Source organism: Natrinema pallidum (assembly GCF_005890195.1).
Classification (GTDB): domain Archaea; phylum Halobacteriota; class Halobacteria; order Halobacteriales; family Natrialbaceae; genus Natrinema; species Natrinema pallidum.
Map to the genome: position 1 here is coordinate 1,347,471 of NZ_CP040637.1, position 223,401 is coordinate 1,570,871.

The 223,401-nt window shown below is 65.1% G+C and carries 226 protein-coding genes, 2 tRNA genes and 5 pseudogenes (2 of these 233 running past the window's edge); 108 read left to right on the forward strand and 125 right to left on the reverse strand.

Features of this window, described 5'->3' with window-relative positions; genetic code table 11:
- Positions 1–190: the 3' portion of a cell division protein FtsZ gene (ftsZ, locus tag FGF80_RS06615; protein ID WP_006185705.1), read on the forward strand. Its footprint begins 998 nt before the window's first position; the window shows 190 of its 1,188 coding nt (coding positions 999–1,188); its start codon lies off the left edge, out of view; it ends in the stop codon at positions 188–190.
- Between the two features lie 330 nt (positions 191–520).
- On the opposite strand, the gene ncsA is transcribed toward ftsZ, so the two are convergent.
- Positions 521–1,480: a tRNA 2-thiolation protein NcsA gene (ncsA, locus tag FGF80_RS06620; RefSeq protein WP_138652920.1), complete on the reverse strand. Its 960-nt coding sequence runs from the start codon at positions 1,478–1,480 to the stop codon at positions 521–523.
- A gap of 141 nt (positions 1,481–1,621) precedes the next feature.
- A complete protein-coding gene (locus FGF80_RS06625; protein ID WP_138652922.1) occupies positions 1,622–2,341 on the reverse strand; it encodes an alpha/beta fold hydrolase in 720 nt (239 codons plus the stop codon).
- Between the two features lie 179 nt (positions 2,342–2,520).
- Here FGF80_RS06625 and FGF80_RS06630 point away from each other — a divergent pair, with 179 nt between their 5' ends.
- Complete coding sequence (locus FGF80_RS06630; protein ID WP_006185708.1) at positions 2,521–3,219, forward strand: DUF7095 family protein; 699 nt, start codon at positions 2,521–2,523, stop codon at positions 3,217–3,219.
- A gap of 54 nt (positions 3,220–3,273) precedes the next feature.
- Here FGF80_RS06630 and FGF80_RS06635 read toward each other — a convergent pair whose 3' ends face one another.
- From FGF80_RS06635 to FGF80_RS06645, 3 genes are all read right to left on the reverse strand, one after another.
- On the reverse strand, positions 3,274–4,062 hold the full coding sequence (locus FGF80_RS06635; protein WP_006185709.1) for an ABC transporter permease subunit: 789 nt from the start codon (positions 4,060–4,062) through the stop codon (positions 3,274–3,276).
- On the reverse strand, positions 4,055–5,023 hold the full coding sequence (locus FGF80_RS06640) for an ABC transporter ATP-binding protein (RefSeq protein WP_006185710.1): 969 nt from the start codon (positions 5,021–5,023) through the stop codon (positions 4,055–4,057). Before FGF80_RS06640 ends, FGF80_RS06635 begins: the two co-directional genes overlap by 8 nt.
- Positions 5,024–5,130: 107 nt before the next feature.
- The gene (locus FGF80_RS06645) at positions 5,131–5,781 is read right to left on the reverse strand and encodes a helix-turn-helix domain-containing protein (protein ID WP_006185711.1); all 651 of its coding nucleotides are present in this window, start codon (positions 5,779–5,781) and stop codon (positions 5,131–5,133) included.
- 448 nt (positions 5,782–6,229) lie between these two features.
- On the opposite strand from FGF80_RS06645, the gene FGF80_RS06650 reads away from it, so the two are divergent.
- The 4 genes from FGF80_RS06650 to FGF80_RS06665 are packed head-to-tail and all read left to right on the forward strand — an operon-like array spanning position 6,230 to position 8,698.
- Positions 6,230–6,841 (forward strand): DUF6230 family protein, encoded by a 612-nt coding sequence (locus FGF80_RS06650; RefSeq protein WP_006185712.1) that lies wholly within the window; start codon positions 6,230–6,232, stop codon positions 6,839–6,841.
- A 6-nt stretch (positions 6,842–6,847) separates the two neighbouring features.
- The gene (locus tag FGF80_RS06655) at positions 6,848–7,414 is read left to right on the forward strand and encodes a DUF6114 domain-containing protein (protein WP_138652924.1); all 567 of its coding nucleotides are present in this window, start codon (positions 6,848–6,850) and stop codon (positions 7,412–7,414) included.
- Between the two features lie 37 nt (positions 7,415–7,451).
- The gene (locus FGF80_RS06660; protein ID WP_138652926.1) at positions 7,452–8,255 is read left to right on the forward strand and encodes a hypothetical protein; all 804 of its coding nucleotides are present in this window, start codon (positions 7,452–7,454) and stop codon (positions 8,253–8,255) included.
- Positions 8,252–8,698 carry a hypothetical protein gene (locus FGF80_RS06665; RefSeq protein WP_138652928.1) on the forward strand — a complete coding sequence of 149 codons (447 nt, stop codon included), beginning with the start codon at positions 8,252–8,254 and terminating at the stop codon, positions 8,696–8,698. The genes FGF80_RS06660 and FGF80_RS06665 overlap by 4 nt, the downstream gene beginning before the upstream one ends.
- A 47-nt stretch (positions 8,699–8,745) precedes the next feature.
- On the opposite strand, the gene FGF80_RS06670 is transcribed toward FGF80_RS06665, so the two are convergent.
- Together FGF80_RS06670 and FGF80_RS06675 are read right to left on the reverse strand one after the other, a co-directional pair.
- The gene (locus FGF80_RS06670) at positions 8,746–9,543 is read right to left on the reverse strand and encodes a class I SAM-dependent methyltransferase (protein WP_006185716.1); all 798 of its coding nucleotides are present in this window, start codon (positions 9,541–9,543) and stop codon (positions 8,746–8,748) included.
- 121 nt (positions 9,544–9,664) lie between these two features.
- The gene (locus FGF80_RS06675; protein WP_138655488.1) at positions 9,665–10,549 is read right to left on the reverse strand and encodes a deoxyribonuclease IV; all 885 of its coding nucleotides are present in this window, start codon (positions 10,547–10,549) and stop codon (positions 9,665–9,667) included.
- Between the two features lie 100 nt (positions 10,550–10,649).
- On the opposite strand from FGF80_RS06675, the gene FGF80_RS06680 reads away from it, so the two are divergent.
- The gene (locus tag FGF80_RS06680) at positions 10,650–11,321 is read left to right on the forward strand and encodes an HAD family hydrolase (protein ID WP_049908079.1); all 672 of its coding nucleotides are present in this window, start codon (positions 10,650–10,652) and stop codon (positions 11,319–11,321) included.
- 2 nt (positions 11,322–11,323) lie between these two features.
- Here FGF80_RS06680 and FGF80_RS06685 read toward each other — a convergent pair whose 3' ends face one another.
- A complete protein-coding gene (locus FGF80_RS06685; RefSeq protein WP_138652930.1) occupies positions 11,324–12,160 on the reverse strand; it encodes a lipoate--protein ligase family protein in 837 nt (278 codons plus the stop codon).
- Positions 12,161–12,379: 219 nt separating this feature from the next.
- On the opposite strand from FGF80_RS06685, the gene FGF80_RS06690 reads away from it, so the two are divergent.
- Entirely contained in the window at positions 12,380–12,976 is a 597-nt protein-coding gene (locus FGF80_RS06690) for an IS6 family transposase (protein WP_138652932.1), read from the forward strand.
- Positions 12,977–13,702: 726 nt separating this feature from the next.
- Here the strand turns inward: FGF80_RS06690 and FGF80_RS06695 are convergent.
- Positions 13,703–14,245: a hypothetical protein gene (locus FGF80_RS06695; protein ID WP_138652933.1), complete on the reverse strand. Its 543-nt coding sequence runs from the start codon at positions 14,243–14,245 to the stop codon at positions 13,703–13,705.
- Positions 14,246–14,540: 295 nt separating this feature from the next.
- On the opposite strand from FGF80_RS06695, the gene FGF80_RS06700 reads away from it, so the two are divergent.
- The 4 genes from FGF80_RS06700 to FGF80_RS06715 all read left to right on the forward strand — a co-directional run bounded on the left by FGF80_RS06700 (position 14,541) and on the right by FGF80_RS06715 (position 18,119).
- The gene (locus tag FGF80_RS06700) at positions 14,541–15,482 is read left to right on the forward strand and encodes an ABC transporter ATP-binding protein (RefSeq protein ID WP_138652935.1); all 942 of its coding nucleotides are present in this window, start codon (positions 14,541–14,543) and stop codon (positions 15,480–15,482) included.
- A complete protein-coding gene (locus FGF80_RS06705; RefSeq protein ID WP_006185725.1) occupies positions 15,479–16,318 on the forward strand; it encodes an ABC transporter permease in 840 nt (279 codons plus the stop codon). The genes FGF80_RS06700 and FGF80_RS06705 overlap by 4 nt, the downstream gene beginning before the upstream one ends.
- Positions 16,319–16,501: 183 nt before the next feature.
- Positions 16,502–16,981, forward strand: a complete 480-nt coding sequence (locus FGF80_RS06710) for a GNAT family N-acetyltransferase (protein ID WP_238705355.1) — start codon at positions 16,502–16,504, stop codon at positions 16,979–16,981.
- A 229-nt stretch (positions 16,982–17,210) separates the two neighbouring features.
- The gene (locus FGF80_RS06715; RefSeq protein WP_006185727.1) at positions 17,211–18,119 is read left to right on the forward strand and encodes a serine/threonine-protein kinase RIO2; all 909 of its coding nucleotides are present in this window, start codon (positions 17,211–17,213) and stop codon (positions 18,117–18,119) included.
- A gap of 431 nt (positions 18,120–18,550) precedes the next feature.
- Here FGF80_RS06715 and FGF80_RS06720 read toward each other — a convergent pair whose 3' ends face one another.
- The 3 genes from FGF80_RS06720 to FGF80_RS06730 all read right to left on the reverse strand — a co-directional run bounded on the left by FGF80_RS06720 (position 18,551) and on the right by FGF80_RS06730 (position 21,872).
- Positions 18,551–19,663: a FecCD family ABC transporter permease gene (locus FGF80_RS06720; protein WP_138652937.1), complete on the reverse strand. Its 1,113-nt coding sequence runs from the start codon at positions 19,661–19,663 to the stop codon at positions 18,551–18,553.
- A 6-nt stretch (positions 19,664–19,669) separates the two neighbouring features.
- Complete coding sequence (locus FGF80_RS06725) at positions 19,670–20,812, reverse strand: ABC transporter substrate-binding protein (protein WP_006185730.1); 1,143 nt, start codon at positions 20,810–20,812, stop codon at positions 19,670–19,672.
- A 178-nt stretch (positions 20,813–20,990) separates the two neighbouring features.
- Positions 20,991–21,872, reverse strand: coding sequence for a helix-turn-helix transcriptional regulator (locus FGF80_RS06730; RefSeq protein WP_006185731.1), 882 nt, complete (start codon positions 21,870–21,872; stop codon positions 20,991–20,993).
- A gap of 118 nt (positions 21,873–21,990) precedes the next feature.
- Here FGF80_RS06730 and FGF80_RS06735 point away from each other — a divergent pair, with 118 nt between their 5' ends.
- The 3 genes from FGF80_RS06735 to FGF80_RS06745 all read left to right on the forward strand — a co-directional run bounded on the left by FGF80_RS06735 (position 21,991) and on the right by FGF80_RS06745 (position 24,000).
- Positions 21,991–22,521: a hypothetical protein gene (locus FGF80_RS06735; protein WP_138652939.1), complete on the forward strand. Its 531-nt coding sequence runs from the start codon at positions 21,991–21,993 to the stop codon at positions 22,519–22,521.
- 227 nt (positions 22,522–22,748) lie between these two features.
- A complete protein-coding gene (locus tag FGF80_RS06740) occupies positions 22,749–23,339 on the forward strand; it encodes a 50S ribosomal protein L15e (protein WP_006185733.1) in 591 nt (196 codons plus the stop codon).
- Between the two features lie 226 nt (positions 23,340–23,565).
- Complete coding sequence (locus FGF80_RS06745; protein ID WP_138652941.1) at positions 23,566–24,000, forward strand: universal stress protein; 435 nt, start codon at positions 23,566–23,568, stop codon at positions 23,998–24,000.
- An 81-nt stretch (positions 24,001–24,081) separates the two neighbouring features.
- Here the strand turns inward: FGF80_RS06745 and glmS are convergent, their stop codons facing one another.
- A complete protein-coding gene (gene glmS / locus FGF80_RS06750; RefSeq protein WP_138652943.1) occupies positions 24,082–24,528 on the reverse strand; it encodes a methylaspartate mutase subunit S in 447 nt (148 codons plus the stop codon).
- Positions 24,529–24,605: 77 nt separating this feature from the next.
- A pseudogene (locus tag FGF80_RS06755) lies at positions 24,606–24,845 on the reverse strand (IS6 family transposase); the annotation flags it as partial.
- Positions 24,846–25,196: 351 nt separating this feature from the next.
- Between FGF80_RS06755 and FGF80_RS06760 the strand changes: the two are divergent.
- Entirely contained in the window at positions 25,197–25,988 is a 792-nt protein-coding gene (locus FGF80_RS06760; protein WP_138652945.1) for a hypothetical protein, read from the forward strand.
- Between the two features lie 382 nt (positions 25,989–26,370).
- Here the strand turns inward: FGF80_RS06760 and FGF80_RS06765 are convergent, their stop codons facing one another.
- The 3 genes and pseudogenes from FGF80_RS06765 to thrS form a co-directional block, all read right to left on the reverse strand.
- Complete coding sequence (locus tag FGF80_RS06765) at positions 26,371–27,081, reverse strand: phosphoribosyltransferase family protein (protein ID WP_138655490.1); 711 nt, start codon at positions 27,079–27,081, stop codon at positions 26,371–26,373.
- Between the two features lie 405 nt (positions 27,082–27,486).
- Positions 27,487–27,623, reverse strand: a pseudogene (locus FGF80_RS19980) (phosphoribosyltransferase family protein); the annotation flags it as partial.
- Positions 27,624–27,855: 232 nt separating this feature from the next.
- The gene (gene thrS, locus FGF80_RS06770; RefSeq protein WP_138652947.1) at positions 27,856–29,808 is read right to left on the reverse strand and encodes a threonine--tRNA ligase; all 1,953 of its coding nucleotides are present in this window, start codon (positions 29,806–29,808) and stop codon (positions 27,856–27,858) included.
- A 364-nt stretch (positions 29,809–30,172) separates the two neighbouring features.
- On the opposite strand from thrS, the gene FGF80_RS19095 reads away from it, so the two are divergent.
- A complete protein-coding gene (locus tag FGF80_RS19095; protein ID WP_006185742.1) occupies positions 30,173–30,346 on the forward strand; it encodes a hypothetical protein in 174 nt (57 codons plus the stop codon).
- A 34-nt stretch (positions 30,347–30,380) separates the two neighbouring features.
- Here FGF80_RS19095 and pyrE read toward each other — a convergent pair whose 3' ends face one another.
- Positions 30,381–30,905: an orotate phosphoribosyltransferase gene (gene pyrE, locus FGF80_RS06775; protein ID WP_138652949.1), complete on the reverse strand. Its 525-nt coding sequence runs from the start codon at positions 30,903–30,905 to the stop codon at positions 30,381–30,383.
- A gap of 162 nt (positions 30,906–31,067) precedes the next feature.
- Between pyrE and FGF80_RS06780 the strand changes: the two genes are divergently transcribed.
- Complete coding sequence (locus FGF80_RS06780) at positions 31,068–32,027, forward strand: alpha/beta hydrolase (protein ID WP_175416999.1); 960 nt, start codon at positions 31,068–31,070, stop codon at positions 32,025–32,027.
- Positions 32,028–32,098: 71 nt separating this feature from the next.
- On the opposite strand, the gene FGF80_RS06785 is transcribed toward FGF80_RS06780, so the two are convergent.
- Positions 32,099–32,644, reverse strand: a complete 546-nt coding sequence (locus FGF80_RS06785; protein WP_138652951.1) for a CDP-2,3-bis-(O-geranylgeranyl)-sn-glycerol synthase — start codon at positions 32,642–32,644, stop codon at positions 32,099–32,101.
- Positions 32,645–32,819: 175 nt separating this feature from the next.
- Between FGF80_RS06785 and gdhB the strand changes: the two genes are divergently transcribed.
- The 11 genes from gdhB to argS all read left to right on the forward strand — a co-directional run bounded on the left by gdhB (position 32,820) and on the right by argS (position 43,211).
- Positions 32,820–34,127 (forward strand): glutamate dehydrogenase GdhB, encoded by a 1,308-nt coding sequence (gene gdhB / locus FGF80_RS06790; RefSeq protein WP_138652953.1) that lies wholly within the window; start codon positions 32,820–32,822, stop codon positions 34,125–34,127.
- A 106-nt stretch (positions 34,128–34,233) separates the two neighbouring features.
- Positions 34,234–34,899: a DUF502 domain-containing protein gene (locus FGF80_RS06795; protein ID WP_138652955.1), complete on the forward strand. Its 666-nt coding sequence runs from the start codon at positions 34,234–34,236 to the stop codon at positions 34,897–34,899.
- 469 nt (positions 34,900–35,368) lie between these two features.
- Positions 35,369–35,596, forward strand: coding sequence for a hypothetical protein (locus FGF80_RS06805; RefSeq protein ID WP_238705356.1), 228 nt, complete (start codon positions 35,369–35,371; stop codon positions 35,594–35,596).
- Between the two features lie 127 nt (positions 35,597–35,723).
- Positions 35,724–36,326, forward strand: a complete 603-nt coding sequence (locus FGF80_RS06810) for a helix-turn-helix domain-containing protein (RefSeq protein ID WP_138652959.1) — start codon at positions 35,724–35,726, stop codon at positions 36,324–36,326.
- A 32-nt stretch (positions 36,327–36,358) separates the two neighbouring features.
- Positions 36,359–36,796 (forward strand): DUF4870 domain-containing protein, encoded by a 438-nt coding sequence (locus FGF80_RS06815; protein WP_138652961.1) that lies wholly within the window; start codon positions 36,359–36,361, stop codon positions 36,794–36,796.
- Positions 36,797–36,860: 64 nt separating this feature from the next.
- Entirely contained in the window at positions 36,861–37,697 is an 837-nt protein-coding gene (locus FGF80_RS06820; protein WP_138652963.1) for a proline dehydrogenase family protein, read from the forward strand.
- 224 nt (positions 37,698–37,921) lie between these two features.
- Entirely contained in the window at positions 37,922–38,881 is a 960-nt protein-coding gene (locus tag FGF80_RS06825) for a succinylglutamate desuccinylase/aspartoacylase family protein (RefSeq protein WP_006185750.1), read from the forward strand.
- Position 38,882: 1 nt separating this feature from the next.
- Positions 38,883–40,040 carry a pyridoxal-phosphate dependent enzyme gene (locus FGF80_RS06830; RefSeq protein ID WP_006185751.1) on the forward strand — a complete coding sequence of 386 codons (1,158 nt, stop codon included), beginning with the start codon at positions 38,883–38,885 and terminating at the stop codon, positions 40,038–40,040.
- A 25-nt stretch (positions 40,041–40,065) separates the two neighbouring features.
- A complete protein-coding gene (locus tag FGF80_RS06835) occupies positions 40,066–40,602 on the forward strand; it encodes an NUDIX domain-containing protein (RefSeq protein WP_049908088.1) in 537 nt (178 codons plus the stop codon).
- 81 nt (positions 40,603–40,683) lie between these two features.
- Positions 40,684–41,358, forward strand: a complete 675-nt coding sequence (gene udk, locus FGF80_RS06840; protein WP_006185753.1) for a uridine kinase — start codon at positions 40,684–40,686, stop codon at positions 41,356–41,358.
- Positions 41,359–41,432: 74 nt separating this feature from the next.
- Positions 41,433–43,211 (forward strand): arginine--tRNA ligase, encoded by a 1,779-nt coding sequence (gene argS, locus FGF80_RS06845; protein ID WP_138652965.1) that lies wholly within the window; start codon positions 41,433–41,435, stop codon positions 43,209–43,211.
- A 64-nt stretch (positions 43,212–43,275) separates the two neighbouring features.
- On the opposite strand, the gene FGF80_RS06850 is transcribed toward argS, so the two are convergent.
- Both FGF80_RS06850 and minD read right to left on the reverse strand, forming a co-directional pair.
- Positions 43,276–43,809: a hypothetical protein gene (locus FGF80_RS06850; RefSeq protein WP_006185755.1), complete on the reverse strand. Its 534-nt coding sequence runs from the start codon at positions 43,807–43,809 to the stop codon at positions 43,276–43,278.
- Between the two features lie 299 nt (positions 43,810–44,108).
- Positions 44,109–44,969: a cell division ATPase MinD gene (gene minD, locus FGF80_RS06855; RefSeq protein WP_138652967.1), complete on the reverse strand. Its 861-nt coding sequence runs from the start codon at positions 44,967–44,969 to the stop codon at positions 44,109–44,111.
- 180 nt (positions 44,970–45,149) lie between these two features.
- Here minD and prf1 point away from each other — a divergent pair, with 180 nt between their 5' ends.
- Positions 45,150–46,409 (forward strand): peptide chain release factor aRF-1, encoded by a 1,260-nt coding sequence (gene prf1 / locus FGF80_RS06860; protein WP_138652969.1) that lies wholly within the window; start codon positions 45,150–45,152, stop codon positions 46,407–46,409.
- A gap of 89 nt (positions 46,410–46,498) precedes the next feature.
- On the opposite strand, the gene FGF80_RS06865 is transcribed toward prf1, so the two are convergent.
- Positions 46,499–47,590, reverse strand: a complete 1,092-nt coding sequence (locus FGF80_RS06865; protein ID WP_138652971.1) for a DUF2891 domain-containing protein — start codon at positions 47,588–47,590, stop codon at positions 46,499–46,501.
- 102 nt (positions 47,591–47,692) lie between these two features.
- On the opposite strand from FGF80_RS06865, the gene FGF80_RS06870 reads away from it, so the two are divergent.
- The 6 genes from FGF80_RS06870 to FGF80_RS06895 all read left to right on the forward strand — a co-directional run bounded on the left by FGF80_RS06870 (position 47,693) and on the right by FGF80_RS06895 (position 55,985).
- On the forward strand, positions 47,693–48,622 hold the full coding sequence (locus FGF80_RS06870) for an NAD-dependent epimerase/dehydratase family protein (protein WP_006185759.1): 930 nt from the start codon (positions 47,693–47,695) through the stop codon (positions 48,620–48,622).
- Positions 48,623–48,755: 133 nt separating this feature from the next.
- Positions 48,756–49,922, forward strand: a complete 1,167-nt coding sequence (locus FGF80_RS06875) for a lysylphosphatidylglycerol synthase transmembrane domain-containing protein (protein WP_006185760.1) — start codon at positions 48,756–48,758, stop codon at positions 49,920–49,922.
- A gap of 14 nt (positions 49,923–49,936) precedes the next feature.
- Positions 49,937–51,118, forward strand: coding sequence for an alpha-1,4-glucan-protein synthase (locus tag FGF80_RS06880; protein ID WP_006185761.1), 1,182 nt, complete (start codon positions 49,937–49,939; stop codon positions 51,116–51,118).
- Between the two features lie 39 nt (positions 51,119–51,157).
- The gene (locus FGF80_RS06885; protein WP_138652973.1) at positions 51,158–52,318 is read left to right on the forward strand and encodes an extracellular solute-binding protein; all 1,161 of its coding nucleotides are present in this window, start codon (positions 51,158–51,160) and stop codon (positions 52,316–52,318) included.
- Positions 52,315–53,928, forward strand: coding sequence for an ABC transporter permease (locus FGF80_RS06890; RefSeq protein WP_006185763.1), 1,614 nt, complete (start codon positions 52,315–52,317; stop codon positions 53,926–53,928). Before FGF80_RS06885 ends, FGF80_RS06890 begins: the two co-directional genes overlap by 4 nt.
- Complete coding sequence (locus tag FGF80_RS06895) at positions 53,925–55,985, forward strand: DUF7846 domain-containing protein (protein ID WP_138652975.1); 2,061 nt, start codon at positions 53,925–53,927, stop codon at positions 55,983–55,985. The genes FGF80_RS06890 and FGF80_RS06895 overlap by 4 nt, the downstream gene beginning before the upstream one ends.
- A gap of 84 nt (positions 55,986–56,069) precedes the next feature.
- On the opposite strand, the gene FGF80_RS06900 is transcribed toward FGF80_RS06895, so the two are convergent.
- The 12 genes from FGF80_RS06900 to FGF80_RS06950 all read right to left on the reverse strand — a co-directional run bounded on the left by FGF80_RS06900 (position 56,070) and on the right by FGF80_RS06950 (position 66,294).
- Positions 56,070–56,816, reverse strand: a complete 747-nt coding sequence (locus FGF80_RS06900; RefSeq protein ID WP_138652977.1) for a dolichyl-phosphate hexose transferase — start codon at positions 56,814–56,816, stop codon at positions 56,070–56,072.
- A gap of 65 nt (positions 56,817–56,881) precedes the next feature.
- Entirely contained in the window at positions 56,882–57,868 is a 987-nt protein-coding gene (corA, locus tag FGF80_RS06905; RefSeq protein ID WP_175417000.1) for a magnesium/cobalt transporter CorA, read from the reverse strand.
- Positions 57,865–58,035, reverse strand: coding sequence for a hypothetical protein (locus FGF80_RS19100; RefSeq protein WP_175417001.1), 171 nt, complete (start codon positions 58,033–58,035; stop codon positions 57,865–57,867). Before FGF80_RS19100 ends, corA begins: the two co-directional genes overlap by 4 nt.
- An 83-nt stretch (positions 58,036–58,118) precedes the next feature.
- Positions 58,119–59,753 carry a GMC family oxidoreductase gene (locus FGF80_RS06910; RefSeq protein ID WP_138652979.1) on the reverse strand — a complete coding sequence of 545 codons (1,635 nt, stop codon included), beginning with the start codon at positions 59,751–59,753 and terminating at the stop codon, positions 58,119–58,121.
- Positions 59,750–60,268: a gluconate 2-dehydrogenase subunit 3 family protein gene (locus tag FGF80_RS06915; protein ID WP_138652981.1), complete on the reverse strand. Its 519-nt coding sequence runs from the start codon at positions 60,266–60,268 to the stop codon at positions 59,750–59,752. The genes FGF80_RS06910 and FGF80_RS06915 overlap by 4 nt, the downstream gene beginning before the upstream one ends.
- Before the next feature lie 49 nt (positions 60,269–60,317).
- Positions 60,318–61,070, reverse strand: a complete 753-nt coding sequence (locus FGF80_RS06920) for an SOS response-associated peptidase (protein WP_138652983.1) — start codon at positions 61,068–61,070, stop codon at positions 60,318–60,320.
- 557 nt (positions 61,071–61,627) lie between these two features.
- A tRNA-Ser gene (locus tag FGF80_RS06925) sits at positions 61,628–61,708 on the reverse strand.
- A gap of 27 nt (positions 61,709–61,735) precedes the next feature.
- A complete protein-coding gene (locus tag FGF80_RS06930; protein WP_138652985.1) occupies positions 61,736–61,999 on the reverse strand; it encodes a hypothetical protein in 264 nt (87 codons plus the stop codon).
- 7 nt (positions 62,000–62,006) lie between these two features.
- Entirely contained in the window at positions 62,007–62,393 is a 387-nt protein-coding gene (locus tag FGF80_RS06935) for a Rid family detoxifying hydrolase (protein ID WP_006185774.1), read from the reverse strand.
- 90 nt (positions 62,394–62,483) lie between these two features.
- Complete coding sequence (gene ilvA / locus FGF80_RS06940; protein WP_006185775.1) at positions 62,484–63,695, reverse strand: threonine ammonia-lyase; 1,212 nt, start codon at positions 63,693–63,695, stop codon at positions 62,484–62,486.
- Positions 63,696–64,114: 419 nt separating this feature from the next.
- The gene (citZ, locus tag FGF80_RS06945) at positions 64,115–65,263 is read right to left on the reverse strand and encodes a citrate synthase (RefSeq protein WP_006185776.1); all 1,149 of its coding nucleotides are present in this window, start codon (positions 65,261–65,263) and stop codon (positions 64,115–64,117) included.
- A 374-nt stretch (positions 65,264–65,637) separates the two neighbouring features.
- On the reverse strand, positions 65,638–66,294 hold the full coding sequence (locus FGF80_RS06950) for a helix-turn-helix domain-containing protein (RefSeq protein WP_138652987.1): 657 nt from the start codon (positions 66,292–66,294) through the stop codon (positions 65,638–65,640).
- 208 nt (positions 66,295–66,502) lie between these two features.
- Between FGF80_RS06950 and FGF80_RS06955 the strand changes: the two genes are divergently transcribed.
- Positions 66,503–66,697, forward strand: a complete 195-nt coding sequence (locus FGF80_RS06955; protein ID WP_006185778.1) for a cold-shock protein — start codon at positions 66,503–66,505, stop codon at positions 66,695–66,697.
- A gap of 168 nt (positions 66,698–66,865) precedes the next feature.
- On the opposite strand, the gene FGF80_RS06960 is transcribed toward FGF80_RS06955, so the two are convergent.
- Entirely contained in the window at positions 66,866–67,228 is a 363-nt protein-coding gene (locus FGF80_RS06960) for a cell division protein SepF (RefSeq protein WP_138652989.1), read from the reverse strand.
- A 188-nt stretch (positions 67,229–67,416) separates the two neighbouring features.
- Here FGF80_RS06960 and FGF80_RS06965 point away from each other — a divergent pair, with 188 nt between their 5' ends.
- Positions 67,417–68,181 carry a DUF1028 domain-containing protein gene (locus FGF80_RS06965; RefSeq protein WP_138652991.1) on the forward strand — a complete coding sequence of 255 codons (765 nt, stop codon included), beginning with the start codon at positions 67,417–67,419 and terminating at the stop codon, positions 68,179–68,181.
- A gap of 9 nt (positions 68,182–68,190) precedes the next feature.
- Here FGF80_RS06965 and FGF80_RS06970 read toward each other — a convergent pair whose 3' ends face one another.
- Positions 68,191–68,640 (reverse strand): CBS domain-containing protein, encoded by a 450-nt coding sequence (locus FGF80_RS06970; protein WP_138652993.1) that lies wholly within the window; start codon positions 68,638–68,640, stop codon positions 68,191–68,193.
- 176 nt (positions 68,641–68,816) lie between these two features.
- On the reverse strand, positions 68,817–69,296 hold the full coding sequence (locus FGF80_RS06975; RefSeq protein WP_006185782.1) for an RNA-binding protein: 480 nt from the start codon (positions 69,294–69,296) through the stop codon (positions 68,817–68,819).
- A 137-nt stretch (positions 69,297–69,433) separates the two neighbouring features.
- On the opposite strand from FGF80_RS06975, the gene FGF80_RS06980 reads away from it, so the two are divergent.
- Complete coding sequence (locus FGF80_RS06980; protein WP_138652995.1) at positions 69,434–69,730, forward strand: DUF7562 family protein; 297 nt, start codon at positions 69,434–69,436, stop codon at positions 69,728–69,730.
- A gap of 3 nt (positions 69,731–69,733) precedes the next feature.
- On the opposite strand, the gene FGF80_RS06985 is transcribed toward FGF80_RS06980, so the two are convergent.
- The gene (locus FGF80_RS06985; RefSeq protein ID WP_138652997.1) at positions 69,734–70,525 is read right to left on the reverse strand and encodes an ABC transporter permease; all 792 of its coding nucleotides are present in this window, start codon (positions 70,523–70,525) and stop codon (positions 69,734–69,736) included.
- Positions 70,522–71,430, reverse strand: coding sequence for an ABC transporter ATP-binding protein (locus FGF80_RS06990; RefSeq protein WP_006185785.1), 909 nt, complete (start codon positions 71,428–71,430; stop codon positions 70,522–70,524). Before FGF80_RS06990 ends, FGF80_RS06985 begins: the two co-directional genes overlap by 4 nt.
- Before the next feature lie 141 nt (positions 71,431–71,571).
- On the opposite strand from FGF80_RS06990, the gene FGF80_RS06995 reads away from it, so the two are divergent.
- Positions 71,572–72,870, forward strand: a complete 1,299-nt coding sequence (locus FGF80_RS06995) for an RNB domain-containing ribonuclease (RefSeq protein WP_006185786.1) — start codon at positions 71,572–71,574, stop codon at positions 72,868–72,870.
- A gap of 72 nt (positions 72,871–72,942) precedes the next feature.
- On the opposite strand, the gene FGF80_RS07000 is transcribed toward FGF80_RS06995, so the two are convergent.
- Both FGF80_RS07000 and kdgK1 read right to left on the reverse strand, forming a co-directional pair.
- Positions 72,943–73,485, reverse strand: coding sequence for a GNAT family N-acetyltransferase (locus FGF80_RS07000; RefSeq protein ID WP_006185787.1), 543 nt, complete (start codon positions 73,483–73,485; stop codon positions 72,943–72,945).
- 196 nt (positions 73,486–73,681) lie between these two features.
- Positions 73,682–74,641 carry a bifunctional 2-dehydro-3-deoxygluconokinase/2-dehydro-3-deoxygalactonokinase gene (kdgK1, locus tag FGF80_RS07005; protein WP_006185788.1) on the reverse strand — a complete coding sequence of 320 codons (960 nt, stop codon included), beginning with the start codon at positions 74,639–74,641 and terminating at the stop codon, positions 73,682–73,684.
- 216 nt (positions 74,642–74,857) lie between these two features.
- Here kdgK1 and FGF80_RS07010 point away from each other — a divergent pair, with 216 nt between their 5' ends.
- Positions 74,858–75,085: a hypothetical protein gene (locus FGF80_RS07010; RefSeq protein WP_138652999.1), complete on the forward strand. Its 228-nt coding sequence runs from the start codon at positions 74,858–74,860 to the stop codon at positions 75,083–75,085.
- Between the two features lie 16 nt (positions 75,086–75,101).
- On the opposite strand, the gene rtcA is transcribed toward FGF80_RS07010, so the two are convergent.
- Positions 75,102–76,175: an RNA 3'-terminal phosphate cyclase gene (gene rtcA, locus FGF80_RS07015; RefSeq protein ID WP_138653001.1), complete on the reverse strand. Its 1,074-nt coding sequence runs from the start codon at positions 76,173–76,175 to the stop codon at positions 75,102–75,104.
- A gap of 267 nt (positions 76,176–76,442) precedes the next feature.
- Between rtcA and FGF80_RS07020 the strand changes: the two genes are divergently transcribed.
- Complete coding sequence (locus FGF80_RS07020; protein WP_006185791.1) at positions 76,443–76,796, forward strand: hypothetical protein; 354 nt, start codon at positions 76,443–76,445, stop codon at positions 76,794–76,796.
- A 280-nt stretch (positions 76,797–77,076) separates the two neighbouring features.
- Here the strand turns inward: FGF80_RS07020 and FGF80_RS07025 are convergent, their stop codons facing one another.
- From FGF80_RS07025 to FGF80_RS07035, 3 genes are all read right to left on the reverse strand, one after another.
- A complete protein-coding gene (locus tag FGF80_RS07025) occupies positions 77,077–78,090 on the reverse strand; it encodes a hypothetical protein (protein ID WP_138653003.1) in 1,014 nt (337 codons plus the stop codon).
- A gap of 262 nt (positions 78,091–78,352) precedes the next feature.
- A complete protein-coding gene (gene mutL / locus FGF80_RS07030; RefSeq protein ID WP_138653005.1) occupies positions 78,353–80,569 on the reverse strand; it encodes a DNA mismatch repair endonuclease MutL in 2,217 nt (738 codons plus the stop codon).
- Positions 80,570–80,677: 108 nt separating this feature from the next.
- Positions 80,678–81,478 carry an SDR family NAD(P)-dependent oxidoreductase gene (locus tag FGF80_RS07035; RefSeq protein ID WP_138653007.1) on the reverse strand — a complete coding sequence of 267 codons (801 nt, stop codon included), beginning with the start codon at positions 81,476–81,478 and terminating at the stop codon, positions 80,678–80,680.
- A gap of 38 nt (positions 81,479–81,516) precedes the next feature.
- Between FGF80_RS07035 and FGF80_RS19105 the strand changes: the two genes are divergently transcribed.
- Entirely contained in the window at positions 81,517–81,657 is a 141-nt protein-coding gene (locus tag FGF80_RS19105) for a hypothetical protein (protein ID WP_161605711.1), read from the forward strand.
- A gap of 65 nt (positions 81,658–81,722) precedes the next feature.
- Positions 81,723–81,917 carry a hypothetical protein gene (locus FGF80_RS07040; RefSeq protein WP_138653009.1) on the forward strand — a complete coding sequence of 65 codons (195 nt, stop codon included), beginning with the start codon at positions 81,723–81,725 and terminating at the stop codon, positions 81,915–81,917.
- A gap of 428 nt (positions 81,918–82,345) precedes the next feature.
- Here the strand turns inward: FGF80_RS07040 and mutS are convergent, their stop codons facing one another.
- The 5 genes from mutS to FGF80_RS07065 all read right to left on the reverse strand — a co-directional run bounded on the left by mutS (position 82,346) and on the right by FGF80_RS07065 (position 87,719).
- Positions 82,346–85,039 (reverse strand): DNA mismatch repair protein MutS, encoded by a 2,694-nt coding sequence (gene mutS / locus FGF80_RS07045; RefSeq protein ID WP_138653011.1) that lies wholly within the window; start codon positions 85,037–85,039, stop codon positions 82,346–82,348.
- A gap of 81 nt (positions 85,040–85,120) precedes the next feature.
- Positions 85,121–85,444 (reverse strand): tRNA-binding protein, encoded by a 324-nt coding sequence (locus FGF80_RS07050; protein ID WP_138653013.1) that lies wholly within the window; start codon positions 85,442–85,444, stop codon positions 85,121–85,123.
- A gap of 48 nt (positions 85,445–85,492) precedes the next feature.
- The gene (locus tag FGF80_RS07055; protein ID WP_006185800.1) at positions 85,493–85,738 is read right to left on the reverse strand and encodes a DUF7861 family protein; all 246 of its coding nucleotides are present in this window, start codon (positions 85,736–85,738) and stop codon (positions 85,493–85,495) included.
- 83 nt (positions 85,739–85,821) lie between these two features.
- Positions 85,822–86,640, reverse strand: coding sequence for a hypothetical protein (locus tag FGF80_RS07060; RefSeq protein WP_006185801.1), 819 nt, complete (start codon positions 86,638–86,640; stop codon positions 85,822–85,824).
- Entirely contained in the window at positions 86,637–87,719 is a 1,083-nt protein-coding gene (locus tag FGF80_RS07065; RefSeq protein ID WP_238705357.1) for an ABC transporter ATP-binding protein, read from the reverse strand. The genes FGF80_RS07060 and FGF80_RS07065 overlap by 4 nt, the downstream gene beginning before the upstream one ends.
- Positions 87,720–87,895: 176 nt before the next feature.
- Between FGF80_RS07065 and FGF80_RS07070 the strand changes: the two genes are divergently transcribed.
- Positions 87,896–88,666: a universal stress protein gene (locus tag FGF80_RS07070; protein WP_138653017.1), complete on the forward strand. Its 771-nt coding sequence runs from the start codon at positions 87,896–87,898 to the stop codon at positions 88,664–88,666.
- A gap of 53 nt (positions 88,667–88,719) precedes the next feature.
- Here the strand turns inward: FGF80_RS07070 and FGF80_RS07075 are convergent, their stop codons facing one another.
- The 4 genes from FGF80_RS07075 to thiD all read right to left on the reverse strand — a co-directional run bounded on the left by FGF80_RS07075 (position 88,720) and on the right by thiD (position 93,336).
- Positions 88,720–89,469: a universal stress protein gene (locus FGF80_RS07075; protein WP_138653019.1), complete on the reverse strand. Its 750-nt coding sequence runs from the start codon at positions 89,467–89,469 to the stop codon at positions 88,720–88,722.
- The gene (locus FGF80_RS07080) at positions 89,466–90,887 is read right to left on the reverse strand and encodes an APC family permease (protein WP_138653021.1); all 1,422 of its coding nucleotides are present in this window, start codon (positions 90,885–90,887) and stop codon (positions 89,466–89,468) included. Before FGF80_RS07080 ends, FGF80_RS07075 begins: the two co-directional genes overlap by 4 nt.
- Positions 90,888–90,982: 95 nt before the next feature.
- Positions 90,983–91,978 carry an LLM class flavin-dependent oxidoreductase gene (locus tag FGF80_RS07085; RefSeq protein WP_138653023.1) on the reverse strand — a complete coding sequence of 332 codons (996 nt, stop codon included), beginning with the start codon at positions 91,976–91,978 and terminating at the stop codon, positions 90,983–90,985.
- The gene (gene thiD / locus FGF80_RS07090) at positions 91,975–93,336 is read right to left on the reverse strand and encodes a bifunctional hydroxymethylpyrimidine kinase/phosphomethylpyrimidine kinase (RefSeq protein WP_138653025.1); all 1,362 of its coding nucleotides are present in this window, start codon (positions 93,334–93,336) and stop codon (positions 91,975–91,977) included. The genes FGF80_RS07085 and thiD overlap by 4 nt, the downstream gene beginning before the upstream one ends.
- A 473-nt stretch (positions 93,337–93,809) precedes the next feature.
- Here thiD and FGF80_RS07095 point away from each other — a divergent pair, with 473 nt between their 5' ends.
- The 3 genes from FGF80_RS07095 (at position 93,810) to FGF80_RS07105 (ending at position 95,723) form a co-directional block, all read left to right on the forward strand.
- Positions 93,810–94,082: an AbrB/MazE/SpoVT family DNA-binding domain-containing protein gene (locus FGF80_RS07095; RefSeq protein ID WP_006185809.1), complete on the forward strand. Its 273-nt coding sequence runs from the start codon at positions 93,810–93,812 to the stop codon at positions 94,080–94,082.
- A gap of 2 nt (positions 94,083–94,084) precedes the next feature.
- Complete coding sequence (locus FGF80_RS07100; protein WP_006185810.1) at positions 94,085–94,438, forward strand: type II toxin-antitoxin system PemK/MazF family toxin; 354 nt, start codon at positions 94,085–94,087, stop codon at positions 94,436–94,438.
- Positions 94,439–94,520: 82 nt separating this feature from the next.
- Positions 94,521–95,723 (forward strand): outer membrane protein assembly factor BamB family protein, encoded by a 1,203-nt coding sequence (locus FGF80_RS07105; protein WP_138653027.1) that lies wholly within the window; start codon positions 94,521–94,523, stop codon positions 95,721–95,723.
- Here FGF80_RS07105 and FGF80_RS07110 read toward each other — a convergent pair whose 3' ends face one another.
- Complete coding sequence (locus FGF80_RS07110; protein ID WP_138653029.1) at positions 95,724–96,758, reverse strand: AIR synthase family protein; 1,035 nt, start codon at positions 96,756–96,758, stop codon at positions 95,724–95,726.
- A 248-nt stretch (positions 96,759–97,006) separates the two neighbouring features.
- On the opposite strand from FGF80_RS07110, the gene FGF80_RS07115 reads away from it, so the two are divergent.
- The 6 genes from FGF80_RS07115 (at position 97,007) to FGF80_RS07135 (ending at position 102,334) form a co-directional block, all read left to right on the forward strand.
- Positions 97,007–97,597, forward strand: coding sequence for a heme NO-binding domain-containing protein (locus tag FGF80_RS07115; protein WP_138653031.1), 591 nt, complete (start codon positions 97,007–97,009; stop codon positions 97,595–97,597).
- On the forward strand, positions 97,590–99,215 hold the full coding sequence (locus tag FGF80_RS07120) for a methyl-accepting chemotaxis protein (protein ID WP_138653033.1): 1,626 nt from the start codon (positions 97,590–97,592) through the stop codon (positions 99,213–99,215). Before FGF80_RS07115 ends, FGF80_RS07120 begins: the two co-directional genes overlap by 8 nt.
- A gap of 146 nt (positions 99,216–99,361) precedes the next feature.
- Positions 99,362–100,501: a putative sulfate/molybdate transporter gene (locus tag FGF80_RS07125; protein WP_138653035.1), complete on the forward strand. Its 1,140-nt coding sequence runs from the start codon at positions 99,362–99,364 to the stop codon at positions 100,499–100,501.
- Positions 100,501–100,632: a hypothetical protein gene (locus FGF80_RS19760; RefSeq protein ID WP_269150346.1), complete on the forward strand. Its 132-nt coding sequence runs from the start codon at positions 100,501–100,503 to the stop codon at positions 100,630–100,632. Before FGF80_RS07125 ends, FGF80_RS19760 begins: the two co-directional genes overlap by 1 nt.
- On the forward strand, positions 100,625–101,104 hold the full coding sequence (locus FGF80_RS07130; protein WP_138653037.1) for a DUF7384 family protein: 480 nt from the start codon (positions 100,625–100,627) through the stop codon (positions 101,102–101,104). The genes FGF80_RS19760 and FGF80_RS07130 overlap by 8 nt, the downstream gene beginning before the upstream one ends.
- A gap of 99 nt (positions 101,105–101,203) precedes the next feature.
- Positions 101,204–102,334 carry a guanosine monophosphate reductase gene (locus FGF80_RS07135; RefSeq protein WP_138653039.1) on the forward strand — a complete coding sequence of 377 codons (1,131 nt, stop codon included), beginning with the start codon at positions 101,204–101,206 and terminating at the stop codon, positions 102,332–102,334.
- A 22-nt stretch (positions 102,335–102,356) separates the two neighbouring features.
- Here FGF80_RS07135 and FGF80_RS07140 read toward each other — a convergent pair whose 3' ends face one another.
- A complete protein-coding gene (locus FGF80_RS07140; RefSeq protein ID WP_138653041.1) occupies positions 102,357–102,908 on the reverse strand; it encodes an XTP/dITP diphosphatase in 552 nt (183 codons plus the stop codon).
- A gap of 105 nt (positions 102,909–103,013) precedes the next feature.
- On the opposite strand from FGF80_RS07140, the gene FGF80_RS07145 reads away from it, so the two are divergent.
- A complete protein-coding gene (locus tag FGF80_RS07145; protein WP_006185821.1) occupies positions 103,014–103,202 on the forward strand; it encodes a cupin domain-containing protein in 189 nt (62 codons plus the stop codon).
- A 25-nt stretch (positions 103,203–103,227) separates the two neighbouring features.
- Here FGF80_RS07145 and FGF80_RS07150 read toward each other — a convergent pair whose 3' ends face one another.
- Entirely contained in the window at positions 103,228–103,878 is a 651-nt protein-coding gene (locus FGF80_RS07150; protein ID WP_006185822.1) for a helix-turn-helix domain-containing protein, read from the reverse strand.
- Between the two features lie 83 nt (positions 103,879–103,961).
- Here FGF80_RS07150 and FGF80_RS07155 point away from each other — a divergent pair, with 83 nt between their 5' ends.
- On the forward strand, positions 103,962–105,632 hold the full coding sequence (locus FGF80_RS07155) for an NADH-quinone oxidoreductase subunit D (RefSeq protein WP_138653043.1): 1,671 nt from the start codon (positions 103,962–103,964) through the stop codon (positions 105,630–105,632).
- Positions 105,633–105,693: 61 nt separating this feature from the next.
- On the opposite strand, the gene FGF80_RS07160 is transcribed toward FGF80_RS07155, so the two are convergent.
- The 15 genes and pseudogenes from FGF80_RS07160 to FGF80_RS19540 all read right to left on the reverse strand — a co-directional run bounded on the left by FGF80_RS07160 (position 105,694) and on the right by FGF80_RS19540 (position 117,407).
- Positions 105,694–105,978, reverse strand: a complete 285-nt coding sequence (locus FGF80_RS07160; protein WP_006185824.1) for a DUF5808 domain-containing protein — start codon at positions 105,976–105,978, stop codon at positions 105,694–105,696.
- Positions 105,979–106,065: 87 nt separating this feature from the next.
- Positions 106,066–107,700 (reverse strand): bifunctional N(6)-L-threonylcarbamoyladenine synthase/serine/threonine protein kinase, encoded by a 1,635-nt coding sequence (locus FGF80_RS07165; protein WP_138653045.1) that lies wholly within the window; start codon positions 107,698–107,700, stop codon positions 106,066–106,068.
- Positions 107,701–107,771: 71 nt separating this feature from the next.
- Positions 107,772–107,906, reverse strand: coding sequence for a 30S ribosomal protein S27ae (locus FGF80_RS07170; RefSeq protein ID WP_006185826.1), 135 nt, complete (start codon positions 107,904–107,906; stop codon positions 107,772–107,774).
- Between the two features lies 1 nt (position 107,907).
- Positions 107,908–108,216: a 30S ribosomal protein S24e gene (locus tag FGF80_RS07175; RefSeq protein ID WP_006185827.1), complete on the reverse strand. Its 309-nt coding sequence runs from the start codon at positions 108,214–108,216 to the stop codon at positions 107,908–107,910.
- A 127-nt stretch (positions 108,217–108,343) separates the two neighbouring features.
- Entirely contained in the window at positions 108,344–109,387 is a 1,044-nt protein-coding gene (locus FGF80_RS07180; RefSeq protein ID WP_138653047.1) for a WD40/YVTN/BNR-like repeat-containing protein, read from the reverse strand.
- A gap of 164 nt (positions 109,388–109,551) precedes the next feature.
- Positions 109,552–110,271 (reverse strand): helix-turn-helix domain-containing protein, encoded by a 720-nt coding sequence (locus FGF80_RS07185; protein ID WP_138653049.1) that lies wholly within the window; start codon positions 110,269–110,271, stop codon positions 109,552–109,554.
- 206 nt (positions 110,272–110,477) lie between these two features.
- Positions 110,478–111,590 (reverse strand): lipid II:glycine glycyltransferase FemX, encoded by a 1,113-nt coding sequence (locus tag FGF80_RS07190; RefSeq protein WP_138653051.1) that lies wholly within the window; start codon positions 111,588–111,590, stop codon positions 110,478–110,480.
- A 231-nt stretch (positions 111,591–111,821) separates the two neighbouring features.
- On the reverse strand, positions 111,822–112,136 hold the full coding sequence (locus FGF80_RS07195) for a HalOD1 output domain-containing protein (protein WP_138653053.1): 315 nt from the start codon (positions 112,134–112,136) through the stop codon (positions 111,822–111,824).
- A 167-nt stretch (positions 112,137–112,303) separates the two neighbouring features.
- Positions 112,304–112,501, reverse strand: a complete 198-nt coding sequence (locus FGF80_RS07200) for a hypothetical protein (protein ID WP_138653055.1) — start codon at positions 112,499–112,501, stop codon at positions 112,304–112,306.
- A 923-nt stretch (positions 112,502–113,424) separates the two neighbouring features.
- Entirely contained in the window at positions 113,425–113,739 is a 315-nt protein-coding gene (locus tag FGF80_RS07205; protein WP_138653057.1) for a hypothetical protein, read from the reverse strand.
- Between the two features lie 139 nt (positions 113,740–113,878).
- Positions 113,879–114,271, reverse strand: a complete 393-nt coding sequence (locus tag FGF80_RS07210) for a hypothetical protein (protein WP_138653059.1) — start codon at positions 114,269–114,271, stop codon at positions 113,879–113,881.
- Positions 114,272–114,660: 389 nt separating this feature from the next.
- The gene (locus FGF80_RS07215; protein ID WP_138653061.1) at positions 114,661–115,674 is read right to left on the reverse strand and encodes a tyrosine-type recombinase/integrase; all 1,014 of its coding nucleotides are present in this window, start codon (positions 115,672–115,674) and stop codon (positions 114,661–114,663) included.
- Complete coding sequence (locus FGF80_RS07220) at positions 115,671–115,916, reverse strand: DUF7389 domain-containing protein (RefSeq protein ID WP_138653063.1); 246 nt, start codon at positions 115,914–115,916, stop codon at positions 115,671–115,673. Before FGF80_RS07220 ends, FGF80_RS07215 begins: the two co-directional genes overlap by 4 nt.
- A gap of 820 nt (positions 115,917–116,736) precedes the next feature.
- A pseudogene (locus FGF80_RS07230) lies at positions 116,737–117,210 on the reverse strand (helix-turn-helix transcriptional regulator); the annotation flags it as partial.
- Positions 117,207–117,407: a hypothetical protein gene (locus FGF80_RS19540; protein WP_238705358.1), complete on the reverse strand. Its 201-nt coding sequence runs from the start codon at positions 117,405–117,407 to the stop codon at positions 117,207–117,209. The gene FGF80_RS19540 and the pseudogene FGF80_RS07230, both read right to left, overlap by 4 nt.
- 369 nt (positions 117,408–117,776) lie before the next feature.
- Here FGF80_RS19540 and FGF80_RS19545 point away from each other — a divergent pair, with 369 nt between their 5' ends.
- Positions 117,777–118,085, forward strand: coding sequence for a helix-turn-helix domain-containing protein (locus tag FGF80_RS19545; RefSeq protein ID WP_138655498.1), 309 nt, complete (start codon positions 117,777–117,779; stop codon positions 118,083–118,085).
- Positions 118,086–118,101: 16 nt separating this feature from the next.
- Here FGF80_RS19545 and FGF80_RS07245 read toward each other — a convergent pair whose 3' ends face one another.
- A complete protein-coding gene (locus FGF80_RS07245) occupies positions 118,102–119,289 on the reverse strand; it encodes a hypothetical protein (protein WP_138653067.1) in 1,188 nt (395 codons plus the stop codon).
- Between the two features lie 189 nt (positions 119,290–119,478).
- Between FGF80_RS07245 and FGF80_RS07250 the strand changes: the two genes are divergently transcribed.
- Positions 119,479–120,690 carry a DNA cytosine methyltransferase gene (locus FGF80_RS07250; RefSeq protein ID WP_138653069.1) on the forward strand — a complete coding sequence of 404 codons (1,212 nt, stop codon included), beginning with the start codon at positions 119,479–119,481 and terminating at the stop codon, positions 120,688–120,690.
- Between the two features lie 18 nt (positions 120,691–120,708).
- On the opposite strand, the gene FGF80_RS07255 is transcribed toward FGF80_RS07250, so the two are convergent.
- Positions 120,709–121,362, reverse strand: coding sequence for a tyrosine-type recombinase/integrase (locus FGF80_RS07255; protein ID WP_138653071.1), 654 nt, complete (start codon positions 121,360–121,362; stop codon positions 120,709–120,711).
- A 163-nt stretch (positions 121,363–121,525) separates the two neighbouring features.
- Here FGF80_RS07255 and FGF80_RS07260 point away from each other — a divergent pair, with 163 nt between their 5' ends.
- Positions 121,526–121,987: a PadR family transcriptional regulator gene (locus FGF80_RS07260; protein ID WP_138653073.1), complete on the forward strand. Its 462-nt coding sequence runs from the start codon at positions 121,526–121,528 to the stop codon at positions 121,985–121,987.
- Here FGF80_RS07260 and FGF80_RS07265 read toward each other — a convergent pair.
- Positions 121,984–122,751: a hypothetical protein gene (locus tag FGF80_RS07265; RefSeq protein ID WP_138653075.1), complete on the reverse strand. Its 768-nt coding sequence runs from the start codon at positions 122,749–122,751 to the stop codon at positions 121,984–121,986. The genes FGF80_RS07260 and FGF80_RS07265 overlap by 4 nt on opposite strands.
- 376 nt (positions 122,752–123,127) lie before the next feature.
- Here FGF80_RS07265 and FGF80_RS07275 point away from each other — a divergent pair, with 376 nt between their 5' ends.
- Genes FGF80_RS07275 through FGF80_RS07305 form a run of 7 tightly spaced genes read left to right on the forward strand, consistent with a single transcriptional unit; the run spans position 123,128 to position 127,177 of the window.
- On the forward strand, positions 123,128–123,451 hold the full coding sequence (locus FGF80_RS07275) for a hypothetical protein (protein ID WP_138653079.1): 324 nt from the start codon (positions 123,128–123,130) through the stop codon (positions 123,449–123,451).
- Positions 123,451–124,440, forward strand: coding sequence for a hypothetical protein (locus tag FGF80_RS19550; protein WP_238705359.1), 990 nt, complete (start codon positions 123,451–123,453; stop codon positions 124,438–124,440). The genes FGF80_RS07275 and FGF80_RS19550 overlap by 1 nt, the downstream gene beginning before the upstream one ends.
- The gene (locus tag FGF80_RS07285) at positions 124,437–125,096 is read left to right on the forward strand and encodes a hypothetical protein (RefSeq protein ID WP_138653081.1); all 660 of its coding nucleotides are present in this window, start codon (positions 124,437–124,439) and stop codon (positions 125,094–125,096) included. The genes FGF80_RS19550 and FGF80_RS07285 overlap by 4 nt, the downstream gene beginning before the upstream one ends.
- Positions 125,080–125,619 (forward strand): hypothetical protein, encoded by a 540-nt coding sequence (locus FGF80_RS07290; RefSeq protein ID WP_138653083.1) that lies wholly within the window; start codon positions 125,080–125,082, stop codon positions 125,617–125,619. The genes FGF80_RS07285 and FGF80_RS07290 overlap by 17 nt, the downstream gene beginning before the upstream one ends.
- Positions 125,616–126,203: a hypothetical protein gene (locus FGF80_RS07295; RefSeq protein WP_138653085.1), complete on the forward strand. Its 588-nt coding sequence runs from the start codon at positions 125,616–125,618 to the stop codon at positions 126,201–126,203. Before FGF80_RS07290 ends, FGF80_RS07295 begins: the two co-directional genes overlap by 4 nt.
- Positions 126,200–126,988, forward strand: a complete 789-nt coding sequence (locus tag FGF80_RS07300) for an ATP-binding protein (protein WP_138653087.1) — start codon at positions 126,200–126,202, stop codon at positions 126,986–126,988. Before FGF80_RS07295 ends, FGF80_RS07300 begins: the two co-directional genes overlap by 4 nt.
- A gap of 6 nt (positions 126,989–126,994) precedes the next feature.
- The gene (locus tag FGF80_RS07305) at positions 126,995–127,177 is read left to right on the forward strand and encodes a hypothetical protein (protein ID WP_138653089.1); all 183 of its coding nucleotides are present in this window, start codon (positions 126,995–126,997) and stop codon (positions 127,175–127,177) included.
- Between the two features lie 19 nt (positions 127,178–127,196).
- Here the strand turns inward: FGF80_RS07305 and FGF80_RS07310 are convergent, their stop codons facing one another.
- On the reverse strand, positions 127,197–128,354 hold the full coding sequence (locus FGF80_RS07310) for a Fic family protein (RefSeq protein WP_138653091.1): 1,158 nt from the start codon (positions 128,352–128,354) through the stop codon (positions 127,197–127,199).
- A 225-nt stretch (positions 128,355–128,579) separates the two neighbouring features.
- Here FGF80_RS07310 and FGF80_RS07315 point away from each other — a divergent pair, with 225 nt between their 5' ends.
- The gene (locus FGF80_RS07315) at positions 128,580–128,855 is read left to right on the forward strand and encodes a hypothetical protein (protein ID WP_138653093.1); all 276 of its coding nucleotides are present in this window, start codon (positions 128,580–128,582) and stop codon (positions 128,853–128,855) included.
- A 441-nt stretch (positions 128,856–129,296) separates the two neighbouring features.
- On the opposite strand, the pseudogene FGF80_RS19840 reads toward FGF80_RS07315, so the two are convergent.
- The 10 genes and pseudogenes from FGF80_RS19840 to FGF80_RS07370 form a co-directional block, all read right to left on the reverse strand.
- Positions 129,297–129,689: pseudogene (locus FGF80_RS19840) on the reverse strand (SWIM zinc finger family protein); the annotation flags it as partial.
- 176 nt (positions 129,690–129,865) lie between these two features.
- Positions 129,866–129,937: transfer RNA gene (locus FGF80_RS07330), tRNA-Ala, on the reverse strand.
- A gap of 180 nt (positions 129,938–130,117) precedes the next feature.
- Positions 130,118–130,810 carry a rhomboid family intramembrane serine protease gene (locus FGF80_RS07335; protein WP_138653095.1) on the reverse strand — a complete coding sequence of 231 codons (693 nt, stop codon included), beginning with the start codon at positions 130,808–130,810 and terminating at the stop codon, positions 130,118–130,120.
- Between the two features lie 224 nt (positions 130,811–131,034).
- The gene (rpsJ, locus tag FGF80_RS07340) at positions 131,035–131,343 is read right to left on the reverse strand and encodes a 30S ribosomal protein S10 (protein WP_004215311.1); all 309 of its coding nucleotides are present in this window, start codon (positions 131,341–131,343) and stop codon (positions 131,035–131,037) included.
- Positions 131,344–132,606 carry a translation elongation factor EF-1 subunit alpha gene (gene tuf / locus FGF80_RS07345; protein WP_130171397.1) on the reverse strand — a complete coding sequence of 421 codons (1,263 nt, stop codon included), beginning with the start codon at positions 132,604–132,606 and terminating at the stop codon, positions 131,344–131,346.
- 368 nt (positions 132,607–132,974) lie between these two features.
- Positions 132,975–133,922: a homoserine dehydrogenase gene (locus FGF80_RS07350; protein WP_138653097.1), complete on the reverse strand. Its 948-nt coding sequence runs from the start codon at positions 133,920–133,922 to the stop codon at positions 132,975–132,977.
- The gene (locus FGF80_RS07355) at positions 133,922–134,491 is read right to left on the reverse strand and encodes a hypothetical protein (protein WP_006185838.1); all 570 of its coding nucleotides are present in this window, start codon (positions 134,489–134,491) and stop codon (positions 133,922–133,924) included. The genes FGF80_RS07350 and FGF80_RS07355 overlap by 1 nt, the downstream gene beginning before the upstream one ends.
- A 153-nt stretch (positions 134,492–134,644) precedes the next feature.
- Positions 134,645–135,010, reverse strand: a complete 366-nt coding sequence (locus FGF80_RS07360) for a NifU family protein (RefSeq protein WP_138653099.1) — start codon at positions 135,008–135,010, stop codon at positions 134,645–134,647.
- Positions 135,011–135,070: 60 nt separating this feature from the next.
- Positions 135,071–136,552 carry an LVIVD repeat-containing protein gene (locus FGF80_RS07365; RefSeq protein WP_138653101.1) on the reverse strand — a complete coding sequence of 494 codons (1,482 nt, stop codon included), beginning with the start codon at positions 136,550–136,552 and terminating at the stop codon, positions 135,071–135,073.
- A 77-nt stretch (positions 136,553–136,629) separates the two neighbouring features.
- A complete protein-coding gene (locus FGF80_RS07370; RefSeq protein WP_006185841.1) occupies positions 136,630–137,607 on the reverse strand; it encodes an ROK family protein in 978 nt (325 codons plus the stop codon).
- Positions 137,608–137,754: 147 nt separating this feature from the next.
- Between FGF80_RS07370 and FGF80_RS07375 the strand changes: the two genes are divergently transcribed.
- Positions 137,755–138,189 carry a hypothetical protein gene (locus FGF80_RS07375; RefSeq protein ID WP_006185842.1) on the forward strand — a complete coding sequence of 145 codons (435 nt, stop codon included), beginning with the start codon at positions 137,755–137,757 and terminating at the stop codon, positions 138,187–138,189.
- 50 nt (positions 138,190–138,239) lie between these two features.
- Here FGF80_RS07375 and FGF80_RS07380 read toward each other — a convergent pair whose 3' ends face one another.
- Positions 138,240–138,704 (reverse strand): universal stress protein, encoded by a 465-nt coding sequence (locus tag FGF80_RS07380; RefSeq protein ID WP_138653103.1) that lies wholly within the window; start codon positions 138,702–138,704, stop codon positions 138,240–138,242.
- A 122-nt stretch (positions 138,705–138,826) separates the two neighbouring features.
- Positions 138,827–139,285, reverse strand: a complete 459-nt coding sequence (locus FGF80_RS07385) for a universal stress protein (protein ID WP_006185844.1) — start codon at positions 139,283–139,285, stop codon at positions 138,827–138,829.
- Between the two features lie 114 nt (positions 139,286–139,399).
- Here FGF80_RS07385 and FGF80_RS07390 point away from each other — a divergent pair, with 114 nt between their 5' ends.
- The 6 genes from FGF80_RS07390 to FGF80_RS07415 all read left to right on the forward strand — a co-directional run bounded on the left by FGF80_RS07390 (position 139,400) and on the right by FGF80_RS07415 (position 143,582).
- A complete protein-coding gene (locus FGF80_RS07390) occupies positions 139,400–140,140 on the forward strand; it encodes an SDR family NAD(P)-dependent oxidoreductase (protein WP_006185845.1) in 741 nt (246 codons plus the stop codon).
- Between the two features lie 54 nt (positions 140,141–140,194).
- Entirely contained in the window at positions 140,195–140,887 is a 693-nt protein-coding gene (locus FGF80_RS07395) for a YqjF family protein (protein WP_138653105.1), read from the forward strand.
- 257 nt (positions 140,888–141,144) lie between these two features.
- A complete protein-coding gene (locus tag FGF80_RS07400) occupies positions 141,145–141,942 on the forward strand; it encodes a YqcI/YcgG family protein (RefSeq protein WP_138653107.1) in 798 nt (265 codons plus the stop codon).
- The gene (locus tag FGF80_RS07405; RefSeq protein WP_138653109.1) at positions 141,939–142,538 is read left to right on the forward strand and encodes a cysteine hydrolase family protein; all 600 of its coding nucleotides are present in this window, start codon (positions 141,939–141,941) and stop codon (positions 142,536–142,538) included. Before FGF80_RS07400 ends, FGF80_RS07405 begins: the two co-directional genes overlap by 4 nt.
- Positions 142,539–142,634: 96 nt before the next feature.
- Entirely contained in the window at positions 142,635–143,102 is a 468-nt protein-coding gene (locus tag FGF80_RS07410) for a phosphopantetheine adenylyltransferase (protein WP_006185849.1), read from the forward strand.
- Positions 143,103–143,171: 69 nt separating this feature from the next.
- Positions 143,172–143,582 carry a hypothetical protein gene (locus FGF80_RS07415; protein WP_138653111.1) on the forward strand — a complete coding sequence of 137 codons (411 nt, stop codon included), beginning with the start codon at positions 143,172–143,174 and terminating at the stop codon, positions 143,580–143,582.
- Between the two features lie 34 nt (positions 143,583–143,616).
- Here FGF80_RS07415 and FGF80_RS07420 read toward each other — a convergent pair whose 3' ends face one another.
- Positions 143,617–144,060, reverse strand: a complete 444-nt coding sequence (locus tag FGF80_RS07420; RefSeq protein ID WP_006185851.1) for a universal stress protein — start codon at positions 144,058–144,060, stop codon at positions 143,617–143,619.
- A gap of 76 nt (positions 144,061–144,136) precedes the next feature.
- Positions 144,137–144,934, reverse strand: a complete 798-nt coding sequence (locus FGF80_RS07425; protein WP_138653113.1) for a ZIP family metal transporter — start codon at positions 144,932–144,934, stop codon at positions 144,137–144,139.
- Positions 144,935–145,098: 164 nt separating this feature from the next.
- Between FGF80_RS07425 and FGF80_RS07430 the strand changes: the two genes are divergently transcribed.
- On the forward strand, positions 145,099–146,739 hold the full coding sequence (locus tag FGF80_RS07430; RefSeq protein WP_138653115.1) for a potassium channel family protein: 1,641 nt from the start codon (positions 145,099–145,101) through the stop codon (positions 146,737–146,739).
- A 29-nt stretch (positions 146,740–146,768) separates the two neighbouring features.
- On the opposite strand, the gene FGF80_RS07435 is transcribed toward FGF80_RS07430, so the two are convergent.
- The 4 genes from FGF80_RS07435 to FGF80_RS19110 all read right to left on the reverse strand — a co-directional run bounded on the left by FGF80_RS07435 (position 146,769) and on the right by FGF80_RS19110 (position 150,040).
- Positions 146,769–148,019, reverse strand: coding sequence for a digeranylgeranylglycerophospholipid reductase (locus tag FGF80_RS07435; RefSeq protein ID WP_006185854.1), 1,251 nt, complete (start codon positions 148,017–148,019; stop codon positions 146,769–146,771).
- A gap of 207 nt (positions 148,020–148,226) precedes the next feature.
- Entirely contained in the window at positions 148,227–149,153 is a 927-nt protein-coding gene (locus tag FGF80_RS07440; protein WP_238705361.1) for a hypothetical protein, read from the reverse strand.
- A gap of 56 nt (positions 149,154–149,209) precedes the next feature.
- Positions 149,210–149,626, reverse strand: coding sequence for a universal stress protein (locus FGF80_RS07445; protein WP_049908099.1), 417 nt, complete (start codon positions 149,624–149,626; stop codon positions 149,210–149,212).
- Positions 149,627–149,890: 264 nt separating this feature from the next.
- Complete coding sequence (locus FGF80_RS19110) at positions 149,891–150,040, reverse strand: DUF7557 family protein (RefSeq protein ID WP_006185857.1); 150 nt, start codon at positions 150,038–150,040, stop codon at positions 149,891–149,893.
- Between the two features lie 192 nt (positions 150,041–150,232).
- Here FGF80_RS19110 and FGF80_RS07450 point away from each other — a divergent pair, with 192 nt between their 5' ends.
- The gene (locus FGF80_RS07450; protein WP_138653117.1) at positions 150,233–150,472 is read left to right on the forward strand and encodes a hypothetical protein; all 240 of its coding nucleotides are present in this window, start codon (positions 150,233–150,235) and stop codon (positions 150,470–150,472) included.
- Between the two features lie 19 nt (positions 150,473–150,491).
- Here the strand turns inward: FGF80_RS07450 and FGF80_RS07455 are convergent, their stop codons facing one another.
- The 4 genes from FGF80_RS07455 to FGF80_RS07470 all read right to left on the reverse strand — a co-directional run bounded on the left by FGF80_RS07455 (position 150,492) and on the right by FGF80_RS07470 (position 154,394).
- Positions 150,492–151,283: a hypothetical protein gene (locus FGF80_RS07455; protein ID WP_006185859.1), complete on the reverse strand. Its 792-nt coding sequence runs from the start codon at positions 151,281–151,283 to the stop codon at positions 150,492–150,494.
- Between the two features lie 110 nt (positions 151,284–151,393).
- The gene (gene nirK, locus FGF80_RS07460; RefSeq protein ID WP_138653119.1) at positions 151,394–152,482 is read right to left on the reverse strand and encodes a copper-containing nitrite reductase; all 1,089 of its coding nucleotides are present in this window, start codon (positions 152,480–152,482) and stop codon (positions 151,394–151,396) included.
- Between the two features lie 362 nt (positions 152,483–152,844).
- On the reverse strand, positions 152,845–153,774 hold the full coding sequence (locus FGF80_RS07465) for a ferritin family protein (RefSeq protein WP_138653121.1): 930 nt from the start codon (positions 153,772–153,774) through the stop codon (positions 152,845–152,847).
- Between the two features lie 116 nt (positions 153,775–153,890).
- Positions 153,891–154,394, reverse strand: a complete 504-nt coding sequence (locus FGF80_RS07470; protein ID WP_138653123.1) for a hypothetical protein — start codon at positions 154,392–154,394, stop codon at positions 153,891–153,893.
- A gap of 205 nt (positions 154,395–154,599) precedes the next feature.
- Between FGF80_RS07470 and FGF80_RS07475 the strand changes: the two genes are divergently transcribed.
- From FGF80_RS07475 to FGF80_RS07485, 3 genes are all read left to right on the forward strand, one after another.
- Positions 154,600–155,241, forward strand: a complete 642-nt coding sequence (locus FGF80_RS07475; RefSeq protein WP_138653125.1) for a hypothetical protein — start codon at positions 154,600–154,602, stop codon at positions 155,239–155,241.
- 129 nt (positions 155,242–155,370) lie between these two features.
- Positions 155,371–158,334, forward strand: coding sequence for an excinuclease ABC subunit UvrA (gene uvrA, locus FGF80_RS07480; protein ID WP_138653127.1), 2,964 nt, complete (start codon positions 155,371–155,373; stop codon positions 158,332–158,334).
- An 86-nt stretch (positions 158,335–158,420) separates the two neighbouring features.
- Positions 158,421–158,726 carry a hypothetical protein gene (locus FGF80_RS07485; RefSeq protein WP_138653129.1) on the forward strand — a complete coding sequence of 102 codons (306 nt, stop codon included), beginning with the start codon at positions 158,421–158,423 and terminating at the stop codon, positions 158,724–158,726.
- Positions 158,727–158,747: 21 nt separating this feature from the next.
- Here FGF80_RS07485 and FGF80_RS07490 read toward each other — a convergent pair whose 3' ends face one another.
- Positions 158,748–159,047, reverse strand: a complete 300-nt coding sequence (locus tag FGF80_RS07490) for a hypothetical protein (RefSeq protein WP_006185864.1) — start codon at positions 159,045–159,047, stop codon at positions 158,748–158,750.
- A gap of 627 nt (positions 159,048–159,674) precedes the next feature.
- Between FGF80_RS07490 and FGF80_RS07495 the strand changes: the two are divergent.
- Positions 159,675–159,782 (forward strand): annotated as a pseudogene (locus FGF80_RS07495) (proline dehydrogenase family protein); the annotation flags it as partial.
- Position 159,783: 1 nt separating this feature from the next.
- Here the strand turns inward: FGF80_RS07495 and FGF80_RS07500 are convergent.
- Positions 159,784–160,518 (reverse strand): helix-turn-helix domain-containing protein, encoded by a 735-nt coding sequence (locus FGF80_RS07500; RefSeq protein ID WP_006185865.1) that lies wholly within the window; start codon positions 160,516–160,518, stop codon positions 159,784–159,786.
- 103 nt (positions 160,519–160,621) lie between these two features.
- Here FGF80_RS07500 and FGF80_RS07505 point away from each other — a divergent pair, with 103 nt between their 5' ends.
- The 4 genes from FGF80_RS07505 (at position 160,622) to FGF80_RS07515 (ending at position 163,536) form a co-directional block, all read left to right on the forward strand.
- A complete protein-coding gene (locus FGF80_RS07505; protein ID WP_138653131.1) occupies positions 160,622–162,163 on the forward strand; it encodes an aldehyde dehydrogenase family protein in 1,542 nt (513 codons plus the stop codon).
- Positions 162,164–162,280: 117 nt separating this feature from the next.
- Positions 162,281–162,697, forward strand: coding sequence for a hypothetical protein (locus FGF80_RS07510; protein WP_138653133.1), 417 nt, complete (start codon positions 162,281–162,283; stop codon positions 162,695–162,697).
- Between the two features lie 233 nt (positions 162,698–162,930).
- Positions 162,931–163,080: a hypothetical protein gene (locus FGF80_RS19115; protein WP_175416951.1), complete on the forward strand. Its 150-nt coding sequence runs from the start codon at positions 162,931–162,933 to the stop codon at positions 163,078–163,080.
- Positions 163,081–163,170: 90 nt separating this feature from the next.
- Positions 163,171–163,536, forward strand: coding sequence for a hypothetical protein (locus FGF80_RS07515; RefSeq protein ID WP_138653135.1), 366 nt, complete (start codon positions 163,171–163,173; stop codon positions 163,534–163,536).
- 335 nt (positions 163,537–163,871) lie between these two features.
- On the opposite strand, the gene FGF80_RS07520 is transcribed toward FGF80_RS07515, so the two are convergent.
- Entirely contained in the window at positions 163,872–164,276 is a 405-nt protein-coding gene (locus tag FGF80_RS07520) for a CBS domain-containing protein (RefSeq protein WP_138653137.1), read from the reverse strand.
- Positions 164,277–164,528: 252 nt separating this feature from the next.
- On the opposite strand from FGF80_RS07520, the gene FGF80_RS07525 reads away from it, so the two are divergent.
- Positions 164,529–164,738, forward strand: coding sequence for a hypothetical protein (locus FGF80_RS07525; RefSeq protein WP_175416952.1), 210 nt, complete (start codon positions 164,529–164,531; stop codon positions 164,736–164,738).
- Between the two features lie 317 nt (positions 164,739–165,055).
- Here the strand turns inward: FGF80_RS07525 and FGF80_RS07530 are convergent, their stop codons facing one another.
- Positions 165,056–166,228 carry an MFS transporter gene (locus FGF80_RS07530; protein WP_138653141.1) on the reverse strand — a complete coding sequence of 391 codons (1,173 nt, stop codon included), beginning with the start codon at positions 166,226–166,228 and terminating at the stop codon, positions 165,056–165,058.
- Positions 166,229–166,384: 156 nt separating this feature from the next.
- Between FGF80_RS07530 and FGF80_RS19120 the strand changes: the two genes are divergently transcribed.
- The 4 genes from FGF80_RS19120 to FGF80_RS07545 all read left to right on the forward strand — a co-directional run bounded on the left by FGF80_RS19120 (position 166,385) and on the right by FGF80_RS07545 (position 173,975).
- Positions 166,385–166,528, forward strand: coding sequence for a hypothetical protein (locus FGF80_RS19120; protein WP_175417002.1), 144 nt, complete (start codon positions 166,385–166,387; stop codon positions 166,526–166,528).
- A 503-nt stretch (positions 166,529–167,031) separates the two neighbouring features.
- Positions 167,032–169,275 carry a PD-(D/E)XK nuclease family protein gene (locus FGF80_RS07535; RefSeq protein ID WP_138653143.1) on the forward strand — a complete coding sequence of 748 codons (2,244 nt, stop codon included), beginning with the start codon at positions 167,032–167,034 and terminating at the stop codon, positions 169,273–169,275.
- Positions 169,268–170,299 carry a hypothetical protein gene (locus FGF80_RS07540; protein ID WP_138653145.1) on the forward strand — a complete coding sequence of 344 codons (1,032 nt, stop codon included), beginning with the start codon at positions 169,268–169,270 and terminating at the stop codon, positions 170,297–170,299. The genes FGF80_RS07535 and FGF80_RS07540 overlap by 8 nt, the downstream gene beginning before the upstream one ends.
- Positions 170,292–173,975, forward strand: a complete 3,684-nt coding sequence (locus FGF80_RS07545) for a UvrD-helicase domain-containing protein (protein WP_138653147.1) — start codon at positions 170,292–170,294, stop codon at positions 173,973–173,975. The genes FGF80_RS07540 and FGF80_RS07545 overlap by 8 nt, the downstream gene beginning before the upstream one ends.
- A 154-nt stretch (positions 173,976–174,129) precedes the next feature.
- Here the strand turns inward: FGF80_RS07545 and folP are convergent, their stop codons facing one another.
- A complete protein-coding gene (gene folP / locus FGF80_RS07550; protein WP_138653149.1) occupies positions 174,130–176,712 on the reverse strand; it encodes a dihydropteroate synthase in 2,583 nt (860 codons plus the stop codon).
- A gap of 201 nt (positions 176,713–176,913) precedes the next feature.
- On the opposite strand from folP, the gene FGF80_RS07555 reads away from it, so the two are divergent.
- Both FGF80_RS07555 and FGF80_RS07560 read left to right on the forward strand, forming a co-directional pair.
- Positions 176,914–177,285 (forward strand): cupin domain-containing protein, encoded by a 372-nt coding sequence (locus FGF80_RS07555; protein ID WP_138653151.1) that lies wholly within the window; start codon positions 176,914–176,916, stop codon positions 177,283–177,285.
- A 147-nt stretch (positions 177,286–177,432) separates the two neighbouring features.
- Positions 177,433–178,389, forward strand: a complete 957-nt coding sequence (locus FGF80_RS07560) for a hypothetical protein (RefSeq protein ID WP_138653153.1) — start codon at positions 177,433–177,435, stop codon at positions 178,387–178,389.
- A gap of 103 nt (positions 178,390–178,492) precedes the next feature.
- On the opposite strand, the gene FGF80_RS07565 is transcribed toward FGF80_RS07560, so the two are convergent.
- Together FGF80_RS07565 and FGF80_RS07570 are read right to left on the reverse strand one after the other, a co-directional pair.
- Complete coding sequence (locus FGF80_RS07565; protein WP_006185878.1) at positions 178,493–178,735, reverse strand: hypothetical protein; 243 nt, start codon at positions 178,733–178,735, stop codon at positions 178,493–178,495.
- Positions 178,736–178,932: 197 nt separating this feature from the next.
- A complete protein-coding gene (locus FGF80_RS07570) occupies positions 178,933–179,715 on the reverse strand; it encodes an ABC transporter ATP-binding protein (protein ID WP_006185879.1) in 783 nt (260 codons plus the stop codon).
- Between the two features lie 232 nt (positions 179,716–179,947).
- Between FGF80_RS07570 and FGF80_RS07575 the strand changes: the two genes are divergently transcribed.
- On the forward strand, positions 179,948–181,615 hold the full coding sequence (locus FGF80_RS07575; RefSeq protein ID WP_138653155.1) for a hypothetical protein: 1,668 nt from the start codon (positions 179,948–179,950) through the stop codon (positions 181,613–181,615).
- Positions 181,616–181,810: 195 nt separating this feature from the next.
- Here FGF80_RS07575 and FGF80_RS19125 read toward each other — a convergent pair whose 3' ends face one another.
- Positions 181,811–181,978, reverse strand: coding sequence for a hypothetical protein (locus FGF80_RS19125; protein WP_175416953.1), 168 nt, complete (start codon positions 181,976–181,978; stop codon positions 181,811–181,813).
- Between the two features lie 178 nt (positions 181,979–182,156).
- The gene (carB, locus tag FGF80_RS07580; RefSeq protein WP_138653157.1) at positions 182,157–185,333 is read right to left on the reverse strand and encodes a carbamoyl-phosphate synthase large subunit; all 3,177 of its coding nucleotides are present in this window, start codon (positions 185,331–185,333) and stop codon (positions 182,157–182,159) included.
- A 265-nt stretch (positions 185,334–185,598) separates the two neighbouring features.
- Here carB and FGF80_RS07585 point away from each other — a divergent pair, with 265 nt between their 5' ends.
- The gene (locus FGF80_RS07585) at positions 185,599–187,980 is read left to right on the forward strand and encodes a PAS domain S-box protein (protein ID WP_138653159.1); all 2,382 of its coding nucleotides are present in this window, start codon (positions 185,599–185,601) and stop codon (positions 187,978–187,980) included.
- Positions 187,981–188,023: 43 nt separating this feature from the next.
- Here FGF80_RS07585 and FGF80_RS07590 read toward each other — a convergent pair whose 3' ends face one another.
- The 4 genes from FGF80_RS07590 to FGF80_RS07605 form a co-directional block, all read right to left on the reverse strand.
- On the reverse strand, positions 188,024–188,560 hold the full coding sequence (locus FGF80_RS07590) for a DUF5815 family protein (protein WP_138653161.1): 537 nt from the start codon (positions 188,558–188,560) through the stop codon (positions 188,024–188,026).
- A gap of 366 nt (positions 188,561–188,926) precedes the next feature.
- Entirely contained in the window at positions 188,927–189,337 is a 411-nt protein-coding gene (locus tag FGF80_RS07595) for a DUF7124 domain-containing protein (RefSeq protein ID WP_006185885.1), read from the reverse strand.
- A gap of 85 nt (positions 189,338–189,422) precedes the next feature.
- Positions 189,423–189,671: a hypothetical protein gene (locus tag FGF80_RS07600; RefSeq protein ID WP_006185886.1), complete on the reverse strand. Its 249-nt coding sequence runs from the start codon at positions 189,669–189,671 to the stop codon at positions 189,423–189,425.
- A gap of 184 nt (positions 189,672–189,855) precedes the next feature.
- Positions 189,856–191,094 carry an NAD(P)/FAD-dependent oxidoreductase gene (locus FGF80_RS07605; protein ID WP_138653163.1) on the reverse strand — a complete coding sequence of 413 codons (1,239 nt, stop codon included), beginning with the start codon at positions 191,092–191,094 and terminating at the stop codon, positions 189,856–189,858.
- A 304-nt stretch (positions 191,095–191,398) separates the two neighbouring features.
- Between FGF80_RS07605 and FGF80_RS07610 the strand changes: the two genes are divergently transcribed.
- The 3 genes from FGF80_RS07610 (at position 191,399) to FGF80_RS07620 (ending at position 194,759) form a co-directional block, all read left to right on the forward strand.
- On the forward strand, positions 191,399–191,977 hold the full coding sequence (locus FGF80_RS07610; RefSeq protein WP_138653165.1) for a DUF6149 family protein: 579 nt from the start codon (positions 191,399–191,401) through the stop codon (positions 191,975–191,977).
- Between the two features lie 161 nt (positions 191,978–192,138).
- Complete coding sequence (locus FGF80_RS07615) at positions 192,139–193,416, forward strand: polysaccharide deacetylase family protein (RefSeq protein WP_138653167.1); 1,278 nt, start codon at positions 192,139–192,141, stop codon at positions 193,414–193,416.
- A 71-nt stretch (positions 193,417–193,487) separates the two neighbouring features.
- A complete protein-coding gene (locus tag FGF80_RS07620; RefSeq protein WP_138653169.1) occupies positions 193,488–194,759 on the forward strand; it encodes an MFS transporter in 1,272 nt (423 codons plus the stop codon).
- Positions 194,760–194,925: 166 nt separating this feature from the next.
- Here the strand turns inward: FGF80_RS07620 and FGF80_RS07625 are convergent, their stop codons facing one another.
- Together FGF80_RS07625 and FGF80_RS07630 are read right to left on the reverse strand one after the other, a co-directional pair.
- The gene (locus FGF80_RS07625; protein WP_175417003.1) at positions 194,926–196,212 is read right to left on the reverse strand and encodes an ABC transporter substrate-binding protein; all 1,287 of its coding nucleotides are present in this window, start codon (positions 196,210–196,212) and stop codon (positions 194,926–194,928) included.
- Between the two features lie 461 nt (positions 196,213–196,673).
- Complete coding sequence (locus FGF80_RS07630; protein WP_006185892.1) at positions 196,674–198,011, reverse strand: ABC transporter substrate-binding protein; 1,338 nt, start codon at positions 198,009–198,011, stop codon at positions 196,674–196,676.
- Between the two features lie 276 nt (positions 198,012–198,287).
- Here FGF80_RS07630 and FGF80_RS07635 point away from each other — a divergent pair, with 276 nt between their 5' ends.
- The 3 genes from FGF80_RS07635 (at position 198,288) to FGF80_RS07645 (ending at position 202,880) form a co-directional block, all read left to right on the forward strand.
- Positions 198,288–201,521, forward strand: a complete 3,234-nt coding sequence (locus FGF80_RS07635) for a methyl-accepting chemotaxis protein (RefSeq protein WP_138653173.1) — start codon at positions 198,288–198,290, stop codon at positions 201,519–201,521.
- A gap of 116 nt (positions 201,522–201,637) precedes the next feature.
- A complete protein-coding gene (locus FGF80_RS07640; RefSeq protein WP_138653175.1) occupies positions 201,638–202,525 on the forward strand; it encodes a homoserine kinase in 888 nt (295 codons plus the stop codon).
- A 4-nt stretch (positions 202,526–202,529) separates the two neighbouring features.
- Positions 202,530–202,880: a hypothetical protein gene (locus FGF80_RS07645; RefSeq protein WP_138653177.1), complete on the forward strand. Its 351-nt coding sequence runs from the start codon at positions 202,530–202,532 to the stop codon at positions 202,878–202,880.
- 130 nt (positions 202,881–203,010) lie between these two features.
- Here FGF80_RS07645 and pdxS read toward each other — a convergent pair whose 3' ends face one another.
- The 3 genes from pdxS to FGF80_RS19765 form a co-directional block, all read right to left on the reverse strand.
- Positions 203,011–203,919 carry a pyridoxal 5'-phosphate synthase lyase subunit PdxS gene (gene pdxS / locus FGF80_RS07650; protein WP_138653179.1) on the reverse strand — a complete coding sequence of 303 codons (909 nt, stop codon included), beginning with the start codon at positions 203,917–203,919 and terminating at the stop codon, positions 203,011–203,013.
- Positions 203,920–204,024: 105 nt separating this feature from the next.
- Positions 204,025–204,774 (reverse strand): acetoacetate decarboxylase family protein, encoded by a 750-nt coding sequence (locus tag FGF80_RS07655; RefSeq protein WP_006185897.1) that lies wholly within the window; start codon positions 204,772–204,774, stop codon positions 204,025–204,027.
- A gap of 73 nt (positions 204,775–204,847) precedes the next feature.
- The gene (locus tag FGF80_RS19765; RefSeq protein ID WP_269150347.1) at positions 204,848–204,982 is read right to left on the reverse strand and encodes a hypothetical protein; all 135 of its coding nucleotides are present in this window, start codon (positions 204,980–204,982) and stop codon (positions 204,848–204,850) included.
- Positions 204,983–205,040: 58 nt separating this feature from the next.
- Between FGF80_RS19765 and FGF80_RS07660 the strand changes: the two genes are divergently transcribed.
- Positions 205,041–206,282: an RNA-guided endonuclease TnpB family protein gene (locus tag FGF80_RS07660; RefSeq protein ID WP_138653181.1), complete on the forward strand. Its 1,242-nt coding sequence runs from the start codon at positions 205,041–205,043 to the stop codon at positions 206,280–206,282.
- A 161-nt stretch (positions 206,283–206,443) separates the two neighbouring features.
- Entirely contained in the window at positions 206,444–207,136 is a 693-nt protein-coding gene (locus FGF80_RS07665) for a DUF1405 domain-containing protein (RefSeq protein WP_138653183.1), read from the forward strand.
- A gap of 104 nt (positions 207,137–207,240) precedes the next feature.
- Here FGF80_RS07665 and FGF80_RS07670 read toward each other — a convergent pair whose 3' ends face one another.
- The 6 genes from FGF80_RS07670 to FGF80_RS07695 form a co-directional block, all read right to left on the reverse strand.
- On the reverse strand, positions 207,241–209,901 hold the full coding sequence (locus tag FGF80_RS07670) for a valine--tRNA ligase (protein ID WP_138655501.1): 2,661 nt from the start codon (positions 209,899–209,901) through the stop codon (positions 207,241–207,243).
- Between the two features lie 355 nt (positions 209,902–210,256).
- On the reverse strand, positions 210,257–211,162 hold the full coding sequence (locus FGF80_RS07675) for an HFX_2341 family transcriptional regulator (protein WP_006185900.1): 906 nt from the start codon (positions 211,160–211,162) through the stop codon (positions 210,257–210,259).
- 165 nt (positions 211,163–211,327) lie between these two features.
- Positions 211,328–211,555 (reverse strand): DUF7860 family protein, encoded by a 228-nt coding sequence (locus FGF80_RS07680; RefSeq protein WP_006185901.1) that lies wholly within the window; start codon positions 211,553–211,555, stop codon positions 211,328–211,330.
- A 48-nt stretch (positions 211,556–211,603) separates the two neighbouring features.
- Positions 211,604–212,239, reverse strand: a complete 636-nt coding sequence (locus FGF80_RS07685) for a hypothetical protein (RefSeq protein ID WP_138653185.1) — start codon at positions 212,237–212,239, stop codon at positions 211,604–211,606.
- A 51-nt stretch (positions 212,240–212,290) separates the two neighbouring features.
- Complete coding sequence (locus FGF80_RS07690) at positions 212,291–213,778, reverse strand: sodium:solute symporter family protein (protein ID WP_138653187.1); 1,488 nt, start codon at positions 213,776–213,778, stop codon at positions 212,291–212,293.
- Positions 213,775–214,062, reverse strand: a complete 288-nt coding sequence (locus FGF80_RS07695) for a DUF3311 domain-containing protein (RefSeq protein WP_138653189.1) — start codon at positions 214,060–214,062, stop codon at positions 213,775–213,777. Before FGF80_RS07695 ends, FGF80_RS07690 begins: the two co-directional genes overlap by 4 nt.
- A 176-nt stretch (positions 214,063–214,238) precedes the next feature.
- Here FGF80_RS07695 and FGF80_RS07700 point away from each other — a divergent pair, with 176 nt between their 5' ends.
- From FGF80_RS07700 to FGF80_RS07710, 3 genes are all read left to right on the forward strand, one after another.
- Positions 214,239–215,183 (forward strand): ArsR/SmtB family transcription factor, encoded by a 945-nt coding sequence (locus FGF80_RS07700; protein WP_006185905.1) that lies wholly within the window; start codon positions 214,239–214,241, stop codon positions 215,181–215,183.
- A 240-nt stretch (positions 215,184–215,423) separates the two neighbouring features.
- Positions 215,424–216,851 (forward strand): DNA primase DnaG, encoded by a 1,428-nt coding sequence (gene dnaG, locus FGF80_RS07705; RefSeq protein WP_138653191.1) that lies wholly within the window; start codon positions 215,424–215,426, stop codon positions 216,849–216,851.
- Between the two features lie 66 nt (positions 216,852–216,917).
- Entirely contained in the window at positions 216,918–217,127 is a 210-nt protein-coding gene (locus FGF80_RS07710) for a hypothetical protein (protein ID WP_006185907.1), read from the forward strand.
- Positions 217,128–217,281: 154 nt separating this feature from the next.
- Here FGF80_RS07710 and FGF80_RS07715 read toward each other — a convergent pair whose 3' ends face one another.
- Positions 217,282–218,607 carry a DUF92 domain-containing protein gene (locus FGF80_RS07715; protein ID WP_006185908.1) on the reverse strand — a complete coding sequence of 442 codons (1,326 nt, stop codon included), beginning with the start codon at positions 218,605–218,607 and terminating at the stop codon, positions 217,282–217,284.
- Positions 218,608–218,768: 161 nt separating this feature from the next.
- Here FGF80_RS07715 and FGF80_RS07720 point away from each other — a divergent pair, with 161 nt between their 5' ends.
- Entirely contained in the window at positions 218,769–219,374 is a 606-nt protein-coding gene (locus tag FGF80_RS07720) for an undecaprenyl diphosphate synthase family protein (protein ID WP_006185909.1), read from the forward strand.
- On the opposite strand, the gene FGF80_RS07725 is transcribed toward FGF80_RS07720, so the two are convergent.
- Positions 219,371–219,766, reverse strand: coding sequence for a DUF7344 domain-containing protein (locus tag FGF80_RS07725; protein ID WP_138653193.1), 396 nt, complete (start codon positions 219,764–219,766; stop codon positions 219,371–219,373). The two genes, FGF80_RS07720 and FGF80_RS07725, sit on opposite strands and share 4 nt — an antisense overlap.
- Positions 219,767–219,975: 209 nt before the next feature.
- Entirely contained in the window at positions 219,976–220,908 is a 933-nt protein-coding gene (gene uppS, locus FGF80_RS07730; RefSeq protein WP_006185911.1) for a polyprenyl diphosphate synthase, read from the reverse strand.
- A 176-nt stretch (positions 220,909–221,084) separates the two neighbouring features.
- Here uppS and FGF80_RS07735 point away from each other — a divergent pair, with 176 nt between their 5' ends.
- From FGF80_RS07735 to FGF80_RS07745, 3 genes are all read left to right on the forward strand, one after another.
- A complete protein-coding gene (locus FGF80_RS07735) occupies positions 221,085–221,501 on the forward strand; it encodes a DUF5778 family protein (protein WP_006185912.1) in 417 nt (138 codons plus the stop codon).
- Positions 221,502–221,683: 182 nt separating this feature from the next.
- Positions 221,684–222,766 carry a siroheme decarboxylase subunit beta gene (gene ahbB / locus FGF80_RS07740; protein ID WP_138653195.1) on the forward strand — a complete coding sequence of 361 codons (1,083 nt, stop codon included), beginning with the start codon at positions 221,684–221,686 and terminating at the stop codon, positions 222,764–222,766.
- A gap of 29 nt (positions 222,767–222,795) precedes the next feature.
- A protein-coding gene (locus FGF80_RS07745; protein ID WP_006185914.1) for a precorrin-2 dehydrogenase/sirohydrochlorin ferrochelatase family protein crosses the window boundary here: on the forward strand, positions 222,796–223,401 show its 5' portion. It continues 51 nt past the right edge of the window; the window shows 606 of its 657 coding nt (coding positions 1–606); it begins with the start codon at positions 222,796–222,798; its stop codon lies beyond the right edge, outside the window.

Sequence of the window (223,401 nt, forward strand, 5' to 3'; positions counted from 1 at the left end):
GAGCGCACAGGTGCTTGGTCCGACGACCCAGAAGCAGGCCGACAAGTCCCGCCAGAGTATCGAGGGCGTGACCGAGGCCGACTTCGACGCGAGCAAGAACGTCGAGACCGGCAGCCCCGAGTTCGGCGCACAGAGCGACGGCGGCCGCGACGAGGTCGAGCGACAGAACGGCGTCGACGTGATCCGGTAATCACGATCGACCGGACGGTCCCGGCACGACCACACGACCGACACACCACCGTCGTGCCGGTCACCTCTCGAGTTCACGATCGCGTTTTGTCGACGCCCGACTCGGCAGTGGTGACGCTTGGCTCGGACCCCGAGCCGGGCCACCGATACCGAGAAGGTGTCGTATCCGGTTTTCAGCGTATCGTTCGCCGAACCGGCCGTTTACGACCGTATACGGCTAAGGGAACGCATACGTCGAGGCACTCGCTCGGCCGCGACTGACGGATTACCGGGGCCGGACTCGAGAGCATCGACGAATGGAGGCGAGAACAGGACGAGAACGGGAGTGGCGTCAGACCAGGGCCTCGAGCAGCGAGCACTTCCGGCACACGTCTCGCGTGGTCGTCGACCCGCACTCGACGCAGTTCTGTAGGTCGGCCCCGTCGTCGCCGGCGTACTTCTCGGCGGCGATCGTCGCGAGTTCCTCGTACCCGGAGAGGATCGAATGGCGAGTGCCGGGATGGTTCTCCTCCAGGTCGTAGAGGAGTTGCTGGATCTCGCCGCGGTACGCCTCGCTGGCGTGGGGACATTCGGTGATGTGAGCGGGCAGATCGTTGAGGTGAGCGTAGAGGGCGACCTCCTTTTCCGGGACGTCCCGCAGCGGTTTCGCCCGCGGGACGAACTCGTCTTGCTCCTCGCGCTCGGAGAGGGGGCCGAGGCTGGCATCGAAGTGTTTCGCCATCTGTTCGACGTCACCTTCGAGCACGTTCATCAGCGCGGTCTGGGCCTCGTCGTCGAGATTGTGCCCGGTGAGAAGGAGATCGGCCTCGAGTTCCTCGGCGTATTTCGAGAGAAGGTCCCGCCGGAAGACTCCGCAGTAGGCACAGGCGGCCATGTTCTCGGGGTCGTCCTCGACGACATCGTCCATCCGGACGCCGAACTCCTCCTCGTAGCTGACGAGTTCGTGGCGGATCTCGAGGGCCTCGCAGAGTTCCACACAAGCCTCGACGGACTTGTCGCGGTAGCCTTCGATCCCCTCGTGAATCGTCAGCCCGACGAGTTCGATGCGGGGGTCCTCTGCGAACGTGTCGTGGAGGATCCGCGTGAGGACGACGCTGTCCTTGCCACCCGAGAGGCCGATCACCCAGGTTTGGGGGGTTTCGGGCGTCGCGTCGTGGGGAACGAGATCGTCCCGGCGGACTCGACGGCGCACCCGCTTTTCGACCGATTCGCGGAAGTGATCCGCACAGAGGTGTGCCCCGGAGTAGGCGGCGTGCATGACCGCCTCCTCGTCACAGCGGTTACAGTCCATTAGCGGTTCGTTGTCGGTCGCCGCCAATCACGGTTTCGTCTGGCGGAGACGACCGACGGCGTCCGACAGGGTCTGCGGTGCGGTTGGCCGCAGTCAACGCGCCGAGCGAGGCTGGTGTCGGACGGACCCGGGCGAGCGGGTTCAAGCGGGAGCCGATTCCCGCTCCTCGACGGCCGCGGAGCCGTTCTCGAGGGCGGCAAGCAGGCGATCGACGTAGTGGTCGCGAGCGGCCGAGGAGAACAGTTCGTGGCCGCCGTTGTAGAGGACGACGTGTTCGGCGGGCACCCGCTCGCCGATCGGCCGGAGGCTGACGACGGGATCGCGCAGCGAACAGAAGACGACCGCGTCGTGGTCGATTGTCAGGAGTTCGTCCTGTGCGCGACGGGTCTCACGGACGAACGCCGGCGAGACCCACGACGGCGTCGTCTCGATCTGGTGGTCCGTCGTCCGCTCGCCCAGCGCATCCTCGTCGAGGTCACCGATCGGGAGACACGGGAACGTCGTCGGGAGGGGCGACACCGCATCCAACAGCGACTCCGGGAAGTTCTCGCCGTATCCCCACCACGGGCTCAGGTAGACGTGGTTGTCCGCGCCGTCCAAAGCCTGCGCGACGAGCGCCCCCGCGCTGTGGCCCAGCAGCTGGTACGTCCCGAGATCGCGGACGTACTCGGCGACGGGCTCGAGCCAGTCGGCTTTGAAATCGTCGATATTCGTGGGGAGTTCGAACGCGTGTACGCGGTAGCCGGCATCGGTCAACTGTCCGATGAGCCAGCTGACGTTTTCGTGAGTCCAGCGGTTGCCCCAGCCCATGACGAAGACGAGATCCTCGTCGCCGTCCGCGTTGAAGATCCGGTGTCGCATAGGATTCCGTTCATCGGGAACCGATAAAAAACCTGATCTCTTACTGCGGCGCTCGAGACGGTCGCGGCGTCGTGGCAGTGCGACCGCGACTGCCGCGGGCACGACGCCGCGGAACCGCTGACGCATGTCGCGATCGGCACTGGGAAACGTCTTTGCGCGTCGACGCCCAAGGGAGCCCAATGACCGGATTGGCCCGCAGTGACGCGGTCGATCGCCTCGCGCGGATCGTCGAAACCGTCGCGACCGAGCGGATGCCGGTCCCGGTCCGCGAGGTGTGGGCCGTCGGCGATGTCGCGCTCGGTCTCGATCCCGTCGAGCGCCTGGACGTCTACGTGACCAAGGACGTCCTGCTGCGCGACGACAGCGAACCGACCGACGCGAGCGCCGACGGGGACGAGTCGGACGAACGGGACCCGAATGCCCGGTTCCGCGAGTCCCACGGCATCGAGGGCGTCGGAAAGTCCGTACGGGCGGACTGGGCGACCGAGTTTCCCGACTATCTCCGGGCCAATGCGAACGGCCACGCCGCGCCCGAACGGTGTCTCGCCGCACACCTCCTCACGGACGACGAACCGGTCCATCTCGAGGTCTGTAACTCGTCGTTCGAGGACAACGTTACACAGCGGCTGCGGGGTGCACAACTGCGCGAGGACTACACCCAGTTGCTCGATCCGCGCGGAGTCTGTCTCTGGGCCGAGGGGACCAGAAGCGACGAGGCGTTTCGGAAGCTCCGAGCGGGCGACTTGGCGCTGCCGACGCTGTCGGCGGCCCTCGAGATGCTCGGGCTGGACGACGACGAGGCCGAGACGGCGGCCCGCGAACTCCACGCCTGGCGCGACCGACAAGACGGCGTAACGGTTCGTGGAGACGTCGTCTAAGATTGCCGTCGGAGTCGACGGCTGATCCATACCCGTGCCGCTGTCGTGGACTCCTCAGTGGATATCGGTCCGGCCGAACCACAGTTGGCTCGCGACGAGGAAAGCGAGCGTCATCGCGACGAGAATCCCCGCCCCGGCGAGATCGTAGCGTCCCTCGAGCAACACCGCGTTCGGGTCGTAGTAGCGCATCGGCGCGATCGCACCGATCGTCTCGGCGTCGGTGCCGGTGAGCAGCGACTCGGACAGGAAGAGTACGAACGTGACCCCGAGCGCAACCCGCTGAGCGATCGCCGCGCGATCGAAGACGACCGACGCGAGCAAGCCGATCCCGGCGCAGGCGAACAAATAGGGGATCGACAGCACGTGGACCGCGAGCACGTCCGCGACGGCGAGGGGGTGGTCGATCAGTCGCGCACCGACGACGACGACGACCGGCGGCAGGAGGTTCGCACCGAGGATCGGCACCGCAATCGCGGCGAACCGCTCGGCGACCAGCCGCCGCCGGGAGAGCGGCATCGAAAGCAGGACGTCCATCCGACCGCGATCGACATCGTCGGCGATCGTGCCTGCCGTACTGTAGGCCAGATACAGGCCGAGCATGATGACCCATCCGAAGGTGTACAGCTCGAACGAGAGGAACCCACCCAGACTCGTCATCGTTTGGACGCCCATCACCTGTAGAATCGGGTCGGGATAGGCGGCAAGCAACTGGTCGAGGTCGACTTCGGCCTCGAACGACGGGTAGACCCAGATGACCATCGCGGCGAGCGCGGACAGCCCGACCGAGAGAGCGATGCTTCCGCGAACGCGGCGTCGGCCGTCGTACCATGTCAGTTCAAACATCGCCGCTCCCACCCCGGTCGGTACCGGCCGCCGCCTGCTCGGTCGCGGCCGGTGAATCGGTGGCATCACCGCCGTAAAACCGCATGAACACGTCCTCGAGCGGCGCTTCCTCGATCGAGAGGTCGACCAGTCGGTACTCCCGGATGGCCGCGAGCAGGGCGTTGATGTCGCCGGTGAACGTAAAGACGTATTCGGCCCCGTCGCTCGGGCCGGCCCCGCCGTTGGACTCGAGCCCGTGAACGCCGTCGACCTCGAGCGAGCGAATCGGAATCGGCTCGTCGGCGTGGAGTCGGACGAACTTGCCGCTCCTGTCCAACAGCGATTCGACGGGTTCGACCGTGACCAACCGTCCGTCACGAATGATCCCGACGCGGTCACACAGTTTGCGGACCTCGCTCAGGATGTGCGAGGAGAAAAACACCGTCACCTCTGCGTTCCGTTCGGCTCGGACGAACTCGTTGAACCGCTGTTGGAGCAAGGGGTCGAGCCCGCCGGTCGGTTCGTCCAAGATCACCAGGTCGGGATCGTGCATGAACGTCGTCACCAGTCCCAGTTTCTGTACGTTTCCCCGCGAATACTCCCTGATCTCGCGGTCGAGCGGTGGGTCGAACAGCGCGAGCAACTCCGCGCTGCGCTCGTCGCCCTTGAGCGACGCGTGCAGGTCGAGGATCTCGCGACCGGTCGCCGTCTCGTCGAACGCCGGATCGTCAGGGAGGTAGCCGAGTCGGCGTTTGGCCTCGAGTAGTTGCGCCTCGTCGGTCACGTCCCGGCCGAGCAGCCGGATCGTTCCGGCGGTCGGGGAGAGCAGTCCGAGTACCGTCCGGATCGTCGTCGTCTTCCCCGCGCCGTTCGGGCCGAGGTAGCCGAAGACCTCGCCGCGCTCGACGGCGAACGTGACGCCGTCGTTGGCGCGCACCTCGCCATAATCCTTGGTGAGCCCCTCGAGTTCGATCGCTGCCATACCGACCCCGTCGACGGCCGGCCGTATGTAACCGGGCGTCGATCCACCGTCCTCTGCTCGAACCGGACGGACGCAGTCGACTCTCAGTTCGCGCCGACTCGGACCCGTTACGGGACGATCTGAGTAAGGATCGTCGACTCGATCTTTCGCAGGTGGCCGCCGACCGTCCCCCCGGTACAGCCCAGTTCTTCGCCGATGTCGTCGTGGGTCACCGCTCGCGGAACGTCGTAGTACCCCATATCGACGGCGGTCCGGAGGATCTCCTGTTGGCGGGCGGTGAGCTGGGAGAACAGCCGGCCCGTGCTCGGTTCGTATCGCCCCGTCTTGAGAAGTTTGAGCCTGATCCCGTCGGGAACGTCCGGAACGGCCGCCTGAAAGCTCTTCACGTCACCGATCATCGTGACCCGCAGGCCGCCACGGCGCGTGAACTCGAGAGGGGTATCGTAGATAAATTCGAACTCCCTCAGCATGCTCAACAGCCCGACGAGGCGCTCGTGAGCCTCGAGATGGACGTAGGCGTGGTGCTCGCCATCGGCGCTCGAGAGTTGGAACTGGTTGACCATCGGCGACTCCGACAGAATCGACTCGAGCACGGTTCGCTTCCCCGAGAACCGGTAGAGTACGACGATCGTCTCGTCGGCGAGGAGGTTGACGTTATGGAGGAGTTCACGCGTCACATCGGGATGGTCCGCGATCCGCCGATCGAGCGGGTGCAGTCCCTCGTCGTCGGGGATAATAACGCATTTCGCGTATCTCATTGTCCGACAGTCACGACATCGTACGCGTATTTTTCAGTATCGTTCACCATATATTTGTCCGACAGGAACGTACGATCTCGGTACAGCAGACCATGCTCCTGTCGGTTCCTGTCCGCTTCGTTCGCATGCTCCGACACGAACCGTTCTTCGCAATAGGCGTTCCCCCGCGTTTCCACGACTCTTTATACCAGTTGGGATGGCGATCCGTTCACTACCCCCTCGAGCGACTGTCGTGGCTTCCCGATCGAACCTCATCTATTCCCCCCGTAATATTTCCCCACGGTCGGTTATAAATGCCCCCGTATACAAGGAGGAAAAATGATCCGAGGTCGTGTTGGGTGTGCACTTGTGACGTTCGAAATGACTCCGCAATATCGAAGCGGACACGGCGTGAAATCGGCGAATAGGACGAAAGCGGCCGAACCGATCGTCCGGGGGTGGGTTTAGTATGTACCGCCGAAAGCGACTCGCGGTCGGGACCTGCGCCTCGTTTCTGGTCGTCGCCATGGTCGGTCTCGTCGTCCTCTCGTCGGGGACGGCCTACGCGACGGCGATGGCCACCGCTGAGGGCGGCGGCTTTACCGTCACGGCCGACGAGATCAGGTCGGACGAGTTCCTCCTCTATCCCAGCGTCGGGGAGAACACCGAGGGGACGACGCCGGTCGCCGTCGTCGAACAGCGCGGCGTCGAGATCGACGGCATGGTACTGAGCGGGGAGAAGTCCATTCCCCTGATCGACGGTTCGATGGAGATCTCGTTCGCCGCCGACGAGACGGTCAAGGCCGACGAGCAGTACATCAAAATGACCAACTTGCAAGCCGAGGAGGCGACGTTCAACGGACAGGTCGTCAACGCTCAAGCGAGCGACAATCCGGAAAAGCAGTTCCAGCAGACCGCCGGCGAGAACGCCGATCCCGAGGACGGCTACCTCACGGACATCTCCGCCGACAGTCCCGGAATGGTGCAAAAAGACGTCGAAATGGATGCGGTGTACCTCGCCTCCAACGAGATCACACTCCCCGGTCTCGACGTCGACGTGGAGTACCACCCCGACGGGTGATCGTCCATGTCGTCCGAAAGCGGCCAGAACGAGTCCGAGACGCTTCCCGCACGGGTTCGCCGGTGGATCGGTTCCCGATGGAGTCGGTTCAACGCCTGGCGGAGGGGACGGCCGTTCTTCGGTGGCCTCCTGCTGTGCCTGGCCGGCCTCCTCATCACGTGGGTGCCGATGCGAATCCTGCCGGATATCGCCTTCATCGGCGGAGAGATGACCGGCTTTCTCGCGATCGGTGCTCTCTTCGGCGTGTTCGTCTTTCTGTCGGGACTCTACGCGCTGTCGAGGCCCGCTCGAGCCCATGGAGCCGGCGTCGTCGGGATCATCCTGTCGATCTTCTCGCTGTTCGGCTCGCTCGGCGGGTTGCTGGTCGGCATGCTGCTCGGCATCGTCGGAGGGAACCTCTGTATCGCCTGGAAGCCAAGGGACGACGCCGTCGACGAGGCCGTCTCCGAGCCGAGCGTGATCGACAAAGCGGCGGCCCGGATCAACGCGGGGTTCGCTCGCCTCGTCGGCACGGTCATCCTGGGCTGTCGCGCGGGCCTCGAACGCATCAAGCGGCGGGGGGCCGACGAGTGAGGTCAGGAAGAACGCGACCGACGGACTGCCCCAACGTATGATCCGGACCGGTACGCTCGCCGTCGTGTTGGCGGTTGCTCTCGGTGGGGCCGTGGTCGGACCGATCCACGTTGCCGGTCAGACCGACGAGCGAGCCCTCACGGTCGACCTCGACGGGATCGATGGGGCGACCGTCTGCGTTCAGCAACCCACGCCGGATACCAACCGCGTCGTCGTCCGAAGTGGGGGCGAGAACGTCACGATCTACCTCGACGAAACCGGACGCGTCGAACTCGAGGAGACACGGTCCGCAGCGGGAACCATCGTGTTACGGACCGATCGGCGAAACGAGACGCTCAACGACCTCGCGGCGGCCGAGGAGTGTTTCACAGCTCAACGAACTGATGTCGTTGTCGATGTCCGCTCGGTCGAGTTGCGCAACCTCGCCGTCACCGGGTACGGCGTCGAGGTCGGCCCGCAACGCGATATCCCCACACCCGTCCCGTTCGATCCACCGTACGAAAGCGACGGCCAGGGCGGTAACGAGACTGACAACCAAGGTAACGAAACCGACAACCAAGGTAATGAAACCGATCACCGACCCGGGGAGAACGATCGGCAGGGCAACGAAAGCGATGGCGACCATCCGGATAGCGAACACGACAGTTCCCCAGGTGACTCGGTCGGCGACTCCCCGTCGAACGACTCCGAGAGCGAGCACTCGAATCCCGACAGTGACCGGGCGGAACCCACGACCCCGTCGAATACCGACGACACCGGCGAGACCGGCGACACCGAGACGCCGGCGCGCGAGCGAGCGACTCGCGACGTGACCAATGACGAACGGGCACTCGAGCCATGAGTGACCACGAGGAGACACGGCAACCCGTCGCGACGGTCGACACGGGGCTCGTCCTCCGAGCCGCCGCCGTCGGGGCGTTTATTTCACTCTCCTCGGTTCTGGTGCCGCTTTTTGCGCGGATCGGCGGCGGCGTCGTCGCCGGGGGTATCGCCGCGTACGCCGCCGGCCGGATGGCGACCGGCCTCGCGTACGCGGTGACCGCGAGCGCGCTCGCGGGCGGCCTCGCGGGCTTCTTCATGACGTTTGTCGGTTCCCTCTTCGGACTGTACACCGAACCGCCGCTGTTCGTGTTCGCCTCGATCGGGCCGCTCAGTCCGGGGCTCTCCGGACTCGGTCTCCCGAGCGTCGTGTTGCTGGCCATCGTCTTCTCGCTGCTGACCGCCGTCGATGGACTCATCGGCGGTCTGATCGGCAGCGGACTCCGGTTGCTTCGCCCGTGGTGACGGGTCGACGCGTTCCGACCGGCGAAACGCGGTCGCGCTCGTCCGAACTAAGGACGGCGGCCGACGGTGACGAAGAACGGCACCGCTTCGGTGCGGCGATACTCCCCGGCTTCCATCTGCTCGATGACCGTCCGTCCCATCTCCCGCCACGATCCGCGGAGGTCGTCGTACTCCGCCTCAGTTAGCGGCCCCGAAAGCATCGTCTCCCGATCGTCGGCCAAGCCCGCACCGGTCGCCTTCCGACGGGCCGCGACCAGCGCCGGCTCGCCGTAGGGCGGTTCGATCGTCCGGACATGGTCGTACCGACGGGTCTCGCTTACCTCGAGACCCGCCGCCTCGAACGCCTCGCGAGCGTCGGCCCCGAGCGCGACGTCCGTCGGGACGCCGTCGAGATAGGCCCGCCGCGCGCGGCGCTCGAGGCGGCCTTCCGCGTCGACGCTCGAGTCGATCTCGACCGCGGCGTTGTCGGGTTCGACGGCCGCCACGAGGTCCGTGGAGACGCGCGCGAACTCGGAAACGGCGGCCGCGGGCTCGGGCAGGTTGATCAGTAACGCCTGACAGACGACGAGATCGAAGGCGTCGTCCGGGAAAGGGAGTTGAAAGGCGTCGCCGGCGACGACCGGGACATGCTCGCCCGCGGCCGCGAGCAGGTCGGGATCGGCATCGCAGCCGATCACCTCGCCCGACGACTCCGCGGCGAGGACGCGGCTCAACTCGCCGGTCCCGCAACCCACGTCCAGAATCCGGTCGTGGGCGTCGAGGGCCAGCGGCTCGAGCGCCGCGCGGGAGTCGGCCCACATTCCCTCGCGGGTCCGACTGAGGTAGGATTCGGAAAACTCGCGCACGGTCGGCCGTACGACCGAATCGAGTAAAAACGGGTCGGTTTCGCGCCTCGAGACGGCGCGAGTCAGTGCCCGCGTTCCTGTGTGGGCGTCGCAAACGGCAGCGTCGCCGTACCGCCCCTCGTTACGGTTGCACCGGCTCCGCCTGCCGGAGGTCGGTGACCGTCTCGATGTTCCACGCGAAGCCCCGGCCATCCTCGGTCGGCGTCTCGAGCGCGAACGGTAGGTCCCGCAGGTCGGGGTGGTTGACGATCGCTTTCATGCCGTCCTCGCCGATGTATCCCTCACCGATGTGGGCGTGTTCGTCCTTGTGGGTCCCGACATCGTGTTTCGAGTCGTTGAGATGGATGTATTTCAGGTGCTCCAGCCCGACCTCGTCGTCGAAGCGGCCGACCGTCTCGTCGACCGCCTCGGGCGTCGTGAGATCGTTGCCCGCGACGAGCGTGTGAGCGGTGTCGATACAGATGCCGATCTCGGTCTCGGTACGGTCGATGATCCCGCCGAGATGTGCGAACTCGCCGCCGAGCTTCGTCCCGCTGCCCGCGTCGGACTCGATGAGGAGCTGCACGTCGTCGGGCACCTCGAGTTCGTCGATCAGGCTCGCGGCGTTGTCCAGTCCGCCTTCCACGCCCGCGCCCGTGTGTGCGCCCAGGTGGACGTTCACGTATGGTATACCGAGTTTGGCGGCGGCGTCGAGTTCGGCCTGCATGCTTTCCTTGGACTTCCGACGGAGGTCGTCTTTCGGCGTACAGAGATTGACGAGATAGGCCGAGTGGATGACCCACGGCCCCTCGAGTTTCGCGTCGCTCTCCTCGCGAAAGCCCGCCGCGGCCTCGTCGCTGATCTCGGGCTGGGCCCAGACCTGCGGCGAGGTAGTGAATATTTGCCCGCAGTTGCCGCCGAAAGCGAGTTGGCGATGAACCGCGTTACGGAGGTCGTCGTACGGCGGTGTTTCCTCGTCGGACGAGACGCGCGACCCGGAGATCGAAACGTGTGCACCGACCTTCATCGTCATAGATTTTCGTCAGTACCGGGCCGTGATAGATATACCGGAGCGGATCGGCCGCCGACCGGAATAATCAACTGACTGTCCGGAGTACGTGAACCACGTGACGGAATACGAGGCCGTTCTCTTCGACAATGACGGCATCCTCGTCGCTCCGCCCGCAGCCGAGACACAACGCGAAGCGACGCGGGCCGCGTTCCGAGAGGTGGGAGTTGCCGATATCGACGAGCAGTACCTGAACGCGATCGTCGCCGGCGTGACCGTCGACGAGCTCGAGGCACTCTGCAACGCCTGCGGGCTCGATCCGGAGCCGTTCTGGGAAGCGCGCGAACGTCTCGACGAACGCTCGCAACTCGAGGCGTTCGAATCGGGAGCGCGAGGCTGCTACGACGACGTCGCCTGCATTACCGATCTCTCCCAACCCTGTGGCGTCGTCAGCAACAACCACCACAGCACGGTCGCGTTCGTGCTGGAGTTCTTCGGACTTCGCCCGCTGTTTGCCACGTACTACGGCCGCGAGAAGACCGTCGAAAGCCTCCGCCTGAAGAAACCGAACCCGCACTATCTCGAGCGGGCCCTGGCCGATCTCGACGCCGAATCGGCGCTCTACGTCGGCGATAGCGAAAGCGACGTGATCGCGGCCGACCGAGCAGGGATCGATTCGGCGTTCGTTCGGCGAGCACACTGTCGCGACGCGTCCCTTTCGGTGACCCCGACCTACGAGGGAGCAACCCTCCGCGAGATCGTTCGAATCGTCGACGGTCGCTCGGACTGACCTCAGTGGTCGCCGGCCTCGAGCACCTCCCGATTCCGAACCCAGGCGTCGGACCCGTACTTACGGTCGGCAAGGTCGCGAGCGGCCTCGAGTTCATCGTCCCGCCACGTCGCGTCGTCCGCACCACACCAGTCCCGGAGCGCTCCCGCGATCGTCTCGACCGCCTCCTCGCGGTCGATCCCCGCCTCCCCGCGGATACTGGTCACTCGATCGGTGAACGTCGATTCGTCTATATCCGCGTCGAAGACGCCGACGTGTGTCCGCGGCTCGAGGGCGTAACTGATCGATCCGTGCTGGATAACGACATCGCGCTGGCGATACTGCGCGTTGCCGCTGATCTTCTCGGCGTCAGCGCCCGCGTCCGCCGGCGCGACGATGTCATGGGCCGGATTGATATCCCGCAGATAGCATGACGGCCGGTAGATGGCGTCCTGCTCGGCCGACGCGAAGGCGGCGTCAACGCCCATCCGGTCGAACGCCTCGAGAATCGGCTCGCAGAACAGTTCGTAACAGTCCATCAGGTCCCCCGGGACCTCGTCGGCGGGCGCGACGATCGTATACGAAATATCGGCGTGGCGGTCGTGATAGATTCCGCCACCGCCGGTCTGTCGGCGCGTGACGTCGATCCCCTCCCGTTCGCAGAACTCCCAGTTGACCGTGTCGGCGTCCTGGCGATACCCCAGCGAGAGCGTGCTCGGCTCCCAAGCGTACGTGCGGACGGTTCGAACGCCGTCCTCGAGCGCCGCTCGAGCGGCGATCTCCTCGAGCGCCATCTGCATCGCTCCATCGCGGGCATCGTCTCGAATCAGCCGCCAATGTTGATCGGTAATGACGGTCATGATTGAGTACACACCGATGAGGGGGAAAATGGTTCTGTTATACATCTGAGGATGGGATACCAAAGACACCACGACATTGTGGTAAAAAACAATCTGACCGCATTGATTCTTCTACTGTATTCTACTCTCAACAATAAGTCTGATGGAGGCGGACGGCGACGCCTGCTAGGACGTTCGCCGTTCGCTCGGGCCGTGTCTAGTTAAGGTTGTAGCGACTGGATTAATTTGACTGTTGTGGAGCGAGAACGGACACCGCATCGGCTGATGGAGGTCGGTATTCGACTCCATCTTGCAGGATTATTGCTTTCGAATACCGTTCGAGAACTCGAGAAGTTCGGTGTCGAGCGATCGCGCAAGGCTGTGCACGATTGGGTACAGAAAGCCAATCTACAGCCAGCAACTGACGTGACTCCGAATCACGTTGCGATTGACGAAACCGTGATTCGGATTGACGAGCACCAATATTGGCTGTACGCTGCAGTCGATCCTGAAACGAACAAGATCCTCCATATACGGCTGTTCTTGACGACTACGATCGCGTTGACTGAACGGTTTCTGCAAGAACTCACGGAGAAATACGATGTCGAAGACGCTGTGTTTCTCGTCGATGGCGCACAGCATCTCCAGACAGCGCTCCGTCGACACGGACTCCGATTTCGATACGAAAAACACGGAAATCGGAATGCTGTCGAACGTGTCTTTAGAGAGATAAAGCGACGAACTTTCTGTTTCTCAAACTGCTTTAGCAATGCCGAAGCAGAAACTGCCGACGACTGGCTCAGATCGTTCAACTTCGCATGGAATCAGCTTATCTGAACACTACCTATTCACACCACTATAGGAGTAATAACAGCCGAAACGTCGCTTTCTTCCAAGAACACTTAATTAAGATCGTAACGAGCAAATGGGACTGTCAGCGTGCTGTTGAGACCGACAGATTACCGGTTTCTGTAATATTGATATGAAGCGTGTCTGTGGTATCGTCTGAGACGATCCATTTGCCGGAACTTGTTAGCGTGGTTCTAGACTGATTTCCAGAGACAGATGTCACCTTATAAGTATAGTTCCCGGAGTCAACGATCGCGATTTTCGTCACACCTTCAGATCCACCGACTGTGAACTCGTTCTGGTACGCCGATTCATCATTCGAAGAGTGTGATACTACGACATTAATTTTGTACGAGTTTTCAGGGTCATGTACTTGAATGTCGAGTCGGCTACTATCAGGCTCGTTTAATATGATTCCAGAACACCCTGCACAGGCAATTAGAAGACCAGCAAAAGCAAGGACCAAGAATTGATGACAACGTACTGATAGAAGCACTTTTATTCAGACCTCCTATGTACAGTAGGGTTCCAAACCTAAAAAAAGCCACGGATACTTTGATTTCGACTACGTCGGCGCGTCCTTGTCGTAGACGCTCCCAGTGCCATCCGTATTACCTTTGATGGCGACTTTTGCGGTGACGTGATTAACCTCAATCCCAGGTTCGAGGACGAAATCACCGTAAGCAGTCTTGACGAAGTACGTATCGTACTTGTCTAGATCGAAACTCTTGCCTTCGAAGTTTGCGAAGAGTCCTCCCGTAGTGTGGTCAGTCGTTGACGAAATATCTTTGTACTCGCCTGCACTCTCGTCGTATGCCCAGGAAACAGTGTGGCTGAAAGTATATTCCGTTCCAATCGCACTTTTGCCGACTGCTTTCCCCGTGATTTCGTCTGCCTGTTGGAATGAGAAGGGGTAATCGTTTCCGTCTCAACCGTAGGCTCACGGAACACTTGATGCTCGACTGTGATATCTGTCATCAAATCAGCGAGGGTTTTCTGCTGTGCATCCGAGAGCGAGTCCCAGACAGGCATTGGCTCGTCAAGATCGTAGAGTTTCTGTCCGAACCGGATTGCAGCCTGACGATCGTCTGCATTGAACGAAGTATTGAGGGAATCTTCACTTGCACCGACTGAACCGACACCAGAAAGACCGATGGTAGTTGCAAGGGTAGTGCCACTGAGTTTGAGCATGCCGCGGCGAGAATTCGCCGCGTTGAGGTACTCATTATTTTCGTTTTCGTTGGAGTTCCCATTCATAGTGTTTGAAACACCATCTAATCAAACGGGGGATTGTTTCTTTGCATTAACCACTAAAAATTAATTAATTTACGAGAAGTAATTCAAAACACGATCAATCACTCATACCAAAGGCAGGTGCTGTTTTACAGATGCTATCCAGAAAGTGAGAGGGTGCCTACGTAGTAACCCACTCACTGATGATTTATTTTATATTTGATTCGCGCGAAATGCAACCTGTCTAAAATAACCTACATAATGGTGGTTAGATGGTTATCAACCGGGAATTTTTTACTACTAACATTCTATACGTGATATGGAAGTCGTTGAGACACAAAACCTTCGAAAAGAGTTTTCGGGTGGAATCGTCGCGGTTGATGATCTCAGCTTCAGTATTAATGAAGGGGAAATATTCGGACTTCTTGGCCCGAATGGTGCTGGGAAATCCACAGTAATTAATATTCTCCTTGGGTTTGTCACTCCTTCGGCTGGCCATGCCACCGTTCTTGATCAAGACGTTCAACGAGACTTCGCATCAACCCGAAACCGGATCGGTATTCTTCCGGAAGGATATAGCCTCTATGACCGATTGACTGCCCGTGAACACATCGAGTGGGTCATCCGGACAAAGAATGGAGAGACAACTCCCCACAGTATCCTTGAACGAGTTGGTATTAATGACGTAGCGGATCGTCGTGTCGGTGGTTTCTCGAAGGGTATGCGTCAACGGCTCGCGTTTGGAATGGCACTCGTTGGCGACCCTGATCTTCTCGTATTGGACGAACCATCGTCCGGCCTTGATCCAGCAGGAATTCAAGAGATGCGAAACACGATTCGCAAAGCGGCCGCAAACGGGACGACGGTCGTCTTTTCGAGTCATGTGCTTCCCGAGGTTGAAGCGGTCTGTGACCGCGTGGGAATTATGTCTGACGGTCAATTAGTTGCCCTTGACAGTATTGATACACTTCGAGACCAGGTTCGGGACACAGCACGTATCGTCCTTACCCTCGAGGAGGTCCCGGATAATATTGGCCTCCGACATGTTGACGGTGTTCGAAAAGTTACAGTTGATGGAACGGAGATCCGCGTCGATTGTCATAATGCTACTGTGAAGGCTGATGTGGTTCGGCATATTGATCAGCGTGCGACAATCTCAGACATTATTTCCGAGAAATCATCGCTAGAAGTATTGTTCAACAAATACACGGATAATCTGACGGCCGATGATGGGCATCCGACTGCGGAGGTGGCTCAATGAACACCGTCGAAGTTGCTCGAAAGGACTTCCTTGATGTTCGTCGGTCGAAGGTCATCTGGCTCGTCCTGTTCATCTATTCTGGATTTGCTGGGCTGGTGATGTATAGTAACACGGATCAGTGGGAATATTATGATACGGTTCGCAAAGGAGTGATTCAAACACTGGGATCAGTTGTATTTGTTGGCGGATTGCTCGTTCCATTGGTTGCGCTTGTTGCAGCGTATCTTTCTATTGCGGGTGAGATGGAGATGGGGAGTGCCAAGTTCTTACTTGGGTTGCCGAACACACGGTTGGATGTCATCCTTGGGAAGTTCCTCAGCCGAGGTCTCGTGATTGTGTCTGGTATCGTTGGTGCGTTCGTCGTCGTCGCTGGATTTCTACTGGTTTTCTATCCTGTTTTCCCAATTACTCCGTACCTCGTGATGTTCGGTCTGCTGTCCCTCTATGCTGTCGCCTACGTGGCAGTTGCTATTGGAGTTTCCGCATCAGTCTCCACGAAAGCACGTGCAGCAGCGGTTGGATTTGGACTGTATTTCGTCATGAACATTCTATCGCTCCTTAGGTCGCCTGGTTCCATTGTTCGGGCACTTCATGCTGATCTGCTTGGCTTCGCAGAAGCGCCTGTTCTCTATCAGTTCATATCACATTTAGTACCGAGCCAGGCCCTCATGCGGGGCTTAAGTGTGTTCAATATCGAAGGATCATCAACTACACCACCTCCTGCTGACGCCCCGTTCTATGTTCAAGCGGAATTTATGCCCGTCATTCTCTGTGGATGGATCATCGTTCCACTCGTTGTTGGATACTACCGCTTCCGCGATGCCGACATAAGCTGAGATGTTGACTAACGATAATTATCACTGTCTCGGCGAGAGTGACCGCTCGTCGGGTAGCGTACATTAAAACTTCACGCTTAACTAAACACGGATAATAATTCAATACAAATATTATTTTTATTGGTTATAATAGATCTCGTTATGGATATTAGAAGGGTAGACTCTCGAGTGGAGGTCAGGGGCGTGATTAGAGCCCACGGATTGTCATGGCGTGAAGCGTACGCGGGACTGCTCCCGGAGCACGTATTACAGGCACAGACAGTCGACCCGACCGATGAGGAAGTCGATCGGTGGGTCGAACGACTCTGGGACAATCGTGACGGGGTCGTGATTGCAGTGGATACGGACGACGTCGTCCGAGGGTTCGCGGATTTCCGATGGGGGGCATCGGTGACGAAACCGTTCGTGGAGACAAACGACGCCGAGTTGAAAGCGATTTACGTCGACCCGGACTACTGGGGACGAGGAACGGGGACCGCGCTCCTCGAGCAGGGACTCGAGACGCTCCCGGATCAGATCACACGGCTTCGGCTCGAGGTTCTGTCCGACAACGAGGTCGGCAAGCGCTTTTACGAGGCTCGTGGGTTCGAGAAAACGGATACTAGTAGCTACGAACTCGGTGGCGATTCGTATCCGACCCGTATTTACACGCTGGAGCTCTGAGTTCGTCGACCGCGAGTCGGACCGTCACGTGCCGCAAACGAAAGTAGGTCGTCTACTGCCACACCACGGCACAATGTATATATCGGCATGGGATTTATCCCTTTCAGTCGTACAGTCGGGGAATGACGACTTCGGCATCACAGGCCACGGACGGCACGTGTTTTCCGCGTTCGACGTCCTGATGACCGTTCGTCACGCCGTTTTTACGTACCCGCCGGCTACTACCCCTATGGTGCGAAACGTCGCCGGATTGCTCCCGGACCTCGACGAGGAAGACTTCTATCTCCTCTCGGGGGTCGAACAGGGGATGCGATTCTCCGAGTGGGTCCAACGCGAGAAGCTCCCGAAATTCGCCAACTTGACCGAGGAGGAGGTCGACTACCGACTCGAGCGCTGTCTCAAACGCGGGTTAGTCGAGAAGAAGACGATCCAGTACGAGGGCTACACCCTCCAGTTCGAGGGGTACGACGTTCTCGCCTTGCGAGCGCTCGTCGAGCAGGATACGATCTCCGAGTTCGGTTCGCCGCTGGGCGTCGGGAAGGAAAGCGACGTCTACGAGGTCAAATCCTACAAACCACTCGCGCTGAAGTATCACCGCGAGGGGTATACGAACTTCCGGGAGGTCCACAAGGAACGCGATTACACTTCGGACAACGACCACGTCTCCTGGATGTACACCGCACGGAAGGCCGCCGAACGCGAGCACGACATCCTCAAGGAACTCTATCCTGACGTCGCGGTCCCCCAGCCGATCGGCCAGAACCGCCACGCCATCGTCATGGAGAAGATGGACGGCGTCGAACTCTCCCGGACCCGCCTCGAGGACGAGCAGGTGCTCGGCGTCCTCGAATTGTTAGTTTCCGAGATCGCACACGCGTACGCGGACGGGTACGTCCACGCGGACATGAGCGAGTACAACGTCTTCGTCAACGAGGCGGGAGTGACGATCTTTGACTGGCCCCAAGCCGTGCCGACGGATCACGAGAACGCCAGCGAGTTCCTGCGCCGTGATCTGACAAACATCGTGGGCTACTTCCGGCGGAAGTACCCCCAGCACGTCCCCGACGCCCTCGCGAGCGACGCTCTCGCCCGGGCCATCGAGAACGAGGCGTTCGAGTCGCTCGAGCGCTACGTGTGAGGGCAGGCCCGCTCGAGTCGGTAGGGGCTCGATTTGGTGGTGTTTTGAGCCGGTTCTCTACGGCGAGCGGTTCGCCTGGTACGGTAGCTGTCCCGATCTCGGCCGACTGATCGGTCGATCATATAAAATAAATCAATTATTGCTATATCAAAACAGGACTCGGTGCTACCAACGCAGTGCTCTCCCCTGGGCTTCACTCTATCGGGGCGTTGCCGCGGTGAGTGAACTGCAGTCCCGTGATAGAGAAGGGCCGATCAGCAGTGGTTCATCGATTCGGTATCGAGAGTCACCGCCTGGATAGGGCAGAGTGACTGAGCACCGGGACCAGTGGAACGGACCTGATGCGATACTCGTGACGGACCGGTTCCGGCACGGACGGGACCGCGAGAGGAGCGAGGGGGCGGCGACGAGAGCAGCGATCGCTCGAGACCCTAGATCTCGCCGATGTGCTCCCGTTTGCGCATCAGATAGAGGAAGTACGGGCCGCCGAGGAGACCGGTGATGATCCCGACCGGTAACTGGACGGGATTCAACGCGAGGCGCGCGCCCACGTCCGCACCGACGAGCAGGGCCGGGCCGACGAACAGGCAGCCGACGAGGAGTCGTTTGGTGTCCCCGCCAACGATGTTTCGGACCATGTGTGGGACGATCAGGCCGACGAAGCTAACGAGGCCGGCGACGGCGATCGCGGCGGCCGTCGCCAGGATCGCGATGCCGGCGACGAGAAAGCGGACTCGTTCGACCGACATGCCGAGCGATTTGGCGGTCTGCTCCCCGAGCAGGAGGATATCGAGCTGGCGGGTGACCGCGAGGGCCAACACGAGCGCGAGTATCGTAAACGGAAGCGCGATCCGTACCTGCTCCCAGTCGGTTCCAAGCAGCGATCCCGAGAGCCACGTCTGAGCCGCCATCGCGATCCCGAGATCGTCGATAAAGAAGAACAGGGCGCGCTGGACGGAGCCGAACACGGAGCCGACGATCACGCCGGCGAGGACGAGCCGGACCGGACTGGTGCCGTTTTTCCACGCGATGACGTACACGATGAGAAAGGCACCGGCTCCGCCCATGGCCGCCAGCACCGGGAGCCACGGCAGAAGTCCCGAGAAGGCCGTCAACGTCAGCAGGACGACGAGGCCGGCTCCGTCGCTGATCCCCAGGATATAGGGGCTTGCGAGTTCGTTTCGGGTCACGATCTGGAAGATCGCACCCGAAATCGCGAGGTTCGCACCGACGAGAATCCCCACGAGGATCCGCGGGAGGCGGATATTCCAGACGATGAGTTGGCGGGTCGTGAGCCAGTCGGGGATCTCACCACCGAGGAGGAACGCTCGCCAGACGCCGAGGTGGAAGACGACCTGTGGATCGAACACGGTTCGCCACGCCTCGCCTAATGTCAGCGGGTACGCGCCGAAGCTCACTTGCAGGAGCGTGGCGGCGAGGAGGACGCCGAGACTTCCGAGGATCACCGAGACCAGTCCGGGATCGATCCACGCGGCGCTCGAGCGGTCGGATTCGGTGTCGTGAGTCGCCGATGAGCCTGCCATCAGCCGTCAGAACTCCCCGTTAATGATGGCCGCGAGGGACTCGCGGTCGAAGAGCCGTTCGTCCTCGGGCACGTCGGCGACCGCACCTGGCCACGCACCGAACCGGTCGGGGAAGACTTGCTTCGCGAGGGCCTCGGTCGAATAGAGGTCGACGATCGGGCCCATGTACTGCCCACCGGTTCGGACCAGGTTTCCGTTCTGAACGGCGGTCAACTGCTGTCCGTTCGAATCGTTCTCGAACGGTTCGACGGCCGTCGAGACGAACTCCTCGTGTGTCAGGGACGTGAGTCCACCGACAGCACCGATGTAGTCGGGGTCGACATCGAGGAGTTCCTCGTAGCCGATGGGGCCGTCGGGAATCCGTCCCTGGAAGGCGTCCCGAAGGCCGAGTTCGCGGTACGTTCTGGTGTTGTTCGCCATCGCATCGATTTCGGCGATGCGGAACTGCCCGGACTCGGGGTTGACGCCGCGCCAGATCGCGGCGACCGACGGGCGCTCGTCTTCGGGTGGCAGTTCCGATCGAATCCCCTCGATGAAGTCATCGTAGAACGACTGCCACGCGTCGAACTGAGCCTGCCGCTGGAAGATCCGTGCGGCCTGCTCGAACGCACCGTAGAGATCGTAGGGCGGCTCCTCGCCGTCGGTCAGGGAATCGGACTGGAACCGGATCGTCGTCCCGAGGAACGGGCCGGTTGCCGATTCGATCTCCGCGATGTCGTCGTCGCTCCAGTCGGCGTAGAACTTCAGCGCCCGCGGGTCGATGAGGTTGACGTCGGCATCGGCGGCGTAGAAGTTCTCTTTGTCGTAGCCCTCTTCGGCACCGCCCGCGAGCAGCGTGACCGCGTCCGTATCAAGGGAGACGTCGGGCAGCAACTCGTAGTACTTCAACGGAGCCCGGTCGAAACTCGCGACGGCGGCGGGCTCGATACCGAACGCCATCCCGATATCGAGCCAGACGCTCGGAATCGCGGTGTACGATTCCGGCACCGAATCGAACGTATGTCGAAAGTTCGGTTCGACGGTCACGGTATACGACTCGGTATCCGTCCCCGAATCGTCGTTATCAGCGGTTGGATCGCCTGTACACCCTGCGACGGTCGCCGCAACGAGACTCGCACCGCTGGCGAGTACCGTTCGTCTCCGTGGCATGCTTTTAGGTACGCCTAAGAACACATTAGTGATTTCGTGCGTTCCTCGTTACACGCCGTGTTACGCGTAACGCGGGTTGTAACGGACGCGGTCGTTGTGTGGTAGAACGTAACCGGTCGTCTCCCTACGCCGCAGCCGACAAAAAGCGACCGAACGAACGGCCCAGCCGGCCGCGCTGCTACGTGCGCGGACCCACGGGTTCGGTTTCGGACTGTCGTCGCTCGAGCGGGATCGCCTCCGCCCGTTTCTCTGTGGCCAGTTCCCGCGCCCAGTCGACGACTGCGGGACGCGTACTCCTGACGACGTGAAAGCCGCCGGTCGCCCCGTTGCTGACCGAGAGGAAGACCGTCTCGTCGTCGATGAGATCGACGTTACACGGGAACCGTTGATCGGCGCTGTAGTAGACGGGTCGCTCCGTCGCGGCCTCGATCATCTGCCACCGGTCGACGAGGTCCGGGTTCTCGAGGCTGACGTCGGTCGCGCCGCGGTCGAAAACGACCGTGGCGTCGGGCGCATCCCCGGTATGGAGGGATTCGGCGTGGGCGTACATCGGAAGCGTGGTGAACGAACTGACGATGGCGCGGACGGTCGTCGCACGGCCGACCGCGTTCGCCACGACCCGCATCCCAGCGAGCGGGTCAGCGCCGTCGGTCGCGACGACATCACTGTCGGCGAGGCATCTGAGTTCGAAATCGAACCAGTCCGTCGGAAGCGCGTCGATCACGTCCGGATACCGTTGCCCAACGGTGATCGTCTCGAGGAGACGACTGAAATCGTCGTACACCGCCGCCCCTGTGTCCGTGATCGCGTAGCGCCCGTCGTCGTGGTGTCGGTCGATCCAGCCCCGGTCGGCCAGATCGCCGAGCGTCCGGCTGAGCGTCACTCGCGTGACGTCGGTTCCCGTAAGGAGTTCTTCGCGCGTGTGTGGTCCGTCCGCGAGGAGTCCGAGGACGCGGACCCTGTGTTCCGACCGCGCGAGAAACGCCGCTCCCTCGATGGCCTCGGTCGTCGACCGACCGCTCTCCTGTGTCGTCGGTGCCGACAGGTGGTGCTCACTCATCGTCGCCCCTGCCACCATATCATTTAGGCCAGCCTAAAGATTGTCGTTCTGCCCCGGAGACTGTCGCGGCGGCCGACGGATGGTGGAATTAATCCGCCTTGCGTTCGTACCCCGTTATATGAGTGGTAACAACACGCACAGACTCGACGGCGTCGGTGTCTGGGGCGGCGGCGTTACCGGCGGACTCATCGCCGGAATCGCGATGGGGCTTGTCCTCCACCTCGGCGGTAACCAGATCGAACTCCTCGGCGGCCTCGCGACCGATCCCGGCACGGCGGTCGGCGTCGGGTGGACGATCCACCTCATGTTGAGCATCGCGTTCGGGCTCCTGTTCGCCGCCATCTCCTCGAGAGAGGCGGTTCAGCAACAGGTAGACGACTTCAGCGATTACGTCATCATGGGACTCGCCTTCGGGTCGGTCCTCGGACTCTTCGCCGGCGGCGTCCTGTTCCCGCTTGCGATGGAGCGAGCCGACGTGGCGGCGCTTCCGGTTCCGTTCCTCCCGATCTCGGGAACCACCGGAGAACTGGTCAGCGCGCTCGTGTTCGGCCTCGGTCACCTCGTCTACGGACTGGTGTTGGGTGCCGTCTTCGCGACGGTCAACGGGATCACGCCACGCGGCGTGCGCGATTTCGCCGCGATACGATGACCCGGTGGTCGCCAGCGCGGACGATCGAACAGTCGCGTGACTCGCTGGCACGGGCGTTCTCGGAGTTCGAAGCCCTTATACTCGAGAGTTGGGAAGTGTGAGTAGACTCGCTGGTTCGCGGGCATCAGCGGGCACCTGTCCGACGGTCGGTCACAGGTCGGGATGTGATCCGCGGGGCACGCGCTCCGGTCGGGATTGAACCACGAAACGCCCGCGGGTGAATACAGATGGCAGAAAGCTTCTATTCCCACATCAAGGACGCATGGAAGGACCCCGACGACGGCAAGCTCGGGGAGCTGCAGTGGCAGCGCAAACAGGAGTGGCGCGACCAGGGTGCGATCGAACGGATCGATCGCCCGACGCGTCTCGACAAGGCACGCGAACTCGGCTACAAGGCCAAACAGGGCATCGTCGTCGTGCGGGTTTCGGTCCGCAAAGGGACCGCCCGGAAGGAACGTTTCAAAGCCGGTCGGCGCTCGAAGCGCCAGGGTGTCAACCGCATCGGGCGGCGCAAGAACATCCAGCGCATCGGCGAAGAACGCGTCTCCCGGAAGTACCCCAACATGCGGGTGCTCAACAGCTACTGGGTCGGTGAAGACGGGTCCCAGAAGTGGTTCGAAGCGATCCTCGTCGATCCGAACCACCCCGCGATCGAGAACGACGACGATCTCAGTTGGATCTGCGACGACGACCACACGAACCGCGCGTTCCGCGGCCTCACCAACGCCGGCAAGGCCAACCGTGGCCTCAACAACCGCGGCAAGGGCGCTGAGAAGGTCCGACCGTCCAATTCGGGCGGCCAGAGCGGCGCGAAGTAGCGCGTCGTCACCGCAGCCGATTCACGCCGATTTTTTCGCGATGCCGCTCGAGAGCGGACGCACTGCCGGTCGCTCGAGTCCGATACGACGACGACCATCGCTGCGAGTCCGCCGAGAGACCGGTTGCTGGTCGTCCATGAGGGATCGAACGCGCGTGCGATGGGGAACTCCCCGATCCGTGGGACTCGGAGGTGGACTTATTTCGGGGGCCGACGTATCGGGAGACATGGCAAACCACGTTCTCGTCGCGGTCGACGACTCGACGCAGTCGACGGAGGCACTCGAGTTCGCCTGTACGGAGTATCCGGACGCGACGATGACCGCGCTCTACGTCCTCGATCCGGGCGATTTCTACGCGGTCAGCGGCGTCGAGGGGACCGCCGTGGCAAACTACGATGAGATAGAAGGCCGCCACCAGGATCGGGCTGCGGACGTTCTGGATGGGGCGCGCGAGCAGGCGGCCGAGCACGGTATCGACCTCGAGACGGAGTACGTCATCGGCGGCGTCTCGCGATCGATCGTCGACTACGCTGCCGAACACGAGGTCGATCACATCGTCGTCGGCAGTCACGGCCGGACGGGCGCGAGTCGGATTCTCCTCGGGAGCGTCGCGGAGACGGTTGCTCGGCGGTCGCCGGTGCCGGTGACGATCGTTCGCTAGCGGGGCCGTGGCACGGCGGCTGCGGACCCGAACGCGACGGCCACGGACCGACGGCGTGTAAAACGAAACCGGTCGACCGGCTCAGGCCGAAACGACTTGGCTTTCCCGCTCGCTCTCGGTCGTGCGCATGTCGAGATCGGTCATCAGCGCATCGATGGCCTCCTCGGGATCGGTCTCGGAGTCGAAGACCCGATCGAATCCCATTTCGCGGAAGAACGCGCGCGTTTCCTCGAAGTCGTCCTGTCCGACGGCGAGGTTGCCGCCGATGTAGGTCGTCACGTCGAGGTCGGCCTCGGCGATCCGCCGGTGGAAACCCTCACAGTCCTGCTTGGCGTGGCCGTAGAGCGAGGAGACGAGTACAGCCTCGGCGTCGTTGGCGGATGCGGTTTCGACGAACTCCTCCTGGGAACTCTGGACCCCCAGGTTGACCACGTCGAATCCGGCTGCCTCCAGCGCCTGTTCCAGGATGGTAATCCCGACGACGTGAGCGTCGGACCCGATCACGCCGAGGATGACTGTCTGCGTCATGTGCGTACCACCACACACTGCGGGGACCACAATAAACCTAATGATTAATAATTTATGGGCGTTCGCACGGGTCGTGTTTAGTTTGTAGCAGTCTGCCAGACGGCGAAGGCTTGGAGCCACGATTCTGCGGTTGATGGGTTAGCGTGACTAAAACAGTTTGAGAACGACGAGGTACGGCGTTTTATCTCTCTAAAGATACGCTCGACAGCATTCCGATTTCCGTGTTCTTCGTATCGAAAGCGGAGTCCGTGTCGACGGAGTGCTGTCTGGAGATGCTGTGCGCCATCGACGAGAAACACGGCGTCTTCGACATCGTGTATCGTCTTGCCAGTGATCGCTTTGCGGAGTTCGCGACGGATGCCAGTAGTCGGTAGCGTTTGAGCGACCTTATCGGGGCCGCAGGGAAGCGCCTCGAGGACGGATCGGAGGGCGGCACCGGTCATCTTCCCAAGTGAATCAACGAACGCGCGGGTGACGGACGTCTGTGTCTCGAGGTGATCGACCGCTGTCCGGGCGAGAAGCGTCATACATGAATGTATATAGAATCTGATTAAATATCCGAAGAATTTATCCGTATTACGAATAATGGGTGATTCGTACTATCAACAGTGGTGGAAGGTAATAACAATCAGAGTAGAAGCTTGATAGGCCGACGTGGAGTGCTGAAAATGGGAGCCTCAGCAGGCCTCGCCTCAACGGGAATCACGGCGGCATCCGTCTCGGTCGGAGCCGAAAAGAACCCGACCGGGACGGAGGATGCTGGCATCCAAAAGCCCGTACAACAACTCCTCCGGAATCGGAATCCAGAGAAAGCCGCACAGTTGATGGACAAGAAGGGTGTCGAATACGACCAGACCGCCGTCGGAATGCCGCTCGTTTTGAACCAAAAGCCAGGGGAGGACAATGGGGGGGAGGACGATGGCATTTCGACACAGGCCGAATACAACAAGTCGAACTCCCAGTTGGTACAGACGGTCCGCCTCGTCTCTGGAAGCATCTATCGGTCGACGATCTCGTGGGTGCTGGAATACGAAGGTGAGATCGTGAACGCATGCGTCGATTCGGCCGGCCCGAAAGACGGTGTCTCGGTTGGATTTTCCGGGGCGTACTGGGAACCAGTGAACGATAGTTGGCGGTTCGGTTCGAATACGACCTTCGACGACCGAAAAACAGAAGGCGTCATCGGCAAGTTTGACGACCCCGAGTACGTCCCAGTGACTGGCTGTAACGGCGGTATCCGTCCGAAAGTTCCCTCGCTCTCTCGGCGTTCAAGTTGGATGAAAGTGGATCTGAGGAAAAAACAGTCCGGCAAGCACAACGTGTACGGCACATATGCCCACACGTGGAATCCATTCAGTTTGCCCAGTGGAGTCACCTTCTCGATCTCGCTCGGTATCCTCTCTGTCAGTACTGGTCCCAACGCCCAGTACTGGAAGCGTCGAAGTGACGTCAACAAGTAACTTACAGTACAACTACAATGAAAGCTGGACTCGCAGGCATCCAACTGTCGATTGTCGGATTATTCTTGACCAACTGGGTCGGCGATAACTCACCAGTCCCACTCTTTGGGATGTTGCTACTCATCGCTGGAACCGCCCTTGTCGGCTACCAAGTCATGGGGGCAGACAGTTACTAGTCGCCGCTGCGGTAGCAGGCACGACAACTCCGTCATATATCAGAATCAGCATGATGGCACTGTCTAGTTGAGTCAGTTTGAGATGTGAGCAGGTCTGCGAGCATCTCTAGGCGAGTTACTCAACGACCTGCTCACTTCTCAAACCGAGCTAACTGGACGGTGCCCGCCCGATCGTCGTGTCACTGAGCACGACTCGAGGCAGGTGGTCAGACGGTCGTCAGCGCGCCGACCGATGCGTCGGTGCGTTCGCGGGCGCGTTGGATTCCGTCCTCGCCGGCCGCGATGAGCGCGAAGACGCCGGCGACATCGGCGTCGGCGGTCCGAACGATGTCCAACAGGAGTTCCTGGGTTTCGCCCGATCGAATGAGATCGTCAACGACGAGCACCGATTCACCCGGGCCGATGGCCGAGGCGGGCAGATAGTAGGTGAGTTCGATGCCGGACTGCAGGCGCTGGCGGGCTTCGATGAACTCCTCGACGGCGGTTTCCTTGCTCTTTTTCGCGTAGGCACAGCGGACACCGTAGTAGCTCGCGAGCGCGGCCGCGAGCGTGATCCCGTCGGTCGCGGCAGTGAGGACGACATCGGGCCGCTCGAAGTCGAACCCGTTGGCGACGACCGGCGCGGCCAGATCGAGGAACGGCTGGTCGAAGACGGTCGCGCTATTGTCGACGTACCCCTCGTCGTCGACGCGGATGCGGGCGGCGAGTTCCTCGGCGAGCGCCTCCCGGCCGAGATCCTCGACGACCTCGCGTGCGCGCTCGGTTCCCGGGAGGACGTGCCCGTTGACGTACCGATTGAGATCGCCCGCCGGAAGCCCCGTCGTCTCGGCGAGTTCGTCGTAGGTCCGCGTCTCCTTCAACATCCGCAGTACGTCGACAGCCCGCAACTGCAGGGCTGCCTTCTCGGCTCTGTTCATAGTTGGTATGCACGATCCTGCAAGTATGGGGGTTTCGATCGGCGGGGACGGCCGAGATAGCCACAGCCGTGTGGGGCGACGATCGCGGGTCGGCGGGATTCGCCCGCGTATCCGCTGTCTCGGCGCACTACACGGCTTCCGATCACGAAGACTGTCACTCCGAACCACCCGTTCCGGAAGCGACCGCATCCGTCTCGTCCTCGAGCAGGCCTGGTTCGAATGCGGTGTGGTCGTTGGTCCGGTTCCCGCGCTCGCAAATCCCGTTATCGGCAGCGCCGGGCTGCTCGAAAGGGTATTCTCGTCGAGTTGCTCCGTTTCGGACTGTACGCGCCCATTTCGAATCCGACGACGGATGCGCCGATCGAGTCGGGTGCCGTCCGCTGTTCCTCGATAATCGCTCCGACCTCGCGCACGATCAGTGTCCGGCAAGACGTGTCCATTGACGTATCGACAGAGGTCGCCCGCCGGTAGCCCCATCGTTCGGCCGGTTCGTCGTAGGTTCGCATCTCCTTCAGCGTCCGCAACACGTCGACCGCCCGCAAACCTGATGAGGGTCGTACTGTCGAGTACCGAACCGACGACGGTGCGAACGGTGTCGTCTCTGTTCCTGCCGACCCTGAATGTCCACTGCATCCGGGTGTTCTCCGGCGGATCAATCTGTACTATGGAGCCGAGCGGGAGATGACGTATCGAGAATTAGTACCCAGCTGTGACTGATCGTCCGCGAATAGATTCAGAAACGCCGAAGTCGACGCTACAGTACAGCCTGCGACGCTACTCGTCCTGCAGGAAGTCCGGTTCCGTCCGCTGGTCCTCGATTTCGTCCTCGAGATGCGTCTTGAACGCCTCGATCTCGACGTCGTACTCCTGGTCCTCGAACCGGTCCCGTACCGAAATGTTGCCGTCGGCTTCCTCGTTGTCGCCGACGATGATCTGGTAGGGGACCCGATCGTCGTGGGCCGCACGGATCTTCCGCTCGAGGGTGGAGTCGCGGCCGTCGACCTCGACGCGGAAGTCGTCGAACTCGTTTGCGACCCGGTGGGCGTAGCCGAGGTTGTCGTCGGAAATCGGCAGCACGCGGACCTGTTCCGGTGCGAGCCACAGCGGGAACCGACCCTCGTAGTGCTCGATGAGCATCATGAAGAACCGCTCGTAGCTGCCGTAGAGCGCGCGGTGGATCATCACCGGGCGGTGTTCCTCGTTGTCCTCACCGACGTAGTTCAGGTCGAACCGCTCGGGCATGTTGAAGTCCAGTTGCACGGTTGGACCGTCCCACGAGCGGCCGATGGCGTCCTCGAAGGCGAAGTCGATCTTCGGGCCGTAGAAGGCACCGTCGCCTTCCTCGATGTCGTACTCGTGACCGTGGGAGTCGAGAACGCTCTCGAGTTGCTCCTCGGCGCGCGTCCAGATTTCGTCGCTCCCGACCGACTTCTCGGGCCGGGTGGCCAGGGCCATCTCGTACTCGAGGTCGAACGTCTCCAGGACGTCCGTGATCATGTCCATGATCGCCTCGACTTCCGACTTGATCTGCTCGGGGCGGACGAACAGGTGGCCGTCGTCGATGGTAAACGCCCAGACCCGCGAGAGTCCGGAGAGTTCGCCGCGTTGTTCTTTGCGGTAGACTTTCCCGTTCTCGGCGTAGCGGATCGGCAGGTCCCGGTAGCTCCAGGAGTGGTCCTGGAAGATGGCGGCGTGGCCGGGACAGTTCATCGGCTTCAGGCCGAACTCGTCGTCGCCGACGTCGAAGATGAACATGTCGTCCTGATAGTTCTCGTAGTGACCCGACCGATGCCACAGATCCGTCTTGAAGACGTGGGGCGTCTCGACGTAGTCGTACCCTGCATCCTTGTTGAGGTCCTCGACGAAGTCCTCGAGTTCCTTGAGGACGGTCTTCCCGGCGGGGTGATAGAGCGGCAGCCCCGGCCCCGTCACATCCTGGATCGAAAAGAGGTCCATCTCGTTGCCGATCCGGCGGTGATCGCGCTTCTCGGCTTCCTGTTTTCGTTCCAAGAAATCCTCGAGATCGCCCTCGTCTTCGAAGGCGGTGCCGTAGATGCGCGTCTGCATCGTGTTGTCCTCGTCGCCGCGCCAGTAGGCACCGGCTATCTCGAGCAGTTCGACGACGCCGATCTCGCCCGTCGAGTCGACGTGGGGGCCGGCACAGAGGTCTTCCCACTCGCCCTGACTGTAGAACGTGACGGTGTCTTCCTCCTCGGCGAGTTCCTCGAGCAGTTCGAGCTTGTAGGGTTCGTCGGCCAGGCGCGCTTCCGCGTCGTCGATCGAGACGACCTCACGCTCGATTTCGTAGTCGGCCTCGATGATGGCCGCGATTTCGTCCTCGAGGTCGGCGAGGTCCTCCGCGTCGATGTCGAGGTTGTCGAAGTCGTAGTAAAAGCCCTCGTCCGTCGGCGGGCCAATGGCGAGTTTGACCGCGCCCTCGTCGTACAGGCGCTCGACCGCCTGTGCGAGACAGTGGGCCGCGGAGTGGCGCATGACGTCGAGATACTCGTCGGACTGCTCCGTGATGATCTCGAGTTCCGCGCCGTCGTAGACCGGCTGCTCCTTGGCGACGAGGTCGCCGTCGAGTTTGCCGGCGACGGTATCGCTGCCGAGGCCGGGGCCGATCTCGTAGGCGCAGTCCTCGACCGTGGCGTCCGCGTTGACTTCGAGTGCTGATCCGTCCGGCAGTACGACCGCTACCTGCTCCTGTGAGTCTGATTCTGACATGGCTGTGGGTGTGGTGAAAATTCCGGTGGCGTGTCCGCATCACGTCCCGCACACTGGCCGACTCGTGCCGACACAATACGCGGTAGGTGGGAATTAGAAACGGGCAAACGCCCCTGTAAAGCGGACACCTACCATCGTGGCTACGAGTACTCTCGAGCGGGATAAAAGCATTGTGATGGGGCGCGACGATGACGCCGTCGCCGGACGCGTCGCACTCGTGTCCGAACGGCGTAGACCTGATGGGGCGATCTGACCGGTGGATCGAATCCACGGAGGAGACGGCCCGACATCGTACGGCCACCGCTTCCGACTCCTGGTGTCTACGAATAGACACCTTCTTAGTCGAATCGATAGTAGGGCGGATATGGACCTGCGAGATCCGACCGTCCGATGGGGAATCGGCCTCACCACTGGCGTACTCGTCGCCGCGATCGCACTCCTCTTTCTGGAGGGAACGATGCAACTCCTCGTGTTGGGCATCGCCGTCTTCGATGCGATCTCGACGCCACAGTTCCTGAAGCAAGCCGTCGAGAGCTGATCGCTGGCCGTTACGGAGCCCAGCGGCGGCCCGGCTACTTGCTCTCGAGCAACTCGCTTGCCGTCACCAGCGAGTCCATCTCGACGCCGGCGTCTTCGACGGTCTCGCGGCCGCCTTCTTCGCGGTCGACGACAACCAACGCGCGCTCGACGGTCGCACCCGCCTCCCGGAGCGCCTCGACGGCTTCCACGAGGCTCGTCCCCGTCGTCACGATGTCCTCGACGACGACGACCTCCTCGCCCGCCTCGAGTCGCCCCTCGATCAGATTACCGGTGCCGTACTCCTTGCGCTGCTTGCGCGCGATGACGTAGGGGACGCCGGCGGCGACGCTCGTCGCGGCGGCCAGCGGCACGCCGCCGAGCGCGACGCCGCCGAGTTTGTCGTCCTCGTCGACCCGTTCGGCGAAGGCCGCGGCGATGGCCTCGAGACAGTCGGGATCGGTCTCGAAGAGGTACTTGTCGACGTAGTACTCGCTGGTTCCCCCGTGGGAGAGTTCGAACTCGCCGAACTGGACGGCGTCGGCCGCGCGAAGGGCGTCGATGAGGTCCTGATTCGTCATTGCTCGACAAGGCGCGCCCGACCGAAATAAGCGGTGTGGAACGGGACGCGGACGCAATCGGATCGGTGTGGTCGGGATCAGAGCGCTATCGGCCGATCGCGACGCCGCGAGCGGCTGCCGCTGCAGATAACTTTTTGTCTCCGACGATATGTGTGTCATGTGATGACAGCAACGAGTGCAGACGCGCTCCATCCGGACCTGCAGGCGTTTCTCGAGCGCTACGAATCGCTCGACATGCCGTCGTTCAACGAGCTCTCGGCTGAGGAGGCTCGCGAACTGTTCGATCAGTTGCGCGTCGCCGGGGAGCCCGAGATCGAACTCGAGTCGGTCGAGGACCGAACGATCGGCGGCCCGCACGGCGAGGTGCCGCTCAGGGTCTACGATCCCGGAACCGAGGGGACGGCCCGGCCGCTGCTCCTGTACTTCCACGGCGGCGGCTGGGTCATCGGGAACGTCGACACCCACGACGGCACGTGCCGCAAACTCGCGGCTGACACCGGGTATCCGGTTGTCAGCGTCGACTACGGACTCGCGCCCGAACACCCCTTCCCGGAGGGGCTCGAGGACTGTTATGCCGCCTTCGAGTGGGTGGCGGAGACGGCCGCCGAACTGGACGCGGACCCGGACCGACTCGTCGTGGCGGGTGACAGCGCCGGCGGCGGTCTCGCGGCGGGGCTGTCGCTGCTCGTCAGGGATCGGGGTGGGCCAGCAATCGCGTATCAACTGCTGATCTACCCCAGCGTCGGCGATGCGACTGTGACGGAGGCCTACAAGGAGAACAGCCAGGGGTACTTCCTCACGGCGGACGACATGGCGTGGTTCCGCGACCACTACTTCGAAACCGAGATCGACATGGGCAACGTCTACGCGTGTCCCCTGCTCGCGGACGACCTCTCGGAGTTGCCGCCCGCGACGGTCATCACCGCCGGCTTCGACCCCTTGCGCGATGTCGGTGCGAACTACGCCGACCGACTCGAGGCGGCCGGCGTCCCCGTCGCGTACCACAACTACGACGACATGATCCACGGCTTCTTCGGCATGATTTCCGAGCCGGTCGCGCTGGAGCGTGCTCACGAGGCCCACGAGGCCGCCGTCGCGGATCTGCACGCGACGCTCGAGTAGATCGGTGTCTCCGAGAACGGACGGTCGCCGGTTTCGTCGGTCCGGTGCGGAGAGAACCGATCGAACGACACCTACCAGGGCTCGTTTTTCAGTCCGAGTTTGTACGCGATCACGTTCGTCGTCACGTGGAGGATCGGCGTGAGCACGACGACGACGAGGATGACCTCGAGCGAGAACCACGCACGGAACCAGTCGGTCGCCAGTAGCGCGGTCAGTGGCAGGGAGACGACGACGAAGTCCAACTGATCGAGGCCGGGGAACATCGCCCCGCGCTGGCGGCCGCTTCGGCGTTTGAGAAACGAGGCGAGAATGTCGCCGAGCATCGCGCCGCCGGCGAGACCGAGCGCCGCAAGCGGGGTGAATTCGGGGACATCGAATCCCAGCACGTCGCCGACATCGGGCGCGATGAACGTGAGGCCGGCCGCGAGCGCGAGTCCCGCCGCGGTCCCCATCGCCGTGCCGCGCCAGGTCTTTCCGTCACCTAACACGCGCCTGTCACCCCACGTCCGGCCGCCGTCGATCGGTCGGCCGCCGCCGGCCAACACGGCAGCATTGTTGGGGACGTAGGCGGGCAACATCGCCCAGAACGCGATCGCGATAGTCTCGAGGAGTGCCATATCGGCCGGGACGAACTGACGTGTCTTAACGGGCGGTGGTTCGGTGGAGCCGCCTCGTGAGCGACGGCGCGGAGACGCCACCCGTCGTTCCGAGAGAAAGATTCACAACGTAACATGACTCACACGGAGTAGTGGATAACCGGGATACTAGTACCAGCAACGAGACTTCCAACTGATGACGACACAACCTCCTGCGACCGAAGACGAATCGGCAGCCGAACCCGATTCGGCGCTGGTCACCGCCCGCCGACAGCTCGAGCGAGCCGCCACCCACGTCGACGTCGATCCCGGCGTCGTCGAGCGGCTGAAACACCCGACACGGGTTCAACAGGTATCGGTACCGCTCGAGCGCGAGGACGGTTCCGTCGACGTCTTTACCGGCTATCGGGCCCAGCACGACGACGTTCGCGGCCCGTACAAGGGCGGCCTGCGCTACCACCCCGAAGTCAGCGCCGAGGAGTGTACCGGTCTCTCGATGTGGATGACCTGGAAGTGTGCCGTGATGGACCTTCCCTTCGGCGGCGGAAAGGGTGGCATCGCCGTCGATCCCAAAGCGCTGACCGAGGACGAGACCGAACGGCTCACCCGTCGGTTCGCCGAGGAACTGCGCGATGCGGTCGGGCCGACGAAAGACGTCGCCGCGCCCGACATGGGGACCGACGCCCAGACGATGGCCTGGTTCATGGACGCCTACAGCATGCAACAGGGGGAGACGATCCCCGGCGTCGTCACGGGCAAGCCGCCGGTCATCGGCGGCTCCTACGGCCGTGAGGAGGCCCCCGGTCGGTCGACGGCGATCGCCGCACGCGAAGCCGTCCAGTACTACGGCCGCGAGGTCTCGGACACCACCATCGCCGTCCAGGGCTTCGGAAGCGTCGGCGCGAACGCCGCCCGCCTGCTCGAGGAGTGGGGAGCGACGATCGTGGCGGTCAGCGACGTCAACGGCGGGGTATACGATCCCGACGGGATCGACGTCTCGGCGATTCCCTCCCACGACGAGGAGCCCGAAGCGGTCACGCGGTTCGCGACCGACCTCGACGAGGGCGACGACGTCTCCCGCATCTCGAACAGCGACCTCCTCGAACTCGACGTCGATGTCCTCGTTCCCGCGGCCGTCGGCAACGTCATCACCGCGGATAACGCCGACGCGATCGCCGCCGACATCGTTGTCGAGGGCGCGAACGGCCCGACCACGTTCGCCGCCGACACCATCCTCGAGGAACGCGGTGTCCACGTGATCCCGGACATCCTCGCGAACGCGGGCGGCGTCACCGTCAGCTACTTCGAGTGGCTTCAGGACATCAACCGCCGCCAGTGGTCCCTCGAGCGAGTTACCGAGGAACTCGAAGACCACATGCTCGAGGCCTGGAAGGACGTCCGTACGGAGGTAGATGAGAAGGGGCTGACGTGGCGCGACGCCGCCTACGTCGTCGCGCTCTCCCGCATCGCGGAGGCGAAAGAGACCAGAGGGCTCTGGCCGTAGCCGGTTCCGATCGGCCGCGGGACCGCCGGACGGTCCAACGGATTTCTCGCCGGGTGCGACGGGACGAATGAAAGGGCTCATGTCCGAGCAGTCGTATGGTCTACTAATGACGCCGTGGAAGCGGGTCTTCGCGAGCGGGCTGATTCTCATCGGACCGATACTCGTCACGCTGTACGTCGTCTACCGGGCCTACGCGCTCGCGATCGGGTTCACGCCGGCGGGCACGCTCGAGCCGGAAATACTGGCCGGCTTCATCGGCAACGAGCCGACCCGCGTACTGATCATCCGCGTATTCCAACTCGTCGTCTCGCTGAGTTCCGTCGTGCTGATCGCGATCGCGATCGGTATCCTGACCCGAACGACCGTCGGCGACGTCTTCACGCGAAGCGTCGACGGAATCGCGAACCGCGTCCCGGGGCTGCGCGTCGTCTACAACGCGTCAAAAGTCGCGGCCGAGACCACGCTCGGCGAGGAACAGGCCCTGCAGGAACCGGTCAAAGTCCGAAGCTGGGACGGCACGCAGATGCCGGCGTTCAAGACCGGCCACACCACCAGCGACGGACGGGTAGTGCTGTTCGTTCCCACGTCACCGAACGTCTCCTCGGGCTTCGTCGTGGAAGCCGATGCTGACCGGATCATCGAAACCGACGACTCCGTCGAGGAGGCGCTCGCGCGCGTGTTGAGCGGGGGCTTCGGTGACTCAACGCACCCGCAGCGACACACGGAGTCGCCGTTGGGTCCGTCCGGGGACCGATCGACGGACGAGGAGTGACGGAAGACGGTCCCGGTGAAGACGATACTCGACGCGAGAGCACGGCCGGCGTCCCTCGAGCGGCGGTCGGCGTCCGTCAAATCCGGTCGGGAATTTATGCGACACCGGGTGGAGCGGGACCGACGCATGTCGACGCTGCCGCCATGGATCGAAGATCGGATCGACTCGAGGCCGAGCCGTGCGCTCACACAACGCCGCGTCGCCGAGGTGATGCTGACAGCGGACCGGCCGTTCTTTCTCGGTCTCCCAACTCGGCGCGCGGCTCGGGCCGGATGTCGGCGAGGACCAGCTCCGGGAGCGGCTCGCGGAACTCCGCGAGCGCGGCGTTGTCGCCGTCGAGACGTATCCGGCGGCGACGACCCTCTACTATATCGATCACCCCGGAGCGACCGACTCGTACCCCGCAGGCGAGACGCCGACGCGGTCGGCCGCGAACCCGCTCGATCGGCTCTCGGCGAGGGACTTCCTGTTGCTTCGCGAACCGGACGCGATCGGGACGCTCGTCCTCGCGGGCTATCAGCTCAGCCTGGTGTTGTTCCTCCTCGGGACCGTCCTGACCGCCGTCGGACTGGAGGCACCGGTCCACAGCGACCACGGACTCTGGACCGCCGCACTGAACCTGCTCCTGCTCTGTGTCGTGCTCCGATTCGCCGAGCGCACCGCGCGACGGGTCCGCTCGCGACGGGATCGGTCCTGACTCGCGCCCGCACCCAGCGGGCGTCGCACCCGGTTATTGATCGGGTTTGCGGGCGCAACATCGCGTTTGGTGCCCGCCAAATCCATCTGGGGGTTTAATTTCTCCCCCGCTGATTGCTCTGCTAACGATGGCGACGCTCCCAACGTGGATCGACGAACGGCTCGATCCGACGCTCGACAAGAAACTCACGCAGCGACACGTCGTCGAGGTCATGGTCGAATCCGACCGCCCGTTCTTTTCGGTCCAGCAACTTCGCTCGCGCGTCAGTCCGACCGTCAGCAAAGAGACCGTTCGGAACCGGCTCGACGAACTCCGCGAGATCGATGTCGTCGCCGCGGAGACCTATCCGGAGACGATCACGCTGTACTACATCAACCACCCGGAATCACCGTGGCCGCTCTCACCGGCCGGGCAACGCGCGCTCGATCACGATTCACCCCTCGAGACGCTGTCGCTCGCCGACTTCCTTCGACTCCGGAACCCGGCCGGCATCAGGACGTTGGTGTTGGCGGGCTTGCAACTCAGTCTGGTACTGTTCTCCGTCGGCGTCGGGCTGATCGTGCTGTCGATAGACGCCCCCGTCGAAGCCAGCCACGGGCTGTTGGGTGCCGCCGGCAACCTCTTCGTTGTCTGTCTGGTCTTGCTCGGTGCCGAACGCCTCGCTCGAGCTGTCCGCGACGACGGCGTCAGTGGAGCCGTGCCGACGCCGAACAGGTCCGGTCCGAAGTAACGGCCGCCGACTCTCCCCGCACGTTCAAAACGATGTCAACGAACTCATCACCGACCGAATCGCCTACGACCGAACCCGGCCCGTCGATCCTCGCGGAGCGGACGCTCCTGGGTATCTTCGTCCATTTCATCGCGATACTGCCGTTTATCGGCCCGATCGCCACCGTCGTCATTTATCTGGCCTCGAGCCACGAGTTCACGCGAGCGAACGCTCGGAACGCGCTCGACTGGCACCTGTTCGTCATCGGATCGGTTCTCGCGACGTTCGCGCTCCTGATCGGGCTGGACACGCTGTTCGAGTACGTCACGGTGCCGGGTCCCCTCGAAGCCGCCGTCTTGCTTCCCGTCTTCGTCCTGGTGTTCGCCGCGATGTCCCTCGGCCTGCTTAGCGCCGTCATCTGGATCGTCGCGATGGCGAAAGCCATCTTCGGCGAGGCGTGGCGCTATCCGTTCGCCCCCGAACTCGTGTGACCGCCCGTGACCGTCGCCGAGAACCGGAGGAACACCCTTACGCGTGGCTCCCCAGGGCACCGATATGCTCCCGCCCATCGCGAACCGGTTCGTCGCGGGGGAGTCCCCCGCAGAAGCGCTCGAGCACGTCCGTCGGTTGAACGAGCGCGACGTGAAGGCGATCGTCAATCTCCTCGGCGAGCACCACGGCGACCGCGAGACCGTCGACGCCGACGCCGCCGAATACCGACGCCTCGTCGCCGATATTGCGGGCTCGCGGCTCGCGGCTGCCGTCTCGGTCAAGCCCTCGCAACTGGGGCTTGACCTCGACGAGGATGTCTTCCGGACGACGCTAGCCGCCGTCGTCGACGCGGCGGCCGAACGGGACGTCTTCGTCTGGATCGACATGGAGGATCACACGACGACCGACGCGACGCTGGACGCGTTCGAAGCCCTCGCACGGAACCACGGGGGCGGCGTCGGTGTTTGCGTTCAGGCCAACCTCCGCCGGACGCGAGCGGACATAAGGCGACTGGCCGACGTCCCCGGTAAAGTCCGCCTGGTCAAGGGTGCCTACGACCCGCCGGCCGACGTTTCCTACACCGATTCCGCGCGGGTCGATCGGGAGTACCGGGACCTGCTCGAGTTGGCGTTCGAACGCTACGACGGCGGTATCGGGGTGGGAAGCCACGATCCGGCGATGATCGAACACGCGAAAGCGCTCCACGAGCGCTACGGAACGGACTTCGAAATACAGATGCTCATGGGCGTGCGCGAGGACGCCCAGTACGAACTGGCACGGGAGGACGAGGTCTGGCAGTATGTCCCCTACGGCGACCGCTGGAAATCCTACTTTTATCGGCGGGTCATGGAACGGCGGCAGAACCTCCGGTTCGCACTTCGTGCCGTACTCACCGGCTGAGACGGCCGGACGGTATTGCTACCGTCGCAGCCTCACGCCCGGTAGGCGATGGCAGCGTGGCTATCGGTCGTCCGAGAGCCAGACGACCCACGGGCGGAGCGCGCGATCGCGTCCCGATCTCGAGCGACGACCCACCGCGATCGATCCGGCCGGCTCGCGTCCGGTGCCCGCCGGTCGGGATCAAAGGATAGTATAAAGGCAAACGGCTCCATCGTGGTGGACATATGACGACGACGCTCGGAACCGCAAGCGCGGGGCCCGGCGAGATCGATACGGGCCGTCTCGAGATCGGCGAGACGCGGGACGGGAGCCCGTTCGGACTGCCGGTTGCCGTTGTAAACGGCGCGACTGCGGGGAAGACCCTCTACATGCAGGCGGCCAGTGACGGCGACGAACTCAACGGTATCGGCGTCGTCCAGCGCGTCGTACCGCGGCTCGATCCGGCCGAGATCTCGGGGACGATACTCATCGTCGGGATCGTCAACTACCACGCGTTCCAGGTCGCCGAACACCGCAACCCGATCGACGACACGAAGATGAATCGTGCCTATCCCGGCAACGAGGGCGGTACCTCGAGCGAGCGGATCGCGGCCGCGACGTTCGACATCGCGACCGACGCGGACCTGATCCTCGATCTCCACCAGGGATCGACCAGTCGGATGCTGGACGAAGTCCGCGTTCGCTGCGGGAAGCGCCACCGGCTCCACGACCAGTGTCTCGAGCTCGCGAAAGCCTTCGGCTGCGGGTACGTGCTCGACCAGAAGGGGCCGGACGGCCAACTGGCCCGCGCGGCTCCCGACGACGGAATACCGACCGTCGATCCCGAACTCGGCGGGGCCGTCGGCTGGGACGAGGACAGCATTCGAACGGGCGTCGACGGCGTGTTCAACGTCCTCCGCTACTACGACTTCCTCGACGGCGACCAGCCGCTCGAGACCCAGACCCGCGCCAGGGGGTTCGAACAGTACGGGGCCCCGGCGGGCGGACTCGTGACCATGCACAAGGACCTCGGCGACCGAGTCCGTGCCGGCGAGACGGTGTTCGAAGTGACGACTCCCTTCGGGGAACCGAAGGCCGAGGTGACGGCCGACGGGAGCGGCATCCTCTGGCGGGCCCGGCGGCTCCCGCAGGTCGCGACCGGCGAGTACGTCTGTTCGATCGGCACCGATGTTGGTGAGTACTGAGATGGCCTCCGATCTCACCTGCCCCGACTGCGGGACCGTCTACGAGGCCGGACCGGACGAACCGTGGCGCTGTGGCTGTGGCCGTGCCCTGGAGTTCACCGAACGGCCACATCCGCAGGGCAATCCGCTGCCACTACACAGCCTCGATACCAGCGAGGGACTGTGGACGTTCTTCGAGTTCCTCCCGATCGAACAGCACGTCACGTTCTACGAGGGCTTTACGCCGACGGTCGAGGCCCCCGACTGGGACGCGCGGTTCAAACTCGAGTACGTCTTCCCGACGGGTTCGTTCAAGGACCGCGGCGCGACGACGACCCTCTCGCGGGCGGTCGAACTCGGCGTTGAGAAGGTGCTCGAGGATTCCTCCGGCAACGCGGGCGCGTCGATCGCGACTTACGCGGCCCGCGCGGGCGTCGACGCGGACATCTACGTCCCGTCGGATGTCAAACAGTCCAAGCTGATGACGATCCAGCGGGCCGACGCCCGCCCGGTTCGCATCGAAGGAGCCCGAGAGGACGTGACCGCGGCCTGTCTCGAGGCCGTCGAAGGCGACGCGAACGACGGCGATCCGACGGGTGACGAGAGCGGAGCCCCGTATCAGACCGGCGAGGGCTGGTACGCCAGCCACGCTTGGAATCCCGCGTTCTACGCCGGGACGATGACGTTCGCGTTCGAGGTGGCCGCCCAGCAGGGGTGGACGGTCCCCGACGCCGTCGTCCTCCCGCTCGGTCACGGCACGCTCTTCCTCGGCGCGTATCGGGGCTTTTCCCTCCTCAACGAGGCCGGCATCGTCGACGGCATGCCGCGCCTGCTCGGCGCACAGGCGGCCGGCTACGCGCCGATCGTCGCCGCGCTCGGCGGCGATACCACCGACGCGGAGGGCGAACGGACGAGCATCGCTGACGGCATCCAGATCACCGAACCCGCCCGCGGCACCGAGATCGTCGACGCCATCGAGGCGACCGACGGCGACGCGATCGCGATCGGCGGGGATGCGATCGAAACCGCGCTGGACCGGCTCCACCGCAACGGCTTTTACGTCGAGCCGACCTGCGCGGTCGCACCGGCGGCCCTCGAGCAGTACCGCGATGACGGCGTCATCGACGCCGACGACGACGTCGTCGTGCCGTTGACCGGTAGCGGACTGAAAACCCTATGACGGTTCGGTACTGAACCGTCGGTAGATGGTTAGCCGACCGCCGACGTTCTGCCCTGACTGCGGCACTCGCCTCGAGTCGATCAGGTTCGACGGTCGTGAGCGCATGCGCTGTCCGCCCTGCGACGCGATCGTCTGGCACAATCCGGTCCCGTGTGCCGGCGTCGCGGTCGTCGACCGATCGGGGCCGGAGTCGGCCGTGCTCTGCGTCGAACGCGGCGTCCCGCCGGGGGTCGGTGAGTGGACGCTTCCCGGCGGCCACATGGAAATCGACGAGGAGCCGCCCGCAGCGGCCGCGCGCGAACTCCGCGAGGAGACCGGCGTCGCCGTCGATCCCGCCGCCCTCGAGATTCTCAGCGCGTCGACGATGCCACCTCGCGAGGGGAAACACGTCGTGACGGTCCACTACGTGGCCGACCGCGCCGACGCCGCGGGAGACCCGGAGGCGGGCAGCGACGCTGTGGCCGCGCGGTTCTGGACCCCGTCGGCGTTCGACGCCTCGGGCGAGACGTTTCGACCGGTCCACGAGGCCCGGTTTCGCGAGGCCGCCGCGGTGCTCGAGTGAGCGGCAGCGACCGCGACGCGCGGGCGGCGCGGCCGCCGCGGGATCAGGGGATTCATTAGCGCCCCATCCCAGATTCGGACGATGAGTTCACCGTCGTTCGCTATCGGGATCGCCGGCGGGACGGGTGCCGGAAAGACGACGGTCGCGCGCACGGTGTCGGAGACCGTCGGCGAGGCCGTCACGCGAATCCCGCTCGACAACTACTACAAGGACCTCTCACATCTCGCGTTCGAGGAACGCGAACAGGTCAACTACGACCATCCATCGGCCTTCGAGTGGGACCTGCTTCGGGAGCAACTCGAGGCGCTGCTGGCGGGCCGGTCGATCGAGATGCCACAGTACGACTTCGAAGCCCACAACCGTACTGACGACCGCGTCACCGTCGAACCCTCGGAGATACTCGTTCTCGAAGGCATCCTGTCCCTGTACGACGAGGAGATCCGCGACCTACTCGATCTGCGAGTGTACGTGATGACCGACGCGGACGTTCGCATCCTGCGGCGGATCGAACGCGACGTCATCGAGCGCGGACGCGACCTCAAGGGCGTCATCGACCAGTACCTCGAGACGGTTAAGCCGATGCACGAGCAGTTCGTCGCCCCGACGAAAAAGCAAGCGGACGTGATCATTCCCGAAGGCGCAAACCGGATGGCGATGGACCTCCTGATCGAGAAGGTGCAGGCCGAACTGCCGGACGAGTCGGCCCGGCCCGGCGTCGACCGCGAACTGTCGGTCAACGGCCAGGCGCTCGACTGACGGCCCCGGTTCCGGCGCGACGGTACGAGACCAAACCCGACATTCCTTTACTCGAGCCCTGAATACGGGCGGGTATGTTCCTCTCCCTACGCGCGGAGGTCGAGGACGCCCTCGAGCGGGCGCTCGCCGAACTCGACTTCCCGACGGACGATCTCGGGATCGAAGAACCGCCGGACGACGTCGCGAGCGTCCTCGCCTCGAGCGTGGCGTTCCGACTGGCCGGCGAGGCCGGTGCACCGCCGCCGCAGGTCGCCGGGCGGATCGCCGACGAGATCGACGCCGACGAACTGACCTACGTCGCCGACGTGCAACCGCAGGGGCCGTATCTCAACTTCCTGCCGAGCGACGCCTATCTCGCCGACACGCTCGCCGAAGCGACCGACGAGACGTACGGACACCTGTCGGACCGCGAGGAGTCGGTCGTCGTCGAACACACGAGCGCGAATCCGACGGGGCCGGTCCACGTCGGCCGCGCCCGGAACCCGATCATCGGCGATGCCGTCGCGAACCTGCTCGATTTTGCGGGATACGACGTCGACCGCCACTACTACGTCAACGACGCCGGCCGGCAGATGGCCGTCTTCACCTGGGCCTACGAGACCTTCGACGAGACTGCTCTCGAGGACGACCCCGAGCGCGACCGTATCGAGTACGACCTCGTGCGCTACTACCGCAAAGGCAACGCCTACCTCGAGAATGCGCCCGAAGCCGAGGCCGAAGCGGCCGAGGCCGAGATCGAAGCGATCATGCAGGGGCTCGAGGCCGGCGACGACGAGGCCTACGAACGGGTCAGCGAGGTCGTCGATCAGGTACTCGGCGGCATGACGGAGTGTCTCGCCCGCCTGCCCGCTGAGTTCGACGAGTTCGTCAAGGAGACGCGGTTCATGCGAAACGGGGCAACCGACGACCTCGTCGACCGCCTGCAGAACCTCGACGAGGCGGTCTACGAGGACGACGCCTGGCAACTCGAACTCGAGGACCACGGCATCGACAAGAACCTCGTCTTCCTGCGGTCGGACGGGACCTCGCTGTACGCGACCCGCGACCTGGCCCACCACGAGTGGAAGTTCGACGAGTACGACCGCGCGGTGACGGTACTCGGCGAGGATCACAAGCTCCAGGCCAAGCAGGTCCGGACGACCCTCGAGTTGCTCGGCAACGAGACCGACCAGCTCCGGCAGGTCCTCTATTCGTACGTCAACCTCCCCGAAGGGAAGATGAGCACGCGCCAGGGGACCGGCGTCGATCTCGACGACCTGCTCGACGAGGCGATCGACCGCGCCCGCGACGAAGTCGAGGACCGACTGGATGACCGCATCCGGGACGACGATCTGGACGAAGGCGACATCGATCGCATCGCCCACCAGGTCGGCATCGGCGCGGTCCGCTACGATATCGTCTCGAAACAGCCGACGAAGGCGATCACCTTCGAGTGGGACCGCGCGCTCGACTTCGAGGCCCAGTCCGCTCCCTACGTCCAGTACGTCCACGCGCGCTGTTGTGGCATTCTGGAAGAGGCCGGCATCGATCCCGAGACCGGACTGGCCGAGGTCGAGACCGCCGTCGACGCCGACCTGCTCGAGACCGAGGCCGAGCGGGACCTCCTCGAGACGATCGCGCGGTTCCCGGCGGTCGTCGACGAGGCCGCCGACGACCTCGAGCCACACCAGATCGCGACCTACACCCGCGAGTTCGCCGACCGATTCAACGGCTTCTATCGCGAGTGCCCCGTCCTGGCCGACGACGTCGACCCCGCGGTCCGCGAGGCGCGACTGGCCCTGGTCGCGGCCTCGAAACACGCGGTCGCGAACGCCCTCTCGATCCTGGGCGTGGCCGCGCCGCGGTCGATGTAGGCGCGACGACCCGGCGGCTGGTCGTCGGTGCGGCCGAAAGAACACCGCCGATCAACACGGGCCGTTAGTACGTCTCGTCGGTCGTATCGAGGACGCTCTCGACGAACTCGTCCTCACCCATCTCGTTGTTGAGATACGCGAGGGCCCACTTGACGTCGACGTAGAATGACATTACCTTCGCGCCGTCCTTCTCGATCACCCAGGTGATGCTGTTGATCGCGGCCGCGAGCTTCTCGGCGTCGGTGATCGCCGCGGAGAGTGTGCTTCCGAGCGACTCCAGTTCCGCGGACAGCGTCTCGGGGTCGGTCGTCGTCGTCGTCGCGATGATATCGATTTCGTCGCCGTCCTTGTTCACGTCCTTGATCGAAATCTTGGTGCTATCGATGGTCAGTTTGTCACTGTCGAGACCGGGGATTTCGGTTCCGTCGTCGGTTCCGTCGTTGGTCCCGTCGGTCTCATCGCCACCGTCGTCGTCATCGAGCGGTTCGTCGCCGTCGGAGTCCGACTTGGAATCGTCGTCGGTCTCGTCGCTGGAACAACCGGCGAGCACGGTTGCGAGCGCTGCGCCACTGCCGAGGAGGATTTTTCGTCGCTCCATGGCCGACCCATCGGGAACCGTCATGATTAGTAATCAGTTCGTTACGTGTTCGCTCGTCGAGAACGGCGATGTCGTGAACTGCGACCCGCCGCATCGACATCGGAAGGGAGCGACAAACGGATCGAAACGCGACCGTGTCGGGCCACTCGCGTCGAGACGGACCGCGTGACTGTCAGTCGGCAATGACAGTCACGTCTCGGTGGTAATCACTGCATTCGGCCCATCGAGTCCGAACGAAGGCCGCTTCGGGGGCGGAAAGAATCGATTACCGACGGCCGGCCGTCGGTGGCCCACTCGGCTCAGGGGTCGGATTCGGCTTCCGTGATCGCACTCGAGACGTCGTCGTGAGCCGCTTCCCGACCGTCATCGTCGCTCGCGGCCCCGGCCACGGTGGCGGTCGACTCGGTGTCGGTCTCATCGTCCCCGTCGCCGTCCGCCGGGACCGGAACCTCGACGCCGGTCACCGTCGTCGCGAGCCGGCGATAGGCAATCGCTGCGGGACCTTCGGGCTCGAAGACGACGAGCGGCGTCCCGGCGTAGACGCTGTCGCGGGCCGCCGGGTCTTCGGGGATCGTCCCGAGCAGGGGTACCTCGAGTCGATCGGCGATGTCGTCGTGGGAAATGTCGCCGTCCGGATGGGTGCGGGTGAGGACGAGGCCGGCGACGCTGCCGCCGGACCGGTCGGTCAACTCGATGGTCTTTTTCGTGTCGTGGACCGCAGCGGGTTCGGGCGTCGAGACGAGGATGACGGCGTCGGCCAGTCCCAGCGGCAGGACGGTCTCGTGGCTGATACCGGCACCGACATCGAGAAAGACGTAGTCGAACTGGGACCGTAGCTCTTCGACCGCGTCACGCAGGCCTTCGGGGGAGGTTTCGGCGTACTCGTCGAGGTTCGTCCCGCTCGGAACGGCGACGATGTTATCCGCCAGTCGATAGGTGGCGTCGTCGATCGATGCGTCTCCGGCTAATACGTCGTGTAGGGTGGTCGAGTCGGGGGTGAGGCTGACGAAGCCGGCAAGGTTCGCCATGCCGAGGTCGGTGTCGACGATCGCGACGCGCTCGCCCGCCTCGGCCAGCGCCGTGCCGAGATTGACCGTCGTCGTCGTCTTCCCGACACCGCCTTTCCCGCTCGCGATGGCATAGACCGTCTCGTGGGACATACGTAGATACTGTCCGGACTGTGGAACGGCATCACCTTAAATCGTGACCTCCCGGCTCGCGGCGACCGGCCGGCACGCCACCGGGGCGATCACGACCGCATCGGCCGCTCCACCGGCAGCCATTGGCATCCGACGGGTGTGTCAAAGGATTCTTACCCACAGCCCCGTTTTATACGGCTAATGAGCCAGGAGGGCGAGCAGGAGCAATCCGACCGGAAAAAGTACGAGTTCCGGAAGGTCATCGAGGACCTCAAGGACTACGACGGCTCCGGAACGCAGCTCGTGACGATCTACATCCCCGACGACAGACAGATCAGTGACGTCGTCCAGCACGTCACACAGGAACACAGCGAAGCGGCCAACATCAAGTCCAAACAGACCCGAACGGCGGTCCAGGACGCGCTGACGAGCATCAAAGACCGGCTGCGATACTACGACACCTTCCCGCCGGACAACGGCATCGTTCTCTTTTCGGGTGCCGTCGATTCGGGCGGCGGCCGGACCGACATGGTCACCAAGGTCCTCGAGAGCCCGCCCCAGCCCATCGAGTCCTTCCGCTATCACTGTGACTCGGACTTCCTGACCGAGCCGCTCGAGGAGATGCTCGCCGACAAGGGCCTCTACGGCCTGATCGTCCTCGACCGCCGCGAGGCCAACGTCGGCTGGCTGAAGGGCAAGCGCATCGAGCCGGTCAAGTCAGCATCCTCGCTTGTTCCCGGCAAGCAGCGCAAAGGTGGCCAGTCCGCCCAGCGATTCGCTCGCCTGCGACTCGAGGCCATCGACAACTTCTATCAGGAGGTCGCGGGGATGGCAAACGACCTGTTCGTCCCGAAGCGCCACGAGATCGACGGCATCCTCGTCGGCGGTCCCTCGCCGACCAAAGACGAGTTCCTCGACGGCGACTACCTCCACCACGAACTGCAGGACGAAGTATTGGGCAAGTTCGACGTCGCCTACACGGACGAGTCCGGCCTGAAAGACCTCGTCGACAACGCCGAAGACGCGCTGGCCGACGCCGAGGTGATGAAGGACAAGAAGGTGATGGAGGAGTTCTTCGAGGAACTCAACGCCGGCGATCTGGCGACGTACGGCTTCGAGCAGACCCGCCGCAACCTCATGATGGGGTCGGTCGACCGGCTCCTGATCAGCGAGGACCTCCGGAAGGACGTTATCACCTACGAGTGTCCTGAGTGTGGCACCACCGAGCGCGAAGTGGTCGACCGTCGCAAGTCGACGCCGACCCACACCTGTACCGACTGTGGCACCGAGGTCGAAGGGTCCGATGACGACCGCGAGGACGCGATCGACCACCTCATCGACATCGCCGAACAGCGCGGCACCGAGACCAAGTTCATCTCGACGGACTTCGAGAAGGGCGAACAGCTCCTCAACGCATTTGGCGGGTTCGCCGGTCTGCTTCGGTACTCGACGGGCGTCTAAGCGGTTCCGGTCTCTCACGTAACTCGCCACGGCGACGGCTTCTAAACGGGTGGTCTCGGCCGGTCGGGACGATGGCCATCCAGCCGACGTTACTCGCGGGGAGTCGCCGCTGGCGCGATACCGCCGTCGTTTCTCGTTAAGAGATACAGCACGAACGACGAGAGCCAGTGTGAGCCGGCGTAGTGATCGGTAAATGCCCGACGCAGGCCGCTCTCGACGTGTCGCTCGGCGCTGCGTTCGAACAGGTCAGCGTATCGGTGCTCGCCGAGGGTCGATGCAAGTCCCGCCAGACACCACGCTTTCGAGACGTTCAACCCGAGAAGGTGGTACGCGACGTCCGTGTCGGGATCGGACTCGACACGAACGGGCTCGAGAATCGAATCGTACGGCGAGGCGGTCACGTCCGGCAGGAACCCGTCGATCCAGACCGCGAACTCGTCCCGGTCGTAGATGCGTCGCATGAGGTCCGCTTCCGTCAGCGACGGCGACAGGAAGTCCCAGCCGAGCGGTTCGTACTCGACGGGTGCGTCACGGTCGTCGGCGAAGAACTCGAGTGCCGTCTCGATAACGGCCGCCTCCAGCGACTCGTCGTCAACCGTCCTCGCGTAGTCGAGGATGCAGTGCAGAGCAAACGCCGAATTTTGGTGGGTACCAACTCTAAAGGGGCGGTCCTGCGACAGGAAGTCGGATTCGACCAGTGAGACGATCGTCCGCTCTAGAGGCTCGAGGACCGATTTCCATTCGTCCGCGCGGTCGTCGTCCCAGAGATAGAGCTCCGATGCGAGGTGTAAGAGCCACGCCCAGCCGTACGGTTTCTCGAAGGACGCGTTCGCGTCGAAGAAGTCGACTTCGCGGGCGATGTTGTCGGCGGTAAACCGAGCATCGAGACTCGCGACGATTTCGGATCGTGCGGGATGGTCGTCGAACAGCCGAAGCTGACGAACGAGCGACCAATGGCTGTGTACCGCCGAGTGCCAGTCGTAGCAGCCGTAAAACACCGGATGTTGCTCCGTCGGTCGCTCGACCCCAGCCGGCGAGTCGACCGAGCGAACGAAATGCGGGAACTCGGTTTCGATCGATTCTAACGGGTGGCGCGAAAGCGTTGCCGCCGCGTCCGACCCGAACGGATCACTGTACCCGGACAGAACCGTACTCGTATCAACGTCGTCAGGGAAAGTCACTGGTAATCTAGATCTCAGCTTGTGTCACATAAGTCCTTGAACCGCTCGGATGAGCCGCGTGAAAGACAACAGGATTAACATCACGCCAATGAACCATCGACCATGTCCCTCTCACGCCGAGCCGTACTCGTCACGGGCGGAGCCGGGTTCATCGGTTCCCACCTGACCGAACGCCTGCTCGCCGACGGCGCGACCGTCACGGTCGTCGACGACTGCTCGAACGGCGACCGAAGCCGAGTCCCCGAAGCCGCCGACTTCATCGCGGCCGACCTCACCGACCCCGACGCCCTCGACGGCCATCTCGACGATATCGATCTCGTCGTCCATCTCGCGGCATCGAAACACGTCGACACGGACCGGCCCCACGCCCAGTTCGATGCCAATACGCGGATGACGCGCAACATCCTCGAGGCGATGGCCGACGCGGGGGTCACGGAGATCGCGTACACCTCTTCCTCGACGGTCTACGGCGAGGCTCCCCGGCCGACGCCGGAGGACTACGCCCCCCTCGAGCCGATCAGCGCCTACGGGGCGAGCAAACTCGCGGACGAGGGGTTACTCTCGGCGCGGGCCCACAGCCACGACCTCACCGTCTGGAACTTCCGCTTTGCGAACGTGGTCGGCCCGCGTCTCCGCGGGGCGGTCATCCCGGATTTCATCGAGAAGCTACAGGACGACCCCGAGCACCTGACGATTCTCGGCGACGGGCGACAGGAGAAGTCCTATCTGCACGTCGAGGACTGTCTCGATGCGATCTGTCATGTGATCGAACACGCCGATCGGCCGATGAACACCTACAATCTCGGCACGCGGACGACGACCTCGGTCGACCGGATCGCGACCATCGTCGCCGAGGAGTTGGGCGTCGACCCCGACCGCGAGTACACCGGCGGCGAACGGGGCTGGACGGGCGACGTGCCGAAGATGCGCCTCTCGATCGAGAAACTCGCCGCGCTTGGCTGGGAGCCCCGCCGCTCGAGCGACGAGGCGGTGCGACGGGCGACCCGCGAGATCAGCGACGAACTGCAGTAAGCCGAGAGGCCCCACGCTTCACCGACCGGCTGCCATCGTTCCCTGCTCCGAAAAACATACTCGAGAGTGATGTTATCCCCCGCCAGGCGGTGTTTTAGGTGGGCTTAAATATCTGGACTCGAAGGTCCCGGGCATGAACGACGGGGGCGAAGGACCGGACTCGCGAGACGCCGACCGCGGGTCGCGGGGAGGGTGCGGACGAGCAGCGAGCAAGCGGCTCGCTACGGCGCTGACTCGCCGTCGGCTGACGATCGTGGGAACGGTGCTCGTCCTCGTGGGCCTGCTCGTCGCCCTCCGAGGGATCGATCTCCGGACCGTTGTGGCCGAAATATCGAGCGCCGATCCGTTCGTGATCGGGGTCGCAGTCGCCGTCTACGCTGCCTCGTGGCCGCTACGAGGTCGCCGGTACGGCGACGTGCTCGCCGCGATGGGGTATCAGGTGGGGACGGTCGGACCGACGCTGGCCGTCTTCGTCAGTCAGACGGCGAACCTCGCGATTCCCGCGCGGGCCGGCGATGCGGTTCGCGCGTACGTGATGCGGACCCGCCGCGATATCCCCTACGCCGCCGGGTTCGCGTCGCTGGCCGTCGAACGGATGTTCGATCTGGCCACGATCGCCGCGCTCGCGGGGCTGGCGACCGGCTGGCTCGCGCTGGGTGGCGGGACCGGACCGCTCGAGATCGTCGCGGCGGCCGGCGGTGCGCGGACCGCTCTCGTCGCCGCGGCGGCCGTGAGCACGGCGACCGTCGGCGTCGGCATCGTCGTCGTCACGTCCGCTCGAGCCGATCACGGTCTTAGTGCGTGGCTCCGGACGCGAGCGGACGGCCGGCCGCGTCTCGCGGGGGCGCTCGAGGCCGGACTCCGATTCGCGGGCGACGTACAGATAGTCGCCCGTCAGCCGAAAGCGGTCGCGGCGATCGGCGTCGGAAGCCTGGTGGTGTGGATACTCGACGTTCTCACGGCGGTGCTCGTGCTCGCGGCGCTGGGCAGCGGGCTGGCGACCTGGCCCCTGCTGGCCGTCGGGACGCTGGCGGTCAGCGTGGGAAACCTCGCGAAGGTCCTCCCGCTGTCACAGGGCGGCGTCGGGCTTTACGAGGCCGCGTTCACGGCGCTCGTGGTCGGGCTCACCCCGATCGGGGCGAGCACGGCGCTGGCCGCGGCGATCGTCGATCACGCGCTGAAAAACGGTGTGACGCTGGTCGGCGGGGGCGGTGCGGTCGCCTCGCTGGGACTCTCCGTCTCGGAGGCGACGGCGGACGGGGGCGACGCGGGAGACCGACAAGCTTTTAGGCGAGCCTAAAAGATTGCGGAGCAATGAGCCAGGATATCTGCGTCGTCGTCCCGACGATCCGGGAGTACGAGTGTATGCGCTCGTACTTCGCGAACGCCCGCAACCACGGTTTCGATCTCGACCGATTGCACGTCGTCCTCGTTACCGAGGACTTCTGTGAGACCGACGAGATGGCGGCCATGCTCGAGGACGAAGGCGTCTCCGGCGAGGTCTTCGACGGCAGCCGCCGCGAGGAGTGGTACGCCGAGCACGGCGTCTCCGAGTACGGCCACGTCGTCCCGGCGGCGAGCCACGCCGAGACGAGTTTCGGCCTGCTCTACATGTGGACTCACGACGAGTTCGACTACGGCTTCTTCATCGACGACGACACGCTCCCCCATCCCGACGAGGATTTCTTCGGCACTCACATGGCGAACCTCGCTTTCGAGGGCGAGATCGAGTCGGTTTCCTCCGACGAGCAGTGGGTCAACGTTCTCTACCAGAACGCGGACGTTCACGGGCTCTACCCGCGTGGCTACCCCTACTCGGCGATGGGCGAGACCGTCGAGACCGACACGACCGAGATCGGCGGCGGCGAGGTCGTCGCCTCGCAGGGCCTGTGGACCAACGTCCCCGACTTAGACGCCGTCCGCATCCTCATGGACGGCGACCTCGAGGGGCAGGCCCAGACTCGGACCTCGAGCGACGACTTCGGCGACGATTTCGTCGCCGATCGGGGCAACTACCTCACCGTCTGCTCGATGAACCTCGCCTTTCGCCGCGAGGTCATCCCCGCGTTTTACCAGCTCCCGATGGACGACAACGAGTGGGACGTGGGCCGGTTCGACGACATCTGGTCGGGCGTCTTCCTCAAGCGCGCCTGCGACGTGCTCGGCACGCGGATTTACAACGGCGCGCCGCTGTGTGAGCACAACAAGGCTCCCCGGAGCACCTTCGACGATCTCAACAACGAAGTACCGGGTCTCGAACTCAACGAACACCTCTGGCGCGTGATCGACGACGTCGGCGGCGACGCGGACTCCTATGCCGGTGTCTTCGAGGCCATGGCGGACGAACTCGCCGATGGAGATTGGGAGGCGTACAACAACGGTGCGTTCTTCAATTACGTCGGCGAACACATGCGCGACTGGCTCGACTGTCTGGCGACGCTGCGCCCGGCGTCCGGTCTCGCGGCCGGCCGCGAGCGCGTCGTCGCGGACGACTGAATCGTCAACTATAAGTTTTTAGGCTAACCTAAACCGAGTATGAACGACGAGCAGGATGATCAGGGGGTTTCGCGTCGCCGAGCGTTACAGGTCGGCTCCGCGTTCGGCGCTGCGTCGCTTGCGGGCTGTCTCGGGATTTTCGGCGACGACGAGGGGGCGGACATCCCGTCGCTTTCGGAGTTTCGGGGCTCCGGATCGCTGGTCGACGGTCGACCGGCACCGGGCGGGACCTCTATCGAGGAGTTACCGGAGCTCTCGGGGGAGCTCGCGCTTTACATCGGCGGCGGCGAAGGGGGAATCTACTACGAGTTCGTGGAGATGCTCCAGGATATTTACCCTGACTTCGAGGTCTATCCGACCGATAACAACTCGGCATCGCTGGCCCAGACCATCGTCGAGGAGGCCGACTCCGGCGCGTCGCAGGCCGACGTGTTCTGGTCGATCGACGCCAGTTCGCTCGGGTTCGTCGCGGCAAACGACGCCTACGAACCGCTGTCGGACGAGGCGGTCGACGCGGTCGGGAACAGCCAGTTCGTCGGCGACGACAACGCGTGGGCCGGCGTCGCCGGGCGCGCACGTGCCGTCCCGTACAACACGAACCAATTGAGCGAATCGGACGTTCCGAACACCGTTCAGGACTTCCCCAACACGAGCGCGCTACAGGACTCGATGGGCTGGGCTCCGACCTACGGTGCGTTCAAATCGTTCGTGACGGCTATGCGGCTGCTCCGCGGCGACGACGAGACCCGCAACTGGCTGCGCAGTATGAAAGATGCCGGGGCTGAACGATACAGCGACGAGTACGCCGTCTCTCAGGCGGTCGCCAACGGTTCCCAGTCGGCCGGCTTCGCCAACCACTACTACGCCATGCGGGTCAAGAACAAGCGGCCGGACGCCCCGATCGATCTGGCCTTCACCGAAGGCGACGCCGGGGCATTGATCAACGTCGCCGGCGCACTGAAGGTACAGGGCACCCAGCGCGGCGACCTGGTGGACGACTTCGTCCGTCACCTGCTGTCGGCGGAGGCACAGGAGTTCTTCGCAACGATCAGTTTCGCCTACCCGATGATCGACGGCGTCGATCCGGTCGGCGGCCTCCCGTCGATCGGCGACCTGAGCCCGCCTGAAATCGATCTCGCGGAACTGGCGAACATCGAGCCGACCCTCGAGTTGATGGACGACGCCGGCGTCTCGGGATGAGCGGTCGGGAACGCGTTGCGAGAGCAGTCGAACGAGCGGGTGACGGCGATAGCGGTGCCGCCGGCGTCGGACTCACCTTCCTCGCCGCAGCTATCGCAGCCGTTCTCGTGTTCCCGTTGCTCTGGCTGGTGGTCGATGCCGTCGGACTCGGCACGCGAGCGTTCGAACTCTCCGTCGACCCCCGGACGCTCGAAGTACTGGGCCGGAGCGTCGCCCTCGTCGCGATCGTGACGGGGGCGAGTATCGTCATCGGCGTGCCGCTCGCGGTGTTGACGGTCCAGGGGGAGATTCCGTTCCCCCGGTTCTGGACCGTCCTCATCGCGCTCCCGCTGGCCGTCCCGAGCTATCTCGGCGCGTTCGCGTTCGTCTCGGCGTTCGGTCCGCAGGGCGAACTCGTCGGCTTCCTCGAGCCGCTAGGCGTCGATTCGCTCCCCTCGGTCTACGGCTTCGCCGGTGCCGCGTTCGTACTGACGCTGTATACCTATCCCTACGTGTTCCTGACGACGCGTGCCTCCCTGCTTTCGATGGACGGCTCGCTCGTGGAGGCCGCTCGCACGCTCAACTCGGGCCGCTGGGAGGCGTTCCGTCGGATCACCCTTCCCCAAATCCTGCCGGGAGTCGCGGCCGGTGCCTTGCTCGTAGCGCTGTACGCCCTCGCTGACTTCGGGACGCCGAACATCATGCGCGTCGAGGTGTTCACGCAGTTCATCTATGCCAGATACAACGCCTTCGCCCGCGACTACGCCGCGTTGCTGTCGCTGCAGCTGTTGACGGTGACCGCGATCATCCTCGCGATCGAGTCACGGATCGGGGTCGACGAATCGGGCGCGTACGAGAGCAGCGGCGATCGCGGCACCGCCGACCTCGAACTCGGCGCGTGGCGATATCCGGCTCTGCTGTTGCCGGTCGTGATCGCCCTGCTCGCGATCGTGCTCCCGATCGCCATCTTCTGGATGTGGCTGAACACGGGCGGCCCCGGCTATCAGGTCGGCCGCCTGAGCTTCGACTGGGAATACGGGTTCAACTCGGCGTACGTCGCTTTGCTGGCTGCCGCGGTCTCTATCCTCGTGGCGCTGCCGATCGCGATCGGATCGGCGACCACCGACTCGCGGATAGCCACGCTGGCCGATCGAGCCCCCTACGTCGGCTACGCGACGCCGGGAATCGTGCTGGCGATCGCGTTGCTCAGTTTCAGCCTCGACGTGCGACCGTCGATCTACAAGACGGTCCCGCTGCTGATCTTCGCCTACGTCGTCCGATTCATGCCCCAGGCGATCGGATCGATCCGGACGTCGACGCTGCAGGTCGACCAGAAGTTAGTCGAAGCGGCCCGAACCCTCGGCCGATCGCGCTTGAACGCCTTCCGAACGGTGACCCTCCCGCTGATCCTCCCGGGCGTGGCCGCTGGGGCCGCACTGGTCTTTCTGACCACGATGAAGGAACTGCCGGCGACGCTGATGTTGCGTCCGCTGGGCTTCGAGACGCTGGTGACGTACATCTGGCGGGTTAAGGAAGCGGGTCTCTACGGACAGGCGGCGGTCCCGGCGCTCGTGTTGGTTGCCATCTCGGGGCTGTCGATGGCCGTCATGCTCGCACAGGACGGACGATGACGAACGTGACACCGGTAATCCGACGGGCGGTGACCACGGTGAGAAAGCGACGGTGGCAGGCCGCGGTTGCCCTCGTCGCGATCACCGGTGCCGTCGCCGTCTGGCTGATCGCGACGCGGACCTTTCCGTACCACTCGCTCAACCACGACGAAGGGGTCTACCTCCAGCAGGCGTCGATGTTGCTCGAGGGCCGACTGTTCGTCCGGCCGCCCGTCGAGGACGCCTTCCGTCCCTGGTTCTTCGTCGAGGACGGCGACCGGCTCTACCCCAAGTACTCGCCGGTTCCCGCGGCGATCTTCGCGATCGGCAAGCTCGCGGGTGGCTCCCGGCTCGTGCTCCCGGGACTCGCCGCCGCTATTCTCGCGCTCGTGGCGCTGGTCGGTCGCGAGGTCTTCGATCGACGGACCGGCCTCGTCGCCGCCGTCGCAGTGTTGTGTTCGCCGCTGTTCCTGATCGAGACGGCGGTGTTCCTGCCGTACGCGCCGACGGCGATGCTCAACTTGACCTTCGCCTACGCCTATCTCAGGGCCGACCGGACGGACGACCTGCGATTTGCCGGTGCCGCCGGTGCCGCGATCGGCGCGGCCTTCTTCGCGCGACCGTACACCGCCATCCTGTTCGCCGTCCCCTTCATCGGCCACGCGTGCTGGTCCCTGTCCCGTGATTTCCGGGGTGTGCTCCCCAGGCAGGCCACGACGGCGGTACTCGGACTTGGCGGCGTCGGACTGGCGCTGAGCTATAACGCCGTCGTGACTGGGTCGCCGCTGTTGTTTCCCTACGAGGCGTTCGCCCCGCTCGACGGGCTTGGATTCGGTCGGCGGCGGATCCTCGAGCACGAGATCGAGTATACCGTCGGACTCGCGCTCCGGTCGAACGCGCTGGTACTGCGGTCGTTTGTCACCGAGTGGCTCGTCGGCGGACTGCTGGGCGCGGCGCTGGCCGCGGTCGGAATCGGCGTCGCAGTCCGCCGCGGCCTCTCAGCACGCGCGGCGATCCTCGCCGGCCAGGTGCTCACGATCACCGGCGGCAACGTCTACTTCTGGGGGAACTTCAACATCCTCGGCGACATCGACCGCGCCGGAACCGGGCTGATCGCCACTCACGGTCCCTACTACCACTTCGATCTCCTGCTCCCGGTCGCGGCTTTCGCCGCCGTCGGCGCGCTGGCGCTGTTCGACGCCGTCCGCCGACGTGCCGACCGATCCCTCTCACCGCAGGGCGCGCGGACAGCCGTCGTCGCAGTAGTGCTCGTAAGCGCGCTCGCGGTCGGCGGGGTGACCGCAACCACCCTCGACGGGACACTCGAGCGAAACGAGGCCGTCACCGAGACCTACGATCGGGTCTACGACCCGCTCGATGACGGGACGATCGAGGAGCCGGCGGTCGTCTACCTGCCGACGCCGTACGGCGACTGGCTCGCCCACCCGTTACAGGTGCTTCGTAACGACCCCGGGTTCGACGGGGAGCGCGTCTACGCCCTCGACGAGCGACCGTTCGACGTGGCCGACGCGTATCCCGACCGCTCGCTGTACCGACTCGCGTACCGGGGGACCTGGGCACCCCACGCCGGATCGCCGCAGGGTGCCCGTCTCCAGCGGGTCGATCGGGTCGCCGGCGAGACGGTCGCGCTGAACGTGAGCGTTGGCGTCCCGGAGGCGGCCGACAGCGTCACTGCGACCGTCACCACCGACGAGGCCAGCGAGACCTACGCCGCCGACACCGTCTCGACCGCGTCCGAGGCGCAACTGCTCGTCACTGCCGACGCGGTGCGATTGCGCGGGACGGGCTGGGACACCAACAGCACGGTTCCCGTCGGGGCGCGAGACGACATCGCACTGACCGTCTTCGTCGACCGCGGACCCGGAAACAGTTACAGCTATGACCTCGAGCTGCCGGTACAGACGGAAGACGGGACGGTGCGGGCGCTGACGCCCAGCGTGGAACGGTGTAGCGCGATTCGAGAGTGCGGTGGCGAAGCGGCGTATCTTCCCGAGAGCGCGCCGGACGGCACGTTCGTTCGGACCGACCTCATCGCGCTGGATCGCAACCGAGACTGAGGCGTGTGTCGACCGCGGCCCGGGTTCCCAGGTCGAGTGGCTGTGGCGCGACGCCGCGCTTCGGGACGGAGGAACCGGCCGTGACTACTGCGCCGGTCGGTGTGGCAGTTCGCGGAGTCGCTCCTCGAGCGAGACCTTGACGATCGAGCGTGCGATCTCGATCCCGCCCTGCAGCGGATCGAGCTTCGTCTGACCGGCGCGTTCGCGGTACTCGATGGGGTGTTCGCGAACGTCGTAGCCCCGCAGCAGCGGGCGGATAAGGAGTTCGGCGGAGAGGCCGGTATTCTCGGTCCACTCGATCGACTCGACGACGTCGCGACGGTAGGCCCGCATGCCGGTCGTCGTGTCGTGGACGCGAGTGCCCATCAGAACGCTTGCGACCGCCGCGAAGACCTGATTGCCGAAGCGATTGAATCCGGGCATCGCGTCCGCTCCGTGGTAGAGTCGATCGCCGCTGACGACATCGTGGCCGTCGTTGATCAGGGCGAGGAACTCGGGCAGTTGCTCCATCGGGTAGGTGTCGTCGCAGTCGGTCGTGACGACGATCGGACGATCGGGCTCTAAGATTGCCGCGCGCACGGCGACGCCGTATCCCTGTGGTTCCTGCTCGATGACCGTCGCGCCGTGGTCGCGGGCGATTTCTGGGGTTCGATCCGACGAGCCGTCGACGCAGACGACCTCCGCCTTCCCGTCGGTGACCTCGTCGATGTCGGTCAGTACTTTGCCGATCGCTTCCTCCTCGTTATAGGTGCCCATGACGACGCTGACGTCCTCGAAAGTGTACTCCTCGTCCGAACCGTCAGGCGTCGAGGGCTGGGTCCCACTACTCATTGACGGTACTCTCTGTGCGCCGTATTTATGTGTTTAGGTTTGCCTAAAAGTCACGGTTTCGCGAATCAGAGCCAGTCCTGGCTACGGAAGTAGACGAGCATCAGTCCGGCTACCAGCATCATTCCGAGCAGGGTCGCCGGATAGCCATACGTCCAGTAGAGTTCGGGCATGGCAAGCGGCGTCTCCGCGAAGTTCATCCCGTAGATCCCGGCGACAAACGTCAGGGGGATGAAGATGGTCGCGACGACCGTCAGCGTCTTCATCACGTCGTTGGTGGACTGCGAGACGGCGTTGAGATAGATGTCGCGTGAGCCGCCGGTGAGGTCGCGGTACGTCTCGATGAGATCGACGACCTGGACGAGGTGGTGGTAGACATCGCGGAAGTACTTCTCGTTTTCGTCGGCGACCTCCGGAATGTCGCCGCGAGAGAGCGACGAGATCGCCTCTCTGGCCGGCCAGGCGACTTTCCGGAACGCGAGGAGGTCCCGGCGGACGTCGTTCAAGTCCTCCAGTATCTGCGGCTCCGGTTCGTCGAGAACGCGCTCCTCGACCGCTTCGATGTCGTCTTCGATCTCGTCGAGGACATCGAAGTAGTCGTCGACGATGGCATCCATGAGCCGATACGCGAGGAAGTCCGTCCCACGGTCCGCGACTCGACGTTCGTTTTTCGCCCACTGTGGGGCCGACTGGTCAACGACGTCGATGTCGGTCGTCGACATCGTCACGAGCCATCCCTTGCCGACGAAAAAGCCGATGGAGTGGGTCTGAATCTCCTTTTGCAGCGCGACCTCGTCGCGCTGGCTGAGGCTGACGGTCTTGAGGAGAACGAACGTGTGCGTTTCGTATTCGGCGGTCTTCGGTCGCGTCTGGTCGTCGACAACGTCGTCGACGGCCAGCCGGTGGATTCCGAGCCGATCCTCGAGTGCCTGCAGTTCGCTCGATTCGATATCGGCGGCATGGACCCACGTTTCCCCCGGCGCGGCGATCGCGGCCGCCGGATCGTCGTACCGCTCGATACCGTCGTCGGAGTAGACCATGGCGCGGAGAGTCATGTCTCGCCTCCGGTCCCCGACGACTCTGCAATCGCGATGAGCGCGATCCCGACCATGACCGCCGTCAGGGAGAACGCACGACCGAAATACGCGACGGCGGTCCCGACGACGTAGCCGGCGACACCGAGGGCAGCCAACCCGACTCCCGCGAACCGTACCCGATTCATAGCTCCCCCATCGGATGCCGCTCAAAAGAAGCTGTGGTGTGGACCGGGTTCGGGAATCCGGGGAGGGGGCACGCTCGCCGCCGTTACGCGACCTCGAGGACGTGGTCGGCGGCCTTCAGCGCCAGCGCCGCGATCGTCAGCGTCGGGTTCATCGCCCCGCCGGTCGGGAAGACGCTGCTCGAGGCGATCCAGCAGTTCTCGAGGTCGTGCGTTCGCAGGTCGGGGCCGACGACGCTCTCGGTCGGCTCCGACCCCATCCGGGTCGTCCCCATGTGGTGATAGGCCGGCCCCGTCCCCTCGGGGCCGACCTGCCAGGTGATCCCCGCACCGAGTTCGTCGAGGATTCGTTCCTGAATCTCGTTGACGCGCTCGATCGTCTCGAGCGCGCGGTCGCCCACGGTCCAGTGGACGTCGGGCACCGGGTTCCCGTGATCGTCGGTCGTCGAGGGATCGAGCCCGACGTAGCTGTCCTCGCGGGGGAGCTGTTCGACGAGCCCGCCCATCCCGATGTGGGTGCCATAGTCCGAGCGGAGCCGCGCGAGCAGGTCGTCGCCCCAGTCGTCGCCGGTCAGCGCCAACTCAACGGGCGAGGGGCCGTCGTAGTTGAAGAACTCGAGCTTGAACGGGGCCCGCTCGGCGTCGGCCTCGTCGTAGAACTGGTGGGACTCGCTGGTCAGGAAGCCGACGTGGTTCTGCCGGGTGGGTTCATCGAGGACCCCGCCGGTGCCCGCGAAGAGGTGGTCCATGAAGTACCGTCCGACGAGCCCGCTCGAGTTGGCCAGCCCGTCGGGGTAGTGGCTCGACTCCGAAAGCAAGAGCAGTCGGGGCGTCTCGACGCCGCCGCAGGCGATGACGAAGGCGTCGGCCGACTGACGGTAGCGGTCGCCGTCGGGCGTCGCGTAGACGGCCGCCTCGAGCGCGTCGGGGCCGTGCTCGAGCCGCTGGACCGGCGCGCGGTCGATCACCGTCGCGCCCTTCCGCTCGGCGCGGTCGACGTGGACGGTCGCGTCGTACTTCGCACCGGACGGACAGACCGGTTGGCAGGTCCCGTAGCCGACGCAGGCACTGCGACCGTCGTAGCCCTCCGAATTGCGGGCGTTGGGCACCGAGTGCATCGCGATCTCGAGGTCGTCGCAGGCCTCGGCGAACAGCGAATCGCTGTAGGAGGGTGGGAAGGCCGGCATCGGATGGGGCTCCTCCCGGGGCGGCGCGAAGGGGTTGTCGGCCGCGCCGGCGACGCCCAGTTCCAGCTCGGCCGCGGCGTAGTAGGGCCGCAGGTCCGTGTAGTCGATCGGCCAGTCGGCCCCGACGCCGCGGGCGCTGGCGGAGTTGAAGTCGGCCTCGTGGAGCCGCATCACCATCCCCTGCCAGTGCAGTGTCGAGCCGCCGACGCCGCGGGCGCGGGCGTGGTTCAGCGGGTAGAAGCGCTCGCCGGTGGACTCGTAGGCATCCCGCTCCGGATCGCCATCCCAGACGTCCGGGCGGTCGTAGGCGGGCCGGATCGCACGTTCCTGTCTGGCGAGCCGATCGTCGGGATCGAACCGCGGCCCGGCCTCGAGAACGACGACCTCACGGCCGGCCCCGGCGAGGCGGTCCGCGACGATCCCGCCCGCCGGCCCCGCACCGATAACACAGACGTCGGCGTCTTCGACCGGCGTTCGGTCGACGTCGTCGGTCACCGGCGACGCCGAACCGGCCGGCGGACGGTCCCAACTCACGCGTTCGGCCCCCGCTGATAGGTCCCGATCCCGCCCGCGTGGCCCTGCGGGTTCTCGAGGCCGACCAGTTCGCCGCCGGTCGGCGACGCGTACAGCGCCAGCAGGAGATCGTTGACGACGTAGTACCGGACCCGTTCGCTCGCCGTTCCCGACGGGTCCTCGTCGGCGTCGTCGGCCCCCACGTTCCGCAGTACCTGTTCGCGGTCGCCGACCGACAGCGCCGCGAACTCGGCGTCGTACCAGACTCGTGCGTTTCCGTCCAGTTCCGCCACCGCCTCTTCGAGCCCCGCGACGTGGGCCCGGTCCGCGAGCCGTCCCTCGAGGAAGGCCGCGACGAACGGTTCGATCCCGGACACCTCGCTCGGGTAGACGACTTCGGCGGCCGCGACCAGCGTCTCGCGGAGCCGATCGGTATCGACCGGCTCCGAGCCGGGCGGGGCGACACAGCCCGCCAACGTCCCCCCGAGGCCGAGCGCAGACAGCGCGGCGACCGCGTCTCGCCTCGTCAGTTCCATGTGGACGGATTAGGCAGACCTAAACCATATATGCGTTGGAACGGGACGGTCAGGCAGTCTCGAGCGGGTCGATCAGCGATGGCTCGTCCGTTGCCGGATCGTTGACCGCCGTCGAGACCGGATACGCCCGCATCTCGTCGGCCGGATACGGCTCGAGGACCGCCCGGCCGGCCTCGCCCGATAGCCACCGCCGTTCGGCGTCGGGGTCGAGGATCACTGCCATCCGATGATGGAGGTCCGAAATGAGGGTGTTGGGCTCGGTCGTGATGATCGTAAACGTCTCGAGTGGGCCGCGTTCGCTCCCGTCGTCGACGCCGCCCCCGAAGGCGTCGAGTCCCGTCTGGGTCGTCTCCGGTTCCCAGCGCTCCCACAATCCTGCCATCGCGAACACCCGTTCGTCCTCGAAGGTGACCCGATAGGGACGTTTCCCATCGTCAGTCTCGACCCACTCGTAGAACCCGTCCGCGGGAACGAGACACCGACCCGCCGAAGGCGTGTCGAGCGCTCGCTCGTTCGACTCGCGAGTACACCGCCGTCCCTCATAGGCCTCCCGAAAGCTCGGCTTCTCGTCGACGGACTCGGCCCGCGCATTGATCAGCCCGCCGCTGTCGTCGTCGGCCCACGACGGGACCAGCCCCCACTCGAGTCGCTGGAACGTCGCCGGCTCCGCGTCCGTGATCACCGGAAGGTCCTGTCCCGGAGCCATGTTGTACCGCGTCGTGAACTCCGCGTCCCGAAACCGGGCGTCGAACCGCGCCTCGAGGGCGTCCTCCTCGGCGACGAGCGTATAGCGTCCGCACATACTCGACCGTCGGGCGGCCAGCACAAAGGAACGTCCGGTCGCGGTCGTCCGGACCGGCCGGGGCTGCCGACGGCTCGAGGAGACCCATCGCTCGCCCACGCGAAATACCGGTTCGGACGACACCCACACACAGTAGTATGACGCGCTTACCTCGAGTCGAGCGACCGGTACGGACCTCGTTACGATACCCGATCCAGGTGACGTTCCCGTCGGGGTCATCGTGGACGACCGGTACGAACTGGTGGTGTGTCACTACGGCCGGCCGAAACTCGGCGATCCGGATGGCCCCCGCTGCTGGATCGCGGCCGACCCCCCTGTCGACCGCGAGCGGTAACACGCTCTTCCGTACCTTCCCCTTCGAACGCGATCGGCGACCTGTCGCTCACGACGCTGTTCGCGACGAAAAACGCCAGGACAGGGATTTGAACAGTTGCGAGACGATCGGCCTCACTCCGTTCGGCCGCTGCGACTCGCGTGTTCGAATCCCGTGTGTCGTTTCGTGGGTTTTGATTACTCGCGACGCTACGCGTCGCTCGTAGCAAATAAAATCACGAAAACGCCAGGACAGGGATTTGAACCCTGAATCCCAAAGGGAACACGCTTTCCAGGCGTGCGCCTTACCGTTCGGCCATCCTGGCTCGGATTGTCCTAACCGCGTCTGTCGTTTAACCCTTACGAGATTCGTTTCCCGTCCCGCGGTCGGCTGCCCACGCGGCGAGTCGCGGCTCGATCAGGTACGCCCCGGTTCCCGCACCGAAGCCGACCAGCAGTGCGAGCCCCAGCGCTCGCGTGATCGTCACGAGCGGCTCGACGAGCAGGGCGTAGCCCTGGACGAGCACCAGAAACGACAGGCAGCCGATGACGCCCCATAGGGCGACGGATTTGGTCCGGGGATCGAGTCCCATCTTCCCGGCGGGATAGCCGCTCACGTCGCCCTCACTCGTCTTCGACGGACGCGATGGCTTCGATCTCGACGCCGACGCCCTTCGGGAGCGCGGCGACCTCGACGGCGCTGCGGGCCGGCGGCTGGTCATCGAAGTAGTCGGCGTAGGCCTCGTTCATCGCCTCGAAGTCGTCGATATCGCCGAGGAAGACGGTCACTTTGAGAACGTCCTCGTAGCTCGCACCCGCTTCGTCGAGGACGGCGTCGAGGTTGTAGAGGGCCTGCTCGGTCTGGGTTGCGATCGGTTCGTCGTCGAGCAACTCGCCGTCGGCGGTCATGGGAATCTGACCGGCGGTGAAGACAAGCGAGTCGTTACTGGTCGCCTGACTGTACGCACCGACTGCAGCAGGAGCATCGTCAGTTTCGATGATTCGTTTCATACTCGGAGCTTCACACCGAGGTGGCATAAAAGCGGGCGAAGTCACATTCCCGCCGGTCGGAAAACGGGACGTGTCGCCACCCAGCCACACTCAGGCGAGCACGTCGACCGGGTACCCCGAATCCCGCAGATCGGCAAGGAAGTTATCGACGTGATCGGGGCCGCGCATCTCGAGTTCGATCTCGACTTCGGTGTCGTTCATCTCGACCTCTCGCGAGGTCCGGTCGTGGTGGATCGCGTAGATGTTGGCCTGGTGGGCGGTAAAGACGTCCAGGAGGTCCTCGAGCGCGCCCGGCTGATCCTTCAGCACGGTCCGGATCTTCAGGTAGCGGCCCGTCTCGACGAGACCGCGAACGATGACGTTCGTCAGCGTGTTGAGGTCGATGTTCCCGCCACAGAGCGCGGGGACGATCGTCTCGTCCGCGTCGTACTGGAACTTCTCGAAGAGAACGGCGGCGAGCGGGACCGCGCCGGCCCCTTCGACGACGGTCTTCGACCGCTCGAGCAGGTAGACCAGGGCGACGGCGATCTCGGGATCGGAGACGGTGACGACCTCGTCGACGTACTCCTGGATGTGCGGGAACGTCCGCTCGCCGACGCTACGGGTCGCGATGCCGTCGGCGATGGTGTCGACGCCGTCGAGGGCGATAGGCTCGCCTTTCTCGAGCGACTTCGCGACGCTCGAGGCACCATCGGCCTGGACGCCGATGACGCGTGTCTCGGGTTTCTGTTCCTTGATCGCGGTTGCGATGCCGCTGATGAGCCCGCCGCCGCCGATGGGAACGACGACCGTATCGACATCGGGGCAGTCCTCTAGGATCTCGAGGCCGATCGTCCCCTGCCCGGCCATGACGTACTCGTCGTCGAACGCGTGGACGTACGTTCGGTCCTCCGCGCGTTCGATCTCGTGGGCGCGTTCGGCGGCTTCGTTGTAGTCCTGTCCGGAGAGGACGACCTCCGCCCCGTAGTTCTTGGTTGCCTTGACCTTCGAGATCGGCGCGTGCTCGGGCATGACGATCTTCGAGTCGACGCCGGACCGCGTGGCCGCGAGCGCGACGCCCTGTGCGTGGTTGCCCGCGCTCGCGGTGACCACGCCCGCGTCCGTCTGTGCCTCGGAGAGCGTCGCGATCCGGTTGGTCGCCCCACGGATCTTGAACGAGCCCGTACGCTGGAAGTTCTCCAGTTTGAGGTGGATATCCGCCCCGGTCATCGATGAATAGGTATGGGAGTGCTCGAGCGGCGTGTGTCGAGATGTCTCCCGGACCCGCTCGCGTGCCTCGAGAATGTCGTCGAGTTGCAGCATATGCCTGTCTACTCGGCGTGGGGTGTAAGGATTACTGTCGGGGATCAGCGGTCCGGCGACGGCCCGCCGATCCGCACAGGGATGTGCCATCGACCTGGATGACACGACAGGGAATACAGGGAATGCACGGCGTGTGACGTGCGAATAGAGAAGCGCACCGTGACCATATAAAACTCATGCACCCGGAGCGGAAGTGAAACCGCAAGCAGGCGTCGGGAAGATGTCGTCGTCAGACGCGGGACAGACGGGCGTCATTCGAGGGGTCGGATCGAGAAATCGGCCCCGAAACGCACCCTCTTACACGGCCCCGGAACGGCCCGGTCGCGTTCGGCGTCGTCGACGGGAGGCGATGGGACCGATCGCAGCGGTGAGACTGACGTGTCGGTACGGAAAGGGCAGCGAAGAAACCGGGGGCAGGTTTATCGCTCCTCGAGGGGAACGAACTCCTGGTCCTGTGGACCGGTGTAGCGGGCGCGCGGACGAATGAGACGGTTGCTGTCCTGGTACTCGAGGACGTGGGCGATCCAGCCGCCGGCGCGGCTCATGGCGAAGATGGGCGTGTACATGTCGATCGGGATGCCGAGTTGATAGTAGACGGAGCCGGAGTAGAAGTCGACGTTCGGGGCGATCCCCTTCTCGGTGAGGCCCTTCTCCTCGGAGAGGTACTGTTCGATGGTGGTGGTGTAGTTGTACCACTTGTCCTCGCCGTTTTCGGCGAGTTCCTTGCTGCGTTCCTGGAGGATTTTCGCGCGAGGGTCCTTGACGTTGTAGACACGGTGGCCGAACCCGGGGATACGACGGCCCTCTTCGGTCGCCTGCTCGACCCACGCGCGGTGGTCGAGGTCGCTCTCGTCGATCTCGATCAAGACCTCCATGACGTCCTGATTCGCGCCGCCGTGAAGCGGTCCCGAAAGGGCGCTGATGCCGCCGGTGACGGCACTGTAGATGTCGGCCATCGTCGAGCCGATGACCATCGAGGTAAACGTCGAGGCGTTCAGCCCGTGGTCGGCGTGGAGGATCAGCGCCTGATCGAAGGTTTCGGCGGCGATCTCGTCGGGCTCCTCGCCGGTCAGCATATAGAGGAAGTTCGCGGCGAGACCCAGATCGGGGTGAGGATCGACGGGGTCCTCGCCGAGGCGGTAGCGCTCGAAGGCCGCGAGCGCGGTCGGAATCTTGGCCGTGATTCGACGCCCCTTCCGGAGCGTCGCCTCGAGGTCCTCGGGATCGGCGTCGTCTTCGGGTTCGTAGGCCGAGAACATCGAGACTGCGGTCCGGAGCGCGGCCATCGGCTGTTCGTCGGCGTCGGCGAGTTTCTCCATCGTCGCGAGGACGTCGGCGTCGACCTCGCGTTCGTCCATGAGCGCGTCGGTAAACGGCTCGAGTTCGTCCTCGGTCGGGAGGTGACCGTTCCAGAGCAGATAGAGGACTTCCTCGTAGCTCGCGCCGCGAGCGAGGTCCTCGATCGTGTAGCCGCGGTAGATCAGCCGACCGGCATCGCCGTCGATCGAACTGAGCTCCGATTCGGCAACCAACACACCCTCGAGCCCTTTCTTGAGGTCGTCAGACATAGTCAGGAATTTCGGACGCCAATGGAAAAGCATTATCGTTTGCCCGGTGCCGGCGATCGATACCGGTGATGATCGGGTTTGCCGGTTTTACGACTACGGACGAACGCTCGTTTCGTGATCGAACGAACAGACAGTCAGTCGATGACCGGCCGAACGACTATAATTGTTTTTCGTTAGGATAGGGGAACGGAGCCGCATCCGGATCGGTCGGAGACGGCCGCCGCGGACCCCGCCACGGCCGAAAGATCCGAGACGGAGCCGAGTCACGGCGCGCCCGCCCCGCAGACTCGTCGGCGTTCGTCCGACGGCTCTGGCATGCCCCACGCAGAAACGGAGCCGTCACCGGAGCACTGGAACGGCGCGGTCGGTCACCGTCAACACCCCTCTGCCTCGAGAATGGCGTCCATTAGCTTCGTCTGGGCCGCTGCCAGGTGCTCGGTGAACGTCGACCGCGCGACGCCGAGTTCTTCGGCGACGTCCGTCGCGTTCGCGCCCTTCGGATAGTCGAAGTAGCCCATCTCGTGGGCCGTTTCGATGATCTCCCGCTGTCTGGTCGTGAGTTTCTCGCGGTCGACGACGACCGGGTCGGCGGAAACGTCCTCGTGGTCCTGCGTGAGTTCCTCGACGACGACGCCGTCGAAATACGCGCGCAGTTGGTCGACGATATCGGCGATCTCGGCCAACTCGAGGGTCCGAAAGGAGAGGAGCAACGCCCCGTTCTGGGCGCGAACCGACGAGACCGGCGTTCCCGTTCCCTCGATGACCTCACAGGCACAGTCGGCGGCGCTGTCGCGCTCGAACCGATAGATCGCTTCTCGGTCGTTGGACTGGACCGGTGTCAGTTCGACGTCGTACTCCCCCTCGAGCGAGGCGTCCGCGTCGACGCCGAACTCCTCGACGACCGTTCCCTCGGTCGTCGTCTGCGACGACCGGGAAACCGATTCGACCGGGTCCTCGAGGGAGGCGGAGACATCGGCCACCGGACAGTCCGCCGGTTCGTCGACGACGACCGTTGCACGAAAGCCCGACATACTGGTTTGGACGGCCGCATGCGGCATAACTGGAGACGGGAATTCCCGCCGGGTGAAAATTCCACACACCCGCGGACGGCCGGCGAGCATCGCTCGCTTCGGTGCCGCAGCCGACCGACCCGTCACAGCGATCGGGGACCGGGTCGACGGTCGTGATACCGTGACCCTCGGAAGTCTTATTCCCCGATCGATCCTACGTTTGTTTGTAATGGCGAAAGGAAGCGTTGATTTCTTCAACGACACAGGCGGCTACGGTTTCATTGAGACGGACGACGCGGACGACGACGTATTCTTCCACATGGAAGATGTTGGCGGTCCGGATCTCGAAGAAGGCACAGACATCGAATTCGATATCGAACAGGCCCCCAAGGGGCCGCGCGCGACGAACGTCACGCGCACGTAAATTCAGAAGAACGCGTCGCCCCCGGTGACGAGACAGTACCTGTTGATTTTATGCGACGCAGTCATCCACGAGCGGCGTCACCGCTCGGCTCGCCGAGACCAGTCCCAAAGCGGCGAACGCGACACCGAAGAGAGAACGGTCGTGAGAAACGCCAGTCGAGGACCGCGGTTAGAGCTTTTGGCCCAGCTTTTCGCGGCTGATATGGACGCCCGTGGGCGTAATGATCATCTGATCCTCGCCCTTCCGGACAATGTCGCCGTCGACTTCCTCGGCGACCTGTCGGAGTTCGTCGACGATGTGTTCGACGGTACTATCCTCGGTCCGCAAGCGCGTGATGTCCGCGATGACGATGTCGCCATCGTAGACGGCGTCTTTGATATCGATCGCATCGGCCTGACTGCCGACCTCCGCGATGTGTACCTGCATCGCCGCCTCGGCGGAGCCCGTCGAGATGTCCTCGAGGTTCAGTTCCGAGTAGTCCTCGACGGACCGAGACTGGCTGCCGCCGAGAATTTTGCTCATGAGTCCCATTGGCGGTATCCACCGCCGCCGTCAGTATAGTTCTTACGTCAGACACGGTCCCGGCGGCGGGACTGTCCGTGCGGGCGACGGATCGCCCACGTCTCCGTGGCGGCGAGGAGCCGACCGAAAGCGTCCCGTCGTCCGAGACGATACTGGTCGTCCATAGCTTTTTCAGCCGCAGACGCCACGCGCAAATTATGACGTTCAGCATCTGCGTCCGCGAGGAGTACGAGACCGAGCGCGGTGACCGCCACCGCCGCTTCGGCGTCGCGGTCACGACGCGGTTGCCCGGCGTGGGGACGCTGTGTCCGTTCGTCAGCGACAGCGGTGCCGTCGCCACCCAAATTCTCGTCAACGTCGATCTCGGCGCGCGCGGCATCGAGTACATCGACGACGGATTGGCCGTCGACGACGCCCTTCAGGCCCTGCTCAACGCCGACGACAGCGCGCCACAGCGCCAACTCCACGGCGTCGACGGCGAGACGACATTCGCCTTTTCCGGGCGCGAGTGCGTCGACGAGTACGGCCACCGCGAGGGCGACCACTTCACCGTCGCGGGGAACATGCTGACCGGCGACGCCGTTCTCGAGGCGACCGCCGAGGCCTACGCGGCCAACGCGGTCCACGACGCGACGGACCGCGCGACCGGTCCGCGCGCCGTCACGGCGGATGTCGAGACCGACCCGCTCGCGAAGCGGCTGATCGACGCGTTGGCGGCCGGCGACCTCGAGGGCGGGGACAAACGCGAGGAACTGTCGGTCCAGAGCGCGGCGGTGGTCGTCGAGACGACGGAGTCACACGCCGTCGAGCCGCCGTACAACGATCTGCGACTCGACGCGACCGAGACGCCGATCGCGGCTCTCCGGGAGACCTACGACCTCGCGGAACGGGGCTACAGGGACACCCTCGAACGGTACGAGGGTGCGTTTACCGCGGGGTCGCTCGACGAAGTCTCGGAGTGACACCCCGACTCAGTCGACCACAGTGAGTGTCTGCCCCTCAGTTGCGCCCAAGCGCATCGGCTCGTCCTGCCACTCGATTGTGAGGCGGTGACGCGGCAGGTACGGAGCCAAGGTGTGAACCGAAAGCAGGCCGCGGTAGACGCCGTCGCTGACAACGGGGAGGTGTTTGACGCCGTTCGTGCGCATCGTTTCGGCGGCGTCGGCGATCGTCGCAGTCGGCGAAACCGTCGTCACCGGCGACGACATGATCACTCGAGTCGCCGGGCGTTCGGCCGTTTCCGCGACCAGTGCGACGATATCCGATTCGGTGACGATGCCGACGACCGACTCGTCCTCGAGGACGGGGAGCGCGGACACCGGTGGCCGACGGAGGGTGCGGGCTGCCTCGGTCACGGGCGTTTCAGGGGCGATCGGCGGCGGCGAACGGAGGTCGACCGATTCGACTGTCGTCTCGATCATCACGGTCTCGTGGTACCACGAACCACTACATAGGCCTAGTGGACAAACGTCTCTTAGGTGCTAGTATTCCTAGCAGTGACAAGAGGTGGAACAGTGGTTACTCCGACATTCAAGGCACGTAGCTGCAGTCAACGACCAGTTTTTGGCATTCGTTCCGCTCGCTGCCGCGGCACGGCCTACCCGGTGAACTCGTAGAGTTCGTCGCCGACGTGGTGTAGCGAGTCGACGACCTTCCCCTCATTCCCGGCCATCTCCGCGCCGTCGACGCGGGCGCGGCCGACGGCGAGCACCTTTCCGTGGGACTCCTCGGCGATGACGACCAGATCGTCCGGCGAGATGTCCGCAGTCGCCTCGGTGATCCCCGGCCGCATCACGTCGGCCCCGTCGCTGACGAACGAAACGGCTCCCGCGTCGACGGTAACAAGCCGTTTCTCGGGTTCGTAGGCGTTCGCCCCGCGGACCGTCAGAAAGAGATCGTCGCCGAACTCTGCGACCTGTGGCTCGCCGTCGATGAGGACGACCTCCCAGTCGGTGTCCTCGAACTCGACGCGCTCGTAGGCGTCGCCCTCGGGCGAGACGCCGAGTTGCTCCTCGAGAACGTCCTCGAGATCGGACACCGCATCGCTACGGAGGTGATGTCGGGACTTGACTTGCATGTCCGGAGCAACGCGCGGTCCGGAGTTAAAAGGCGCGTTCCGGGGACCGGTCGCCGGCCGCGAATCGGGACCCCTGGCGGCCAGTACAGGGTGAGCGTGTGATAATCGATAAGTACCCGCATGCCGTCGGCTCACGCATGTGGCCCTCCAAGACCCGGACGGAGACGGTCACCTGTCTCGCCTGTGGGACCGAGCGGCCCCGCGACGAGGCCCGTGAGTACGACAAGCACGGTGACCGCTGGGATCGCGACGGCAAAACCTTCGAACACCTCTGTAAGTCCTGTCACGGTGACCTCTGTCATCACCCTCGCGACGAACTCGAGGCGCTACTGGTCGACCTTGAGGCCGGCGAACGAGACCGGGCCGCCTTTCTGACGCGCTATCTCGCGACGGTCGAGGAACGGTACGGCACGCTCGAGGAGCGGGAGCGGTAATCGCTAGAGGTCGGTCGCGACGAACCGCCGGTAGCCGATGAGGGGAGCGAGCACTGCCCACCCCAATAGGACGGCGGCGCTGAACCAGACCATGGAGCGATCGGCGTCCGACTCGAGCACGGGCACCAGCAGCCGTTCGTAGGCGAGACTTGGAGAGAGCGCGCCGACGTAGGACGTCCACCACGGTTGGGTCACTGGTTCTTCGAAGCCGGCCGCGGCATAGGCAAGCCCGTCGGGCACGAACCGCCAAACGAACAGGAGGAGAAGCAACGCGCCGAAGACGGCGAACGTCGCCCACGTCTGGGTGCGAACCGTCGCCGAGATGCCGATCGCGATGGCGAGGTACGCGAGCCCCAGACCGGCGCTGGCGAGGAGATAGCCGAGAACGGCGGTCGTCGGGATCGTGTGTCCGGTGACGAAGACGACGGCGAGGCCGGCGAAGACGCCCGCGAGCAGGGACACGACCAAGATCGCGTATCGGCCGACGTACGTCCCGAGGACGATATCGCGTCGGTCGTGTGGCAGCCCGAGCAAAAGCGTCAGCTGGCCGTTCGAACGCCGCCTGACGATCGCGCTCGAGGCGAGCAGCAGCCCGGCCACCGGCACGAGGAGCACGCTGGGAAGCGCAAAGTAGTCGATGAGGTTGCTGGAACCGGCGTATCCTCGGTCGACCTGCCTGACGTGGAGTTCGGCGAGGACGGCAAAGATCAGCGCGAAGGTCGCGGCGAGCGCGTACAACTGCCGGTTTCGGATCGCGTCGCCGAGTTCCTTCCGAGCGATCAGCAGCCAGTTCATGTCGCCCCCTCCGTGTAGGAGACGAACAGCTCCTCGAGCGACGTCTCACCGGTCGAAAAGTCGCGGATCGTCGCTCCGGCGGCCCGGATCTCGTCGAGCACCCGGAGTTTCGCGTCGGCGGTACAGCCGACGACGAGGGTGTCGTCGCGTTCGTCGACCGTCGATACTCCATCGAGGGACGCGACGGCGGGCGCGACGGCGGCCGGCTCGCCAGTCAGGTCGACGATCAGCTCCGAGCCGGCGTCGGCCGTCTCGCGGAGCCCGTCGATCGTGTCGACGGCGACGAGGTCGCCCGCGCGGAGGATGGCGACGCGGTCGGCGACCGCCTCGACCTGTGCCAGGATATGACTCGAGAAGAAGACGGTAGTGCCGCGGTCGCGTTCCGTGCGGACGATTTCGCGCATGCGTCGGACGCCGTGGGGGTCGAGTCCGGTCGACGGTTCGTCCAAGATCAACACGTCGGGCGACCCGACCAATGCCATCGCGAGCGCGAGGCGCTGTGTCATCCCCGTCGAGTACGCCGCGGCGGACCGGTCTGCGGCGTCGGCGAGACCGACCCGCTCGAGCAGGGCCCCCGGCTCGTCGTCGGCGTCGGCCGCCTCGATCGCGTACGCGAGGTGCTGGCGACCGGTCATCGTCTCGAACGGTGCGAAGCCCTCGGGCAGGATACCGACGCGTTCCCGGACGGCGACCGGGGCTTCGGTGACATCGTGACCGAGCACGTCGACCGAGCCGCTCGAGGGATGCGTGTAGTGGAGCAGGATGTCGATCGTTGTCGACTTGCCGGCACCGTTCGGCCCCAGGAAGCCGAACACTTCGCCGGACTCGACGGTCATATCGATACCGCGGAGGGCGTGAACGTCGCCGAAGCGCTTGGTAACGTTTTGGAGGGCTATCGCAGACATTTACTCCAACAGTATGTTGGATATAAAATATATATTCCGGTCGAAGACGCATCGAGCCGCGGTCTCGGCGGGTCGGACGCGTGTGGGCGGGCGGATTCGCATCCCGACACGACTTTCACTCTTACGCGCGTAGCCCTCGTCATGAGTGACGACGCACAGGCCGACGCCGGAACGGTGGAAGGCCAGGGTCCCGTCGAGGTCTCGGAGGATCTCGCGCGCCATCTCGAGAACAAGCGCGAGGAACTGTTCGAGAAGTTCGAACTCCGCGACGAGTTCCCGCCCGAGGTTCTAGAGGAGGCCGAAGCCCGAACGGAGGGTGTGACGGCCGAAATAAGCGACGAGATCGACGAGCGGAAGGACCTGCGCGATCTGACGACGTGGACGACGGACCCGATCGACGCCCAGGACTTCGACGACGCGCTTTCGATCGAGGAACGCGACGACGAGTACGTCCTCTGGGTCCACATCGCCGACGTGACCCACTACGTCAACCCGGACACGGCGATGTGGGACGAAGCCGTCGAACGGGGCAACACGGTCTATCTCCCCGGGTACACGGTCCACATGCTGCCGCCGGTGCTCGCCGAGACGGTCTGTTCGCTGGTCGCCAACGAGGACCGACTCGCCCACACCGTCGAGATGCACCTCGACAAGGAGCATTTGAGCTACGAGAACATCGAGATCTACAAGTCCGTCATCCAGTCCGACGAACGGCTCACCTACGCGGAGGCCGAAAGCCGTCTCGAAGACCCGGACGCGCCGCTCCACGAGGAGAACAAACTGGTCTACGATCTCGCCGAGCAGATGCACGAACAGCGCAAGGAGGACGGGTCGCTCGTCCTGAACCCGAGCCGCGACCGAGCCCACACCATCATCGAGGAGTGCATGCTAAAGGCCAACAAGGCCGTCACGCACGAACTCATGTGGAACCGCGGCGTCGAGGCCATGTATCGCGTCCACCCCCAGCCCAGCCCCGACGAATGGTCCGAGGCGCTGCGCGAGATTCAGGACCTCGACGGGGTTTCGATCCCCGGCAGTACCTGGGACGACCCCCGAAAGGCCGTCAACGCGACGCTCGAGGAAGCGCCGGGCCGCCAACTGGACAAGATCCAGTGGGCGGTGATGAAGGTCATGCCCCGAGCGCGGTACATGAACGACCCCTTCGGCGGCCACCACGCGCTGAACTTCGAGATCTACGGCCACTTCACGAGCCCCATCCGCCGGCTCAGCGACCTGATCAACCACTGGATCGTCTACCAGAACGACGTTCCCGAGAACCTGATCGAACTCTGCGATCGCGCCAGCGACAAGCAGAAAGACGCCGAGCAATGTGAGCGCGAGTACAAGGACTTCCTGCAGGAGGTCGGCCTCGATCCGATGGCGGTCAACAACCGCGGGATCGAAGTCGTCGACGAGAGCGAAGCCGAGAAAACGTTGTGAGCGCGGCGCTGGCAGGCAGGCGGTACGGTGGCTGACTGCCACCTTCCGATTGAGAGGCCCCGCTCGAGCGGGCTACTCATCAACCGACACCGATTTCTCGTAGACGTGTTCCTCGAGCCCCGCCGCCAGATCGGACTTTCGGGTCGCGACGCGTTCGAACCCCCGAGATTCGTAGAACGAGATGCCGATATCGTTGGCCGCGAGGACGGCTACCCGGAGGCGGTCGAACTCCGCGGCGAACGCCCGCTCGAGGGCCTCGAGCAACGCGGTTCCGATCCCCTCGCCCCAGTTGGCCGGCCGGATGTAGAGACGAGCGAGAAACGCGACCGACACATCCTCCGGCCAGGGGACGGCGTGTGCGAACCCGTAGTAGTCGGGCTCGAACGCGGGGCTGGCGGCCGGCGGGTCCGTCGCGACGAGAAACGCGGCGTCGTCGCGGTCCGTCGCCGTCGCGATCGACGACTCGAGATCGCCGATCGCGTACCACTCGTCGACGACATCAGCGACCGTTTCGGGACCGATGACGTCGTCGTAGGCGGCGTGCCAACTCTGGCGTGCGACCCGATGGACGGCCCAGACGTCGTCGACCGTCGCCGGGCGGACGTCTCGACTCACGTCCGGGGGTAGCACGGCGGTCGGTAAAAAGCGGGGCCCGACCCCACGCGATCCGTTACGGTCGCTGCGCGATGAATTCGAGCCCGACAGACGTGTTCCACGTGGCCTCGAGCGGCTCCACCGACCGGCGGGCCGTACGGGACCACCGAGACCGCGTCCGGGGACGCTGTCGTCGCCGTCGCACGGCCCGAGCGACCTACCGCGAAATGTCCTCGCCCTGATTTTTGACGACGGTCTCGACCTCCTCGGCGGTGACGAGCGCGACATCGCCGGGGATCGTCCGCTTGAGCGACGCGGTCGCCGCGGCGTACTCGAGGGCGGTCGGCACGTCGTCGCCGTTGAGACGACGCGCGATGAACGCGCCGGCGAAGGCGTCGCCGGTGCCGATCGGATCGACGGTCTCGGTGTCGTAGGCGTCGTGGTCGTGGACGACGCTGTCGTGCCAGCCGACCGCCCCCTCGGAGCCGCGGGTGACGACGACGGTCGTGAAATCGTACTGCGAGCCGAGTTTGTGTGCCAACTGTCGCGGGTCGCCCTCGAACCCGAGGACCGTTCGCGCGTCGCGGGCGGCGATGATGAGGACATCGATCCCCGGGAACAGCCGCGTCAGCGTCTCCTTGGCCTCGTCGGGTGACCAGAGCTTGCGCCGATAGTTGAAATCGAAGGCGGTCGTCGTCCCGCCTTTCCGAGCCGCTTTGAGCAGGTTGAGCGTCGTGTCTCGCAGCGTCGAGGAAAGCGCGGGCGTGATCCCGGTCGTAAAGAAGACCTGCGCGTCCCGGATTCGATCGAGATCGAACTCGCGGGCCTCCGCCGTCGAGACGGCGGTGTTCTTCCGGTCGTAGATCACGTTCGTGCCGCGGGGTTTGCCCGCGTGCTCGAGGTAGTAGGTCCCTTGCCGGCCACGGTGGCTCCAGACGACGTCGGTCTCGATCCCGTGGCCGCGGAGTTCGCCGACGACCCGTCGGCCGAGCGCCGTCTCGGGCACTTTCGACAGCCAGGTCGCCGATGCGCCCAGCCGACTCGCCGCGATGGCGACGTTGCTCTCGGCCCCGGCGGCGCGGACCTCGAACTCGTCCGCGTTCTCGAGTCGTTCGTCGCCCGGCGGCGACAGTCGGAGCATCGTCTCGCCGAACGTAACGATATCGGTCTCGCTCACGGCTCTTCCCCCCGGATCGATCGGCAGTGAACGGCAGCGTCTCCGTCGGCCATACTCGAGGCGACGGTCGGCGATGGTATAAGTTGTGGCGGTTATCGAGTAACGTGTCCCACACGAGGGGGCATTGTTTCACCGCCCGTCCCTTCCGAGGACTCGCGCGGACGGATGCCGGGCCGACCGAAAGGCTATACCATCGCTGCTCTAACACGTTCACGGATGGTGTCGTCAGACGGACTCAAAACGTGGTTCGACTACCAACTCCTCTTCATGGGGCTCGCTATCGTGTTTGTCTGTGTCATAGCAGTGAGCAGCCGACTCGTGGCGTATCTGGGGACGCTTCCGCTCGCAGACCCGACGTTCGCGCTCGCGGTCACGGGAGGCGGTATCCTCGTGATTTTCCTGCTGGTTGTCCTGGCGGGACTGCTGAACCGAGAACGGCAGTAACCCCAGAACCGACGAACTACGGACCCACGTCCAGCGACGACGTGACCGACACCACCGCCGTCCCGTCCTCCCGCTCGAGTCCCACGTCGACCCCGAACGCCTCGAGCAGCGTACACCGCGTCTCGACGTGGTCGGTCACGGCGGGAATCCGCATCCGTCCGCCCGCGAGCGCGAGACAGACGAGCAACTGGTCGGCCATGTGTCGATCGACCGGTGCCGCCCCCTCGAGAAAGCGGTTCGCGGCGTCGGCGGCCTCTTCGCCGACGCGCTCGGCTGGTTTCCCGCGCTCCCCGAGGGCGGAGAAGCCGGCGACGCCGGTCCCATGGTCGATGCGGAGCACCAGCGCGGAGCCGGGCGAGGGACTCGCCGTCGTCGTCTCACAGCGCGTCGTCAGTTCGAGACCGGCCGCCGAGTCCAGTCGCTCGAGCGCGCCTTCGGCCTGCCGGGACGCGACATCGCGGTCGGCCAGCGATTCCGACTCGATCGAGGAGATGCGAAGCCCCTCGAGCGGCCCCCGTTCGGTGAGGGTGATCGGCTCGAGGCGCGAGGGCACGAGTCGGAGCGTGACCTCGCCGCCGCCGTCGGGATAGAACCCGCGCCGGTCGACCTCGCAGGCGGCTTCGACGCCGAACCGGCGGATCAAGGGGAGTTTGACGTAGCGGAAATAGTCGAGCGGCGGCGACCACGCCACGTCCGTCCCGCCGGTAACCGTCACCGAGAGCGGGGACTCGAGGATCGTCGCCAGCGGCAGGAGGGCGTTGCACAGCAGCGTCGCGCTGCCGGCGGTTCCGATGTCGACGGCGTACGTTCCGCCCTCGAGTCCGCCGTGCCCGGAACCATCAGCGGCCTCGAGACCCGGATCGAACGCGATCGTCTCCGCACCCAGTTCGGCACCCGCGACGTCAGCCTCACAGAGTTCGGCCATCGTCTCGAGGACAGCCAGATGCTGGTGGCGAAGCCCGGGCGTCGGCCGGTCGCCGCGAACGTGCTCGAGTCGAACCGGCTCGTTCTCCAGGACCGACAGCGCGAGCGCCGTTCGGAGAAACTGGCCGCCGGCGCTCGAGCCGTCGAGTTCGCGAGAGGTCGTCATGTGCGGGGATTGGGTCTCAAGTCACCTACTAGTGCCGACGTCGGTTCGTGTCGCTCGTGGGCCGGTGGGCAACTGTTCATTCGAGCCGAGTATCCGTAAACCGGCTGTAAAATACCTGTGGCTGTGGTAGCCGTTTCAAAGAGGTTCGTTACAACGACGGGGGTTTCCAATTATCAGCGTCGAAGTACTCTACACAGATCAAAAACATGGATTCGAACCCATTTATTTTAAAATAGGGGAGAGTATACCGGAATAGAGGTGAAAGGTATGGATGAAAACCATCGATCGACTGGTATCACTATCATACTCCTCGGTATTGCGGGTATTGGTATTTTTGCCGTTGGTCCGTCCGGCGGTTCTAACAAGAGTACCGGAATCGCGGTCAGTACTTTCTTCGTCCTTTGTGGATTGTTCGTCTATTGGGACCCCGATATCGGAGAACTCACGTCAGCTAGCTCTTGGGTCAATGGACTGTTTTGGATCGTCGTGGGTGTCGGTATTATCACGTTCGTAGTGATGTTTGAACCGACTCTTCTGTCGGTGAAAGGAAATGGCATCATCATCGGCATCTTTCTCACCGTAATTGGTGTATATCAGCTGATAGAGCTTCGACGCCAGTGACGTTCTCTCACGAGTGAACTTACGGAGTCGCCACCACAGACGGAGCCTACGCACGGCAATCCGCGGGATCGCTCTATCCATCCGAAAGTGGTGATACGAGTTCCAGACCGATCGCACAACCATCGTGCGATCGGGTATGCGGTGACTCGCAATGGCTACTATCGATCGGGCCGGCTTGCCCCGGCAGAATAACGACCCGGAGACAATGAGATCAGTCAACATGCACGCGTTCCGTACGACGAGCAAACTCGCGGACCGCCGAAGTGATCGGTCGGTCCGATCAGAAGGGGAGAGAGGGCGGTGAGGGAAGTTCGTCCCAGATACCTTCTCTCGGGTCGGCTGGGGCTTCCCCATCCTTAAGGCAGACGGCACAACGAGCACAATCCGTCATATCGAGAACGTTGTTACAGAACGCATAGACACAGAGGACACACACGAACGCCCCAACGCCGCTCGTGCTAGTCGTACAAACGGGCCCACAGGTCCTGCAGTCCAGTGCCAAACTGATGATCCAATCTGCACAGCTGGTACACGACGGTCCGCATGGACCAACGAGTTCCGACAGCTCCTTCGCGAGGAACCCTTCAGCCCAATCAATGATGATCCGTTTAATAGTCGAGCCGACGGCGGCAACCTCGACTTCGTCGACAGGTTCGACGGAAAACCGAGATTCAAACCCAGGAGTGAGTTCCTGTCGTTTCGAATCAAACGACCCCTGATCGACCATGATGCGGAAACTCCGGACCCCCGTGTCACTCGTTTCCGCGGCTTCGATACCGACGTTCGCATGAAATCCATCGACATTGGTCCCAGTGAATACCTGAGCGCTCGCGATCTCACCGTCAACGTCGAGGGCTGACAGCACCAACTCTTCCTCTCGACCGGTCGCAGGCCGTCTGAATATAACTCCCTCGTCGCTCCCGAGTAGCGAGCCAGCACCACCGGGGACTGACGGATAGTTCTTCGGAAGTTGCGACCGCTGATCAACGTCGAATGCGAACATCGCACCGACTTCGCCGCCATATTTCGCGATGACGAGGGTACCGAAGCCGTACTCCGCTTTCAGCATCGACAGTTCGCCGTCTTCCCCGATCCGTCGCTTTTCGATGTACTCTGCGTTCGGTAACGACTGTTGATCAATTTCCGACAGTATCTGCTGGACGTGGGGATGTTCTTCGAGTTTCTTGACTTCGTCCTCGTCGACTGATTCAGCGCTAACTGGCCCAATTAACCCACTGATACCGATACTCGTGCCGATCGCGCTCTTTTTCAGGACCGCTCTTCGGCTCTGCATACCTGAGTTGGACCCTCGATCAGACATTAATTATCGATCTCTGTAATAAACACAATGCATTATATTATTTTTAAGTATTTATATTGGGATTAAAATAAGTATCGTGCGCTCCCAGATCGAGATCATTGAAAGGTGGCATCGACGGGACTAGTACGCTCACAACGGCTGCGCTTGCTACTGGTCGCGAACCCTCGCAGCAAGTTCGGTTCGGGTCATCGGAGAACTCGAGTGCATCGGAAACTGCCCGATTTGACGGGTGCTACTACTGATGACCCGGATAGTCCCGCTCGAACCGGTCCTCGAGTTCGCGGTCGTCGAACCGGACGAGTACCGGTCGTCCGTGGGGGCAGGAATAGGGGTTCTCGCAGTCGTCTAACGCGTCCAATAGGTCGACGATCGACCCCTCCGTCAACGACGTGTTCCCGGTGAGCGACGGGTAGCAGGCCAGATCGCCGAGGAACTCGTCGGCCATCGCGTCGACCGTCTCGGCACCGGCCTCGCGGTCGCCGTCGACGAACGAGGCGAGCACGTCACGCAACCGCTCTGGCTCGAGCGTCTCCGCGAGCACTGCGGGCACGGTCGTTACGGCGACCGTGCGGTCGTCGATCCGGTCGGCGTAGAAGCCGAGTCGGGAGAGCGCCTCGTTGTAATGGTCGAAGGCTTCCGCTTCGGCCGCGGTCAACTCGAGTTCGACCGGTTCGGCAAGCGCCTGCGCAGTCGGGTCGTCCGCGAACGCGGCCTGCAGGCGTTCGTAGTTGACCCGTTCGTCGGCGGCGTGCTGGTCGATCAGGACGAGGCCGTCGGGGGCTTCACAGACCAGATAGGTGTCGCGGAGTTGACCGAGCACTCGCAGGGTGGGCAGCGAGTCGAACGCGGTCGCCTCGCCCGTCGCAGTCTCGCCGGTTAGCGTCCGCTGGTCGGTCGTAGCGTCGAACTTGCGCGCCGGACGCGAATCGCGTTCCCGGTCTCGATCCCCGGTCAACTCGGCGTTTCGCTCCGCATCGGACCGACTCGAGCCGTCTCCCGTTCCGCTCGACTCGGCTGCAACGTCGCCGTCCGTTTCCGATCCCGACTCGGCGCTTGCCGCCGTCGCGTTCGTCGCTGGGGTGTCCGTGTGACTCGAGGCAGCGTGCGGGTCCGCGGAGCGTCCGTCGCCGGGATCGTCCGAGTCGCTCGAGTCGCTCCCGGACCCTACGGTCGCGGGCTCACCGGACGGTGGCTGGATGTCCGGGTCTGCCTCCCCGTCCGAGGCTGTCGATTCGGTTCCGCTGTCGGTCGCTTCCGCAGCGGTCGACGCCGTCTCGAGACCGGTTTCGAGGGTCGCGGATTCACCGTCGGGTTTCCCGGACGCCGTATCCGTGGTCCCGCGATCACCGGGATCGACTCGTGCCTCGCCCGGTGCCGACCGGCCGCGGGGTGCGCGGGACCGAAGGAGGCCGTGTTCGAGCAGGGCACTCTCGACCGCGGCGTCGACCTGCCGGCGGACCGCGTCGTCGTCGTCGAAGCGGACCTCCCGTTTGCGCGGGTGGACGTTCACGTCGACCGCGTCGCCGGGCACCGCGAGGAAGAGGGTGACGAAGGGGTACCGGTCGCCGCCCAGTTGCGTGCCGTACGCCCCCATGATCCCCTCGCGGACGGCGTCAGCGGTCACGGCGCGACCGTTGACGTACGTTGCGAGATAGTCTCGACTCGAGCGATTCGTTTCGGGGTGGGAAACGAGGCCGGAAACGGACTCGAGAGGGCCCGGCGGGAGGTCGTCGCCGTCGGCGTCGACGGGGATCATCGACGAGGCAACCTCGCGGCCGTAGACCGCCAGTACGGCGGCCTGCAGGTCGCCCTGGCCCGTCGTCGAAAACACCTCGCGACCGTCGTGGGTCAGCGTGACCGCCACGTCCGGGTTCGCGAGGGCGTAGCGGGTGACGACGCGGTTGACGTGGGCGAACTCCGTCGCGGTCGTCTTGAGGAACTTCCGGCGGGCCGGCGTGTTGTAGAACAGGTCCTCGATCTCGACCGTCGTCCCCGCGGGACAGCCCGTCGGCTCGACGCTGGTCACGTCGCCGCCCTCGTAGACGAGTTCCGTCCCCGCACCGTCCCCGCCGCGGGGCCGCGACCGAACGGTCATGCGCGACACCGAGCCGATGGTGTGCAACGCCTCGCCGCGGAAACCAAGCGTGGCGACGCCGGATTCCAAGTCCTCAAGGCCGTCGATCTTGCTGGTCGTGTGCTCGCGGACGGCCGTCCGGAGGGCGGCCTCGGTCATCCCGTGGCCGTCGTCGGCGACCCGGATCAGTTCGGTGCCGCCCTCCTCGACGGTGACGTCGACGCTCGAGGCGTCGGCATCTAAGCTGTTCTCGACGAGTTCCTTCACCGCGCTGGCGGGGCGCTCGACGACCTCGCCGGCGGCGATGCGGGCGACGGTATCCTCGTCTAACTCGTGGATCTCGGTGGCGTCCTGCGGGGGGGTGTGCTCGTCACTCATGGTGAGTCGGCGTCGGTATGGGGATCGCTCCGACGCGCCTGCTGTGTCGGCTACAGGTACAGACGGCGTGTGGTTAGGTCTTACGTCCTGGGCAGTCCCGTCCGGTCGTCAGTCCTCGAGACCGAGGTCCTGGGACATCGAATTGCCGGCGCGGGGAACGCCTTTCACCGTCACCGTCTCTCCGGTCATGAAGGAGGCGGCCGGGCTGGCAAGAAACTGGACGACATCGGCGATTTCCGCGGCGTGACCGATGCGGCGATCGGGTTCCTCGCGGGGCGGCATGGCCTCGCTGTCGATGCCGAGCGTGTCGGCGACGCCGGGCGTCTGGATCAGGCCGGGTGCGATGCAGTTGACGCGGATGCCGTCCTCGGCCCACTCCGTGGCGAGGGTTTCGGTCAGGCTGATGATCGCGGCCTTCGACGCGCCGTAGTGGCTCTCGCCGGGCGCGGCGTGCTGGCCGTTCACGCTCGAGAGGTTGATGATGACGCCGCCGGAGCCCTCGCGCATGACCTTGCCGGCGAGTTGCGTACAGTGGACGGTGCTGTTGAGGTTGAGGTCAACGATGGTCTTCCAGCCGTTGGCCGAGATGTCCTCGAACGGCGCGACGAACTCCCCGCCGGCGTTGTTCACGAGGATGTCGACGTCGCCGAACTCGTCGACGGTGTCGTCGACGAGAGTCCGGACCTGTTCGCGCTCGCGGACGTTACACTCGACGGCGATGGCCTCACCCGTGTCCGTGGCCGCGTTGATTCCCTCGGCGACCGGCCCCACGCGGTCCATCGACCGGGAGCAGATCGACACGTTCGCGCCGCTCGCTGCGAGCGTCTCCGCGATCGCTTGGCCGATTCCCTGACTCGCACCGGTGACGATCGCGGTCCGTCCCGCCACGTCGAAGTCTGGCTCGTGCATCGTGCTAACGGGTGTCCCAGCGTCTCAAAATTCTACCGATGGTGGGAACCGCCGTGCTCGACGAGCACCTGGAGGCGACCCTCGAGCCTGACGGACGGGAGCGGCCGGGCGGGTACCCGGGCAGCGACGGCGTCGGCCGGTCCTACCCGTGGTGCTGGGCTCGGTCCGCGGATCGGTGAAAGGTCTAAGGGCACTCCGATGGTCGATACCCCCGTCGAGTTCGGAGACGGAGTGTTCCATCACCATGCACAACTACACCGTCGACGTTCCCGAGAGGGGAGAACGAGGGATTCGAATCGAATGCAACGACCACGGTGAATGGGAGGAATTTCAGCCCGGATACCGGATGGTCGCCTTTTACTGCGAGGGCTGCGGGCTCGAGCTCGAAGTCGATCTCCGCGATTGTTACGACTGGCGCGATCTGGGCGAACTGTGCTAACGTCCCGTTGGCCGACTGTGGACTCGAGACCGACCGCCACGAGTCGCGCCACAGAACTGAACCGCGGTTCGCCGACGAGATCCCTCGGTTCACGGCCATTCCTCGCGAGCGCCGTCCCGAAGACCCGTACGGCTCGACCGAAACGACGAGTCTAGCGCAGTGGGAGCACGGAGGCCGCCGTCGAATCCGTGGTCCGGGGCGGGCGGAGCCCACGACTGACGCACCGAAACCGCAGGCCGACGAGCGGCAGGGCGGCCGACGCTTCCGGCATCAGCAGTCAGCGTTCACCGGAAACGTGGTGTGTCACTGGGTAGCTACGGTGTCGGGGAGACCGTCCGACGCCGACATCCCTATCCAGGACGCCGCGCCGATGACGGCACTGACTCGCACTGCAGCGGGTTCGAGCGGCGCACCGCCCTCGCATGCAGTCACTCCTCGAGTCGCTCCTGGAGTTTCTGGACCGTCGAGACGAGTTCGATCGGCGGCGTCGTGTTCACATCGAGCGACTCGAGTTCCTCGAGAACGGCTTCGGTCTCGGGATCGATCGATCGCGTCTCGGACGCGGCCTCCGGCGGGCCGCCGTCGGTCGACGCCGACCGAGACGGGGCCTGTCCCTGGGCAACCGTTTGCGTCCGCATCGTTCCGCTGCCCAGATCGAACGTGGCCTGAACGGGTTCGCTCGATCCGCCGCCCTTCGCCTCGATGGCTTTTTCCTCGCGTAGCCGCTCCAAGACGTCCCTCGAGCGGTCGACGACGGGATCGGGAACGCCGGCGAGGTCGGCGACGTGAATCCCGTAGCTGCGATCCGTCGGGCCGTCGCGAACGGTCCGGAGGAAGGTGACCTCGCCGTCGCGTTCGTCCGCGGCGACGTGGACGTTGGCCACGCGCGGGAGGGTGTCGGCGAGCCCGGTCAGTTCGTGGTAGTGAGTGGCAAAGAGCGTCTTCGCTTTGACCTCGTTGTGGAGGTACTCGGTCGCGGCCCAGGCGATCGAAATGCCGTCGTAGGTCGCCGTTCCGCGGCCTACCTCGTCCAAAATGACCAGCGACTCCTCGGTCGCGGTGTGGAGGATGTTCGAGAGTTCGCTCATCTCGACCATAAACGTCGAGCGGCCCTGTGCGAGTTCGTCCAACGCGCCGACGCGGGTGAAGATGCCGTCGACCAGCCCGATCTCGGCCCCCTCGGCGGGGACGAAACTGCCGGCCTGTGCCAGGAGAACGATACAGGCGACCTGGCGCATATAGGTCGATTTCCCGGACATGTTGGGCCCGGTAACCACGAGGAAGCCGCGATCCTCGTCCAGCCGCACGTCGTTGGGAACGAACTCCGTCGTCTGCTCGACGACCGGGTGACGGCCCTGGTCGATCTCGAGGCGGTCGCCTCGATGGAGGTCGGGCTGTACCCAGCGGTTTTCGGCGGCGTGTGTCGCCAGGCTCGCGAGCGCGTCGACCGTCGCCAGCGCCCGGCCGACGTCTTGCAGCAGTTCGGCCCGCGCGGCGACTTCCTCGCGGAGGTCCGCGAAGAGTTCGTACTCGAGGTCGCCGCGCCGGTCCTCGAGCCGGAGGATTTCGCGTTCCTTCTCCTCGAGTTCGTCGGTGGTAAAGCGCTTCGAGTTCTTCAGCGTCTTGATCTCCTCGTAGTGGTCGGGGACGCCGTCGGCGGCGGATTTGCCGACCTGAATGTAGTAGCCGTCGGTCTTGTTCCGGTCGACCGTGACGTGTGAGAGTCCGTACTGGCGCTTCTCGCGATCGGCGAGCGTGTCGAGCCACTCCCTGATCGCCTCGTGGCGCTCGATCACCTCGTCGAGTTCGTCGTCGTACCCCTGCTGAAGGAGTTCCCCCTGCGTCACCGTCGATGGCGGGTCCTCGGCGATAGCGTCCGCGAGCGTGTCCCGGAGTTGCCGGGCGGCATCTCGATCCGGTCGGTCGACGATCTCGGAGAGCGGCGAGTCGGCCAGCTCCGGGTTCGACTCGATCGAGTCGGCCAGCGCGGGCAGCACTGCCAGCGTCTCCCGGACCGCGAGGAGATCCCGCGCGTCGGCGCTGCCGTGGGTCGCCTTCGAGGCGAGGCGAGCCAGATCGTAAGCCTCGCCGAGCGTCTCCTGAACCTCGTCGCGGGCGAGCGCCGCCGTCGAGAGCGCGGCCACGCTCTCCTGACGGTCCTCGAGCGTCGCGAGCGAGCGCCGCGGGCGCTGGAGCCACTCCTTCAACAGGCGGCCGCCGGCGCTGGTCTCGGTGTGGTCGATCGTCGCGAACAGCGAGCCGTCGCGCTCGCCTTGCATCGTCTCGGTCAACTCGAGGTTGCGCTGGGTGGTCGCATCGAGCGTGACGTGGTCGTCGCCGTGGTGGGCCTGAATGCGGGTCATGGAAGCGAGCACGCCCGCGCCGGTCTCCGCGACGTAGGAGAGGATCGCGCCGGCCGCCGCGATTGTCGGTTCGCCGACCGAGAGTCGGTCGACGGTCTCGGTGCCGAACTGCTCGCGAACCGTGTGGGCCGCCCGCTTGGGCGCGAACGATTCGGTCTCGTGGAGGGTCAGGGTAGCGTCGATGCGCTCGCGAACGGTCGTCAGCAGTTCGTCGTCGGTTCGCACGGCCGGTCCCGGCAGGACCTCGACCGGATCGAACCGATAGAGTTCCGTCAGCGCGTCGTCGGCGTCGTCGGCGTCCGCGACGAGGAATCGCCCCGTCGTCACGTCGGCGACGGCGAGTCCGTACCCGGATTCACCGCCGCTCGAGCCATCGGCGCTCCCGCCGTCGACGACCGCCGCGAGGTACTGGGCGTCGGCGTCGCTGGTCTCGAGGAGCGTCCCGGGGGTCACGACGCGGACGATCTCGCGGGCGTGGCCGGACTCGGTCTCGTACTGGTCGGCGACGGCGACGCGATAGCCTCGCTCGACGAGGGCCTTGAGATAGGGCGTCAGGTCGTCGAGCGGCACGCCGGCCATGGGATAGGACGAGCCGTGAGAGGACTTCTGTGACACCTTGAGGTCGAGTTCCTCGCTGACGAGTTCGGCGTCCTCGCCGAAGAACTCGTAGAAGTCGCCACACTGCATCGCCAGTAAATCGGCGTCGGTGCCCTCTTTGAGGGAGAAAAACTCTCCGACGATCCCCGTCGCCTCGGTCATATCCGGGGACTATCCCTCCACCGCAAAAACCCTGCGGGATCCGCGGTGAAAGTGGACGGTCGGCGACGCTACCGAGCGCGATCAGTACAGCGTCCCGCCCAGCGGTACGTCATCGTCGGGCGACACCAGCATGGGATACCCCTCCTCACTGGGAACGCCGACGGTCAGCGCCTCCGATTTGAACCCCGCGATCCGCACGGAGCCGAGATTCGTCGCACAGAGTACCTGTCGACCCTCGAGGTCGGCGGCGTCGTAGTGGTGATCCAACTGTGCCGCGGACTGGATCTCCTCGTCGCCGAGGTCGATCCACAGCTTGGTCATCTTCGGCTTCTCGGCTTCGGGGAACGGTTCGGCCTCGAGTATTTCCCCCACCTCGATCTCGACATCGAACGGGCTCTCGACCATGCTCCGCGGTACCGTTGCCACCGAAAACTAGGTGTCGATCCGCGGCCGTCAGCCGCCGCGGGTGCGGTACCAGACGCGGGCACCGACCGGCGACTCGTCGGCCGCGAGGTCGAGTCGCCGCAGGACGAGGTCCCGAATCGCGAGGGTCACGACGAGTTCGATCGACTCGCCGTCCTCGGCCGTCACCTCGAAGACGGCGTGGCCGTCCCGCTCGGAGACGGCGGCGATCGTTCCGACCGACCATCGCTCGAGGTCGTGTGTCGGTTTCCGCGCGTGGATTCTATCGTGGGCCATACCGGACGAACGGGTGCCGAGGGGGTGAGTCTGGCGGGGGCAGCGGCTCCGGCTGCCGCCGGGCCGCGCGACCCGGAGACAGGTCAGTAGTCCCCGAGGACGCCGAGCCGTCTCGCCCGGCGGGTCGCGTACCGGAAGACCGCGTAGCCGAGCGCGAGGTACCCGACGGCGACCGCGAGCAGGACCGCGAGATCGGCCGCCGGGAACTCCCAGAGGCGAACGTTATCGATCATCGTCCGCTGGAGGAGCGCGCTGCCCTGGGCGAGCGGGAGGAACCGCAGCCAGCCGAGGTCGAACGCGGGTGCGGAGATCAACACGATAAAGCCGAACTGGAGCAGGTTGAGCCAGTTGCCGACCCGCTTGTAGAGGACGGTCACGCCGCCGGCGGCCAGCCCGAGCCCCAGCACCGAGACGATGCTGCACGTCGCGACGACGACGATCGTCCCCACGTTTAACTCGAGACTCCGCCCGGTGAGGAGGAGCATTATCGCAAGCAGTACCGACGAGGTGACGAACGACCGGACGATCTTGGCGAGGCCCTTCAACAGCGCCACGGGCGCGAAGCCAAACGGCGACATCACGTGTCGCTCGAGGGTCCCCCACTGGACCTCGCTCCCGATGTCGTTCGCGATCGAGGAGTACGCCCCGACAGAGAGCGACCACAGGAAGTAGCCGACGATGATCCCCTCGATGGAGTCGGTCAGCGCCTGTCCGGCGATCGCCCGACCGCCGTAAAACAACAGCCCAAAGAAGAACACCGAGGCGACGAGTCCGCCGATGGCGTTTGCGGGATAGCGAACGAAGATCAGGTACTCGCGGTAGAGGACGGCCCGCGCGAGATGTCGGTAGCCGGCCGGTCGCGGCGTTTCGGTCGCGTCCTGTCGACCCGCACCCGCGCTCATCGGTCACCTCGGTCGCCGCTCGTCAGTTCGACGAAGACGTCCTCGAGGTCGGGCTCGACCGTCCGGACGCGCTCGAGGGTCACGCCGTCGCTGCGGAGTGTCGCCAGCAGCTCGTAGAGGCCGTCGCTGTCGGTCACGACCTCGATCCGGTGGCCGGCGTCGCGTCGCTCGGCCTCGATCGCCTCGAAGCGCCGTCGGAGCCGCGAAACGAGCGCGGCGTCGATGTCGGCGCTCGTGATCCGAACGCAGTGGCGGTCCGTGTCGGAAAGCAAGGCGTCGACGGTGTCGTCCGCGATGATCGCCCCGTCGGACATGATGAGGACGCGATCACAGACCGTCTCGACGACATCCATATCGTGGCTGCTGAGGACGACGGTGAGGTCCTCCTCTTCGGCGAGGCGTCGCAGTTCCCGCTGGAGCGTCCGGGAACTCTCGATGTCCAACCCGAGCGTGGGTTCGTCGAGGAAGACGACCTCGGCACCACCGGCGAGGACGCTCGCCAGCGACACCTTCTGTTTCATCCCCCGGGAGAGATCGCGGACCGGAACGTTCGCCTTCGCCTCGAGGTCGAGTTGAGCCAGCAGTCGGCCGTGGCGGTCGCGGACCGAGTTCGGGTCGACGCCGCTGATCGTGGCGAAATAGCGGAGGTTCTCCCGGACGGTCAACCGCCAGTAATCGTTTCGCGCCCCCTCGAGCATCGCGTCGACGGCGCTGTAGGCCGCCCGCGGTCGCTCCCGGAGGTCGATACCGCGGATCCGGACGCTGCCCGCGTCCGGCACGACCATCCCGAGGAGCGACTTGATGAGGGTCGTCTTGCCGGCACCGTTGGGCCCCAACAGGCCCACGATCGAGCCGGTCTCGATGTCGAAGCCGACGTCGTCGACTGCGGTAACCGCCGTCTCGCCGTCTCCGAACCGCTTGGACAGTCCGGTGACGGAGACGGCGATGTCGCGGTCGTCCGTCGCCGACGGCTCGCTGCTGTCCGGGCGCGTCTCGACCGGCGGCCGCGCCGTCCCGCTCACCCGACCGGTCCCCACCGCGTCGTCGTCGGGAGTCGCGCCTGCTTTCTCACTGTACATGGCCACGGCATCCGGTCCGTTCGTCGGCCCGCTGTTTCCTCGCGCCGTCACAGTGCTGGTTTAAGTGACCGAGCTACAAAAACGCGCGGCCGCACCCGCGCTCTGCCTCGAGAGCAGTTCCTGCGTCCGTAGTCCGGGATATATTACGCTGCCCGTGGGAGGACGACTCGTCAGCCATGTCAGACCGCGACCATTGCGTGTTGATTCCGGTCGCCATCTTCGAGGGGGAAAGCGTCCCGCAGACGATCGTCGACGCGCTCGCGTCGATTCCGGTCGTCCTGCTCGGCTATCGCGAACTCCCCGATCAGACCGGAACGGATCAGGCACGCACGCAGTACGGCGACCGCGCCCGGGCCGAACTCGAGGAGTTGCGGACGGTCTTCGAGGAGGCGGGCTGTGACGTGACGTCGCGACTGGCCTTCACCCACGACCGGCTGGAAACGTTCGAACGGGTCGCCGTCGACGACTCCTGTGACGCTGTCCTGGTGCTCAATCCGGCACCCGTCCTCGAGACGATACTCGTCGCGGTTCGAAGCGAGGTCAACGTCGAGCATATCGCCCGGTTGCTCGCGACGATCCTCGACGGCACGACCCTCGAACTCACGCTCTTTCACGTTGCGCCGGACGAATCGAAGCGGGCGGCGGGAACGGAACTGCTCGAGACGGCCCGGTCGGAACTGATCGCTGCGGGGGTCGACGGCGGCCGGATCGATAGCGCGGTCGTCGTCGACGATTCGCCCACGGACGCGATCGTCGAGGCGGCGGCCGACCACGACCTCCTGGTAGCCGGTGAGAGTCGCCCGTCCATCCGTCGAGTCATCTTCCGGGACCGCGCCAAACGACTGGCCCGGCGGACGGTCGATCCGGTGTTGGTGATTCGCGGCGAGTACCTCGAGCCGGCAGACGGCGGGGACACGGCCGGCGGCTCACAACCGGGACCGAACTGACCGGCCGTCTCGCGGGGGCGAGGGGACTGACCGGCCGACCGGCCCCCAGAACCTCAGTCCTCAGGTTGCGACGCGCGATCGGCGTCCATCCCCTGCTCACGAGTCGCTGCCGCGTCGTCGCTCTCCTCGCGGACGACGATCACCGGCCCGACCGCCTCGGCAGCGATGCGCTCGGCCTCCTCGCCGAGGAGGAACGACCGAAGCGACGGGGACCGTTCGCCCATGACGATCGCATCGTGGCTCGTCGCAGCCTCGACGAGCGCCTCGAGTGGCGGTTCGTCGACCGCGAGGGTGGTCTCGACATCGAGTCCGCGTTCGGCGAGGGAGTCGGCAGCCGCCGCGATCGATTCCCGACCGCCGGGTTCGTCGTCGGTTGCCAGAAAGAGCGTGACGCCGATCTCGCGGTCGCCGACCAGTTCGGCGACGAACGCGGTGATCCGGTCGACGGCGACGTCGCCGGTCAACGACACGAGGAGACGATCGACCGATCCGGTCGCCCCCGTGATGGCGTAGGCGTCGGCGGCGGCCTCGTCGGCGACCCGATCGACGGTTCGCTCCCGATCGTGGGTGAACACGAGGCGATGGTCGGCGCTCCCGCCGGCCGCTTCGAAGGCCTCGACGAGATCGGTGAGGGCGGCGTTTGCACGGTCCTCGTACTGGAGACGAGCCTGGTCCGGCGGCGTCTGCTCCGGGAGGACGTGGTAGCCGAGCACGGTCACGTCCATCGTTGCGAGCAGCGTCGGGAGGCCGGTCGAAACCGACTCGCCCTCGAGAATCGCCAGCGGAACCAGCACGCGCGTCATTCGACCACCCCCTTCAGCGTCACGTCACGGCCATAGTAGGCGTACCAGCCGGCGGTTGCGAGCATGATCCCGATGCCGACGAGTTGTGATGTCCGTTGCATGAACCCGATCAGGGCGAAACTCGCGAGCGCGCCGAGTATCGGGATCACGGGATAGCCGGGTACCCGGAAGTCGGGGTCGTACCACGACGGGTCGGCTCGCCGCAGTGCGAGCAGGGCCACGCAGAGCAGCCCGTACGTGACGAGATGGAGGAACGACGCGACCTCCGCGAGCAGTTCCACGCGGCCGGTCGCGACCAGCACGAGGATCGGCCCGCCGGCCATCCCCAGCGCGACATGTGGCGTGCCGTATCGGAGGTTGATATGGCTCGCGCGCTGCGGTAACAGGGCGTCCTTCGAGACCGCGTAGATGGCTCGAGACGTGCTGAGCACCGATGCGTTGGCGCTTGACATCGTCGCGAGCAGTCCGCCGAAGACGATCGCGACCGCACCGGCCGGACCGAAGTAGTGGCGGCCGACCTCGACCATCGCCGTTTCGCCGAACGTCGAGAGCCGATCGCTCCCGAACGCACCGGTCGCGACGAAGATCGCCGCGACGTAGAGGACGCCGACGACGAGGACGGAGCCGACCATCGCGAGGGGCAGGTTCCGTCCGGGATCGCGTATCTCGCCGGCGACGGTCGCCACCTGCGCGAAGCCGAGATACGAGGTGAACACGAGCGCCGCGGTCGTCAACACGGGCGTCGTTCCGAACGGCGCGAACTGTTCGGGAGCGGACGGCTCCCCGATGAGCCCCAGCGTGTCGAGCCCGCCGTAGCTGAGAAACACGATCAGGATCGACAGCAGCAACGCAACGATCCCGTTTTGCAGCTTCGCCGCGTTTTCCGTCCCCGTGACGTTCAGCACGGTCACGCCAGCGCCGAACAGCAGCGCCAGCGGGATGACGAGGCCGTCGCCCACCGGGACGCCGAGTTCCGCGAGCGTGTCGACGGCGTAGTAGCCGAAGCCGACGAGGTAAAACGCCGTCGCGAACACCAGTCCGAACCACAGTGACAGCCCGACGACGGCCCCGGGAAGCGTTCCTAAACCGCGCGAGATGTAGTAGTAGCCGCCGCCGCTTTTGGGCATCGCCGTTGCGAGTTCGGACGCCGGCAGCGCGACCAGGAGGGCGACGAACGCGCCGATCGCGAACGACCCAGCCGCCGCGGGCCCGGCCCGGCCGGCAGCCAGCCCCGGAAAGACGAAGATACCGGCCCCGATCATCGTCCCGATCCCGATAGCGAGGCCGCCGGTGAGCCCGATCGTTCGCTCGAGTTCGGCGTCGTCGGTGATCGTCACCTCATCGGTTTCGATCGTCGGCTCGACCCGTGGTGACTCTCCCGCGACGTTGGTCCCACCGGCCGACGACGGATCACTCATATCGGGGGCGTCTCGCGCCTGCCCTATAGCTCTGCTGTCGAATGGTGGTGACTGGGATCGACCGGCTCGGGCACCGACCCGGATCGTCCGGTCGTCTACCCGGTGAGTTCGTCGGCCAGAAGCCGGAGGCTCTCGTCACCGTCGGCGGCTGCGTCCGGAACCGCGAGCATGACCTCCTCGATGCCGGCGTCGGCATAGTCGGCGAGCCGCTCGCGTATCTCCGCCGGCGTCCCCGTCGGGGCCGTCTCGAGGTAGCCGGCGAGGAAGAACTCGCGGGGCTCGCTCGGTCCGTCGTCGGGCAGGAACTCGCTGCGGACGGCCTCGCGCTTGTTTTCGGCGGCTTCGGTCGTCTCGCCGACGAAGACGAACAGTTCGGCGGATTTTCGGATTTCGTCGTATCGGGCCTCGCTCTCGCAGTGCTCGCGTAAGACTGCGAGTTTCGCCGCGAAGCCCTCGGGCTCGAGGGTGCCGTAGTTCCAGCCGTCGGCCAAGGCGGCGGTGTAACGCAGCGTAAACGACTCGCCACCGCCGCCGATCCAGATCGGCGGATGGGGCTCTTGCACCGGCTGGGGCTCACAGAACGCCTCGTCGATATCGATCTCGAGGTGCTCGCCCTCGTGGCTGTACGTCTCGTTCGTCCAGAGCCCCTGCAGGATCGTGACGGTCTCGGCGAGCCGGCGGAGCCGTTCGGCCGGCGGCTCCCGGAACTCGTAGCCGAAGCGGTCGTACTCCGCGGCGTACCAGCCGCCGCCGAGGCCGAGCTCGAGGCGGCCGTCGCTGATGTGGTCGACCTGCGCCGCCATCTTCGCCAGCAACGCGGGATGGCGGTAGGACTGGCTCGTGACGAGCGTGCCGAGTCGTACCTGCGCCGTCGCCTCGGCGAGCGCGCTCAGCGTCGTCCAGGGCTCGTGGACACCGCGTCGCGGGTCGCCGATCCACGACTGGAAGTGATCCTCGAGCCAGACCGCGTCGTAACCGAGCGATTCGGCCTCGAGTGCGGTCTCCCGAACCGTTCCGATGTCGGTGCCGTACTGCGGCAGGATGAGGCCGACATCGTGGTCGGTCGTGGACCCCGATTCGTCGGCGCTCATTCGGCAACCTCTCGGTCGAGCGCCAGCGTTCGATCGGCGAGTGTCTCCGGATCGCCCGCGACGAGTTTGACGAGCGCCTCCTTGCCGACCGCACCGCGGTCGATGACGGCGACGGGGGGCTCGTCGCGATCGGCGAAGGCCTGCCGGGCACCCCATCCCATCGTGCTGTCCGCCGTCTCCCTGATCTCCGCCGGCTGTCGGTCGCGGTCGTACTCGGCGACCGGCCACGCGAGGGCCTCGAGCGCGTCCTCGACGGCCGCGTCGAACCGACAGTTGACAGCGAACCGCAGGTCGGGGACGAACTCCCGCGCCGAGAGGAGGAAGCGAGCGACGTGACTCGAGGCACCGAACCGAACCCCGCGGTTGGGCTGGACACCCGACAGCGTCCGCGTGATCCGGCCCTCGACGGCGGCGGTCTCGGCGACGGAGTCGGCATACGGCGTCGCCCCGACGACGTTCATCCCGACCTCGGGGACCAGCGTCGATACGTCCGCCTCGACGAACCGGTCGACGATCGCCTGGACGTCCTCGGCGGTTCGCTCCCTGGCGGCCTCGTTTCGCAGCGCGACCATGTGGTTGACCGCGCCGTGGCCCTCGCCGACGTCGTAGTAGTAGCGCACCGCACGCTCGAGGAACTCCGTCGCGCCCTCAACGGCCGTCTCGAGCGGGTCGCCCGTGGCGAGGCGGGCCGCGATCGCCGAACCAAGCGTACAGCCCGAGCCGTGGGTGGCCTCGGTGCCGACCCGCGGGTGCTCGAACGTGCGGACGGTCTCGTCGGTGACGAGGATGTCCCGAACCGTCTCGCCGGGGAGGTGGCCGCCCTTGACGAGGACGGCATCGACGCCCGTCTCGAGGATCGCCTCGCCGGCTGCCACTGCGCTCTCGTCGTCGGTGACCGCGATGTCCGTCAGCACTTCGGCCTCGTCGGTGTTGGGCGTGGCCAGCGTCGCCCGGCCGAGCAGTTCCTCGTAGGCGCGTTCCGCGTCGGGCTCGAGCAGTCGATCGCCGGAGGTTGCGACCATCACGGGATCGACGACCAGCGGGAACGGGAACGTCCGTGCGTGCTCGGCGACGGTTTCGATCACGTCGGTCGTCGCGAGCATGCCCGTCTTCGCCGCGCCGATCGCGAAGTCGTCGGTGACGGCCTCGAGTTGGGCGTCGATCTCGTCGGTCGGGAGGACGTGCGAGGACGAGACGCCGCGGGTGTTCTGGGCGGTGACGGCGGTGATCGCCGACGTGCCGAAGACACCGTGGGCGGCCATCGTCGCGAGGTCAGCTTGAATTCCCGCGCCGCCGCCGGAGTCGCTGCCGGCGATCGTCAGCGCGACCGGCCGGCTGTCGGGTGCTGGTGTTCGCATACGGGATCGTATTCCCGGCTTATACTAAGCGGTGATGGTCAGCGACGGTGAGGGTCGTCCGCGGTGTGATCGACGCCTCGAGGACGTCCGGTCGTTGAGAACCGCCCGCCATCAGTCGTCGGTGAGTTCGACGAACCCCTGTTTGTGTTCGATCACGCCCGCGTCGTGGAGCGGCGAAATCGCGCAACTGACGGCCGCCTCGCTGCAGTCGTGTCGGTCCGCGACCGCTCTCTGAGAGCCTTGTGCGTGTATCGTTCCCCCTCGAGTTCGTCGACGATCGCCGCCTTCTCCCGTTCGAGGTCGCCAGTCGGTCACGGCGGGATACGACCTCGAGACGGGACGCCTTGCCCGCGGTCGCTCGAGACTGACCCGTCGGCGGACGAGGGGCCAGCGAGTCCCATCGAGATCGGTTTCGAACGACGACACGCGGTCCGGACGGCAGCGTTATGAGTATGGATATGATATGAATATGTATGGCCGAGTCCGAAACACGGAAAGTCGGCGATCGCGGGCAGGTAACGCTGCCGAAGCGTCTTCGAGAGGCGTTCGATATCCACGGTGGTGACGAGGTGACGATCCGCGAAGCGGGTGACAAGATCGTCATCGAGAAACCGACGTCGCGGGCGGATCTCGCGGAGGGGTATCGACGCCGCGCCGAACACCACCGCGAACTCGCGGACGAGATGGCCGGATCCTCGCGGGAAGCGAACGCCTCACTCGGCGACGCGCCCGGCTGGGAGGAGTAACGATGCACGTCCGGCGGGGCGACATCGTCGTCGTCGAACTCGATCCGACGCGCGGCTCCGAACAGCGGGGAACCGGACCCTGTCTCGTCGTCCAGAACGACGTCGGCAACGAAAACGCCCCGACGACGATCGTCGTCCCCTTTACCACGTCCTACGGGGGCGAACGCTATCCGTTCGAAGTGCTGATCCCCGCCGACGAGTGTGCCCTCCGCGAGGACTCGGTCGCGCTCTGTAGTCAGGTTCGAACCGTCTCGATCGACGACCGGATCACGGACATCGTCGGATCGGTGCCGGCCGATCGGATGGACGAGGTCGACACCGCGCTCGAGTACAGCCTCGGCTTGCGCGAGGTCTGAACGGCGTCTCTCGCGGCGGCACGGACCGTTCGCCTGGGTACTCCATAAAATACATTCGTTCCGAAGAACCAACTATCGTCGAATGCCCTCCAGACGCGAGCTACTGGCTGCTCTCGGAGCGACGGGTATCGCGGCCGCCGCGGGCTGCCTTGGCGGTCCGTCGGTCGATCCCGGAACGGACGAGTCGTACGCGTGGCCGACGGGCGGTGCGGACCGGCGGAACTCGAGAGCGATCCCCGACGGCGTCGCGCCGCGCGAGGACCCCACCGTCGACTGGCGCGTCGACCTCGAGTCAGCGGCCGCGGCCGCCGACCCGGTCGTGACCGACGGGACCGTCCTCGCGACGACCGGAACCGACGTGGTCGCGTTCGATCGGGCGAGCGGGGACCGGCGCTGGTCGATCGACCCGGACAACGAGGCCCACACCTACCGCGGGGCACCGACGGTGTACAAGGAGTTGGCATACCTCTCGGAGGTGAACACGGTGGTCGCTCGCGACCTCGAGAGCGGCGAGATCGAGTGGAGCGAGGCGTTCGAGGCGACCATCGGGCGGGGATCGCTACTGGTCACCGACGACGGGGATAACGGCCGCGTCTTCACCGCCGGCGGCAACGCCCTGCACGCGCTCGACGCCGGGACCGGCGAGCGACTGTGGGAACAGGAGCTACTGGGAACGCCGGAGTACTCGCTCGCCAAGTACACCGACTACGTCTACGTCGTGACCGACGGCGGCGAGTTGTACGCCGTCGACGAGTGGGGAACCGTCCAGTGGCGGCGAACCGTGGAGGCCGGCATCCGGAGCGGCCCGGCGGTGCGGTCACTGGACCACGGCGGGTCCGAGTGGGGCATCGCCGTCGTCGGCGGCGACGGAACGGTCGTGTACTTCGGGCCGGACGGAGCGCGGAGGTGGGAAGCCGAACTCGGCGGGTTCGGCGACGACGGCATCGCCATCGCCCACGGGACGGTACTCGCGCGGTCGGGATCGCGGGTGTTCGCGCTCGATCCGGCCGACGGAAACGTTCGCTGGCGGCTCGATCTCGGCGAGAGCGCGAGCAATCCACCGATTATCGTCGGCGACACGGTCTACGTCGGCGGCGATCGGCTCCGCGCGACCGATATCGACGGCGGGATCGGGGTTCGCTCGTACCGAGCCCGCCATCTGCGATTCGAGTACGAGCCCACTGGCGCGGTCGGCTTCGTCACCGCCGCCGACTCGAAGCTGTTCGTAACGACGAACGTCCGCGGTACCGGGGCCGATACCGCCGAACTGATCGTCCTCTCGTAATTACGAGCCGTCGCTCGCCGCGGCGGCCAGCTCCGCGTAGGCGTCCCACGACGGGTCGGCGTTCGGGTGCGCGAGCGGGTCACCGTCGACCAGCACCGCGCCGCCGTCGCCCTCGAGGGACTCGACGCGGCCGATCTCGGCGACCGGCGTCCCCCGATCCGCGAGCGCCTCGCGGACGTCGGCGACGCCGTCGGGGTCGACCGCGATCAGTAGCGAGCCACAGCTGGTCGCCGCCCAGGGATCGATCTCGAGCGCCGAACAAACCTCGCGGACGCCGGGGCGCAGCGGGACGGCGTCGCGGTCGATCGCGAACCGGGCGTCGGCCCCGTTGGCCATCTCGTTCAATGCACCGGCGAGCCCGCCCTCGGTCACGTCGTGCATCGCCCGGACCGGCCCCGCGGCGGCCGCCGTGAGGGCGTCCCGAACGGCATAGACCTCCTCGAGGCGGTCCTGTGCGTCCGCGATTACGCCGTCCGGGAGCGCAAGCTGGTCGCCGAAGAGCGTACTCAGCAGACCGACGGCTTCGACGGCGGGGCCGTTCGTCAAGAGGAGTCGATCGCCGGGGCGGGCCCCGTCGGGCCGAACGATGTCGGCGTGCTCGCCGACACCCATCGCGGTGGCAGCCCCGACCCACGGATGCGACGGATCGGCGTAGCGCGCCGTATGCCCCGTTACGACGGCGACCCCGAGATCCGCACACTCCGCGTGGATCGTCTCCCAGACCGTCGCGAACTCGGCGTCGGTCATCGTCTCCGGGAGCGTAAAACAGATCGAGAGATGCGACGGTGGGACGCCGCTGACGGCCACGTCCGCGAGGACGAGATCGAGGGCGAAGCGCGCCGCTCGCTCGAGGCCGAGGGCGGGAAGGATCGAGAGGGGGTCGGTCGCGGTGACCAGCGCCCGCTCGCCGATATCGAGGACGCCGAAGTCGACGCCGTGGGTCGGCCCGAGGGAAACGTCATCACGGTCGGCACCGAGGTTCGGCGCGATGTGCCGGTCGAAGAACGCGCGGTCGATTTTTCCGAGGTCGCTCACGGCTGACCGATACCAGTCAGACGACTTATGCGTACTGGTTCGCCCCCGTAATCGGCATCAGGCGGCGGCACCGGTTTCGATACCTCCCGCCGATTCGGTCCGAGTGAGGGACCCGCACGACGTATTTCACTACCAAACAGTGCAGGGTGAAAGACTAATCGGATACGCTCATAAGAAGGGATACTACTCATGATACCTGATATGTTCGGCTCGGTGACCGGCGGGTCCGCGAGACGGGGGAAGACGGAATGCACGGCATAATTCTGCAGACGCTCCAGTCGTTCGTCGTCGATACCTACGGCGAGGACGCCTGGCTGTCGATTCAGGAGGAAGCCGACATCGAAAAACGGGTCTACGTCCCGGTCACGGTCTATCCGGACGGCGATGTCTACGAAATCGCCCGCACTGCCGGCGACCTCACCGATCAGAGCCCGCGGACGATCCTCACCCAGTACGGGCAGTGGGTCGTCCCCGCGTTGCTCGAGACCTACGACCTCCATATCGATGACGACTGGGAGGGGCTCGAACTCATCGCGAACATTCAGCAGTTTCACACCTCGCTACGGACTCGAGACATGACGACGCTGACGACCCCGCGCATTCGGTCGGAGCGGGTCGACGGGAACCGCGTCCGGATCACCTACGATTCGGATCGGAAACTCTGTGACGTGGCTCGCGGCGCGATCCAGGGCGTCTCCGACCGCTTCGACGAGGACCTCGTCGCCGAGGAACGGACCTGCATGCATGAGGGCGACGACGCCTGCGTCTTCGACATTCGGCGGCGAGCGCCCGCCGAGACGGGCACGGCCAACGTACACAGCGGGGAGACGAATGACTGAGTCCCTCGAGGCGGGCGGGACGAATGACTCGTCGCCGCTCCCCAGGGCGATACAGTCGGACCGGCCGGGCGGCTTCGGCCTCGCGGCCGCCGCGGCGGGACTGGTCGTCGTCGCCGTCGCGGCGATCGCACTCGGCGGCCCGACCGCGGCCGTCCTCGGGGCCGGCGTCGCCGGCGTCGTCGCGACGGGCGGCACCGCGGCCGGGATCGCCGCGGCCTCGAACGCCCGAACCGCGCCGCGCCAGCGCGACCGACTGCGCGAGGGGATCGCCGACGTGACCGAGCGCGCCGGCCGCCTCGAGGCCGGCGAGTACGACGACTGCTTCGACGGCGACCGCGACGACGAGTTCGCGGGCCTCGAGTCGTCGCTGGCCGGGATTCGTCGTCAGTTGGCCGAACGCGACCGGACGGACCGATCGCTCGACGAACTCGAGCGGACCGTCCAGACCCATGCGGAGACGACGCGAGCGGTCGCCGCGGGCGATCTCACCCGGCGGTTCGAGCGCCCGGGTACCCACGAGTCGCTCGACGAGTTGGCCGACAACTCCAACGCGATGCTCGCGGAGATCGAGGACACTTTCGGGACGCTGAAGTCCTTTTCCGGCGAGGTCGTCACGTACAGCCGCGAACTCACGACCAGCATGGAGACGGTGCAGACGGAAGGCGAACGCACGAGCGAGGCGCTGACCGAGGTCGTCGCGGACAACAGGGAACAAAACGAGCAGCTGCGGACCGTTACGGCCGAGATGGAGAACTTCTCGACGACGGTCGAGGAGATCGCTGCGACCGCCTCCGAGGTCGCCGATACCGCCGACCGGACCGCACGCGTCGGCCGGCAGGGGAGCGAGGCCGCGGGCGATGCGATCACCGGCATGGACGTGATCGACACCGAGACCGAACGAACCCTCGAGGAGATCGAGGGGCTCGAGGCCGAGGCCGAACGGATCGACGAACTGATCGAGTCGATCAGCGAGATCGCCGAGCAGACCAACATGCTGGCGCTGAACGCCAACATCGAGGCGACCCGTTCGGACGGGACCGGCGGCGAAGGCTTCGGCGCGGTCGCCGACGAGATTCAGACCCTCTCCGAGGAGGTCTACGACTCGGTCCAGACCGTCGAAAAGCGCCTCGAGGGGCTCAAGGAGCGGGCGATGGCCGCCGCCGACGAGGTCCGGACCAGCCGCAGTCGGATCGAGGACAGCGTCGCTGACGTCGAGGACGCCGCGACCGCGCTCGAGGAGGTCGCCGGGCTCGCCGAGGAGACCAACGACGGCGTTCAGGAAATCTCGGCGGCGACCCAACAGCAGGCGTCGACGACCCAGCAGGTCGTCGTGCTGGTCGAGGACGCCGCCGAGACGAGCGCGACGACGGCAGCGACTTCGGCGCGAGCGGCCCGCCGGGCGTCGGCCCAGGCGGAGGCGCTCTCCCACGTCGCCCGGAGCGCGACCGTCCTGACCGAACAGGCCGGCGAGTTGAACGCACAGCTCGTGGCCTACGACACCGAGAGCGGCTACGACCTGCCGGAGCCACGGATCGCCGACGACGTCGATCCGGAGGCCGTCTCGACGGCCGACGCGACGCCGGAGACGACCGGCGACGGCGGCACCGCGTCTCGATAGCGACGACCCGACCGACAGCGGCCATCGGCTCGCGGCCACGTTCCGAACCGTCGTCCGATAACGTCTATTGGTTTCGTTTACCTCCTCTCGAAAGGTCCAAAGGTTACAGACAAGAGTCAAGGCCATCCCTGGATTATCGGGGATGGATGGCGTATTCCTTCGGGTCGCGGACCGATCACGACCTCGAGTTCTCCGCGAGCGAACTCACGGGTGCGCTAGGGGATTCGGTTACGGTCCTGCCGCTGCTGGTCGCGCTCGGGGCGACGACGAGCGTCTCGCTGCCCCACGTGCTGGTCGGGTTCGGCGTCTTTCAGATCGTCTGGGGGCTCTACTACGGCCTGCCGCTGTCCGTCGAACCGATGAAGGCGCTGCTCGGGCTGGCGGTCGTCGGCGCGCTTTCATACGCCGAACTGGCCGCGGCCGGACTGCTCGCCGGCGGGGTTCTCCTCGCCGTCGGGAGACTCGGACTCGTCGGTCGGCTCCAGCGGGTGGTCGGCGAGCCGGTCATCCGCGGCGTGCAACTCGCCGTGGCCTTGCTCCTGCTCGAGGCGGCGGTCGACCTCTCGATCGGTGATCCGCCGATGGCGGTGGGCGGGCTCGCCGTGGTCGGCCTGCTGGCGCTCGTCGGCTACCGGCAGGCGAGCGTGCTGGTCGTACTCGGGCTCGGAGCGGTCGCGGCCGTCGCGGCGGCCGGCGTTCCGACGCCGACGCTGCCGGAACTCGCGGTGTTTCCAGCCGGATCGCCGTCGTTCACCGGGGCCGCCGTCGAGGGGACCGTCGCCCAGTTGGGAATGACGGTCGGCAACGCCGCGATCGCGACTGCCCTGCTCTGTGGCGACCTCTACGACCGGGAGGTCTCGGCGGACGCGCTCTCGACGAGCATGGGCGTGACCTGCCTCGCGGCGATCCCGCTGGGCGGCGTCCCGATGTGTCACGGCAGCGGCGGCCTCGCCGGCAAGTACGCCTTCGGCGCGCGAACCGGCGGCGCGAACGTCCTGCTCGGCATCGGCTACCTCGCGCTCGCGCCGGTCGCCGCCGGGGCCGTACTCGCCGCCTTCCCGATGGCAGTTCTGGGCGTGTTGCTCGTCGTCGTGGCGCTCGAGTTGGCTCGCGCGGCGGTCGCGGCCGTCGCCGATCGTCGATCGCTCGCGGTGGTCGCCGCCGTCGGAGTCGCCGGTTTCGCCGGCAACGTCGGCGTCGCGTTCGTCCTCGGCAGCGTCGGCTTTCGGCTCGTCTCGCGGTCGGCGTGGGGCGCAAGCGGCGTCGGCGAGCCGGACGACCTTTGATGCCCGAGCCCCAACCGCCACCGATGAGCGCGAGCTGGGCCGATCTCTTCGACCGCGGCGCGGAGTACGACGGCGATCACGAGGCGATTCGGGACGCACTCGCGGCGATCCGGGAGGACGGCGATGCCTGACCGCGACGAACCGAACCCCGCCCGCGTCGTCGCCGACGCCGACGTGCTCGCGGCGGACCTGCTCGTCGGCGGCGACGCGCGCGAGGCGCTGGATCACGTCCGCCGCCACTCCTGGATCGACCTCGTCGCCAGCGACCCGCTGCTCAAGCAGACGGAACGGCTCGTGACGGCGCTGGCCGACGCCGACCTCGCCGCGGATCACCGCGACCGGCTCGAGGCAGAGCGCATCGCGGTCGACCAGCCCGCGGGGGACCATCCCGGACTGGCGTCGGCCTATCAGGGGAACGCGGCGCACCTGCTCTCGAACGACGACCGGCTTCGATCGGCGACGGCCGGGCTCACCCTGCAGCCCCGCGTCTCCGTCAGCATCCGCCCGCCGGACGCGTTCGCCCGCCTGTTCGACCCCGCGAGCCTGTACGCGGTCGTCGCGGACGGCGAGTACCCGGGACCGGACCGGGACCCACGAGCCTGACGGCGGTCGCGGCGACGCGATATCGGCCCGCTGCATCCTCGCGAAGCCACCGCAGTTCGGGACCCTTATTTGCCAGGGGCGCATCAGTAGTGAGGGGTAATGAACGATCTACGAACCGGGTTGAGCTACGGTGACGTGCTCCTCGTCCCGAACCGCTCGCCAGTCGATAGCCGCAGCGATGTCGACCTCTCGACGCGGCTCACGCCGACCGTCGAACTGGACGCGCCGCTCGTCTCCGCCGCGATGGATACCGTCACGGAGGCCGAACTAGCGATCGAACTCTCACGCGCCGGCGGGATCGGCGTCGTTCACCGCTTTCTCACGCCGGACGAGCAGGCCGAACAGGTCGAACGGGTAACGGCCGCCGACGAGCAGGTGGCCGCCGCGGTGGGGATCAACGAGGACTACGTCGGCCGCAGCGCCGCACTGATCGACGCCGGCGTCGACGCGCTCGTCGTCGACGTAGCCCACGGCCACCTCGAGCGGTCGCTCGAGGCCGTCGAGACGCTCCGGGCGGCGTTCCCGGACACGGACCTCGTCGCCGGCAACGTCGCGACGCCGGCGGGTGTCGAGGACCTCGCGGCCGCCGGCGCGGACTGCGTGAAAGTCGGCATCGGCCCCGGCTCCCACTGCACCACCCGAAAGGTCGCCGGCGCGGGCGTCCCGCAACTGACCGCCGTCGACGACTGTGCGACGGCGGCCGAGGAGTTGGACGTGACGATCTGTGCCGACGGCGGGATTCGAACGTCCGGCGACGCCGTCAAGGCCCTGATGGCGGGAGCCGACACGGTGATGCTGGGAAGTCTACTGGCCGGAACCGAGGAAGCACCCGGCGCGGTCGTGGAAGTCGACGGCGCTCGGTACAAGCGCTCGCGGGGCATGGCGACCACCACGGCCGCCGAGAACCGTGACGACAAGGACGCCGACGTTCGCGCCGACGAGGGCGTCGAGGCCCTGACGCCGTACAAGGGGCCGGTCGGCGACGTCGCCGACGAGTTCTGTGCAGGCATGCAGTCCGGACTCTCCTACTGCGGCGGGGAGACGATCCCCGCGGCTCGCCGACACGCCGAATTCATCCGCGTCGCCCCCAGCGCGAAGGAGCGCGAGGGGTACCACGCGGATCAGGACTGGGAGGGCGTCAGCGTCGATAGCGAAGCGAAGACGGTCACCGAAGCACAGCTCGAGGCGGACGACGAGGCGGTCGAGACCGCCGCAGAGGGAGACGACTGACCGCCGATCGAGACCCGGCGCGTTACTCGTCGCGGCCGGCGTACCACTCCGCGAACGTCGCCAGCGCGCGGCCGCGGTGTGAAATCGCGTTCTTCTCCACAGTGCTCATCTCGGCCATCGTCGTCCCGTTGTACTCGAAGATGGGATCGTAGCCGAATCCGCCCTCGCCGCGGGGCGCGACGAGGGTGCCCGCGACCGAGCCCGCGAACGTCTCGGTCCCGTCCTCGTCGGCGTACGCGAGGACGGTCCGGAACGTCGCGCGGCGGTTTTCCTCCACCTCCGCGAGTCGCCAGAGCCGCTCGACACCGACGGTGTCCTCGACGTACGCCGAGTACGGCCCCGGAAAGCCGCCCAGCGCGTCGACGAACAGCCCCGCGTCATCGACCAGTACCGGCTCGTCGCCCCCCAACTGCTCGAACGCCTCCCGGGCACCGTGGGCGGCGATCTCCTCGAGCGAGTCGCTCTGGACCTCGGTGTAGTCGTACTCGATCTGTTCGACGGGCTCGATCCCCGCGAGGTAGTCCCGCGCCTCGCGAACCTTCCCCGCGTTGCCGGTCACGAATCGAATGGCCATGTACGAGGCGGCGTCCGCGGACGGAAAATAGGCGTCGGTTGCCCGTTCGCCCCTCGAATCCCGGTCCGCGAAAGCAGCAAACAGGATGGACGGAGAACACGACGTATGAACGTCACCGAGTGGGACGATCCCGACCGGATCGATGCCCTCCCGGGCGGCGAGCGCTCGCCGCCCCTCGAGGCGGGCGATTCGTACGTCGTCCCGCCGGGAACGGTCCACGGCGTGCGAGCCCTCGAGCCGTGTCGCGTCGTCGACGCGTTCGCACCGCCGCTCGGGGCGGACACGTCAGAGTAGCGACCGCGTTCGCGGCGGCTCCTCGCTACAGCTCGAGGGCCTCCATCACGGCCGCCTCCGCCTTCCGGAGGTGTTCGGCGGCCGTCCCGGGCGCACAGTCGAGTTCGGCGGCGACGTCTTCGACGCCCGCCGAGCGGGGAACGTCGAAGTACCCCAGCTCGCGGGCGACCCGCAGCGTCTCCCGCTGGCGCGCCGTCAGCGTGCCGACCGCGGCGTCACCCCCGTCGTACTCGCCGACCCGGTCGACGGTCGTCTCGATGCCGTCGGGGATGCCCTCGAGCACGCGCCGGAGGTCGTCCGAGTCGCCGACGACGGAAAACCGGACCGTCCAGTCCGACCGGTACTCCACCGGCGGTAAAACGACCAGACTGCGCTCGGTGAACAGATCGAGGAGTCGGGCGTCCACCTCGGCGGGCAGATCGCGGACGTAGACGGTGAACGTCCGGTCGCCGGTCCGCGTGAGTTCGTAGTCGCTCACCCGGCCGGTATCCGCGAGCGCGGCCTCGTAGACATCCGGATCGCCGACGACGTGGAAAATAAAGACGTTGTCGTCGTCCCCCGCGAAGTTGCCGTGAACCATCCGATAGGCATCGAACGCGTCGCTTTCGGCGACGAAGCGATGCATCGGATGGATCGTCGCAGCGTCGTAACGCAGCGTGAGTCGAACCGTCTTCACGGCCGGAGGGTCCGGTCTGCATATATAAATAGCCTAGCCAGTGACGCAGAATCGACTCGGCTCCCGCGTCCGAAGCGGCAGCCATGACATCGGACTCGACGCTCGAGTCACGACCGACCGAGAGCGCCGCTTCGATCGGGGCCGCGGAACTCGAGGGCCTGCTCGGCGACGCGGTCCTCGGTCGGGACGACCACGAGAACGCGCCCGCGGTCGTGATCCGGCCGGACGAGGTACAGACGGTGCTCGCGACGCTCCGGGACGAGGCGGGCTTCGATCACTGCGCCTGTGTCACCGCCCAGGAGTACCCGGACCGGTTCGAGACGATCTATCACCTGCAATCCTACGCCGACCCGACGCGGGAGGTGAGCGTCGTGGTCCCGACGCCGGCCGACGAGCCGAGAAGCGAGTCGGCAACGCCGGTCTTCGAGACGGCCGACTGGCACGAGCGCGAGGCCTACGACCTCATCGGCATCGAGTACGAGGGCCACCCGGACCTGCGACGGATTCTCCTCCCCGAGACGTGGCAGGGCCATCCGCTCTCGCTGGACTACGATCAGGAACAGTCACAGATCGTCACCCTCTCGGAACACGCGAACCCGATCGCGGGCGACGAACACGACGCCGCCTCGGAGACGATGTTCCTCAACATCGGCCCGCACCATCCCTCGACACACGGCGTCCTCCACGTAAAGGCCGTGTTGGACGGCGAGACGGTCGTCGACGTCGATCCCGACATCGGCTACATCCACCGGTGCGAGGAACAGCTGTGTCAGCAGAGCACGTACCGTCACCAGATCATGCCCTATCCGGACCGCTGGGACTGGGTGTCCGCGGGGCTCCTGAACGAGTGGGCCTACGCCCGGGCCGCGGAGGACCTGGCCGACATCGCGGTGCCCGACTACGCGCAGGTGATCCGGACGATGGGTGCCGAACTCTCGCGGCTGGCCTCGCACTTCATCGCCGTCGGTACCTACGCGCTTGACATCGTCGGCGAGTTCTGTGCCGCCTTCCAATATGCCATCCGGGACCGCGAACTCGTCCTCGACTGTCTCGAGGAGTTGACCGGCCAGCGGATGATGTTCAACTACTTCCGGCTGGGCGGGGTCGCCTGGGACCTGCCCGACCCCCGCGGGGAGTTCATCGCGGACGTTCGGGACATCCTCGACGGCTTCCCCGCGAAACTCGAGGAGTATCACGACCTGCTGGTCACCAACGAGATCTTCCAGCGCCGCTGTGTCGACACCGGCGTCTTGGAGCCCGATACCGCAAAACAGTACGGCTGTACCGGCCCCGTCGCCCGCGGCTCCGGCATCGACTACGACCGCCGCCGGGACGACCCCTACGGCTACTATCCGCACCTCGAGTGGGACGTCGTCACCGAACCCGACGGCGACAACTTCGCGCGGCTGCTCGTTCGACTACGGGAGATCGAGGAGTCCGCGAAGATCGTCGCGCAATGTCTCGACCTGCTCGCCGACTGGCCCGAGGACGAACGGACCCTTCGGAGCAACGTTCCCCGGACGCTCAAGCCGGACGCCGGAACCGAGACCTACCGCGCCGTCGAGGGGGCGAAAGGCGAACTCGGGATCTACATCCGCGCGGACGGGACCGACACGCCGGCGCGGTTCAAGATCCGCAGCCCCTGTTTCTCGAACCTCTCCGCGCTGCCCGAGATCGCTCGCGGCGAGTACGTCGCCGATCTGATCGCGGCGATCGGGAGCCTCGACTGTATCATGGGCGAAGTCGACCGCTGAGCGCCGCTCGGGAGCGGCGGCTCGCAGCGCCGCGATCGCGCTCGAAAACGCAGTCCGGCGGTCAGTCGTCGCTCTCGTCGACGATGACTTCGACCGGCTCGTCGGCGGTCTCGTCGCTTGCCGCGGTGGCCCCCTGTTCCTGTTGCCAGAGGAGCGCCCCGGCGACGGCGACGACGATCCACGAGCGCCAGTTGGCGAGGTTCAGGGTGTAGCCGACGCCGAAGGGCTTCTCGACGAGCATCCCCTCCCCGGGCTGCCAGTACGACGAGAGCATGCGGCTGATGCTCGGTCGTTCGAAGTTGTACGGGACCCCAAGAATCTCACCGGAAGTCGGCTTGTCTGCCATGGCCGGTGATACGTCCTCCCCTGATAAGAGTATTGTGTGCTGTGACGATCGTTGCAATCGGGCGATCGCGGTCCGGTCGAACCGGCCTTACGACTGGTAGCGCCCGCGCCCTTCGATGTCACGCAGGCGCTCGAGCACGCGCTCCGCGCCGACCGCGCGGTACCCCTCCCGGACCGCCTCGCGGAGCGGCGCGGGGTCGTCGGCGGTGCCGACGAGGCTCTGATCGAACACGTGCAGATCCATCGCGTAGTCCTCGACGTGGTCGGTGTGATAGCCGAGTCCGAAGTCGATGAGATACGTCCGCTCGTCGTCGACTCTCACGTTCCGAGTCGTCGGATCACCGTGGACGACCCCCGCGCGGTGGAGCCGTGCGAGGTGCCGGCCGACGGCACGAACCCGTGCGGGCGACAGCCCCGCCTGGAGGTCATGGTCGCCGACGTACTCGAGTTCCAGCCGTGCCTCGCGGGGATCGACATCGGAGAGGACCGGCGTCGGAACGCCCTCGCGGCGAGCCAGGCTCGTGAGCCGGGCCTCGAGCGTCGTCCGCTCCGTGCGGAGGCGCTCGTCGAGGGCGGGATGGCGGTAGGTCTTGGCCCGGCGGCGCTTCGTGACGCGGCCGGCGGCGGGCTCGAGGTCGACGACCGCTTCGGCACCGCGGACCTGCCGGTCACCCTCCGTCACTGTGCCGCGGCCGGCAGCGAGTTCGGGTTCGTCGGCCCGCCAGGTAACCGGCACTTGGTCGGGTCGGAAATCGGGGTCGACGCGCGAGTCCGCGAGCGCGAGCGTGTCGCCGGCGGCGTACATCTTCGCGCCGAGGACGGCGATCATCCCCGCGTTGTCCCGCAGGAAACGAGGTTCGGGTGCGTGGAACGCCGCTCCGCGCTGGGCACACATCTCGCCTAACATCTCGCGCAGGCGGTCGTTCTGGCCGACGCCGCCGCCGAGGACGAGTTCATCGCTCCCGGTCAACGAGAGCGCGCGCTCGGACACTTCGGTTAGCATGCCGAAGATGTTCTCCTGCAGGGAATAGCAGATGTCCGCGACCGGCACGTCGTCGTTGTAGGCATCCTTTGCAGCGCTCATAATGCCCGAAAACGAGAAGTCCATCCCCTTGACGACGTAGGGGAGCTCGACGTACTCGCCGTCTTTCGCCGCCGCCTCGACCTTCGGCCCGCCCGGGTGGGACCAGCCGACGTGACGGGTGAACTTGTCGATCGCGTTGCCGACGCCGGTGTCCATCGTCTCGCCGAGCACGCGATAGCGCCCGTTGCGGTAGGCCAGCAGGTGTGCGTTCGCGCCGCTGGCATTGAGACAGACCGGCGCGTCGAAGTCGGCGGTGTGGCGACCGATCTCGAGGTGGGCCACCATGTGATTGACACCGACCAGCGGGACGTCTATGGCCTGGCTCAGCGCTCGGGCAGCCGTGCCGACGATCCGGAGACAGGGGCCGAGTCCAGGTCCGCGGGAGAACGCGACCGCATCGACCGGCGGGTCGTCCGCCGGACCGTCGTGAGTCTCGCGGGCGTGCTCGAGCGCCTGTTCGACGACGCGCGGCACGGCGTCGTGCATGTGCTCGGCGGCTTCGCGGGGGTGGATGCCGCCGCTCTCGGGCTGGTAGGCGTCGCTCTCGATGACGATTTCGTCGCGTTCGGCATCGAAGACCGCTGCGCTGGCGGCCCAGGCAGTGCCTTCGATCCCGAGGATACGGGGGGTGTCAGTCACGGATGAAAACGGCGGATAGCGGCGTTCGACGTGCCACGGTCGTCGTCGGCACGTCGCCCATCAGTCGGGTGTTACTCCCACTCGGTGTAGCTGCACTTCCCGCAGTGCTTGCGGTCGCCGTGGTCGGCGAGGAAGACGTCACCACAGCGGGGACACAGCTCGCCGTTGGTGCTGCCGTCGTCGTTGTAGAGTTCGTGTCGCGCCATGTTATGCTTCCTCCGCGTCGGCTTCTTCGTCCACACCGATCTTGTTTCGCTCGAGCATGTGGTCCTGCTCGACCTCGCGGGCGTAGTCGTCGGTCTCGTAGACCTTCGCCTGCCCGACGGTCTTGCGCATCCCGAACTTGGTGTCGAGTTTGCGGATGACGACCTCGTCGGCGTCCTTGTTCAACTTCGCCGCGAGGCTGTCGCGGACCTGCAGGCGGGAGGGCGTGGCGTCCTCGTGGACGAGTTCGAAGGTCACGTCCGTTCGATGCAACATGGGGTTCTCCGTTTCGGAGATGATGTCGACGTCCATGATATCACTCAGTTACCTTACTATCCCCGTGTAGCGCCTAAAAGGATTTCGAAGCGGCCCACCCGCCTCAGGGAACGCGGTTATCGACGGACCCGGTCGGACGGTGGCGGTCGGCGGTCGACCCGGCTTACGAGAGGGCGACCAGTCCTCGCGGCGTTTGCGACTCGAGACTGGCCGGCCAGTCGATGTCGATCGCGGCCCACGAGTCGCCGAAGTCGCGCGTGACGAAGAGGCCGCGGTTGGTCACGGCGTAGACGGTTTCCGGTCGGCCCGTCGTCGCGAACACCGCTCGGACGACGCCCTCGCCGGTCGGCAGACCGCGGCCGTCGAGTCGCTCCCAGGCCCGCTGGTCCTCGCGCCGGTAGACGTACGACGCCGCGCGACTCGCCGTATGGGCCGTCGACGCACCGCGCGCACTCGAGACGAGCACGCGGTCGGGATCGTCGGGAGCGGGGACGACGCTCCAGCAGTAGGTGTGTTCGAGTCCATTCTGGGGGCATCGCCACGTCTCGCCGCCGTCATCGCTCTCGGCGTAGCCGTCGCCGGCCGCGGCGTAGAGCCGCCCCTCGCGGTCGGGATGGGCAGCCAGACTGTGATTGTCACGGCGCGCTCCCGGCGGCCGCTCGTGCCAGGTTTCGCCGCCATCTGGCGTGTACGCGAACGCGCCCGCCTCGATCCCGACGTACAGTCGGTCGGGATCGAACGGGTCGACCTCGAGCCAGCGGACGTGGTGGGTGTCGGGCCGCGGCGGGAACGACCACTCACTTGCCGAGGGGAGGTCGGTCAGGCCCTCCAGACGGGTCCACGAGTCGCCGCCGTCGCGCGACCGGGAGACCCGGCTGGGTTCGGTCCCGGCGTAGACGACCTGCGAGTCGTGCGGACTGATCGTCACTGCCGTCACGCGATCGGGCTCAGTGTCGGCCGCCGGCGTCCGCGCGCCGGCCGCAAACCGGGTCTCGAGGCGGTCGAACGTCTCACCGCCGTCGGCGCTTCGAAACAGGCCGTCCGCGACGGTCCCGACGTAGTAGCGGGCCGGTCGGTTGTGGACCGCCGCGACGCACTCGAGATCGCGGCCCTCGAGTCGGGTCTCCGTCGTCCAGTCGTCGGGGTCGGTCGCGTCGCCTGTACAGACGAGCAGTCGGTCTCGGAACGTGACGGCTACCGTCGCCATACGAGACCCAACGAGGGCCACCCGGATACAACTCACCCCGGTGTCTCGAGCCGGGTCGGCGCGGGCTCACTCGCCGTATGATCGGTCGCGGCCGAGTATCCGCGTTTCACCGGTCCCCGGCCGCCGCATGTTCGATTTCGCGACCGCTAACCCGTAGGAACCGCTCACCGGGAGGGACCGGTTGGAGGCCGGTCGCGTTCACGATCGGTCTCGGATCGCGGACGGTCGCCGCCGACGAGCGTCGGCATGAGTCGGGCCTCGATCCGACGGAGGTGTTGGCCGACGGTCCCGGCGGAACACTCGAGTCGGGCGGCGACGTCGCCGTACGTCACCCGGCGGGGTACCTCGTAGTACCCCTCGTCGACCGCGACGCGCAGGACCTCCCGCTGGCGGGCCGTCAGGTCGGCGATGAGGCGTTGGGCGGACGGCTCGTAGTCGACCAGGCGCTCGATTTCGACGTCGACGATCGCCCGTGTCTCCTCGATGACCCGCCGTAACGCGTCCCCGCGGCCGATCTCCGAGACGCGAAGGCTCCGGTTCCTCGCGCCGGTATACTCGAGGGGGTACTCCAACACCACCGCGTGTCGGTGATGGATCGCGAGGAGTTCCCGCGTGAGGTCGCTGGGCCGATAGTGCAACTGGAGCACCGTCGTCTCGGCGGCATCGGTGAAGTGATAGTCGACGACGGTCGGACCCGTCTCCTCGAGCGCGCTTCGGGCGGCCGCTCGCTCCCCACGGATCACCTGTTGGGCGACGATCGTTCCGTCGTCGAGCGGATCGACGTTCCGAACGGATTCGAACGTGACGCCCCGCTCACGGAGGCGTTCCGCGCCCCGATCGAAGTAGCCTCGTGGTGGCGTGATAACAAACGTCGCGCATCGCATGCGACTGGCGTACCGGGCACTAACGGAAAACTATTGTGTCCGTTCATCGGTTAATTGAATTGGAATAGCGTACAGTTCGAAGGGGAGCCACGCCGCGGCCGGGGCGCTTCTCACCGGTGCCGCGAGGCGGCCGGTCGATCGCTGTCGGGTTCGGGCGGGTACCCGCCGAGACGGCGCGACGGCCGGGGGGCGTCCGGCGTGGCGACTCACGTGTAATACGGCCAGTACAGCGCTCGTCCGGCCTTCACCAGCGGCCAGAGGGGGCTACAGCCGCGCTCCCAGACGAAAACCGGGACGGCCCGTCCGCCGAACCCTTCCTTGAATCTGAAGACGCCGTCCTCGAAGTCCGTGTTCGTGCTCCCGAAGTCGTAGGTCTCGTAGCCGTGGTCGATCCCCCACCGGAAGACGTGATCGTAGAGCAGTTCCGAGGCGTGATCGTCGAAATACTCCCGCGGAACGGCGGCGAAAAAGCCGTGAATCGCATCGCGTTCGTCGTCGAGCACCTCGAGCATCCCGCCCGCGTACTCGCCGTCGATCCGGAGCGTCAGCAAGAGGAGACGGTCGTCCATCGCCTGCAACGCCTCGAAGAACGAGACGGGGTACACGGCCCCGCCGACGCGATCCATGACGCGTTCGTAGGTCCGGTAGAACCGCCGGAGCGTCTCGCCCGTGATCTCCTCCTCGACGATTTCGTGGTCGATAGTTTGTCCGTGTTCGATCCCCCGCCGCCGGGACCGACTCATGTCCGCGAGGAGTTCGTCGTGTCCCTTCGTGAGATCGAGCAGGAACCGACACTCCCGCCGGTAGGGGCGATAGCCCCGCGACTGGAGCGCGTCGTTGTACCGGAGATAGCTCGAATCCAACCCCCGAATCTGGTGAACGACCGTCCGGCCACGACAGAGGCCCGGGACGGTGCCGATCACGCGCTCGAGGGAGTCGGCCGTCTCCGTCGGGAGCAACGGCCCGCCAAAGCCCGGGTACAACGACGACAGGCGGGTAAACGGCGTCTTCTCGATTTCGACCACGAAGTTCGGCATCCCGCCGATCGTGTTGCCGTCCTTGGTGACCTCGAGATGGCGGGGCGTATAACCGAGTCCCGTCTCGATCGCCTCGAGCCACTCGTAACGGTGGAACACGCTGCCGCGACTCGAGCGCTCGACGATCCCGTTCCACTGCGCTCGCCCGATGTCGCGGATCGAGTCGACGACGGTCACCTCGAGAGTCGACCCCTCGTTTCGCGCGGTGCGTCCGTGATTCGCGAACAGCGACCCGATGCGATGGAGTCTCGAGCGAGGGTTGCCGCCGGTCTTCTGTGCCATCGTCCGACGGAACCAGAGGCAGCCTATTTGGTACTCCGTCCATTCCCGCCCGGAGCGATGACGGTAACGACCCGCAACCGATCGGGCGTCGGGAGCGGCGAGCGGTAGCAGCCGGCTACTCGCGCGCTCGCGGCTATGGGGCCGATCACACCCGTGGCCGCGCCGTCGCCGGACTCGAGCGAGCGGCGACGGTCGCCGACGGCCGAGACGGCGTGCGGACGCGGACGGCGCTCAGTCGGAGCCCGCCGGCGGGTTCCGCGGCGGATCGTCGACGATCCGTATGGAGCCGTCCCCGTCGACGACGACAGTGTGACCCTCGTAGCCGAACGTCACACGAATCGGGCGGTCGCCGTGCTCGACGAGCGCCGTCAACGCCTCGACGGCCACGGCGTCGTAGAGCGGGTCGAGTTCGGTTTCGTCGACGCCGGTTATCGTCGTGATACCCCGAAGGATCGCCTGGACGGTCGTCTCGCTGGACTTCCGTTCCGTCACGAACGGGGTTCCGCCATCGGCTCCGTCGACATCGTGATTCTGGAAGTCAGTCATACTGCCGTGTGAAGGATACGGAGCGGCGACAATCAACGTTCTCCCAATGTGTTTTGTGGGTGGCGGTCCGGACGACCGACAGAACGGCCACCGGACCCGACCCCGTCGCACCGACTCGAGCGAGCGACCCGCTCCACCCGCACCCGCGACCCTCACCACGGCGGTCATCACTCATCGTCCAGCCTCGAGAGCGCGTCGGGCCACACGCGACAGCCACAGGGCGTCGCGTAGGCCTCCATCGGCCCGTCGACCGTCGTCGCCACCATCGACTCACCACACCGCGGACAGGGCGGCAACACACCCCCGTCGTCCGCCGCCCGCTCGCCCGCAGGCGCACCATCTCCGCTCTCGGCATCGTTCGTCATCGCACCCCCCGCTCGAGGCCGACGGCAGTCTCAAAGCCGGCCACTGCAGGCGGTTCTAGTGAGCGATTCCGTTGTCGTGCGGGACGTTTATATCCCGGTAGAATGTACGCAATCATTGCTTGCAAATCCCTGGTGGGATTTGGAAGCTACGTCTCGGGTGTCCTACCACCCGGGGCTTTAATATACACCCCCTGCGGCTTGCGGAGCGTAGCTTCCGTTCTGATTTCTAACTGTTAGTTACTTATATCTATTGTTCGTCGGCGGAAGGGATGGGGCTGGCTTCATCATACGACCGTACAGAGATACCAATGAAGTTATACAATCTGTAGAAAATTATAACGTATGGAAAGCAAACGGTTATTTCGGTTACTTACAGCTGCACTGAGTGTGATCGGGCTCTCTATGGCTGTCTTGGGAATTATCCGTGAGACTCTCGTTGGGATTGCGCTTGGCGTAATTGCTGCGGTCGTTGGCATATTACTCTATGTGCTAGAACAACAAACTACTATTGAACCAGACCTGGAAAATATGGACCTGAGTACCATACCAATCCGAATGATTACTATTATTTCGTTATTTATTTTCATCTCCTACTTACTATCCACAAGTACTAGTACGAATCTGTCCGCGCTCGTTATCTTTCCATCTTCGATACTGCTCACAACGAGCGGAGCCTTGCTTGGAGGTATTCTTGGAGTCGTTCACTTACCATTGCTCAAATTCGAATACTATTCAAGGAACACTGAACGGATTTCTAACACACTTCCCTTTGGAATCTTTGCCGGACTCGTCATCTTTTTTCCACCCACTTGCCTACCGTATGCGCTTTCGTATTTGATTTGTACACTCCTCACTATTGGCCATAGGCCCCCAAATAATAGTCGTCAAAATTAAACATATGGCTATTGTGGGGCCAATTCAGCTTAGGTTTTTGCTTTAGTAGCCACCACGATTCCGCGTTCTCGCAACGGTTCCCGACGAACCCGATGAGATAACGCACCGTACGGCAGCAGAATGCCAGTCGTGAGCAGTATCAACAGGAGCATCCTGCCGTACCCCGATTCGATTGCCCCCACCCCATACGCTGGTACAAGCGGGCCGAGTCCAATGGAACTCAAGAACTCGTTCAGAAACAGCCGAAACACGGCCCACAAAGACGCGAAAATGGTAATTCCCGGAACGAACAGCGTAATGAGAAACTCATTGATTATCGTCCCCGGATCGTCTGCATCGTACATAGCATACCGACTCCGTTTCCCTTCTCGGACGCGGTCAGTCCGTGCTCGCTCGAGCGTGCGGAGAGAGCAACTGTCAGAGCCGGAGGACTCGTCGTACCTGTGCCTTCGGTTCCCCCTCCGTTCGGTCCACACCACTCGCTTACGTGCCGTCGCGGTCGAGTCGCTCATCGCGGGTATACTTCCCGTGATAGACGAGCATATCGACGCCCATCAACCCCAGCGACAGCCCGCCAATGGCGACGACCACGACGAACAGCAGCCCAGTCCCACTTTCAACGAACCCCAGCGGGAGCGAGAATCCGAGCAACACGTTTCCGAGACCGCTCCACCGGTACCATGCCCAACGGGCAGTCAGCCGGGTATCGGTCGCCGCGACGATATCACAGACGCCGGCAAGCCCCATCAGCGTCACCTGCGCGAGCAACACCGGCGTCTCGAGGAGCCCGCCCCCGAGAACGGCGATCCCGCCGGCGACGAGGATCAGAAAGGCACCAACGACCGCACTGAGTCGCCGATTGAGCCGTTCGTTCATCTCTCTTCTGCCAGCGGACGGCCGATTCGATCTAGCGTCTTCGATTCCATACACCTCCCCGTTTCTCCTCCTACTAATTAACTATCAATCATATGTCTCACAGCGATACTCTCGCGTCGCGAACCCGCTCGTCGCTCCCGACCCACGACTCGCATCCTCGCCACGAGAAGCGGCCGATTCGATAGCCGCCTCGGAGTGACAACCCCCCGAACTGAGACGTTTCCGCTCGCTCGTGCTACTCGCTTTAGGGCTGTAACTCAGCGGGCTTCAACGCCCTCCTTCGACGACGACTTGCAGCGCTCGTGAATGTGCCCGCGGCGCAGAATAGTGGACTCGTCGGGATGGTTGCCCACTCCGTTTCGACGTATCTGGTTCTGTATTGCATGTTTTCAGTTGTTGAGGTGCTTGCGGCGGACCTGCATCTTCTCCTTGTCAGTCCGTGCATCGTAGTGCCGATACAGGACATCGAGCGAGACGTCCATTCGCTCACCCACCGTCTCAGGTGGGGTATCGTTGTTCAGGTGATTCGTGATCGCACCGCGACGAACCGCGTGCGGCGATCGTGCCGATGGGCACTTACTGAGTGAGGCGTTGCGACCTCGAGCATCACACTCCTCTTGAGTACGTCCATGTGGACAGTCTGAGTAGGAGCAAGGGTGCAACGCCCGGACGACCCAGTTATAGATCGTACCAGGCTTCGGTCGGGTTCCCTTCTGAGTCGTGAACAGCGGTCGGCGACCGTACTCGTCGACGGTTTCCTTTCGATCAGGGTTGTCGACGTAGTCCTCGAGGACCTGGAACGTCTGCAGTCCCAGATAGACCCACCGCTCGCCGCCCTCGCCGTTCTTGAGTTTCGTCCCCTCGTCGATCCGATGCTCGACCCGAATCGCGTGTTCGTCTGACTCGAGGTCGTCAACGTCGAGCGAGTGAACAGCGCTCCGGCGCATCCCTGTCTCCCACATGAGCGTCAGCAACGCGTGTGCGCGGCTCGCGTACTGGTGCCGGTTGTAGTACGCCAGTGCCCGCTCTGCACGATCCGCGGAGAGGAACACGTCTTTCGACTCGGCCCCGTCCGGCAGCTCCGGCGCGTGGACCTTCTCGGCGAGCCCTTCCTCGACGGCTTCGATATCGGCCCACCAGCGGAGCGCGACCCGAATGCTACTGAGCTGTTTCTGTAGCGTGATCGCGGCGATATCCCCGCGTCGCCACGCGACGAAATCGGCGATGTCGCGACCGGAGAGGTCGTTCAGGTTGTCGATGTCGCGCTCGTCACACCACTCGAGGAAGTAGTTGAGTCGTGTCCGTGCGTTCTGGAGCGTCGACTCCCGAACACTGGGCTCGCGATGGCGGAGGAACCGCTCGACGCCTTCCTCGGGTGACAGCGGCTCGAGATCGTCGCTCATGCTTCGACCTCCCCGAGTTCGGACTGATCGTCGGTGAGCTGGCGACGGCCTCGAGAGTTCTCCGGCTGGATGTTCCGAACTTGGTCGGCCCAGTCCTCGAGCTGCCGGCGGACGCGCTCGAGTTTGTGATCGAGTTCGTCGACGGACTCGGCGCTGACTTCCGCGCGGATCTTGTCGCGATCGTCGGTCGACGTTCCGCGCGTGAGTTCGGTCGTAATCGAGATCGCGTCGTCCTCGCTCATGCGCTGACCCTCCGTGTAGCGTAGTTACTGAGCCGGCAGAAGACACCGCCTCGGCGGAGTTCTCTACCGTCCTCGGTGTGGACGATGTGGCCGCCAGCGTGACACTCGGTACAGCGGTAGCAGGGCGTATCCGTTGATCCCCACGCGACCCGTCGGGCGGGTTCACCGCAAGTCCTGCAGGTGACCGTCTCGGGTACGGCCGTCATGCCGATCCCTCCTGCAGGTCCTCGAGAACGCGCTCGAGGTCGTTCTCGATGTCCTCGTGCTGGGCGTGCTTCGCGTTGATGTACGCCAGGTCGACGCCGGTTCACAGCTCCGACGAGCGGAGTTCGTGGGCGAACCGGCTCACGATCTCGTCGACGCCACGGTGGCTCTCACCGGCGAGATGGAGCCGGTCGACGATCGTCTTCGGGAGGCCGGTGTCTTCTGGATCCCCGTCGTAGTCGACCATCAACTGGCCGAGGCCGGCGAACGCTTCGACGCGGCCGTCGGCGACGACATCCCAGTCCTCGATGTGGCTCCGAGTGAGTTCGTAGTTCGTCTCGAGATCTTCGCTCTCGAGCAGCGTCTCGACCGCGGCAGGCTTCCAGTTCCGGCGATCGCGGAGCTTCCAGAAGTCGACGAACTCCGCCAGCGTCTCGAGGCGGCGCTCGATCGAGATCGTGACCGGTCGCTTCTCGACTGTGGCATCGCTTCGCTCGGAGACGCGAGTCACCGGGCCCGACGCAGTGACCAGGAACGAGTGCGGGAGCCGGATCGAACCGGGGTCATCGGGCGTCGGCAGCTCGTCGGCAACCGTCGTCGCATCCGGGACGGCAACGCCGCCGTCGGTGGCCACATCAGGCTCCGAAACTTGTAGTCCGCAAGCCTCTGCGCGCCGGTAGACACTCTCCTCGAGCAGTGCCTCGGCTTCGGGCAGCAGCGTGTAGCTGTTCGTTCGCCCGTCGAGTTCGCCGCGCTCGAGGAGATCGTCATCGACCAGGCTGTCGAGGTTCTGGTACAGCCGCCCATGGAGGACTTCGTCGTGGTGCTGCTCGAGCCGTTCCTTGATCGCGAGACCGTAGGGGTCCTCGCCGACGGACTCGATGGCGGCGATCGCCTCGAGGATGTCGCGCTGGAACCCGGAGAGATCGCCCCAGGCGATGCCGCCGTCGGCGACTAGTTCGGGCTCGGCGTCGTAGTCCTCGGCGAGTTCGTCCGCGCAGTCCTCGCAGACGTAGCCGTCGGGCGTGAAGACTGCCTTCCAGTTGGTGCAGCCCGGCGTATCGCAGGTGTAGGGACTGCGGGCGTTCATCGGCTCACCCCCTGCTCGTTTCGAGTGGCCAGGTGGTCGTCGATCGCCGTGTTGATCGCCGTCGCCGAGCGCATTCCCTCGCCGTGGATCACGTCGAGGGTGGCGATAACCTCGGTGAGAACAGCGTTCTGGTACCGCAGCTCGCTCACGATCGTCTCGAGCGTATCGACCTGATGTCGTTCCTCGGGCGAGCCCACAGTGGGACCGCCGTCAGCGCGGATAGCCGCGCACGATCGGCAGGCTGGTTCGTTGAATCGAGCGTCGTAGCACTCCGCTCGAGCGCCGCAGGCGCAGCGAGCGTTAGACCTTTTGGCTGACGATGCCTCTTGCCGTGCGTGGGGTGTCTGCCCCACTGAAGTTCCGGAGTTCATACTCTGATCGACGGAGCTACCTTCTGGGCGGCGTGCCAGCGCCGCCCGGTCTCACATACCAACAAGAGTCATCTTCAGCCGAATTGGTAGCTCCTTATCCGCTACCAATGAACTGGTGTTGCACAAATGTAACTCTGTGTCTAAATGGCACTATCCGGGACAAATAGGGTACTAAACGGTGTAAAGGGTACACGAATGCGAAAATCTGGATCATGGATGACGATCTGGGACGATCGGATTCTCGAGTATATCCGAAACGAAGAATCTGGTTCGCCGAAGGAGCTCGAGGACAGCGGATACGTTCGAGTCTCAAAGTCCCATATTTCTCGTCGCCTTCGAAAACTCGCAGAACATGGACTACTTACTCATCTCGGCAACGGTGTCTATGTGATTACAGAACGGGGTGAAGCATATCTCGATGGGGAACTCGACACGAGTGAAGACGCACCAGACTCATCTATCGATGTTCAGAGTTGTTCGGCAGTTCGCTGCACCCAGCGGTAGTACTACTGCTTCGCGATTAATCTTCTGCTGACTTCTCAAGATGAGCAAGCGCTGAATTATTCGGATCGACATCTTCGACGAACCGTAGCAGCCGTCGCGTTGCCGTCGGATTCTCCTCGATGTGCTCGAGGAAGTGAACCATCCCCTGAAGCGCGACGTTCTGCTTGTGGTAGTCCCACGTTCGGAGCTGGATTCTGAGGTCCTTGTCGGTGATGACCTTCACGCCCTCGTCCTGCAAGGTTTCTCGAGCATCGGCTTCGACCTCTCGGCAGGCGGCGATCGAGATCGTGGTCGATCGCTCGGCTAATTTCATCATGGTACCGAGTTCAGTATCGATATTCGACTCGTCGATGACTCGGTCCTTCGCTTCGACCGAGATCATGAGGTCCGGTCCGTGGTAGCCGTCGATGTCGCCGAACCGATGCTGACGCGAGGACCCCGTTCGGACGCCGCTCGCACGGAGCGACAGGTGCGGCCACTCGGCCGTCGCGTAGCCGTACACCATCGCCTGATAGGCCAGCCCGCCCATCTCGTTGTCGTCTTTGCGCTCGTAATCGTTCAGGACCTCGAGGAACGGCTGCGAGAACGCCGGCTCCCGCTTCGGGTAGTCCTTCGACTGCAGTCGATCGAGCCCCAGCTCGATGATTCGCTCCGCCGCTTCGCGACGTCCAGGCCCGGAGAGGATGAACGCCGACTCGAGAACCTCGATGTGATCGCGCCAGTTCCCGGTGTAGTGGCCCGGAGCGTTCGGAAAGTTCGTCCGGCTCATCGTCTGGTGGAAGAAGTCGCCGATGTCGTTGATCCGACCTCGGATTCCGACCTCGTGATCGTTGTACCGAAGTGAGAGCGTATCGATGTTCTGGCCCGTTCGATAGTCGACGCCTTTCTGTTCGTACCGCGGGAGGATGTCGTCTTCCCAGTCGAGATCGGGATGAAAGTCTGCGAGCCACGGGTCCGCTTGCGAGAGATCCTCGACGGACAAGATGAAAGAGAGCGCCAGCCCGAGATACCCTTTCCCGCGCTCGTCGTAGATATTCCTGGTCCGATCGACCAGTTCTTCGATTTCGTCGGCTTCGCCAACCGACGATTCATCGTCGTCTTGCTCAGTATACTCGAGAAGACGCTGGTCGCGCTCTACGTCGAAATAGTCGGAGAGAAACTCGTCGATCTTTTCCTCTTCGTCAGCCGTGATATCCACGCTCATTTCTAATATCTCCCCCTCGAGAGGTCTACCACTGAACTCGCCGCCAGCGCTCCCTTTGGAGACGAGCTACGGTTGTAATGTGTATTTCAATAATACATCCGCTAAAGAACTTTCCATCCAAATACCACTTTTGTCAGAACTATCGAGAGGGCGAATGATTAAATACGGTTAAGCGGCAGTCTCCATTAGATGGGTGACCGGACTCTTACCTACGTTGATTTATTTGCCGGTGCAGGAGGACTCTCTATCGGACTGGAGAGGGCCGGCTTTGAGTTGGAACACGCCGTCGAGGTAGACGAAGACGCGAGGTCCACGTTTGCGAGAAACCGGGACGGCATGGAGCCGGACGATATCACGGGAGACATCCGCGACGTGGACAACCAGGAGATCGTCGACCTCGTCGGTCAGGACACGATCGATCTAGTCGCCGGTGGGCCACCGTGTCAGGGATTCTCCGAAGTCGTGAGCCCCGATGGCTCCGACGATCGGAACCATCTCTTTACAAACTTCATCAGCTGGGTGAACGAACTCGAGCCCGACGCGGCGCTCTTCGAGAACGTCCGCGGAATCCAGAACACCGCCGGCGGGAAGTTCCTCGAGGCCGTCGAGGAGTCGTTCGATCTAATCGGTTACGACGTGACTCACAGGATCGTCAAAGCGTCTGACTTCGGCGTCCCTCAGCACCGACGTCGACTCGTCGCGGTCGCGACAAAGAAGGATATCCAGGAGCATCCGTTCGACGGGTTCGAGTTGAACCCGGTGCAGACGCCCGGCGTAATGGACGGAATCGGAGACCTTCCGGAAGTCGACCCCGGTGAAGAGATCACGGAGTATGACGCAGAGCCCCAGACGCTTCTCCAACAGGATCTCAGAAACGATACCGAGGAACTGTCTGCTCACATCGCTGCAAGCCACTCGGACGACATGGTCGAGATGATTTCTCACATCCCCGATGGGGGGAACCGAACGGCCATTCCCGACGAACTACAGCCCTCGTCCGGCTATCACAACTCCTATTCTCGTCTCAGTTCGGTCGAACCCGCAGTTGCGATCACGTCGAATATGTCGAAGCCCTCGAGCGCACGGTGTATCCACCCGTTCCAAGATCGCGGACTCACCCCTCGCGAGGGCGCGAGGCTCCAGACGTTCCCCGATACGTACCGCTTCGACGGCGGCCTCGTCTCGATTCGAAAGCAGATCGGTAACGCAGTGCCACCGTATCTCGGTGAGGCTCTCGGCTACTATCTCAGAGAGAGCATCTACGGCGACGAACTCACCGAGGCCGACCGAAAACGAATCTACGAACTTCGGTGTGGTGCCCTGACTCCAGACGAATTCAGCGATAAACGGACAGAGATCGGTGGCTACGCCAAACAGGCGACGCTGGACTTCGCGGACTGATTGTCGATTGTTGAGGGACTACTTCGTTCCGACAGTCGTTGCCCCTGGATGTACGATCTCTGATTCTCTCGAGATATCGCCCTCGAGGTAAGTCACCTTCCCACGCTCCCGTCGGATTGCTTCCGGCGAGAACTCACCGAGGTAGTGATTCCGAAACGTCTCCCAGTCCTCCCAGCCACCCCAGTCCATCACGACCGACGGTAGGACGCCCTGCTCGAGTAGGTTCGTCCCCCAGGTCCGCCGCAGATCGTGGACGTCGAGGAACGACCAGCCACGATCTCCGCTCTGAGCCTGCAGTCGTTCGGCAGCTCGCTGCACCCAGCGGTAGACCGTCTTAGCGGTCACGTCGACGATGGGTTCGTCCGGTGCGATCCCGGCGGCGTCGGTGTGGGCATCGATGTACGTCGCCAGTTGGTCAGGAACCGGCGGCTCGCGGTAGTGTTCCTGTTTCGCAACGTCCTCCCAGACGCGTAGGTGCGTCCCGGTCGGCGTCTCGACGACATCGGCGGGCGTTATCTGGACAATCTCACAGCGGCGGAGTCCACATCGACCGGCAAGTAGGAACGCGATCATTTGGCGATTGTCCTCCGCTTCGTCGATCACGGTCTGCAGTTCGTCTTCACTCAACCACACGCGCTTCCCTTCGCGTTGCGGGTAGGGCTTCAGTCTCATCGCTGTCCTCGATACTCAGTTTTAGCCCAACAAACCATGAAGAATGGGGTTATCAGTACGGGAATCGGCCCCGATATCGGGGTAAATTGTCCGCGAAGACGGGATTCTCGGACAGCACTATACACCAAAAGAATACTATAGCCTGAAGTTATAGAATAACATGATGAACTCAAAGCTCCTTCCACTGGTGCTCTTAGAAGCAGATGGTGGAGAGCCAATTGAGGGGATTACCAGATACATGAAACTGGTTTTCCTTGCGCAGAAGGAGCATCTCGATAGAGAGATTTACGAGTACAATCCCGGACAGTATGGCCCTTTCTCCAAGGACCTCTACGACGATATAGATAAATTAGAAGAGGAAGGGTTCATAGAACGGATTGATCAAACGACAGCCAAAGGAAACGATAAGCAAGTATATCGTTTGACAGAGAAAGGGGAGAGAACACTCAAACAGGCAAGGGTGTTACCAGAGGACGCTTTCCCAGAAGGATTAGAGAATTTGAAAGATCTGAAAGAAGAATATAACTCAATGGATCTCTGGGACTTACTGGAGTATGTTTATGCGGAGTATCCAGGAATGGCTGAAAATAGCGTTCTTGATATCCCTGTTGGGAAAGCGGCTTAATCCGAGTTGTTATCCTCTTTTTCTTCGCTCGACTCGGCGGACGTGGCGATGGATTTTAACTCTTCCATCTCCTGATCATCTTCCTCCGTTGACTGGGAGTCTGCGTTGTCATTCTGTTGCTTTATCGCTTCTGCCCTGTCAGCATCGGAGATACTGTCAAATTCTACGTGAGATATCCCTTGATTGTGGAGGTATGCATAGCCCGTGTAATTATAATCCTCAGAGATTGTTCCGTTTTCCTCTCGAATAATGCGGCGAGGTTCTTCTAAAAGAATATCTCGGTCCAGACTGATTTCACCCTTATCCTCAACCCTTCCCCAAAGCTCATCACCAGATTGCATGCGAACGCGGACCTGATATTTCTCAGATTCAGATTCGGATTCAATTCTTGAAAAGAACTCATACCAAAGCCCTTGGCGGCTAGCGATGGTCTCTCCACCAAATTCAAACATTCCTAGCACATTCCCAATCAGAAGTGAAATAATCATGAGATGGAAATATACAGAGAGTGTATTTAACGGGGTATCCAAGATAGGCAAGAGGTCAGTATAGGTCAAGATCTCTGTCGAGATACCACTATATAAGAAGTAAGCAATTGTGGCTGAAAGGAGACTTAAGCCGAAGCTCAAAGCAATAGTATCTGTCCTATTAAGCCAATCTGCACGATCTGCGATCAATAATCCGTATTTCACGCCAGCTATCCCAGGAAGTATAAATAGAGTTATTGTAATTAAATTAAATCCTATTGAAATGCCACCTGGCATGAGAGTACTTACAGAGAGTCATTATAGTATACATGTAAAAGAATCGGTTATGAGATATTATAAGATGGATTCAGTCACATGTCTTTAGGGAAGTCATTTGAGTCAATTAGTGATATTTTCCATGTTCGATCTTCTGTTCGAGTCACTTGAACTGGTTGATCTTTCACATTACCATCCTCATCGACGCAACCGAGTGCCCGAAGTTCACTCTTTGGAAGCACAACACCGCCCGACGTTCTACCAACTTGAACCAACTTGTGGATAGGCATAGCGCTCGTTTCGTAAAACGCTCCGAGTCTGTTTAAACATTGGTCTCACCAGTACGAGACTCTGATATTCCCGACCGCTACCACTCACTCGAGAGTCCCATCGAAGCATGGGGACGGACAACCCGCCACCGACTGACGAGAAGCCTATCGACGAAGTCTATCACGACCGGAATCTCCTCGCGATCGCCTTCGCGAGAGCGATCCGGCTCACCTGGGGGCCGGACACTGCGGGCTGGTACTGGCATGACGGCTGGCCCGTCGTCTGGGTCGATACCCCGACTGGCCAGAAATCCTGGCACGTCACGCCCGACCTCGAGGATGTCCTCGAGCGGTCGTCGCTCCAACAGACCGACCCAGAAGGCGGCTACGACGGCCACTCGCGGACGCTCAAGAACTGCCGGCTCGCCCGTTACATCACCGGAGCCTACTGATGACCGAGCGAATCGAGTTCGGCTCGAAAGCGGCGGCCGACCAGTTCCGCGACGAGTACGCCGACCACCTCTGCACCGACGACGATCGCCGGCTCAAAACCGTCGCGATCTCCTCGAGCGCTCCCGACCACGTCCTCGAGGCAACGGCGGTCGACGACCAGCTCACGTCCGTCGCGGGGGTCCAAGACGAACAGTGCGGCCATGCAGTGACTCACTGCGAGGAGGGTGACAGCGATGCTTGCGACTTCCTCGTCGACGAGTGCGATTTCGACAAGGATGAGGTACAGTCGCTCTTGTCCGACCTCGAGGGGGAGATCCCTGAAGACGAAATCTCCGATAAGTGGCTCGGAGCACTCGAGAGGACTTGGACCGGCTACCACAACGCGACGGACACGCTCGAGGCCGCCCTCGAGGTGGCTACCGAGGCGATCAACCACGCCGTCGCAGCGGCACGAGCGATCAACGGCATCCGACGAGCCCACGGCCAAGACGAGATCGAGGAGTTTCGTGACCTCGAGCGCCTGCAGCGGCCGCTGGTATGGGACCCGACCGACGAAATCGCCGCAACACCTGACGCAACCGACCTCAAGGGCCAGAACACGACCGGCGGCTTCGAGCGCGATATCGGACAGTGGGAGTACGAGGCCAGCAACGACGGCCCCGCGTGGCGACTCAAGCGCGACCGGATGGATGGTGGCGAGTTACTCGTCACGATCGCTCGGAACGACCGCGGTCGCGTCGAGCATATCGTCGGCAACCTCGACGAACTCGAGCGACGAGCAGTCGGCGAGTTCCCCACCTGCGACGAGGCCCTCGAGTCGGCCGTCTCGTGGATGGAACGCCATCCGGACGGCATCCCAGGTGGGTGGTTCCGAACCAACGACCGTCAAGTCAATGACGGCCCGGACGACGAACCCGAGGGACCCGGCCAGTTCGGAGCCAGGCACAGCGACACGAAAGTACGTGACGACTTCGAGAGCGACACATGACAGGCTACTTCTGCCCCGTCGAGGGGTGCGACAAACACGACGACGAATGGGACGATGAGAAACCTCCCTTTGCCTCGAGGGAGGCGGTCAGGAGCCACATCAACGCGATGAGCGGCGACGACCATCAGCGAGCAAGGGACCGAGGGACCTGGAAGGAGGCCCCGACCAGCAGTGAAGGCACAGACGGCGAAGGGGTCGAGAGCAGCGACGACCAGCAACCCGAAGGGACCGAGAGCAGCAACGAGCAGCCAGACGAGCAGGCAGCAAGCAGCAACGAAGGGGGCCAACCCAGTCCCTCGAGCAGTGGATCGACCGACGAGAGCAACGATGACCAAGGAGATGAGCAAGTGAAACCCGCAGATAGCACCGACCCGTGGGACCCAGACGAGCAGCAAACCGACCAGCAAAACGGGGCCCCTCAAGGGCCCTCGAGCGGTGGCTCTTCTCGCCCGAGCAGCCCCTCGAGCAGCGGTCTGAATCTCCGAGCCACTGCCATCCTGATCGGGGCGGCCGTCGCGGTGGTCGTACTGATCCTCCTCTGGCGTCGCCGTCGGTCCTCGTCGATCGACGCTGACTCGGCCGACCCGACACCGGACGAAGACGACTCGAGCGGTAACGGCATCGACCGTGAGGCCGGGGGTGGTCTCGTTGACTGACGACCACGACGCCGACCTCGAGGACAGTCCCGATCCAGAACCCGAGCCCGAAGAGTCCCTCGAGGAAGACGCGTACGCCGAGATCGATCCGGAGATCGCCGAACAGGTCGCGGAAGCCGACGCCGAAGATCCCGACGACGAGGTAGACGTCGACGACCCGGCGGAGGAACCGAACGACGACGCCGGCGAAGCCACCACGGGTGATCGAAAGACCGTCGGCCACGTCTACTGTCGGGCCCTCGGTGCCGGCGCGGCGATCAGCCAGGACCGGATGGGCTCGGGTGTCGACGACCGCTCGGCGGTGATCGACGAGTACGCCGACCTCGCGAAGGAACTCGACCTCGACGAGTACATGGACCAGTGGTACCGGGAGAACCTCAGTGGCAGCTCGGAACTCGGGCCCGGTCAAGGGCTCGTGGCGATGACCTCGCTGTTCGCCGTGATGGTCCTCGTCGAGGACACGGAGATGCTCGACGGCGCGATCGACTCGATCGGCGGAGCCACCGCGGAGGTGGAGGCATGAACCTCCGCGAGATCGCGACCGGCGGCGATCCGCGGAAGGCCCTCGCGACGAAGTTCTTCCAGAGCCAGCAGGCCGAGGCCTTCCTCTCGATCGTCGCCCACCGCGAGCGCCGGATCATGGAAGCCGTCGCCGACCTCCAGAAGGCCGTCGACGATGACGACATCGAGCCCATGGAGGGGCTCCCGTCGGTCGACGACCGCGTCGAGCAAATCCGCTCGATGGCGCTGGCGATGATCGACGACTCGCTCCCCTCGTGGTACGTCGAGGAAGCGACCGATATCGACAACGCCGCAGAAGCCGCCCAGTACGCCGACCTTTCCGACGGAGAATGGCAGACGACCAAAGAGACGTGGGCCGACCGCTACCGCGAGCAGGGCGTCGAGGGCGGCGTCGACGAACTCGCCACGGCCCACATCCGGACCCGCTTCGATGTCGATGACCTCGAGACGTTCCGCGAGGCCGTCGTCGAGTGGCCGAACGAGCGCCAGCAAGCTGTCCTCGAGGAGGCACTCGCTGGCGGCCTCGAGATGGCCGAGCATGGGATTCGCGATGTAACCGACGCCGTCGATTCGGAGGATCGATGAACCTCGCGTTCGGTGCCCGGACGAACTGGGGCAAGTCATACGGCCTGCAGGCCTACACCGAGCGCAACGCACCCGAGTACGATCGGACGGTCCTCGTCGACTACAAGGACGAGTACACCGGACTCGTCGAGTCGGGGCTCCTGCAGCGACTCCCGCTCAGACCGGGAACTGACGACCTCTCACGGGCCGAGTGGCGACGTATCTTCGAGGACAACGGCAGCCTGCAACTCGCTCGCGACGGCATGACCGACGACGCCTGGCGCGAGGCGATCGCGACCGCTATCGCCGCACTCGCCCAGCTCGAGGAACGCACGTTCCTGGGACTGGACGAGGCCCATCGTCTCGCGCCACAGCGGGACGGCTACCCCGACGAGTTCGACACGCTCGCAACGACGTGGCACGGCGACGGGATGGGCGTCGCGTGGGTCACCCAACGGTTCGCGAAGCTCGACGAGGACATCGCCTCGCAGTGTCAGGCCTCGATGCTCGGCGGGTTCGGCTCGGGCAACGATCTCGACAAGGTCCGCGGGATCGTCGAGTATCCAGCCGATGTCCACAAGGCCGATGCCGAAACTTGCCCGCGGACGCTCCCCGACGCGTTGCTCGTCGACGGCGAACCGCTCACCCTTCGCCGGTTCAGCGACGACGCGGGCAACACGATCGGCTCCGAGTGGATCTACTCGGACGATACCACCCTTAGACGCATCGATTCACGCGACTGGACGCTCGAGAGTACCCACTACGGCAGCGATCGGGTCCGGATCAAACACCCCTTCGACGACTAACTCACGATGCGAACCGACATCACGCTCCGCGGGAGCAAGGCCGACCAGTTCGAACGGATTCAAGACCACCTCGAGGACCGGCGCGGTCACGAACTTTCGCGGGCCGATGTCGTTGGGGCCTTAATGGCGGACTACGAGCAGGACCTCGAGGACACCCGTAGCGGTTCCCTTCTCCAACGTAGCGGGTAATGAGCCCGCGATCGCCGAATTAGTGATCCGGCCGTCTCTCGAGGATGTCGAAGATATCGATCGCTTTGTACTCCTGATTCCGCTGTTTGCCAGTCGTCTCGACGAGGACTCCGTCCGATACTAACTCCTCGATGGCGTTGTACGCGGTCTGTCGACTGACATCGAACTCGTCTTGGACATCGTTTGCGGTGAAGTACGGCATGTCGAAGACGCCCCGCGCAAGGCGATGGCTCGTTTTCTGGTGCGGATACCGTTGCTCGTAGTCGCGTCGAAGTTCTATCAGCCGCTGTGTTCGCTCGTACGAGTCTCGTGCCTGCACCTCGATCCCTTCGAGGAAGAACGCGATCCAGTCGCGCCAGTCCCCGGTTTCGCTCACAGCGCGCATCTTCTCGACGTATTCCTGCTTGTTGCGATTGAAGTAGGCACTCGGATAGAGATACGGCTCGCTCAGATAGCCCTCAGCGCAGAGCTGTAAGACGATGAGAATGCGGCCAAGTCGGCCGTTTCCGTCCTCACAGGGGTGAATCGTCTCGAACTGGTAATGCGTAATCGCGAGATCGACGAGCGGGTGATATTGGCCGCCCATCTGAATGTACGTCTCCAGCGAGTCCATCAGCTCGGGCACCGATTGATGCGGCGGGGGAACGAACGGCGGTTGACTGGCGTACGGAGAGGGAAGGTGGACATCGGTCGTCCGCCAGTCTCCGACGACCTCACCCTCGTTCCGGACGTTTTCGAGGAGCAACTCGTGGAGCGACTGGAGGAGATCGAGCGTTATCGGCTCGCCCTGTTTGATCGCGTTGAATCCCTTCTGAAGGGCGTGTTCGGCGTTCAGGACCTCCTGCAAGTCCCGACTCACGTCGACGGTCTCGTCTCCGCTGGTCCGCGTGTGATGGGCGTATACCTCGTCCACGTCGACATCGGCCCCTTCTATTTCGGCGGTCTCGACGGCCTCGAGGCGGACAAGTGACGTGTAGAGGACCGGCGAGAAATCGACGGTTGGACTGATTCCGTCGATCCGGCCGAGTTGAAAGGACGCGTCGGCGATACGCTCCGTGAGTTCGTCGTCGATATCGATCCCTGTCAAGAGGGGGAGCTTGTCCGGAATGTAGTATGGATGTGGATGAGACTCGCGATAGTGGCCGGGAGCCCCTTCCGGAAGTTCTCGAGTCCGCATTTGACTATACCACGAACTCCGGCCTGTTAATCATACCGCACTTAAACCGATTTGATTACTCGTGTCTGAGGCGGCCCCACTCAAAATACGAGACGGGAGGTTTGGAGAACGGGTCCCTCGTGACAGCGGTTGACTGCGGATTACCGCGGACCGCCACCAGCTACGTCGGCTAACTGCGGACCTGACGCGCTCTTATATCCGAATTCGGCCAGTTGATCGGATCGCATGGCGATGAATTTCGATCAGGCCACGCAGGCCCTGACTGACAGCGACGTGTGGATGGATGTCGGCTTCGTCGCGGGCGGCTATCTCGCTCCGTACCTCGTCGACACCGCGACTGGGACGATGCTCCCGCCGGAGGTCTTCGGTCTCGGTGGAATGACCCTCGGCGAGATGGTCGTCAACAACCGTGCGTTCACCCTCGGCTCGGGCGCGTTCGTCGTCCGAGAAGCAGCGGCTCGGTTCAACCTCGAAAACCAGATTCAGGAGGTACTGGCCTAAATGAGCCTCTCGCTCTACGCCGCCCTCGGCGACTCAAGCAAGTACGTCGAGACGGAGACGAACATCCCCGACCAGCTGACGCCGATTCTCTCGATCGAGCCCAAGGACGGCGTAGGTGTTCTCATCCGCAACGCCGTCGACATGGGGAGCAAGGTCGGCCTCCCGATCTACGCGAAGCTTCGCGATGCCGACGGGAACCCGCTCCCTGCAGACACTCGGGTCGCGCTCGGCTACCAGGCTCCGACCGACGAGAGCATTCAGGTCGTCTCCGACCCGAAGTCGACGATCGCGAGCTACATCAAAAACTCCGTCTCGGACCAGCAGGACGACCGTAAGGTCGACGCGGTCAAACACCAGCTCAAGGGCTCCAAGCTCGAGGTGCGGGACATCGACGACGCGTACATCCTCGTCGATTCCTCCGAGCAGATCGACCACGCAGGCCCGTTCGATCGCCCCGTCGTGGGGTTCACCCTCGAGTGCCTCGTTGGTCGCGTGGTGCATCTCGTGGTCGTCCTCGGGACTGCTGTCGGTCGACACCACGTCGATCAACTCGAGGAAGTCGGCCTTCCGGAGCGTACAGAGATGGGCGCACGGGCCGTCGTGGTACTCCCAGCCCTTGCAGTCGCACCGACCGATATACTCGCCGTCCTCGATCCCGAGCGCGCAGTAGTGAACGCTCTCGCCGTCTCTGAGCGTGACCTTGTAGCCGAACCGGCCGAACGATTCGATCAGCGCCTCCCGTGGGTCCGCTCGAGCCCACGACTCCGTCTCGCCGTCGCGTTCTGTAAGGAAGTCGAGTGGTCCACCATCTGATGGTGACTGGAAGGTACTCACGCGAACCATCCCGATTTCCTTCGATCTAATCGCCGGACGGCGTCGGCCCGGTTGATTTCGGAGGAATCACTCGGATTTTTGCCCGGTTGTTTCCGACCGAGGTCGGAGAGCAAACTATTTTCCCGAGCGCTAACGATGCGACTTAGCGGATAGTTCGAAGTGTCAAAACAGCGGAATGGACTCGTCGGGATTTGAACCCGAGGCCTCTTCCTTGCGAAGGAAGCGATCTACCACTGATCTACGAGCCCTCGCCCGTTCCTAACCCCGGTTTCTATTTGTAGCTTGTGTTTCGAGGGCGGCGCGGGACACGACACCACGGGGGCCGGACTCGAGGCGGACACTCACCAGCCGTCGATCGAACGGCCACGAATGCGTCGTGTCCGAGTCCAATGCCGTGGCGCTCACCGGGTGCCGTTCGTCGTCGAGTCTCAACTGCCCATGGAGTCCGTCCGAGCGCTCGAGCCGACCGCGAGGATGCGAGCGCGTCCGCCGACGGCCCCAACCAGGAAGCCGGCGAAGTGGGCGATCAGCGCAACGCCGGGTGAGGCGGTCGCGAGGGTGACCGCAGTCGCGAGCCCGAGAAAGACGAGGACAGCGAGCCACTGTGGCACGTCGACGAACGAGGCCAGCCCCGTCGAGAGCCGGTTCGACGCGACGAGATAGCCGAGCAGGGCGAAGACGGCACCGCTGGCCCCGAGGACGGCCGTCGGCGCGACGGGAACGAACGGCAGCGAGGCGAAGACGCCGGTCAGAGCGACCTGGGCAATACCGGCAATCGCGCCCGTACCCGCGAAAAAGGCGTGAAAGCGCCACCGCGTCGTGGCCCGCGCGACCGGCCAGCCGAAGACGAGCAACGCGAGGGCGTTCGAGACGAGATGACCCAGCCCGCTGTGGGCGTAGACGCTCGTCACGATCGTCCACGGGTTCGTCGTCAGCGGCGGTGCGAGGACGAAAAACGTGCCCATCATACCCGCGAACGCGGTGATCCCCTGGGAGGCGAAGACGACCACGAAGGCGACGAGCACCTCGAGTACGGGGCTGCTCGAGTTCGCGTCCGACCGGTCCCGTCCGGGATCGGACCGCGCGTAGGACCCCGACCGTGACCGCGAGTGTCTCGCCATACGGGTGGCTGCGACGGCGAGCGACAAAAGTCCCGGCACTTACTGGTCGGGGGTGCGATCGGGCGGCATGCGAAGGGTGTGGGGAGCCTGGTGACGCCGAGGCAGCCGTGACCACCCTGGCCGTTCGATGCGTTTAGCTACCGCTACTGGGATGCGTTCGACGGCCGCAAAAACGGGGAAATAGCTCGAATTCGGCTCGTGATCGAACCGGCCTCGATGAGCGCTTAGTCTTCGAGGACGATTTCGATCGAAACGTCGTTTGGCACCTGAATGCGCATGAGCTGTCGGAGTGCGCGTTCGTCGGCGTCCAGATCGATCAGGCGCTTGTGGACGCGCATCTCCCAGTGCTCCCACGTCGCAGTGCCCTCGCCGTCAGGCGACTTCCGGGTCGGCACCTCGAGAGTCTTCGTCGGTAGCGGAATCGGTCCGCTCAGGTTGACGCCGGTGTTGTTCGCAATCTCGCGGACGTCGTCGCAGATGTCGTCGAGGTCGTCTGGACTCGTGCCCGCGAGTCGAACGCGTGCCTGCTGCATTTATTTCTCGTGGACGTCGAGGACCTTGCCAGCTGCGATGGTCTGACCCATGTCGCGGATGGCGAAGCTCCCGAGTTCGGGAATCTCGCTGGACGGCTCGATGCTGAGGGGCTTTTGCGGTCGGATGGTGACCACAGCAGCGTCACCCGACTGGATGAAGTCGGGGTTCTCCTCGGCGACCTCGCCGCTCGAGGGGTCCATCTTCTTGTCGATGGACTCGATCGTACAGGCGACCTGTGCCGTGTGGGCGTGGAAGACCGGCGTGTAGCCGGCCGTGATCACGCTGGGGTGTTGCATGACGACGATCTGTGCCTGGAACGTCTCGGCGACGCTTGGCGGATCGTCGGCGGGGCCACAGACGTCACCGCGGCGGATGTCGTCCTTACCGATGCCGCGGACGTTGAATCCGACGTTGTCGCCGGGCTCTGCTTTGGGCACCTCTTCGTGGTGCATCTCGATCGTCTTGACCTCGCCGCCCACGTCGCTGGGCTGGAAGGAGACGTTGTCGCCGGTGTTCAGGAGACCGGTCTCGATACGTCCGACGGGGACGGTACCGATACCGGAAATGGTGTAGACGTCCTGAATCGGCAGTCGGAGCGGCGCGTCCGTCGGTGGCTCCGGCTCGGGCAGGTCGTTCAGGGCCTCGAGCAGGATTTCGCCGTCGTACCACGGCGTGTTGTCGGACTCCTCGGCGATGTTGTCGCCTTCGAACGCCGAGATCGGGATGAACGAGGCGTCCTCGGTGTTGAACTGGACCTGCTTGAGCAGCTGGTTGACCTCTTCGACGACCTCGTCGTACGTCGACTCCTCGTAGTCGACGATGTCCATCTTGTTGATGCCGATGATGAGTTCGTCGATACCGAGGGTTCGAGCCAGGAAGACGTGCTCCTGGGTCTGGGGCGCGACACCGTCGTCAGCAGCGACGACGAGGACGGCGTTGTCCGCCTGGGATGCGCCCGTGATCATGTTCTTCACGAAGTCGCGGTGACCCGGACAGTCGACGATTGTGAAGTCGTAGGCGTCCGTGGAGAACTCCTGGTGGGCGATGTCGATGGTGACACCACGCTCTCGCTCCTCGGCGAGGTTGTCCATGACGTAGGCGAACTCGAAGCCGCCCTTGCCCTTCTCTTCTGCTTCTTCGCGGTGCTGTTCGATGACGTGCTCGGGTACGCTCCCCGTCTCGTAGAGGAGTCGTCCCACGAGCGTACTCTTCCCGTGGTCAACGTGACCGATGATGGCCAGGTTCTGGTGTTGGTCGCTCATTGTTGTAGCTCACGCGCAGAGGCGCTTATATCGGTCCCTTTGGCTCGTTGCGGTTAAAACCATTTCGAAAGCGTATTCTCCCCATCCCGACGCCGTCTTGCGGTTTGGCTAGCATTCACACGACACGGAACGTTCGAAAGACGGCAACCGCCGGTGAGAACCCGGCCCGAGAAGCGGTGAGAACTCGCCGACGAGCACCGAAATGCCGACACGCACGCGTCGATGGTCTCCACCCGGCGAGGGCGACGACGGAAACCCGCGGTTCGACGACATCGGTCCGGACCGGTCGGCCACACGACAGTGAAATGGACGAGAAAGGGAGTCAACCGAGACGGAAATCGGCGCGCGTCACGGACACCCGACCGATCTCACAGCGGCGGCAGCCGACCGACATCCGAAAGCACTGCCGTCGCGGTCTCCGGACCACCGGCACCGCGGCCACTCGAGTGGAGCGAGCCGGCGTGTCGCGTCTCGATCTGGACGATGTTCCGCGTGCCGGTCACGGCCAGCGCGCCGCTTTCGGGGACGAGCCGCGGTCCGACGCGGACGCCGTCGCGGGTCGCCTCGCCGATGAGGCGGATCGTCCGGCCGTCTTCGGCGGCGAGATCGAGCGCGCTGCCGGGGATCGACTGGATGCCCTCGACCGTCGCGTCCGCGAGCGAAAAGCCGCCGTCGGCGAGCACGTTCGCGAGGATGACGAACTTGAGCGCGGCGTCGGTGCCGTCGACGTCGAACGTCGGATCGGCCTCGGCGACGCCGAGGTCCTGAGCCTCCCCGAGGACGTGGTCGTAGTCCAGCCCCTCGGCCGCCATCCGAGTGAGGATGAAGTTCGCGGTGCCGTTGAGCACGCCCCGGACTGCGGTGACGGCCTGTGGCGTGCAGTCCTCGATCGTCGAGAGCACCGGAATCGCACCGCCGACGGTCGCCTCGAGGCGGATCGAACCCGCACTGTCGGCCTCGAGCGCGCGGAGTTCCTCGTAGCGCTCGGCGACCGGCCCCTTGTTCGCTAGCACGACGTGGCGGTCGGCCTCGAGTGCGCGCTCGACGTGCGTGAAGCCGGGTTCGGCGTCGCCAAGCGTCGTCGGCGTCGCCTCGACGAGCACGTCGTAGTCGGTGTCGAAGACGTCGTCGGGGCTGCCGGTCCCGAGGGCCTCGTCGCTGGCTTTGCGCTCGAGGACATCGTCGACGGCGATCCCGTCGGGATCGACTGCGGCGGACGTGGAGTCGGCGAGCGCGACGACCTCGTGGTCGTACTCGCCGGCGAGGTCGGCGACCGAACGACCGACATCGCCGGCACCGAGGATCGCGAGTCGCATCAGGCCTCACCTCCGAGCAGGGGTTCGACGACGGTCAGGTCCTTGTCGGTGCCGATCGATCGGATGGCCGCGAGCACGTCCCCGGAGCGACCGGAGTCGATCGCGAGTCGCGCACGCGCACTCGAGATTCCGTTAGTACCCTCCGGTGCGGCCAAGGAGAGGTCCTGGACGACGGCGTCGGCCTCGTCCTCGATCCGCGAGAGGGTATTCGAGAGGTCGGTTTCGACGAGGTTGCCGACCAGCACGACGCTGATCGCTTCGCCGTAGTGCTCCGCGCCGGCCTGAATGATATTCACACCGGCGTCGCGGAGTCCCTCGACCACGTCGTCGAATCGATCCGGCGGACACTCGAGGTCGACCTCGACGGGGATGTGCCCGCGGGGCGTGATATTGCCGCGCTCGTGGTGAATGCTCAACAAGTTCCCGCCGTTGTCGGCGATCGGGGCGAGCGCGCGGAGCAACTCGCCGGGTTCGTCGACGAGTTCGAGCCGGACGGTATAGGCCCGGAGGCCGCCGTCGGTCTCGGCGTCGGGGTCGTCCTCGTCGCCGGACTCCGGCGCGTTACCCATCGCCGACACCTCCCGCCTGTAGGCGTCTACTCGTCATGATATCTAATGTCCGTAGTGGGCGCGTAAAAGAATATAGGACTTCCCAAAACTAACCGCCCCTGTCAACAAGGACCACGCGGATCGGGACGTCCGGACCGATGCAACGCGTGGGACTCAGAGGTGATCCTTCCCCGGATTCGACGAGCCCCAGTCGCCGCGGCCGCCTTCGGTCCGATCGACGCCCATGATCGATTCGGGCTGATCGGGTCCGCCGAGGCTGTCGCGCGCGTCGGGGACTCGGACGGTGACCTCGTCGATCTCGGGCCACGTGATGAGTTCGGCCTCGATGTTGCCGGTCGTTACGTCGCTGACCGAACAGCCCGAGCACCCGCCGCCGAGTTCGATGATGACCTCGCCGGTTTCGGGGTCGGCCGCCCGCACCGCGCTGGTCCCTCCGTGCATCTGGATGATCGGCATTTCCCGGGCCATCCACTGCTCGACGCGTTCCTTCAGGGACGGGTCGTCCGCGGAATCAGTCATAGGTCGTACTAGACGCTCGAGCGGGGAATAAGTTGGGTCACACGTCCGAATACCGTCGAATTAATCCTGAACGTTTCCGCGGCGGCGTAGCCGCTCGAGGGCGACCCCGCCACCGACGAGGCCGGCGATGCCGGTGAAGCCGGGGATCGAGTCATCGGCGTCCCCGGTCCCGTTCCCGCCGGAGTCGCGGTCGCCGCCGGTATCGGTTCCGTTGCCGGTCGCATCGGTATCGTCGTCCCCCCAGTCTTCGGGAGCCTGAAGCGAAGGGGGGTCGGCCTGTTCGCCGGCTTCGATCGGGAACGTGTAGAGTGCCCCGTCGATCGACGCGTTCGGGATCGCTTCCGTACTGCTCGCGAGGAACGTTTCCCCGGGGTCGACGACGCGTGCGGTCCAGAATCCCGTCCGCTCGGGGTCGCGCCACCAGGCGATCCGTTCGGGAGCGGTCGGGTCGGAGACATCGTGTATCTTGACCCCCGCTCGGTACCACGAGGAGTAGAGGTGTCCGTCGCGAAGCTCGAAGTTGTGCGAGGTGGTCCACATGCCGCCCCTGCGGGACTCGTCGATCGTCCGCGGCGGATCGATCGACCCCCGGCGTGTCGGGCGAGCGGGATCGCTCACGTCGTAGAGGTCGATCCCGCCCGGTCGGTCGGGGTCCGACCCACCGGTGGCCCAGGCCTCCCGGCCGACCGCCAGCAGGTCCCCCGCGTCGTCGACCATCGCGTAGTGGTCGTTGCCGGGCAGCCCGTAGACGGGCTCGATCGGGTCGTCAATCTGGCGTTGGTCCGCGAGGGAGGTCGTTCGAACGTGTGAAACGTAGCTGGGATCGGTCGGGTCGCTGATGTCGACCAGATAGGTCCCGGCGTTCCAGAAGGGGAGATAGGCGATGTCGTCGTGGACGTAGATATCGTGCAGGTAGCGAGCGAGCCAGACGATATCTCCCCACCTGGGTTCGTGGTCCAGCAGGGACCAGTAGCCGAGTTGCGTGATTTCGTCACCACCGATGTCGAGGATCACGAGCGCGTTCCGGTCCACCGTGTTGACGGGGACGAACAGCAATTCGTCCTCGAGATAGCAGTTGTGGACGTGGTAGCCGGTTTCGTACGCGCCGGTCGGGACGGGGGCGGCGGGATCGCTCACGTCGTAGCAGCGAACGCCCAGATACTGGTCGTCCGAGCCGACCGGGCTCACGGACTGGGCGGGGCCGGCGACGACTAGTCGGTCGCCATCGACGGCCAGATCGAGGAGGTTCGTTAGCGGGCTCCCGTCGATTTCGACGCCGCGTTCTTCGGCGAGCACCGTCGGTTCGGCGGGATCGCTGACATCGACGGTGACGAAGCCGGTCGTCGCGGCGACGTACGCGGTCTCGCCGTCGTCGCCGACGACGGCCTCCGCGGCGTTGTCGATCGAAACGCGGCCGAGCGGTTCGTAGCCGGCCGACTGTCGGGTGACGGCGGCGCTCGGACGGGACGCCGCGAGGCCGCCCGGCAGGGACAGGGCGAGACCGGCGGCTCCACTCCGCTCGAGGAACGCTCTCCGCTCCATACGCAACACAGCCGGACGCAGCCACATAGAGGTAGTCACTCGCGGCGCGCCCGTCTCCCGCGGCGCGTGCCGGACGGTCAGCCTCGCAGCCGCCGTCGATCCCCGGTTCCCTCGGTCAGGGCGCTCGCCAGCGCGCCTTCGAGGACGACGTCGTCGCCGTGGTCCGTGACGCGGATCTCGGGGACGTTCGTCATTACCATCTCCGAGACGCGTTCGCGGATGGGATCGACGACGAGGTCCTCGTTGTGCAGTGCGACCGCGCCGCCGAAGGAGACCACGATCGGGGCGAAGGCGTGGACGACGTTGGTCACGCCGATGGCGTTCCAGTGGGCGAGTTGCTCGATGACGTAATCAGCCAGTTCGTCCTCGCCGGCCAGTTCGAAGACGTCTTTCGCCGTGAAGTCGGGACCCTCGACCGGGAGGGCCGTCGATATCGTCGGATCGTCCTCGGCGAGCAGTCGAGCGTAGTCGGGGATGGCGTTGCCGGAGCAGTAGGCCTCCCAGTGGCCGTCGCGGCCGCAGCCACAGGTCAGGCGACCCTGCGGGTCGACGACGTAGTGGCCGACCTCGCCGGCGTTGCCGTCCCAGCCGCTCATGACCGCCCCGTCACAGCAGACGCCGGCACCGATCCCCGAGGAGATGGTGATGTAGGCCATGTCATCCGGGTTGCTGACGGCGTGAAAGCGCTCGCCGATGACGCCCGCGGTGGTGTCGTTGTGGAGATAGACATCCTCGCTGTCGATCAGTTTCGCGATCGGTCCCGTCAGCGGGATCCGGTCGATGGAGTCGGGGAGGTTGGCGGGATCGATCACTGCTCCCTCCGCGAGGTCGAACGGACCGATCGAACCGATGCCGGTCGCGGCGATGCGCTCGGGAGCGATCCCGGCGTCGACGCACGCCTCGCGAAGCGTTCGAAGGACACCTTCCGTCACGTCGATACCCGTCGGCCCGCGTGGCGTGGATCGGCGACTCACGCCGATCGTCGTCCCGTCGGCCTCGGCAACGATGGCCCGGACGTTGGTCGCGCCGAGATCGACGCCCGCATAGTAGACCATGCTGTCTAGGGGACGACTGCGGCCGTACTTAACTACCCAGATTGTACTCGACAACGAGTTGCGATTTCGATACGTTACGGGTCGGGAACCGGCCGGCAGCGAGCCGTCGGCGACACACGTATGGTAGCATGCGACATAGTTCGCCGTATGGGTACCGACGACACCCGACCGACCACGGAGCCGTCCGCCGAACCGGAACCGACGCTGTCCGACGCGGAACGTAACGCGCTCCACGAGGTCGAACTCGGCCTCGAGTGGGTCCAGCGCGCACAGGGCTGTCTGCTCGAGTTCCACCACGCGACGGGTCACGGGATGGATCACCTCTATCGGGCCGAGGAGTTGCTCAGGGCGGCTGGGCACGACGAGTTCGCGGACGCGATTCGGACCGACCTGCTCCCCCACGGCGTCGTCGACGAGGACCGCTGGTCCTACGACGTCGTCGAGAACTTTCAGGAGACGTTGCTCGCGGAGACCCGATCGCTCGAGCGACGAGTCCGACGGGATCTGGCCGATGGCGAGCGACACGTCCGCGAGCGCCGACAGGAGCGGACGTGGAAACGACGCGCCGACGAACGGGAGTAAGAGAACTACGACGTGGGAGCCGGAGAAAGCAGGGACCGACCGGGTCGGCGCTAGTCCATCACGTCGAGGTCGCGGAAGTACGTGACCGGGCAGGGCGCTTGCAGGATGATTTCCTGTGAGACGGAGCCGAGGACAGCCTTTTCCGCGGGCGAGCGTCGGCGACCGCCGACGATCATGCGGTCCGCGTCGACGTCGATCGCCATGTCGACGACCTTCGTGCTGACTTCGCCGAGCGCGCCCTTGATCTCGTACTCGACGCCGGCCTCCTCGAAGCGATCGGCCAGTTCGGGAACCGGCGCGCGCTGGGCGGCGACCGCGTTCGGATCGACATCGTCAACACGGGCATCGAATCCAAGGTCGTCGTGGATGTCCTCGTACTCCTCCTCCGTGAAGGCGTGCCCGATCACGACGGTCGCCTCGAGCGGCGCGGCGATCTCGAGGGTCGTTTCGGCGAGTTCCGGCGCACGCACTGTGTCCATCGGTCCGACGGCGAGAAGTACCGTATCGATTGCCATACCGTCACAGTGGTTGTGCCATCCGCTTAAGTATTCTCGTCGTTGCAGTATTGCGGAAACCGCGCTCCCGGGGCGGTGAAGCCGCTCTCCCGACGGCTCGGCGGACGAAGGCAGTGCACGGCTCAGTCCGCGTCGTCGTGGCGAACGAACGTGACGGGACAGGGAGCCGACAGCAACACTTCCTGTGCCGTCGAGCCGAAAACCGCTTTGCCGGTCGGTGATCGCCGCCGCCCGCCGACGACGACGCGGTCCGCGCCGACGCTGGCTGCCAGATCGACGATGGTCGGACCGTGTTCGCCGACCGCACCCCGGACTGCGTAGTCGACGTCGTGCTCGTCGAGAACGGCCTCCAGATCGTGGATCGTCGCGTGGCGCGTCGCCACCGCATCGGGGTCGATCTCGTCGACATCGGGGTCGAACTCGAGGCGGTCGAGCACGTCGTCGTACTCGCTGCTGGTGAACACGTGGGCGAGGACGACGGTCGCGTCGGCCGGGTTCGCGACTTCGATCACCGCTTCGGCGAGTTGATCGCTGCGGTCGCCGTCGCCGGGACCGACGGCGAGCAAGACCGTGTCTAGCATCGGTGACGTATTGACCGCGCACCGCCGTAAATCCGCGGGGTGCAGACACCCACCGCCGGTCGCCGAGACCCGGGTTCCGGACGATTTTTGCCCGTCGTCGCCGACCGACACTGCATGGAGGGTCCCGATCTCGCAGGCCAGACGGTACTCGTTACGGGCAGCGCAACGGGCGTCGGTCGCGAACTCCTGCTCTCGACGGCCGATTGCGGCGCGCGGACGGCGGTTCACTACCACACGAGCGCCGACGCCGCCCGCGAGGTGGCCGACGCCGCCCGCGACCGCGGCGCGGAAGCGGCGATGACGGTCCAGGGCGACGTGACCGACCCCGACAGCGTCGACGGACTGTTCGCCGCCATCGAGGACGAACTCGGGACCGTCGACGTGCTAGTCAACAACGTCGGCGACTTCGCGCCAGCCCACTGGGCCGACCTCGAGTTCGAGACCTGGACCCGCGTCCTCGAGACCAATCTCAACGGCACCTACCTCTGCTCGAAGCGCGCCCTGCCCGGGATGCGCGAGCACGAGTACGGACGGATCGTCAACATCGGCTACGCCTCGAGCGAGCAGGGGCTCGTCAGTCCCAAGAACTTCCCCTATTTCGTCGCGAAGAAGGGCGTGCTGATGTTTACGCGCATGCTCGCGGCGGACACGCAGGACGACGGGATCACGGTCAACGCGATTTCGCCGTACGTCGTCGAGAACTCCGACGAGTTCCCCGCGGAGTTACCGCGGGGTCGACCCGCGAACTTCGAGGACCTGATCGCGCCGCTGTACTTCTTCCTCGATCCGGACAGCGAGTACGTCAGCGGCGAGAACCTCGAGGTCGACGGTGGCTGGTTGCCCGAGACGGTGTGAGCCCTCGACGCTGTTTGGCTACGGCTTTTCGTGCGGTCGGCCCCTGATTCCGGTATGAGTCTCCCGATCGCGATGGGCTGGCGACATCTGCTCTTCGCCAACTGGCCCGTCGATCCGGCAGTCGTCTCGGAGCGACTCCCCGATAGCCTCACTGTCGAGCCCTACGACGGCCGGGCGTGGCTCTCGGTCGTGCCGTATCTGAACGTCGACGTTCGCCCCCGAGGCGTTCCAGCGAGCGTCGGCGTCGACCTGCCCGAACTCAACCTCCGGACGTACGTCAGCCGGGACGGCGAGCCCGGCGTCTACTTCTTCAGCCTCGACGCGGCGGGTGCCCTCGGCGTCGTCGGCGCGCGTCTCTTCCACCGGCTGCCCTACTACTACGCCGACATCGAGATCGCCGCGACCGACCGCGGAATCGCGTTTACCAGCGAGCGCCGGCATCCGGGTGCGTCGCCCGCCGAATTCGCCGGCACCTACGAGCCGGTCGGGGACGCGTTCACACCTGCCCCCGGCTCGCTCGCGGCGTTTCTCACCGAGCACTACCGCTACTACACGACGGCTCGAGACGGCACGCTTCGCTACGCCGACATCGACCACGAGCCCTGGACGCTCCGTGCGGCGACGGCCGAGATCGAGCGAAACACGCTCTTCGAGGCCAACGGGTTCGACGCGCCCGCGGGGACGCCGGTCTGTTACTACAGCCGCGGCGTCGACATCGCGTCGTCGCGGAATCGGCGGTGGGGGTAAGTCGACCGCGAGGGTAGTGACCCGACGCTGATCGAAGCGGACGCCCTCGAGGCGGTCGAAGACGCCGCCGACAGCTCGCTCGAGTTCCACCTCGAGAAACGGGGTTCCGAGGGGCGCTGGTCAATCATGGCGGCCGCCGTGCCCGAATCCTCGCGGGCGGCGTCGTGTGCGCCGGCGGCGAACGCGAGGCGCGGTCGTTACCGGTCGACCGGAAAGAGCGGAACCTACATGTTCGCGAGCCCGAACGGGGACGTACGATGAACGAACCTGGCATCCAGTCGCTGATGGACCAGGAAACGCTCGATCGGCGCGTTCGAACCGGTGCGGCCCCCGAGTGGGTCGCCGACCACTGGCACTCGTTTCGCGAGGGGGTGCTCGGCGAGCGAAACGGAACGTCGTTCCCGTGTTTCTTCGGGGCCGAATCGGTCCGGGACGGCGACCCGCTCTACACCGCCGTGCCGTCGATGAGCGACGCGGACGCCCTGCTGACGCTCCGCGATCGGATCCTCGAGTACCTCGACGTCTACGAGGACCACTCCGGGCGGGCCTCCCTCGTCACCTTCTTCAAACCGCCGGCCGAACCGCTGTCCGAGCGGGAGTACCATCGGACGTTGTGGCACGTGTTGCAAACGCTGCACCTCCACGACCCCGATCCGTGGCCCGACTCCATCCCGACGGACCCCGACGACCCCCATTGGGAGTTCTGCCTCGGCGGCGAGCCCATGTTCCCGACCTGTCGAGCCCCGTTCTACGAGCAGCGCAAGAGCCGGTACTGTCCCATCGGCCTCGAGATCACGTTCCAGCCGCGGGCGCTGTTCGAGTCCCTCTCGGTGACGGCCGACACCGAGGCCGGCCAGCGCGCCCGAGACATCATTCAGGGACGACTCGAGGAGTACGACGGCGTCTGTCCCCACGCCGACCTCGGCGACTGGGGCGTCGAGGGCGACCGGGAGTGGCCACAGTACATGCTCTCGGAGGACGACGCACGCGCCCCGTCGACGTGCCCGATTACGATCACCCGGACGCATCCGAAACCCGCCGCGAGGCTTCCATGACGAACGGCGGAAGCGCCACGGACGACCCCGCGGTGGACGACGAGCGACTCGCGGCCGCTGCCCTCGTCCTGATCGACTTCCAGCAGGGATTCGACGACCCCTCGTGGGGGAACCGTACCAACCCCGACGCCGAAGCGAACGCGGCGCGGCTGCTCGAGCGCTGGCGCGAAACCGACCGGCCGATCGTCCACGTTCGACACGACTCCACGGAGCCCGATTCGCCGCTCCGACGCGGCGAACCCGGGTTTGCGTTCAAGCCGGAGACGGCACCGCTCGCGGGCGAGACGACGATGGAAAAGGCCGTCAACAGCGCGTTCGTCGGGACGGAACTCGAGGCGTGGCTTCGTGAACGGGGACTCGAAACGCTCGTGATCGCCGGACTCACGACGGACCACTGCGTCTCGACGAGCACGCGGATGGCGGAGAACCTCGGCTTCGACCCGCTTCTCGTCAGGGATGCGACGGCGACCTTCGACCGGACGTTCGACGGCGAGTCCGTCGACGCGGCGACGGTCCACCACACCGCACTGGTCCACCTCGAGGGCGAGTTCGCCGACGTGGTGACGACCGACGCGGTCCTCGCGAAGCAGTCCTGAGCCGACCCGCCCGGCCGTGACGCTCGACTCGTGTCTCTCGCTTGCGACCGGTGACGTCCTCCCCACACTTAACCGGGTTCCCGTCCTCGAGTCGGTATGCGAGTCGCAGTCGCCGGCACGTTCGGCCCCCTCCACGACGGTCACCGAACCCTGTTCGAGCACGCGCTCCGGTTCGGCACGGACGGCGTCGTCGTCGCGCTCACCAGCGACGAACTGGCGGTCGAGACGCGCCACGAACCCCGCCCCGTTCCGCCGCTCGAGGAGCGAACGCGGGCGGTTACGGAGACGCTCCGCGAACTCGACGAGTGGGACCGCGACGTCGAACTCCGGGCGCTCGAGACCGAGTACGGGATCGCGACCGAGGAGCCGTCGATCGACGCGTTGGTGGTGTCACCCGAGACGGCCCCCGAACTCGAGGCGATCAACGACCGTCGCCGCGAGCGCGGGTTCGACCCGGTATCCGGAATCGTCGCTCCCTACGTCTATGCCGACGACGGCGAGCGGATCTCCTCGACGCGGATCGTGACGGGGGAGATCGACGAGCACGGACGGACGGTCGCGTAGCGTCGATCCCGTCGGACGAACGAGTCGATGACGCAATAATAATAGCTCGGGAGACTGTCAACGTAGGTAATGACCGGAGATCGGCGACCGCTGTTGGTCCTGTTACTGGCGAGCGCACTGCTCGCGACTCTGCTGATTCACCTGCGGTTCGTTCCGCGATACGTTCCCGACGACGTGGTGTTGACCGTGCTGACCGTGGGTGTCGGGTGGGTAACGTATACGCTCGCGTTTTACGCGCTCGGCCGGCTGACGGCTGCGCCACGACACCAGGAGTTTCCCGACATGCGGTTCGCGGACATCGGGATCGCGTTCCTCCTCGTCTCGATGTTGCTCCTGCTCGCCTTCGACGCGTTCGGACTCCCGTTCGACGGGTTGCTCGGCGTCTATGCCGTCCCCGCGCTCGGGATCTACGCCGGCCTCGCGTGCATCGGCTGGTCGATCGGCCGCCGAACGGAAGCGATCAACGAGATCGTATCGTGAGGCGCGTCCACATTCGTCGTCACACTCCGGGGACTTAGTCGTCGTCAGAGCCCGAGTTCGCCACGAAAACCGGCACGTCACCGAACCGGATGACGTGGTCCGTGACGCTGCCCATCGCCAGCCGGTGAACACCGCCGCGACCGCGGGACCCGATAACGATGAGGTCGGCGTCGATCTCTCGAGCGTACTCGAGGAGCGCCTCCGCCGCCGCCCCTTCGCGGACCGTTCCAGTGACCTCGAGCCCGGCCGCCTCGGCCCGGGCGACGATCTCGTCGACGTACGACTGTGCCTGGCCGCGGATCGCGTCCTCGGCGCTCGCGGCATCGCCGGGGAGCCGGAGATCACCCAGCGGCCCGGTGTCGGCGACGCAGACGACGTGCACCGTCGCGTCGTGGGTGGTCGCGAGTTCGATGCCGGTTTCGGCGGCGGCCGCGGCGTGGTCGCTGCCGTCCGTCGGCAGCAAAATCGTGTCGAACATCGTCCCAGTCGTACGACCAGGGCCGTGAAATTCCTGCCGGAACGACGGATGCGCCACGGCCGGGACGGGCGAGGGCTCAGACAGCGGTCAGCGGAAGCATCACCAGCACGCCGATACCGATGCCGGCGGCAAGCCGAACCTTGCCGCCGTAGGGTAATCGCTCGCCGATCGCCAACGCCTCGGGAATGAACTCCGTGAGGACGAGGTAGATCATCGCACCGGCGGCAAAGCCGAAGCCGTACGGAAGGAACTCGCGTGCGTAGCGGACGAAGCCAAAGGCGAGGACGGCCCCGATCGGCTGGGGCAGGCTCGAGAAGACGGCCCACCAGACGAGTTTCCAGTTCGCGACATCCATCGAGCGCAGGGGGATCGAAATCGCGGTTCCCTCCGGGATATTATGGATCGAGATCGCGACCGTCATGAAGACGGCCAGGACCGGGATGGTCAAGCCGAGCAGTTCGGTCCCACCCTCGAGTCCGAGATCGGCAAAGGAGACGCCGATGGCCACGCCCTCGGGGAAACTGTGGACGGTTAGAATCCCCAGAATGAGCACGAGTTTCTTGAAGTCGGCTTCCTCGTACTGCCGAGGATCGATCTCGACGTCCATCAACACGTCGTGGGCGATCACGACGAGCGCGACGCCGGCCGCAATCCCGATCGCGAGCTCGAGGGGGGTCCCCTCGGCCAGCCCCTCCTCGACGAGCCCGAACAGCGAGGCGGAGAGCATGATCCCGGAGGAGAGCCCCCAGAGAATTACGTTTCGACGATCGCTGATGCCCTCGAAGAAGAAAAACGGGAGCGCGCCGAGGCCGGTCGCCAGCGCGGTAATGAGCCCAGCAACGAACACCAGCGCGAGGTTCTCGAGGAGTGCCATCCGTCGGGAACGTGGAACCGAGGGCATAAATCTGCGGCGGAGCCAGCGTCTCTGGCCGTTTCGATGGCAATGTGCCCGTCGTATGAAGGGGTGGTCGCTGGCGCGGGAGACCCCCGTCCCCATCGACCGGTACCGTCAACAGTCGGCCGGTCAATGACGCGTGTATGTCACTGTGGCGATCCCGCCGGACCGGCTACTATCTCGCCCTGGTGGCCGTGACCACCATGATTTCGACGCTGGTGTACAACTACGGGATGGGGACGTTGGAGAACGATCCACAGCCGCTCTACCGATCGCTCCAGATCATCTCCCAGACGTATACCACGACTGGGTACGGCGAGGACGCGGGATGGTCGACGCTCCAGATGAACCTGTTGATGATCGTCCTCCAGCTAACGGGGATCGGCCTGATTCTCACGGGGGTCGATGTCTTCGCCGTCCCGTGGCTTCGAAACACGCTCGCGACGACGGCTCCCACGGTCGCACCCGATGTCGAGGACCACGTCGTCATCTGCGAGTATACGCCTCGCGGCGAGGCGTTCATCGAGGAACTCGAGTCCCGCGGTCAGACGTACGTCGTCGTCGAGGGAGACGAGGAGATGGCCATGGACCTCCACGAGGCGGACTATCGGGTCGTCCACGGGGACCCGGAGTCGACCGACGTACTCGAGAACGCCGGTATCGAACGGGCGAGGGCGGTCGTGGCCGACGCGACCGACGACGTGAACGCGAGCATCGTTCTCTCGGCGCGCGAGGCGAATCCGGACATCCGAATCGTGACGCTGGTCGAGGACCAGCGCCTCGCGGAGTACCACGACATCGCGGGCGCCGACGAGGTGCTGTCGCCGCGCCAGTTGCTCGGCGAGAGCCTCTCCCATCGGGTGCCAACGGCCGTGACGACCGCGGTCGACGATGGGATCGAAATCGGCGACGATCTGGAACTGGTCGAGCTGTCGATCGCCGAGGGAAGCGACCTCTGCGGCCGGACCGTCGACGAAATCCAACCCCGCGAACGGTTCGGCGTCGACGGGATCGGTGCCTGGATCGACGGCGCATTCGAGAGTCCGATCCCGCCGGACCGCGAGTTCGATACGGGGATGCGGCTACTCGTCGCGGGCGAACCGGAGCGCATCGACACCATGCGGGCGGAGGCGATGTCGACGGTCCACGCCGTTTCGGCCCGGCACGTGCTCATCGCGGGCTACGGCGAGGCGGGTGCGGCGGCGAGCGACGCGCTCGCCGATGCGCACACACGGGTGACCGTCCTCGACAGCGACGACAGGGCCGACGTCGACGTCGTCGGCGACGCTCGCGATCCGAATGCGGTCCGTGAGGCCGGTGTCGAGGACGTCTCCGCCGTGATCGTGACCCTCGACGACGATACGACGGCCGTCTTCGCGACGCTCGTCGCCCGCGAGTTGAACCCGTCCGTCGATATCATCGTCCGTGCGAACGACGCCGACAACGTCCAGAAGCTGTACCGGGCGGGTGCCGACTACGTCCAGTCGCTGGCCACGGTCAGCGGACGGATGCTCGCCTCGACCGTCTTCGATGACGAAGAAGTACTGGCCGTCGACAGGGAGATCGACGTCGTCAAACTACCCGCCGGGCGGTTGGCCGATCGGACGGTCGTCGACGCCGACGTTCGATCGCGAACGGGGTGTACCGTCCTCGCCGCCGTCAGGGACGGCGAGACGATCTCCGAGTTCGATCCGGCGACGTTCGTCTTCGAGGAGGGCGACGATGTCGTGCTCGCTGGTACCGACGAGAGCGTTCAGTCCTTCGAAGCACGGTTTCTCGCCTGAGAACCGACGTCGTGTTCACCGGCGGCGGATTAGAGGAAAGAGCCGAGATCGAGATCCAGTCGCTGTTTCGCGAGATCGATGAGCAACGGTACGTCCCCGGGCTCGAGCAGTTTCGCGATGGCGCGGGCGTTGCCCTTGTTTGCCTTTGCCAGCGTGTCGTCGTCGAGTCGCTGGAGATCCCGCATGAGGTCGTCGTAGCGGTCGTTCGGGGCGAGATAGAGGAGCTGTGTCATCAGCAGCCGGTTCTTGGCGTTTGGCGCGACATCGCGGTTCCAGAGCGTCTCGTAGACCGCGAGGTTCTCGGCGGTCGGCTCGACGCCGTCGTGTTTGAGACAGCTGTCGGCGGTGGCGGCGGCCGCGCGACCGGACTGCATGCACTTGTTGATCCCTTCGCCCCAGAGCGGGTCGAGGCTCGGGACGGTGTCGCCGATCGCCATGAACCGATCGGTGTGGAACTGCTCGGGTTCCTGAATGTGGGCCGAACCGCGGTGTTGTTTGCCCTCGATCGGTTCGGCGTTTCGGAACCGTGGGTCCGTCTCGAGCCAGTGAGAGAGGTAGTCGTCGATCGTGAAATCGTCGCGACTGTACTGGTCGTGGCTGCCGTTCTGGATGTAACAGAGGCCGACCTTGGCGGTGTCGTCGCCGGTATGGAAGATCCAGGAGTAGCCGCCGGGGGCGATCTCGTGATCCAGCCGCAACATCATGGCGTCGCGCAGATCCGCGAAGCCGGGGCGATCGATGTCGATACCCTCGAACTCGTACTCGATACCGATAGCGTGGTTCTCGCGTTTGAGATCGACGATACCGAGCTTCTTCGCGAGGGGGGCGCTCGGGCCCGTCGCGTCGATGACGATATCGCCGTAGACCGCCTCGTCGCCGTTGTAGGTGACGCCGACGATCTCGCCGTTCTCCATGATCGGCGCGGTGACGCGAGCGTCGAATCGGTACTCCGCCCCATCGTCGCGGCTGTCACTGACCAGATAGCGTTTGAAATCCGCGAACTCCAGTACGGCACCGGTCTGGTCGCGGACGTAGTGTTCGGTCGGCGACTCGAGGACGACGCTGTCGGTGTACTGCATTACGACGTCGTCGGGGATGCCGAAGGCGGCCATCATGGAGTGGAACGTCCCCGCGGTGGACTTGTTGCTCTGACGCGGGAACTCGTCCTCGGCCTCGGTCTCGAGGACGACGACGTCGTACCCTCTGGCGGCGAGATCGCGGGCACACTGTGCGCCGGCGGGACCGGCACCGGCGATGACTACGTCGTAGCGGTCGTTCATGTAATCCAGACTGTTGTGGACCTTAATTAGTTTGTCCTGTTACGGTCGCCGGTATGTGGCGGAATTCCTTGCGCATCGGCCCTGGAACCGAAAGCGCGTCGAACCCCGACCACAGCGTCGGTCGCAGGCGATAGGCGTCACGCGACCGACGCGAACGGAACGGTCCGTCCGAGCAAGTGGACACGCTGCGACCGGCCGCGAGTCCGGTCACGCATACGCTTGTGGTGGCCTGAGTGCCGCGACGTACTCGGTGCCATCGTACCGGACGAACCAGTCCCCGGTTTCCTCCTCTCGCTCGAGCGCCGGGTGCGAGAGAAACCGATCGGACAGCGACCGAAACGCGTCGTCCTCCTCATCACCGGCGTACCTGCTCTCCTCGATCGCCTCGGTGACGATTTTTCCCTCGGCATCCGAAAGCCCGGTCAGTTCGAACCGGTAGTTCGAGCGAAGCCAGGCCAGGAAGTCGTCGGCCGTCGACGCGACGCGCTCGGCTTCGTAGTGGTAGGTGTACCCCTGTATCTCCTCGGTACTCGCCAGTTCGACCGGATAGCGCTGTCCGTCCCGGACGACCGCATCGATTTCCATCTCCGGGACGAGGACTGACGCGGTCAGTTCCTGTTGGTCGTAGTATTCGTGTGTGGATTCGTACTCCCGGTCCCCGGTTTCCGGCGGAAGAGCGCCACGAAGCGCTGCGCTGTCTGTCTCCGACAGCGTCTCGTATTCGACCGCGGTCGTCGCGTCGTCGGACGCCATCGTCGCCGCGTTGACCCGGATGTCCGCTTTGGTCAACATCCGTTCGACCGTGTTGGTCAGCGAGAGCGTGTAGTACGCTCCATCGTACTCGAGCGGCCGTTCGACCGACGATCCGGCGGCCGGTATCGCGGGCCTCGGGTGTGGCTCCGGGGAGGGGCTGTTTCGTTTGTGGGTTCCGCGTTCGATCGTTTCGACGATCGGGCGGAGTCTGTCGGACGTGGTATCGACGGGGATCGTCCTGACCGCGCTCGAGAGGAGCGCATCGTCGGCCGTCTCCCGCAGCTCCATGTGTGGGCCGTGGCCCGAGCAGCCGGCGATCACCGCTGGAACGGTCGCAGCGACCGCTCCGAGTACCTGTCTGCGCCGCAGTGACGGGGACATATAGTGTTTCAAACACTATTCAGTCACAGGTAAATGTTTTCCGTCGGAGCCGATCTCTAACGGACGATCGTCACTGGAACGGGGGCGCGTCGCGCGACCCGCTCCGCGACGCTGCCGAGCAACACCCTCGAGACTCCGGTTCGGCCGTGACTGCCGACGATGATTCGGTCCACGTCGTTGGTCGTCGCGTAGTCGACGATGGCGACGGACGGCTGGCCGACGATCGTCTCCGTCTCGAGCGCACAGCCGTCGTCGGCCGCGCGGTCCTCGGCTTCCGCGAGCAGTTCCCGAGCGGCCTCCCGCTGGCGCTCGAGCAACACGTCCGGGCCGAGGTGTGCCACCTCACCGTAGCCGCTGTTGGTCGGATCGACGGCGTGGACGGCCGTGAGCGTGTCGTCGGAGTGTTCGGAACACGCGAACTCGAGCGCGGCCCACCCCGGCTCCGAGTCGTCAAGCGCGACCAGCAGGTGCATATCGACCGCTACGGGGAGCATCCACTTGAGTGTCATCATCAAACAGATTCGGTCGATCGGAACTCGGCGGCCCAGTGACTGGCGGCGGAACGACGAGCGGATATCGGGGACCGACGTGCGGCGGCCGTCAGTTACCGGCGTCGGTCGTCGGAACGACGGTCGCGATCGAACGCAGCCACACCTCGCGGTCCGACGCCTCACGGGTCGCGGAGGCCACTCCGAATACGTCGACGCCGCACAACCGAGCGCGCGGGCGATGATCTCTTATTCGGAGTACCCTTCCTGCAGGAACGCCCCTTCGGTCTCGTACATCGAGACCAGTTCCGCGATGAGTTCCTCGGTCGATTGTCCGTCCTCGCAGTGGCTGTCGAGTCGATCCTTGAGGTCGTCGCTGATCTCGAGTGTCTGTGTCATGGTGGGTGAAAACACGACGCGGCCGGAGTACGATCGAACGCGTCGGCTGTATCATCGACCGCTAGCGGCAAATAGTCCCGGGTCGCGCGTACAGCCGAACCCGACTGCCGTGGATCGGACGGGACGGTCCCGATGGGACGCCGGCACGGGACGGCCGTTCGCTTACCCGACTGGTTGCAGTAGAGAGCGGATATGGCAGCCCCACTGACCGACGACGCGGTCGGCAAGACCGTGGTCGACGCCGACGGAAAGGAGTTGGGTCTGGTCACGAAAGTCGAAGACGGGACAGCCGCGGTCGATCCCGACCCCAGCCTGGCGGAGCAAGTGCTCGCCGCCGTCGGCTGGGAGGGCGAAGACGACGAGGACTACGTCGTCACCGAGGACATGCTCCAGCGGGTCGACGACGAGGTCGTCCTGCGGGGCGAACTCTAACCCCGAGGCGAACGCGGTACTACTCGATGGACCCGTCGTCGAACGACTGCTCGCGCCAGGTCGTCCAGTCGTAGAGGCGCTCGAGTTCGCCACCCTGCTGGCGGATCGCGACGGCCGTATTGAACAGGAAAGCGGCGACGAGCGACGTTCCGACGAGCCACGTGGCGTCGGCGAGCGCGCCGTACCCGGCTGCGTAACTCGTCACCAAGTCGACGAACACGATCGCCGCGACGCAGACGATCGCCGGCAGCAGGTGCCGGGTCAGCGCGGCGAACGTCGTCCCCTCGTGGACGCGGACGGCCCGAACCCCGTAGAGGACCGCCCACGCGGAGGTGACGACCCAGCCGACCGCGACAACCAGCCGAGTCGAGGACGTCTCGACGAGGAACGTTCCCCACCAGGCGGCGACGAAACCGACGATCACGACGTAGTCAGCCCACACGGGCAGCAACCGAGAGCGATCGCCCCCGGTCGGCTGGTCGTGGTACATCGCGCGAATCGCCAGTGCGAGAAAGAGGATGAAAAACAGGATCGCGCCGTCGACGAACCGGCGAATCCAGTCGGGCTCGAGCAGCAACGAGGCGACGCCGGCGACGGCATACACGATCGCCGCACCGATCCCGATCAGGAGGTACCACTGTTCGGCGCGCGCCTCGACCGCGAGGACGTCCCGGACGTAGATCGTCGCATAATAGAGCAACACCACTGCTGCGACGCCCATCGCGAGATACGCGAACAGCCGTCCGATCGCGACCGTCGCGGCCGGATCACTGGCATCGAACGTAATCGACGGAATCGGGGCGAACACCATCGGATGCAACTGGCGGGCGAACCGGCATAAGTATACAGTCCCGTTTCCGGGGATCGGGAAGGCACCGACGGGTCCAGTCCGGGCGGGACCACTCGAGCGGGAGAGTGCCGTTACGGGTCCGCGTCGTAGATGTCCCGGGTGGGGTCGCCGCTGACGTCGATGATGCCGAGCGCGCCGCGGCGAGCGGCGCGGGTGAGGGCGTGGTCGACGATCTTGACGGGGCCGGGGACGGGGAACTCCATCTCGGCCGCGGCGGTGGTGCCGGGGGCGACGGGTGCGGTTTCGACGTTGCGGTCGGGGTCGGTCAGGAGGTCGCCGTCGCGGTAGAAGCGACTCCAGACGTTGCCGATGGCGTGCCAGGAACTCAGGAGGTTCGGGCCGCCGTTGGCGAAGTACACGCGGGCGGTCTCGCCGGTGTTGGCGGCCATGGGGACGCCGCCGTCGGGGGTGAAGCCGTAGGCCTGGCCGTTGAACACCACGTAGGTCGGCTCTTCTTTGAGCATGGCGTCGAAGTCGAAGCCGTGGTGGCCCTCCTCGCCGAGATCGCCGTCCGTGTAGATCTCGTGCTGGCCGAGGTAGAACTCGTTGTCGACCTCGGGAAGGCCGTCCTCGGGTTCGACGAGGATCGAGCCGAACATACCCGAACTGATGTGCTGGTCCATGTTCGGGATCGCGCAGTGGTAGATGAACACCCCCGCGTAGTCGGCGGTGAAGCTGATCTGCGTGGGGTCGTCCCCGGGCGCGATCGTGGTCGCGTCGGCCCCGCCGCCGGGGCCGTAGACCGCGTGGAAGTCCATGTTGTGGGCCGCCACGTTCAGGTCATCGGGCACGTCGAACGTGAGGTTCACCCGGTCGCCCCGGCGAACCCGGAGCATCGGCCCCGGCACCTGCCCCTCGAAGGTCATGTAGTCGAAAGTGACCCCCGGCTCGATCTCGGCGGTAACCCGCTCGGTCCGGATCGTGACGTCGTGTTCCCGGGGCTGGTCCCAGTCGACCGGATCGGGGATGTCGGTCGGATCCCTCGCGATGCGGTCGACATCGACGGACTTGGCCGCCGGCAGCCCGCTCTCAGCCGCCGGCTCGTCGCTTTCCGTACTGCTCCCCTGTGTGTCGCTACCGAGACAGCCGGCGACTGCTAACGCGCCGGTCGCCCCGATCGCCTGCAATACGTGCCGTCGGTTGAGTTGTGATTGGGTCATCGTTCTTCCCCTCAGGTAGTCGTATGATAGACGTACGTTCAATAGGATCGATGGTTCCCGGAGAACGGTAACCGATTCGGCGATTCCCCGTATATCGTGGGCAGTTATATACTTCCGCGAGGGACGGTCCCTCCCCGCGACGAGGCGGCACTCGCAGGCGGTCATGCAGTGGCTACCGGTAGCGACCCTTGCCGATTCCGAGGGGACCCCTCGAGCGACTCGGCGATCGAGGACCGTCAGCCGGCCGCGACCGACGCCGGATGCGGTCCGTACGTCGGTCTCCGCGTCCGATAGTTCGGGGAGGCGTGGACGCACTGCTCGAGGCGGGAGATGGGCGGTCGAAGCCGGTCGGCGAGGCGGCGTCAGTCGGCGGCGTGGCGCTCCTGGAGGGCGGCCTGAACGTCGTCGTACCGTTCGAACCGGTCGGTACCGATGTAGTCGACGGTGTCTTGCAGGTACTGGATGAGCTGCTTGCCGATTTTCTCCTGATCGTAGCCGTCGAAGGGGTTCTCGTCGTAGATCGGGTCGGCGAGCAGTCGGTTCTCGACGTACTGCTCGATTCGCGGTTCGTAGACGTCCGCGACGATATCGGGCTCGGCCACGGCCAGTTGCTGTAAGATCCAGCGTCCGTTTTCGATGTGGCGCGTCTCGTCTTGGCGGACCTTGCCGATCGCCGCCTGGAACGACTCGAGGACGGCCTCACGGCCCATCTCTGCGGCTTTCAGTTCGATCATCTGGTCGAAACTCAGGTAGCCACCGCGGGCGAGTTGCGCCTCGACGATGCCCATGTAGTTCAGGTAGGCCTCGCCGAGCGCGTAAACGAGTTCGGTTCGGTCGCCGCCGTCGATCGCCGCCATCAGGTCGTCCGCGGTGTCGTAGAGGTCGTCCGTACTGTATCCCTGTTCCTGATATCCGTCCTCGCGATAGGAAGTCGTCTCCTGCGTCCCGAACACCTCCTCGAAGTAGCGGCTGAAGAAGTCAGTGTGTTTGGCCTCCTCGTAGACCTGCTGGGCAAGGTACATCTCCTCTTGGACGGGATCGAAGGGCATCTCGTCGCTGGGGAGCGCGTCAAGCGCCATCATGTACGGCGCGAGCGTCCGGGTGACGTCCTCTTCGCCGTCGTAAAACCCCGAGCACGTCGCGAGGAACCGCTGTCGCTCCGCCTCGGAGAACCGCTTCCAGTCGTCTCGATCCCCTTCGAGATCGTACTCGTCGGGGTCCCAGGTCCCCTCACGCTTGCCCTTGCGATAGAGTTCGTACGACTTCTCGCGCTCGCCGTAGTCGATCGTCATGTGTTGACGGTACGACATAACCATAGATGAACGTTCGGAAATGTGTTCTGTAGAACAGGTTCCGGGCGGACAACCCACAGCGCAGCGCGGACGGCTATGGCCGTGCGTTCGCTCGGCTATTCGGCCCCCGAATCGGCCGACGCGGCTGCGGTCTCGACCATCGTTTCCCGCTCGTCGAAGTACACCGGTGCGTCGGTGTCGGCCTCGAACTCGATGATCCGGGTTACTGCCTCCTGTCCGTCGTCGACGGTCGAAGACAACGCTTCGGCCAGTTCGGTGTAGCCGGCGGCCAGTTCCTGAAACGCCTGCATGCGAGCCTGTTTCGCCTCGACGAGGAGTTGCTTCTCCTCGAGTTCCGCCTGTAGGTCCTCGATCGCCGCGACATCGACTTCGCTGGCGTCGGGCACGTCCGCGGTCGAGGGCGTTTCGGTCGCCGCCACCTCGTCGGGCAACGTCTCGAGTCGCGACCGAATCTCGGCCATCTCCTGATCGATCTCGTCGAGGAGGGCGTCGGCCTCGTCGCTCATCGTCTCGACGCTGCCCGAAAGCAGGCCGGCCTGGGTCCGACAGTACTCGACGCAGTCCTCGACCGCGAGTGCGTCCGCGGCGTCGTCGCTCATAGTCGTCGTTGGGACTGCCGGCCGAAGACACTTTGGTCCGGCCGTCGCCGTTCGGAGGCAGTGGGGATGCGAACAGCGTCGGAACACGGTCTCGATGGGACAGTCGACACAGTGCGCCGAAAGCGCCCCGGTGCCGCATCGTGGGGGCTGCGGGAACCCACCGATTGAAGGCATCGGTCTCGCCACACGTAACCTGTAACACGGGATGCTCCATCCAGACACGCTCACACCTCCGACCACCCTTCGGTCGCACGGTCCCGCAGCCGTCGGCCCGAGCGACCTCGAGACCGCCGTCACGAATCCTACGACGCCCGAGGAACTGGCATTCGCGTTCGGACTCTACGTCCTCGGAACGATCGCCATCGGGGCGGTCGTTCTCGCCGTGTCCCAGTCGTCGGTCCGGCGACTCGAGGCCCGGATCGTCGAGCGGCCGGTCCCCACGGGCGTGATCGGCATCGGCGTCCTGGTCGGCGGCGGCGTCGCGCTCGCGGTCGTCACCGCCACCGCGTCGTTCCTCGTCGCGGCCGGTGCGCCGGCACCGGTCGGTACCGGACTCGAGGCGCTGGCGCTTGCGTTCCCGATCGGGCTGACGGTCGCCAACACCGTCGGCGTCATCGTCTTCGGCTCGAGGCTGCTCCGGCGGGTCGGCCGGGGACCGAAACCGAACCTGTGGCTCGCGCTCGCCGTCGGCGCGATCACGGTCAACGTCCTCTATCTGATTCCGGTGGTAAACGTCAGCATCGTGGTCGGGCTGGTGGCCGTCGCGACCGGGGCGATCGCCGGCCAGTGGTGGCACGATCGCGGGGAGGCCGATTCGGAGCCACGCGAGCGTTCAGCGGACGGCTGAATGTGTCGTGGTATCGTGTGCCTTGCTATTGGCCTTTCAGACTCGTTAAGTCCTTGCGGCCACTGACTCAGATACAATGAATCCGGAACCGCGTCGACAGGAGAGCCAGTCCCGAGTTGCGATCGAACGATGAGCAAGGACTCCATCGAAGTACGCGGTGCGGAGGAGCACAACCTCAAAGACATCGATGTCACGATCCCACGGGAGGCGTTTACGGTCGTCACCGGCCTCTCGGGATCGGGCAAGTCCTCGTTGGCGTTCGAGACGGTCTACGCGGAGGGCCAGCGACGGTACATCGAGAGCCTCTCGGCCTACGCCCGGAACTTCCTCGGCCAGATGGACAAGCCCCAGGTCGAGACCGTCGAGGGGCTCTCGCCGGCGATCTCGATCGACCAGAAGAACGCCGCGAACAACCCGCGTTCGACCGTCGGGACGGTCACGGAACTGCACGACTACCTGCGGTTGCTCTACGCCCGCGTCGGCACGCCCCACTGTCCGGACTGCGGCCGCGAAGTCGGCGAGCAGAGTGCGCAAAACATGGTCGAGCGCATCCTCGAGCTCCCGGAGGGTACCAAGGCCAAACTCGCCGCACCCGTGGTCCGCGACCAGAAGGGTGCCTTCGAGGACCTCTTCGAGGAACTCGTCTCCGAGGGGTACGCCCGGATCGAGATCGACGGCGAGGAACACGACCTCACGCTCGACGATCCCGACCTCGACGAGAACTTCGACCACACCATCGACGTGATCGTCGACCGCGTGAAGGTAAGCGTCGAGGACCGACCTCGCATCATCGACAGCGTCGAGACGGCGCTCGACGAGGCCGAAGGGGTCCTCAAAGTCATCCTCCCGGACGCCTCGGAAGACGTCGCCGCGGATCTCGGCGAGGAAGCCCGCCGGACCGGCGCGCTCGGCGAGGAGACCGAAGAGAACGACCGGTTCGTGGTCGAGTTCTCGAAGGACCTCGCCTGTACGCACTGCGGGATCGACATCCCCGAGATCGAGACCCGATCCTTTTCGTTCAACTCGCCCCACGGTGCCTGTCCCGAGTGTGAGGGGCTGGGCGAGACCAAGGAAGTCGACGAGGCCCTCGTCCTGCAAGACGAGTCAAAGCCGCTCAAACACGTCTTCGAACCCTGGAGCTACAACCGCTCGTACTACCAGACCCGGCTCGACGCCGTCGCGGAACACTTCGGCGTCTCGCTGTCGACACCGTTCGAGGATCTCGAGGAAGACATCCAGCAGGCGTTCCTCTACGGCACCGACGGGGAAGTAGTATTCAAGCGAAGCACGAAAAACGGCACTCGACGGAAGCAAAAGCGATTCGAGGGGGTCATTCCGAACCTCGAGCGCCGCTACATCGAGACCGACTCCGACTCGACCCGCGAGCACATCGAGGACTACATGTCCGTCACGGAGTGTCCGGCCTGTGACGGGACCAGACTGAAGCCCGCCAGCCGCGCGGTGCTGGTCGACGACAGTTCGATCACCGAGATCAACGCGATGAGCATCGGCGACGCTCGCGACCACTTCGAGTCGATGGAAGCGGACCTCACCGAGCGCGAGAAGGTCATCGCCGAGGAGATCCTCAAGGAGATCCGGGCGCGGCTCGGGTTCATGTGCGAGGTCGGCCTCGACTACATCACGCTCGATCGGGAGGCGTCGACGCTCTCGGGCGGCGAGAGCCAGCGCATTCGGCTCGCCACGCAGATCGGGTCCGGCCTCGTCGGCGTCCTCTACGTGCTCGACGAGCCCTCGATCGGGCTCCACCAGCGGGACAACGACCGGCTGCTGGACACGCTCGAGGAACTCCGCGATCTGGGGAACACCCTGCTCGTCGTCGAGCACGACGAGGAGACGATGCGCCGCGCGGACAACGTCATCGACATGGGGCCCGGCCCCGGCAAGCGCGGCGGCGAGGTCGTCGCCAACGGCTCCGTCGAGGAGGTCATGGACACCGAGGGATCAGTCACCGGCGACTATCTCTCCGGCCAGCGCCAGATTCCGGTGCCCGACGAACGCCGCGATCCGGAGGGCGCGCTGACGATCCGCGGAGCGCGCCAGCACAACCTGAAGGATCTGGACGTCGACATCCCGATCGGCTGTTTCACCGCCATTACGGGCGTCTCCGGCTCCGGGAAATCCACCCTCATGCACGAGGTGTTCTACAAGGGGCTCGCTCGCCAGATGAACGACAACACGTCGGTCATTCCGGGCGAGCACGACGCGCTCGAGGGGCTCGATGACATCGAGACCGTCCGCCTGATCGACCAGTCGCCGATCGGGCGCACGCCGCGGTCGAACCCCGCGACCTACACCAGCGTCTTCGACTACATCCGGGAACTGTTCGCGTCGACGAAGCTCGCGAAGCAGCGGGGCTACGAGAAGGGGCGGTTCTCGTTCAACGTCAAAGGCGGCCGCTGCGAGGAGTGTGGCGGTCAGGGAACGGTAAAAATCGAGATGAACTTCCTGAGCGACGTCTACGTCCCCTGTGAAGAGTGCGACGGCGCGCGCTACAACGACGCCACGCTCGACGTCACCTACAAGGGCAAGACCATCGCCGACATCCTCGAGATGAGCGTCGAAGAGGCCTACGACTTCTTCGAGTCCTCGAGCCAGATCCGCCGCCGGCTCGAACTGCTGAAGGACGTCGGCCTCGACTACATGAAGCTCGGACAGCCCTCGACCACCCTCTCCGGTGGGGAGGCCCAGCGGGTCAAACTCGCCGAGGAACTCGGCAAGAAGGACTCGGGGGAGACGCTGTACCTGCTCGACGAGCCGACGACCGGGCTGCACTCGGCGGACGAGCGCAAGCTCATCGACGTCCTCCACCGGCTGACCGACAACGGCAACACCGTCGTCGTCATCGAACACGAACTCGACCTCGTGAAGAACGCCGACCACATCATCGACCTCGGTCCCGAAGGCGGCGAGAACGGCGGCGAAGTCGTCGCGACCGGGACGCCGGAAGCCGTCGCCCGACTCGAGGACTCTCACACCGGTCGCTACCTGCGAGATCTGCTTCCGAAAGTGGATCTCGAGGGCCCACGCGGCGAGCGCGTCGACCCCGTGACGGCACCGATGGACGACGACTGAGGGGAAGTCATCACGTCTATTCGACGGCAGCAGGGCGATCCTCTCGAAGCTTCGCCGGAGATGTACGCTCCGAACTCGGAGTCGTGATGGACGACTTCGAAGACCTGGTAGAACCCCTTCGGATCGCCGTTCTCGTCGAGTACGAGCGGGCCACTGACGCCGTCGTAGTTGCTGTCTTCGGGGCTGCCGTCGGCCAGCGCCGCTTTCGCTTCCTGAAACGAGGTGACCGTCTCACCGGACCCGTCCGTGATTTCCCGGTCGAGGGGCTCCGGAGTGTCGTACTGCTCGAGCAGGATCGCGTTGGCGCTGTCGGCGATACTGCGGTCCTCACCGTCGGCCGAACTCGCGACGATCCGTCCCTCCTCGACGTCGACGTAGTGGATCGCCTGTGAGCCGATCGGCAACTCGAGGACTCACTGTGAGAGGTCGTCGTCGATTACCGCCTCGTCACCGCCTGCAACCGGGCCGGACCGAGACAGCATGTTCGCGGTGAGTCGGTTCTTCTCGTTCCAGGTCTCGAGTTTCTTCGCCTCCTGGGCTGTGACCGTACCCGAATCCTCCGTGACCCGTTGCTCGATATCGGCCTGAATGAGAACCGTTCCCTTGTACCCGATAATCCCCACAGACACGCCGAGTACCAGCAACGCGATGCCGAATGTGAGCGCGTAGTTTCGGCGTATCGGCGCTGGGACCGCTGTTCGCAGTCGCGTCATACTATCAACAGTAATTGAAAATGTGTTAACACATGTCTAATCATGGTCGAGTGGTGGCGAAAACGGGCGGGCCGAGACCGGTACGGTGGGTTCGGCACGGTTGCGGCCGCGACCGAGCGACGGTTCCATGGTCGGGTCGCTCTATAGGACCGTCGCTCGCTAGCTACTGGATAGCGATGTCCGAGCGCTCGGACGATCGCGATACACATGAATCAACAACCTTCAATCGAAACGCAAGCTGACACATCGCTGGATAGTGCACCAACGTGTCTCAAGTGCGAGACGGAACTGGTCGCCGGCAGCGGCCGGCTTCACTGCCCGTCCTGTGGCTGGGGCGAGTGCTCCGGAGCCGACTGACGTCACGCGATTAGCTGCGGACCGGATCGATCGGGGAGCCGACGCCCCGATGCAGATCGATGTCCCACTACACGACTCGTCGGCGCTGTCCCATTCGTCCGACAACTGGAGACAATTGTCGTTCGCTCCGCCCTCGAGCGCTGCGTCTCGTCCTGTCGTTGCTTACGTTCTCGGCGTTGCTCGACGGACGATCAGTAAGAAACGAGCACGACAGTGGCACAACGTTCGTTCCGAAAAACGGCCCCGGTGTCTCAACGGTGCGAACGGGACTACCAGTACGCCCCCTACGGACCAAAATTGATGTCCTACTTCTACCGTCGCATCCGCGAACGCAAGGAAAACGCCCTGTTTGCCCTTCGAGCGGTCCTCACGGGATAGCTCACTCGACGCCGATATCGTCGGGATCTAGCAGTTTCGATTCCGCTTTTCGCAGGTGATCGAGCATCGTCGTTTTCGAAATATCGAGTTCCTCGGCGAGTTCGCGGGTCGAGATGCCGCGGGGCCACTGGTAGTACCCCCGCTTGCGTGCGAGTTCGAACACGTCTCGCTGGGTGTTGGTGAGGGCGTCCATGCGGTGTTTGCGCTCGGATTCAGCCGTCGGCGTGCTCGTGACGGTTTCGACTGACACGTCGGCATCGCCATCCTCGCAGACGTGATCGATCGCGGTTTCGATCTCGTCCCGATCGCCGGCGAACCCGACTTCCCAGTACTCCTGACCGCCTTCGATCCGAACCGGAGCGCTGTGGACGAAGCCGTGCTCGAGCAGCGTCGGACAGATCATGTCCGCGGGATCGTACTCGAGGAAGAACTCACGGACGACGTTCCCCGGAAGCGACGAGGATTGCGGTCGGCCGAACCGTTCCTGAAGTTCGAGGACTTCGCCGGCCAGCGGGGACTCGCGTACCTCTTCGATCAAGGTCTCGACCTCGTCGGTGGTCTGGCCGAACGCAGTGAACAGGCCGTTGACCGACTCGCCTTCAGTCGTCGGCGCGGTGTAAATCGCGTGTGCCAGAATGCCCCCGCCGACGCGTTCGGTCGACTCGATCGCCCAGCAGTTCGGATGCCACAACTCGAGCGTGATCCGCGTTCCGTGGGGTGATCGACTCCGTGCCATGGTAAATATAGGTGCGTGCCATGCAAGTAGTTCTCGTGCCACGAATCACCGCCCGACCATGGACGGGTCCCGTTATTCGATGGCGACGACCCAATCAGCATCCATGAGTCAGCGAACCACGGAGCAGGTATACGGCCACCACATCGACGGTGACTGGACCGACGGTGACGGGGACGAGACGTTCGCCAGCGAGAACCCGGCGACGGGTGAGACCCTCGCGCGATTCCAGCAGGGGACGGACCGCGATGTCGACACAGCGCTCGCGGCCGCCGAGGATGCGGCCGAAGCGTGGCGCGAACTGTCCTATATCGACCGTGCGGAGTATCTCTGGGACATCTATCACGAGCTTCGCGAGCGGACCGACGAACTCGCCGAGATCGTCACGAAGGAGTGTGGCAAGGAGATCAGCGAAGGCCGCGCGGACGTCATCGAGGCCTACCACATGGTCGAGTGGGCGGCGGGCAACGCTCGGCATCCCCACGGCGACGTAATTCCGAGCGAGATCGGCAGCAAAGACGCCACCATGCGGCGCAAACCCCGCGGCGTCGTCGGCTGTATCACGCCCTGGAACTTCCCGGTCGCGATTCCCTTCTGGCACATGGCCATCGCGCTGGTCGAGGGCAACACCGTCGTCTGGAAACCCGCGGAGCAGACGCCGTGGTGCGCCCAGATCATCGCCGAGATGATGGACGACGCGGGCGTCCCCGACGGCGTCTTCAACATGGTACAGGGCTTCGGCGACGCGGGCGCGGCCATTAGCGAGGACGATCGGGTCGATACCGTTCTCTTCACCGGCTCCGCCGAAGTCGGCCACGAGATTGCCAGCAAGGTCGGCGGTCAGCCCGGCAAGCTCGCGGCCTGCGAGATGGGCGGCAAGAACGGGATCGTCATCACCGAGGAAGCCGATCTGGACATCGCCGTCCACTCCGCGGTGATGTCGAGCTTCAAGACGACCGGCCAGCGCTGCGTCTCGAGCGAGCGCCTGATCGTCCACGAAGACGTCTACGACGAGTTCAAGGAGCGCTTCGTCGACGTCGCGGAACGCGTCACGGTCGGCGATCCCCTCGAAGAGGGGACGTTCATGGGGCCGGCCATCGAAGCCGAGCACGTCGAGAAGATTCGCGAACACAATCAGCTGGCACGTGACGAGGGCGCTGAGGTGCTCGTCGACCGGGAGGACCTCGCGGCCGAGGAGATTCCGGACGGCCACGAGGACGGGCAGTGGGTCGGGCCGTTCGTCTACGAGGTCGGTACCGACGAGACCGATCTCGAGTGCGTGAACGAGGAGTGTTTCGGCCCGCACGTCGCCCTGCTCGAGTACTCGGGCGACATCGAGGCTGCCGTCGAGATCCACAACGACACGCCGTACGGACTCGCCGGCGCGATCATCTCCGAGGACTACCGCCAGATCAACCACTTCCGCGATCACGCGGAGCTCGGACTCGCGTACGCGAACCTGCCGTGTATCGGCGCGGAAGTCCAGCTTCCCTTCGGCGGCGTCAAGAAGTCCGGGAACGGCTACCCGAGCGCGCGTGAGGCCATCGAGGCCGTCACCGAGCGCACCGCCTGGACGCTGAACAACTCGAAGGACATCGAGATGGCACAGGGACTGTCGGCGGATATCGAGACCTCGAGCGACGACTGACTGGTACCGTGGCGTCGGCGACGAAGTCGCGGTCTCGCTCGAGTGACGGCGACGACCGTCCCGCTTCTCGCCGCAAGTGAGAACGACTAACTGCGATCCCGGAGAACCGAGCGAGCGATGAGCGGATTGAAGACGGTCGTTCGCCGCGGGTTCACCGGTGGCGGCGTCGCCACGCTGTTGCTCGCAAGTCTCTTCGTGATCAGTGGCGGCTTTCGGAATTCGACCACATTGGCACTGACCGGGTGGCTGACCGCCGTCGGGATCGTGTTACTCCTCGCCGGCACTCGAGAACGGATCGTCGTCGGCAGTCGAACCGTCGGCTGGCCCCGCCTCGCCGCAGTCGGGATCGGAATCCTCGCGGTCGGCGCTGGCGGGTTCGGTCTCTCACAGCTCCGGGGGTTCGAGGTCGCCAGCGGCCCGTGGCTGCTCACCGTCGCGGGCACGGTTTTCGTGCTCGGATACTTCGCGTGGTTCGCCCTCGAGTGCTGGGCAGGCGGGTGGCAGTTGGACGAGGAGGTGTTCGCCGTCGAGTAACGGTTCGATCGCGTTTTCCGTCCAGTTCGATACGTGTCGGTGCCGTGCCCGGTCTTTTCGGCAGCGGCGTTGTCCGACCGATATGAGCGCACACGACCGGGAGCTATCCACGACCACAGACGGCGAGGAGAGCCAGTTGACCTACCAGAAAGTAACCGGGTAACCGAGTCGCCGATCAGGCGCTGGCTGATGCTCGACGGCCGCCGTCCTGAACCTGCTCGCCACGGCGACGGTTGTGGCTCCTGCTGGCGATCGCAGCCGGTGGCGTCGTACTCGTCTTCCTTCCGTTCATGGTCCTGCTGAGCCACGCACTCCGGATCGCGACCATCGCCGCGCGAACCGCCGACTTCGGCCCGTTCGTCCCGCGAGCCTCGAGCGAATGACGGCCGTCGCCGACACCCTCACTCGCTCATCGAGCTCCGGCGGAACGGGCCGGGAACACGCCCAAGGGGACCGGCGGAAAAGAATGGTGTATGGGAGAACACGACAGTTGCTCCGAGGAGCCGACGCCGATCGAGGAGGCGCGGACGGATTCGTTCGACCTCGAGCACGCCGAGCGCGTCCGGATCGGCGTCACCCGCGGGGAAACCGGCCTCGAGCTGGGACCGCCGCGGGACTATCCCGACCGCGCCAACGTTTCGGTCCGACCCGAGTCGGCGGACGGTCACCGGCTCGTCCTGAGTATCGATGCGATGGCGGGCGACCACGGCACGGGCCACGCGGATGTCGAGCTGACACCGGCGGAGGGCCGCGCGTTACGAGATCGACTCGACGAGACGGTTCGGTGGATGACCGAAGACGAGGTGTCCGAAGCCGACGCTGCCCACGACTCGAGCTAGGTCGACTCTCCGTCCGCGGTGCTCGGTTTCCGACGAGACGTTCGGAGACGGTCACGGAAACGTGTGTCCCACCGATCCCGCCATCGCCAGTCGTGTTCCCGAAGTCGAAAACGGACTCCCGCCGTGTGTCGAGAACGCCGGACCGTCGTCGGAAACGGCGAACCCGTCGTCCTCGAGGGAGATGGTGACGGTGGCGGCGGGCGAACGGGTCGGCTTCGCTCGCACAGCTACGAGACGGCGAAGCCGTCTCGAGCGGCGTCGTCCGTTTAGAGTGCGAGACCACGGGTCTCGTCCCGCTCGCTTCCAAAGGGGGTCACCAGCCCGATCCTGGGAGATTACGTCGGAGAGGGCGTCTCCTCGCTCGAGAGGTACGACGCCAGATCGGACGTCGTCACCATCCCGATGACGCCCTCGTCCTCGTCGACGACGGGAACGTGATGGAAGCCGTGCGTGACCATTACGTCCGCGACGTCGCGAATGCTGTCCTGTGCCGAGGCCGTCACGACGTCAGCACTCATGTACTTCGAGACCGGCGTCTGATCCTTCGGCTTCTGTTCGGCGACGATTCGGACGAAGTCCGTCGTGGTCAAGATTCCCTGAAGCTGGTTGTCGTCGTCGGTGACGACGACCGAGCCGATCTCGTTCTCGAGCATTACCTGTCCTGCCGCCTCGACGAGCGTGTCCGACGCCACCGTGTGCAGTGACGTGGACATGACTCGAGCCACGAAAATATCCTCCATACGGAATAGTATTCGCGACACAGTATAATGATTATCGAACTTGATCCGCCCGAGACGGTACCCGCGAGTGTCGGATTGGATATACGACGGCTCGCTGATCAAAACACGCCAGTCGTGATCTGGCACTGAAACGGCGGTATCTCGGCACATTCGCGCCGGGTGGTGGGTTTCGGGCCGATCGAATCGTCCGATCGTGGCCGTCAGTTTCGGCCGTGCCGAGCGTTGTCGATCGGGCACGATCCCGCCGTGACCGTGCCGGAGACCCTCGTTCACGTCACGCTCGAGCCCGACGGCCTCGGGACCGGCTACGATCCGGCCGTCGGTATCGTCGCTGACGCTCGCGAGGCGGTATCGGCGCTCGAGGCGATCCGGGAGGCGCTCGAGACCGCACTCACGGCGGACGAGCCGGTTCTGGTCGAAATCCCGACGGACCCAAGCGAGCCCAGACGAGCGACTGGATGAGTGAGTGATGGATCGTTCCGGCAAAGACGCGGGTGTGGCCTTGTCAGGGAACGAGAACGCTGGTAAATGCACGGGGAAGCGGAGGAGTGAGAACAAAAAGGAGTGGTCCGCTTCTGCTGGCAACACGGAATCGCCACCCCCTCCCCAACCGATTCGCTCCCTTCTGTCAGTCGGTCGCTCATCCCTCGCACGGTATCGTCGGCCGTCCTCGCTACCACTCGGACGGCCGACAGCGTGCGCCACTGCACACTGGTTGACAAGCCGGGGCGAAAACTCGCACACCTGTACACCCGTTGAACGGTAATCCTACACAACAGTCAGTAGCCGAGCGAAAGGACGTCGTTCGTGGCGATGGTTACCAGCGAGATCGCCATGAGCGCCGAGAGCAGGCCGAACGCGACGGTCCAGCCGAAGAAGTCGGCGGCCGATCCGACGGCGACGCTGCCGGTCGCGCCGAGGGTCATGTAGGCAGTCCGAACGAGCCCGAAGCCGAGGCCGCGCTCGGAGTCGGAGAGGACGTCCATGAACCGCGACTGCAGCGGGGCTCCCCAGGTCATCGCGACGCCGACGCAGACGACGCCGGCGACGGCCGCCGGAAGCTCCTCACCGCTGACCAGCACCGCGTAGCCGACCACTCCCGACGACATCGTGATCGCGGCCGCGGCGTCGCGCGAGTAGCGATCGGACAGCGCGCCGATCAGCGGCTGAACGCCCCCGTTGACGAGGAAGTACAGCGAGAACAGGAGCCCCGCCGTCGTTCGCGGGAGTTCGTAGCCGACCTCGAGAAAGGTCGGGAGAAACGACGCCGTGGCCTGCCAGGTGAACGCGCCCATCGCACAGAGTGCGGTCGTGTAGGCCACGCTGGGACGGGTCAGCAACTGGAAGAGGAGGGACGGATCGATCTGATCTCGCATCCGTCGGTCGGGGTAGCGGGGCTCCGTGGGTCGGGTTCGGAGGAAAAAGACGAGAACGATCGGAACGCCGACGGCCGTCCCGACGGCGATGGCGGCGCGCCAGCCGTACCGGTCGGCGGCGAGGGCTGCGAGTACCGGTGCGGCGAGGCCGGCGATCGGTGCGCCGGAGACGTGCAGCCCGATCGCACGGCCCGTTTGATCGAACAGGCGAGTGAGCAAGGTCGTCGCCACGCTGTAGTGGAGGCCGGCCGTCCCGCCGAGGACGATCGCGAAGAGCAAAAAGGCGACGTACGTCGGCGACAGCGCGAGTAGCGCGCTCGCGACCGCCGTCCCGCCGATCGCGCTCAGGATGATCCGCCGTTCGCCGAACCGGTCGCCGAGCAGCCCGCTCGGAAATTGTGAGAGCGCGTAGGCGGCCCACATCCCCGATAGCGCCAGCCCGACCGAACCGGTGCTGACCGAAAACGTCTCCACGATGTCGGGAACGACTGGGCTGATCACCAGCCGCGCGGTCACCGTCACGAAGAACGCGAACGTACAGAGAACGAGAACAGTATTCCTGTATGACCAGTTCACTGCGGGACCGTTCGACGACTGCGGGAAAAGCGGTTTCGATAGCGCCGTCGGCGGCGATCATGGACGCCCCGAGACGACTACGAACCGACCGCCGACCCGTCTATGGCGTGTGTACTGGGTCGATATTCCCGCCGACCCCGACGAAGAGCGGGCGCGATGCAGGCCGCGGAATACGTGATCGGACTCCTCGAGTACTCCGAGGGGAGTGCCGACGAACTGTTCGATCCCGACGACGTGCCCGAATCGGACGCCGCCGCCCGCGATACGCGCGAGGCCGACCGTCCCGCGGCGGTCGTTTAGCGATCGACCAGGTTCCGTCGGAGCGGGAGAACCCGGCCGTCAACCGGGCCGGGCACAATTCTCAACAGGAGCCATTGGAGAACGTGTTTGATCATCGAGAGATGGGTAAACAAGAACGAGAACAAACATATAGAACTATTCTAGGATATGTGCGTATTGCACGTTCAACTGCCTGGAATCGGGTATTAAGAGCAAATTCATAAAGTGAATCAGTCCGAAAGAGAGCCGAACACATATGTGAGGAAGACCAGTTCTCGAGCCTCGATACGGGGTAGTCGCTGAGTCCCCATCGGCACCGTTCATTTCACAGTCATATAGTACCATATCAGTACACTAATACAGTATTTTGACACCATCTGCCGGTAGAACGTGGACGAACTCACGCTCGTCTCCCGTCGGGAGTCCTCGAGTCCGCTCGGTCGGGTTCGAGGCACGCCTCGATCGGGATCGAATCGTGCCCACATTTAAGTACGAATTCCGCCATACTCGGTGACGTACGACCGATGGCCACGCCGCCCATACTCGACGGAACCTGTAAGCTCCTCCCCGCACCCGCGCCGGGCAGCGACGTGTTCGCGACGGTTGCCGCGGAGTACGCGGCCCTCGCCGCGGAGCACGGACCGCGGAACGTTCTGGTCCTGAAACGACAGCCGGCTGGTCTCGAGTCGGTGGCCGAGGCGCTGGCCGACGCCGGTCGCGGGCGGAACGACGGGTGGCCCTGCTCACCGCGGCTCGAGTCGCTGCCGGAACACGCCTCGAAAACGATCGAGGAGTACGATCCGACGCTGGACCGCCTCGAGTACGAGGAGCGTATCGAACTCATTTCGCTCGTCATCGACGGTGCGAGCCGATCGGTCCCCGACTACCTCGAGCGTGCCGCCGACCACGAGAGTTTCGCGCGCGACGTGGGACAACTGCTGCTCGCGGCGACCCGTCAGCGGCTCGATCTCGACGACCTTGAGTCACCTCACGACTGTCTGGCCTTCCTCTACGCGATGAACGATCGCTTTCACGCGGAACTCGATGACCGAGGGTACGTCGAGCGGGCGGACGTGATCCCGCGGGCGGTCGACCTGCTCGAGGCGGACGCGGACGGCGTTCGGTCACGGGTGACCGCCTCCTTCGACGCCGTCCTCGCCGTCGAGTTCGAGGAGTACCGCCGCCTCGATCGCCGGTACCTCGCGGCGCTGTCCGACGACGCCGACCTCGTCTGCATCGGCGAGCGCCACGCCAGCGTCGAGCGAACCCGGGTCGAACCGGGCTGTATCGAGGACGTGGCGAGGGACGCGGGTCTCGATATCGAGCCGCTCGAGCCCGTTTCCACCGGCGAAACTGCCGATGGACCGCCACATCACCCCGTCACGCGGTTCCTCGCGACGGGTGACCGACCGGAGGGAGGCAACGATACCGATGCCGGACCCGCTGCGGGGCGACCGGTCGGTCGGGCTCGACGCATCCGCACCGAGACCGCCCGCGAACAGGTTCGGGCGGTCGCCACCGAAATCCAGTCGTTGTCGGACCGCCACGGCTGGTCCTACGACGAGTTCGCCGTCGCCGTGCCGCGGATCGAACGCGTTCCGGAGACCAGACGCCGCCTCCGGGACGCCGGCGTCCCGACGGCGACGATCGGTACCCCCTCGCTGGCCGAGGACCCCGCGGTCAACGAACTCTACGCGGTCGTCACGTGCCAGTGCGAGCGCGACGGCGACAGCGACGCGCTCGAACGACTCGATGGCGGTCCGTCCCCGGCGTCGAGCGAGCCCCTGGAGGTCTCGCTGAATCGCCTCCGAGCTCGCGTCCCCGAGTTCTCGACCGGCCTGCTCGCCGAAACCGATGGAGCGAGCGTTCGCCGCTCGCTCGAGCGCTGGATCAGTCGAACGGACCTGAAAGGGCGAATCGCCCGTGAGGAAGCGTGGATCGACGCCCGCGAACAGTACGAGGGTATCAGACGCGTCCTCGAGATCGCCCGGTTCGTCGAGGAGACGGATCTCGTGGGACCCGACTGGCAGGGCCTGCGCCGAATGCTCCGGCGAACGATCCGGTACGACGCGCCCTACGTCCACGCGGTCGAGACGCGGCCGCCGGTCGGCGGCGTCACCGTCTGTGCCGTCGACGACCTGAAGTACGATTCACGGCAGGCGGTTTTCCTGCTCGATCTGATCGACGAGACCTATCCGGGCGAGCAGTTCCTCACCCAACTGTTCCCGTCGGCGTGGCTTCGAACCATGCCGGCCTATCCCGCAGTCACCGACCCGTCGCTCGCGGAGACCGCGGCGACGTTCGAGCCGGTCGACGCGACCGCGGTCGGCGACCCATTCGAGACCTACCACGCCCAGCGGTCCCGCAGGCGACTCGCGCTCGGTGCGCGCGCGGCCGAGCGTGCCCTCTATCTGTGCTCTTACGAGCGCGGTGCCGGCGGCCTCCAGCGGACCCACGACGAGTCGCGCTACCTGAAACTGCTCGAGTCGACGCCCGGGCTCGCGCTCGCGAATATCGATGCCGCGGCCGGTGCGGCGATTCACGGCGAAACGAACGCCGTCGAGGCGTTGCTCGACCAGCCCCGCGGCGAGCTCGAGCGGGTGCTCCGGGAAGCCAGCACCGGCGGCGAGGCCGATCTCGGCGCGACCGAGTCGCTGTTCGAGGAGATCGCGGTCGTGCTCGAGGAGGGCGATATCGACGACGAACTCGCCGAGGCGGTCCGTTCGCAGTTCGAGTTCGCCGCGGGCGAGGTGGTCCGCGATGACTGACGACGCTGCGACCGCCACGCTCGACGTCGACGGTCTCCGTACCGCGCTTCACTGTCCGCGGCGATACGAGTTCGCCCACGTCCACGGGCTCGAGGGGAGCGACGACGACGCGGTCGCCGACCGCGTGGACGTGCTGCGGACCGCCATCTGTGACGCACTCCGGAGCGGCGAAACCGATCGGGGGACGCTCGAAGCCGTCGCCAGCGATCGGTTCTCGACGCTGTGGACCGACCACGACGAACCGTTTCACTCCAGTACCCAACGCCGCCACGAGCGACGGGTGCTCGAGGCGACGCTGTCGGCGTACCTCGATCGCGTCGGGACGGACCACGCCGCCGGGATCGAGCGACTGGACGACGACGCGGCCCGCGGCGAACTGATCGGGCCGGCGCTGCCGCTCTCGAGCGCGGTCGACGTCGCCGACGGGGCGCACGCGGCCGAACGAGTGCGGATCGACGCGACGGTGGACTACGTCTACGGCGACGGCTCGTCGATCGTCGGCGTCCGGTTCGTCCCGACGCTCGCGCCGCTCGGCCGGCTTCGCTACCGGTCCGACTGGGAGAGCGATGTCGCCGATCTCTTCACCGATCACTTCGACGACGAGTCGTCCACGTTCGAACCGGACCCCGTCGGCTCGCTCCTCGAAACCGCCGTGGTCATCGACGGGCTCCGCGAACTCCGTGACCGCCTCGAACTCGGCGACCGAACCTGTCGGTACGTCCAGATTCCCCTCGCCGACCGCTCGGCAGCGACGGTAAACTGGGTTCAGAACACCGTCGAGACAAGCCTCGAAGTCGCCGATCTCACCGACGTGTACGTCGACCACCACACCTACGGCATGACACACGATCACCGAAACGAGACCGTTGACGACCGCCTCGAGACAGTGGCCGCGAGCCTGCTCGCGGGTCCCTTCGATCCGTCCGACCGCTGGGAACGGATCGAGGAACACGCCTGTCCGGACTGTGAGTACACCGTCTGCTGTCAGGAGTATATCGCAGGGGAGGTGCGGTTCGATGGCTGATGAATCGGGGCCGGTGGATATCGACCCCAAAGGAAACCAGCAGGCGGTCATCGACAGCCGGGCGGCGTGTACCTCGGTCGACGCGGGTGCCGGCACCGGGAAGACGACGACGATGCTGCTCCGGATCGAGCGTGCTATCGAGCGGGGCGATGTCGATCCCGACGACGTACTCGTACTGACGTTCGCGAACGAGGCGGCCGCGAGCATTCGGGCGGCGGTCAGCGACCGCCTCGAGCCCGACGCCGCCGCGGCGATCGACGTCTACACCTACCACTCCTTCTGTTATCGGCTGGTCCGCGAGTACGCCTACTATGTGGGCTACTCGCCGGAGTTCGACGTCGTCACCGAACGGACCCGCCGCCGGCTCATCGGCCGCCTGCTCGCGGACAACGACTACGATTTCGCGGCCGCGACGCGCAACGACGGCTCGCCGGCCGATCTCGTCGATGCCATCGACCGGTTCATTCGGACGATGAGCCAGGAGGACATCACGCCCGACGACCTGCAGTCCGGACTGCCGCCGGTGCGGACCCTCGAACTGTGTAACGAGTTCGTCCTCTGGCTCGAGCGGACCGCCGGCGAGGACCTCTCGTTCGAGTCCGAGGCGCTGCGCTACTTCAATCGGGACACGCACCTCGAGACGGCCCGGGAGTCGCTGGTCGACTACGGCAAACTCGTCTCCTACTGCCGGGAGAAGATCGCGGAGGCACCCGACGAGTTCCGCGAGGACGATCTGGTACGGGACATCGACCGCTATCTCCGGGTGCTCCAGCAGTGCGTGACCGACACGATCGACACGCTCTCGCTCGACGACCGGACGACGAAGCACCTGCCGCGGGCGTTGTTCGGCAACCGAATTTGGGGGCAAGCGACGAGCCGGATCGAACAGACGCCCTTCGGCCGGTTGAAACACTACGTCGAGTTCCTCCGACTGGCCCGCCACTACGCCGATGTCTACGCGGACTACCACGACGCGCTCGAGGCCGAGCGGGCGATGGACTTCGACGAACTGGTGCGGACGGCGACCGGGTTGCTCGACGATGCTGCCATTGCCAGCGAGATCACGGGGCAGTGGTCCCAGGTCTACTGCGACGAGTTCCAGGACACCGACGCGACCCAGTTTGCCCTGCTGACCGAGCTCACGGACGGCCCCGACCGGCCGGACCTGCTCGCGATCGGGGACAAGGACCAGGCGATCTACGGCTGGCGCGGGACCGACCGCGAGGGACTCGATCGACTGGCCGCCGCCTACGACGACCACGAGGCGATCGAACTCGAACTCAACTTCCGCTCACGACAGGAGATCCTGGCCCTGACCAACGCCTGCGATTACGGCCCGCAGTCCTCGAAGACGCTGCGGGAAAACGGCCGAACGGCCGGCAGCTACGACGAGGACGAGCCGCCGGACCGCGTCGTCAAAGTCGAGAGCGACGACGTGCCCCAGTCGACGCCCGAGCAGGTCGCGACGACGGTCTCACGGCTGCTCAACGGCGAGGCGGCGACCGTCCCACGACGGTCGCTCGGCGATATCGCGGTCATCGTCCGAACCAACCGCCACGCGCAGGCGGTCGCCGACGAGCTACAGGAGTTGCAGATCCCCTACGAGATTTCCGGCTCGCCGCGCGGCGACATCTCGCCCGGGATGCGGACCGTTCTGTCGTATCTCAGAGTGCTCGTCGAGCCGGACGCGGACGCCCACCTCCGTCGTGTGCTGCTCTATCGCTACCGCGTCACTGCCGACGACCTCGCGACGCTGCAGCGATGGGACGGGTCGCTGTACGACGCCGTGATGGACGCCGACCCGTCGGCGCTCACGCTCGAACAGCCCGACCGACTCGAGACGGTCCGGGCCCACCTCGAGCGACTCGAGCGGTTCCGGGACGTCTATCCGCTGTCGGGGTTCGTTCGACGGTTCCGGGAACTAACCCGGATCGAGTGGTTCTGTGCGAGCGAGGAGCGAGCCGGGTTCGATCGCCTCGAGCGGTTCGTCGAGGCCTACGAGTCCGATGGCGTCGTCCAGTCGCTGTCGGTCTCGTTCGTGGACGCGCTGACACGGACCCTCCAAAGCGGCGGAAGCGACCGAACACGGGGCACTCACTCCGAGGACTGCGTCGACGTGATGACGGTCCACCAGGCCAAGGGCCTCGAGTTCGATACCGTCCTCGTCCCCTACCTCTCGGACGAGGAATGGTGTGTCGACGGCGACTACGTCGAGCGGGCCCGCTACCGGCTGCTGGCCGCAACCCTCGACGACGCGGTCGACTCGCCCCTGCTCGCCGATCTCGCAACCGAGCGGGTCGCCGAGGAGTGGCGCGTGCTCCACGTCGCGCTCACTCGCGCCGCGGAACACCTGTTCGTGTTCGGCTCCGACTACGAGTACGACGGCGACGACGACGAACTGGCGGCATCGACGGCCGAAGCCTGCCTGGCGAGCGACATCGAGTGGTCCGTGACCGGCCAGCGGATGGACCTCTGGGCGTCGCTGACCGAGAGCTTCGAGCGGGTACAGGAGATCTATCCCGAGACCGTGGTCGATCGCACCGATGAGATCGCCGCCTCGGCCGGCGAGAGTCCGGGCACGATCACCTACGACGCCGACTCCGGTGAGCGCCCCGTCGAACCCCTCGAGACCCGCGCGGCGATCGAGACCGTCCACCGGCTGGGTCGACTGCTTCGCGACGGGACGCTGTTGTCGGCGGCCGACGCAGCGAGCCACGGCTCGATCGGGACGGACAGCGGTGACCGAGCGGCGACGGATGCATCGCCGCGAGTCCCGAGCGGTCGGCGGCTCTCGGCGCTGACGACCGAGACGGTCCGGTTCCCGGTCGAGACGCTCGCGACAGCGACGGCGCTTCCGGTCGCGATGCGACACAGCTACTCGGCGATGGATACCCACGAGACCTGCGCCCGGAAACACTACCTCGATCACGTCGTCCGGGCGATCGACGACCCGCACGCGGCGGCCACGGTGGACGAGCAGGCGGCCGCGGCGAACGGCGGGTCGCCCGCAGTGACCGACGAGCCCGCATCGCGACTCGTCGGCACCGTTTTCCACGACGTCGCCGAGGAGGCGTTCCATCGCGAGTACCGCACCCGCGAGGCGTGGCGCGAGGCCGCCGTTCGACACCTCACCGCCCGCGGTCTGCTCGCACACCGCGAGGCGGTCCTCGCCTGCATCGACCGCTACTTCGACGCGACCGCGCCGGCCTTCGACCGGCCGATCGCCGACTGGGAGCCCCTGGCCGCGGAACTCCCCTTTTCGCTCGAGGACGTGGCCGGCGTGACGGGGGACGTCGTCGGCTACGTGGACTCGGTCCGGCGACATCCCGACGGCGGGCTCGCGGTGCTGGACTACAAGGCCACCGCGGAGCGGATCGCGCCCGAGAAAGCCGTCCAGTTAGCGCTGTATCTGCGGGCCTGCGAGGACCGGTTCGACGAACCGATCTCGGCCGTCGGCTACGTCTACGTCGGCGATATCGACGGCCATCGCGTCGCCCTCATGGAACGCGACGACCTCCCGGCGTGGGAGTCGGTCCTCGAGACGCTCGCGGCAGTCGACGACCCGTCGTTCGCGGAGACGACGCCGGGAGACCACTGCCGACACTGTCCACATCGGTCGTTAGGCTGTGGGCCAGCGGCATACACGCCCGACAACGACGGCGTGGGCGGCGACTGAGCAGCGTCGGAACGTCACGGAATCGCCGGCGTTTTCGAGGCTGCCGCTCGGTCGCTCATGTGAACAGACGTGGCTGTCGAGCGGTATGAGTCCCCGCCCGGGAGTGCCGTCCTCTTGACCGGTGTCTTCGAAACGCGCCCCGATCAGAGGGAGGTTACGACTCCCAGTCGAAGCGATCCGGATCACGCGCGGCAAGGGCCGTCCGAACCGCGGCGACGTTCTCGGGCACGTCGTGGACGCGCACGAGGTCGGCTCCGCGGTCGGCCGCGAGGGCACTGGCCGCGACGGTCGCCTCGAGTCGGTCGCCGGCCTCGCGGCCGACCTGGCCGAACATGGACTTATGGGAATGGCCGAAGAGGACGGGACAGCCGAGCGCGCGGAACTCGTCGATCCGGTCGAGCAACTCGAAGTTCTCGCTGGCCGACTTCCCGAAGCCGATCCCGGGGTCGACGATGATTTGGTTCCGGTCCAGCCCCGCCTTCTCGGCCAGCAAAATGCGTTCGGAGAGTTGATCGATCACGTCCGCGACGACGTCGTCGTACTCGATATCGCGGTCGGGGACGACCGGCGCGTCGATGCTGTGCATCACGACCAGCCCCGCGTCGTGTTCGGCGGCGACGAACCGCATCTCGGGGTCCTCGAGCCCCGACACGTCGTTGATGATGTCGGCACCGGCCTCGAGCGCGGCGTCGGCGACGGCGGCTCTGCGGGTGTCGACCGAGAGCAGGGTATCGAGGTCGGCGATCCGTTCGACCACGGGCACGACCCGGTCGAGTTCCTCCTCGACCGACACGGGAGCAGCGCCCGGCCGGGTCGACTCCCCGCCGATATCGATCACGTCGGCGTCGGCCGCGGCCATCTCCTCGGCGCGGGCCACGGCGTCGTCGAGGGCGTCGTACTCGCCGCCGTCGTGGAAGCTGTCCGGGGTGACGTTCAGAATCCCCATCACGGCCGTTCGATCGGTCCAGGGGTAGTCCGGACCGGTCGAGCCGTCGGCCGGCCGATCGGGCGTTCGAGGCCGGCCGGCGGCCCGAGTCCGCACCGTCGCGTCGCCGTCGAGGTCCGTGTCATCGGCGACGCTGGTATCGGGTCCGGCGTCGACCTCGAGCGTGTCCCGCAGCTCTCGGGCGACGTCGGTCAGACCGTGGGGTCGCGAGCGCGTCTCGAGGGCCTCGACGAGCGCTTCGAACTGGGCAAGCGTGCCCATCAACACGGCGTCGACGGGTTCATCGTCGCGCTCGAGGCTCGAGAGTGCGCATTCACCGCCCAGCCGCAGCAGCTCCTCCTTGAGGACGGTCGCCTGTCGGTCCCGAAGCGCCGTCCTGACGACCCGGTGGACGGCGTCGCCGTTCAGTCGCTCGGCATCGCCCGCGGCGACGTTCGCCTCGGCGAGCGCGTCGCGGGCGTCCGAGAGGTCACGGATATGCTTCGGGACATCGGTTCGGGTCCACCGCGACCGGGCCTCCGCGACCGCGTACAGCGAGCCGGTGACGAGCACGCAATCGTCGCTCCCGGCGTCGCCGAGGGCGGTCGCGAGCGCGTCCGGGACGGCGGTCTCGGTACGGACGGTCCCGACGCCAGCGTCGGCGAAGACGTCGGCGAGGACGGCCCGATCCTCGGCCCGGTCGAGGGTCGGTTCGGTCGTTACGACGGCGTCGGGCGTCGGCAAGGCGGCGGCCATCTCGCGGTGGTCCTTGTCGTGCATCGCGCCGAAAACGAGGTAGAGATCGTCGTAGTCGTAGGTATCGAGCGTCTGGGCGAGCCCCTCGCAGGCACCCGGGTTGTGCGCGCCGTCGAGGACGGTCAGCGGCTCCGTATCGAGCACCTCGAACCGGCCCGGCCAGTGAGCGCTTCGCAGTCCACGTGCGATCTCCGCCGCCGAAACGTCGCCGACCTGTCTGGCGAGGGTGGCGGCGATACCGGCGTTTTCGGCCTGGTGCTCGCCCAGCAACGGAATCCGCGTCTCGAGGTCCCAGTCGTCGCCGGCGATCGAAACGGCGGCTTCGGTGTGGTTCGTTCGCCCGCCGTATGTGACCCGAACGTCGGGGTTCGAAGCGGTGTCGTCGCCGTCGTCGGCCGCCGTCGCCGACCCGACGGTGACGACCGCGTCGGCGACATCGCGGATGGGGTCGAGCGGGCTCCCGGTGACGCCCGTGACCAGCGGCGCGTCGGCCGGGGCGACGTGAGCCTTGTCGCGGGCGATCTCCGCGATGGTGTCGCCGAGGATGCCCGTGTGCTCGAGGGTCACGCTCGTGACCGCGCTGGCGACTGGATCGACGACGCTCGTGGCGTCGTACTTGCCGCCGATACCGACCTCGAGAACGGCGATATCGACGTCCTCGCGGCCGAACTGCCAGATCGCCATGGCGGTCATCGTCTCGAAGAAGGTCGGGGACTCACCGTCAGCGCCGCGCTCGGTGACGTACTCACGAACGGCGTCGACGTAGTCACAGACGGCCGTCCGCGACATCTTCCGGCCGTCGACGCGGACCCGCTCGCGGAGGTCCTCGAGGTGTGGCGAGGTGTAGAGGCCGACGGAGTAGCCCGCCTCCCGCAGCGTCCGCTCGAGCATTCGGGCCGTGCTCCCTTTCCCGTTGGAGCCGGCGATCTGAACGAAGTCGACGGTTTCGTGTGGGTTCTCGAGGTGGGCCAACAGCCGGGCCGTCGACTCGGTACCCGGCTTCGGGCGGAACCGTCGCAGATCGAAGAGGAAATCCGCCGCCTCGTGATACTCCATACGAATCCAGAGAGCCCGGTCATTTTAGAGTATTCCGTTCCGGGACTCGCTCGAGTCGCTCTCCCGGCAGGGGCGGCGACTGCTGACGGATCGGGCGTCGATTACCGCTCGCCAATATGTTCGGGAGAAGACCGACCCCGGCGAGGGACATCGGTTCGAACACGTCTTCGGCGAGCCCGAATCGCCCGGCGGAAATCACCCATGCCAGCAACCGACTTCGACAGCGAACGGACGTACGACGAGGATCGATTCAGCACGCGACCCGTGTTCCGGAGCGACCGGATGAAGGTCGTGCTCGGCTACTTCGAGCCGGGACAGTTCATTCCGGTTCACGCGCCCGGCAGTGACGTCGCGATCTGCATCCGCTCTGGAACCGGCGTCGTCCGAGAGGGCGAGACCGAGCACACGGTCGGTCCCGACGACGTGGTCGTCGTCGAGGCCGATGTCGAGCGGGGGATCCGAGCCGACGACGACGAACGGCTCGAGGCGCTGCTCACGACGAGTCCGCCGCCGACCGACGCCGAGCACGCGCCCGTTCGCGAAGGGCTCGAACGCGGCGTCTTCGATCCCTGAGACGATTCCTGTTCATCCGTTCGTCGACCTCCGACCCGTTCGAGTGACCGATAGATACGGCTTCGAGACGGTCACGAGCGGTCACAGAGGGGCATATGATGGTGGACGTGGACAGCAAGTCGATAACCGGAGGTCCCGGGACAGGCTATGGATGAGACACCGCGAGGCCACCGCGCGACCGACCGACGGACCGCTCATCGACGGACGTTCCTCCGCGCCGTACCGTGCGTCGGAACGGCGCTCACAGCGACCGGTACTGTCGCCGGGAGCGTGACGGGCCGGGAGTTCCCGCCGCCAAAACGCACCGAGTGGAGCGAACCGGTCTCGCTTGGCAACGGCGAGTTGCGGACGTTTACCACGGTCGCACCGTCGGGTGACCCGACGTACCACGGCGTCGTCCTCGATCGCGACGCGCTTACCGGTCTCCCGTCGGCCGCGGCGTTGCGAACCCGGGCGGAACGCGGCGAGTCCGGGGACAAATACGGGCCGACCGGCGCGGCCCTCGAGATCCATCACGCGTGGTCACAGGAGTTCTTCGTTCCGTTTCCCGAGGCGGCGGCGACACCGTTTACCGTCCTCGGCCTGACCTGGAACCCGGATGGCCACCCGCCGCCGGGAACCTACGACGTTCCGCATATCGACGTTCACTTCCACATGCTCGAGGCGGCCACAGTAGACGCCATTACGGGGCTGAACGCAGCATCGTACACCATTCCGGAGCCGCGGCTTCCGGAGGGGTACACCCGCGTTCCCGAGCCGAGTCTTGGAGGTGAGTTCGCAGTCGTCACGGACATGGGCGAGCATCTGGTCGACTCCGAATCGCCGGCGGGTCCCGGCGGCGAGTTCACCGCCACGCTCATCTGGGGGGCATACGAGACGACCGGTGACGGGTTCGGTGAACTCACGTTCGTCGAACCGATGGTGACGAAGCGCTATCTCGAGACCGTGACCGGCACCGATCGGTACGAGATCCCACAGCCGACGCTATATCCGACGGCCGGCGCGTATCCGACGGCCTACACCGTCCGCGACGTCCCGAGCGACGATGCGATCGCGATCACGATCGAAGCGTTCACGCCCGTGGACCGGACCGAACTGCACTGAGGTTCCGTCCGGTTCGGGCCGCCTCGAGACCGGAGGCCGAGCGGAGACGAGACTCGAGTGCCTAGCGGTCCGATTATCGACTCGAGCGGCGGGTCGGACGCGGTCACGTTCCGCGCGGTCTCGTCGGCGGGCGGAAAAACAGGCCGTCGAGCACGGCGATGCCGGCGATGGAAACACCGGCAAGAAGCGTCGTCTCAGCCGAGAGATCGAGGAAGTGGCCGACGAGACCGGCGACCGCGAAGGCCGTCGGAATCAGCCCCAACAGGAGATCGTATCGGGTGATCGTCGAGGCGTATTCGGCGAGTCGCGACCCCGTATCGACTCCGGTGATGTCTCTCCATCCCATCGGATCACACCTCTCGATGAGGCGTACGATCTCCCCTCACTAAAAACATATGGAAACGACTGGCGCAGAATGGAGTTCCACCGCCATCCGTCGATCTCAGGTAGCCACAGCGACTCGAGTCGGTCGCCGATCTCGATCGGTGGGTCGTCCGCCTCGATCGACCCGTCCGGGGTGATTACGGCGGCTCGGCGGGTGCGTCACTCCGCGGCCCGCTCCTTGCCCAGCCCGCCCTCGCCGTGTTCGCGGGTGATCTCGAGGAAGGCGTCCTCGAGACTGCGGGCGTCGCCGGTCTCGGCACGGGACTTGAGCCGCTCGGGTTCGCCCTCGGCGACGAGTTCGCCGTCGTGGAGCACGCCGATCTCGTCGGCCAGTTCGTCGACGACGGGCAGGATATGCGTCGAGAGGAAGACAGTCATCTCCCGATCGGCGAGTTCGGCGATCGTATCCCGCATCGTCCGGGCGGCGCGGGGATCGAGTCCGCTCGTCGGCTCGTCGAGGAAGGCCACCGCCGGTTCGTGGAGGACCGCCTGAATGACGCCGACCTTCTGGCGCATTCCCTTCGAGTAGTCCTCGATTCGCTTGTTCGCATCCGCGCGCAGGTCGAACCGCTCGAGCAACGACGCGATACGCTCGTCGGCCGTGTCCGCGGGCATGTCACGAAGACCGGCGGCGTACTCGAGCTGTTCCCGGCCGGTGAGTTCGTCGTAGATCGGCGGCTCCTCGGGCAGGTAGCCGATGTGGGGGGTCACCGATTCACGATCGGCGATGGAGTGGCCCGCAACCCTTGCCGTCCCGGCGGTCGGTTTCGTCAGCGTCGTCAGCATCCGCATCGTGGTCGTCTTCCCCGCGCCGTTGGGACCGAGAAAGCCATAGACAGTGCCGCGCTCAACGGCCATCGTCAGGTCCGAGACGGCGACCGTCTCGCCGTAGCGTTTGGTCAGTCCCTCGGTTTCGATCGCGGGGGCGTCGGCGGCGTTCATACGAGTCCTTCAGTCTCGGTGTAATTAAATGTGTATCACAACGTACAGGAGTCTCGTCGCTGGCCTGCACACTGATCGGGACTCGGGCCGGTGCTCACGGCACTGATCGAGATGCGATGGCACAGCGGACGGGAATGACAGCAATCCAAACGGTTTACTGGGAGCGCGACACGATTCCGACTATGAGACTCGATCGCTCGCTCGCCACATCCCCGAAACGAGGTGTTCGCTGATGGGGCTCGCCGCCGCCTCGCTGTCGATCACCAAGGCCGAGTTCCGACGGACCACTCGATCGGTCACCGGTAACCGGACCAGACTGATCCTGATGGCGGCGGTCGCGCTGTTCGCACTCGGTCCGATCACGGCTGTCGGCGTCCTCTTGCTACCGGAGTTGGGAGAACACGCCGCCGACGGAACGGTCTCCGCGGCCGACGCGGCGACGGTGGCTGACTACGCCACCGGTGCCACGGCGGTCGCGTGGGTGTTTCTGGTCGTCATAGCGGTCATGCGGACGATCACGACCGTCGCCGACATCGATCAGCCATCCTTTCTCCTGCTATCGACCCCGGTCCGGAACACCGTCGTCGGCGTCGTCGCCGCGGAAACGGCCCGCTTTGCGGTCTGGCTGCTGCCGTCGACGGTGCTCCTCGCGGCGGCGTTCGCCACTGGAGCGGGAACACCGCTCCCGGTACTCGCGGCACCGCTGTGGGTCGGAGGTTGCCTGCTCACCGCGTTCCCCGTCGGGTTCGCCGTGGGCATCTGGATACGGCACCTGATCACCGCCTACGAACCGATCGCCCGATACCGGACCCTGCTGTTCGCCGCGTTCTGGGTCCTCTACCTCGGGGCGGTCACGACCGGCAGATTCGACGTGATCGCGGAAACGCTGTTCATTCGACTCCGGAGCAGTCCGCTCGGCTGGCCCGGTCACCTCCTCCTGATCGGCGTCCCCGGCGTCGATCCGTCGGCTCCCGTACTCGGCGGCGCAGCCGTCGGCGCAGTGGTCGTCCTCGGGCTCGCCTTCGTGGTCGGAACCGCCGGCGCGCGGACACACTGGTTCGCGGACCCGGCCCGAACCGACGACGAGGAACCCAGCTCGGAAACGTCCGACGATCGGCTCGACGAACTCCTTTCCGGGACGCTCTCGCGGCCGGTTCGGACGGTCGCGGTAACCGCGATCCGGCGTACGAAGCGCTCCCCGATCCGACTCACGTACGCCGGGTACCCCCTGCTCGGCAGCGTCGCGTTCGCCCAACAGATCATCGATGCCGGGACCGTGCCACGATTCGTGGCCGTCCTGCTCTGTCTGTACGTCGTCTGGGCCGCCGGCGCGCTGTTCACGCTCAACCCCCTCGGCGATCTCGGGCCGGCGCTGCCCGCCGTCGTCACGTCGACGCTCACCGGCCGACAGGCGATTCGCGGGCGAATCGTCGCCGGCGCGCTCGTCGGCGTTCCGCTCGCGCTCCTCGTCTCGGTCGTTACGGGCATCGTCAGCCCGCTCTCGCTCGAGCGCACCGCCGCGCTGGTCGGGGGCACCGTCGTCGGGACGATCGCGACGCCGGCACTGGCGGCCGGGATCGGCTCGGCGTTCCCTCGCTTCGGGAGCGTCAACATCACGTCCAACCGCGAGGCCGTGATGCCGAGCAAGACCGCCTTCCTCGTCTACACGCTCGCGATCGCGCTCCCCGCGGTCGCCGCCGTCGTGTTGTCCCTCGAGGCCCCCGAAGCGATCGCCGGCCTGCTCAGGTCGGTCACCGCGTGGACGCCGCTCCCCGCGGTCTCGCTATCCGCCCGCACGATCACGACCGGTGCGTGGATCGTCCTGATCGCCGGCTTACTCGCCCCGCCGATCTCCTATCGCTACGCGGTCGAGCGGTTCGACTGGTACGACCTCGAGTGACTCGGTGACCGGAGCAGCAATCCCCGCCGGCCGGCAGTACACGCGGTTTCGCCCCGAACCGCGCTCGAGAACGCCGAACGGGCGACGATTTCATCGATCGACAGCGGCTACCGACGCGACAGGACAGGCTCCGTGACGGCGAAGACGACGACTGAGACTACTAATCGTTTCGGCGACGGGTCCGAATCGAACGCGTTACTGCGAATCGATCTCGTCCGGCAGATGATCTACGCCGTAGGCCTGTATTACTTGACGAATATGGAAGTTCTTCTCCGACGGGTCGTCGCTCTGTAATGCTTTCTCGAGGTGTTCCATACAGTCATCAGCTAGCTTCGGCATCTTACTACGAGTGTAGTTCGTCACACCACTAAAAAGCATATATCTTCCTATAACTATGGCAGACAGGCATTGCTAACGGAATCGAACGTGGCGTCGATCGATCGGCACGGGCGGCGACACACCGTCTCATGACGGAGTCGACACCGTCCGACGGCAGTGTCACGCCGGAGATGGTGTCGGGAGTCGGCCGGGGCAGGCGTCGTTACTCCGCGGCACCCCACTCGGCGACATGCGTCGGGCGGTCGGTTACCGACGCGACTTCGAGGTCGCCCTCGAAGCTCTCGAGCGCTTCGACGTAGGCCTCGGCGCTCGCTTCGGTCGACAGGTAGGGGATTTCCTCCTCGACGGCCATCTCCAGCGAGTCGCGGTCGCGGCTGACGACGAAGTCGACCGCTCCCTCGCGGATAGCCGCCGGCACGTCGTCGAGCTCGGCCACGTCGAAGTGATTCTCGAAGCCGTCGACATCGAGGTCGACCACGGCGGTCCCCTCGCTGACGGCGTTGCCGGCGGCCTGCTGGGCCTTCCAGTACGCCGTGCCGAAGTCGCTTGCGGTGCCCATGACCTCGCCGGTAGACTTCATCTCCGGGCCGAGACGCGGGTCCGAGCCCGGCAGGCGGTCGAACGGCAACACGACCTCCTTGATCGAGGTGTGGTCGGGAATCCGCTCGTCGGCCTCGAGACTGGCCAGCGTCTCGCCGGCCATGACCTTCGCGGCGAGTTTGGCGATCGGAACGCCGGTCGCCTTCGAGACGAAGGGCACGGTCCGCGAGGAGCGCGGGTTGGCCTCCAGCACGTACACCTCGCCGTCACGAACCGCGAGCTGGACGTTTAGCAGGCCCTTGGTCTTGAGCGCCTCGGCGATGTCCTCGGTGACCTCGCGGACGCGTTCGAGGGTGTCCGCCTCGAGCGACCGGGGCGGGATCATACACGCGGAGTCGCCGGAGTGGACACCCGCCGTTTCGACGTGTTCCATGATGCCGCCGATGATGACGTTGCGGCCGTCCGAGACGGCATCGACGTCGAGTTCGATCGCGTCCTCGAGGAAGTCGTCGACGAGGATCGGCTTGTCGGGGGCGACGCGGACGGCTTCCTCGATGTAGGTCCGGAGTTCCTCGTCATCGTAGACGACCTCCATCGCGCGCCCGCCCAGCACGTAGGAGGGGCGCACGAGGACGGGATAGCCGATATCGTGGGCCAGCTCGAGGGCTTCCTCCTCGGAAAAGGCGGTCCCGCCGTCCGGCTGCGAGATGCCCAGTTCGGCCATCAGGGCGTTGAATCGGTCGCGGTCCTCCGCGAGGTCCATCGCCTCGACGGAGGTCCCCATGACCTCACAGTCCAGCCCGCGGCGCTGCAGTTCGTCCTCGAGCGGTTCGCCGATGTTGACGGAGGTCTGACCGCCGAACTGGACCATCACGCCGTCGGCACCGGTCGCTTCGGCGACGTCGGCGACCTCCTCCGCGGTGATGGGTTCGAAGAACAACCCGTCGGAGGTGTCGTAGTCCGTCGACACCGTTTCGGGGTTGTTGTTCACGACGTAGGCGTCGATCCCCAGTTCGCGCAGGGCGCGGACCGCGTGGACCGAACAGTAGTCGAACTCGACGCCCTGGCCGATACGGATCGGGCCGCCGCCGACGACGATCACGCTCTCGAGGTCGCGGTCGACCTCGAGTTCGCCGGCCGCGGCGTCGCCCAGCAGCGGTCCCGATTCGAACTCCGACTTGCGGGCGGAGTAGTAGTACGGCGTCTCGGCCTCGAACTCGCCGGCGCAGGTATCGACCTGCTTGTAGGTGCGACCCGGAACCTCGGTTTCGACGGTATCGATGTCCGCACCGGCGGCGGACGCGATCGTCGCGTTGGTGTGGCCAGCGATCGCGGCCTCGGTGAAGTCACCCTCCTGGGCCGCCAGCGTCGAGTCTGCGATACGCTTGAGGCGCTCGGTGTACCACTCGAAGATACCCGTCAGCTCCTGGACCTCCGCGACGGAGTAGCCGCGTTCGAACGCCTCGAACATCGCGTAGGGGCGATCCGGCGACGGGCGCTCGAGGTAGCGCTCCTCGAGTTCGTCATCGCTGACCGCAGTCCAGTCGACGTCTGGTTCGTACTCGCTCGAGCGTAAGGCTTTGAGCAGCGACTCCTCGAACGTGCGGCCGATGGCCATCGCCTCGCCGGTCGACTTCATGGCCGTCGTCAGTTCGAAGTCGACGTCGTCGAACTTGTCTTTGGGCCACCGGGGGACCTTGGTGACGACGTAGTCGATCGCGGGCTCGAAGGCGGCGGTGGTCTCGCCCGTGATCTCGTTGTCGATTTCGTGGAGGCGTTTACCCAAGGCGACCTTCGCGGTGACGCGGGCGATCGGGTAGCCGGTCGCCTTCGACGCGAGCGCCGAGGACCGGGAGACGCGGGGGTTGACTTCGACGACGCGATACTCGCCGCCGGGGGTGCCGTCGTCGTGCCAGGCGAACTGGATGTTACAGCCGCCCTGAATGCCGAGTTCGCGGATGACCTCGAGCGCGGCGGTACGCATCTCCTGGTGGCCCTCGTCGGGGACGATCTGGGAGGGCGTGACGACCGTCGACTCCCCGGTGTGGATGCCCATCGGGTCGATGTTCTCCATGTTACAGATGATGATACAGGAGTCGTCGGCGTCGCGCATGACCTCGTACTCGTACTCGACCCAGCCGGCGATCGACTCGGTGATGAGGACCTCGCTGTTGCGGGAGAGGCGCAGTCCCTTGCGGACACGGCGGAGGAGTTCGTCCATCTCGTGGACGACGCCGGACCCGGACCCGCCGAGGGTGTAGGTAGTGCGGGCGATGACCGGCAGGCCGCCGACTTCGTCGACGGCGGCCTGGACGCGTTCGTGGAGGTCGTCTTCGGTCAGTTCCGAGACCGTCTCGCCCTCGTCGAGCGAGATGGTCGTCGAGGCGGGAACCGGCTGCCCGATCTTCTCCATGCGCTGGCGGAAGAGATCGCGGTCTTCGGTGGCGTAAATCGTGTCCAGCGGCGTCCCCATGATCTCGACATCGTACTCCTCTAAGACGCCCACCTCAGCGAGTTCGGCGGTGACGTTCAGGCCGGTCTGCCCGCCCAGGCCGGCGATGACGCCGTCGGGGTTTTCCGCCCGGATGATCTCGGCGATGGCGTCGGTCGTGATCGGTTCGATGTAGACCTCGTCGGCCATCTCCGGATCGGTCATGATCGTCGCCGGGTTCGAGTTTACGAGGACGACGCGAGCGCCTTCCTCCTGAAGCGCCCGACAGGCCTGTGCGCCCGAGTAGTCGAACTCGGCGGCCTGTCCGATCTGGATCGGGCCGCTCCCGATCAACAGGATCGTGCGTCCGTCCCCCGTCTCGCCGTCTGCGGCGGTGTCCGTACTCATTTGTCTTGTCGAAACGGAGTTCGCACATCGTAATAAGCCCCACGATACAATACGAATCTCGAAACGGCTTTTCGAAATTCGAATTCGATCGGCGATATCACCTCGACCCGGACCGCGTTCGCAACGGTCGCGGCGGGTTCGGTGGTTGGGTGTGACTGTCTTCCGCTCCCGTCACGGGTACTCCGAGTGGTGGTACGGCCGGCTATAATCGAAAATCCCGGCCACACGCCTTATCACGACGCGTTCCGTTCTTCGTATCAATTAGATGGCTGCGTCCGGCACTCCCCGCTTCCAGCACTCGATTACCGTTATCTACGCCGACCCGGACTCCGCGGCTCGCCGTCGAACCGTCGACGAACTCGAGTCGGCCGCGGACGAACTCGCGATCGATCCCGTCGCGACGCCGGCCGAGCTCCGCGGCGCGCTCGTGGACGCGGACGAGCGGACGTGTGTCGTCACCGAATATCGGTTCGCCGAAACGGACGCGCTGTCGCTGTACGACCGCATCCGGGGGAATGGGGCCGCCGAGATTCCGTTCGTACTCTACACCGCCGATAGCGACGAACGGCTCGCGAGCGACGCCATTACGGCCGGCCTGTCCGGCTACGTCCCGAGAGATGTCGCGGATTCGACGGAGCGACTCCTCGCACAACTCCGGACGGTCGTCGACGGACGGGGCCGGTCGGGCGACGCACGGGCCGTCGATCCGCCCCCGTCGGCCCGAACGCCAGATATCGACTGGGATCACTTCACGACGCTTTTCGAGTACAGCCCCGACGCGATCATCGTGACGCGCCGTGCCGATCCGAATCGAATCGTCGACGTCAACCCCGCGTTCGAGGAGATTTTCGGCTACGATCGCGATGCTGTCTCGGGGGACTCGCTCGACGATGTCCTCGTCCCCGACGACGACGAGCCGGTCTGCATCGCGGGAACGGTTGGGCTCGGTGACGTAGTCACCACGGTCGTCGAGCGCCTGACGGTCGACGGCCCCAAACACTTCTCCCTCCGCGGGTTCGCGGCCGAGATCGACGGCGACATCTACGAGTACGCGATCTATACCGACATCAGCGAGCGGAAGCGTCGCGAACGGGAACTCGAGCAGTACCGGACCCTCGTCGATACGGTCGGCGATCCGATGTTCGTCCTCGACGCCGAGGGACGGATCGAGATGGTCAACGACGCGATGGCGGACGTGCTCGGCAAGTCGCGTGCCGAACTCGTCGGCGAGTATCCCGGCGACTATATGCCCGACGAGGACATCGAGCGGGCGAAACGGACCCTCCGCGAAATCCTGTCCGACGACGATCGGACGTGGGATACCTACGAGATGCAGTTCGAACCCGTCGACGGCGACCCCGTGCTCGTCGAGAACAACGTCGCGCCGCTGGTCGACGACAGCGGCTCGTTTACCGGCAGCGTCGGCGTCATCCGAGATATCAGCGACTACAAGGAGCGGGAGCGACGGATACACCGTCTCCACGAGGGGACCCGTCGACTGATGGCCGCGGAGCGCACCGAGGAGGTCGCTCGCGTCGCCACCGAAATCGCCCACGACGCGCTGTCGCTCGAGATGAATTCGATTCATCTGTACGAAGAACGGGCGGACAGCTCCCCACGGGATGACGACAGATCCGCCGCCACCGATGCGAGCGACGACGCCGACGGGAACCGTGGCATGCTCGTTCCGGTCGCGATGACCGACGAGACGAAAGCGTTGCTCGGGACGGTCCCGACGATCGAGGCGGGCAACGGCATCGCCTGGGACGCCTTCGAGGCCGGGGAGACCATCGTCCACGGCGACGTTCGCTACGCCGAGAACCTCCGAAACCCCGAGACCCCGGTCCGGAGCGAGATCCATATCCCGCTCGGCGATGAGGGAATCTTCATCGCCAGTTCGACGGCGACGAACGACTTCGAACCGGAGACCGTTACGCTGGCACGCATCCTCGCGGCCAACGTCGAAGCCGCCCTCGAGCGGGCCCGCCGCGAGGACGAACTCGCCGCGCGGACCGCGGAACTCGAGCGCCAGAACGACCGGCTGGATGCCTTCGCGAGCACCGTTTCCCACGACCTGCGGACCCCACTGACGCTCGCGGCGGGCCACCTCGAGAACCTCGAACCCCACATCGACGCCGAGGGCGAGCACTACCGCGCGGAGATCGAGTGGGCGCTCGAACGGATGGACGTCCTCATCGAGAACGTCCTCGCGCTGGCCCGAAGCGGACAGCGACTGACGGAAACGGAGCCGGTCGCTCTCGATGCCGTCGTCGAGCGAGCGCATCGAACGGTCGACGCCGACGTAACCGTCGTTCGGGAGGGGACGTTACCCACGGTCGAGGGGGACGAGGAGCGACTGCTCGTGCTCTTCGAGAACGTCTTCCGAAACGCGCGTGAACACGTCGGACCAGACGTAACGATTACCGTCACGGCAACCGAAGACGGGTTCGCGATCGGCGACGACGGCCCCGGTATCCCGCCGCACGAGCGCGAGGACGTCCTCGAGTTCGGCTACAGTACTGCCGCGGACGGCACCGGTTTCGGGCTGGCGATCGTCTCCGAGGTCGTCGAGGCCCACGGCTGGTCGATCTCCGTCGACGAGAGCGAGGCTGGCGGGCTTCGGTTGGCCGTTTCGTTCGGGGAGTAACTGATACCGACTCCGCCGGGCTGTAGATGTCCGCGGCCGCCTCTCAGAGCGGCTGGTCGTGCTCGCTTTCGAACTCGCGCTGGCGGCGGTACTGGTCGACGAACTCCGCGACGTCGAACTCGAGCATCTGGGACTCGAACTCGGTCACGGCGTCGTCGTTCTCGGCGTGACTGATCGCGTGCTCCATGAGTTCGACGACGAGTTCGACGACGACCTCGTGGAGGCGGCGGGCATCGAAGTCGGTTAGCCACAACAGCGTGTAGCCGACGGCACCGTCGTCGCTTGCGTCGTAGACGACGACCTCCTCGGGGAACTCCTCGAGAACCACGCCCAGCAGGTGTGGCGTCCCGAACTCCTCGAACTCGTCGTCCGTGTCGATCGTCTCCTGAAGGACGGCGACGAGCGACTCCGGGAAGAAACGCGAGGGCGGATGTACGTCGGTCACGACGGCGTGAGCGTCGCCGCAGGGACAGGCGTACTCGCGCATGCCCAGATCGATCTCGTGGGGATCGACGCGCTCCCCGCAGGGGAACTCGAGGCGATCACCGCTGTCGGAACCCGGAGCGCCGGAATCTGCCATTGTGAGCGCTTCGGCGGGCGCGGACATAAGCGCGACGACTCGCGGAGAACGGGCGGCGGCCCGGCTTTTGCGACCGAGTCGTCGAAAGGGATGGCGGAGCGTCCAGCGGGACGCTTCAGACGGTGATTCGAGCGCGCCGCAGTAGACCGTCTTCGTCCCCGCTATGGTGGCGACGGATACCCGCACGGACGGCGTTCGAGGCCGGCTCGAGAGAGAGAGAGAGAGAGACGGCCCGCGACGAGGGAATCGCGGTCGACGCGCAACTGTGGGGGCAGGGAGCAGAGAACCCTCAGTACGACACGCTCCTCGTGACTTCAAAACGGTTTCAGGACCGGTGGGAGCGCCCGGTCGATCCAACGGCGTGGCCTACGGCCAGTCGTCGCGGACCTGTTCCGCGTCGTCGTCCTCGTCTTCGGCGTGGCTCGCCACGATCCAGTCGGCCGCCTCCGCGGCGTCCTCGACGTCGAGGTACTCCCAGCCGACCTCGTCGGCCAGTCGCTCGTCGTCGTCGTTTGCACCGACGTAGACGTAGCGTTCGGTGTCGAACTGGTCTTTGACGCCCTCGAGGCTCTCCGCTTTCCCGCGGGGGCCGGAGAAGAAGTCCTGTCGGATGCGGTTCTTCCGCGTGAAGTTCGTCACGACGTAGGTCGGTTTCTCCGAGACGACGCCGATGTACTCGGTCCACCCTCTGGCGTCTTCGAACACGCGCTCGGGCGAGGCGAGTTCCTTGAGCGCCTCGAGCTCGAACGCCAGTGTCATATCGCTGTCGCCGTTCATGCCTCACCGAAGGCGCGCACGCGGGAAAACGACTTCGATACCACCCACCGGCGAGCGGGCCGAGCCGCGACGCACCGGGGTCGGCTCAAACGCGTGCGACGCGGTAGTAGTCCGTGAAGACCAGTATCTCGCCCGGTTCGAGGTCCGTCGCGGCGGTCGAGACCGGTCGGTCCTCCGAAACGGCGCGATAGACGGCCGCCAGCGTCTCCGTGTCGAGCTGATCGACGTGGCGAACTGTTGCGCTCGCCGCGACTGATTCGACCTGCTCGAGTCGAGCATCGGCGTGTTCGATCCGTACCGATCGACGGCGGCGTTCACTGGCAGCCATGTTCATTGATACCAAATGTACGATACTGACTTAATAGTTCCGGCGCGGGGAGCGACTGGTCACGGCACGGGCGACACTGCGTGTCCCAGTTGCTACGCGGCGGGGATCGAACGGACTGCCACCGAGCCGGCGCGCTCGGCGACTCGAGAACGCGAAAAAAAAAAAAACGGACTCCGTTGGGCGAACCGGACTACTGTTCCTGGGGCGCTGCGAGGTCGTCCAGATCGACGGACTGTTCCAGGAGCACGTCGGCCTGGTCGGCGACGACGCGCTGTTCGCGCATGAGCTGTTTGAACTTGCTCTGGGGCGAGAGGTCGCCGATGAGGACGCCGCCGACGATCCGGCCGTCCTTGAAGGCGATGCGACGCCACTCGGTGTCGCTGTAGCGCCGTTCGGCGTGTTCGTCGCCCAGCGTCGGGTGACCGAACGAGAGGAACGGGAAGTCGAAGTGGGTAATGGAGTACGAGGAGACCCACTGGAACCCCTCGGCTTCCTCGTCGGCGGCCATGTTGACCGCGGCGACGCGGCCCTGTTCCTTCGCCGAGCCCCACGAGCCGTTCTGGGCCTGCTCGCCGAGCAGGACGTCGTAGAACCGAGTGAGATCGCCGGCGGCGTAGACGTCGTCGACGTTGGTCTGCATGTGTTCGTCGACGACGATCCCGTTGTCCCGTTCGATGCCGGACCCGCGGAGGAACTCGGTGTTGAAGTTCAACCCGATAGCGGCCCCGACGAAGTCACATTCGTAGCGGTCGCCGTTCGGATCGACGGCGGCGGTAACGTGTCCGTCGTCGTCGGTCTCGAAATGATCAACGCCGCTATCGAAGACCGGTTCGACGCCGACCTCTCGCATGCCCTCGTGCATGATCTCCGCACCGTCGCCGGAGAGGGCGTATCGCCACCAGCGGTCGCCGCGCATCAGGTACTCGGCCTCGATTCCCTGTGCACCACAGACCGCGGCGAAGTCGATCCCGAGGAGTCCAGCACCGACGATGACGCCCTTGTCCGCGTTTTCCGCGTGCTCGCGGATACCGCGGGCGTCCTCGAAGGTCCAGAAGTGGTGAACCCCGTCTGCATCGCTGTTTTCGACGGGCAGTTGTGTCGGCGTCCCGCCGGTCGCGACGAGCAGCTTATCGTACGGAATCTCGCCGCTATCGTGGGTGTTGACGACCTTCGCGTCGGTATCGACGCTCGTGACATGGGTGTTCAACGAGAGATCGATCTCGCGTTCCTGATACCAGTCCTCGTCGTGAATCGAAATGGGGGCTTCGGGGAGCTTGCCTTTCGCGTGTTCCTTGATGAGAATCCGGTTGTACAGTGGCTCCCCCTCATCGGTGATGACGGTAATCTTCGCGTCCGGGTCTTCCTCCCGGAGGGTCTCGGCGGCCGAACTACCCGAGATCCCGTCACCGATGATGACGTACTGAGTCATATCGGGAACGTTCGTAATGCGGGTTAAAGTGGGTTGCTATCTCGTCCATTTTACCGTACGGGGGGCGTTGACACTACGATCGTAAACTGAACCCCGAATATATTCACCAGAGTAGCTCCGACCCAACGGTTCCGATACCAATTCTCGGGCGAGCACGGGTTGCCGCTATCTCCGACGCCGGTCCGTCACCGCCGATCGACCTGCCCGCCCGGAGTAGCAACGGGGCTCGAGCGTCGACGAACCGGCGTCGGGCCTAACAATGTTGTCCGAACGGCTCTTTAGGACTCCGTCCCAAGGCGAAGACATGAAACTCCGTCAGAACGCGAAACACTTCGCCTATCGGAAGGCCCTCGAGACGCCGGGCATCCGATCGGTGGCCAACTCGGGTCTCGTCAGGCTCCATACCAAGATCTTCGCCGGGAAGGCCGACCCCGCCCACGCCGAGGAGCGCACGGCCCACCTCGATGGACTCTTCGACGCGACGATGGACGCCTACCTGCGTGCGCTACAGGAGGGCTACTCCGAAGCCGAGGCGCGCGAGATCACGCACATCCAGGCCAACTTCGACTTCTACAACCACGGCTGGACCGAGATGATGGAGTTCCCCGCCGACGAACTCGAGGCCCACTACGACCGCTACGGCGACTTCTTCGACCGCTGGGACGTGACGATCGCCGAGCCGCTGGGCCAGTTCGCGCCGCCGGCGGGCCTCCCCGAAGCGCCCTCGACGCCCGAACGCCTCGAGAATCCCGACCATCCCCACGCCGAAGGCGGATTCGCCGACGATGTCTACGTCGAAACCGACGACGGCGAACTCGTCGTCGGCGGTCGTGATGCGGCGACCGACGGGTCGCGAGCCGCTAATAGCAACCGAAACGATTGACACACTGATCGTAACGCCCTCGTGCGATCAGGTGTGCACTGACCGTCAGTTACTACGATAGCGGCAGCCGAACGGCACCTCGCGTATCCGCCTCATACCTTCGGAACCGACGAGAGTAACGAGTTCGTAACAATAGCTGCTGTCGACCTGGGTCGTCGTAAATGCAACGGCGGCACTATCTCGCAGCGACGGCGTCGCTTTGTCTGGCCGGCTGTCTCACCTCGAGATGGGTCGATTCGGCACCGGCAGAGGCTGATTCGAACGCGAGCGACATCGATCCGTCACCACGGCCCGAAACCGGCGATCCGCCACCGGCGGGTGATCCGGGACCGGTCGGGACGATCGACGACTTCGAGACGCTCGACTCCTGGGAGGTCTTCGGCGCGACGCTCTCGCCCGACCCGTCCCGGTCAGTCGTCGGGACCCGGAGCGCCCGCCTCGAGATTCCGGCGACCGAGCGGACCGGCGGAATCACGGCGACGTTCGACGAGCCCCGCGACCTCGCCGACGTCGTTCCAGGTCTCGCCGTCGCGTCGAAGGGGCTCGTCGTCCCGTGGCTCCGATTGACCGACGATGACGGCCGCGAGATCGACTACCGTCGCGGGATCAAGGGCGGTCTTCCGCTCGTCCGATACAACTTCGGGATCGACGCGATCGCGGCGGATTTCGATCCGACCGCGGTCCGCAAACTCTCCGTCCTCGTCAGGACGAACGAGGGAGCGGCGGAAACCGTCTGGCTCGACGACCTCCATCTCGTGCCACGGCCCGACACCGGGAAAGTGATGTTCCAGTTCGACGACGCCCACGTCACCGACTACACGAAAGCGCTCCCGACACTCGAGGAGTACGGCTATCCCGCCGTCTCGTTCGTCAACCCGGGTCGGATCGAAGCGGAGATGCGCGGTGCCGACGACCCCGGTGGCTTCCCTCGGCTCACGGCCGATCACCTTCACGAACTCCACGACGCCGGTTGGGTCATCGGTAACCACTGTTACACCCACCCGCACCTGTCGACCCTCGAGACGAAAACACAGGAGTCGGAAATCAAGAGGGGAAAGGACTGGCTCGAGGCGGAAGGGTTCGAGGACGGGGCACGGTACTTCGCCTATCCGCACGGCGACTACGACGAACGGACGCTCGCCCTCGTCGAGCGGCATCACGACCTCGGCTTCGCGGGCGGCCGCCCGGTGCAGGGCTACGCCGTGAACCCGCAACAGACGTCCCGGATCGGCGAACCCACCGCCGAGCGCGCCCGGACGGCGATCGAGCGCACGGCGTCGATGCGCGGGATTACCGCGCTGTTTTTCCATCGACTCGAGGGCGATACCCTCGCCGCCTTCGAGACGGCGGTCGAGACGGTTCACGAATACCACTCCGCCGGCGAGCTCGACGTGATCCTGCCGGCGGATCTCGAGGGCCCGCTCCGGTTCGATTCGTAGAGGCCCGGGTGCGGACGACGCCGGTTCCCAAGCGGCTAAGTGCACGGCGGGCCCGGAATCGGGTAACGGATATGGGGCTGAACGCGAACGATCGCGCGATCGCGGGCTTTACCATGACGGGCCACGCGCTCGTCCACTGGTTCGAGACCTCGATCCCGATCTTTCTGGTCGTCTGGCTGACCGAGTTCGACGTGGGCGTCGCGACGTTCGGAATCGTGGTCGCGCTCGGGTACGCGCCCTTCGGACTGGGGGCGCTTCCCGGCGGTATCCTCGCGGATCGATACGGCCCGAAACGGCTCGTCGTGACCTGTCTCGCGGGAATGAGTGCCGCGTTCCTCGTGCTCTCGTTGGCCGCGTCGATATACACGATCGCCGTCGGCCTCGTCCTCTGGGGCGTCGCGGCCAGCGTTTACCACCCCGCCGGCCTCGCGCTCATCAGTACCGGCGTCTCGGAGCGCGGGACCGTCTTCGCCTGGCACGGCATCGCCGGCAACGCCGGTATCGCGCTCGGCCCCTTCGTCGCCGCGACGCTGCTGATCTTCCTCGAGTGGTCGCTCGTCGCGGCGATCCTCGCCGTGCCCGGCATCCTCGCCGTTCTCTACGGGCTCAGTGCGGAGTTCGATCCGACCGCCGCCGTCGACGACGGCGTCGACGCCGGCCCCGACGAGGCGCTGTCGCTATCGGCGCTCGTCTCGGATTCCCGGGCGCTGTTCGCGAGCGCCTTCGCGATCATCTTTGCCGTCGTCGCCGTCGAGGGGCTGTACTACCGTGGCATGCTCACCTACCTCCCCGAGATCCTCCACGGCCTCGACGCGATCGGCGGACTCGCCGTTCCCGCCGGTCTCGAGGGAATCGAGCCGGCCGATTACATCTACGTCGGGCTACTGGTCGTCGGGATGGGCGGACAGTACGTCGGCGGGAAGCTGACCGATCGAGTGCCGCCGGCACGCGGGCTGATCGGACTCTTCGCCGTTCTCGCGGTCCTCGCGCTCGCGTTCGTTCCCGGGACCGAACTGGGACTGGTCGGGATCACCGTCCTCTGTGGCACCTTCGGGTTCTTCCTCTTTGCGATCCAACCGTTCTATCAGAACGCGGTCGCGGTGTACACGCCGCCGGACACGCGCGGGCTCTCCTACGGCTACACCTATCTCGGGGAGTTCGGACTCGGCTCGGCGAGTATCGCCGTCGGCGGCGTCGTCCTCGGCGAGGCCTCGCTGACGGCGTTTTTCGCCCTGATCGCGACCTTCGCGCTCGCCGGGGCCCTCCTCTCGGTCGCGCTGCTCGTCGGCCGCGACCGGTTCGTCGACGCAGGCCACCCCGCCGACGCGAACGCGGACGACTGACGACACGGCCGTACGAACCGATTCCCAGCGACTCGAGACGGCGACTCGACTGGCACTCGAACGACGGCTGGGGGAGACGCGAACGCCCGTGAAGTGGCGGCGTCCATGGGTGCAGACCTGAAACGCCCACCGCTCGGGAGTCTCCGCTTTCAGGCGGAGAAAGCTATCAAGCGAGCCACGACGGCGTGACGTAGCCCGAGCCGGTCGCCTGTTCCGGCGGCCAGATGACCTCTTGTCTTCCATCGCCGTCATCGCCCTCCTGCCACTGGAAATAAACCGTCTCCGCCTTGTTGTAGACGAGGTCGTGGGCGACCGGAGTGCCCGCGACTTCGGCCTCCCGATCGTAGAACTCGACCGTGCCGGCGGTCCCGGTAAAGGACATGTCCTCGAGCGCGGGGACCAGTTCCTCGTGATCGAACGTTTCCTCGTCTTCGACCGCCGCTGCGAACAACGTGATCGCATCGTACGTGTGGTAGCCGGTATACACGGGGTTCGAGCCCGCGAACGTGTCCCGATATGACTCGACAAAGGGTTGAGTAGCGTCAGTTATCGTACTGTTCGCCGTGGCGCTGCTTTGACCGATGGCGTACTGACACTCCCCGCCGACCAGGTCGTAGTACGCCGGGAGCTGCATCGGGACGTGGATTCCGCCGAAGTCGAACTCGCGTTCGGGAACCCCCCAGTCCATCAGGGCGCTGGTTCCGGTGTGAGCAGTCGTGATGAAGACCGCGTCGGCATCCGCCGCTTCGACCTCGTCGTACCGGCTCTCGAAGCTGTCTATCGACGGCGGATACCGCTCCTCGAGCGCGACGTCGACGCCGGTCTCCCCGATCCGGTCCTGATAGACGCGCCACGGTTTTTCCGTCCACTCGTAGTCCTCGGCGAGGAGCGCGATCGAGTCCCAGCCGAGTTCATCGGCCATGTCGGTCAGGAAGTCGATCTGCATGCGGCCGTAGTCGATATCGCTGTTCGGTCCGGCGCGGAAATGGTACTTGTACTCGTCGTACTGCTCGTGGACCAGCCGACTGACTTCGGTCGTCGCCGCGCCGGAGGTCAGGTGGATCGTCTCCTGTTCCGCGATGTCGTCGATGATACCCAGCAACGCCTCGCTCGCGAACACGCCGGTCGTTACGTCGACGTCTTCCTCGAGAATGAGCCGCTGGTACTGGCGGCGCGCCTCCAGCGGGCTCGAGTTCGTATCCCCCAAAACGAGTTCGACATCACGGCCGAGGATCCCGTCGCCGTCGTTGAGATGGCTGACCGCGAGCGTTGCGGCCCGGTACATCGACCGACCGATCATGTCGCTGTCCGGATTCGGTGCCAACAGCCCGATTCTGACCGGCGTCGTGCCGTCGCTCTTCCCGACGACCGAGCCGGCCGTCTCGAGACAGCCGGCACCCGCCGTCCCCGCCGCGACTCCACCCGTCGTTTGCAGGAATCGTCGTCGGTTCACGCCTCGAGAGCCCGGACTCGCCGTGGCCCGTGAACCGAGTCCCGTCGCAGTGTCATCAGACATCTTGACACTCGTTTCGTCTTAATTCGCTTAGTGTTTGTGGTAGTGTACCAATAGCATGGATCGGACCGGGATAGTTGGAACGAGAGTCGTCCGATCAGGTGTGTAGTGCCGTTCAGCGACTGCGATCGTGTTGCGACCGTCGCACCTGATCGTTTCGGGCACCCGCCGGAAGTCGACGGACTCGGGCGGGGAATCAGTTCGCGGGTTGGTCGCGGCCCTGCCGCAACGACGCGGCTTCGGGTTTGCTCGTGGTCGCGTTACTACTGACGGACGAACGGAGGGGAAAAAGGCGGCACCGTGAGTGGCCGGCGGGGAGTGTGACCCGTCGGGAAGGCAAGGACTCGCCGACGACTGGGTCGTGATTCACACGGAGGAGCCGTTGACGGCCCGTACCCGGTCTAGAGCCAGTCCGGCGTCATGTACTCGGCACCGTCGGCCACGTACTCGTCGGGCCAGATGACCGTCTGCTGACCTTCACCGTCGATTTCCTGCCACTGGAAGTACACCGGGTGAACGTTGCCCTTGCCGTAGATAACGTCGTGTGGGTATTCGTCGTCGCGACCGTGGAACTGGATCGTACCGGTGGTGCCCTTGAACTCGGTCTCCTCGAGCGACCCGACCAAGGCCTCCGACTCGAGGGAGTCGGTTCGCTTGGCCGCGTCGGCGAACACCTCGACCGCGTCGAAGGCGATATAGCCGGTATAAACCGGGCTTTTGCCGTCGTTTGCGCCTTGATACGCCTCGACGAAATCCGATGTCCGGTCCGTGAGATCAGCGGTATCGGTCGCGCTGGCGTAACCCGCGGCGTACTCGCAGTCGCCGCCGGTCAGCCGGTAGTACGACGGGAGTTGCATCGGAACGTGAATGCCGCCGAACTCGAAGTCCCGTTCCTCGGGCCGCCAATCCGCCAGTGCGGCGGTGCCGGTGTGTGCGGTCGAAATGAACGCCGCATCGGCGTTCGACTCCTCGACTCGCGTGTAGATTTCCGAGAAGTCGTCGGTCGCCGGCGGATACCGTTCCCACGCCGTCACCTCGATATCGGTCTCGGGGAGGCGACTCCGATAGAAGTCCCACAACCCATCGGTCCAGGCGTAGTCCTCCGCGAGGACCGCGATAGAGTCCCACCCGATATCACTGCCCTTCTCGGTCAGGAAGTCGAGTTGCGCCTCTGCGAGGTTGGTCCCGTTAATCGGACCGACACGGAAGTGATACTTGTAGTCGTCGTACGACGATTTGACCCGATCGCTGGCCACCGTCGTCGCGGAGCCGGCGGTGAGGTGCACCGTCTCTTGCTCGGCGATCTCCTCGAGCAACGGCACGAGGACTTCACTGGTGGAAACACCGACGGTAACGTCGGCGTCCTCCTGGAGAATGAGCCGCTGGTACTGACGGCGCGCCTCCTGTGGGCTGCCGTTGGTATCGCCGACGACCATCTCGACATCACGGCCGAGGATTCCGTCGCCGTCGTTGAGTTGCTTGACGGCGAGCCGCGCACCCCGAACGATCGAGCGCCCCGTCGCGTCGCTCTCCGGGTTGGGTGCGAGGACGCCGACCGTGACCGGATCGGTTTCGTCGCTTCCGACGAACGATCCGGGCGTCTCGAGACAGCCGGCGAGGGAGAGGCCGGCCGCGCCACCCGCAGTCGTTTGCAACACTCGACGGCGGTCGAGGTTCCGTCGCAGTCCGCTACGAGCGGGGCCCGTCGCGTTCGCCCGGTCGTGGTCTCCGTCGTTCATTGGCCGATGGTTTCGACCTCTGTTTCTTAACGGTTGTGAAGAATAACACTTGTTGGGGACGGTATGACGCGCTGATAGGCCCGGAAAAGAAAATTTCAAATTCGTCGGGAGTTGGTCTCGACCTATGGGATTTATTTCAGACAGGAGGCGAATATACAACAGCACCAGAAACGAAAGGCAGCAGATACCCTCAGAGTCCGGAACAATCTCCAATTATCAGCACCGATAACCGCGGCTGACAATTTATGTAGTGGCGAGAACAGGCGTTTCGTATCCATGGATTTCGCTCGACGGTTGGTACCGACAGCTATCCGACGCAGATACGCGGTCAAGTTCGGGATCGCGCTGCTCATTCTCGGATTGTCTGTCGGGCTGATCGGATTCGTTGCGACAGGGGCAATCGCCGATCAGGTGGAGAATCGGGTGCAAAGCGATCACGCTTCCGCCGCCGGACAGGAAGCCCAGAGCATGCAGATGTGGAACGAGCAAAACGAGCACACGGTCGGGATGATCGCCCGATCCGACGTCGTCGCCAGCGACGACCCGGCTGCGATCGAACGGCGTTTCCTCGACTGGCAAGAACACTTAGACGCCGATACGTTCGATATCTCCTACGTCAATCTGGACAACCGAACCGTGACCGCGAGTACGAACGAGGCCTATCGCGGGACACCGGCGGCCGATATCGATAACATCCCGAACGAAGCCTACGAGGACGCCTCGAAAACCGTTCCGTGGGTCTCGGACGCCTATATCGCCGAAGGGGAGTTCGGCCAGAACACGACCGTCCTCACGTACGTCCAGCGCTCTGCCGACAACGAGAACCGAGCGGTCGTCTACACTGCTGATCTCGAGGCGTACGCGAGCCAACTACAGGACGATGAGGGTGTCACGACGGTGATCCTCGACGGTGAGAACGACGTCATGCTTGACAACGCCGACTACGGTGAGAACCACCAACTGTTCGGCTACACCTACAACGACGGCAACGGCCTCGCCAAGAGCGCACGGACCGAGGGCGCAACCACGCAGCAGGTCGCCGGCTCGTCGCTCTCGCTGGGCGATTACGACCTCGGTGAGGACAGCGACGAGTACGTCGCCAGTTCCGCCCGCGTGTTCGGGACCGACTGGGTCGTCCTGACCGTCGAACCCGCCGACCAGGCACTCGGGTTCGTCAACAGCGTCAACCAGTGGGGACTCGTGGCGACGATTCTCGGGGTCGTCATGATCGGCGCGGTCGGTGCAGTCCTGGGCCGAAACACTGCCGTCTCGATCGATCGGCTCACCGACAAGGCCAGCGAGATGGAGGACGGCAACCTCAACGTCGACTTCGAGACCAAACGGATCGACAACATCGGCCGGCTCTACGACGGGTTCGGCTCGATGCGTGATGCCTTGCGCGAACAGATCGAAGAGGCCGAAGCCGCCCGCATGGAGGCCGAACGCGAACGTGAACGCGTCTTGGAGATCAACGATCACCTCGAGGACAAGGCCGCGGAATACTGCGCGGTCATGGGTGAGGCCGCCGATGGGAACCTCACCGCCCGTGCGGACGTCGAAAGCGACAACGAACAGATGCAACAGATCGGCGAGGACTTCAACGAGATGCTCGACGAGATCGAGCAGACCATCGCCGAACTCAACCGGTTCGCGACCGACGTCGCGACCGCCTCCGAGCAGGTGACCGCCTCGAGCGAGGAGGTTCGATCCGCCTCCCAGCAGGTCACCGAGTCGATTCAGGAGATTTCCGACGGTGCGGACCGACAGAACGACTCCCTCCAGTCGGTCGACCAGGAGATGAGCGGCCTCTCGACGACGACCGAGGAGATCGCCGCGTCCTCGAACGAGGTGGCCGACATCGCGGAGCGGACCGTCGACACCGGTCGGGAAGGGCAGGAAGCCGCTCAGGCGGCGATCACTGCCATGGACGAGATCGAGACCGAGGCCGGCGACGCCGTCGCCGAGATCCGTCGTCTCGAGGAAGAGGTCCAGCAGATCGACGAACTGATCAACACGATTTCCGAGATCGCCCACCAGACGAACATGCTGGCGCTGAACGCCAACATCGAAGCCTCCCGCTCCGCGGGCGGCAGCGACGACGAAGGGTTCTCCGTCGTCGCAAAGGAAGTCAAGGCGCTCTCCGAGGACGTCGCCGAAGCGGCCGACGAAGCCGAGGACCGACTCGAGGCGATCCGCAAGCGGACGGAAACCTCCGCTGCCGAAGTCGAAGGTACGAGTAGCGACATCGAAACCGCCAGCGATCGGGTCGAGGAGGCGGTCAAGGCGCTCGAGGAGATCGCCGACCTCGCTCAGGAGACCAACATCGGTGTACAGGAGATCTCCGCAGCGACCGAAGAGCAGGCCGCCTCCACGCAGGAGGTCGTCGCGATGGTCGACGACGCCGCGACGATCTCCGAGGAGACGACGGCGGAAGCCGAGAACGTCGCCGCCGCGGCCGAAGAACAGACCACCGCACTGACCGAAGTCACGAAGTCCGCCTCGAGCCTCTCCGAACAGGCCTCGCAGCTTTCCGAAGCGCTCGACCGGTTCGACACTGATGTCGACCACGTCGACCTCGACTTCGAATCGACGTTCGACGTGGACGCGGAACTGGATGCGCCCGCGGCGATTGACGACGCTGCGGCCGACGGCGAGTCGGCCGAGGAGGGTCAGGGCATCACGTTCGACGCCGCAAGCGAGCAGGACGACTCCGACGAGACCCTCACGTTCGACGAAGCGGACGGGGACGCCCACGAACTCGAGGAGGACGCGGACGCGGACACTGCCGATGCCGACCGATCGACGGAGACCGCGTTCGATTCCGAGGCGTCGGTCGACGATCCGATCGATCACGCCGGTGACGATTCGGCGACCGGCAGTGGAGCCGATGGCGACGCGACCGAGGAACTCGGTGCCGAAGAGATCCTCGGAATCGAGGGGAGCGAAGACGACGAGTCCGACGCGATCGAGTCGACCGACGCGACCGAGTCGACCGACGCGACCGATCCGCTCGCCGATGACACCGTCGGAGCCGATAGCGACGGGACGACGGATACGACCGATCCACTCGCCGACGACGCCTTCGGAGCCGACGGTGACGAGACAACGGACGCGACCGATCCACTCGCCGACGACGCCTTCGGAGCCGACGGTGACGAGACGACGGACGCGACCGATCCACTCGCCGACGACGCCTTCGGAACCGACGGTGACGAGACGACGGATACGACCGAGTCGACCGGCCCGACCGACCCGCTTGCCGACGACACCCCCAAATCCGGCGGGGACGACACGGCAGACATCGCCGAGTCGGCCGGTGACGAACCGGACGCCCAACCGCTCGGATCGGTCGACGACGGTGGCCATGCGGAGACCGACGACGAATCGGCCGCCGACGAGACTCCTGCGGCCGACGACCTCGAGAGCGACGAGACTGACGAAAGCGACGGGGCCGACGAGGACGACGAAGACGACGACGTGTTCACGTTCGGCGCGACCGACGAGGAGTAATCGTCCGATCGGACTCGGGGAGGCCGTCGATCCGGTTCGATTCTCGAGATGATCGTCAACAGCCATCGTCGGTATCGTTCGCTACCTTTTTGACTGCCGTCTAGAAAGGAATCGGCATGCTTACAGTGCGGGCACCCGCAACGAGCGCGAATCTCGGGAGCGGCTTCGACGTGTTCGGCGTCGCTCTCGGAACGCCCGCCGACGTGGTTCGGGTCGAACGAGCCTCGCGAACGACGATTACGGTGACCGGGGCCGGAAGCCAGTACATCCCGGAAGACCCCGCCAAGAACACGGTCGGCGCAGTCGCGGAGGCGCTCGACGCCCCCGCACGAATCCGGATCGACAAGGGCGTTCGGCCGTCCTCGGGGTTGGGATCGTCGGCCGCGAGTGCCGCCGCCGCCGCCGTTGCACTGAACGAACTCTACGATCGGGGCCGCTCTCGTGCGGAGCTCGTCCCCGTCGCCGCCGAAGGCGAAGCGCTCGTCTCCGGAGCAGCACACGCGGATAACGTCGCACCCTCGCTGCTCGGTGGCTTTACCGTCGCCACCGACGACGGTGTCACGCACGTCGACGCGTCGGTTCCCGTCGTCGCCTGCCTGCCGGATATCTCCGTTTCCACGCGTGATGCGCGCGGCGTCGTTCCCGATGCAGCCTCGATGGACGAGGTCGTCGACACCGTCGGCAACGCCGCCACGCTGACCGTCGGGATGACGCGGGACGATCCAGTTCTCGTCGGCAAGGGTATGGAAGACGAGATCGTCACGCCCGAACGCAGCACACTGATCGACGGCTACGAGAGCGTTCGCGAGGCCGCTCTCGAGGCGGGTGCGACCGGCGTCACGGTCAGCGGGGCCGGCCCGGGAATGCTCGCGGTCTGTCACCGCCGCGACCAGCGGGCAATCGCCTCGGCGATGGTCGACGCCTTCGACGCGGCCGGCGTCGAGAGCCGCGCCTATCAGACCGCGATTGGCGAGGGCGCGACGCTGTACCGGGACGGCTCGTAGCCGGATGGGGACGCGAACCGACGCCGCGCTCGCGCTGCTCGTGCTCGCTGCGGTCGCGAGTTTCGCGGTCCACGCCGACGTAACGCCGTCACTGATTTTCCTGATCGTCGGCGGTGCTGCGACGGTCTCCTTCGAACTCCTCGCCGCTCGAGCGTACGAGACCGTCCGGCAGTATTGGGAACGGCGGAGCGTCCAACTCGCGTCCCTCGCGGCGGCGATCGGCGGTGCCGCCGTCGGCACTCGAGTCGCGCCGGTGCTGGTACTGTCGCTGTGCTGTGGTGCGACGATAACCTACCTGGTCGTTCTCGCGCTCCGCCGAACGGGCATCGTCCCGCGGCCGCAGACGTGGTGGTAGCAGGGGCTCGGCTCGAGCGCGCGGCCGGCTGCCAGCGAGGGCGGAGTGAGGACCGTCGGAGCGGGAGAGAACAAGCGTGGTTGCCGAGCGGTCGGCGGTCAAAGCGCCGGGTCGAAATCGGCGTCGTCAGTTAGACGCCACGGCCCTGCATCTTTTCGTCCTCGGGGAGGTCGACGTTCGCGTCGCCTTTCATGCTCTTGCCGAGGTTCTTCGAGATCTCCGCGAGCGTCTCGGGGTCGTCCCAGTTGTTCGTCGCCTCGACGATCGCCTCGGCCATCTCGGGCGGGTTCTCCGCGCCGAAGATGCCGCTGCCGACGAAGATACCGTCGCACTCGTGGTGCATCATGAGCGCGGCGTCGGCCGGCGTCGCGATGCCGCCCGCGGCGAAGTTGACGACCGGGAGTCGCCCCATCTCGGCGGTCTCGTGGACCAGCTCCGCGGGCGCTTCGATCTCGCGAGCGAAGGCCTCCCGTTCCTCGTGGCTCATGCCCTCGAGTTTCCGGATCGCGCCCTTGATCGTGCGCTGGTGGTGGACGGCCTGATTCACGTCGCCGGTACCGGCCTCGCCTTTCGTCCGGATCATCGCCGCACCCTCGTCGATCCGGCGCAGGGCCTCGCCGAGGTTGCGCGCCCCACAGACGAACGGGGCGGTAAAGTCGCGCTTGTCGATGTGGTAGGCGTCGTCGGCGGGAGTAAGCACCTCGCTCTCGTCGATCATGTCCACGCCGACGGCTTCGAGGATCTGGGCCTCCTTCGTGTGCCCGATACGGGATTTACCCATGACCGGGATCGAAACCGACTCGACGATCTCGGCGACGTCGGCGGGATCGGCCATCCGAGCGACGCCGCCGCGCTTGCGGATATCGGCGGGCACGGCTTCGAGCGCCATCACTGCAACCGCGCCGGCCTCCTCGGCGATACGGGCCTGCTCGGGGTCGACGACGTCCATGATGACGCCGCCTTTCTGCATCCGCGCGAAGCCGCGTTTGACGAGATCAGTCCCGCGCCGCAGTTCCTCGAGATCGGTGTTTTCGGCCATACTGACCGGTTAGGAGCCCCGCCACTTACGCGTTTCTTTGGGCCCGATGCGGCCGCCGGAGCCAACGGTTCCGCGGGCCCACGGAACCGGCGTCGGACCGACCGCTCACTCGACCAGCCGCTCGCCCTCGAACAGGCGGGCGCGGACGTCCGCGCCGTACAACCGTGCGAGCGGCCGTCGCCACAGCCCGAGTTCGCGGGCCAGCGCCGGGGGAATCGAGAGCCGCGTCCCGACGCCCGACCCGATCGCGACGTCGCCCCGAATCCGAGCCGTCGTCCGCACGAGAGCCCCATCTGTCGTGGTGTAACTGGTCAGCGTCCAGTCGCGCGCTCGCGGCTCGAGCCGGGGACGAGCGACCTCGAGCCGGATGGAGTCGTCCCCATAGCGGCCGCCGTCGACGACAGTACGGATCCCGTCCGGGCCGTCAGTCACCGTGATGGCGGCCAGTTCCTTGGGATACCCCCAGATCTCGCGCCCGAGCGCGACCGACGGCGCGGTCGTCACCGGGAGCCAGTGGACGTAGCCGCCGAGTTCGCTGCCCGCGAGCTGTGCGAGCGGGCGGGTCGTTCGACTCCCACGGACCGCCGGAACGATGACCGCGAACTCGTCGTAGGGATCGAGTTCCGTCCCGTCTCGATCGCCGCCGACCCGGTGGTACTGGATCCCGACGAGGGTGACACAGCCGACGCCAGGTGCGATCGCGAGCGCGGAGAGTCCATCCGGAAGCGCTGTCTCGAGCCGGCCGCGACGCGCGGGGACGGTCGTGCCGCCCATCGCGAACGACAACTCGAGCGGGAGGGACACCTCGTGGCCGGTCGAGAGTCGCGAACGTGATCGTTCGTCGGCCGTCGTCATCTTGCTGTAGCGAGGAAACCCCGCCCCTTGGGGCGGGGAGGAATCGCGTTCGTTCGTTCCTCAATTCGCCCTGTTACGGCTTCCCGGTGTCCAACGCTTCGACACCTTCGAGCATCAGCCCCTTCCAAGTGTAGCCGCGCTTGTCTTTGATCGCTTTCAGTCGCTCGTACTGTTCGTCGTCTACCTCGAATCTGATTTCCGTACCCATACATACGTGTACTATCCGTGTGGTTTACGTGGGTTGCGGTCGTAGCCTGTACTGTCGAATGGTCGCTAAAACTACCGCCACGAAAACGCTCGAAGCTACGCTCGCGCCACCCACTACGGGCAAAGAGCAACGTCTCGAGCGTACTGTGGCGACTTACCGCCGCGCCCTCGAGGATGCCTTCGAGAGTGGCGCGGATACGCAGAACGCAGTCAACGATATCGTCACGCCGTACACGCTCACGTCCTACGCTAAAGACGCCCTCAAGAACTACGTCCCGCAACTCCGCCGGACGTACAACGCCTCGGAACTCGAGGACGATCACCCGGTTCGATTCACGAACCGTGGCTTCCAGATCGATCACTCCGACGAGCGTGCGTACGAGTTCTGCTGGCGCGTTCCACAGGCCGGACGTGGCAACGCCTTCTGGATTCCGCTTCGAATTAACCCCGAGCAGGAATCGCTGTGGTTCGACCTGCTTAACGGCGATGTGTCGGTCGGTGAGTTCCGACTGCAACAGCACCGAACGAACTGGGTGCTGCACGTCGCCATCGAGTACGACATAGCTGAACCAGAGACGCCGGACGATCCGACTCGAATCGGTTTCGATATTGGCGAGTCTAAGCTTCTGACGGGCTGTGCCCGTCAGAACGGCACTCCGACCCAACCATACATCTACGACGGCGGCCGTGCGCGAGCACTCCGCAAGGAGATGTACACCACGCTGAAGCGCCTCCAAGAGCGCGATGCCGCACAGTGGCGAATCGACGAACGCTTCGGCCACTACCAGAACGCGCTGACTGATATCGTCGAGAAGGCGTCTCGCGAAGCCGTCGAGTACGCCGAGTCTTTCGAGGACCCGGTAATCGTGCTCGAGGACTTGTCGTACATCCGCGAGAACTTGGACTACGGGAAGTACATGAACCGACGCTTGCACTCGTGGGCGTTCGCTCGCCTCACCGACCGCATCAAGGACAAGGCTCTTGAAGCCGGTATTCCGGTCGAGTTCGTGAACCCACGCTACACGAGCCAGACCTGCCACGAGTGCGGGCACATCGGAAGTCGTGGGTCGCAAGCCGAGTTCAAGTGTACGAACGCGGAGTGTTGGGTCACGGAGTATCAAGCAGATATCAACGCGGCCGCGAACATCGCCGGTCGCTTTGACCCGTGGGGAGAGAGTGTTCCTTGGAAATCGGAACGCGATGACTCGCCTCGGGATGGGAGCCGTTGTGACACGGCCACAGGACACCGCACGCCGAGTCGGCAATCCCGACAGACGACGCTTGCGGCGTTTCAGTCCTGAAACCCCATCGACGCGAGGCTTCCCTTGTAGGAAGCCCCGCCGTTTACGGCGGGCGAGGATGTCACAGTCGGGTAGTACTGCGGGCGTGCTCGTAGTAGTACGGGTCGCGGGCGGTGCGATAACCGCTACTGTTTTGCGGGTTCCGGCCGTCGCGCCGGACGATGACCGCGTCGACTCGGATGGCGGATCACGATCGTGCCGACGACGAGTCGCTCCCATCGTCCCTCGCCCCGGTTCCGACGACGCTCGAGGACCTGGGGCTGCGGTTCGCGTGGCTCGTCGTGGCGATCAACCTCGCGGGAACGGCCTTCGGGTTCTGGTACTACTCCGGACAGTTCACCGAGACGACGGCCGCGCTCTGGCCCTGGGTCCCCGACAGCCCGCTCGCGACGCTGTTCATCGCGCTCGCGATCGCCGCGTGGAAGCTGGGTCGCGAACAGCCGTGGCTCACGGCACTCGCATTCGTCGGGAACGTCGTACTCGGTCTCTGGACGCCGTATACGCTCCTCGCGTTTGCGGACGCCTACGCGTACCTCCCCCCGCTGATGTACCACTTCCTCTTCTGGAGCCACCTCGCGATGGTGGTCCAGGCGCTGGTCCTCCACCGGATCAGCGACTTCCCGGTGTGGGCCGTCGCCGTCGCCGCCGTCTGGTACTGGAGCAATCTCATCGTCGACTACTTCATCCCCGTCGTCGGCGACCCCCACCACACGATCATCCCGGTCGGGCGGGAAACGCCCATGTTCCTCGAAGCCGACGCGCTCGGCGTAATCGCTGCGGGCGAAGTGACGTTCGTCCTCCTGGCGCTGTTCCTCGCGCTCGCGATCCGGGCGAAAAAGTGCGAAGCCGCGTGACGCCGAGCGGCGCGCCGATCAGCGAGGGCGCTTGCTCCCGCGTGTCGGGACCAGGAACACACCGCGTTTCGGCGGGCACCGTACTCGCAGACGGGACGGCGACGCTACTCGAGGATGACGACCGCCGACTCGGTCTCGAGCATCTCGCCCGTGCCCGAATAGGTGCGCTCATACTCGACCTCGAAGAGGTCCGCGCCGAGTTCCTCGCCGGCGACGCGAAGCACACCCGCATCCTCGTCGATCTCGTAGTCGCCGGTCTCGATTCCGGCGTCGATGTCGCCGACTTTCGACCCGTACTCGGGGCCGAGCGTCGAGTAGTCGAGATCGATCGCGGCGACCGCGGTCGTGATCTCGGGCTGGTCCGCGAGCACGGTGAGGTCCTCGACGTGCATCACGTTCCGGATCGCGTCCTCGAAGCCCTCGATGGGGCCGTAGACGGCCACCGACTCGAGGTCGGCGTTCAGCGGGAGTTGGTTCTCGCTCTTGGAGCGGCGCAGCGCGGAGATAACCTCCATGGCGGTCTCGCCGGCCTCGAGATCGGCCTCGTACCCCTGTGGGGCGGGCCAGTCCCGGACGTGGATGCTGCTGTCCTCGAGGGCCGCGGTCTCGTCTACGTACACTGCCTGCCAGATCTCCTCGGTCACGTGAGGCAGGAACGGGGCCCACAGTTCGAGGAAGGTCCGGTGGGCCGTCCGCAGCGCGTACTGCGTCGACGGGTTGTCTTCGCGCGTCTTGGCGATCTCGAGGTAGTCGTCACAGAAGGTGTTCCAGAAGAAGGTTCGCAGGCGGTCGCGGGCCTTCGCGAACTCGTAGTTCTCGAGGTGGGCCGTGAGGTCCGCGACGGCGTCGTCGAGTTCCGCCAGCAGCCAGCGGTCGATCGCCTCGAGCTCCGCGGGCGCGTCGGGATCGGCGGGCGCGAGCGTGTCGACGAGCTTCGAGGCGTTCCAGAGCTTGCGCAGGAGCTTCTCGCCGGCGGTGAGGTCTTTCTCCTGATACGGGAAGTCGTCCCCGACGGCAGCGCTGGCGGCCCAGAAGCGGACGGCGTCGACGGGGTAGTCCGCGAGCACCTCGTCGGGTTCGACGACGTTGCCCCGCGATTTGGACATCTTTTCGCGGTTTTCGTCTAACACGTGGCCGTTGATCATCGTCGCGTCGAAGGGGACCTCGCCGGTGTGTTCGTAGCACTTGACGATGGTGTGGAACAGCCAGAACGAGATGATGTCGTGGCCCTGCGGGCGGAGATCGAACGGGTAGAGTTCGGGGCTGTCCATCGTGAACTGCTCGGCGTCGGCGTCCCAGTCCCAGCCCGCGTTGATCAGCGGCGTCAGCGAGGAGGTCGCCCACGTGTCGAAGACGTCCTCCTCCGCCTCGAACTCGTCGTGGCCACAGTCGGGACAGGTATCGACTGGAGGGTCGTCGCTCAGTGGATCGACCGGCAGCGCCTCCCGCTCCGCCATGATCGGCTGGTCGCAGTCCGCACAGTACCAGACCGGGAACGGAATCCCCGAGTCGCGCTGGCGTGAGATCAGCCAGTCCCACTCGAGGCCCTCGATCCAGTGTTGGTAGCGCGCAAACATCTTCTCGGGGTACCAGTCCATCTCCCGGCCGGCCTCGAGGTACTCCTCTTTGTGATCCAAGATTTCGACGTACCACTGCTTGGAGACGCGGTACTCGACGGCGGTGTCGCAGCGTTCGTGGACCTGGACGGCGTGGGTGATCTCCCAGCGGTCGCGCAGGGAGCCCTCGTCGTCGAGATCCTCGACGATGGCCTCGCGGGCTTCCTCGGTGGACATCCCCTCGTAGTCGCCGGCCAGCTCGGTCATCGTCGCGGACTCGTCGATGGCCACGCGCAGCGGCAGGTCGTGGGCCTGATACCACTCGATGTCGTTCTGATCGCCGAAGGTACAGCACATCACGACGCCGCTGCCCTTCTCCATGTCGACGCGCTCGTCCTCGATGATCGGCACCTCGTGGCCGAAGATCGGAATGCGAGCGGTCTCGCCAACGAGGTCCTGGTTCTCCTCGTCGTCGGGGTGGACGAAGACGGAGACGCAGGCCGGGATGAGTTCGGGTCGCGTCGTCGAGATGACGAACTCGTCGCGGGGTGCGTCCTCGCCGACGAGTTCGAACGCGATGTCGTTGAAGTGCGAGCCGCGCTCGTCGTCCTCCATCTCGACCTGCGAGATGGCCGTCTCGCAGTCGGGACACCAGATCGCCGGTGCCTTCTTCCGATACTCGCGTCCCTTCTCGTGGAGGTCGAGGAAGGACAGCTGGGAGACCCGCTGCACGCGGGGTTCGATCGTCTTGTAGGTGTTGTTCCAGTCGATCGAGGTCCCGAGGTTCTGCATCTTTTCGGTAAACTCGGCCTCGTATTCCGCACAGACCTCGCGGCAGCGTTCCTGGAACTCGCGGCGCTCGTAGTCCTGATGGCGGATGTCGAGTTCGGACTCGGTCAAGCGCTCGCTTGCGATCCCGTTGTCGTCGTAGCCAAAGGGAAAGAGCACGTCGCCGTCGTGCATCCGCTGGAACCGGGCCGCGAAGTCCTGCAGCGTCGAGCCGTAGAGGTGGCCCATGTGCAGGCTGCCCGACACCGTCGGCGGCGGCGTATCGATCGAGTAGACGGTGTTGGGGTCCCGTTTCTCGTCGCCGTCGTAGGCGTAGACGTCCGCGTCGATCCAGCGCTGTTGCCAGCGCGACTCGACCGCTTCGGGATCGTAGCCCCCCTCGAGGGTGGGTTCGTCGTCCGCTTGCTCCCGTGAATCCATGCTCATGCTCTCACCGCCCGTCGCGGGCGTCGTCGGTACGTCGTCCGGCTGTGCAGTTGACTGTCGTCCATAGAGGGGTCGTTGCTCGGTGAATACTGGTCGGCGACAATACATCCGTCGAAACGGGGTGGGGAATGAGGGGCTATGGAGCCCCTACGAAAACGGCGTCTCGCGGGCCGTCGAACGGCCGAACCGCCGCCGCGACGCACTGAGACATACGTACTGCTTGCCCGGCGACCGGTGTTAGGTGTTTCGTCGTGCCGCCCGAGACGCGGAGGCGATCGTCCCAAGCGGCCGACGTCTCGTCGTCCTCGTCGCGGTGCTGGTCGGTATCGGTGCCGCCACGTCGAATCGACTAGTCGCCGGTCCCATCGTCCGAGTGGGCGCGCACCCACAGCTCGCCGATCCGCGAGAGCCGGGTCCGATAGGACTTGCCGTGTTCCTCACGTTCGATGTAGCCCTTGCCGCCGGGGCCCAGCCGATCGACGTTGTAGATCACCTTCGACCGGAAGCTATCGGTGTACTCCTCGTTCAACTCGCGGGCCAGCGACTCGGCGAGTTCCGAGACGGAGTCGAACTCGCCGTCCTCGCCGAGTTTGTACAGAATGAGCTCCTCGAAGGGCTTGACGTTCGAGAAGGAGGCGACCGGCAACTCGACGATGTGCTTGCCGTCGATCTCCTTCGCGCCGATGGTCGTCCCGCGCTCGTCGAACTCGGCTAAGAGGTCGCGGGCGCTCTCGAGGCGGCTCACGATCCGGTCGTCCGCGAGTCCGTCGTCGTCCCGCTGGAGGTCCTCGAGCAGGGCGATCTGTTCGCGCAACTCCTCCGCGAGTTCGGTCTCCAGGTACTTCTCCGGGGCGGTGTAGTAGGTGTGGATACCCTCGCGGTCCTCCTGGCGTTCGACCATCAGCGAGTGGGCGGCGTTGGCGAAGGCGAAACTCACGGTCCGGGGCATCGCGGCAACGTTGACCCAGACCTCGTTACCCGAGTCGAGTTCCGCGGTGATGAGTTCGTAGGCCTGCTCGAAGGCGTCGTCGTAGTCGTAGACGTCTTCCAGAACGAACCGCTCGGTCTCGGCTCCGAGCAGGTTCTTGAAATCCGTCTCGAGTTTCTTCGAGAGGTGCCGCGAGTACTCGACGTTGGCCTCGCTGCCGACCGCGCCCTCGAGGAGGATGACGCTGTCGACATCGATCTGATCGCGGACCAGCGGCGCGATCAGCCGGTCGTAATCGAAGCCGACCGGGACGATGTGGGTTTGCATACGTGGTACGTGGGTGGGTGCTTATAAAAAACACCAGTTTCAGTACCGGTGTCGAAACGCGACCCGGACCGGCTCGAGGCCGGGGACGGACCAATACAGCGGACGAACGCGCTCAAAACGATCACCGAGCCGTCTCGGGGCTACGTAAGGCAACGCTCGACCACGCTATTCGAGCAGCGGCATGACGATCCCGAACACGAACGGCGACGCGAATCCGATGGCGAAGCCGAGCAGCGTCAACGCGAACAACAGGGTGTTCTCCCACTGGGGAAGCGATCCGAAAACCGCGTGTCCGACCAGTTCGCTGCCCGCACCGACGACGAAGAGGGCGAGCCCGAGAAAAAAGCCCCCTTTCGTCAGCTCCGAATAGCTGCGACCATTATAGTGTGCCATAGTTGGAGATCGATAGTCGATCAATTAACTATTTCGACGGCGGCCGACTCAGCCGTCGGTCGCGTCCTCGAGTTCCAGCCCCCGGAACAGGTCGACGATCGCCTCGCGGTCGCGGGCCGGATCGACATCGAGGGCGGCCGCCAGCAGCGCCGCGTCGGCAGGCCCCTCGAGCGGGAGGAGCCCGCCGGCCATCACGTACGTGTCGGCGGTCGGCCAGACGGCGACGTGGGCTTCGGCATCGATCGTTGCGGTTCCGTCACCGACGGCAGCGCCGTCGACCGCCGCCTCGATCGGATACGCGGCCTCGAGGACGGAGAGGTGGCCGACGGCCCCGTCGGGCCGGTCGATGTATTCGGTCGCGCGTTCCGCACCGACCTCGATGCCGTCGTCCGCAACCGTGTCGACGAACTGCTCGCGCGCTTTCGGAGCCGCCACGTCGAGCGCGTCGGCCGCTGACAGACCGATCGTCGACAGGGAGGGACTGATATCGAGCGCGACGGTGAACAGCGACCGCACCGGAACGTCCCGGCCTCCGCGGAGGCGCTCGAGCGCGTCGGCGGTCGGCCGGTGTTCGAAGACGGCCGTCTCGGCGGTGACCGTCGCCAGCGAGAGGCTGCGTTCGTCGGTTCGGCTCCCGAGACGACGCCAGTCGTCGGCGACCGCGGGCGGCAGGTCGATAGGCATTCGTCAGCGCGTATGCGACCGGGGCCGTTCAGCGTGGCGATTCGAACGCCGTCAATCGGCACCGAACCGGTCGAAGTAGATCGCACGCCGTTCGGCGGCGGCCGGCGAGGTCGCCAGCGAGACGGCGACGGTGACGACGAGCCCGAGTCCCATCCCGACGAGGCCCGCGGACCAGCCGGCGTACGTATCCGGAACGATGGTGAGGAAAAGGGACAAAATGTAGAACGCCTGACTGACGAGGATACCGGCAGTGATGCCGGCCCGCGTAATCCGCCGCCAGTAGAGCGCGAGCAGGACCGGCACCGCGAGCTGAGCGAACCCGCTGAAGGCCGCGTTGCCGATCTCGAACAGGGTCGCGGGCTGGAACAGGCTGACGACGAACGCAGCGGTGGCAAAGAGGACGACACCCACGCGGGCGATCAGATCCTCGCGGCGTTCGGAGACAACCATCCCGAGGACCCCGAGGAGCGGTCGAAAGAGGTCCCGCGTGAAGTACGACGACCCGGACAGTAACATCGAGTCCGACGACGACATCATCGCGGCCATCGCGCCGGCGATGACGAGCGCGGCGAACCAGGTCGGCGTGTACTCCGCGAGGATCAACGGCAGGACGTTCGCACCCTCGGGAACCGCGACCTCGAGGCCGGCGGCCCACGCGCCGAGCATGAACGAGGGGACGAACAGCAGGACACAGAGGAGCGGCCAGAGGGCGAACGATCGCTTGAGCACGGTTTTCGAACCCGCGGCGAAGAAGCGCTGGTTGACCTGCGGAAACATCGCGACGCCGAACCCGATCGTAATCGCCGTGGAGAGCATCCACTGGACCGTGTAGTAGTCGCCGCCCAGCGAGAGGAAGCCGCCGGTATCGGGGTTCGACGCGAGGGCCTCCGTCGCGGCACTGGGCCCGCCGACGGCCGCGAGCACCCACACCACGGCGACCCAGGTCGTGACGAGCATGAACGCGCCCTGTAACGTGTCGGTCCAAGCGATCCCGCGCATCCCGGCGACGACGACGTAGAGGATCATGAACGCGGTGATCAGCCCGGCTCCGGCGGCGTACGGAACAGCGCCCTCAGTCAGGGCCTCGAGGGCGGTGCCGGCTCCGACCTGCTGGAGCATAACGTAGGGGAAGAGCCAGAGGAGGCTCACGACTGCCACGAGCCCGCGGAGCCACCAGGAGCCGAATCGATCGCCCAGCATCTCCCCGAGGGTGACGTAGCCGTACTGTCGGCCGAGCAGCCACTGCTTGTAGCCGATGACGTACCAGAGGACGGCGAAGATGATACCGTCCATCAGCCCCATGACGAGGATCCACTCGGGACCCTGCGCGTAGGCGATGTTCGGCCCGGCAAAGAAAGTAAACGCCGACAGCAGCGTCGCGAAGGTGGTAAACAACAGCACCACCGTGCCGAGCGTTCGACTCGCGAGATAGAAGTCCTCGGCCGTGCGGTCGGTTAGTCGGTAGGCGACCAGCCCGACCGCGAGGGCGATTAGCAGATAGCCGACGATGATCGAGAGCTGAAGCGTGACCGCGCTCACGGCGTATCACCACCGGGTCCCGTCTCGTGAGCGGACTCGGGTCCGACTCCGCGACTGCCGCTCGAGTCGCCGTCGCTTCCCGCAGACTCGATACCGATACCCCAAGCACGCTGTGCGAACAGCCAGAAGACGAGCGATGCAAGCCCCATCCAGCCGACGTGCCACCAGAGCCAGACCGGGAGCCCGGCGACGACGGTGGCCGACCCCCACAGGAACCACGGAATCGCGAGTCCTGCCAGGACGAGTCCGACGACGAGCCAGCCCCACACTTCGTTGCGACGCATGTCCGACCCTTGGTCCCGATATGGGTAATTCTTACTGTTCGAAGCCCGATATCGAAGAGATTTATTCATCGATACGAGGCGGCGTCGCCATCGGGCGGTTTCCGCTAACTGAAATCGCTCTTTCACCGAGGAAAAAGGGTATATGTGTTTGACATCGAATACGAACCGAACCCTACATGGCCCGTCTCTTTCCCCTTCGTTCCGACACGGCCACCGAAGAGGGCCAGCCCCGCGTCGTCGACCTCGAGGGTGAGGACGCCGACGCGGTCTTCGGCGCGCTCTCCTCGACGACGGCCCGGGAGATCTACTCGCGGCTCGACGACGAACCCGGCACGCCCAGCGACATCGCCGACGCGATCGACTCGTCGATCCAGAACGTCCGCTATCACCTGGAGAAACTCGAGGATGCCGGACTCGTCGAGGTCGTCGACACCTGGTACTCCTCGCGCGGCAACGAGATGAGCGTCTACGCGACGACCGATGGGCCGCTGATCGTGACGAGCGACGAGTCGCGAGCATCCCGGTTGAAGGACGCGCTCTCGCGGTTAGTCGGCGGGATCGGCGCGCTGGCCGGCGGCAGTCTGTTCGTCCAGTACGCGATGACGCGGTGGCTCGCGCCGGCCGAAACGGGTCCGACGGCGAACGGCGGCGCACAGCCGGCGGGATCGGACGGCGGACGCGACAACGGAACGTTTCAGAGCACCGACGACGCAGGGGACGCCGGCTCGAGCGATGGGGCGGTCGAACAGCGCGAGAGCGACGATATCGATACTGCGGACGCCGAACCGGCGAACGACGCCGCTACCGACAGCACTGCCGATGGAGGGTCGGGAACGACGGAGTCGGCGGACGATTCGGCGGCGATGGACGCGGCCGATGACTCGGGAGCGGTGGATGCGGCCAATGATTCGGGAGCGGTGGACGCGGCCAACGATTCGGGAGCGGTGGACTCGGGGCTCGATCCCGACAACGAGACGCTCCAGAACGTCACCGACGGCGGGGCGGAGGCAATCGAGACGGTGTTCGGAGCCGTTCCGCCGGGGTTGCTCTTTTTCCTCGGCGGACTGGTCGTTCTCCTCGCGATCACGATCTACTGGTACTGGTACCGACCGACGTATTGAGGGTCGGTGTACGACCCGCCCTGATATGCAGGTGTAGCGTCCCTTTTGCCGCCGTTTGCAGGCCCGGTTCGAAGGGACACGGCAATCGGCTGGTCCCCGAGACGGCGATCGATGGAGCGCGCGGCTCACCGCCGCCTTCGGAGGTCAACAGCTATTTGCCTCTCACGAACGAAATCCTATATAAACCGGTCTCCGACGCGGGTTCCGCGTCAGCGTACCCCTCACGGGGACAGATCTCCAATGGAAGACACTTCGAAATACCTCATTCACGCGGACGTCACGGCTGACGGGGTCGTCGAGCGCAGCGACGTCGTCGGCGCGATCTTCGGGCAGACCGAAGGCCTGCTCGGCGACGATCTCGATCTGCGCGACCTCCGCCAGTCCGGAAAAGTCGGCCGTATCGACGTCGAAATCGCGAGTACCGCGGGTCAGTCCCACGGACAGGTAACGATCGCCACCAGCCTCGACAAAGTCGAAACCGCCACCCTCGCCGCCTCCCTCGAGACGATCTCACGGGTCGGCCCCTGTCGCGCCGAGCTCGAGGTGCGCGAGATCGAAGACGTCCGGGCGGCAAAGCGAAAGGAGGTCGTCGACCGCGCGAAGGAACTGCTCCGGACGGGGTTCGATGACACGATCATGTCCTCCGAAGAGATCCTCGCGGAGGTCCGCCAGCACGTCCGCGTCGAGGACATCACCGAGTACGAGGGGCTGCCGGCCGGCCCGCGCGTCACGGACAGCGACGCCATCATCGTCGTCGAGGGCCGTGCCGACGTGCTCACCATGCTCAAGTACGGCATCAAGAACGCGATCGCCGTCGAAGGGACGAACGTTCCCGACGCGGTGGCCGAACTCACCCGCCACCGGACCGTCACGGCCTTCCTCGACGGCGACCGCGGCGGCGATCTGATCCTCGAGGAACTCGCTCAGGTCGGCGACATCGATTACGTCGCCTTCGCTCCCGCCGACAACTCCGTCGAGGACCTCGATCACCACGAACTGTTCGCCGCGTTGCGGAACAAGGTCCCGTACGAGACCGTCTCGGAACTGAACGAACCACGGGAGGCCGTCGCCGCAACCGACGGGAGTACGTCGCCCGCGCCGCAGCCGTCCGACTCCGCGACCACGTCGCCACAGCGCGTCGACGCGGAGCCGACCGGCCCCGACGGCGACTCGAGCGCTCCCGGGGCGAGGACGGAGTCGGAGGCGGGACCGGCAGCGAGGGCGAAGACCGAACGGACGGACGCGGAACCGACGCCGGGCGAGTCCCAGTCCCCGGCACGACCCGACGACGGCGAGCGCGGATCGGCCGGCGGGGAAACCGACGCCGCGGCGGCGGCCGACGAAACGAACGGTCCCGAAACAGTCTACGACCACGCGACCGCGGTCATCCGTGCGGAAACCGACCGCGTTCGGTTCCTCGATGCCGACGGCGAGACGATCGCCGACGTCGACGCGGGCGACGCCGACAGCGCCATTCAGGAACTCGAGACGGTGCCGACGACGGTCGTGTTCGATGGGATTCTCAGCCAGCGACTGCTGGATCTGGCGGCCGACCGTGGCGTCGAGCGGATCGTTGCGCGATCGCTCGGACAGTTCACCAAACGCCCGACCGGCGTCCGTATCCACGCAGTCGACGATATCGCAGAGCGGCCGCCGAAGCGGGACTGACCGACACCCGAATCTTGACGGCGTCATCCGTGCCGTTCATATATCGACGGCGGTGACCCACTCGCAATGACACCGCCACCGGCGGCCGCGCTCGCACTGCTCGGCGGCACCATTTTCATGATGGTCTGGGCGACGGCGACGGTCAGAACGCCCGGATCGGAACTCGAGTATCAGTATCACTACGAGACGAGCGCCACCGACGCGCGCGGCGAGCAATCCGATCGGGCGGCCGACGACGGCCGGTCGGGACGGTCCGTCTCCGACGCCGACGACTGACCGTCGTCCGCGACCAGCGACGGATCGATCCACGGCGTCCAGTCGGCCAGTTTCGAGTCACCGGTAGCTGCGGCAGTGAGTACGACGGTTTACGGCTGCCATGCTCGCGGACTCGAATCGAACGCGGCGGCGATCCGCTCCGCACGATGACCCGTTAGCCGAGAACCGCGAACGACAGGACCAGCAACGCACAGACGAGCGCCCCCGACAGCGTCGCCAGGAAGTTGACCCCCTGATTGCCCAGCACGGTCCCCTCGAGCGTCGCGCCGAGCAGACTGTCGACGGTCATCCCGACGACACCGGCGGCGACGATGACGGCTGCGCCGACGAGTTCGACTGCGGGAAAGAGCCCGTAGGCGATGCCCGCGACGACGGTCGCGCCGACGATACCGGCGAGTTCCCCCTGCCAGGTGACGCCGCCGTCAGTGCCGGGGTCGACCGGCTCGAGGGTCGTGATCAGCCGCGGGCGCTCGAAGACGCTCCCGATCTCGCTCGAGAGGGTGTCGCTCATTGCGGTCGCGATGGAGCCGGCGAAGGCGAAGAGAAACAGTTCGGGCTCGTGGGGGAGGAACCCGGCGTCGCTGGCGGCGTAGCCGAGCACCGCGACGAGCGCGACGGCGGCGTTGCCGAGGACGTTGCCGCTGCCGCGTGCACCGTTGTTGTCCTCGGCGACGCCAAGGGTCCGTTTGCGGTCGTACCGAAACTTCGTCGACAGCCCGCCGATGGCGAAAAAGGAGATGAGGACGGCGAACCAGCTGTAGCCACCGAGGACGATCGTCACCAGTCCCAGCAACACGCCCGTGAGCATCCCCGCGATGGAGGCCGTCTCGAGAGCGTAGGAAGCGTAGCCGAACGCGACCGTAACGGCGAGTGCGATGGCGATTTCGCCGGTCGCGACGGCCGGACCGAGTTCGGCGAGCAGCCAGAGGAGGAGTCCGACGGCGAGGACGACGATGGGATCGTCCGAGCGCAGCAACACGTCGCGGAGGAGAGCCGCGAGAAGGGCACCGCTGGCGGCCAGGAAGATCAGTATCGGGATCGCAGACGGGGCTGTGGTGTCGGTAAGGGCGTGGGTCACCGCCTGACCGGCGACGGCGGCCACGATCCCCATCAGACAGAACCCGGTGACGCGGACGACACCATCGTCAGTGCGCAGCCTGACGAGTTGCTCGCCGAGGTTGCCGTAGCCGACGAGCAGGAGCGTGCCGACGAAGACGGTCCGTGGCATCGACGCCGCGGTCGCCATGAGTCCGAGCGCGACGCCGGCGAGGACGAAGGTGATGAGACCGTAGAGACGCGCGTCCTCGTAATCGCCCGGATAGGCGAGCAGGTCGAAGAGCGGCCCGCCGGTGACGACGTAGGCCCCCAGCAGAACGCTGCCGGCGACGGCAGCCCCCACCCGCGGGCCGAAGAGCGGAACGACGAGCGAGAGCGTACAGAGGGCTGCGAACGCGCCGGCTCGCCGGACGGGTGCTGTCACGATATCGGTCCCTTTCTGTGGCGTTCACTTGAAGGTTCGTGAACCCACCTCGAGACGGTTTTCACTGCTCTCAGCCGTCAGCAGCGTAATTACGGATCTCAGACTGAGCGGGGCGAGCGCGACCCGTAACCCGTATGCCACCGGCCGTGAAAGTCGCGACCGTGGGACTGTACGAACGGTATCTGGCGCTTCGCATCCGTCGCCACGAGGCCGAGCCGCCCGATCACGTCGCGCTCGTGATCACCGAACGCGACCTGTTAGAGCGGGGTGCGTACGACACGCTGACCGACTTCTTCGAATGGGCCATCGAGTACGCCTCGCAGATAACGGTCTACGTGAGCGTCCTCGACGCCGCGGCGGTACCGGCCTTACAGCGCGAACTCGAGACGATCGATGCACCGCGCCCGGTCGCAGTCCGGGGCCCGGAGGACAGGGCACGGGCCGACGCCCCGATCCGAATCGGGATCGGTCTCGGCGGGAAACACGAGTTCACCAGTGCGGTCCGGACCCTCGCGGAGCGCGTCGACGCGGGCGATCTCGACCCCGACGAGATCGACGACGAACACGTCGAGGACCACCTCGTCTTCCCGTCGGAGCCGGACCTGGTGATCAAGACCGGTGCGGAGCGGCTCTCGGATTTCATGATCTGGCAGTCGGTCTACTCCGAACTGTACTTCACGGACATCAACTGGCGGGACTTCCGCAAACGGGATTTCCTGCGGGCGGTCCGCGAGTACTGCAATCGGTCGCGACGCTTCGGTCGTTAACCCGCCGAGTCGCGCGGCGGCGAGGGGCTCGAGCCCGTCGAGTCGGGGGAATCGACGAGCGCCGCCACCGGGTCGTCGGCGGCGACGACCGGCCGATCTAACCGGACCCTGCCGACATCGCGGTCGTACTCGAGAACGTCGTGAGCCTCGAGTTTCGGAAGGACGACGTGGCTCAATGCGGCCCGGATGGCATGTTCGTCGGCGTCGTCTCGCGTGGCGACGGCATCGGTCAGGCCCGCAAGCGAGAGCGACGATTCACACGTCGAGAGGACGTGGAGCGTGAGACGTGTTCGGGGGTTCGCGAGGAGCGCGTACGCGTCGTCGAGCGGGACGTCCGTGAGACGAACGAACCGCTCGACGTCGACGACAGGAGCGCTGTTCGGTACCGACATCGTACCTATGGTTGGAATAATTATAAATAAAGGTCTTTGGGTGGGTGAGAACGGACGGCGAACGGCTATCGCCCGACGCGAACGCCGAGCCTCGCAGTCGTGACCGCGGCAAGCCGAGCGGGGTCACACGGCGGGCTGTCGTCCCCCGGACGGCGGTCGTCCTCGGAGGGCGACGGCCGTCGACAGCAGGCGTCGCGTTTCGGGCACACTCAGTCGGCGGCCCGGCCGTTCGAGTCGCCCGTCTCGAGCGTCTCCGCGTCGGGCTGTTCGCTCGAGGGGAGCGAGTCGCGGAACCGGTCGACGATCGAGCGGGCTTCGGCGAGTTCGGGTTCGCTGACGGCTCCGAGCAGTGCCAGTGCGCGGCGTGCGCGCGTCCGTCGCCAGGATTCCGCCCGGTGTTCGTACGTTCGGATGCCACGCAGGAAGTCGGCTTTCGAGAACTCCGGCCAGTAGGGCGTACAGAAGAAGACCGCGGCCTCGTTGCCGTTGGCGTGCCAGGGTAGGAAATTCGACGTGCGCTCTTCGCCGCCGGGCCGAATAATGAGATCGACATCCCGGACCGGCTGATCGTACAGTCGCCGTTCGATGTCTTCGACGCCGATCTCGTCGGGCGATAACTCGTCCGCTGCGACGCATTCGGCGACCCCGCGGGTCGCGTTGAGCAGTCGCGACCGGCCGCCGTAGGCGAGTGCGATGTTGAGGACGAACGCGTCGTACTCGCGCGTACGTCGTTCGGCGTAGTCGACGGCGTCTCGGACCCGATCGGGGAGCAGTTCGGTCTCGCCGATCGCACGGATACAGACCTCGTTCTCGTGGACGCGGTCGGCCTCCGCGAACTCCCGGAGTTTCTCACAGAGGAGATCGAACAACGCCTCGTTTTCGGCCGCGGGACGCTCGAAGTTCTCCGTCGAGAACGTGTACAGCGTCAGCTCTTCGACGCCGATATCCTGACACCACTCGAGGACGCGCTCGGTCGTCTCGGCACCCGCGCGGTGGCCCTCGGGAGCGTCGTCGCCCTGACTGCGGGCGTACCGTCGGTTCCCGTCCTGGATCACCGCGACGTGGGTCGGTGCGCCGGAGACTTCCCTGGAAAGCAACCGCTCGTATGCCGCGTCGACGCGCCGACGGAGCCACCGCTTCATCACCGGAGTAAAAGTCAGCGACGACTATGTGTCTTGTGTGTGAGGGGGTGTCACTATGACTGGGCGGTAGGCGTCCCGCTGTCGCGTCGGTACTCCATGAAATCCCGTCGTTCGACGGGTCAATCGCTCCGTCGGAATCGTGACGGCTATCAGTCCGGCCCCGTTCGATTCGAACAATGACAGCCACCAACTCCGACGCGCTCGACGAGGACCTCTATCAGCGGACCAAGGCACTGCTCGAGCCCGGCGAGGTCGATCTCAACGGGGCGATCGTCCACACCGACTACGACGGGCAAGCGGACGTCAAAATGATGCAGGCGACGATCGATGTCGGCGACATCATCGCCGAGCACTCGGGCTACGATCCGAGCGACTGCTACGTCTACTCGGGCAACGACGATCCGGACTTCTCCTCGAACCAGCACCAAGGCCTGACGCTCGAGGACGAGGACTTCGTCTGGGAGTGCCAGCAACTGCTTCGCGAGGGGAGTTTCGACATCGTCATTTACTACGAGGCGAGCGCCGACCACGAGGCGATCCTCGACGACATCGAGGCCCTCGGCTTCGACGTGACCGGCGTCGAAGGGGAGTAAGGACGGACACCAGGGACCGGGCGATAACGGACCCCGCGCTTGCAGGCGGAGTCGAACGGCCGTGGTGCCTGTCACGACGTGCGACGCACACCACGTCCGGCAGCCGGTCCGCAGGCGCGCCGTCGATCGACTCGAGTCGCCGTTCCAATCCGCTTATGCACTGCCAGCCGTGAGTAACGCATATGACAACGGACGTCGACCTCACGGACGGCGAGCGGGCGGTCGTCAACGCCTTTCAGGGTGGGTTCCCCGTCGTGGAGCGGCCGTTCGAGGACGCCGCGGCCGCCATGCGCGACCACGGGGTCGACATCGATGCAGCGGGACTGCTCGCAACGATTCGCGACCTCGACCAGCGGGGCGTTCTCTCGCGGTTCGGGGCCCTCGTCAACGCCCAGGAGATCGGCGGCGCGGCGACGCTGGTCGCCATGCACGCCCCCCGAGACCGGTTCGACGAGGTCGTCGATCTGGTCAACGACCACCGCGAAGTCGCCCACAACTACGAGCGCGACCATCCCCACTTGAACGTCTGGTTCGTCGTGAGCGTCGCCGACGAGGACCGCGTCGAGGCCGTGCTCGCCGACATCGAAGACGAAACGGGACAGGAAACGTACAACCTGCCGAAACAACGGGAGTTCCGCGTCGAAGCCAAGTTCTACGTCGACGGCCCGCTCGACGGCGACGGCGACGACGCCGCCGCCGGACTCGACTGTTCGGCGCTCGGTCCCGACGTCACGCCGACCGACGAAGCCACGCTCTCGCCCGTCGAACGGGACCTCGTCCTCGAGATTCAGGACGGCTTCCCGCTGACCGAGACGCCGTACGGGGATCTCGCCGATGCGATCGGACAGGACATCGACTGGGTCCTCGAGACGGTCAAACGGTTCGAACGCGAGGGGAAAATCCGACGGATCGGCGTGGTGCCGAACCACTACGCGCTGGGCTACACGGAAAACGGGATGACGGTCTGGAACGTGCCCGACGAGGTCGTTCCCGAGGTGGGCCCGAAAGTCGCCGCGCTCCCGTTCGTTACTCACTGTTACCGACGCCCGCGCCATGAGGGTGTCTGGCCGTACAACTTCTTCGCGATGACCCACGGTCGCAGCGAGACCGAGAGCCAACGGCGCATCGAACGGGTACGCGAGGTCATGAACGAGCATTGGGACGTGTCCGACGACGACTGGGCCTCCCTGTTTTCGACGCAGATACTGAAGAAGACCGGGATTCGGATGGCAGAACGCGCCGAAGCGAATACAAGAGACCAGTAGGACGTTACGTCCGCCCTCTCTCATCCAGAATGATTCCGCTTTTGCACGATTTCACGAACGAGACGGTGCTCGTCCTCGGCGGCGGTCCGGTCGGTGCCCGGAAAGCCCGGCGGTTCGCCCGAGAGGCGCAGGTACTCGTCGTCAGCCCGTCCTTCGCCGACCGAGAGTTCGGCGATGCCGAACTGATCCGGGCAGCGCCCGCCCCCGAGGACGTTCCGGGCTGGCTCGAGCGAACCGCGCCCGCACTGGTCGTCGCGGCGACCGACGACGCGACGATCAACGACGCCGTCGTCGACGCGGCCCGCGAGCGGGGACTCCTCGTCAACCGAGCGGACCGGTCGGGGGAACGCGAGGTCGGCAGCGTCGTCGTGCCCGCGACGGTCCGCGAGGAGCCGGTGACCGTCGCGGTTGCGACGGGCGGAACCGCGCCCGCGGTGAGCAAGTATCTCCGGGAGGAACTCGAGGAGACGCTCGACGGGGCCGGCGAGATGGCGCGGGTCTGTGCGGGATTGCGCGAGGAGCTACAGTCACGTGACATTTCGGCGGACCGCCGACGGGAGATCGTCACGGACGTCGTCAATTCTCCGGACCTTTGGACAGCTTTACGTACGGGTACTTCCAACTGTCCGCAAGTG

Coding starts and splice junctions, on each gene's coding strand:
- ncsA (WP_138652920.1), bottom strand. CDS start 1,480: ATGGACTGTAACCGCTGTGACGAGGAGGCGGTCATGCACGCCGCCTAC.
- FGF80_RS06625 (WP_138652922.1), bottom strand. CDS start 2,341: ATGCGACACCGGATCTTCAACGCGGACGGCGACGAGGATCTCGTCTTC.
- FGF80_RS06630 (WP_006185708.1), top strand. CDS start 2,521: ATGACCGGATTGGCCCGCAGTGACGCGGTCGATCGCCTCGCGCGGATC.
- FGF80_RS06635 (WP_006185709.1), bottom strand. CDS start 4,062: ATGTTTGAACTGACATGGTACGACGGCCGACGCCGCGTTCGCGGAAGC.
- FGF80_RS06640 (WP_006185710.1), bottom strand. CDS start 5,023: ATGGCAGCGATCGAACTCGAGGGGCTCACCAAGGATTATGGCGAGGTG.
- FGF80_RS06645 (WP_006185711.1), bottom strand. CDS start 5,781: ATGAGATACGCGAAATGCGTTATTATCCCCGACGACGAGGGACTGCAC.
- FGF80_RS06650 (WP_006185712.1), top strand. CDS start 6,230: ATGTACCGCCGAAAGCGACTCGCGGTCGGGACCTGCGCCTCGTTTCTG.
- FGF80_RS06655 (WP_138652924.1), top strand. CDS start 6,848: ATGTCGTCCGAAAGCGGCCAGAACGAGTCCGAGACGCTTCCCGCACGG.
- FGF80_RS06660 (WP_138652926.1), top strand. CDS start 7,452: ATGATCCGGACCGGTACGCTCGCCGTCGTGTTGGCGGTTGCTCTCGGT.
- FGF80_RS06665 (WP_138652928.1), top strand. CDS start 8,252: ATGAGTGACCACGAGGAGACACGGCAACCCGTCGCGACGGTCGACACG.
- FGF80_RS06675 (WP_138655488.1), bottom strand. CDS start 10,549: ATGAAGGTCGGTGCACACGTTTCGATCTCCGGGTCGCGCGTCTCGTCC.
- FGF80_RS06685 (WP_138652930.1), bottom strand. CDS start 12,160: ATGACCGTCATTACCGATCAACATTGGCGGCTGATTCGAGACGATGCC.
- FGF80_RS06695 (WP_138652933.1), bottom strand. CDS start 14,245: ATGAATGGGAACTCCAACGAAAACGAAAATAATGAGTACCTCAACGCG.
- FGF80_RS06700 (WP_138652935.1), top strand. CDS start 14,541: ATGGAAGTCGTTGAGACACAAAACCTTCGAAAAGAGTTTTCGGGTGGA.
- FGF80_RS06705 (WP_006185725.1), top strand. CDS start 15,479: ATGAACACCGTCGAAGTTGCTCGAAAGGACTTCCTTGATGTTCGTCGG.
- FGF80_RS06715 (WP_006185727.1), top strand. CDS start 17,211: ATGGTGCGAAACGTCGCCGGATTGCTCCCGGACCTCGACGAGGAAGAC.
- FGF80_RS06720 (WP_138652937.1), bottom strand. CDS start 19,663: ATGGCAGGCTCATCGGCGACTCACGACACCGAATCCGACCGCTCGAGC.
- FGF80_RS06725 (WP_006185730.1), bottom strand. CDS start 20,812: ATGCCACGGAGACGAACGGTACTCGCCAGCGGTGCGAGTCTCGTTGCG.
- FGF80_RS06730 (WP_006185731.1), bottom strand. CDS start 21,872: ATGAGTGAGCACCACCTGTCGGCACCGACGACACAGGAGAGCGGTCGG.
- FGF80_RS06735 (WP_138652939.1), top strand. CDS start 21,991: ATGAGTGGTAACAACACGCACAGACTCGACGGCGTCGGTGTCTGGGGC.
- FGF80_RS06740 (WP_006185733.1), top strand. CDS start 22,749: ATGGCAGAAAGCTTCTATTCCCACATCAAGGACGCATGGAAGGACCCC.
- FGF80_RS06745 (WP_138652941.1), top strand. CDS start 23,566: ATGGCAAACCACGTTCTCGTCGCGGTCGACGACTCGACGCAGTCGACG.
- glmS (WP_138652943.1), bottom strand. CDS start 24,528: ATGACGCAGACAGTCATCCTCGGCGTGATCGGGTCCGACGCTCACGTC.
- FGF80_RS06760 (WP_138652945.1), top strand. CDS start 25,197: ATGGGAGCCTCAGCAGGCCTCGCCTCAACGGGAATCACGGCGGCATCC.
- FGF80_RS06765 (WP_138655490.1), bottom strand. CDS start 27,081: ATGAACAGAGCCGAGAAGGCAGCCCTGCAGTTGCGGGCTGTCGACGTA.
- thrS (WP_138652947.1), bottom strand. CDS start 29,808: ATGTCAGAATCAGACTCACAGGAGCAGGTAGCGGTCGTACTGCCGGAC.
- FGF80_RS19095 (WP_006185742.1), top strand. CDS start 30,173: ATGGACCTGCGAGATCCGACCGTCCGATGGGGAATCGGCCTCACCACT.
- pyrE (WP_138652949.1), bottom strand. CDS start 30,905: ATGACGAATCAGGACCTCATCGACGCCCTTCGCGCGGCCGACGCCGTC.
- FGF80_RS06780 (WP_175416999.1), top strand. CDS start 31,068: ATGACAGCAACGAGTGCAGACGCGCTCCATCCGGACCTGCAGGCGTTT.
- FGF80_RS06785 (WP_138652951.1), bottom strand. CDS start 32,644: ATGGCACTCCTCGAGACTATCGCGATCGCGTTCTGGGCGATGTTGCCC.
- gdhB (WP_138652953.1), top strand. CDS start 32,820: ATGACGACACAACCTCCTGCGACCGAAGACGAATCGGCAGCCGAACCC.
- FGF80_RS06795 (WP_138652955.1), top strand. CDS start 34,234: ATGACGCCGTGGAAGCGGGTCTTCGCGAGCGGGCTGATTCTCATCGGA.
- FGF80_RS06810 (WP_138652959.1), top strand. CDS start 35,724: ATGGCGACGCTCCCAACGTGGATCGACGAACGGCTCGATCCGACGCTC.
- FGF80_RS06815 (WP_138652961.1), top strand. CDS start 36,359: ATGTCAACGAACTCATCACCGACCGAATCGCCTACGACCGAACCCGGC.
- FGF80_RS06820 (WP_138652963.1), top strand. CDS start 36,861: ATGCTCCCGCCCATCGCGAACCGGTTCGTCGCGGGGGAGTCCCCCGCA.
- FGF80_RS06825 (WP_006185750.1), top strand. CDS start 37,922: ATGACGACGACGCTCGGAACCGCAAGCGCGGGGCCCGGCGAGATCGAT.
- FGF80_RS06830 (WP_006185751.1), top strand. CDS start 38,883: ATGGCCTCCGATCTCACCTGCCCCGACTGCGGGACCGTCTACGAGGCC.
- FGF80_RS06835 (WP_049908088.1), top strand. CDS start 40,066: ATGGTTAGCCGACCGCCGACGTTCTGCCCTGACTGCGGCACTCGCCTC.
- udk (WP_006185753.1), top strand. CDS start 40,684: ATGAGTTCACCGTCGTTCGCTATCGGGATCGCCGGCGGGACGGGTGCC.
- argS (WP_138652965.1), top strand. CDS start 41,433: ATGTTCCTCTCCCTACGCGCGGAGGTCGAGGACGCCCTCGAGCGGGCG.
- FGF80_RS06850 (WP_006185755.1), bottom strand. CDS start 43,809: ATGGAGCGACGAAAAATCCTCCTCGGCAGTGGCGCAGCGCTCGCAACC.
- minD (WP_138652967.1), bottom strand. CDS start 44,969: ATGTCCCACGAGACGGTCTATGCCATCGCGAGCGGGAAAGGCGGTGTC.
- prf1 (WP_138652969.1), top strand. CDS start 45,150: ATGAGCCAGGAGGGCGAGCAGGAGCAATCCGACCGGAAAAAGTACGAG.
- FGF80_RS06870 (WP_006185759.1), top strand. CDS start 47,693: ATGTCCCTCTCACGCCGAGCCGTACTCGTCACGGGCGGAGCCGGGTTC.
- FGF80_RS06875 (WP_006185760.1), top strand. CDS start 48,756: ATGAACGACGGGGGCGAAGGACCGGACTCGCGAGACGCCGACCGCGGG.
- FGF80_RS06880 (WP_006185761.1), top strand. CDS start 49,937: ATGAGCCAGGATATCTGCGTCGTCGTCCCGACGATCCGGGAGTACGAG.
- FGF80_RS06885 (WP_138652973.1), top strand. CDS start 51,158: ATGAACGACGAGCAGGATGATCAGGGGGTTTCGCGTCGCCGAGCGTTA.
- FGF80_RS06890 (WP_006185763.1), top strand. CDS start 52,315: ATGAGCGGTCGGGAACGCGTTGCGAGAGCAGTCGAACGAGCGGGTGAC.
- FGF80_RS06895 (WP_138652975.1), top strand. CDS start 53,925: ATGACGAACGTGACACCGGTAATCCGACGGGCGGTGACCACGGTGAGA.
- FGF80_RS06900 (WP_138652977.1), bottom strand. CDS start 56,816: ATGAGTAGTGGGACCCAGCCCTCGACGCCTGACGGTTCGGACGAGGAG.
- corA (WP_175417000.1), bottom strand. CDS start 57,868: ATGACTCTCCGCGCCATGGTCTACTCCGACGACGGTATCGAGCGGTAC.
- FGF80_RS19100 (WP_175417001.1), bottom strand. CDS start 58,035: ATGAATCGGGTACGGTTCGCGGGAGTCGGGTTGGCTGCCCTCGGTGTC.
- FGF80_RS06915 (WP_138652981.1), bottom strand. CDS start 60,268: ATGGAACTGACGAGGCGAGACGCGGTCGCCGCGCTGTCTGCGCTCGGC.
- FGF80_RS06920 (WP_138652983.1), bottom strand. CDS start 61,070: ATGTGCGGACGCTATACGCTCGTCGCCGAGGAGGACGCCCTCGAGGCG.
- FGF80_RS06935 (WP_006185774.1), bottom strand. CDS start 62,393: ATGAAACGAATCATCGAAACTGACGATGCTCCTGCTGCAGTCGGTGCG.
- ilvA (WP_006185775.1), bottom strand. CDS start 63,695: ATGCTGCAACTCGACGACATTCTCGAGGCACGCGAGCGGGTCCGGGAG.
- citZ (WP_006185776.1), bottom strand. CDS start 65,263: ATGTCTGACGACCTCAAGAAAGGGCTCGAGGGTGTGTTGGTTGCCGAA.
- FGF80_RS06950 (WP_138652987.1), bottom strand. CDS start 66,294: ATGTCGGGCTTTCGTGCAACGGTCGTCGTCGACGAACCGGCGGACTGT.
- FGF80_RS06955 (WP_006185778.1), top strand. CDS start 66,503: ATGGCGAAAGGAAGCGTTGATTTCTTCAACGACACAGGCGGCTACGGT.
- FGF80_RS06960 (WP_138652989.1), bottom strand. CDS start 67,228: ATGGGACTCATGAGCAAAATTCTCGGCGGCAGCCAGTCTCGGTCCGTC.
- FGF80_RS06965 (WP_138652991.1), top strand. CDS start 67,417: ATGACGTTCAGCATCTGCGTCCGCGAGGAGTACGAGACCGAGCGCGGT.
- FGF80_RS06970 (WP_138652993.1), bottom strand. CDS start 68,640: ATGATCGAGACGACAGTCGAATCGGTCGACCTCCGTTCGCCGCCGCCG.
- FGF80_RS06975 (WP_006185782.1), bottom strand. CDS start 69,296: ATGCAAGTCAAGTCCCGACATCACCTCCGTAGCGATGCGGTGTCCGAT.
- FGF80_RS06980 (WP_138652995.1), top strand. CDS start 69,434: ATGTGGCCCTCCAAGACCCGGACGGAGACGGTCACCTGTCTCGCCTGT.
- FGF80_RS06985 (WP_138652997.1), bottom strand. CDS start 70,525: ATGAACTGGCTGCTGATCGCTCGGAAGGAACTCGGCGACGCGATCCGA.
- FGF80_RS06990 (WP_006185785.1), bottom strand. CDS start 71,430: ATGTCTGCGATAGCCCTCCAAAACGTTACCAAGCGCTTCGGCGACGTT.
- FGF80_RS06995 (WP_006185786.1), top strand. CDS start 71,572: ATGAGTGACGACGCACAGGCCGACGCCGGAACGGTGGAAGGCCAGGGT.
- FGF80_RS07010 (WP_138652999.1), top strand. CDS start 74,858: ATGGTGTCGTCAGACGGACTCAAAACGTGGTTCGACTACCAACTCCTC.
- rtcA (WP_138653001.1), bottom strand. CDS start 76,175: ATGACGACCTCTCGCGAACTCGACGGCTCGAGCGCCGGCGGCCAGTTT.
- FGF80_RS07020 (WP_006185791.1), top strand. CDS start 76,443: ATGGATGAAAACCATCGATCGACTGGTATCACTATCATACTCCTCGGT.
- FGF80_RS07025 (WP_138653003.1), bottom strand. CDS start 78,090: ATGCAGAGCCGAAGAGCGGTCCTGAAAAAGAGCGCGATCGGCACGAGT.
- mutL (WP_138653005.1), bottom strand. CDS start 80,569: ATGAGTGACGAGCACACCCCCCCGCAGGACGCCACCGAGATCCACGAG.
- FGF80_RS07035 (WP_138653007.1), bottom strand. CDS start 81,478: ATGCACGAGCCAGACTTCGACGTGGCGGGACGGACCGCGATCGTCACC.
- FGF80_RS19105 (WP_161605711.1), top strand. CDS start 81,517: ATGGTGGGAACCGCCGTGCTCGACGAGCACCTGGAGGCGACCCTCGAG.
- FGF80_RS07040 (WP_138653009.1), top strand. CDS start 81,723: ATGCACAACTACACCGTCGACGTTCCCGAGAGGGGAGAACGAGGGATT.
- mutS (WP_138653011.1), bottom strand. CDS start 85,039: ATGACCGAGGCGACGGGGATCGTCGGAGAGTTTTTCTCCCTCAAAGAG.
- FGF80_RS07050 (WP_138653013.1), bottom strand. CDS start 85,444: ATGGTCGAGAGCCCGTTCGATGTCGAGATCGAGGTGGGGGAAATACTC.
- FGF80_RS07055 (WP_006185800.1), bottom strand. CDS start 85,738: ATGGCCCACGATAGAATCCACGCGCGGAAACCGACACACGACCTCGAG.
- FGF80_RS07060 (WP_006185801.1), bottom strand. CDS start 86,640: ATGAGCGCGGGTGCGGGTCGACAGGACGCGACCGAAACGCCGCGACCG.
- FGF80_RS07065 (WP_238705357.1), bottom strand. CDS start 87,719: ATGTACAGTGAGAAAGCAGGCGCGACTCCCGACGACGACGCGGTGGGG.
- FGF80_RS07070 (WP_138653017.1), top strand. CDS start 87,896: ATGTCAGACCGCGACCATTGCGTGTTGATTCCGGTCGCCATCTTCGAG.
- FGF80_RS07075 (WP_138653019.1), bottom strand. CDS start 89,469: ATGACGCGCGTGCTGGTTCCGCTGGCGATTCTCGAGGGCGAGTCGGTT.
- FGF80_RS07080 (WP_138653021.1), bottom strand. CDS start 90,887: ATGAGTGATCCGTCGTCGGCCGGTGGGACCAACGTCGCGGGAGAGTCA.
- FGF80_RS07085 (WP_138653023.1), bottom strand. CDS start 91,978: ATGAGCGCCGACGAATCGGGGTCCACGACCGACCACGATGTCGGCCTC.
- thiD (WP_138653025.1), bottom strand. CDS start 93,336: ATGCGAACACCAGCACCCGACAGCCGGCCGGTCGCGCTGACGATCGCC.
- FGF80_RS07095 (WP_006185809.1), top strand. CDS start 93,810: ATGGCCGAGTCCGAAACACGGAAAGTCGGCGATCGCGGGCAGGTAACG.
- FGF80_RS07100 (WP_006185810.1), top strand. CDS start 94,085: ATGCACGTCCGGCGGGGCGACATCGTCGTCGTCGAACTCGATCCGACG.
- FGF80_RS07105 (WP_138653027.1), top strand. CDS start 94,521: ATGCCCTCCAGACGCGAGCTACTGGCTGCTCTCGGAGCGACGGGTATC.
- FGF80_RS07115 (WP_138653031.1), top strand. CDS start 97,007: ATGCACGGCATAATTCTGCAGACGCTCCAGTCGTTCGTCGTCGATACC.
- FGF80_RS07120 (WP_138653033.1), top strand. CDS start 97,590: ATGACTGAGTCCCTCGAGGCGGGCGGGACGAATGACTCGTCGCCGCTC.
- FGF80_RS07125 (WP_138653035.1), top strand. CDS start 99,362: ATGGCGTATTCCTTCGGGTCGCGGACCGATCACGACCTCGAGTTCTCC.
- FGF80_RS19760 (WP_269150346.1), top strand. CDS start 100,501: ATGCCCGAGCCCCAACCGCCACCGATGAGCGCGAGCTGGGCCGATCTC.
- FGF80_RS07130 (WP_138653037.1), top strand. CDS start 100,625: ATGCCTGACCGCGACGAACCGAACCCCGCCCGCGTCGTCGCCGACGCC.
- FGF80_RS07135 (WP_138653039.1), top strand. CDS start 101,204: ATGAACGATCTACGAACCGGGTTGAGCTACGGTGACGTGCTCCTCGTC.
- FGF80_RS07140 (WP_138653041.1), bottom strand. CDS start 102,908: ATGGCCATTCGATTCGTGACCGGCAACGCGGGGAAGGTTCGCGAGGCG.
- FGF80_RS07145 (WP_006185821.1), top strand. CDS start 103,014: ATGAACGTCACCGAGTGGGACGATCCCGACCGGATCGATGCCCTCCCG.
- FGF80_RS07155 (WP_138653043.1), top strand. CDS start 103,962: ATGACATCGGACTCGACGCTCGAGTCACGACCGACCGAGAGCGCCGCT.
- FGF80_RS07160 (WP_006185824.1), bottom strand. CDS start 105,978: ATGGCAGACAAGCCGACTTCCGGTGAGATTCTTGGGGTCCCGTACAAC.
- FGF80_RS07170 (WP_006185826.1), bottom strand. CDS start 107,906: ATGGCGCGACACGAACTCTACAACGACGACGGCAGCACCAACGGCGAG.
- FGF80_RS07175 (WP_006185827.1), bottom strand. CDS start 108,216: ATGGACGTCGACATCATCTCCGAAACGGAGAACCCCATGTTGCATCGA.
- FGF80_RS07180 (WP_138653047.1), bottom strand. CDS start 109,387: ATGGCGACGGTAGCCGTCACGTTCCGAGACCGACTGCTCGTCTGTACA.
- FGF80_RS07185 (WP_138653049.1), bottom strand. CDS start 110,271: ATGCGATGCGCGACGTTTGTTATCACGCCACCACGAGGCTACTTCGAT.
- FGF80_RS07190 (WP_138653051.1), bottom strand. CDS start 111,590: ATGGCACAGAAGACCGGCGGCAACCCTCGCTCGAGACTCCATCGCATC.
- FGF80_RS07195 (WP_138653053.1), bottom strand. CDS start 112,136: ATGACTGACTTCCAGAATCACGATGTCGACGGAGCCGATGGCGGAACC.
- FGF80_RS07200 (WP_138653055.1), bottom strand. CDS start 112,501: ATGACGAACGATGCCGAGAGCGGAGATGGTGCGCCTGCGGGCGAGCGG.
- FGF80_RS07205 (WP_138653057.1), bottom strand. CDS start 113,739: ATGTACGATGCAGACGATCCGGGGACGATAATCAATGAGTTTCTCATT.
- FGF80_RS07210 (WP_138653059.1), bottom strand. CDS start 114,271: ATGAACGAACGGCTCAATCGGCGACTCAGTGCGGTCGTTGGTGCCTTT.
- FGF80_RS07215 (WP_138653061.1), bottom strand. CDS start 115,674: ATGAGCGACGATCTCGAGCCGCTGTCACCCGAGGAAGGCGTCGAGCGG.
- FGF80_RS07220 (WP_138653063.1), bottom strand. CDS start 115,916: ATGAGCGAGGACGACGCGATCTCGATTACGACCGAACTCACGCGCGGA.
- FGF80_RS19545 (WP_138655498.1), top strand. CDS start 117,777: ATGCGAAAATCTGGATCATGGATGACGATCTGGGACGATCGGATTCTC.
- FGF80_RS07245 (WP_138653067.1), bottom strand. CDS start 119,289: ATGAGCGTGGATATCACGGCTGACGAAGAGGAAAAGATCGACGAGTTT.
- FGF80_RS07250 (WP_138653069.1), top strand. CDS start 119,479: ATGGGTGACCGGACTCTTACCTACGTTGATTTATTTGCCGGTGCAGGA.
- FGF80_RS07255 (WP_138653071.1), bottom strand. CDS start 121,362: ATGAGACTGAAGCCCTACCCGCAACGCGAAGGGAAGCGCGTGTGGTTG.
- FGF80_RS07260 (WP_138653073.1), top strand. CDS start 121,526: ATGAACTCAAAGCTCCTTCCACTGGTGCTCTTAGAAGCAGATGGTGGA.
- FGF80_RS07265 (WP_138653075.1), bottom strand. CDS start 122,751: ATGCCAGGTGGCATTTCAATAGGATTTAATTTAATTACAATAACTCTA.
- FGF80_RS07275 (WP_138653079.1), top strand. CDS start 123,128: ATGGGGACGGACAACCCGCCACCGACTGACGAGAAGCCTATCGACGAA.
- FGF80_RS19550 (WP_238705359.1), top strand. CDS start 123,451: ATGACCGAGCGAATCGAGTTCGGCTCGAAAGCGGCGGCCGACCAGTTC.
- FGF80_RS07285 (WP_138653081.1), top strand. CDS start 124,437: ATGACAGGCTACTTCTGCCCCGTCGAGGGGTGCGACAAACACGACGAC.
- FGF80_RS07295 (WP_138653085.1), top strand. CDS start 125,616: ATGAACCTCCGCGAGATCGCGACCGGCGGCGATCCGCGGAAGGCCCTC.
- FGF80_RS07300 (WP_138653087.1), top strand. CDS start 126,200: ATGAACCTCGCGTTCGGTGCCCGGACGAACTGGGGCAAGTCATACGGC.
- FGF80_RS07305 (WP_138653089.1), top strand. CDS start 126,995: ATGCGAACCGACATCACGCTCCGCGGGAGCAAGGCCGACCAGTTCGAA.
- FGF80_RS07310 (WP_138653091.1), bottom strand. CDS start 128,354: ATGCGGACTCGAGAACTTCCGGAAGGGGCTCCCGGCCACTATCGCGAG.
- FGF80_RS07315 (WP_138653093.1), top strand. CDS start 128,580: ATGGCGATGAATTTCGATCAGGCCACGCAGGCCCTGACTGACAGCGAC.
- FGF80_RS07335 (WP_138653095.1), bottom strand. CDS start 130,810: ATGGCGAGACACTCGCGGTCACGGTCGGGGTCCTACGCGCGGTCCGAT.
- rpsJ (WP_004215311.1), bottom strand. CDS start 131,343: ATGCAGCAGGCACGCGTTCGACTCGCGGGCACGAGTCCAGACGACCTC.
- tuf (WP_130171397.1), bottom strand. CDS start 132,606: ATGAGCGACCAACACCAGAACCTGGCCATCATCGGTCACGTTGACCAC.
- FGF80_RS07350 (WP_138653097.1), bottom strand. CDS start 133,922: ATGCGACTCGCGATCCTCGGTGCCGGCGATGTCGGTCGTTCGGTCGCC.
- FGF80_RS07355 (WP_006185838.1), bottom strand. CDS start 134,491: ATGGGTAACGCGCCGGAGTCCGGCGACGAGGACGACCCCGACGCCGAG.
- FGF80_RS07360 (WP_138653099.1), bottom strand. CDS start 135,010: ATGACTGATTCCGCGGACGACCCGTCCCTGAAGGAACGCGTCGAGCAG.
- FGF80_RS07365 (WP_138653101.1), bottom strand. CDS start 136,552: ATGGAGCGGAGAGCGTTCCTCGAGCGGAGTGGAGCCGCCGGTCTCGCC.
- FGF80_RS07370 (WP_006185841.1), bottom strand. CDS start 137,607: ATGGTCTACTATGCGGGCGTCGATCTCGGCGCGACCAACGTCCGGGCC.
- FGF80_RS07375 (WP_006185842.1), top strand. CDS start 137,755: ATGGGTACCGACGACACCCGACCGACCACGGAGCCGTCCGCCGAACCG.
- FGF80_RS07380 (WP_138653103.1), bottom strand. CDS start 138,704: ATGGCAATCGATACGGTACTTCTCGCCGTCGGACCGATGGACACAGTG.
- FGF80_RS07385 (WP_006185844.1), bottom strand. CDS start 139,285: ATGCTAGACACGGTCTTGCTCGCCGTCGGTCCCGGCGACGGCGACCGC.
- FGF80_RS07390 (WP_006185845.1), top strand. CDS start 139,400: ATGGAGGGTCCCGATCTCGCAGGCCAGACGGTACTCGTTACGGGCAGC.
- FGF80_RS07395 (WP_138653105.1), top strand. CDS start 140,195: ATGAGTCTCCCGATCGCGATGGGCTGGCGACATCTGCTCTTCGCCAAC.
- FGF80_RS07400 (WP_138653107.1), top strand. CDS start 141,145: ATGAACGAACCTGGCATCCAGTCGCTGATGGACCAGGAAACGCTCGAT.
- FGF80_RS07405 (WP_138653109.1), top strand. CDS start 141,939: ATGACGAACGGCGGAAGCGCCACGGACGACCCCGCGGTGGACGACGAG.
- FGF80_RS07410 (WP_006185849.1), top strand. CDS start 142,635: ATGCGAGTCGCAGTCGCCGGCACGTTCGGCCCCCTCCACGACGGTCAC.
- FGF80_RS07415 (WP_138653111.1), top strand. CDS start 143,172: ATGACCGGAGATCGGCGACCGCTGTTGGTCCTGTTACTGGCGAGCGCA.
- FGF80_RS07420 (WP_006185851.1), bottom strand. CDS start 144,060: ATGTTCGACACGATTTTGCTGCCGACGGACGGCAGCGACCACGCCGCG.
- FGF80_RS07425 (WP_138653113.1), bottom strand. CDS start 144,934: ATGGCACTCCTCGAGAACCTCGCGCTGGTGTTCGTTGCTGGGCTCATT.
- FGF80_RS07430 (WP_138653115.1), top strand. CDS start 145,099: ATGTCACTGTGGCGATCCCGCCGGACCGGCTACTATCTCGCCCTGGTG.
- FGF80_RS07435 (WP_006185854.1), bottom strand. CDS start 148,019: ATGAACGACCGCTACGACGTAGTCATCGCCGGTGCCGGTCCCGCCGGC.
- FGF80_RS07440 (WP_238705361.1), bottom strand. CDS start 149,153: ATGTCCCCGTCACTGCGGCGCAGACAGGTACTCGGAGCGGTCGCTGCG.
- FGF80_RS07445 (WP_049908099.1), bottom strand. CDS start 149,626: ATGCACCTGCTGGTCGCGCTTGACGACTCGGAGCCGGGGTGGGCCGCG.
- FGF80_RS19110 (WP_006185857.1), bottom strand. CDS start 150,040: ATGACACAGACACTCGAGATCAGCGACGACCTCAAGGATCGACTCGAC.
- FGF80_RS07450 (WP_138653117.1), top strand. CDS start 150,233: ATGGCAGCCCCACTGACCGACGACGCGGTCGGCAAGACCGTGGTCGAC.
- FGF80_RS07455 (WP_006185859.1), bottom strand. CDS start 151,283: ATGGTGTTCGCCCCGATTCCGTCGATTACGTTCGATGCCAGTGATCCG.
- nirK (WP_138653119.1), bottom strand. CDS start 152,482: ATGACCCAATCACAACTCAACCGACGGCACGTATTGCAGGCGATCGGG.
- FGF80_RS07465 (WP_138653121.1), bottom strand. CDS start 153,774: ATGACGATCGACTACGGCGAGCGCGAGAAGTCGTACGAACTCTATCGC.
- FGF80_RS07470 (WP_138653123.1), bottom strand. CDS start 154,394: ATGAGCGACGACGCCGCGGACGCACTCGCGGTCGAGGACTGCGTCGAG.
- FGF80_RS07475 (WP_138653125.1), top strand. CDS start 154,600: ATGCTCCATCCAGACACGCTCACACCTCCGACCACCCTTCGGTCGCAC.
- uvrA (WP_138653127.1), top strand. CDS start 155,371: ATGAGCAAGGACTCCATCGAAGTACGCGGTGCGGAGGAGCACAACCTC.
- FGF80_RS07485 (WP_138653129.1), top strand. CDS start 158,421: ATGGACGACTTCGAAGACCTGGTAGAACCCCTTCGGATCGCCGTTCTC.
- FGF80_RS07490 (WP_006185864.1), bottom strand. CDS start 159,047: ATGACGCGACTGCGAACAGCGGTCCCAGCGCCGATACGCCGAAACTAC.
- FGF80_RS07500 (WP_006185865.1), bottom strand. CDS start 160,518: ATGGCACGGAGTCGATCACCCCACGGAACGCGGATCACGCTCGAGTTG.
- FGF80_RS07505 (WP_138653131.1), top strand. CDS start 160,622: ATGAGTCAGCGAACCACGGAGCAGGTATACGGCCACCACATCGACGGT.
- FGF80_RS07510 (WP_138653133.1), top strand. CDS start 162,281: ATGAGCGGATTGAAGACGGTCGTTCGCCGCGGGTTCACCGGTGGCGGC.
- FGF80_RS07515 (WP_138653135.1), top strand. CDS start 163,171: ATGGGAGAACACGACAGTTGCTCCGAGGAGCCGACGCCGATCGAGGAG.
- FGF80_RS07520 (WP_138653137.1), bottom strand. CDS start 164,276: ATGGAGGATATTTTCGTGGCTCGAGTCATGTCCACGTCACTGCACACG.
- FGF80_RS19120 (WP_175417002.1), top strand. CDS start 166,385: ATGCAGGCCGCGGAATACGTGATCGGACTCCTCGAGTACTCCGAGGGG.
- FGF80_RS07535 (WP_138653143.1), top strand. CDS start 167,032: ATGGCCACGCCGCCCATACTCGACGGAACCTGTAAGCTCCTCCCCGCA.
- FGF80_RS07540 (WP_138653145.1), top strand. CDS start 169,268: ATGACTGACGACGCTGCGACCGCCACGCTCGACGTCGACGGTCTCCGT.
- FGF80_RS07545 (WP_138653147.1), top strand. CDS start 170,292: ATGGCTGATGAATCGGGGCCGGTGGATATCGACCCCAAAGGAAACCAG.
- folP (WP_138653149.1), bottom strand. CDS start 176,712: ATGGAGTATCACGAGGCGGCGGATTTCCTCTTCGATCTGCGACGGTTC.
- FGF80_RS07555 (WP_138653151.1), top strand. CDS start 176,914: ATGCCAGCAACCGACTTCGACAGCGAACGGACGTACGACGAGGATCGA.
- FGF80_RS07560 (WP_138653153.1), top strand. CDS start 177,433: ATGGATGAGACACCGCGAGGCCACCGCGCGACCGACCGACGGACCGCT.
- FGF80_RS07565 (WP_006185878.1), bottom strand. CDS start 178,735: ATGGGATGGAGAGACATCACCGGAGTCGATACGGGGTCGCGACTCGCC.
- FGF80_RS07570 (WP_006185879.1), bottom strand. CDS start 179,715: ATGAACGCCGCCGACGCCCCCGCGATCGAAACCGAGGGACTGACCAAA.
- FGF80_RS07575 (WP_138653155.1), top strand. CDS start 179,948: ATGGGGCTCGCCGCCGCCTCGCTGTCGATCACCAAGGCCGAGTTCCGA.
- carB (WP_138653157.1), bottom strand. CDS start 185,333: ATGAGTACGGACACCGCCGCAGACGGCGAGACGGGGGACGGACGCACG.
- FGF80_RS07585 (WP_138653159.1), top strand. CDS start 185,599: ATGGCTGCGTCCGGCACTCCCCGCTTCCAGCACTCGATTACCGTTATC.
- FGF80_RS07590 (WP_138653161.1), bottom strand. CDS start 188,560: ATGGCAGATTCCGGCGCTCCGGGTTCCGACAGCGGTGATCGCCTCGAG.
- FGF80_RS07595 (WP_006185885.1), bottom strand. CDS start 189,337: ATGAACGGCGACAGCGATATGACACTGGCGTTCGAGCTCGAGGCGCTC.
- FGF80_RS07600 (WP_006185886.1), bottom strand. CDS start 189,671: ATGAACATGGCTGCCAGTGAACGCCGCCGTCGATCGGTACGGATCGAA.
- FGF80_RS07605 (WP_138653163.1), bottom strand. CDS start 191,094: ATGACTCAGTACGTCATCATCGGTGACGGGATCTCGGGTAGTTCGGCC.
- FGF80_RS07610 (WP_138653165.1), top strand. CDS start 191,399: ATGAAACTCCGTCAGAACGCGAAACACTTCGCCTATCGGAAGGCCCTC.
- FGF80_RS07615 (WP_138653167.1), top strand. CDS start 192,139: ATGCAACGGCGGCACTATCTCGCAGCGACGGCGTCGCTTTGTCTGGCC.
- FGF80_RS07620 (WP_138653169.1), top strand. CDS start 193,488: ATGGGGCTGAACGCGAACGATCGCGCGATCGCGGGCTTTACCATGACG.
- FGF80_RS07630 (WP_006185892.1), bottom strand. CDS start 198,011: ATGAACGACGGAGACCACGACCGGGCGAACGCGACGGGCCCCGCTCGT.
- FGF80_RS07635 (WP_138653173.1), top strand. CDS start 198,288: ATGGATTTCGCTCGACGGTTGGTACCGACAGCTATCCGACGCAGATAC.
- FGF80_RS07640 (WP_138653175.1), top strand. CDS start 201,638: ATGCTTACAGTGCGGGCACCCGCAACGAGCGCGAATCTCGGGAGCGGC.
- FGF80_RS07645 (WP_138653177.1), top strand. CDS start 202,530: ATGGGGACGCGAACCGACGCCGCGCTCGCGCTGCTCGTGCTCGCTGCG.
- pdxS (WP_138653179.1), bottom strand. CDS start 203,919: ATGGCCGAAAACACCGATCTCGAGGAACTGCGGCGCGGGACTGATCTC.
- FGF80_RS07655 (WP_006185897.1), bottom strand. CDS start 204,774: ATGACGACGGCCGACGAACGATCACGTTCGCGACTCTCGACCGGCCAC.
- FGF80_RS19765 (WP_269150347.1), bottom strand. CDS start 204,982: ATGGGTACGGAAATCAGATTCGAGGTAGACGACGAACAGTACGAGCGA.
- FGF80_RS07660 (WP_138653181.1), top strand. CDS start 205,041: ATGGTCGCTAAAACTACCGCCACGAAAACGCTCGAAGCTACGCTCGCG.
- FGF80_RS07665 (WP_138653183.1), top strand. CDS start 206,444: ATGACCGCGTCGACTCGGATGGCGGATCACGATCGTGCCGACGACGAG.
- FGF80_RS07670 (WP_138655501.1), bottom strand. CDS start 209,901: ATGGATTCACGGGAGCAAGCGGACGACGAACCCACCCTCGAGGGGGGC.
- FGF80_RS07675 (WP_006185900.1), bottom strand. CDS start 211,162: ATGCAAACCCACATCGTCCCGGTCGGCTTCGATTACGACCGGCTGATC.
- FGF80_RS07680 (WP_006185901.1), bottom strand. CDS start 211,555: ATGGCACACTATAATGGTCGCAGCTATTCGGAGCTGACGAAAGGGGGC.
- FGF80_RS07685 (WP_138653185.1), bottom strand. CDS start 212,239: ATGCCTATCGACCTGCCGCCCGCGGTCGCCGACGACTGGCGTCGTCTC.
- FGF80_RS07695 (WP_138653189.1), bottom strand. CDS start 214,062: ATGCGTCGCAACGAAGTGTGGGGCTGGCTCGTCGTCGGACTCGTCCTG.
- FGF80_RS07700 (WP_006185905.1), top strand. CDS start 214,239: ATGGCCCGTCTCTTTCCCCTTCGTTCCGACACGGCCACCGAAGAGGGC.
- dnaG (WP_138653191.1), top strand. CDS start 215,424: ATGGAAGACACTTCGAAATACCTCATTCACGCGGACGTCACGGCTGAC.
- FGF80_RS07710 (WP_006185907.1), top strand. CDS start 216,918: ATGACACCGCCACCGGCGGCCGCGCTCGCACTGCTCGGCGGCACCATT.
- FGF80_RS07725 (WP_138653193.1), bottom strand. CDS start 219,766: ATGTCGGTACCGAACAGCGCTCCTGTCGTCGACGTCGAGCGGTTCGTT.
- uppS (WP_006185911.1), bottom strand. CDS start 220,908: ATGAAGCGGTGGCTCCGTCGGCGCGTCGACGCGGCATACGAGCGGTTG.
- FGF80_RS07735 (WP_006185912.1), top strand. CDS start 221,085: ATGACAGCCACCAACTCCGACGCGCTCGACGAGGACCTCTATCAGCGG.
- ahbB (WP_138653195.1), top strand. CDS start 221,684: ATGACAACGGACGTCGACCTCACGGACGGCGAGCGGGCGGTCGTCAAC.